The organism is Acidobacteriaceae bacterium (assembly GCA_035944135.1).
In the GTDB taxonomy this organism is placed as follows: Bacteria; Acidobacteriota; Terriglobia; order Terriglobales; family Acidobacteriaceae; genus Granulicella.
On record DASZBM010000002.1, the window covers coordinates 1,268,773 to 1,499,458 of the forward strand.

Sequence of the window (230,686 nt, forward strand, 5' to 3'; positions counted from 1 at the left end):
TCAGTCACCCCAGTCGTCCTCATCGTTGGGATCATCGGTGGACCCAAGCATCTGTTTCAGCCAAACTTTGTTGACGACAGCTTTGATGGTCTCAGAGTCGCCGAACGGGAAGCTGATACCAAACGCTGCGATTGGCCCTCTAATGGGCCCGTCGTTTGGTTCAAGACTGTGAATCATAAGCAACGGTTTATCCCGGACCATCCGGTAATGCGCGTCTGAGACGGCAACCTGCTCGGCCTCTTTCTTCTTCGTGCGCCTCGTCGCCTTTCCTTCCTCGGCATATTTTTGTGCTGTTTCCTTCTGTTCCTTGGTAAGGCCCAACGCTTCATCGCCGCGCGACGCCACTCGATATTTGCTCAGACGCCACGCAGATCCTTTGACCAGGTCTCCGTTCGGGGCTCGCTGTTGGTTCTTCAGAGGGATCGACGCAATGGCGATGTTCCCAGCTCTTGGTGAAATAAGCAGAACGTCCGACTTCGATCTGCGCTGTGCTATTTCTTCGAGATATGCCAACGTCTCAAGTTTTTGCGGTGCATAGTCAGAATGACATTCAAAACGTCGAACGAATTCGGCGATCGAATCGGTCTCGACGTTACGCAAGATGAATCCCTTTTCAGTTGGAGCTGGAGAGGTGCCATCGAAACCGCGATCCCACCTCTCTTGAATCAGCGCAAAGTTCTGTTCATTGACGCCGGAATCGGTTGAGAGAGTATGACTTTCTCTCAACAATCCGCTGAAACTCTGCTCAATCGCGATCTCTTCGCCGCTACGCATCTTGTTGGTCGCCGTGACGAGCAGAGTGTCAGGATGCGAGCGAACGTACAGACCAAAATCTTTCGGGCTCAGGCCGTCGCGTCGCATACGCTTGACCTGTTGAACGAGTTCCTCAGAGGCTTCCGCGATATGCGCGTACCAATCCATTGAATCCCGTGACAAGTGCACCCTACAGAGGTCCTCGTAACCTGGACGGTAACCGAACCAGCGGCCCATCTGCATCAGTGCATCGTACATCTTGGTGTTCCGATACATGTAACTGACAGTGAGCCCTTCGACAGTCAGACCTCTCGACAGGCTAAGCCCTCCCACCGCAATCGCGGTCAGGCCAATCCCATCCTTTTCATAGCGTCCGTAATCAAGAACTTCATCGCTCTTGCTGTTGATCACGTAGAGATGCAGGTTGTCGAATACACTGTTGAGCGCCTTCTTGACGTCTGACCATGCGAACTCGGTTTCCGAATACTGGTCATCGAAGGCTTCTCGCAAACCCTGCATATACTCATTGCTTGAAGACGTCGCTTCAGGCATCAGGTAATTGGCTCTGACCGCTTCCCGAAGCTTTCGCTCTCGCAACGAAAGAAAGTCCCGGACTGCCCGTTGAATCGGAACGAACCGCGAGACGTTCACCATCATTGAGCAGTGCTTGTTGGCCTGTCCACGGAGATTGCGTATGGCCCTGGCGACAATGAATTCGTTGAGCGCCCTATATAGACTTGGAGGCAGCTCTGTTAGTCGATCATCCCTTTTGTGAGAATGGGGAATGAAGTTTTCGCAATCATCGATGGGGATGACAATTGAGCTACTGCTGTCCTCATCGAGAAAGACCTTCTCCGAGCCAAAATATGTGGTTGGGGCATCCAGACAGTAGATAAAGTCTCGCGGGAAAAGATCCTCGCGAGCTTTGTCGCTGTATGCTTCCGGGTTGATGAAGATGTTGGCAAATGGCGTGGCTGTATAGCCGACGTAGCAAGATTTTGCGAAGAGGCTGAGGATCTCGCGGATTTTCAGGTTGGTCTTAGTAGGATCGAGGTCCTCTTTGTTCGTATTGATCGAGGCGTTATCGGCCTCATCGTCAATCAACAGCATAGGGACATCCGAAATTCGGCCATCACCCTTCGCATTGAGGTCTTTGAGCCACTTGTAGACCTCCGTCAGGGTTGAGACATTCTTCTTGATGATCAGGACGATTGGCTTACTGAAATCGTTGATTTTCCAACCGCTCTTCGCAGCGGTCGTCTTATTGAAATCGTCGTTCGTGTTCGTCAGCGTCGCTGGATGCGGATAAGCGGGTGCAAGCCCGACTCCGATGTTTCGCCGATTTTCCGGATCAGATGATCTTCCGATGAAGGCCTTATCGATACGCTCTTGCGTTTGTCGTCTCAGATTGTTGTGGATGCCCGCGATTACAACGATGAACTTGTATCCGGAGTCCGCCGCACGTGCAATGACGCCAGTGAAGTTGGCGGTCTTACCTGATTGAACGTGACCGATCACCAATCCCCGACGATTCCATGTAGTGCCTTCGCTACGGGGATCTTGCAGCAATCCGAGAATTCGTCCAGTGACGTCGCTCAGCGAACCGACCATGGCTGGTGGCCAACCTTCTTCACGGAGGAACTCCTCGTAGGCGTTCGTGTAGGTCCAGTTGATGTCATCGCGCTTCCGGACCCATTGATCATCGTGTCTGGCAGCGACGTCTACCAATGAGACACCCTCGCCCATTCTGGTATCAACCGAGATCAGAGCCGCAGTCACGATGTTGCGGAGATCTCCCTGATAACCGAAGACTGCAGCGATTTGCCTCGCCTTTTCCTCTACCTGCTCACGGGTCGGAGCCTGAGCAAGATTCGCCAATCCTGAGATGAGGGCGTTCGTTATGTTTTTCTCTTCGACATTTGAAGTCGGCATCATTTGAGCGTCTCTTGGATGAAGGTATTGACGATGTCGAGTTGTCCGTCAAAGAGATGTGTTGACTTGATGATCTGAAAAAACGCTTTGGGGTCTGCTGGCCCGTCACCGTAGAGAGCCTGCTTGAGACCTTTTAGCCTTTCCAACGCGATAGTTAGGTCGCTGCCGGCGACTTGGGAGAAGTCACGCGGGTGCGTCGAATAGTCTGAATAGATCATCTCCACTGGGAGTGAAGAAGCGATCGAACTGAGCAATAACAGTAGAGAATCCGCTTCGGACGGAGCTAAGCTCTTCTGAAGCGACACGATCAAAGGATGTTCTAGATTGATGACGAATCGGATTCCGGCGTGTTCGGCGTACCGTTCCCAGAGCGGCGCCTGGGTTTCCTGGAATAACCTCTGCCCTCTTCCACGATGTACTGTCACACTTCTGGCAGTGATCTTTGCGATGATGTGGCGGAGGCGTTCGCGAACTTCGTAGGGTGGACGGGCGCGTGATTTCTTGATATCGATCGTCCACGCTTCGTCTAAGCTGTTTGGAAAATCGATCTGGACGCGCGCAAGTTTCGTTGCTTCGCCTTTCGGCACCATGCGAAACCAATCACCCCAAGCCATGAGGCGTCCATTGCGATAGACGTAGGCTCCCTGATTCGATATGAAATCACTGCGATCTTGGTAGTATTCGTATTCATTCGCGTTGAGGCGGCTGTGGTGTGGCAGAATATAGGGCTGCATCGTAATCTGGACATCGTTTATCCAGACTGGTTCCAACGGTAGAACTTGCGTCGCATCGTTGTTTCGGCAGAACGGATCGAACGGGGCGATGGGATGACCATTTATCCGAAGCGCGATCTTTTTTCGATCCTTCACTTCGCCCGCGAGGAATCGATGGAAGACGAGCGCGAGATGCCGCTCGACCACTGAGAGTTTCTCATTCACGATCTCATCGCGTTTGCGTCCCAGCTCGTCCTCAGAAAGACGGTCAAGATCTCGCCAAAGCACCAAGGTTCCGGTTGCGGGGAGGGAGTCCAGATAAGGAAGAGATTCAATCTCATCGTTTTCGAGGATGGAGATAAACCAATCATCGAGGTCTTCGACAGCGGTGAGATCCCATTCCGCACCGACTCGAACACCGCTGATACTGCTGACAACCGTCAATCTCTTGCATTGAGAGAAAGAAGCGGTCTTCAAGCCAAGACCAAAGCGGCCGAGATCTTTTGTACTGCGCTTTTCCTTGGGATTGGTTGAGCCGTGCCGGAGTGCAGCGATTAGCTGCTCGCTGTTCATGCCTTGCCCATCATCAATAATGGCCAAAACAGGTACGCTGCGACCGGTATCGCAAAAAATCTGAATTTCTGAGGCTTCCGCCGAAATGCTGTTGTCGATCAGATCCGCGATCGCGGTTTCTAGTGAGTATCCGAGATCCCGGAGTGACGCGGACAGACTAGCGGCGCTTGGTGGGAGAGGATGAGGTCGTGCCATCAGATCGTACTGTTGAGGTCCCTGTTTTCTGATTTCTACGTGAGACGACATTGTAGTGCATAGCCCTCTCGGAAGGGTAGACCTAGCATTTCGAAGGTCTGAACAGGTTCAGCAGGCGGCTGCTGAGCTCATCCGGGCGTGACAATTCGCATTCCCATACCACGACTACCCGCCACCCGGAATTTTGAAGTTTCTTGACATTCCGCCTGTCTCTCTCAACGTTGCCAGAGAACTTCGCTTCCCAAAACTCCACGTTACTTTTCGGCGTGGAACAGTTCGAACATCCCTTATGCCGATGCCAAAAGCATCCGTGTACAAATATGGCAGTCTTGTGCCTGGGAAGGACGATATCAGGCTTACCGGGTAGATCCTTGCGATGCAGGCGGAAGCGGTAGCCAGCTCGATGAAGAATTGAACGGACTTGAACCTCGGGTGCCGTATCGCGTCCTTTGATACGGCCCATGTTCCAGCTCCGACGCTTCTGATCGATGCGATCCACGATTCCTCATCTTCTTTCAAGGAGCTCCAGCACTGAAGCAGCGATCTGCGAGGCCATCAGAGGCGGCACAGCATTGCCTACCTGCTGGTACTGCGCCGTGCGCGGACCCGTGAAGAAGTAGTTGTCAGGAAACGTCTGTAGACGAGCTGCTTCGCGGACTGTGAGGCTGCGGCACTGTGTCGGGTCGTAGTGAATGTAGTAATGCCCGTCTTTCGAAATGTGTGAGGTAATAGTCGTGGCGGGGCGTCCGGCAACCTGAACTCTGAATCGATCCTGGAAAAGGCTTCCTTCTTCTACTGACTTCGATACATTCTCATGATCCGGAAGCAGCTGGACCGGGAAGTCCCGTAGCGTAGGGCTGATTCCTTGTGCTTCGGCAAAGCAAGCAGCAAAAAAGTATCGATAGAGATCCTGTTCGATATGGCCCCTCGCGGTGTGATTACAGACTCCCTTCAATCTCCGATCAAAGAACCATTCCCGCTTCTCCTCGATGTCGATGTCCCACGGGATAAATTCCCCTCCTCGATCCTTGCGAGGCTTCCGCAGCGCAGATAACGCAGATCTCAAGGCGTCGCCGATTTCGGTTTCCTTCTTCAAAGTAGAGCGAAACCAAGACTGATGTTGACTATCTTGCACAACGCCCAACCATGCTTGGGGCGTGTCCTCGCTCCGTGACAAACCACTACGAAGCGGAGGAAGGTCTCCGATTACCTTTTTTACCGAAACCGGGGGAACCGGATGCAGCTGAGCGGGAGCCAACCCAGTAATGTCGTCGCGCACGCCGATAATGATCACTCGGTGGCGGGACTGCGGCACCCCATAGAGTTCGGATCGAAGAACGAACCGCTGCGGGCCGCGTATGTTTTCGGCCGAGAGTGAAAAGAGACGATACATGTAGCGCCTCGATCCGTTGTTCGAATGGCGGTTTCCGAGTGCCTCTGCGGGATCGGCCAAGTCCCTCTGAATCTGATCGAATATAAGCGAACCTTCTGGCCGTGAAGAAAGGAGCCCCTTCACGTTTTCCATCACGAAGACGGACGGATGGAAGGTCCCGAGAATCTTCAAATACTCTCGATAGAGGAAGTGGCGATGATCTCCGGCCGGATCGTATCCTTCAATGCCTTTATTCCTCGCTCGACCTGCAAGAGAATATGCCTGACAGGGCGGACCTCCAATCAAGACCCATCTATCCTGGCCCCTGAGTGCCTGACGGATCAGAGATTCAGTCTGCTTCCAGGTTTTTTCTCCCAATGTCAAGCACACGGCTTCGCCGCGGGCCGCTTCCGCTTTCTCAGGATGATTTTGGTACAAATCGTCGATGGCAAGTTCCCCCCGGAGAGCGCGGTAGTAGTCTTCGGGAACGCGCCCAAGATCAAACTGACGAAAAAAGGCTCTGAGCTGAAGAGTGCGATGTGCATGCTCCTCTTTTTCGAGCGAGAGCCTGATTTTGAATGCGGAGCGGCCTGTCCGATCCTTCAGCGATGAGAAGCCCTCACCCAGTCCTCCCGGACCCGCGAAAATGTCGATTACTGGTATCACTCGTTGTCTTTTTCTGTTTGGGTCTTTCCAACTACACCTAGGCCTTGGGAGGCTCAGAAACTTGCATCTTCTTCACGTAGGCTTCGGCGGTTGGCCAATCTGGGGAAACAAAAAGTTCCTCGCTCCTCCCGCCGACAGTTTTGGTCACAATGAAATACGAAAAGGTGTTGTACTCTTCGCGAGCTTCTTCGACCATGACATCCCACACGAACTCTTCGTAGCCGTCGTCTTGAGGTTTAGGGATACCCTCCGGTTCGTACAGAGACTCGAACTTCAGAGATTCCGCCAACCGGGCCAGCGCGTCTTCATCCATATTCCGGAACGCTTCCCGCGCAAACGACTCATCGTAGGTTTTGACAATTTCAAGAAGCTCGTCGTCATTTTGAACCGAAAGGAATGTCTCTTGGCGTGGCATGAATTGCTCCCGCGTTGATTCCAAGTATGTCTTACCAGGGTAAAGCGCCTTTGATGCGCAGTCCAGCCCGGCGCTAGCGCTGCAAGATCGCAACAACCTCGACCCTCTTCGTGCAATCAATTGCACCAACGTCGGCGGGCGCAGAGGTTGAAAGTTTCGTCTCGTGAGACTGAATGAGACCAATGTCAAATTCCGCATTGCCGGTAATACGCCCAGAACCCCCAAGCCCGTCACTCAACCGGTGTTTTCATTGGCTCACAGAATCCCGTGTGACGGCAATAGATCTCAAATAGGGTCCGAAAGAAGCGATCATATGCAGGCACGCGAGGATCGCGTCGCTCGCTTGCACGCAAATGCAGAATGGTGTTGCTTTCGCGACGATGCTTGCCCCGTCCGGACCAGTATGTTCGCTCGCCCCAAACTTCGCCAACGACAGTCACCCTATTGGCGCTGCGTGCGATATCGAGTTGTGAGTAACACCAGAGCTGCCCCCACAAGTTCGGCCAGAGATTTGAAGGAATCTGCATAAAGGAATGCTTCATTTCTACAATCATGACCTCATTCAATCGGGGGTGGCGGTAGATCAAATCCGGCGAGGCTCTCAATGCCTCACCGTTCACACGCAGATGGTCGATGCTGAACCAAGGCACGCCATCCTGGCCGGGCAAGTGGAGACCGTTGTGGACCAAGCGCCATTCTGAGCCGATACTGCGTAGGTATCCGTCGTGAACGCTGCTCTGAGCCATCTTCCTAAGCTCTAAGATCGCTTGTTCCGACGCCTTTCCACGCTCGCGGTCATCCTCGTCACCGTAAGCATTGCTATAGAGCGAATAGAGCCATGACGCGAAGGCCGACACGGTTGCTTGCGGCTTCTCGGGTCGCATCTTCCTGGCGTGACGAATAAACTCGGAGGGATTGAGCCTAAATGGTTGTCGATTGTTGCTCTTGCATTCGCACCATAGACTCTCGCATTTGCCCTCCCACGGCCTGTGACTGAACCCATCCCGTGCCCTCGCCGACCCGAACAGGATGTCAGCGCGCCGTCGAGTGAGGTCTTGCCTCCATCGCTTGTCCTGTTCGTATCGAATTTTCAGGTCGTCAGTGTACCGTTCGTACCAAGTTTTCGGGTCTGGGTGTCCGAATTTTCGCCGGTTTGGCCACTTCTTGTCGAAGTTTCGCAACCACTTCTCGTACGGTTCGGGTTTCCTCCACGGCTTGCACCTTTCGTGAAAATTCCTAGGGAACTCAAGTGCGCAAGGAGGCGGCAGAGCGGCTTCTTCTTTTAGCTTGTCTTCTAGTTCACTTTGCGATCGCGTCGGTAAGGTCTTGGCGAAGTTGGTGCCGAAGGTCTTTGCGAAGTCGATCATGATCTCGCGCAGCATACCATGCGCTCACCGGCTGTCGCTGTCAGCGCTCCCAGCGCTTTGATCTCGCTCGCAAATTTGCTTCCAGCAAACTCGCTCAAATCCCGGTTTGTCGGCAATACGGACGTTTCGACCCGGTCCGATTCGGATTCACAAACGTTGGCGACCACAGGCTAGGCACGCTTGCGCTCGAACTCCAGAATCTTGCCGAACTTCGCCGTGGCTTCTTTCAGACTGTCGTTGCTGAGATGGGCGTAACGTTGCGTAATCGACGGTGTAACGTGGCCTAGCAGCTTGCCGACAACGGGAAGACTCACGCCATTGGAAACAAGATGCGAGGCAAAGGTGTGCCTGAGATCGTGCGTGCGGACTACCGGCTTATAGCGCTTCAGCTTTCCACGTTTACCGTGCACTTCGAACACCTCGACCAGACCCGCCGCCTTGCAGCATTGCAGCCAAGGGCGCTTGAGCGAGACCCGCGCTTTCCGCTTCCCATTCTTCCCTGCCCTGCCGAGGAACAGCGGCCCGCTGGCGTTCTGCGACTTCATGCTTTTGAGCAGCGCAAGCGCTTCAGGTGACAAAGGCACGTGCTCCGTCTTCTTTTGCTTAGTGTGTGAGGAGGGTTTTGTCCAGATGCCGCGAGTCAGATTGAACTGGCTCCAGTCTGCTTTCAGCACCTCACCAGAACGCGAGCCAGTGAGCAAGAGTAGACGCAGCGCGTTCGCCGCATTCTGATCGTGGTACGCATCGAGCGCCGCAGTAAAGCGCGCAATCTCGCCGGAGTCGTCTTCATTTAGGAACCGCGTGCGCTTCTCTTCGTGGAAGTGCTCAATATTCCGCGCAGGATGAGCTTCGGTCATCTTCTCTTCGATGGCGTAATTGAATAGCCGCGAGGCGAAGGAGACGATTCTGTTGGCTTGATAGGGTGTGTCCTTTAGCGATGTGTGCAGCACCTCCACGTCGCGCCGCTGCACCGTCTTCAATCGCATCATGCCCCACGCAGGTCGAAGGTGTTTCTCCGCCATACGGCGATAGTCCCGCCGTGTGTGGGGCCGCTTCCGCGTGAACTCTTCACTCTTGAGGTAGTCGTCCAGCAGGTCGCCGAAGGTTGCCTCACGGCGCACGGCCTGACGCTCACCCGCCGGGTCGCCACCATTGCGAATCTTCTTCTTGAGTTCAATCGCTTCGTCGCGGGCCGCGAGAGCCGTCCACTCCGGGAACCTTCCAATCGTGTAGACACGCTTGCGCGTCCCGTGCGCGCGATACGACAGCACAAATGAGACAACGCCCGAGCAGGTAATGCGCGCTCCAAAGCCAGTGACCTCATCATCCCAAAGAATCGTGTATTCATCGGCGGGAGGCTTCAGAGCCCGCATCACCTTGTCCGTAATTTTCATATTTCCTCCTTCCCATGTGGGCACCATGTGGGCAAATGTTGGCATGGAGTGTCACTCTATGGCATTCATTGTCAGTAGACCTACATAATTTGGCCAATGTTTATAAAGTAATTATTGTAGGCTAATGATTCTCGTGTGGCCACATTGTACTAGGTCTACTAACTACGAACCAGTAGGTCGGGCGTTCGACTCGCTCCGGGCGCACCATAAACTCCCCCGCCACATCTCAAAATCCTTAGCGCTCGCCCCAACTTAACTTGGCGCGCAGCACGTTGAAGATGCCATTCGGCCGAAGCCGCAGCAGCTTCACGCACCGCTCTGATCTCCGGCAGCGAATCCTGTCGTTCAGCAGCAGCTCAACCGCCTCCTGTCCATCCATCGTCAGGTAGGTTTCGTGCGGAACAACATCCACCGTCAGCGTGATCTCGGACGGACCCGGAACCACGATCGGCCGAATCGTCAGCAGGTGCGGACAAATAGCCGTCAGCACCATCGCATCCAGCGACGGAATCAGGATCGGCCCACCGGCCGCCAGCGTGTATGCGGTCGAGCCCGTCGGAGTTGCGACGATCACGCCGTCCGCGCGAAACCGCGCCACGAACTGCCCGTCAACCTCCACCATGAACTCGCCCATCCGCGCGATCGCGCCCTTCGCCAGCACCACATCGTTCAGCGCCAGAAACTCCCGCGGCGACTCGCCATCTCGCAGCAACTGCGCATGCATCATGTTGCGCGAGTCGATGAACGCCGTTCCGTTCTTCCACGCCTCGAGCGTCGTAAACAGCTCGGCCAGCGGAACCTCGGTCAGAAATCCCAGCGAGCCCAGATTGCAGCCCAGGATCGGCGTATCCGAGTGTGCAAACGCGCGCGCCGCGGAAAGCAGCGTCCCATCGCCTCCCAGCGTCACGCAAATCTCCGGCCTGTGCCGCGGCATCTCCGACCGCTCCACCGCGTCGTGCTCGCGGTTCAGATAACCCGCGCTCTCCGGATCCAACACACACTCATAGCCGCGCTCTCCAAACCACTCCAGCAACTGCGCGAGAATGTCACACAGCTCCGGTTTTTGCGGCTTCGAGATGATTGCAGCCTTGGGCATTAGACCTGTAGTGTACCTGCGGGTTTCCGAGAGAGTAGAGGATAGAGGGTAGAGCGTAGAGAACAGGATCGGCGAACCCTCCGCCCTGTGCAACCTTTAGCACCTCGGTTGTCTCTACTGCTGATTCAAAACCTCTACCCTCTACCCTCTGTTCCCTAGAACCTCGCATGCAACAGAAACTCCCGATTCCCTTCCATCCCAAGAATCGGCGAGTCCATCACTGCCAGCACCTCGCCTTTCAGCTCACGCACCGCCTCACGCACGCGCTCAATCGCCAGCGAATGCGCGGCAGGATCGCGCACAATCCCGCCCTTGCCCACATGCTCGCGCCCCGCCTCGAACTGCGGCTTCACCAGCACTACGGCCTCACCCGCCCATCTCTCGCCCGCTGGAGCCAGCGCGGCTACAACCGACGGCAGCACCAGCGTCGCCGAGATAAAACTCACATCCATCGCGAAGAACCGTATCTGCTCCTTCAGCAACGCCGCGACCTCGCCGGGCTTTAGCAAACGAGCATTAGCCCGCTCCATCAGCTTCACCCGCGGGTCCACCCGCAGCTTGTGCGCAATCTTCCCAAAGCCCGTATCGATCGCCAGCACGCTCGCCGCTCCATGCTGCAACATGCAGTCCGTAAAGCCGCCCGTTGACGCCCCGATATCCGCGCACGCCAGTCCCGTCACACCAATCGACCACGTCTTCAGCGCATGCTCCAGCTTTAAACCGCCGCGGCTCACATAGCGCAGGTCCTCGCCCAGCAGGCGCACCGTCGCGTCCTCGCCAATCTGCGCACCCGGCTTGTCCACCTTCTGTTCGTTCACCAGCACGCGTCCGGCAAGAATCAGCGCCTGCGCGCGCTCACGCGACGCCGCATGCCCCCGGTCCACCAGCAGTTTGTCGATTCGTACTTTCAAGTGCGCTCGCCGCCCGCTTCCTTCGCTCTCAATCCAGTTTCCCCGAGCCCGCTTGCTTCGGCAACGGCATGACGTACACTGGGCACTCGGAAACAGGCTGGGGTGGGCCGCCGCGTTGTGCATCGCGCCTTCACCACCCGGCGAGAGCAATCCGTCATCGTCGCAGGAACGTAATTCATGAAGAGTAACGTTGAAGGACCGATGATCAATGGAACCACGGAACAGGATGCCCAATTATTGGGCCGGGTACGTCGCGGCGATGATCAGGCCATGGCCACCATCTACGATCGCTACTCCAGAGTGGTTTACTCCGTCGCGCTCCGCGTCCTGCGCGACCCCGCCTCTGCCGAAGACGTCGTTCAGGACGTCTTTCTCGGCCTCTGGCGCCGCCCCGAGAGCTTCATCTCCGCCCGCGGCAGCCTCGGCGGCTGGCTGGCCGTCGTCGCCCGCAACCGCTCCATCGACACCCTCCGCCGCAAACGCCCCAGCGAACAGGTTGAGGAGGTTTATCTCGCCTCACCTTTCGATCTCTCCAGCGAAGCCGAGCGAAACAACATGATGCAGCGCGCCCGGGGCGTTATCGTGCGACTTCCGTTGGAGCAACGAAAAGCCCTCGAAATGGCATACTTCGATGGGCTCACCCACTCCGAGATCGCCGAAGTCACAGGCGACCCCCTCGGCACCGTAAAAACCCGCATCCGTGCCGCGCTGTTGAACCTGCGAAAGGAGCTGGAAGCATAACCATGATCGACACCCACATTCCCGAAGACGACCTCGTACTCTTCGCCCTCCAGCTCCTGCCCGAAGAACGTATGCGCCAGGCAAAAAAGCATGCCGAGACGTGCGATCTCTGCCGCGGCGAAATCGCCAAACTGCAGGGCGACCTCGTCGCCTACTCCATGACCGCTGATTTCCATGCGCCTCCGCCAGCCGCCCGCGACCGCTTCATGCGCCAGATTGCGAAGGAGCCGAAGCTCGCCCCGCTGGAGCCGGAACCGGAGCCCGAACGCAGGCCCGCGCCCGCGCCAGCGCCCCCGCCCCTCACTCCCCTCGAAGACCGCCGCGCCACGCAGGCTCAAATTCACGCCGCCTCCGAGCCCTTCTTCCCTACCCGCCAGAGCCGTGCCCTGGGCAGGACAATTCCCGAGGATGAACTTGAGGTCCCGCCGGAACGCCGTCGGCGCGGCCTCCATAGGGGCATGCCCGAGGATGAGCCGGAGGTTCCGAAGGAGCGCCGCCGTCCCAGCCGCGCCCCCTGGGTGCTCGCCTGGACAGGCTGGGCCGTAGCCGCAGGCGCCTCCTTCGTCGCCGGCCTCCAGCTACATCAGCGCCAACAGATTCAGAGCTCTATCGCCGCGCAGCAGGCCCGCATGGACGACGCCACACGCCAGGCCGCCCATGCCCGCGATGTGCTCGCCACCATAACTTCCGCGAATGCAATGGAGATGCCCCTGCATCTCACCGCTGCGGTGAAGGCCGCCACCCCCGTCAAGCCCGGCACGGCCCCAACGCCTGCCGCCGCGCCCTCGGCCGAGGCCCTCGTCGCCTATCTCGCCGACAAGGGCGCACTCGTCTTCATCGGCACCCACATGGAGCCTGCGCCCGCCGGCAAGACCTACGAGCTCTGGCTACTCCCTGCAAACGGTGGCAACCCCATGCCCGCCGGCACCTTCAAGCCTGACGCCCAGGGCACCGCCCGCATCGTGATGCCTCAGCTTCCCAAGGGCGTCGCCGCCAAGGGCTTCGGTGTCACGGTGGAGAACGACGGCGGCTCCGAAACGCCTACGCTGCCGATCGTCATGTCCTAGCAGGTGCCCCCTTCAGGCGCAAATTCATCGCGCATGAGGGGGCCAAAAAACAAAGGCCGCCTCTACAGGCGGCCTCTCTTCTTTCTATCGATCGCTTTTACTGCGCTGTAACGACCACCCGAACCCCAAGTCCCTGCAGATTCACGTGCGTGGTCACAGTGTCGGTATCCGTCTCAATCACCGTCATGAATTTGTTGTCCGCCGACGTCACGTAGACCTTGCCCGTCGGCGTTCCGGTCGTCGCCGCAATCGTCGTCGGATGACCATACACCTCGGTCGGCGTCGTGTTCGTGTTCGATGTCGCCGAGGCGGTAGAGATCCCCGGAATCGTCGCGGTCACCGTGCCACTTACCAGGTTCACAACGCTCACCGAACCCTCGACGCCCGCCGCGGCGTTGCCCTGGTTCGCCACATAAGCCTTCGTCCCGTCCTGCAGCACCGACACCATCACCGGGTTGATGCCCACCGGAACCGTCGCCAGCACCGTACCAAAGCCCACCGCGTCCACCGGATTCGCCACATCGCAGTTCGGGTTTGACGCCGGCGAAGCAGTACTGCACAGCGGGATATTGATGATGCTCAGCGATCCCGGATGCACACCATCGCCCTGGTTCAGCACCACAAGCTGGTTGCTGATCGGCGCGAGATCCGCCCACACCGGCCCTTGCCCCAGCGTTCCCGTCGCCGGAATCACCGGCATTGCCAAGTCCGGCCCGTTATTCACCACGTTGATCACGTTCACCGTGCCCGAACCCTTGTTCAGGATGAACGCGCGCTTTCCATCCGACGTCATCACACCGTACACCGGATTGATCCCCACCGGAATCGTGCTTGAAACCGCAAGGTTTCCGCTCTCAATCGACGACACCGTGCTCGGCGTTACCGTATTGCCCTCGCTGATCACATACGCGCGTGCCGCCCCATTCGTTCCCACCACATAGATCGGGTTATTGGGCACGCCGATGTTCTGCTCCAGCGAGCCCGTGCTCGTCAGCGCCGCCACCTGCGACAGCCCCGGCTCCGGCACAAACACTGAGGCATTCGTTCCCGTCAGCGAAACCGCCGTGATGCTCACCGGCGTAGACCCCGCGCTCAGCGTGCTCTGTCCAATGTCGCTCGAAAGCAGCGACTCAGGGCTACCCGCTGGAAATTCGTTGAAGGAGCCCGCGCTGTTGATCACGTACCCCTGCGCTCCGCCCGGCGCCAGCGCCAGGTAGCTCGGGTTCGCCAGCACCTGCGGCGTCGACAACACCGTATCCCCGGCGAAGTCCACAAACGTCAGCAGACCCGGAGACGACGCGCTCGGACTCGAGATCGCAATGGCATACTTCGTCGGCTGAGACGCTGGCCCCACCGGATTAATTGCGCTTACCACCGGCCGGTACTGGTTTCCGCAGCCCGCCACAAACATGCTGAGCGCCGCCGCTGACCCCAGCAGAATCGGCCTCTTCCAGCACACACTGCCGCCGAGCGAAGCCTCAAAATACGATCGTCTTCCGAACAAAAGGTGACTCCAGAAAATGAGCGCGCTACTCGGCCGCTCATCAGCGTCTATTGTAGACGAGCCGGTATACGTTCTCGGTGACTCACAGCCTGCAGCCCCAAGGAGAAGTCCATGAACGAACCCGACGTGATTCTCAAAATGCTCGGCGGCCACAACCGCGAGCCGCGCACCATCGCCGTTATCGGTCTCTCCGACGACCCCAGCCGCCCCAGCCACTCCGTCTCCGAGTACATGCAGCGCCACGGTTACCGCATCCATCCCGTGAACCCCGCCCTCTCCCACGTTCTTGGCGAGCAAGCCTATCCCACCCTGCGCGATGTCCCCGGCACTCCCGACATCGTCAACGTCTTCCGCCTTCCCCGCTACATCCCCGCCATTGTCGACGAGATGATCGAGCTCGGCCTGCAAAACCTCTGGGTCCAGCTCGGCATACGCAACGACCCAGCCGCCATCAAGGCCGAAGCCGCCGGCATCTCCGTCGTCATGGACCGCTGCATCCTCATCGAACACGCCAACCTCTTCGGCAGCAAAGCCCGCGTCGCCTGACTTGTCACTACATTGTTGAATCTCTGCGCCTTCAGCTTCTGCACTCACGCGAGGCCTCTAAAATAGCTCCATGACTTCCGGACGCATAGCGTCGTCGCAGCGAGCCTTCCTAAACTGCCTGCTCCTTCTGCTCGCGCCTCTCTGCGCGCTATCGGCCCACGCCCAGATCCCCGAGGTCGGCGACGGCGGCCCCGGCCCCGTCAAAGCCCAGCACCTCACCGCCGAAATCACCTCGCTCTCTCCGCAGATCACCCCCGGCGGCACGCAAACCATCGGCCTCGTCCTCACCATCGAGGAGCACTGGCACGTCTACTGGATCAACGCCGGCGACTCCGGCGAGCCGCCCGCCATCAAGTGGACCCTACCCAAAGGCTTCACCGCCGGCCCCCTGCAGTTCCCGCCGCCCCAGCGCCTCCCGCTCGGCCCGCTCATGGACTTCGGCTACGAGGACCAGGTCGCCTTCCCCATCACCGTCACCGCGCCCGCCAACGCCAAACCCGGCAAAACGCACTTCGACGCCCACGTCACCTGGCTCGTCTGCGCCCAGGTCTGCCTCCCCGGCAAAGCCCACCTCGGATACGACATGAACGTCGTCAACGGGCCGCTTCCGCCCCCTCCCGTCGTCGGCGCCCTCGGCGAGTCCATCAAGTCTCTCCCCAAGCCGCTGCCGTCCGACATGTCCGTCTCGGCAATCGGCGACTCCAAACACATCCAGCTCACGCTGAAGACCGGCTCCCACGAAACCGACGCCGAGTTCTACCCCTTCGACCCCGAGATCATCGAGAACGCCGCCGACCAGCAGGTCGAAGCGCTCCCTGACGGCGCACGCATCACCCTGCAGCGCGCCCACGACTCCCTCTCTCTGCCCAAATCCGTCCACGGCCTCGTCGAGCTCTCCAGCACCGAAAGCTACGAATTCACCACCCCCGTCACACCGGGCGCCATCACCTCAAACCTCACCCCAGCCGCCAAAGCCGCCAAGCAAACCACCCCCGCTGACGTCACCGTCTTCGGCGCCATCGGCCTCGCCTTCATCGGCGGCATCATCCTCAACCTGATGCCGTGCGTCTTCCCCGTGCTCTTCCTCAAGGGCCTCGCGCTGCTCAACTCCTCCAACGAAGAAAAGCACCGCCAGCGCGCGCACGGCCTCGTCTACACGCTCGGCATTCTTGTCTCCTTCTGGATCATCGTCGCCGTTCTCCTCATCCTCCGAGCCGGGGGCCGGGAGCTCGGCTGGGGCTTCCAGCTTCAGTCGCCCGGCTTCGTCGCCGTGCTCGCCTCGCTCATGTTCTTCCTCGCGCTCTCGCTCGCGGGCCAGTTCGAGCTCGGCCTTTCCCTCACCTCCGCGGGCGGCGGCCTCGCCCAGAAGCAGGGCTTCGCCGGCAGCTTCTTCACCGGTGTCCTCGCCACCGTCGTCGCCACGCCCTGCATGGCCCCGCTCATGGGAGCCGCCGTCGGCTTCGCGCTCTCCCACTCCGCCGTGATGACCTTCATCGTCTTCACCGCGCTCGCGCTCGGTCTTGCGCTCCCCTACCTCGTCCTCACCATGCAGCCGCAGTGGACCAGCATCCTTCCCAGACCCGGCGCGTGGATGGAGACCGCCAAACAGCTCACCGCCCTCCCGCTCTTCGCCTGGGCGCTATGGCTGGTCTGGGTCTACGGACACCTCTACGCAAACGAAGGCGTCGACCGCGTGGCGAGCCTTCTCGCCTGCTTCCTCATCCTCGCCATCGCGGGCTGGTGCCTCGGTAAGTGGCCTGCAAAATGGGGATCGGCCATCGCAGCCGTCATCCTCATCCTCTGCGCCCTCGCGCTTCCGCTCCGCAAGCCCAAGGCCGAAACCATGGCCTGGCAGCCCTACACGCCCGCAACCTTCCAGGCCGCCCGCGCCTCCGGCAACCCCGTCTTTGTGGACTTCACCGCCGACTGGTGCCTCAGCTGCAAATTCAACGAAGCCACCGTTCTCCGCTCCTCCGAGGTGGAACAGAAGCTCCGCGACGACCACGTCCAGCTCCTCAAAGCCGACTGGACCCAGTACGACCCCGAGATTACCCGGCAGCTCTCCGCCGTCGACCGCTCCGGCGTGCCCACCTACGTCATCTACCCTGCCGGCGCCAACTCCAACGCCGACGTCCTCCCCGAGCTCCTCACCAAGGACATCGTCCTCAAAGCCCTCGAAAAGGACGCCCACTCCTAAGTTGTTCTTGCCCCCGCTGCTGTTCTCGCCGTCATCCTGAGCGAAGCGAAGGATCCCTGTATTTGCCTTTGCCTTTGCTGTTGCCTTTCTTTCTGTCATTCCCGAAGGGAATCTGCTTTTGCTTTTGCCCTTCCGCTCCCGCCACGCCCCAGGGCTTTAGCCCTGGCTCTGCCCGAGGTATGCTTTCCCAACAACAATGAATCCCGAAACCGACTCCGACGTCGAGCAGATCCGCGAACTCGTCGCCACTTGGGCCCGCGCCTCCGCCTCCGGTGATCTCGACGCTATCCTTCCCCTGATGGACGATGACATTTTGTTCATAACCCACGGCGCCGAGCCCTTCGGCCGCGACGTATTCGTCCAACACTTCACCAACAACGTCAAACAAATGGACCTCGACGTCACCGCACACGTTCGGGAGGTAGAGGTCCGTAACGATCTCGCATTCGCGCGCACCTGGCTCGAGGTCCGCATCACTCCTCAGAATGGCGAGCCAATGACGCGCACGGGCTACACGCTCTCGGTCTACCGGCGGCGTCCCGGTGAACCCTGGAAGCTCTGGCGCGACGCCAATCTCGTCTGAGCGTTTGAAGGGGACGGTCTTCAGCCCCCGCGCTCGTTTTCGAAGGGGCACGGCTTCAGCCCCCGCGATCGTTTTCGAAGGGGCACGGCTTCAGCCGTGCCATAAACTGGCCAGCAAAAAAGGGGCTTTAGCCCCTGAGGTCGGCCTGACACATCATTCAGAAGGAGAGCCCCCATGCCCCGCATCTCCAACGTTCTGCGCCTCGCCGCTGTCCTCGCCCTCGCCACCACCGCCTTCGCCGTCAAACCCGGCGACCAGGCTCCCGACTTCAAGGGCACCGACTCCAACGGCCACACCCAGACCCTCTCGCAATATCACGGCAAGTGGGTCGTCCTCGAGTGGGCCAACCGCGGCTGCCCCTACGACCAGAAGCACTACAACAGCGGCAACATGGAAGCCCTGCAGAAGGAATGGACCGCCAAAGGAGTCGTCTGGCTCCGCATCGTCTCCTCCGCGCCCGGCGAGCAGGGCTACGTGACGCCCGCTCAGGAGAACGAATACCTAACCGAACACCACGCCGCTCCCACTGCCGCCATCCTCGACCCCACCGGCGCCATCGGCCACCTCTACGAAGCCAAGACCACCCCGCACATGTTCGTCATCGACCCCACCGGCAAGCTCATCTACATGGGCGCCATCGACGACAAGCCCAGCCCCGATCCCGACACTCTCAAAGGCGCGCACAACTACGTCAGCGAGGCCCTCGAAGATGGCATGGCAGGCAAACCCGTCCCCACCCCGGTCACCCGTAGCTACGGCTGCTCCGTAAAGTACGCCGAATGACGAAAAGTGCCTGCCCCAAAATCAGTGCAATTTCACAGAGCCCATCGGCACTTAAAGTCCAAGCCTAAAGTCCCTGCTTCGAAGACTTTGCGCAAAAAGTACGGGGGGGACCCTCTCTAGTCCAGCGCATGATCCGCAGCCAGATCCACGCCGCTCCAGGCCTTCTTCCCGCTCCACGCCGCATCCGGTCCAGCCCAGAAATCCACATCCGGAGCCAACCCCAGCGGCAGGAACGCTGCCGTGCAAAGATACAAGCTCCCAGTCGAGATATAGGTCTCCCCAATCTCCGGCTGATGCCCGCACAGCCCAATCTGCAGCCACCCCGCGCGATCGAACGTCTCCCGCGCCAGCAGTGTCCGCTGAATCACAGCACCGAGCCCACACCGCACCTGCTCCGGCGTCACTGAAGCTGGCAGCATCTTGCGATACGCCGCATCCGCCAGCAGATGAAACGCCCCGCATCGATATGCCAGCGATCTGCCGATCGGCGCAAAGCTCCCATCCGGCCCAATCGTCCGCTCTTGGATCGCCGCATACCGCGTCGCTCGCGCGTGCTCCGGCGCAATCATCGCCTTCCACGCGTCATCCTTATCGCCCACCGCCTCCAGCGCGGCCAGCAGGAACGGATGCATCACGTACGAGTCGTAGTAATCCGCGTGATAGTGCGCCCCATCCCCGTACACCCCATCCCCCACATACCACTCGCTCATCTTTTTGAGCGCAAAATCGACGCGCTGCCGGTCCCAGTCTTCACCAAGCTCATACAGCGCGACCTCGATCATCGCCGCAAACAGCAGCCAGTTATTCATCGGCGGAGTCTGCTTGTGCGTCGCCCGCAGCGCATCCGCTAAGTTCTTGCGGACCTCCTGCGGCAGCGCGTCGCGGACGGACTTTGGCGCCCGATGCAACGCGAGCGCCAGGAACGCCGCATCCACAATCGTCTGCCGCTCCTCACCAAATCGCAGCCATCCCGGCGACTGCGGATCCACTCCATGCGCGATCGCATCCCGCGCCCAGGCCGTATACTTGCCCCGCAACTCACCCTCTGCTCCGTCGCTCGGCCCATGTTCCAGCCACGGAGCCAGTCCCGCCAGCGTCCGACCTACCGCCTCCAGGTGCGTTACCTTCCGCCGCTCCGCTTCATGCCCCGGCGCGGCTTCCACCGGCATCAACTGCTGCAGCTTCCCCGCCGCCGCTGCGCGCATCACCGGCCCTGCCACACGATCCAGCAGCCCAATCCATCCGTCGCGTGACAGAGAACCAAACGGAGAAAGTGGTGACTCCGCACTTGCGAGACGTGTGCCCACCACCGCACCCGCCCCGCCCCACAATGTGCCCTTTACAAAGTCCCGTCGCTGCAACGCAACCTCACTTTGCCCATGCCAGCCCATCCGCGCCCGGGCCTGCGTCGATCACCTTCGCCACCTTCCAGCTCTTCAAGTCGATCGCCGCCACCTTACCGCTCTTATTGCAGGACACATACGCCACGGCCCCATTCGGCGGAATCAGAATCTCCTGCGGCGTGGCCGGAACCTTGATTGCATTCGCCACCCGCATCGCAGAAAGGTCGATGAGCGCCACTTCATTCGCCGACGGCACACACACCAGCAGCCACTTCCCATCGGGCGTCGGCGCCGCACCATACCCGGTGCCCGGCAGCTCCACCCAACGCGCCACCTTGTTGGTCTTTGTGTCGATGACCGCCAGCATCGGCTCCGTCTGGTCCGACGTAAACACCCAGCGGTCGTCGTTTGAGATCGAAATCCGCTGCACCTCATGCGATACCGGAATCACGGTAATTTTCTTCCGCCCGATCATGTCCAGCACCGACACGCTCCCCGGCCCGACATTCGCCGTGTAGCCGCGCGTGCCGTCGTGCGACAGCACGAGCATGTGGGATTGCTCCGCCCCTGTCGGCACCTTGCCCACAATCTTCAGCGTCCGCGTGTCGATCACGGTTACCGCATCATCCAGCTCCGTCGTCACGTACAGCAGATGCCGCTTCGCATCCAGTACCGGCAGATGGGGCCGCAGGCCATGCCCAAAATCAACATGCCCGACCACCGTGTGCGACGGGACATCAATCACCAGCATCTCGTGCCCATCGATGCCGGGCTTGCCTACACCCGTGCTTCCGTAGATCGGCAGGAACGCTGTGCGTCCATCCGTCGACGCAACGACTTCATGCCCATGCACACCGGGCGTCTTCTCCTCGATCGCCGCAACCTGCTTTCCACTCGCCGGATCGATGACGCTCAGCGTTGCATTGCCCTGATTGGCTACGAGCAGCGACTGTGCACCTGCACCCGCACAGAGAACGGCACTAGACAGGATCAAACCGATCGCACATTTCATATTGTGCGAAAGTATACGGGGCCAAGGAGGATGCTGAGAAGATGCCGGCGGTTTACAGGCGAACCTCAGCGGCTAAAGCCGTCGTCGTTTCGCAGCAGTTGCAGCACGGCTGAAGCCGCGCTCCTAACGCAACCAGACTCTTTCCGCACGCTCTCAATCCCTCAGGGATGTGTGCGCGGGGCCACTATCGCTTCGACTCACGAATGCGCTCGATCTCGCGCATGCGGTCCGCGAGAATCTTTTCGCGGCCTTCACTGGTTGGCTGATAGTACCTGCGCCCGGCAAGCGATGGCGGAAGACACTCCATGTCTGCGACCCGGCCCTCGATGTCGTGCGCGTACTGATAGCCCTTCCCGTAATCAAGCTCCTTCATCAGCTTCGTGGGAGCGTTGCGCAGGTGCAGCGGCACAGGCTCCGCGGGCTTCGCTTCGATATCTGCCAGTACGTCGCCATACGCCGTGTACAGCGCATTCGACTTTGGTGCGAGCGCGAGATATACAACCGCTTCACCGAGCGCCAGGTCACCCTCTGGGGAGCCGAGAAAGTGCACGGCATCGCGCGCGCTCAGGCAAAGATTCAACGCCTCCGGAGCGGCAAGCCCGATGTCTTCGATGGCCATCCTCACGACGCGACGTGCCACGTACATCGGGTCTTCGCCAGCGGCCAGCATTCTTCCCAACCAATAGAGCGACGCATTCGCATCCGAGTTGCGCACGCTCTTGTGCAGCGCCGAGATGAGGTCATAGTGCTGCTCGCCCTTCTTGTCATAGAGCAGCACGCGCTGCTGCACCGCCTCCGCCGCAAGCGCTTTCGTGATGACTTTTTCGCCGCGACTGTCCGCGAGCTTGGCCGCAACTTCGAGCGCATTGAGCGCATTGCGCGCATCGCCACTGGAGTACGATGCGATCTGTTCGAGCGCACCCTCATCCGCGCTTAGCCCCATCGCGCCGAGTCCGCGCTCCGAGTCATTCAAGGCGCGCGTCAGCAACGCCAGCACGTCGTCCTGCGAGAGTGCCTGGAGCGTGTACACGCGGCAACGGCTCAGCAACGCGGCGTTAATCTCGAACGACGGATTCTCGGTCGTCGCTCCAATCAGCCTGATCGCGCCGCGCTCGACATACGGAAGGAATGCATCCTGCTGCGCCTTGTTGAAGCGATGAATCTCGTCGATGAAGAGAATTGTCCGCGAGCCGAATTGCGAGGCCTTCTCAGCGTCTGCCATCACCTGCTTGATCTCTTTGATCCCCGAGAGTACTGCGGAAAATTCAATGAAGCTGGCGCTCGTGGCGTGCGCGATGATCTTGGCGAGCGTCGTCTTTCCCACGCCCGGCGGTCCCCAGAAGATCAACGACGCTGAATCGTCGCGCTCAATCTGCAGCCGCAGCGGCTTGCCCGGGCCGAGGAGATGCTGCTGGCCGACAAACTCGTCCAGCGTGCGCGGGCGCATGCGATCCGCGAGTGGCGCGCGCTTATTCACGCGATCGCCTCCGCGCATCGGCGCTGTGTCGAATAGACTCATCGCGCAACCTTTGCAGGGACTATGCGCGCGATCCTCTGCCGCATCGCCTCATACAACAGCGTCGCGGCCGCGGCCGCGGCATTCAGCGACTCCGTAACGCATGGAATGTGCACGCGCTCGTCGGCAATTTCCAGGGCTTCCTGCGAGAGCCCAGCGCCTTCGTTGCCAATCATCACAGCACAGGAACGGCCCATATCCGCATCCACGCACGCGGTCGCACCTCGCGCCTCCGCGACAGCGGCATACACGTGCACTCGCTGCTCACGCGCCCATCGGGCAATCTCCTCCAACGACATCCTTCGCACGGGCAGACGAAAAACTGAACCCGCCGCCGCGCGCACAGCCTTCGGCCCCCATGCATTCGCGGTCTCGCCGGTAACCAGAACCTGCGGGACACCAAACGCCTCGGCGGCGCGCAGCATCGTGCCCACATTCCCGGGGTCCTGAATGGCTTCCAGCACGAGGGTGATCCCGTGACGATATTGATCGGGCCGCTTCTCCATGTGCGGAATCTCAATCAAGGCCGCCACACCCTGAGGCGACGCGGTATCGACCGCGCTGGCGAAGACGTCCCGGGTCAGCATGATGACGGGTGTGCCGCCGACTGCGAGCGAGCCCAGCACCGCCTCGCTTCCCTGCCGGACAAAGACGGCCTCCAGCCGCACGTCAGATCGCAGCGCTTCGCCGATCAGCGTCGCGCCCTCAATCGCAACGATCTCCCCCGGCCTGGACACCTTGCCGTCGAAAGCCGCGCGCAACGCCTTCACTTTAGCGTTCGTTCTGCTCGTAATTGGCGGGGCCAGCTGCATCGCCACAGTGTACCCGCCGCCATCTCTGGATGCTCTTTGGGGTAAAGTCATCTGGAGGAGATCTCGCCGCCCTTGATTGCAGAGATGCTTCGCATACATCCGGAGGAGCCGGAGCCACAGCACGTCGCGCGCGTCACAGCCGCTCTGCGCGCCGGCCAAGTCGTCGCGCTTCCCACCGACACGTTCTACGGTCTCGCCGTGGACCCGGTAAATCTGCGCGCCGTGGATCGCATCTACGACCTGAAGACCCGCGCGCGCCACAAGCCTCTTTCGCTGCTGATTGAAGATATGGCGCAGGCCTACGAGCTGGCGCGTTCGCTGGACGGCGCTTTCGACCGGCTCGCGGAGCGGTTCTGGCCCGGCCCGCTCACCCTTGTGGTCAAAGCCGGCGGCAAACTTCCGCTCCGGGTGACGGCCAACACTGGCAACGTGGCGCTGCGGGTTCCTGAAGCGGCCATTTGCAGGGCTGTCGTTCGCGAGCTCGGACTGCCGATAACGGCGACCTCGGCCAACCTCCGCGGTCTGCCCGAGTGCACCTTTGCCAACTGCGTTCGGGAGCAGTTCGGCGACAAGATTCCGCTGATCGTGGATGGGGGACCGACGGCGCGGTCGGTGGCGACCACGATCGTGGACCTATCGGGCGGCTCGAACTCGTGGATGATCCTGCGCGAAGGCGCCATCCCGACGCACGAGATCGCGCTGGCTCTCCACCGCTGAATAAAATCAGGCGTCGCGCGTAATTCTGGATGTCCACACCGGAATCGCGGATACTAATCCCTAACCTGCCGATGGCCACGCGCACGAGAACCCGCACCGCGAGAACGCGCCGCAGCTTGGGCGCGCGCCTGCTGGGCTGGACGCTGCTCATTGTCCTGCTGGTCGTAGCGGGATGGTGCCTGTGGGTCTATCGGCAGATCGAGTACACAGCGCACATCGATAATGCGGAGCGCGCCGATGCCATCGCGGTCTTCGGCGCGGCCGAGTACGCGGGGCGTCCTTCACCGGTGCTGCATGCGCGGCTCGACAAGGCGGTTGCGCTGTACGACCGCGGAATCGCGCCGTTTGTTATCACGCTTGGCGGCGGATCTGATAAAGACTCTGGCCGCACGGAAGGCGGGGTGGGCCGCGACTACCTGCTGGCGAATGGAATTCCGTTCGACCGCATCATCGCGGAGACGCACACGTTCGACACACAGGAACAAGTCCAGAAGTTAGCCCAGATTGCGGCCGCGCGCCAGTTCCATAGCATCGTTGTCGTCAGCGATGGAACGCATCTGTTCCGGATTGCGCTACTGTGCCGGCAAGCCGGGCTGAACGTCTACACTTCGCCGCGTGCGCCGCTAGGGCACATCGATGATGTGGACGCGGCCGAGCGCGTGGGGCACGAGATTCTGAGCTATACGGCGCTGCGGCTGAATCTTGAAAGCTGGCTTCACCGGCTGGACCGCAGAAACGACTAAGCTAAGCAAATGAGACTCGCCGCCGTTGTCTTCCTTGCGCTCACGCCTGCGCTCTTTGCGCAGAACGTGCCAATGGCAGCTGGCACTGACCATGCGAAGCCGCCTGTGCCTCGGTCGCATTCGGTCAATGTGGACGAGAGCTACGATGCCAGACCATAAAACTGCCATCATCACCGGAGCGGCTGGAGGTATCGGCGCGGGTCTCGTCGAAGGCTTTTTGAGCAACGGTTATCGCGTCGTCGCAACCTCACGCGACATCAGCTCGTTGACTGCCTCACCCACGCTGGTGCTGGTTGATGGCGACATCGGCAAGCCGGAGACGGCTGCCAAGGTCATCGACGCCGCGCTCGAGCACTTCCGGACCATCGATGTCCTCGTGAACACTGCGGGTATCTATCGCAAGAAGCCCTTTCCGGACTACACCACTGACGACATCACTGCCCTCATTGCCACGAATCTGTTGGGCTTCCTCTACATCACTCAGCTAGCCGTCAGGCAGATGCTCAAGCAGCAGTCCGGCAACGTCGTGACCATCACAGCGGGACTTGCAGATCATCCGGTCGCGGGTGTGAACGCCTCCATCTCCATGATGACCAAAGGCGCCCTGAACACCATCACACGCAACCTCGCCACGGAGTACGCGGCCTTGGGCATTCGCTTCAACGCCGTCGCGCCCGGCGTCGTGGCCACGCCTTTGCACACTGATGTGGCCGAGGCTGCTCAAGCAGAGCGGCAGCCAATGAAGACGATCACGCAGGTAAGCGACATCGTCGACGCGGTCCTCTATCTCACCCGCGCACATCAGGTCAGCGGCGAGATCCTGTACGTCGACGGCGGCGCCCACGCCGGCCGCTAAAACAGGACGCGCATCCCGGACTTCGCAACGCCAAAACTGCCGATCCATTGCGATAGGCCGCCCACCAGCTCTTTTTCGGGCATGGACATCCGCGCCTGGCGGATTGGACCGACGCCTTGCGCGCTCATGATCATGTCGCGTAGCCTGGTCGCGGTTGGCAGCTCGAAGCCTTCGCTGACCCAGACCTCATTGCCCTTGATGCTCAGCTGCACGTCGCCCTCGTCCGTCGAGTACACGCGCTCGTCTGGATCGGTCTCGTCGGCGTTGCGGCGCTTCAGACCGTCATACTGGCGCGGAAGCTCCTGTTCGAACACATGGAAGAAGCTGCGGGCGGAGTCCGCGTTCTTCCACCGCGAGAGATACAGAATCGCAATCGACTTCGTTGTCGATTTGTCTGCGTCGCTCGCGTTTTTGCGCTGCGCCGCGTAATACACGCCACCGTCCCACTCGGGAGTCAGTGCTTCGGCCAGCGGCTTGCCGCCAAACAGCTCGGCCGTCATGCGGACGTCGAGCTCGCCCATCACGCCCACGTCATACGGCGTGTAGCCCGCAGCATCCAGAGTTGGATGAATATCAGGCAGAACGAGGAGCGGTTCGGGTTTGCGGCGAAGGTAGTCATCCGGGTGCATGATCTCGGAGCTGGTATTCGGGGGAGTGTCCAGCACGCCCGTAAAAGCGCGCTGCGTTCCAGCCTTCAGCAGCACGGCCTGTTCGAAGCGCAGACCCTCCGTATAGGGAAACAGAAGCGACTCCTGCAGGATGAGCGGAGCCCGCGCCAGCACCGGCGAATCACTCATGTCGCCGGCGCCGTTGATCAGTTGCTCGCCGATCTGCGGAACGTCTTTCAAAGTCTTGCCGCTCGGCTTGAGCATGTAGTCGGCGAAGCTCACCATGGCCTGGCCCTCGAGCACGGCCTCGCGCGCCGTGTCCGACTCGTCGGTCTGGATGTGCTTCGCATCCTCTTCGACGTTCTTTGCGACGGAATCCGGCTCCAAATCCTCCCAGTTCTTCAGGCCGACCTTCTGGTCCTGCAAGGCGTGCGTAAGTTCGTGGGCCATCACAGGCTTCTGCTGATCGATCGGCACCCAGTCCAACAGGTTCATGGTCTTGGTCTTGTTGTCGTAGAAGCCGGCAATCTGTTCGGTGAGCAGGCTCAACAGGAACGGCCGGAGGTTGAAGTCCTTATCGAGCAGGCCGAATTTCTTCAGCACGAGTTCGCTGCGCTCCATGCGCTTGTTGCTCTTGTCCTCGTCGAACTTCTTGCGCAGTTCCGAGTTCACCTTGTCGCGGGTGATGAAGACCTTCTTCACGGAATGCTCAATCGGCAACCCTGTGTCCTTGCTGACGAACTCAAAGATCTCATTCGCATCGGCGAGCAGTTGCTTTTCCTGCGCCTTGCTCAGCGGCTGGTCGATGACGACGGTCGTCTGGCCCTCCTGCAGCTTCGGCGGCTGGACACCAGGCGTGGTCAGCGGCAGTGGCTGGTCGGGCGAAGTCTGCTGCTGTTTTGCCGGAGCCTGCGTCTGCTGCGCCCCCGCCGCCCCCGCACCCATAACGACCGCCAGAGCCACCCATCCGTACCGGTTAAATCGGTTCTTCACACCGCCTCCATCTATCCCTTCAGTGTACGCATCGGACTCAATCCGGGCTCGCGAACCCCACGGAGTCGCTACAATTAAGCCGGTAGTCGACACATGGACCAGAACCTGCAAGCTGAACTCGACGCAATTCTGCACGGCGCCGCGGTTGCCTCGTTAGACGACCGGGCGTTTCTTCGCGTTACCGGATCGGATGCGACGCGGTGGCTCAATGGTATGGTGACGAATTCGGTCCAGGCGCTCGGGCCGGGCGAGGGCTGCTACGCGTTTCTGCTCAATGCGCAGGGGCGCATCCTCGGCGACTGCACCATCTACCGCGAACCCGACGGGGCACAGCCTGCATTCGTGCTCGCAACCAGCAAACAGCAGATCGATGCGATTCAGAAGCACCTCGATCACTTCATCATCATGGACGACGTCGAGCTGACGCCGATGAAGCGCTACAATCACACCGCGCTCATCATTGGCCCTGAAGCCCCTCAGGTCCTGCGCAAAATGGAGAACGCAACCGCGGGCTGTAGGTCCTTTGCCGATACCGCGCCGCTGCGCCTGCAGTATTACCCACAGACGACGAGCCAACTCATCACGCCAGCGGAGGGCCAGGTCTCTCGCTTCGAGATATCTCCCAGCTTCCCGGTCGATGACCTCTTCAAAGAGGCCAAGGCGGCTGGAGCGATCGAAGTGTCACCAGAAGCGCTCGAAGCCCTGCGCTTGCTGGAAGGCCGGCCGCTTTACGGCCGCGACATCACCGACAAATACCTGCCGCAGGAGACGAACCAGCCACAGGCGCTGCACTTCAACAAGGGCTGCTACCTCGGGCAGGAGATTGTGGAGCGCATTCGCTCGCGGGGGCAGGTGCATCGGCTGCTGACACCGCTGACGCTCAGCGGCGAACTCCCGACTGAGTTCCCTGCTCCGATTCAAGCGGACGGAAAGTCCGTCGGCGAGATTACCTCAGCCGCGCTCGTTCCGTTGCCAGGAGGTGATCAGGTCTTCGCCCTTGGCTACGTCCGTCGCGAGGTGCTCGACACACACGCCCCGCTAACCTACTCCGGTGGCACCGTTGCCCCTCGATCTACGGCGCAAGTCCAAACCGTTGCTGGCGCATCCAAGTAACCGACCTCTGTTTTCTTTACACTGATCTCTGACTCTGAAGACCATGCCTGATAAGACACCGTTCGTCATCAATGACCGCCGCAAGTTCACCGCCGAGGGCGAGCTTCGCCCGGATGCCCCGCATACCGAGCACGAGCACGAAGAACCCAAGTCTCAGCCCGCACCGGCTGAGCCTCAGGGCGAAGCCAAGGCGCCAATCCCGTTCCCGTCGTCTGGGCCGGAGGGCTCGGTTACTGCTGAGTCGGCGACGGCCGAGGCCGCTGGGTTGCCGGACGAAGATCATCTTCCACCGCCGCCGACGGCGGAGCAGACGGAGCGCGTGAACCGCGCTTACACTGCTACGGTCGACAGGCTGGACACCGCCGTGCGCGCGACGAATCCCGGCATGGAGCGCATGCCGGAGATGGACTTCGAGCGGCTGGTGCAGTCGCTATACATGCAGGCGCTGCTGCAGTTGGGTGGTGCGACGGAGCCCGGCCAGCCCGCGCAGGTCGACCTGCTTGGCGCACGCCAGACGATCGATATGCTCACGGTCATCGCGGACAAATCCAAGGGCAACCTGACCGAGGCCGAGGACAAGCTCACGCAATCGGCGTTGTTTGAGCTGCGCATGGGCTTCCTCGACGTCACACAGGCGCTGGCGCGTCAGGCTTCGAGGCAAGGAGCACCGGGCGCGCCCGGAGCACCTGGCGGGCCTGGTGGACCGAGCATCGTTCGGTAAGGATGCAGGCGACTCTCACGTTTCTCGGCAGCGGCACGTCCATGGGCGTGCCCACCCTCGGCTGCCGGTGCGCGGTGTGCACGGATGCGCACCGGCCGGGCTCGCCGAACCGGCGCACGCGGCCGTCGGTTTTGCTCGCGTACAACAAGCACAATGTGCTGATCGATACAGGCCAGGACTTCCATGCGCAGGCGGTGCGTGAAGGCATTCAGCATCTCGACGCGGTGCTCTACACGCACGGGCACGCGGACCACGTACTCGGGATGGACGATCTGCGGCCGCTGACGTTCGGTCATCGCGGGGAGCTGCCGCTGTACGCGGACGATGCCACGGCTGATGTGATCGAACGCGTGTTCGAGTACACGTTTCGGAAGGTGGATCGCTATCCGACGAGCGCGCGGGTGACGATGCACCGCTTGCCGTCTGAGGCAGGCGTCGCTGTCGAGCTGTTCGGGGCACGGTTTGTGCGCGTTCCAGTCGCGCATGGACGCGAAACCATTGCGGGCTATCGCTTCGGGGCGGCGGCCTACCTAACCGACATGAGCGACATCCCGGAGGAGAGCCTGCCACTGCTTCAGGAGCTCGACATTCTGATTCTCGATGCGCTGCGGCGCGAGCCGCATCCCAGCCACTCGCACCTGGAAAAGTCCATCGAGTTAGTGAACAAAATCGCTCCAAAACGCGCGTATTTCACGCATATCAGCCACGATTTGGATCACGACGCGACCAACGCTACCCTGCCGGCGAACATCCGGCTTGCGCATGATGGGCTGCAACTAAACTTCGACATTGCACCTGAGCAGAACTGATGCAGACTTTTCGCGGACTTAGTGAACTCTCCGGCAACCAGCAACGCTCCGTTGTGAGTATCGGTAATTTCGACGGCGTGCATCTGGGGCACCAGATGGTGCTGCGGTCGATGGTGGAACGTGCGCGGGAGTTGGGAGCACAGTCGGTTGTCGTGACGTTTGATCCGCACCCATCGCACGTGCTGCACAGCTCGCGCCGCACGCCGTTGATCACGCCTCTCGCGCAGAAGCTGGATCTGCTGGCTGCCAGTGGGATCGATGTTGCGCTGGTTCTTCCGTTCAACGAAGAGCTGCGCCGCTGGAGCGCTCACGAGTTTGCGAAGCGTGTGCTGTGCGATGCGCTGCACACTGTCGAAGTGCACGAGGGCGAGACGTTCCGGTTCGGATACGGAGCGGCGGCGGATGTGGCGAGCCTGTCAGAGCTGGGGCGAGAGTTTGGGTTCACGGTGCGGGCGTATGAGCCGCACATTATCGATGGCGCACCGGTTTCGTCGAGCCGCATCCGTGCGCTGATTGCGGCGGGCGATATTGCCGACGCGAACGCCCTGCTGGGGCGCGACTTCGCCGTTCGCAGCTCCCCCGCGCCCGGCCGTGGGTATGGGACGCGTTACACGGTGCCAACGATCAACCTCGCGCCGTATACAGAGCTGCTGCCGGCGATCGGCGTCTATGTGACGAAGCTACAGATCGGCTCGGGGCAAGGTGCGCGGGTGTTTCAGGGTGTAACGAATGTTGGGAATCGGCCGACATTTGGCGCGGATTCGTTCGCGGTCGAGACGCATCTGCTGGATTTTGAACCGATAGCGCTCGATGAGTCGACTCCGCTGGAATTAAGCTTCCTGCATCGTCTGCGCGATGAGCGAAGGTTCGCCAGTCCGGCCGAGTTGCGGGAGCAGATAGGGCGCGATGTCGCAGAGGCGAAGAGGATTTTCGCGAGCGAAACCTAATCCTGCGGTTGGCTCTCGGGCTTCGCAGGTTGCTGAGGCGGCGACGAGTGCCGAACAAGTGGCGCAGGTGTAGACGGGCTTCGCACGATCGGAGCGGGCGCCTGTGAGGCGGATCCGGGCGGCGTGACCGCCGGAGCGGGCGCGGCTTCGTCGTTTGGCAGTGGCTGGTTCACCGGCGCGGGCGGAGGAACCTGCATCTGCGGCGGTGGTGGAGGAGGCGTGGTGTCCACGTTGTCGTCGTCGCTACTTTGGGCCGCGGGAGCAGGCGTAGGCTGCTGGTCAGTCTGAGTTACGTCAACATCCAGCTTCTTCTTCGGTGCGTTCGCGCGCGGGAACTGCTCGTTAGGTCGGTCTGCCAAGGCGACCTTCATGAACTGCATCCAGATGGGCAGCGCGGCCTTCGCTCCAGTCTCTTTCTCGCCGAGCGAGCGGCGATCGTCGAAGCCGACCCATGTGCCGCAAGTAATCGACGGAGAGAAGCCGATGAACCAGGCGTCCGTGTAGTCGTTCGTGGTTCCGGTCTTGCCGCCTAACGCGTGATTCATGGAGGAAGCAGCGGCTGCCGTTCCATGCTGTACGACGGCCTGAAGAAGAACCATCATCTCGCGCGCGATGTCGACGGAAATGACTTCGCGAACTTCGGGCGGGTGCTCGGAAAGCGGCTCACCATCCGGCGATGCGACACGACGGATATAGTGAGGAGCAATGCGAATGCCGTCGTTCGGAAAGACACTGTAGGAGCCTACCTGCTCGGCAAGCGTGAGATCCGCCGAACCGATCGCGACGGGAAGATAGGCGGGGATGTCGCTGGTGACGCCGAACCGATGCGCGGTGGCGATGACATTCTTGATGCCAACTTTGTCTGCAATGCGCAGGGCGGGAATGTTGCGCGACTGCGCGAAGGCGTCGATAAGCGTCATGGAGCCGGACCATTCGCCGCGCTCGTAGTCGTGCGGTGTGTAAGGCCCGCTGGGGGTGAAGAATGTCGTCGGCGTGTCGAGCACGGTGTCATACGGCTTCATGCCCGCTTCCATTGCGGCGGTGTAGTCGTAGATCTTGAACGAAGAGCCGACCTGGCGAGATGCCTGCGTTGCGCGGTTGAACTGCGAGAGGGCGAAGTCGCGGCCGCCAACCATAGCGAGCACCTCGCCGTTGGCATTGTCGACCGCCATAAGCGACGCCTGCACGCCGCTGTCCTGCTCGAGGATGACGTGCAGCGTGTCGGACGGAGTGGCGCTGGTGACCTTCACGTAGACGATGTCGCCGGGTTTCGCGAGTTCGTTCGCGCGTGCGCGACCGGTCCAGGCCCAGTCCGGATAGGTCATCGTGGCGTTCTGGCTGCCGATGCGAACGGTCATTTTCGTCGGCGAGACCTCGGTGACGAGCGCGTGAAAGTAAGCGCCTTCGGCAATAGGCTGCATCCAGTCTGGGTGTTTGTAGGTTGCGAGGTCCTGGCCCTGGCGCAGGACGTTTTCGAGGTTGCCCTTCCAGCCATGGCGGTGCTCGTAAGTCTCCACATTGTCGAGGACGGCCTTTTCGGCAGCGCGCTGGAGGTCGAGATCGAGCGTGGTGTAGACGCGCAGGCCGGCGCCGTGCACCTCGTCGACGCCATACTCGCGCTCGAGTTGCCGGCGCACCTCTTCGACAAAGTACGGGGCCTCGGTATTCGACGGCGGCTCGAGATGCAATCCCAACGGCGCGGCCATCGCAGCCTCAGCCTGCTGCTGCGAAATCTTGCGGTCGTTTAGCATTTCCTGGATCACGAGGTTGCGCCGCTTGAGCGCCCGGTCCGGATGCCGTACCGGCGAGAACTCTTCAGGGCCTTTGGGCAGAGCGGCGAGCAGGGCGGCCTCGGGGAGCGTCAGGTCGCGGGCGTGCTTGGAGAAGTAGTATTCGGAGCCGGCCTCAAACCCGTAGGTGCCGCGGCCAAGGTAGATCTGGTTCGCGTAGAGGGTGAAGATTTGCTGCTTGGTAAAGTGACGCTCGATCTGGAGCGCGAGGAAGATCTCCTGAAGCTTGCGCCCGTAAGTCTTCTCCGTGGAGAGAAAGAGGTTGCGCGTGAGCTGCATGGTGATGGTGGAGGCGCCCTGCGAGCGCCTGTCCGAGTGCAGGTCTGCGTAGGCCGCACCGATGACGCGAACGAAATTCACACCGCCGTTGGTCTCGAAGTTCTTGTCTTCGATCGAGAAGATTGCCTGGCGCAGAACCGGTGGAAATTCAGAGTATGGAACGACGATGCGCCGTTCGAGCGCGAAGGAGCCAAAGATCTTTCCGTGGATGTCGTAGAGCTCGGTGGTCGTGTCCGGGCGGTAGCGCTCGAGCTCGGCCATTTGCGGAATCGAGACGGTGAAGACGAGCAGGAGTGACGTCATCACGCCGAGGACCGCGACTGCGACGAGCAGCATAAGGAAGGCCGCGCGCCGGCTGATCTTCGGGTCGCCAGGCGCCGGATCCATGACGGGAAACCGGCGCATCGCTGCCCACAGAGGGCTGTGCCGCCGCTTCCGCTGATTTTTTCTGGTTTCCGGTTGACTCAGCGCGGTCTGCACGGCTTCTCCACCTTACCATGCAGCCTTCGGGCCGCTATGCTGCCTTCGCCTTCAGCATGTCAAGCGCTTTGTTGAGCTGGTCGTCAGGCTGTGAATGTTTGATTGCCGGCGGCTTGCTGGTGTTGTCAGTGGCGCTGTCAGAATCATCCTCATCGAGATCGAACCCGGAGGCGACCTGCGTCGTGGGGGTGATGGCCTCGTCCTCAAACTTCTTGCCCTTGGGCGAGGCATACTTTGCAACGGAGAGAATAATCGCGCCGCCGTCCGGCAGATCAAAGGTCTTCTGCTGGATGCCTTCGCCAAAGGTGCGCTCGCCGACGAGGTCGCCACGCTTATTGTCCGCGATGGCGGCGGCGACAATCTCAGCCGGGCCGGCGGTCCCACGGTTCACGAGCACAGCCAGAGGCGCAGTCGCGTTGACGGTCTTGGAGGACTCAGCAGTGAAGATCTGCTTGGGGAACTTCTGGCCTTCGAGGGTCACGATCGTGCCGGACTGCAGGAAGAAGTTGGCCAGACGAGTAGCCTCGGTGTCATCGCCTGCGGAGACGTCGCGGAGGTCGAGAAGAATCTTCTTCGTCCCGGTTTTGTTCATCGAGTGCAGTTTCGACTCGATCTCGTTCACGTGCTCCTTGTCGAGGATGTACGGCTTGAGATACAGGATCGAGGAGTTGTCGTAGAGGGTCTCGCTTACGGCGGGTTCGGTGACGATCATCCGATTCAGAACGACCTTCTGGGGCTTGGCCTGGTGGGGGCGGATGACGGCGAGGTCGAGCTCGCTGCCGGAATTGCCCTCGAGCAAAAGCTGAATCATGGCGAGCGAAAGATCGCGCGTGTCCTGGCTGCCGATGGCCTCAATAATGTCGCCGTCGCTGAGGTTCGCCTTCTCGGCCGGGCTGCCCGGAACGACGGAGACGACCGTGGCGTAGCCGTAACGCTTGGAGACGTTGATGCCGACCTGCGCCTTGCCGCCCTTGTCTTCCTTGTAGGCCTTGTAGTCGGTCGGGCTCAGGTAGCTGGAGTCTGCATCGAGCGACTCGAGCAGGCCGCGAAGGGCGCCGTTGGTGACGGCTGGGATGTTGGGGTCCTCGACGTAGTCGTTCTGGATGTGCTGGAGCACCTCACCGTAGACGTTGATCTGGCGGTAGGCCCCGTCCTGCGACTGGTCGCCTGCGGCCGAGACCCCGCGGGCGTTGACCCCGAGGAAGAGGCACAGCACAAAGACGACGGATAGGGCTAAGAGGGAGATCTTAAGGCTCTTGGGCATCGCGGGTTCAGGGCTCCGAGGAACGGCTAAAGCACACAGGTTAGACGTGCCTGCCTAGTCGAATGATACTCTCAATGCCGAAGATTGCGCCTGGTTCCGGAGTGACTTTGGAGACAGGCTAATTGGTGGCGGTGAGTGGAATCGAACCACTGACCTACGGGTTATGAGTCCGTCGCTCTAACCATCTGAGCTACACCGCCGGAGGGGGAAAGGTCGCATCCAGCGGACAAGCCGCGACGTCAACCTGCGGAGTCCCCGGCGAGCGAACTCGCTGGGTGCCATCCTCTAAACTCAATCCTATAAGGGCTAAACGCGCAGGTCAAACGTGCAGGAGATCTCACCAAACCGCTTCGCAGCAAAGAGATACGTTGTAGCCGCGACAGTATTCGCGCTGCTCGGCCCGGTGGTTGCTTATGCGGATTCACCTGCATGCAGCGCGACGGACACCTCGCTGAGCTGCCGGTTGGTGGGGCTGCTCCATTGGCTGGAGGCGGCGGCGTTTGTGCTGGGGCTGGTCCTGATCGCCGTGATCGGGGTCGCGATACACCTTTTCCGGAAGAACCGGCTGAGCCGGAAGGCCGGTCGATGAGTTTGAATATGCCTGTCAGTCCTGATCGCGTCGTGGCGGTTATACCGGCACGGCTGGCATCAACGCGATTGCCGCGCAAGGTGCTGCGTGAGGTGGCCGGCCAGCCGCTGCTGTCGTGGGTGGTTCGGAACGCGCTCCGATGGCAGGAGATCGGCAGAGTAGTTGTGGCGGCGGATTCCAAGGAGGTTGCTGAACTGTGCGCCGCGCGCGGCTGGGAGTGCCTGATGACCTCTCCGGAGCTGCCCAGCGGGAGTGACCGGCTCTTCGCGGTGTCACGCGAAATCGACGCCGACATCTACATCAACATCCAGGCGGATGAGCCGCTGATGAGTGATGTTCATATTCGCGAGCTGCTGCTTCCCTTCCGCAACCCAGACGTGGGTATCACGACGTTGAAGGTAGCCTGCCGGGAGGAGGATGTCGCCAATCCCAACGTGGTCAAAGTTGTGACCGCGCCGACCGGGCGCGCGCTGTATTTCTCTCGTGCAACGATTCCGTTCAACCGCGACAATCAGCCGACGATTTATTGGAAGCACCTGGGGCTTTACGCGTATCGCAAGGCCGCGCTGGAACGATTTGCGGCACTGCCGCCGGGGCAACTGGAACAGACGGAGCGGCTTGAACAGCTGCGGTTGCTGGAGAATGGCATCGACATCTACGTCGCGAATGGCTTTTTCGACACCATAGGCGTGGACACGGAAGAGGATCTGCAGCGAGTCGATGCTTTGCTGCGGGAAACGAGCCGTGGGAGAGTCTCGGGAGAATTAGACCGTGTCGATGGTGATCGCGATCCGGCCGTCATTCGTTCGTGTCCGGACGTTTCTGAGTGAGCTGACAATCCAGCTGGCGCCTGCCTCGCGCAGCTCTTCGGCGCTGTGCGTACCGAGAACTCCGAGGACACGGCAGCCGGCGGCAACACCGGCACGGACACCGCTGGGAGCGTCTTCAAAGACGAGACAATCCTGCGGTTGGACACTGAGTAGCTCGGCGCCGTGGCGATAGGGCTCAGGATGCGGCTTGCCGCGCTTGACCTCGTCGCCGCTGATGATGCGATCTGGCACCGGCAGACCAGCAGCCTTGAGGCGTCCGAGCAAAAGACGCCGTGTTGCGGAGGTCACGATCGCCCAGTGATGCGCAGGAAGACCATCGAGCAATCTGCGAACACCTTCGAGCACTTGCAGGTCGGCCGTGTCCTCAAGTTCAAGATCTTCAATCAGCTTCAGCCCCTCGACCTTATCGATGTCCGCCTTTACCTGTGTCATAACGTCGACAGCGCGCATACCATGCGGAATCTCGAGCTTGTCGGCGTTGGGCAGGCCATAGTGCTTCGCCCAAAGCCGCCAGCTCCGCTCCACGCTTCCTATGGAACTGACGAGCACGCCATCCATGTCGAACAACAGGCCGGAGACCTGGATCTGAACGTCTTGAGTTGCTTGAACGCCTTGAGCTGTTGCTTCCACTATTACCTCTGACTTTCCATTACGAAGCTTAGCGCTGCCGCAAGAATTGTTTGCACACTTTCAGGGCTGCAGCTCTCGCAATAAACACGCAGCAGCGGCTCGGTGCCGCTAGCGCGCAGCAGCAGCCAGGTTTCCGCCGCGTTCTTCTTCCCTGCGCATGCAGGGTTCTCGAGGAAGAACTTGATGCCGTCGAGTGTCTCCTTGTGCAGCACTCTCATTCCGCCGAACGCGATGGTTCCCGGAGCGATCTGCTTCGCGCGCGTGATCGCAGACTGCTTGATCTCCTCGGCGATGTGCATGTCGATACGGCCGTAGTGATGCTCGCCGAATTCTTCCTGCAACGCGGCGACGAGCTGGCCGAGAGTCTTGCCCTCATCGGCCATTACGTTAGCGATCAGGAGGCTGTTGAGCAGGCCGTCGCGCTCCGGCAAATGCTTCGAGATACCGATGCCGCCGGACTCCTCGCCACCCATGAGAATCGGCTGCGCGAGCATGAGGTCGACCACGTACTTGAACCCGATGCCGTGCTCATGCAGCTTGCGGTTGTGTTTGGCGGCGATGCGGTCGAGCATTTTCGTTGTGTTGAAGGCGCGCGTGATGTCGCCGGGCCAGCCTTTGCGCTCGAGCAACCAGTTGAGCAGAACGGCGTAGATCTTGTGCGCGTCGACAACGTTGCCATGCTCGTCGACCGCGCCGATGCGGTCCGCGTCGCCGTCCGTGATCAGCCCGGCGTCGCACTTGTACTCGACGACTGCCTTCTGTGTCGCGGCGATGTGCGGAAGGATGGGCTCGGGGTTGATGCCGGGGAATGCAGGGTTCAGCTCGTCGCGGAACTCAACGTATGGAATGCCGGCGCGCTGAAAGATGCCAGCGATGTAGCCCTTGCCCGCGCCGTACATGGTGTCGATGAGGAAGCGGAAACCGGAGCGCTTGATGGCTTCGAGATCCACGAAGCTCTCGAGCGCAGCGATGTAGGTGGGTGCGAAGTCGACCGTTTCGATCTTGCCGCGTGTTGCAGCCTTGGCAACGGGCTGCAACAGTTCGTTCTCGATGGCAGTGATGATGCCCGGGCTGCCCGCGCCGCCGTAACTGGCCTTGTATTTCACGCCGTTCCACTGTGCCGGGTTGTGGCTGGATGTGATCATCACGCCGCCGGCGGCTTTGCGCTCGCGCACAGCGAACGAGAGCTCCGGGGTGGGCGTGAATTTCGGCGAGATCTGCACCGGGATGCCGGCATCTGCGAGCACTTCAGCCACAATCTTTGCGAAGGCTTCCGAGGCGAACCGCGTGTCCCATCCGATACACACGCCTGCAGCCGCGTTCTCGTGCTTCAGCACATAAAGCGCAATCGCGCGCGCAGCCACGCGCACGTTCTCGTAGGTGAAGTCGTCGGCGATGATGCCGCGCCATCCGTCTGTGCCGAATTTAACGACTGTAGTCTGCTCCATCTGGCCTCAAATATTGTCCGGCTTTCGCCAGGTCTAGCTCATTTTTCTTTACGTCAGATCGTGGCGGCCTGAATTCTTCAGCTCCGCCACCACCTTGCCCACATCCTGCGAGCCCTCGCGTGTCGTAATCAAGATGGCATCGTCCGTCTCAACGACGACGAGGTCCTTCACGCCGACGAGAGCTACCGTCTTTTTCGGCGAGAAGACGTAGCAGCCGGTAGACGCGATCTCAACGTGATGCTCCGCTTCGACGACATTCGCGCTGTGGGACTCCGTGCGCTCGGCCACATGCTCATGCAGCGCCGCCCACGAGCCGAGGTCGCTCCAGGCGAAGTCGCCAGGCAGGCAGTAGAGCTCGGACTTGCCCTCACCCTTGGCGGAGCGCGGCTCGAGCACGGCGTAGTCAATCGAAATAGACTCGCACTGCGGATAGAGCTCAGCGAAGACCTTCTCGAAGTTAGGCGTTCCCCGGGCTGCGGCAATCTGCTCCAGCAGCGCCGCGGTCTTTGGCTGATGTTCGCGCATGGCATCGGCGAGAGTTTTCGCGGTGAAGAGAAACATGCCGCTGTTCCAGGCGTAGTTGCCGGAGCGCAGGAAGCGCTTTGCGCGGGTCTTGTCGGGCTTTTCCGTGAAGCGGTGGACGCGACGCACGGGAATGGCCTCACCACTCTCAGTAATGGGATCAAGCCCGGCGCCGAGCTCGATGTAGCCGTAGCCGGTTTCAGGACGGGACGGCGAGACGCCCAATACGATGATCGCAGCACTGCGGCGCGCAAGTTCGGCACCCGCGCAGACAACGCGACGGAACCGTTCTACATCGCCGATGGTGTGGTCGGACGGAAAGACGCCGAGGACTGTATCGGGTGATGTGCGTTCGAGAAAAAATGCGGGGATGGCGCACGCAGGCGCCGTGTTGCGCGCCGCGGGCTCGCGAAGAATATGCTTCTCGGCGAGATCAGGAAGCTGATGGGCGATAGTCTTGGCAAGCAGGTCGTTGGTGATGATCCAGACTTGACCAGAGGAGACGAGAGGTTTCACGCGCTCCACGGTATTCTGAATCATCGTGCGGTCGCCATCGAGCGAGAGCACCTGCTTGGGCCTCGCCCGGCGGCTGCGCGGCCAGAAGCGTGTGCCGCTCCCACCGGCGAGGATGACGGCCGCAAATTCCGGATGCTGATTGGCCGGATGCTTGTCCGGGCTCACGCCGGCAGCCTTATCATGCTTTCCGGTGCCGCGGCTCACGTTACTTCAGCCCGCCGAGGAAGTCACGCATCCGCTGCACACCTTTGTCGATGACGTCTGCGCTGACTGCGTAGGACAGACGAATATGCTCATCGGTTCCGAATGCCTCGCCCGGAACGGTCACGACGTGGGCCTCGGTCAGCAAGCGCGCGGCGAGATCGCTCGCAGACTTGATGCCGCCCCTGCCGAGGAACGCACCGACATTTGGGTAGACGTAGAACGCGCCCTCAGGCTTCGTGCAGGTGAGGCCGGGGATGGACTTGAAGCCTTCAAGGACGCGGTCGCGAAGCTTGATGTAGTCCGCGCGCATCTCCTTCACGCACTCCTGGCTCGAAGTCAGCGCCGAAATCGACGCCCGCTGTACCATGCTCGCCGTGTTGGAGGTGGACTGTGACTGCAGCTTGCTCATCGCAGCGATGATGGGCTTCGGTCCCAGCGCGAAGCCCGCTCGCCAGCCGGTCATGGCGTAGGTCTTCGACAGCGAGCCGAGCACGAGCACGTGCTCCTTGCACTCGGTGAGCGAAGCGCCGGACACCAGATCGCCCGAGAAATTCAGGTAGGCGTAGCACTCGTCCAGCCAGACGTAGATGCCGCGCTCATGCGCCATGCGAACGATCGCGTAAAGGTCGTCCTTCGGGATGACGGCGCCCGAAGGATTCGATGGCGTGTTGAGAATGATCGCCTTCGTGCGGTCGGTCACGGCGGACTCGATCATCTTCGCGGTCACGCGGAAGTTCTCGGCTTCGCTGGTCTCGACGAAGACCGGTTTGCCGCCGGTGAACTGCACGATGTCCTTGTAGCTGACCCAGTAAGGCGTGGGGATGATGACCTCGTCGCCGTGATCGATGAGCACTTCGGCGGCATTGAAGATGGAGAGCTTTCCGCCCGCGGAGAAGACGCACTCTTCTGCGGTATAGTTCGTACCGAAATCTGCAGCGTGGCGCTCAACGATGGCCTTGCGAACCTCGGGCACGCCGGCCACGGCGGTATAGCGCGTGAAGTTTTTCTGGATGGCCTCAATGGCTGCATCCTTGATGTGCTGCGGCGTTGCGAAATGCGGCTCGCCCGCGCCGAAGTCGGCCAGGTCAATGCCCTGCGACTTCATCTTCAGGGCCTCGGCGGTAATCGCCATAGTCGCTGAAACTTCAATGCGGTTAATGCGGTCAGTCAGAATCTTCGTGGGCGCTGCAACTGTCGCTGTGCTCATGCTTCTAGTCTTTCAGATTTGGCGGTGCAGATAAAGCCCGTTTCCGTATCACCCAGGTCGTCATACACCGGTAATCCTGCACAATCGTTGTCTTCAGCGGATCCACCATCACGCCGCCCAACTCGTTCGTCAGGCCCAGCAACAGTTCCTCATCCACAAGAAACCATTCCTGCCCGTCCCCGATCCGGTAGATGTCCGGGCGCACCTGCTCAAACTGCATCCCGATCCTCGACCCCATGCGCGTAAACAGCAACCCGCCCGGCCGCAGGACTCTCCACAACTCCTCGAGCATGGTAAGAAACTGGTGCTGGTCCCGCGCAAAGTGCAACACGGAGCTGCACATCACCACGTCCGCAAGTCCATCTGCGAACGGCAGCGCTTCAATCTGCCCGACCTGAAAGTGCTCTGCCGGCAGCGTCGGATTCAACTCCGCCGCGAGCGACCGCACATGCGCGATGCCCTCCGGATTTGCATCCAGCGCATACACTTCACAGCCCTCGCGCAGCAGATACACCAGGTTGCGCCCATACCCGCACCCGGCGTCGAGCACCTTCATCCCGGCCGCAATATTTCCGCGCAGAATTTGGTCAAACACGTAGATATCGATCTGACCAAACTGCTCCTGAATCGTCACACCATCTCCATTGCTCGCCGCAGGCCTGGCAGCATCCCAGCTGCTACTCGGCCCCCGGGACCGCGACGCCGGTCACCTTTTTCTTCTTGAGCCGCTCAACGACGACCGGCGGCACGAGAGACGAGATGTCGCCCCCCAGTTGATAAACGCCTTTGATCAGCCGCGAGCTCACGTACGTGTACTTCTCTGCCGGCATCATGAACAGCGTCTCCAGCTGCGGGTCGAGTTTGCGGTTCATCATCGCCATCTGGAACTCGTACTCATAGTCGGAGACGGCGCGGATGCCGCGGATGACAGCCTTCGCTTCCTTGGCACGCGCGAAGTCCACCAGCAGGCCGTCGAAGGTCTCCACGGTCACGTTTTTAAAGCTGGCCGTAGCCTCGCGCAGCATCTCCTCGCGCTCGTTCACCGTAAAGAGCGGCTGGCCCTTGGAGGCATTGCGCAGAATCGCGACCACGAGATGATCCACGATCTTCGCTCCGCGCGCGATCACATCCAGGTGACCATTCGTCGGCGGATCAAACGTTCCGGGATAGATCGCGGTAATCGCCTTACTCATAGCAACCCAAGAATACAGGCTCCCAGCTCACGCATCGCGATTCTCGAGGTAACTCTGGACATACTCGCGAACACCATCCTCCAGCGAGGTGAATTTGCGTGGGTATCCGGCCGCGCGCAACTTTTCCGTCTTCGCCTCAGTGAAGTACTGATACTTCCCCTGAAGTTCCTTCGGCATTTCGATGAACTCAATCTTCGGCTCGCGTTTCATCGCTGCGAATACCGCCCGCGCGAGGTCAAGCCAGGTGCGGGCCTTGCCCGTGCCGCAGTTGAACAGGCCGCCCGTAGCTCCGGCGCCCTGCAGCGCGAAATGCAGCGTGACATCGACGGCGTCCTTCACGTAGATGAAGTCGCGCATCTGCTCGCCGTCCTTGTATTCGGGCCGATAACTCTTGAACAACTTAACTTCGCCGCTGCAGCGGATCTGCTCAAAACTCTTGACGACCACCGAGCGCATGTCGCCTTTGTGGTCCTCGTGAGGGCCGTACACGTTGAAATACTTCAACCCGACGATGTTCCCGCCCTCGCCTTGATCGAAGAGCTGATGCTTCAACGCCCACAGATCAAACATGTGCTTGGAGTAGCCGTACATATTCAACGGCCGCAGCGTCGGCGTCGACGCGTCGCTGTCATCGTAACCATGAGAGCCGTCCCCATAAGTCGCGGCACTCGATGCATAGACGAAACGCGCACCCTGCTCCTGCGCCCAGTTACATAGCACGCGCGTGTACTGATAGTTGTTGCGCAGGAGATAGTCGGCGTCTTTCTCGGTCGTCGCGCTGCACGCGCCAAGGTGGATGACCGCGCGGGCGTCCGCGTACGCCCCACTTTCCAGGAGGCCGAGGAAGTCTTCGGGTGAAACGATGTCCTCGTAGCGAAGCCCGACGAGGTTCTTCCACTTCTCGTCCTTACCCAACTCGTCAACGAGGATCAGCTCATCCTCGCCCCGCGCGTTCAGCTCCGCCACAACGTTGCGGCCGATGAAGCCTGCCGCACCCGTCACAATAATCGGCTCCGCCATTAAGGTTTCTGCCCTCTCTCAAGCTTCAACTATCGTAGCGGAACCGGCAGTCAGCCCTTCAACAGTTCCCGCGCGATCACCATGCGCTGAATCTCGCTTGTGCCTTCACCGATGGTGCAAAGTTTTACGTCGCGATAGAACTTCTCCGCCGGATAGTCCTTGATGAAGCCGTAGCCACCGTGGATCTGCACACCCTCTTCTGCGATCCTGCACGCGACTTCACTGGCGAAGAGCTTGGCCATTGCAGCCTCGCGCGTCACCTTCTTGCCCTGATCCTTCATCTGCGCCGCGCGCATCGTCAGCAGCCACGCTGCATCGAGCTGCGTCGACATATCCGCCAGCTTGAACTGGATCGCTTGAAAATCGCTGATGGCCTTGCCGAACTGCTTGCGCTGCTTTGCATACTTCACCGCTGCATCCAGCGCCCCACGTGCGATGCCGAGGCTCAGCGCAGCGATCGAGATGCGGCCGCCATCCAGTGTGCGCATTGCATCCTTAAAGCCGCCGCCGAGCTCGCCCACGAGGCAGTCGTCCGGTAAGAAGCAGTTCTCAAAGATCAGCTCGGCGGTATCGCTCGCGCGCAGGCCGAGCTTGTTCTCCTTCTTCCCGCTGCGGAACCCCTGCGTGCCCCGCTCGACGAGGAACGCCGAGATGCCGCCATGGGTTGCCTTCTCCTTATCCGTAACCGCCAGAACGAGCGCACAATTCGCATAGGTTCCATTGGTGATGAAGGTCTTCGATCCGTTCAGGATCCAGCCGCCGTCGCCGCGTACTGCAGTCGTGCGCATGCCGCCGGCGTCGGAGCCTGACCCCGGCTCTGTCAGGCCCCACGCTCCCAGCCACTCGCCGCTCGCCAGCTTTGGAATCCAGCGCTTCTTCTGCGCGTCATTGCCGCCGATATTGATATGGTTCGTGCACAAGGAGTTGTGACTGGCGACGATAATGCCGACACTCCCGTCCACTCGCGAAAGTTCCTCAACCGCAAGAACGTACTCCACGTAGCCGAGTCCGGCGCCACCGAGATCCTCGGGAAAGATCACGCCCATCAGGCCCATCTCGCCCAGCTTCTTTACGGAGGCGTGAGGAAACTCACTCTTCTCATCCCATTCGCTCACATGGGGCGCAATCTCGCGCTCCGCAAAGGCCCGCACCTCTCGCCGAAGTTGCTCCTGCTCATCCGTAAGTCCGAAATGCACCGTCTCCTCCGCTTGCTTCTATAAGCTGTGCTTCTACGTGTATCAGATTTTTCTATAATCCTGCATCCCGATGCAAGCTCTCAGGTCTCGAACGATCCTTATGTGGAAGCACCAGGATTGCTTATGCCTGCCCACCTCAGTTCCGCCCTCGCCGCCTCCGATGTCTATACATCGATTGGCGAAATACAGCACCGACCGCAAAGGAAGCCAATGCGCCCCTTCCCGCTTACTGTCTTGCTAGTCGTTCTTCCCCTCGCACTCCTCGCCGAACAACCGGCCCGCAGCCCACGCGCACCCGCTCCTGCTCCGGACAGTGCCTCGACGCTGCCTGTGACCCGCGTCGCGCTGTATAAGAACGGGGTTGGCTTCTTCGAGCACACGGGACGCGTCACAGGGAACGCAGCCGTCGCGATCGACCTCACAAGCGGACAACTCAATGACGTGCTGCAATCCCTCACAGCCATCGATCTCAACGGCGGCCGCATCTCCGGCGCGGGTTACAACTCGACGACGCCATTGGATCAACAGCTCAAAACTCTCCCACTGTCTCTGGATGACAATCCCACGGCCTCGGATTTTTACTCAGCCATCCGCGGCGCGCGCGTCGAGGTGCATTCGGGCACCGTCTCCATTACCGGACGCTTGCTATCGGTGGAGGCGCGGACTGCGCCCGCAAAGTCTGACGACAGCTCTGGCACCAATAGCATCGAGCGGTATTTCATCACCGTGGTCTCCGACAGCGGCGAAACGCGCACCGTGGAACTCACGCCCGCAACGTCCGTGCGGTTGCTCGACACCTCTCTGCACAACGATGTCAGCCGCTATCTGCAGCTCATTGATTCGAACCGCTCCCAGGGGCTGCGCCACCTGACGCTCTCGGACCACGGCACCGGCACGCGCGAACTGCGCGTCAGCTATATCTCCGAAGTGCCGATCTGGAAATCGACTTACCGGATTCTGTTCACAAACTCGAACTCGGCGACGCAGCTATCCGGGGTCCTCGGCGGACGTTCTTCGTCCGCACGGGTGGAGGCCACCCTTCAGGGCTGGTCCGTTGTGGACAATACGACCGGCGCCGACTGGGACGACGTCCAGCTCTCGCTCATCGCCGGCGCGCCACAAAGCTTCATCCAGCCACTCTCCCAGCCGATTTATTCGCGCCGGCCTGAGATCCCCATCGCGCAGGAGTCGCAGCTTACACCGCAAACCTTTGACAGCGCCCTCGCGGCTAAATCCGCGAATGGCGTGAGCGGCAACGTGATTGATCCGTCAGGCGCTGTTGTCGCGGGTGCGAGAGTCATCGTTACCGGCTCTGACGGCTCGCAGCAGAGTGCAACCACAGACTCGCAAGGTGAGTTCTCTTTTGCTCTTCCCAGCGGGCGCTATAAGGTGCAGGTTTCCTTGCCCGGATTCCAGACTGTAATTCTGAACGCATTCGCCAACACAAGCCCAATGCAGATCACCCTTCCTGTTGGGTCAACGAACGAGACTGTAGAGGTCAGCGCAGGCGCCGCGGGTGAGATGGCGCTCCATGGTGTCGGCCCGCTCAGCTACAGCAAACTGCTCGCGGCCCCCGCGCCTCCGGCTCCACCTCCCTCATACGAGGAGCTCGCGCACGCCTCACTTACACCCGAAGCAAAATCATCGGCCTTCGACGACTTCTTCGAATACCGCATCAACCAGCCGATCACAATCCGCAAGAACGAGTCTGCGCTTGTGCCCATCCTGCAGGTTAAAATCCCGGCGGAGTCGGTGACGCTGGTCTCGGCCGCGGGCTCTTCCATCTCGGAGCCACTGCGGGCACTCTGGCTCACGAACAACTCCGGCCTGACCTTGGATCGCGGATCATTCTCTATCGTTGAGGACGGCAACTTCGGCGGCGAGGGCCTGCTCGATCCGATTCATCCGGACGAGAAGCGGCTCGTCTCCTACGCGGCCGACCAGGCCGTGCACGTTGGCGCGGAGAATCAGCATTCAGATCAGCACACGACGCAGATCACCGCTGCGAAAGGCGTTCTTCGGCTGCATCACACAACGAGCCAGGAGATCACCTACGTCGTCCACAACGCAGCCTCCACGCCGCGCACGGTTGTGCTCGAGTACAAGCTGAACCCGCCGTATGTGTTCGACGATGACTCCAAACCCGACGAGACCACGGCCACGGTTGCGCGTTATCGGCTAACAGTACCTGCGGGCGGCACGGTCAAGCGCTACGTCGGCGAACACCACCGCAGCGTCGTCACCTACTCGCTGCTGAATTCCAATGACTCGCAGCTCACCTACATCCTCGACCAGTCGAAAGACAATCCGGAACTCGTTACCGCACTGCAGCCTGTTCTTGATGCGAGGCGCAAAGTGGCCGACGCGCAGGCGGCCGTCGACGACACGAGCACGCGCCTAAGATCGCTTCGCGAGGAGGAGGACCGTGAGCGCGCAAATGTCACAGCCCTGAAAGATACGGACAAGTCCGCCAGTGGCCGTTTCATCCGCGACCTGAACGAGACTGAGGACAAGCTGCGCGCAGCTCAGGCAGAACTCGACACCAGGACGGCCGCACTGAACACCGCGAAGACGGATCTGGCGAACGCGATCGAAAACCTCCAGGTGGACACCGGAACAAAAGACTGATTCGCTGCGGTCGGCGCTACTGAGCAGCCCGACGCGCCTTGCGGATCAGCTTCTGGGCCTCGCTGACGCCCTTGGTGCCGAGCAACTGATACTTTTTGCCTTGCATGTCGTGGTAGTTCACAAAGAACTCCTCGACCTCGTCGGTCCATTTGTCCGGGAGATCTTTCAACTTACGCACGTTCTCGTATTGATGGCTGATCTCGGAGACGACAACCAAACGGTCATTGCGGATCTTCTTCTTTCCGTCAAGCTGCTGCCCTTCGATGACGCCGATCAACCGCCCCTTCACCGCAATGCCGGGAAACGCCGGCTCGTCCATTAGCAGCAGAACGTCGATCGGATCGCCGTCGGGCGCGAGGGTCTGCGGCAAAAAGCCGAAGTCATAGGGGAATGTCATTCCAGCGGGCAGCGTCGCTTTGTGCGCAAAGATCCCCTGCTCCGGATCAAAACTGAACTTGTTCCGGCTGCCAGCCGGCGTCTCGACAATCACCTGCACCAGATCGCCCTTTTCCATCGGCTTCAGCTTTGTAGGATTCCTCAGCGACTTCATCGTTTGGCTCCTCGTTCTCGTCTCGAGATCTTCTCTTTGATGAGATGCCTCCAAGCCCTTTGCGCTCACCGGATTGATGTTAGGCTGCGTTTAGTGCGGACTTGGCGACCGTCCTGAACAGCCCTCCGACTGGTAAAATAGGGCTATATGCCATCCATCCAGCGTCGTCGCGCCGTTACGGTCAACATAGGCGGCATCCGCGTCGGTTCCGACGCTGCTGTCGTCGTGCAGTCGATGACCAACACCGATACCGCCGACGTCGAATCCACAATCCAGCAGGTAGCCTCGCTCGCGCGTGCCGGTTCCGAACTCGTCCGCGTCACCGTTAACAATGACGACGCTGCCAAGGCTGTCCCCTACATCGTTGAAGGCATTCGCAAGAAGGGCTGGGAGACGCCCATCGTCGGCGACTTCCACTACAACGGCCATCTGCTGCTCAGGAAGTACCCCGACTGTGCGAAGGCGCTCTCGAAGTACCGCATCAATCCCGGCAACGTCTCCATTGGACGCAAGGACGATGACAACTTCCGCACCATGGTGGAGTGCGCGGTCGAGAACCAGAAGCCCGTCCGCATCGGCGTGAACTGGGGCTCGCTGGACCAGGCCCTGCTCACCCGCATGATGGACGACAACTCGAAGTCGGCAAACCCCATCGAATCGCGCGACGTCATGCTCGAAGCCATGGTTCGTTCCGCGCTCGACAACGCCGCGGCGGCCGAGCGCTACGGTCTGCGCCGCGACCAGATCATTCTCTCCGCCAAAGTCTCGAACGTGCGTGACCTGATCGACGTTTATACCGAGCTCGCGCGCCGCTGCGATTACGCGCTGCACCTCGGCCTCACCGAAGCTGGCATGGGCATGAAGGGCGTTGTTGCCTCGACTGCCGGTCTCGCTCCGCTGCTGCTGAACGGCATCGGCGACACGATTCGCGTTTCGCTCACCCCTGAGCCCGGCGCCGACCGCGCGGAAGAGGTTCGTTGCGCGCAGCAGATTCTGCAGTCCCTCTCGATTCGCAGCTTCATGCCGCAGGTCACCTCCTGCCCCGGCTGTGGCCGCACGACCAGCACCTACTTCCAGGAACTCGCACAACGCATCCAGGCCTATCTCACAGAGTCCATGCCCGAGTGGAAGAAGATCTATCCCGGCGTGGAAGAGCTGAAGCTCGCCGTCATGGGCTGCATCGTGAACGGCCCCGGCGAATCCAAGCACGCCAACATCGGCATCTCCCTGCCCGGCACATTCGAGGAACCCAAAGCACCGGTGTACGTGGACGGTAAACTCTTCACCACGCTCAAGGGCGATCACATCGTCGAGGAGTTCCAGGTCATCCTCGATGAATATGTGGAGAAGCGCTACGGACGGCAGGTCGTCGAGGTCTAGAGCGGGCTCTCGCGTCCAATGACGACCAGGTGTACGCTGGAGCGTACATCCTGTCGATTCCAGGGTGCCATGCGAGGGCTCTATGTCGCTTACCCTGAGCACACGTCACTGCGGAAGTGTCTGCATCGTCCAATGCGCCGGTCCCATTGTGCATGGTGAAGAGGAGCAGGCCCTCGATGCCACACTGGATCATGCCGAGCGAACGTTCTCGCGAATCGTCCTCAATGTGAGTGACATTTCGCGTCTGGACAGCATGGGGGTCGGTTTGCTGGTGCGTCACTCGACGCGCGTCGCGAAACGTGGCGGAGCTATCCATCTCGCCGGTTCACCACCCTTCGTCACGCACCTCCTCGACCTCACCAGGGTCTGCACAATTATCCCCACCTTTGAGAACGAGGACGATGCCATCCTGTCGTTCCTGGGCCGTGCCCCCGCTGAAAAACCCGCGGAGCCTGGGCCTCGCCTGCTCGTCTTCGACCCCTCGGCTGATCTGTGCACCTTTGCGCGGACCGTCCTCTCCCAGCGCGGATTCACCGTTCGGACGACCTGCTCCTTCAGCGATGCAAAATTGCTGCTCCGCGTCGATCGCCCGGATTACATCCTCGTAGGACCCTGCACCGCTCAACTTTCATCGGACACGGTCGCACAGGATCTTGCAGCAATCGCACCGAAGGCTTCCCTCCTGCAGCTCGATCCGGATTTCAAATCGCGCGATGCCCTCGAAGCAAGTGCAATGCTGCTTCAGATGTTCGGCATGGCCAGCCCCCCAGAGCTTCCGAACTGATCCTCAGTGTTCTTTCTTGTGGCCTTTTTTTCGCAGCGCCGGCCAGAGCGCCAGCAGTCTCGCCCCGACGCGTCCTCTTCCCTTCTCTTCCGCTCGCCGAGCCTGGGCTGCGCTGCGCTCCCACTGCAACGGACTGTTATGCATGCGCAGCTCACGCAGCGGATAGTACGTTCCGCGCCACATCACCCCGCGCCGCGCCCACACTGAAACCATCGAGCGCAGCATCGCCCATGCCATCACAAAGACCGCCGCAGGGTATAGCCATCCATAGCGTGCATCGATGCGGCTCCGCGCACTCATGATGCGATACGAGGCACCGATGCAGCAGACAGACATAAGCGCAGGCAGCGCAGTCGGCAACCACGCAAGGCCCGCTAACGGCGCGAGAAACAGGATCACAATGGCCGCGCACCCAAGCACCAGAAACGACGTCCTGAAATTCACGCTCGCAAATAAATTCTTGGTGAGCCCACGCACAATACCGCGCGCTCCTCTGGCCCAGTGAACCAGGATCAGCTCAGGCCCGAACGCCACACTCTGACGCAGGCCGGCCGCCTTCATCCTGCGGCCGAGCGTTACATCTTCAACTACGGCCAAACGCTGCGGCTCCCATCCGCCCAGCACCTCCAACGCTTCGCGACGCACCAGGTTGAACGCGCCTACGCCGATGACATCGTGCCTCGCCAGCGGATCACTGACGCGCCATGGTCTTGTGATCCACATGCCAAGCACGCCGAAGAAGCTGAGCATCAGGCCCTCGCCGCGGCCCTTCACTTCAGGAGTCGGGAAGACGACAACGTGATCGGCCTGCGTCATCACCGCATAGGCCATCGCTCTCCGCAGCGATGACGGCGAAAAGAGCACATCGCCATCCGTAAACAACAGGTACTCGCTCAACGAGTTACGCGTTCCAACCTCAAGCGCAAACGTCTTCCCGAGCCATCCTTCCGGCAGGTAGTCGATATGGATCGCTCCAATCTGCTCCGGATAACGCGCCGCAAATTCATCGACAATCTGCCGCGTCCTGTCGGTCGAACGATCGTCGATGGCAAGTACACGCAGGTTGTTGTACTGCTGCGCGATCAGCGTTTCCAGCGTCGCGCCGATATTCTCCGCCTCATTGCGCGCGGGCACGATCACGGTGAGCGACGGCGCCGATCCCTCCGGCGGAATTAGATCCCACTCCGGTTGCGAGATGTCCGGCACCTCGCCAACCCGCCGAATCGCCTCGTTCGTTCTCCAAAGCCAGAGTGCAGCCAGCAACCACTCGCCGTACTCGGCCGCCAGGCGCCACGCAGGTGAGATCATGCGGGCGCCGGAGCCTCCACATCGCGGAGACTGGGCGCAATCTTCGCGCCGATAAAGAAGACCACCGCGCCAACCGCGAAGGAGATCAGCGTGACAGCCATGCCCAGCCGCAGATTGCTGTGGTCGCTGACAATGCCAATCACCTTCGACGATGGCATGTCGCCTAACACGTGAATCATGAACAACTGTCCAGCCATCGCCGTCGCACGCAGACCATCCGGAACCGCGTTCAGCGTCGCCGCATTCACCGGCCCCGTGCCGAGAAAGATGAGAAACACCGCGGCTGAGAGTGACGGCACAATGAAAGCTCTCGGCCCAAAGAAGCACAGGATCGCAGGAGGAATCGTCAGCAACGCACTCAGTGCCGGAACCAGGTAGAGGGCCTTCGCGGTCCTCCTCGACCACACTTGCGCGATCCATCCGCCAAGCGCTGTGCCGCCTAATCCGGCGACAACGATGATCGGTCCCATCAGCCCGCCCGCCGCCTCAATCGAGTACCCCGCCTCGCGGTGCAAAAACGACGGCATCCACCACGAAATCCCTCCGAGCGAAAACGTCACGGCAGCGTAGCCAAGAATCGACGTCAGGTATGGTCCATTCTTCAGCAGCGAGATCACACTCGCCCTGTCAGTCCTCGCCCGTTCGCGTCCCCGGTCGAGCCGCTTCGGCTCACGCATGAAGAACAGAATCAGCAGCGCCATCAGCAGGCCCGGAACAGCGCTGGTGATAAAGCTCATCCGCCATCCGTGATGCGCCGCCACCCACGCGCCCGCCTCGTAGCCGGCCGCCGCTCCCAACGGCAGCGCGATGTTGAAGATCGTCATCGCGCGATTCCGCTGCGATTCTGCGAAAAAATCCGCGAGCAGCGCCGGCGCAAACACGCCGAAACATGCCTCCCCGATACCCAGTGCCGCATGCCTCAGGTTCAGCGACATGTAACTGTGCACACTGGCTGTGAAGAAGTTCACAGCAGCAATCCCGAGCGCAGCCACCACGATCATCGGCTTGCGCGGAAAGCGATCGCCCAGCCACCCCGTAATCGGCGACGCGCAAACATACGCGACCATAAACCACAGCGTTAGCGACCCGATCTGGCTGTCGGTCAGCGCAAACTCGTGCTTAATCTGTTCCTGTACGCCCGGGAGGATATAGCGGTCCAGGTAGTTCACGAAGTTCATCGCCGTCAGCAGGGCAAGCGCAGCCGTCGCGCCAGCCACCGCTCTTATCCTCGGCCTCACATCCAACGTCATCGACCCGAGCATAGCAGGTGCACGCCAGCCAAAACGTGACGTAGCATGGCTCGCATGCCGCTCGCCGTAAAACTTGCCGCCGCAGCAGCGATTGCCATCTCACTTCCCATGAGTAACGGAAAGCCTGCCGCACCCGAACCCTCTGTTCTCCGACTCGACCCCGCACTCGACGCCCTGATTCCTCCAGGCGCCAGGCCCGAGCTCGTCGCCAACGGCTTCAACTTCACCGAAGGTCCGCAGTGGAGACACGGCCGGCTTTGGTTTGTCGATGGCCCCGCAAACAAACTGCGCGCCACTACGCCGGACGGCCACATCACCGAGCTGCTCACCTCCGCCTCAGGTTTCGCCAACTTCCTCGGACCAAACGGCAACGCCCCCGACGCTCAGGGCAGTGTCGTCATGTGCGAACAGGACGGCCGCCGCGTCGTCCGCCTCGTCGGTCCTGACGATCACCTTAAAGTCGAAACGCTTTTCGAAAAGTACGAGGGCAAGCGCCTCAACAGCCCGAACGACATCATCTTCGCCGCTGACGGGAGCTTCTACTTCACAGACCCGCCGTACGGCCTCAAAGGCATGGACAAGGATCCTGCCAAGGAGCTGCCCTTCAACGGCGTATATCACTACAAGGACGGCAAGCTCACGCTCGTGATCCGCGACCTGACACTCCCCAACGGCATCACGCTCACCGAAGATGGCAAGACCATGTACGTCGCGAACTCCGGCCCGCACATGATGTACATGAAGTATCCCGTAAACCCCGACGGCACCGTCGGTCCCGGCACAATGCTCATCGACTTTCAACCCTCACCCGAGCACGGCGTCCCCGACGGTCTGAAGCTCGATACACAAGGAAATCTCTGGGCCTCAAGCCCCGGCGGCATCCGCATCATCACCCCTGCAGGCAAGGTCCTCGGCCAGATCAAGTTGCCGGAGGTCGCAGCAAACCTCGCCTGGGGCGATGACGGCAAGACGCTCTACATCTGCGCCTCCCACAGTGTGTACAAGCTGCGCACCAGCGTAATGGGGCGCATGCCGCTCTTCTCGCAGCCCTGAGAACTGCTATCAATCCACATCTGCAGCTCAATTGAGGAGCGTACATTTATTCGCATGAGCCTTATGGACCGCCGCGCCTTCGCCAAGCTCTCTGCCCTCTCGCTCGCCGCCACTCGCCTCTCTGCGCAAAAGCCCGCAACCTCCGTCACCGGCGCGCCTACATTGTCGAAGCCCGTCGGCTTCGCTCCCGTCGGAATCGGAGACATCTCCAAGATCTTCATGCAGGCCTGCGACCGCACGCCGAACGCGAACATCACCGGCATCGTCACCGGCCATCCTGCTGAGAAAGGCACGAAATACGCCGCGCAGTACAAGCTCCCGCAGAGTTCGATCTACACCTACGAGACGTACGACAAGATTCGCGATAACCCCGCTATTGAGGCCGTCTACATCGGTCTTCCCAACTCCATGCACTGCGAGTACACCATCCGCGGCGCAGAAGCCGGCAAGCACGTCCTCTGCGAAAAGCCCATGGCCATCTCTTCGGCGGAATGCCGCAGGATGATCGACGCCTGCCGCGCGCACAACGTGAAGCTGATGATCGCCTACCGCGTGCACTACGACCCCACCTTTACCCAAATCCGCAAGATGATTCACGACGGTGACATCGGCGATCTCGTCGGCTTCCAGGGTGGCTTCTACGGCCAGAAAAAAACCGGCGAGTGGCGACTCAATCGCGCGCTCGCCGGCGGCGGTTCACTCCTCGACCTCGGCATCTATCCGCTCAACGCTATCCGCTGGTTATGCGCCGAAGAACCGAATGACTTCCGGGCAATGGTCTCGACGATGGAAAAAGGCCCGCGCTTCGCGCAGGTCGAACAGACTGTCGAGTGGGTGATGAAGTTCCCCTCTGGCATCCTCGCCAACTGCGGCTCTTCCTATGGCATGGATGGCCCCGCGTTTCTCCAGATCGATGGCTCGAAAGGCCGCATCCACATCGAGCCCGCCTTTTACTACGGCGACGTCAAGTACACCTTCACCGGCCACACGCGCAACGGCGACGTCTCCGGAGGTTATCCGGTCACCGGTCAATACGATCAGTTCACGGCCGAGGCCGACCACTTCGCGGCTTGCATCCGCAATAACCGCACCCCGGATACACCCGGCGAAGAGGGCCTCGCTGACATGCTCGCCATTGAGGCCATTTACAAAGCGGCAGGCACACCTATTGCCTAAGCTGACCTTACTGACCCCGTCAGGAATGGTAGGGAGCTCCGAATGATTTAGAAAGCAAAGGACTTCACGTTCTCCGAAGCCCTTGCGCAACCTGTCTGCGCGGAGAACGCATCCTACCTGACGCCTCTGCGATTCGGTACCTGGACTCTCCGGTTTGCCGTCAAATCTGGTGGAAAGTTTGTTATCCGTTCGTACCCCCTCGGAGACCTCGGCATTAATGGAAGATCACGCAACGACACACCCCAACGGTTCTCGCGCCGCTTCGCCCTCTCCACGCCGCATCAGCACTGGTGTGGCTGGTATTGACGACATCCTTGGCGGAGGTATCCCGTCCGGCCACCTCTATCTTGTCGAGGGCGATCCCGGCACCGGAAAGACCACGTTTGCCCTGCAGTTTCTGCTTGCCGGCGCTGCCCGGGGCGAGAAGTGCATGTACGTCACCCTTTCGGAGTCAAACCACGAGCTCGCGGAGGTTGCCGCCTCCCACGGCTGGGACCTCGACTCGATCGTGCTCTTCGAGATGATTCCCACCGACGAAGACTTGAGCCCCGAGGCGCAGTACACCGTATTTCACCCCTCTGATGTCGAGCTCGCGGACACAATCACTGCCATCGTGAAGCAGATCAATATCGTCAACCCGGAACGCGTAGTCTTCGACTCCCTCTCGGAGTTCCGCATGCTGGCGCGAGATCCCTTGAAGTATCGCCGCCAGATCCTCGCGCTCAAGCGGCACTTTGCCGGTCGCGACTGCACCGTGCTTCTGCTGGACGACCGCACGTCAGATGATGCTGACAGCGATCTGCAGCTCCGCTCACTGGCCCACGGTGTGATCAAGCTCCAGACACTCGAACGGGACTTCGGTATCAGCCGCCGTCGCCTTGCCATCCACAAGTTGCGCGGTTCGTCCTTCCGCGAGGGCTTTCACGACTACGCCATTCGCACAGGCGGCATCGATGTCTATCCCCGCCTCATCGCAGCCGAGCACAACCCCGGCTTCGTTCGCAAATGCGTCCCCAGCGGTCTTACCGAGCTGGACGAGCTCTTCGGCGGCGGCATCGACAACGGCACGAGCACGCTTCTGATGGGACCTGCCGGCTGCGGCAAATCCACCATCGCGCTCCGCTATGCAATCTCCGCCGCAGAGCGCGGCGAAAAAGCTGCAGTCTTTATCTTCGACGAGACCTTAACGACACTGGTCACGCGCTCTCAGGGTCTCAACATGGACCCGACGCCCTATATCGAGAATGGCACCCTCGAGATCCAGCAGATCGACCCCGCCGAGCTCTCGCCCGGCGAGTTTATTGCACGCATCCGTCGTCTCGTCGACGCCCAGGATCTGAGCGTCGTAATCATCGACAGTATCAATGGCTTCCTGAATGCCATGCCGCACGAACAGTTCCTCGCTATGCAGCTGCACGAGCTGTTCTCCTATCTCGGCCAGCAGGGTATCGCCACCCTCGTTACGATGGCGCAGCACGGGTTCGTAGGCATCACCCAGGCCCCGATTGACGTAAGTTATCTCGCTGACTCCGTCCTTCTATTCCGCTACTTCGAGCGCGCCGGAAGCGTCTACCAGGCGCTCTCTGTCGTAAAGAAGCGCAGCGGCCGACACGAACGCACCATCCGCGAACTCGTTTTTCGAGACGGCCATGTTCGAGTCGGCCCGGTTCTCACCAAGTTTGAAGGAGTCCTCACCGGACATCCGTCCTTCACCGGATCCGCAGAGGAGACTGACTCTGAACTCGGCCAATGAACGCTCGATTCGCGAGACCCGGACCATCGTTCTTGCCCCCACAGGCAGAGACGCGCAGTTGATCTCTGCCGTCATCGAACGCTCCGGCCACCCTTGCCACATCGCTGCCACGATCACCGAGCTCGATGACGAGATCCGCAGCGGAGCCGGCGCTGCTATCGTCGCGGAGGAGGCCTGCAAAGGCGACGCCATCGACCGCCTGCAACCGGTCCTCGCCGAGCAGCCCTCCTGGTCGGACTTTCCGTTGATCCTTCTCATCGCCGGCGGCCGTGTCACCGTCGAGAGCGAGCGCCTCCGCCGGATCCGTGAACCTCTCGGCAATGTCCTCCTGCTCGAACGCCCAATTCGACCTGAGACCTTGCTCAGTACGCTTGAGACCGCACTCCGCGGACGACTGCGCCAGTACCAGATCCGGGATCAGATGCAGCAGGCCGAGATCGCGCAGGAGGCGCTCCGTCGCTCCGAGAAGCTTGCGGTCACCGGCCGCCTCGCCGCCAGCATTGCGCACGAGATCAACAATCCGCTGGAGTCCGTCACCAATCTTCTCTATCTGGCTCGCTCGGAGCCGTCACCCGACATCGTGCGTCATTACATCTCTCTCGCCGACCAGGAACTTGCTCGCGTCACGGAGATAACCAAGAACACGCTGCGCTTTTATCGAGAGCCCAGCCAGCCGTCCACCATTGACCTGGTGAAGGTGCTGGACTCCGTACTTTCCCTCTACAGCTCGCGCCTCAACGCCGCTGGTGTTCACATCTCCAAACAGATCCGCAATTCTTCCGTTCCTCTCACAACCTCGCTTGGCGAGCTCCGTCAAGTCATCGCCAACATCATCGGTAACGCACTCGATGCCATGCGCAATGGTGGAAAGCTCGCCGTTCGGATCTCCACAGAAGAGCGCTCGTGGCGCCCCGGCCGAAGCATGGCGCGCCTCACCATCGCCGACAACGGCACCGGCATCCCGCAGGATCTTCTTTCGCGCATCTTCGAGCCGTTTGTCACCACCAAAGGCGAGACCGGCACAGGTCTCGGTCTCTGGGTGACTGCCGAGCTTGCCCGCAAGAACGGCTGGACCATCCGTGTTCGCAGCTGCGCGCACGCCCCGCGCAGCGGCACCACCTTCTCCATCCTGCTTCCGCTGCTACCCACTCCCGTCTCAGCCACACCGTCCGATCAACTCCTGGCCGGCTACGCTGTCTAGCGACGCAAGGCACAAAAAAAGCCCCGGAGCGCGACCGGGGCTGATACATTCCTGCAACTTCGTCACTGGCTAAAGAGGTTGTTTCGACTCCGGCGTGGATATCTCCTGCAGATACTTTTCCGCAAGTGTGCTCTTCAGCTTCGCAATCGGCAGCAGAGTCGGATAAAACTGCACGAACGTCGTGTCCACTGCTCCATGGTCCTGGTGGCAGCTGTAGCAGTTCGAAGTCGGCGGATCCAGCCTACCGGTCCTCCCTCCGTCAAATCCGAAGAACGCCCACTTGCCCGGAAAACGCGCGTCGTCCTTCACGTGCACCTCAAGCCCCATAATCTCGTCCTGATAGCTTCCGCGCTGATTGATCGATCCTCTTCCTCGCGCGCCGCGGACCTCCAGCACAAGCATCGTCTTGTCCGGCCAATGCCCTGTCGCGACGAAAGCTCTGTACGCCTCCGGATTGACGAACACGTTATCGAACATGTGATGGTCCGGCATCGCCGAGCTCGCGCTATAGCTCATGTCGAAACCGCTCGTCAGATATACCCAATCACGGTAATGTTCCGGAAACTTCAGCTGCGCATCGCTCGTGTACTGTGGGTCGTCTTCAGCCGGCATCAGGCAGAGAAACTTCGCCACTGGAATCAGCAGCGCTGTAAGGGCCAACGCAACCTTGGCTGTAGTAAGCATGCTCGCAGTATGCGTCCCCGCCCCCCTGGAGACCAGACCAGCCACTGCACCGTTCCTGCCACTCGCTGCATACCTGTTTCCCGCGCATGCCTCGCAGGTCTACGATTCCTGCATGGACAATCGCAGCCCGGCTCCCCGCTGCACGTCATGGCTGTGGATCGCCGCCGTATGGTTAGGCTTCGGTCTCCTCGACGCCATCGACAGCGTGATCATCATGCATGCGGAAGGCATGCATCATGCCTGGGGCAGGCTTTTTATTACGTCCGTTCTTGCGTGGATCCCATGGGCGCTCGCCACCGCGCTTGTCATGCGTCTCAATCAGCGCTTTCCCATTACGCAATGGCGCTCCTGGAAGACATGGCTCTTTCACGTCTCGGCTTATCTCGCGCTCGACTTCGCCTGGACCGCCTGGTACGCCGGCCTGGAGTTACTGCTTAATCCTTACGCAGCCCATGATCCTCCGAAGCCGTTCCACACTGTCTGGCTGCGTGCCTCGGCCGACCATCTGCTCGCTTCCTTCATCCTCTACGGCGCCGTTGTCGCCGTAGATACTGTCCTCGATTCACGCGCTCGGCTCGCCCGCCAGCAGGCAGAAACCGCCCGTCTCAACGAGCAACTCTCCAAGGCGCAACTCGACGGCGTTCGGCGACAGATTGAACCGCACTTTCTCTTCAATACACTCAACTCCGTCTCCGCCCTTGTCCGAGAGCACCGCAACGATGCTGCCGTCATGATGATCGCCGGCCTCAGCGACTTCCTCCGCCGCCTCCTTCAGGATCCATCGCGCCAGCAGGTTCCCCTCGCCGAAGAGATGGAATTCGCGCAGAAGTATCTCGAGATCCAGAAGGTTCGCTTCGTCGACCGCTTGCAGCTTGCCGTCGATGTGCCCAGCGATCTGCTCGTCGCACAGGTTCCCACGCTCATCCTGCAGCTCATGCTTGAAAACGCCATCAAGCACGGCATCTCCAAGCGCGCGCAAGGCGGTCTCGTGCGCATCTCCGCTTCACGCTCCAACGGCTCACTTACGCTCTCGGTCTACAACGACGGCCCTGGACTCGCCGCCGAGAATGCAACCGCCTCGGGCATCGGTCTCACCAACATGCGCATGCGCCTGCAGGGCCTCTATGGCGACTCATTTGCGCTGCATATGCAGAATCAACAACCCAGTGGTGTTGAAGTCTCCGTCTCCGTTCCCTTCGTCGAAAACTAGGAGCGATCTTGTCCGTCGATCCACCAACAATCCGCGCCGTCATCGTCGACGATGAGCCACTCGCACGCTCCAACCTGCGTCTTCTGCTCCAGCGCGATTCGAACATCAACATCGTAGCCGAGTGCGGCTCCGGCCCTGATGCTCCCGCTGTTATTCGCAAGTCGCGCCCCGATTTGCTCTTCCTCGACGTCCAGATGCCCGAGTGCGATGGCTTCGACGTCATCGAGCTCCTCGGCGCTGATCTTCCCGTCGCGATCGTCTTCGTCACGGCCTACGATCACTACGCACTTCGCGCCTTCGAGGCCGGCGCGCTCGATTACCTCCTCAAGCCGTTCGACAATGCACGCTTCGATCTCGCACTCTCACGCGCAAAGCAGAAGATCGAGCACGGCAAAGACCACCCGCGCAAATTCGACCGCCTAACTATCAAGTCCGCCGGCCAAATTGCCTTTGTCTCCCTCTCCGAGATCGATTGGATCGAGGCCGCCGACTACTACGCTGCTCTGCACATCGGCGCTCGCACGCACCTGCTCCGCCGCAGCCTCTCCGATCTCGAGCAGGATCTCGACCCCGCACTCTTCTGCCGCATCCATCGCTCCGCGATCGTCAATCTCGATCGCGTCCGTGGTCTCCGCTCCAACGAAGACGGCGATTACACCGTTCTTCTCCACAACAACGCCACGCTTCGACTCAGTCGCAAATATCGGAAGCAACTTCAATCTCGTCTGGGCGTGCTCACAGAATCCGTCTGAACTGTGTCACCAGGCATTCCAGAAGCCATCGCGCTCGGTCAGCGTAATCTTCCTGCCAAACAGTTCGCTCAATCGGCGCTCCGTCAGAAGTTCGTGCTTCGCGCCGTCGCTCACAATTCTTCCTTCGCGCATCATCACCACGCGCTGCATCTCCGGCAGAATGTCCGCGATGTGATGCGTAATCATTACGATCGTCACACCGCGCTGCGCCAATCCGCGGAGCATCTCGCGAAGATCATGCTGCGCCGCCAGATCCAGCGCATTCGAAGGCTCATCCAGCAGCAGCATCTGCACCTCACCATCTACGGAGGCACCGGCCAGTGCACGCCCGATCATGACGCGCCGCTGCTGCCCGGCACTCATCTGCCCTACAGGTTTCTCGCGCAACGCCTCCGCTCCGACGAGCGTCAGGATCTCTTCGGCTCTCTCGCGCATCGCATCCGTCACATTCAGATTCGGCCACAAGGTAGAGCTCGAAAAGAATCCAGTCACAATCGCGTCCAACCCTGTCGTATGCAGCGTCGGTTTTCCCGGCAACTCCGGACTGACCACACCCATCCTTCGCTTCAACTCCGTCAGGTCCCACCGCTCCCGGCCCAGCAGACGCACCCGTGTGTCCGGTTTGACAATTGGATACAACTCGCACGTCATCGTCTTCAGCAGCGTGGACTTCCCACATCCGTTCGGCCCCAGGATCGCGACGTGTTCGCCACGTGCAATCCGCAGGCTCACATCATGAAGCACAACAGCACTGCCGCGCGCCACATGTACATGCTCAAGTTCGATCAACGATTCACAATCCGCCATCTCTCTAGTTTGTCATTGCAGCGCGAATTTCACCGTACTCTGGCGAGCACACCCAGGATTCTCACCCCGGCTTTCACGCTCGCCCACGCATTGCCTGATACCTTCGACTCCCCGCCAATCCGGCAGCGATAATCCACCGGAATTTCTACCACGCGCAGCCTCGCTCGCACAGCCTTGATCTGCATCTCCAGATTCCACCCATACGTCATCTCGCGCATGTGCATCGCTTCCAAACACTCCCGCCGAATCGCGCGGAACGGCCCCATATCCGTATAGCGAAACCCATACAGCATCCCCACCAGCGAGCCGATCATCTTCGCCGCAAACATCTGCGCCCCATTCAGCGATCCCGGCTCGGCCTTTCCGCGCATCCGCGATCCGATGACGAAGTCCGCCTCACCGCGTTCAATCGGCCCGACCATCCGGGACATCGCGTTCACGTCATCCGATCCGTCGCCATCCAGAAACACCAACACGTCGCTCGACGCAACCGCCTCCCGCGCACCCGCGGCGCACGCCGCACCGTATCCACGCGGCGAACTCACCACACGCGCGCCCGCAGCCCGCGCAATCTCCGCCGTTCCGTCGCTACTTCCGTTGTCGACGACAATGCACTCCGCAATCTCATTCCACGGTATCGCGGCCACAACACGCCCAATCGACTCCGCCTCATTCAGCGCCGGAATGACAACCGAAACCCTACGCTGCATGACGCTCTCCGCTCGAATCGAACCACCGCGCCAGCCCCCACCCTCTCCACACCATCTCAACCGCAAATGCGCACGCAACCGCGAAGTAGATCCAACTGTTCAGCACGAACATCTTCGGCCCCGGCATCGCCCACTGAGTCGTGAACCCATAGAAGAACGCGCACACATACGTCAGCGTCACCCAGTTCGGATCCAAGACGAGCAGCGGAATCAACCACGCGATATACCACGGATAATGTGGCGAGAACAGCAACATCAACGCCATCCCAAACATCATCGACGCCCGCACAAACGCCGGCCGCTGCATTTTCACTCCATCGCCGATCCGCTCCTTCGTCGCGTGCCTCCACGTCCACCACGCGATCGCAGCGAAGATAACGACGCAGAACGCCTCATAGCCCATCTTCGTCAGCGAGTGCAACCCCAGCATCCGATCCGCATACTCCAGCAGAAAATACCGCGTTCCGCTGTCCAGCCCCTCCTCATACGCATAGCCGCCGAGGAACCCAAACACCAGCTTCCCCGCCGATGCATAAACCGCATACCCCGCCGCACACACAGCCACCAGCGTCGCCGGCATCTTCCAATCGCCCCTGCGCCACAGCGCCGGCAGCAACACCAGCGGATAAAACTTCGTCATCACCGCCAGCCCAAGAAACAGTCCGGTCAACACAGGCTGCTCACGATACCGGAATAACAGCGCCAGCGACACAAACGCCAGAATCACCGCATCGACATGCCCGGCGCCGCCAATCTCCCACACCAGCAGCGGGCACCACGCAAACAGCAGCACGTCAGTCGGCCGCCGTCCCATTCGTTTCAATAACGCAGTCAGCGCACCCACTGCCACGCACTCGAACCCGAACATCGCAATCTTCATCGCCGCAACCGTCGGCGAGAATAGTGTCGCCACCCAATAAACCATCTGCGCGACCGGCGGATAGATTGTGTGTGCGTACTCTTTGCGATTGATATTGTTGTAGATCTCCGGATACCGCTGCTGCAGAAATGCGAGCGCTCGATCACCAGGCGCGTACCTGTAGGGGCTGATGTGCGCATGCTGCACAATCCCATCCCACACGTAACGAAAAATATCCGACGACAGGAACGGCGCAGCCCGCAACGTAACAACCTGAAACGCGACACCGAACGCCAGCACAATCCACAGCGTCGCCCGGTTCACCGGCTGCGTCAGCACCATCGCCACCGCCGCAACAAACAGCACATCGGACCATCCCGACACGCCCGAGAACCCGATCTTGAACTGCACGTGCTCCGCGCAGAACTGTCGCGCCATCGCGAGCAGCCCCACACCTAGCGCGCACAACACAACGTTCGTGAACCACGCGCGTCCGCGATGCCAGCCACTCAGTTGGACATGCGTCATCGCCCCGCACGCTCCTGGAGAAACTTTCGCGTCCACTGCGCGTCGAATCCATTCACCACGGCAAACTCCGGCCGCTCGTCGCGCAGCAACTCCCGCTGCAATATCGCCAAAGTCTCTGCATCATCCACGTCATACCACCGCACGAGTTCCACCAATTCCATACCCGCTTCGCGCACGCGCTCCACCGTCTCCGCATACACTCGCTCGGTGCTCCATGCAATTCCTTCAAACAGCCGCGGCTCCGCTCGCTTCATCCCAATCAGGTAATAGCCACCGTCCGCCGACGGCCCCAGCACCACGTGCTCGCCCGGCTTCTCCAATGCGTTCGCCGCCTCACGCAGAGCACTCGCCGGCAACGTCGGCGAATCCGAATCAATCAGACAAACCGCGCGGAACCCGCAGCTCAGAATGTCCTCGGCCGCGCACAGCAACCTCTCGCCGAACCCATCCCCTCTCTGCGCAATCAATTCAAACTGCTCCGGCAGCAGCCCATCGAATGCCGCCTCATCTCCGACCGGCGTATAGCAGATCAACCCACGCGCACGGCCGTCAGCCGCAACCACCGCAATATTCTCCGCTGTATCGCGAAGGAAACACACATTCAGCGCCGCGGCCTCCTCCGGGCTAAGCGGCGGCTGCAGTCGCGTCTTCACCTTCCCCGCGCGCGGAGCCTTCGCCATCACCGCCAGCGCGCAGATCCCTTCGAGCCCCGTCCTCCGCACACCCCGCTCAAGAATCCGGTAGCTCGGATATCTTCGATTCTCCAAACCTGAACTCCCCGCCAGTCAAGGATTCGTTGCTCAGTCTATCGTGCAAACGCGCACAGGCCGCGTTTGCCGCAATGCTTCGCAGATGTCATCCTCAATCTATGCGCTTTCGCCCGCTGCTCCTCGCAGCTCTCTGTGTCCTTCTCGCCTTCACGACTTCCGCCCGTGCGCAGGAGGCCGGCCCCTGGCGCGCAGCCAGCAGCAACGCGCGCTCCATCACCGGCGACATCTTCTTTTCACCTCTGAAGATCACTATCAACTTCACCAATTTCACGATCGCGCAGATTCGTTCGCTTCAGACCCAAGAGGTCCGCGCCCTCTTCAATCCCGACAATCCTACGGGCGGCAGCAACCTCTTCCGCGTTGACATCCCATCCGACAAGCGCTTCCTCCACAAGAACACGCTCTGCGGCTCCGATTCCACACAGTGGATCGTCACCTATGCCCAGGGCCGCGACCTCCAGGTTGCCTTCTTCTCCGGCGGCACACCGCCAGTCCTTACAGTTGACGCCCTCAACGACGCACCCAACCTCTGCGGCGTCTTCTCCTACATCCGCTGATCCGCCTTACTCCTCAAAGCTGCGGTTCCACCGCGAAATCACCCTTTGCTCGCGCTCGAATCCCAGCACGCTCAAACTGCCCGTCCCCAGCGCGAGCATCTTTCCATCCACCGCCGGCAACCCAATCCACCGCGCCGCAAGAATGCGCAGAATATGCGCGTGCGCAAACAGCGCCACTTGATGCGAATCTTTCGCGTTCGGCACGACCGCTACCGCAGCCAGCGCCCTCGCAATCATCTTGTCGGCGCGTTCACCGACCTGCTCTACGCTCTCGCCGCCGACGATCTCGTTGCTCCAAACGCTCCACTCCGGCCCATACTTCTCGCGCATCTCCGCAGTCGTCTTGCCTTCGCTCTCGCCGTAGTTCCACTCCATCAGATTTTGGTCGACGACCGCCACATCAGCATATCCCGCAATTTCGCACGTCTCTTTCGCACGCTGCATCGGGCTCACAAACACCGCTGCAAACTTTCTGCCTGCTAGATAGTCCCGCAGCTCAGCCGCTCTCTCGCGGCCGCGGTCCGTCAAGGGAATATCCGTCACGCTGGTGTGTCGCCCATCCGCTGACCACTCCGTCTCTCCATGCCGTACTAGCCACAGCTCCACGTTCTCTGCATCACTCATTCGTTTCCATTCCCTCTCGTGGCCATTCTATCGACCAGTTGCCCTCGCTCTGTCGCACAGCGAACTTCTTCTCCACTCTAATGCGCGCCGCGTGCTATCCTCCCGCCGTGCCCACCACAGTTCAGACTCCCGAGCACGTCGAGCCAGCCACCGTACTTCGCCGTTCGCTCGTGGTCCGCGTCACGCACTGGCTTACGTTCATCGCCTTCATCGCGCTCCTCGTCACGGGCATCGAAATCCTCATCTCACATCCGCGCTTCTACTGGGGCGAGGTCGGCAACGTCAACACGCACCCCCTCTTCACATTCCACATCCCCTCCTCGCGAGACACCGTCCCCACCGGCTACGGCTACACCCTTCCTGACCAGAACGGCTGGAGCCGTTATCTCCACTTCGAGGCCGCCTGGCTCCTCGTCCTCACAGGCGTCGTTTATCTTGTGTATCTCTTCTTCACCGGCCATCTTCGCCGGAATCTCTTTCCCACGCGCGAGCAACGCTCCCTTCGCGCTTACACCACGCGCATCGGCCACTATCTTCGCCGCACAAAATCCGCATTCGACGACCACACCTATAACGTCCTGCAGCGCACCTCCTATCTCATCGTTATCTTTGTTCTGTTCCCGCTGATCATTTGGACGGGCCTCGCCATGTCGCCTGCCGTCACCACTGCATTCCCACTTACCTCTTCACTTCTCGGAGGTCGTCAGTCCGCGCGCACCATCCATCTCTTCCTCACCATCGCGCTCGTTCTCTTCCTCATCATTCACGTCACCATGGTCGCAATCTCCGGCTTCCGCACCCGCATGCGTGCGATGATTACCGGCAAAGCGACTCTGCACACCGAGCTCACGACGAAGGAGCTCCCATGAATCCCATCACTCGCCGCAAGCTCCTCACCACCGGAACCGTTGCGGTTGCTGGAGCCGCCGGCCTCGCCGCCGCAGCGCGCATCGCAGAACGCTACGGTCTCATCCCGCCGGATCACGGCGTCCTCTACGGCACCGGTGAAACTCTCACCTACGCCTGCCAGCGCGCTCTCACTCTCAGCCGGCCGTTCCATGAGTTCCCTCGCAGCATGATCTCCAAACAGCCCTTCGCCAACGAAATCGGCGGCAAACTCCCCGACCCTTTCCAGTCCTCACAGGCAAACAATTTCACCGACTGGCGCCTCACCGTCGACGGCCTCGTCACCCATCCGCTCTCACTCTCCATAGCCGATCTCCGCACCCTCGCCACGCGCAGCCAGATCACCGAAGTCGCCTGCGAAGAAGGCTGGTCCTACGTAGCCGAGTGGATTGGCACTCCACTCTCTCTCGTCCTCCGCGAAGCCGGCTTGAAACCCGAAGCCCGCTTCGTCGCCTATTTCTCCATCCAGAAGCCCTGGTGGGAAAGCATCGACATCGCCGAAGCCCAGCACCCAGGCACACTCCTCACCTGGGGCATGAACGACGGCGACCTCCCCATCGGCTTCGGTGGCCCTCTTCGGCTCCGTGTTCCGCGACAGCTCGGCTACAAGAGCATCAAGTTCCTCAATCACATCACCGTCACTGACTCCATGAAGCACTACGGCAAAGGTCTCGGCTCTTCCTCACCGGAGGGCGGTTACGCCTGGTACGCAGGCATCTGACTCGGACGACAACTCTGGGTGCCCATTCATTCGCGCAGCGGATGAGTGGGTTAGGATACCCTCTTCCTGACACTCCTATGATCCTCAAACAGTACTACCTCGGCTGTCTCGCGCACGCCTCGTATCTCCTCGGCGATGAAGCCAGCCACACCGCTGTCATCATCGACCCACAGCGCGACATCCAGCAGTACCTCGACGACGCCAACGCTCTCGGCCTGCACATTCGCCACGTCTTCCTCACGCACTTCCACGCCGACTTCATCGCCGGCCATCTCGAACTCCGCGACCGCTGCCACGCCACCATCCATCTCGGCTCGCGCGCCGCCGCCGAGTACACCTTCACGCCCATGCACGATGGCGACACGCTTGAATTCCCCGCCATGCGCCTCCAGGTCCTCGAAACTCCCGGCCACACCATCGAATCCATCTCCATCCTCGTCTTCGATCTCGCCAACGACGCCACCAAACCATACGCCGTCCTCACGGGCGACACACTCTTCATCGGCGACGTTGGCCGTCCCGATCTCCGCGCCTCACTCGGTTGGACTGCCGCCGAACTCGGTGGCTACCTCTACGACTCGCTCCACAACAACCTCCTAACGCTCCCGGACGAGACACTCGTCTACCCCGCGCACGGCGCCGGCTCCCTCTGCGGCAAGCAGCTCTCCTCCGACACCGTCTCCACCCTCGGCGTGCAGCGCCGCGTCAACTACGCGCTCCAGCCGATGTCCAAAGAGCAATTCGTCTGGATCGTCACCGCCGACCAGCCAGACGCGCCTCAATACTTCACCTACGACGCCATCCTCAACACCCGCGAGCGCGAAACACTCGACCACACTCTCGAGAAAAATCTGCGACCCCTCACGCTCGATGAAGTCCTTGAACTCCAGCGCACCGGCGCGCAACTCCTCGACGTCCGCGATTCCGCCGAGTTCGCTCTCGGTCACCTCACCGGCAGCATCAACATCGGCCTCGGCGGCCAGTACGCCACATGGGCCGGCACATTGCTGGACCGCACACGCCCCATCGTCATCCTCGCCGAGCCCGGCCGCGAGCACGAAGCCGCACTCCGCCTCGGCCGCATCGGCTTCGATCACGTCCGCGGCTATCTTGCCAACGGTCTCGCCGCGCTCGCCTCACGCGCCGACCTCATCTCCACCACCAACCGCGTCAGCCCCGCCGAGTTCAACACGGAGATCGACGCCGACTCACCCATCATCCTCGACGTCCGCAACCCGCGCGAGTACGCCTCCAAACACATCCCGCACAGCCTTAACATCCCGCTCAACCATCTCGAAGAGCGCCTCGCCGAACTCCCGAGCGGTCGCCGCATCGCCGTACACTGCGCCGGCGGCTACCGCTCCTCCGCAGCCGCCAGCATCCTCCAGGAGCACGGCCTCACCAACCTGATCGAAATGACCGGCGGCCTCGCCGCCTGGGAATCCGCCAACCTCCCGCTCGTCACCGCAAGCTGACATTCCCACTGCCGCCGAACCATGGCCGAGTACGAAATCTACCGCGCCTAAATCGCAAATGAGCAGTTAAAAGCACTCGACCTGACCCGGGATCATCGGGTCAGGTCGAGGCTTCTATCAATCCGGAACTAATTCGCCGCTGTTCTCGCGAGGTCGAAACGGCCAAGGTTCATCACCTTGTTCCACACGCCCACGAAATCATCGACAAATTTCCCATGCGCGTCCGAGCTTCCATACACCTCCGCCAGTGCGCGGAGCTGAGCATTCGAGCCGAAGATAAGATCGGCACGTGTTGCCGTCCACTTCACCTCTCCCGTCTTGCGGTCCCGCCCTTCGAACGTGTCCTTCGCATCCGACGTCGCCTTCCACACCGTCCTCATGTCGAGCAGGTTGACGAAGAAGTCGTTGGTCAATGCCTCCGGCCGTTTCGTGAAGACTCCATACTTCGTCCCGCCGACGTTCGTATTCAGCACACGCATGCCCGCAAGCAACACTGTCATCTCAGGCGCCGTCAGCGTCATCAACTGCGCCTTATCCAGCAGCAGCACCTCAGCCGGATGCTGGTCGTTGCTCTTGTCCTTGTAGGAGCGGAAGCCGTCAGCACCCGGCTCAAGCACCGCGAACGATAGCACATCCGTCTGCTCCTGCGACGCATCCATGCGCCCCGGCGTGAAGGGTACAGTCACGTTGATGCCCGCGTTCTTCGCAGCCTGTTCAACTCCTGCACATCCCGCCAGCACGATTAGATCGGCGAGCGAAATCTTCTTCCCGCCCTTCTGCGAGCCATTGAAGTCACTCTGAATCTTCTCAAGCGCCTTCAGCACCTTCTCCAGTTGCTTCGGCTGATTGGCTTCCCAATCCTTCTGCGGCGCCAGCCGGATGCGCCCACCATCTGTGCCGCCGCGTTTATCCGAGTTCCGATAGGTCGCCGCCGAACACCACGCCGTCGTCACCAGCTCCGAGACACTCAGCCCTGCAGCAAGAATCTTTTTCTTCAGCGACTCGACATCCTGCTCGTTCACCAATTCATGATCCACAGCAGGAATCGGATCCTGCCAGATGAGCTCCTCCTTCGGAACCTCCGGTCCCAGATAGCGCGCCCGCGGTCCCATATCGCGATGCGTCAGCTTGAACCACGCACGCGCAAATGCATCCGCAAACTCGTCCGGATTCTCATAAAACCGCCGCGAAATCTTCTCGTAAATCGGATCCAATCGCAGAGACAGGTCGGTGGTCAGCATCCCCGGTGCATGGCTTGTTGATCCATTCCCATTATGCGCAGCCGGCACCGTACCCTCCCCCGCGTTGCCCTTTGGCTTCCACTGGTGCGCGCCGCCCGGACTCTTCGTCAACTCCCAGTCGTACTTGAACAGGTTCTCGAAGAAATAATTGCTCCACTGCGTCGGCGTGTTGGACCACGTAACTTCCAGCCCGCTGCCGATCGCATCGCCTGCAATACCGGTCGCGTATGCAGACGACCAGCCGAGGCCCTGCTCCTCAATCTCCGCACCCTCCGGCTCCGGCCCCACATGCTGTGCAGGACCGGCTCCATGCGTCTTGCCGAATGTGTGCCCGCCCGCGATCAGCGCAACAGTCTCTTCATCGTTCATCGCCATGCGTGCAAACGTCTCACGAATATCCTTCGCCGCCGCAACCGGATCCGGCACGAAATCCGGCCCTTCGGGATTCACATAAATCAGGCCCATGTGTGTCGCGCCGAATGGCTTGGCCAGTTCGCGATCGCCGGAAAATCGCTTGTCCGTCCCCAGCCATTTGTCTTCGAGCCCCCAGTTCACATCCATGTCCGGCTCCCACACGTCCGCGCGTCCACCCGCAAAACCAAACGTCTTGAAGCCCATCTCTTCCAGCGCAACGTTCCCGGCCAGAATCATCAGGTCAGCCCACGAGATCTTCTTGCCGTACTTCTGCTTGATCGGCCACAGCAATCGCCGAGCTCTGTCGAGCAGCACGTTGTCCGGCCAGCTATTCAGCGGAGCAAAACGCTGCTGCCCTCGCCCGGCGCCTCCCCGCCCATCACCGATCCGGTAGGTTCCCGCACTGTGCCACGCAAGGCGAATCATCAGCGGACCGTAGTTGCCGAAGTCCGCAGGCCACCAGTCCTGCGAATCCGTCATCAGCGCCGCAAGGTCCTTCTTCAGCCCCTCATAATCCAGGCTCTTAAACTCTTCTGCGTAGTTGAAATCCTCGCCCATCGGATCCGACTTCGAGGAGTGCTGGCTCAGAATGTCCAGCCGCAGGTGGTTCGGCCACCAGTCGGTGTTCGTTCTGTGTGCGGTGGTGCTGTGTGGGAATGGGCATTTCGCTTCGGTAGCCATGCGTCCTCTCCTTCTGGTTGGTTTCGCTCAATGGGTGGGTTCGCATGAAACCCAATTTCCGGGTGGGCAATTACCAATCTCGACGAATTGACTGTAGCACCCTGGAGGTACATAGTTCCAATATGTAGGTCCCATTCGACGTATAGGCATCTCCTATGGAAATCAACCAGCTCCGTTACGTCTGCGCCATCGCTGAAACGGGCAGCTTCAGCCGCGCCGCCGAGCGCTGCCAGGTTGCCCAGCCCTCACTCTCACAACAGGTCCTCAAGCTGGAGGAAGACCTCGGAGCAAAGCTCTTCGATCGCCTCGGCCGCAGCATCCGCATCACCGAGGCCGGTCGCGCCTTTCTGCCTCATGCCCGCTCCATCCTCGAGCAGATGGAAGCCGCGCGATCCAGCGTCGCCGCGAAAAATGCGGACATTCGCGGCAGCGTAGCCGTGGGCGTCATCCCAACCATCGCGCCCTTCCTCATGCCGCGCTACACAACAGTGTTCGCAAAGAAATACCCCGACGCCAAACTCCGCATCGTCGAAGAAACCACTCCGCTCCTCATCGACGCCCTGCGAGACCTCTCCATCGATCTCGCGATCCTCGCCCTTCCGCTGCGCCACAAAGACCTGGAGTTCTTTCCCATCCGTACCGAACCGCTCTTCGCCGCTCTGCCCAAAAATCATCCGCGAGCCACCGCAGATTCGCTCGCCCTCAAAAGTCTCCGCGGCGAACCCTTCGTCATGCTCCGCGACGGCCACTGCTTCCGCGACCTCTCGCTCGCCACCTGCACGCACGCGCGCATCACCCCGAACATCGCCTTTGAAAGCGACCAGTTCAGCAGCGTTCTCGGAATGGTCGCCGCCGGCGTCGGCATCTCCATCGTTCCCCAGATGGCCATCGACCGAAACGCTGCCTGCGGTTACGTACGCCTCACTGATCCTCGCGCCACTCGCACCATCGTCGCGGCGGTCCTGCGTGGCCGCAGCTTCAACCGCGTCCAGCAGGACTTCCTCTCCTCCATCCAGAACGGCGCACAGCGCCGCGACAAATCCCGATAGCCCGCCTGCAACCGAACACTAATCCTCCTGACAAATCCTGTCAGGAGCGCCTCGTATCCTCTAGCCATGGACCTTCAGCCCCACATGGTCTACAAGCCCCAGGGCGGCACCCCGGCACTGTTCTAGCCCCGGAATGAACTCTGACGCCCCGCCCGCGGTCACAGATACCAGGGAATATTGATCACGACGATCCGCTGATTGCCCCGCAACAACAATTGCAGCTTCAGTAGCTGCGCGCGCTGGTTGTGAAGCGGTGCCTGCCACCAGTGCTTCACGACGAGCTCCGGCACAACCACCGCAACCTGCCGCTCTGGGTGAAGCTTCTCCTGCTGCAGAATGTGCTCGATAAGAGGCGTCAGCACAAATCGGTATGGAGACGATAGAAACACAAGTTCTGGCACCGGCCTGCCTGAGCCCTCCACCGGCCGCACAACGTTTCTCTCCCAGTTGGCTTCAACATCAGCCCGGCGTTCTTCCGCGTCCACATGCACCGCCTGCACGTCTACGGAAAGCTTCATCGCGAACCGCAGCCCCTTCTCCGCAATTCGCGTCCATCGGTCCATGGGAACAATCACCAGTGGTTCGAGAAGGTTCTCAACCCGCATCGGGCAGTCATCCACCACCTCGGCATTCACGCCGTCATAGTGCCGCTTCACGGCAAGCATCAGCGCAATCAGCGCCGGCACCAGAATTGCCGTAATCCACGCACCCTCGAGAAACTTGGCCAGCAGCACAACCAGCAGCGTGATGCCCGTCGCCACTGCGCCCACGCCATTCACAATCATCCTTGGCACGCGCCGCGGCCCGCGTGTGCGAGACCAATGCACCACCATCCCCGCCTGCGAGAGCGTAAACGCCAGAAACGCTCCGATAGCAAACAGCGGAATCAGCCGGTCCGTCACTCCCCCAAACACGATCAGCAAAGTCGCGCTGAATCCCACCAGCGCCACCACGCCATGCGAATACAACAGCCGACGTCCCCTCACCTTGAATACGTGCGGAAGATAGTCCTGCATCGCGATCGCGCGCGTGAGCCGAGGAAAGTCCGCAAACGATGTGTTCGCCGACAGCGCGAGCACCGCCAGAATTCCCGCGATGGTCACGTAGTAGAACCAACCCCGGCCAAACACCGCCGCAATCATCTGCGACAGAATGCTCTGGTATCCAGCGCCCGTCGGGTCTGTCGCGCCGATGTTGTATGCCCTGCACAGCAGCGCAATTCCGCTCAGGAAGATCATCAGCAAAACGATGATGATCGTCAGTGTCGCCTTTGCATTCTTCCGCGTCGGCTCGCGAAATGCCGCCACGCCGTTTGAAACGGCCTCTACTCCGGTCATCGCCGTGCACCCGCTCGCAAACACCTTCAGAATCAGCCACAGCGAAATCGCCGCTGTCGCCGCCGGCATCACAGGTGGCGCCTCCACGGGAACCGGATGGCCGTGCGCTATCACTGCGCGCGCCGCGCCCACACCGATCGTAATTAACAATGTGCCGATGAACAGATACGTCGGCACCATGAACACCGTACCCGTGTCCTTTGTTCCCCGAAGGTTCACCAGCGTCAGGACCGCAAGGATCAGCAGGCATAGCGCCAGCACGTGAGGCTGCAGCTTCGGGAATGCCGAAACCAGTGCACCCACACCAGCAGAAATCCCCACCGCAACATTCAGGATGTAGTCGACCATCAGCGCCGCGGCCGCCAGCAGCCCCGGCAGCTCACCCAGGTTCTCGCTCGCCACCGTGTAGCTTCCACCACCGTGGGGATACGCCTCAATCGTCTGTCGATACGAAAAGTATACGATCGCCAGCAGCAGGATAATCGCCGCACTGATCGGCAGAATCTCCGCGATTCCCGCCACACCCAGCGGAATCAGCAGCGTGAGCGCTGCCTCTGGTCCGTACGCTGCCGAGCTCAGCGCATCCAGCCCAAACACCGGAATGCCCGCAATCGGCCCGATGTGCTCCGCGCGCTCTTCGCTCGTCGCTATAGGCCTGCCCATCAGCATGTCGATGACGTTCATCACCGCTGCTCCTGAGAATCCGCTTCAACTCAGGCCCGTAAGATTCTTTGCTCCTGTCGCTCCAGACCGGCCCCGCACGCCTTTCCGTATCCTATAATCATGGACTTTCAGCTCCACACAGACTACAAGCCTCAGGGCGACCAACCCACCGCCATTCGCGAGCTCGTCTCGGGCGTCAACGCCGGCGAAAAAGATCAGACGCTCCTCGGCGTCACCGGCTCCGGCAAGACCTTCACCATGGCCAAGGTCATCGCCGAGCTCAACCGCCCCGCGCTCATCCTCGCCCACAACAAGACCCTCGCCGCCCAGCTCTTCCATGAGTTCAAGCAGTTCTTCCCGACCAATGCCGTCGAGTACTTCGTCTCCTACTACGACTACTACCAGCCCGAAGCCTACATTCCCTCCGGCGACCTCTACATCGAAAAAGAAGCCACCATCAACGACGAGCTCGACAAGCTCCGCCTATCCGCCACCCGCTCCCTCTTCGAACGCCGCGACGTCATCATCGTCTCCTCCGTCTCCTGCATCTACGGCCTCGGCTCGCCCGAAGCCTACTACGGCATGCTTCTCCTCCTCGAAAAAGGCCAGAAGCTCAAGCGCGAAGACATCACCCGGCGTCTCGTCGAAATCCTCTACGAGCGCAACGACGTCGACTTCCGCCGCGGCACCTTCCGCGTCCGCGGCGACATCATCGAGGTCTACCCCACCTACGACGAAAACGCCTTCCGCATCGAGCTCTTCGGCGACGAGATCGACTCCCTCTCGCAAATCGATCCACTCTTCGGCACCGTCAAGCAGCGCTTCTCACGCCTGCCCATCTACCCAAAGTCCCACTACGTCGTTCAACCCGAGCGCAAATCCACCGCCATCAACTCCATCCTCGCCGAGCTCACCGACTGGGAAGCGCAGCTCGAAAAAGAAGGCCGCCTTGTCGAATCTCAGCGCATCCACCAGCGCACCCGCTTCGACCTCGAAATGATCAAGTCCGTCGGCTACTGCCACGGCATCGAAAACTACTCGCGCCACTTCTCCGGCCGCCTCCCCGGCGAGCCACCCCCAACCCTCCTCGACTACTTCCCCCGCGACTTCCTCACCTTCATCGACGAGTCCCACGTCACCGTCCCGCAGCTCCACGGCATGTGGCACGGCGACCGCTCGCGCAAACAAAACCTCGTCGACTACGGCTTCCGTCTTCCCTCCGCCATGGACAACCGCCCCCTCCGCTTCGAAGAGTGGGAGACACGCGTCGGCCAGACCATCTACGTCTCCGCCACGCCCGGCCCCTACGAGCTCACCAAGTCCGCCGGCGTCGTCATCGAACAGATCATCCGCCCCACCGGCCTCGTCGACCCGCAAGTAGAAATCCGCCCCATCAAAGGCCAGATCGACGACCTCCTCGCCGAGATCCGCGAACGCGCCGCCATCAACCAGCGCGTCCTCGTCACCACCCTCACCAAGCGCATGGCCGAAGACCTCGCCAACTACTACTCCGAGGTCGGCGTCCGCTGCCGCTACATGCACTCCGAAATCGAAACCCTCGAGCGCATACGCCTCCTCCGCGACCTCCGCCGCGGCGAGTACGACGTCCTCATCGGCATCAACCTCCTCCGCGAAGGCCTCGACCTACCCGAGGTCTCACTCGTCGCCATCCTCGACGCCGACAAGGAAGGCTTCCTCCGCTCCCAGGGCTCCCTCATCCAGACCATCGGCCGCGCCGCCCGCCACCTCGAAGGCCGCGCCATCCTCTACGCCGACAAGATGACCGACTCCATGCAGCGCGCCATCGACGAAACCAATCGCCGCCGCGAAAAGCAGGAAGCCTACAACGAGGAGTACGGCATCGAACCCCGCACCGTCATCCGCGCCATCAACGACTCCCTCGCCACCATCCTCAAGGCCGAATACGCCGACCTCACCGACGAGCTCTCCCCCACCGCCGAAGAGCTCACCTTCAACACCCAGGCCGAACTCGACACCTACATCGCCAAACTAGAAACCGAAATGCGCGAATCCGCCAAAAAATTCGAGTTTGAAAAGGCGGCAACTCTCAGAGACACGATAAAGGAACTCAGAACCAAAGAATTCTTATTCAGCTAACCGTCATCCTGAGCGGAGCGCAGCGAAGTCGAAGGACGAACGCGCCGCCACCCTCCGCAACCAAATCAAAGACCTCCGCACCAAAGAGTTTCTGTTCTCATGAGAAGTTCTCGGCCAACTCCGTGTCTCGCCACGCAAGGTAAAGATTCTGTAGCCCTTGGAGCCGTGATTTGTGCGCCTCTATCGCGCTACGAAAGTCTGATAGATCGGCTCCAACGAACTTAATCGCCGTATGCAATCGCATGATGCAATAAATGTAGCAATCGGAAGCTACGCGCGCTGAATGCGCCAAATTAACCGCGAGCTTTTGACGAGGCTCACGACTCTCCCTCTCCGTCGGCATCATGATGCCTTCAAAACTCACATGTGCTACTTGGCTCGATGTCCAGTAGCCGTAGAGGAGAGATTTAAATAGATCCGAAGCGACCAACGAACTCTTTGAAATAGCATTAATCATTTCGCTGAAGCTCCAGCGCTGCTCAATCTGTTGCCGGAGAAGGCGTGGGTACCGATCTCTTAGCTCCTTTTCCCTCTCTGCGGAAATGATCAACTTCTGATGAAATTCCAGGTCCGCTGCCGCTCCTTTTGAAAGCGAGGCCAATAACTCCTTGGCCCTCTCATGGCTGCGCAACTCTGCGATATCCGGTAACGTTTCCGTGAACTCCGAATACTTATCCGCGAACAAGTCGGGGGAGGAAAGAAGAAACAACATCTTGACAGTCCCCTCCGTGACCGTCCGTAGAGTGATCTCTGACTCCCAAATCCGCTCCTGCTCCAGCAATATGAGGGTTGCGTCCGTGGCCCTGAGACACGCACCGGAAATCTGTCCCAGAATGAAGCTCTGCTCGGAAGTGAATCTGTCAGATTGCGCGAACGGCCTGAACAAGGGGAGCAGTTCGCCAATAGCAATTGCGACCTCGTTTGAATAATGCATAATGTCTACTGTCCTTTACCCATTATGGCAAAGCATGTTTTTTCTCCAGATGAGCGGTTTGTCGTGTACTTGGCCGACGGTGGTAAGTGTTTTTGGTGTGGCCAGCCTCTGATCTTCAGAGATGTGCAAATCGATCACGTTTTTCCCGAAAATCTACTTGAAAAAGTGGAGACATTAGAGGATATAAAGACGGGCTACGCCCTCGGTGAAGAATTCAGCATCAATGGGTTCGAAAACTGGGTTACGTGCCACCAAGGATGCAACATCCGCAAGAGCGACTCCATTCTGCCGAACGCGCCACAAACCCTTTTCACCGTGAATCAGCTCAGGGCACGAGCACCGAAGCTCAAAGCCGAACAACAGAAATTCCTCTCAAGGAAAAGAGGAGGGGAAATTCTTGGCCAGCTCGCGTGCGCACTTACCGCAGGAAGCCTAACGCAAGCGGACGTGATGGAAATCATGTTGGATATACCTATGGCAAGCGCATCTGCCGAGGTGAAGATCCGCATTGCGGAGCACACCGAACTGATCGTGCCAAACTCACCCGCTGCTCTCAGCACGTCACAAGGCTGGAAAGTTCATTCCGTGACTGGCAACATCGCGCACGTCCATGATGGCAAAGTCAGCGGCATGATTCCCAATGTAGTAAATCCGCACGAGAGTTGGCGATGCTCGCGGTGCGGCGAGTTCGGCCCATGGGATGGAATCATGTGCCGCACTTGCGGAAATCGCGAGGAACCGGATTGCTAACCGGTAGACACGCCTCCCGCAACCTTTGAAGCACTCACAAACTGAGATGAACAGCGCGACACGAGAGGAGAGAATGCACGAGTCGAATGACCAGAATGAAACCAAATCAATTCTTGACCGCTTCGGCGAGTGGTACGAGGCCTGCGTACCGATAAGAGTCGGGGCTGTGGCACTTGCTGTGCCAACACATGGTATTACGGCGTTGGCAGACGCAGGCATCATCAGCGCATTGGCTTTCCTCAAGCGAGAACGCCTCCAATGTCTCACCACCGGTTTAACCCAGCTAAATCTGCACCCATCTCCAGAAGAGATTCGAACCCAACGCTTCCTGGAGGCATTCGCGGCTGCCGCAGCAAAAGCGATGGAGACAAGACGGCAGGAGAAAATTGAGTTGCTCGCGCGAGTCTTCGCGGCCCATTGGAGAGAGAATCGATTCTCAACAGTAGAAGCCCAGGATCTATACGAAGAGGACTTAGAAATCATCGACGAGCTTGGGTACCGAGAGTTCGTGATTTTATCGCTTCTCTATAAGCACGAGTGTGAGACGCAGCGCGACCCGAGGGACAATGACCTAATCTTCGCTCGCAAGTTTTGGGACCAGTTTGAAGACGATGTTGAGGTGCAAACGGGAATCAGCCGAAAAGAGCTTCAAGGTCATCTTCAGAGGCTTGCGAGGACAGGTCTCTATCAACCCATAGTCGGCGCGTACCTTGGTTACACCGGTGGCTTGGGATCGCTCACAGAACGCTTTAGGCAACTCAAAGAGCTTCTATCCAAGCATCAAGCGGGAACAGAGCAAGTCGCGTAGAGGGCGAGTAGACGGGTGGCCAACCCGTAACTTTTCAGATCAAACACAAACGCAGTGGCGGGCGGGTGGCCCACCCGTAACTTCTTCGAACCACCACAAAAGCCCGGGTGCCCCATCCGTACGCGGCTGCATCGCGGACGGGTGGGGACGAGGATGCCTCCCTTCCACTCTCGAGCCACCGACACACCCAAAGCAAAACCGTAGAATCCCCTCAGGCCATGCCTTCCCATCTGAAGCGATACCAAACCTTCGGCCACGAGTCACTTCATCACCTTCACCTGTTACCACCGACTTCCCTTCCTCGACAGCGACCTCGCCCGCACGATAACGCCGAGCGCTGAAGGCGCGACCCATACCAGCCCAGGGCGCAGGGCACGCTTCTCCGTGCCCGTAGCCCTGGGTCAACCGCCCCGCGCAATCGGGGTCCCCGGCGAACTTGTTCGCTGGGGTGAAAAGCGCATCCACTCTGCCGAAGGCCGGAGTGAAGGCGAAGCCGTAACGACTGAATTGCCTTCCTTCATACCCGCCAACGAACCCCCCCGAAACGAAGAATCCCGCATCCGCGGGGCTCTCACATCTTTTTCTCTTTAGCAAAGCCGCTGCTTCACCACCCCCGCAAACCCCAGCAGGGCGGGCGGCCCACATCTGACCCAATCCCCACAATCGGGTGCCCACATCTCGATTTTGAGATGTGGGGTTCGCAGGCGTTTTAGTACAGAATCTACCCTTCATCCGCAGAAAGAGTGTCATTAGCGATCGAGGGCCCCTACCATCTATCGCGCTTAATCGATGCTGCCTTTGCACGCCGGATGCCCGCACATGCACTCGATATCCGGAGTATCCCCCGCGCCTTCGCACGACGCGCTGCAGTAAGAGGTTCCCGACGGAACCTTACACGTGCAGGGCGGATGCTTGCATTTGTCACGTTCTTTAGAGGTTGCCATCGGGTTTCATCCTCCTTCAGGAGTTGTCCCATCGTCGTACGTCGATGCTTGGCATCTGATTCGCCAAAACCGAAACCGCTGGCCCATTTTCGGATTACCGGAATCATACCCCCCGTTCGTCAGCACTGAAGCTGGCCCCGTAGTTCTCTCTCGAAACTTGCTCCACAAAGACTCACGCACGAACTCGAGCACCCCAATTTTCGCCGCCATCCCCCGTGCGGCACCCCGCCCTTTAGAATCAAGATTTTGCAAATAGAGGTCCACCGCTAAGTCTTTTCAATGGAAGATTTTGCGCAAAAACACCGGGGAGGGGGGGCCCCGCGCACCATCGTGATCCTCGCAAGCGCACGCAATCACATACTTTCTTCCTGCGTTATGACATACTTCTCCCGGCCGAAATCCAGCCTCCCCGCCGTAGCGGCCACTGGACTCCAGCACGCACGGAGGCACCAATGCTCAAACCGGCACTCACGCTCTTACTGCTTCTCCCGGCAACCACGCTCCACCAGCAAACCGCCGACGCGCCCAAACCCGCCGACGCACCCATCCCCGCCGCCGACGCCGCCAAGGTCAATCCCGTCAAAGCCACTCCCGTCTCTCTCGCCAAGGCCCGCAAAATGTACGGCTACGACTGCGCGATGTGCCACGGCGCTAACGGCAACGGCAAAGGCGATGTCGGAGCCGGCATGAACCTCAAGGACTACACCGACCCCGCCGCCCTCCGCGACCTCACCGATGGCCAACTCTTCTACATCATCCAGAACGGACGCGGCCAGATGTCCGGCGAAGCTGGTCGCCAAAACGAGCAGGAAATCTGGAACATGGTCATCCTCGTCCGTTCGTTCGCGCACAAGTGAGCAGTCCCGTGACCGGCGCGCCCCACCCTATACGAAGCCAGGAACGAGCCCCATTCCCTGCAGCAGAAATCTCTTCCCCTCCAAGCAACCCAGACCTCTCAACGTAATACTTGTGTCCCCGGAACAACAGTGCGGCCTCCGAGCCCATCCGACCACCTGAGGTCAAACAACTTGTTCAAGAAAACTCTCTCCACATTTATCCTCCTCGGCGCCTGCTGCGCGCCGCTCGCCGTCATCGCCCAGCAGTACGACCATCACGACGATCATGCTCAGCAGCAGCAGTATGACCGTCAGGGCGATCATGGCCAGCAGCAGTACGTCGAGCACAAGGAATGGAAGCGCGGCTACCACATGAATCACGACGACTGGGACCGCGGCCAGCAAGTCGACTACCGCTCCAGCCACCTTCAGCGGCCGCGCTCAGGCTACGAGTGGCGCCAGGTTGACGGCAACTATGTCATGGCCAACTCCCACACCGGTGTCGTTTCGGTCGTCGTCACACGGCACTAAGCTGAAATCGTCAACGGTTTACGAAGACCCACGCTGTATTTCACGCGTGGGTCTTCGTGTCTTCGCAGGTGCGCAGCTTCATCGCACATCAGTGTGCTCCGCATCGCCAATGTCGCTCAGCGTACCAACATCCGCAGTAACCCTCGTTCTCATCTCGCACAACATCACTCGTCTCCCCGGCATCTCATCACGTGATACAGAAACGCCTTTATTCAGCGCTTGCGCTGTACAAGGTTTCGTATAACGGCTGGATCCACCTCGCACTAAGCGTTCCTAGGCGAGAGCCCGCATCCAGCCATTTTCATGAGGTGATTCAATGTCCAAGATGTCCACGCCGTCCAGAACGGCTGCGGTTGCCTGCGCGCTTTTTCTGTTCTGCGCAACCCCCATCGTCGTCAGAGCACAGGATCAAAGCCCCCAGTCCCAGACTGCTCCCGATAATTCCGCAAGAAACAAAGATCACAACGCCAGACCCACCGCCGATCAGCAGCCGGAAAACAAGTCCGACCGCGAGATCACTCGCGACATTCGTCGCTCCATCGAGTCCGACAAGTCTCTCTCCACCTACGCGCACAACGTCAAGATCATCACGCAGAACGGCAACGTGACGCTCAGGGGACCCGTGCACTCCGACGAAGAGAAGCACACAGTCGCTTCCAAAGCTGCTGAGGTCGCAGGTGGTTCTGACAAAGTCACCGATGAGCTCACCGTCAAGCAGTAATCACGACCCCATTCACGCAAAATCAAATCTGTTTCAGTCCCAGGAGATCTCTCATGGCAGGTAAAAACACAGCAGCATTCGCAATCTTCCCCACTCGTTCAGCAGCCGAATCCGCAGTCGACCGTCTCGTCGCAGCAGGCTTCTCTAACCAGGATGTCTCCGTGCTCATGGCCGACAAGGACAACTCGCGTGAGTTCGCGACCGAGAAGAACACCAAGGCACCTGAGGGCACCGCAACCGGCGTCGGCGTCGGCGGCGTAATCGGCGGCACGCTTGGTCTTCTTGCCGGCATCGGCGCACTCGCCATCCCGGGCGTCGGTCCGCTCATCGCTGCGGGTCCCATCATGGGCGCACTCGCCGGTCTCGGCGTTGGCGGCGCAGTGGGTGGCCTCGTCGGAGCACTCGTCGGCATGGGCATCCCAGAGTACGAGGCCAAGCGTTACGAAGGCCGTGTGAAGGATGGCGGCATCCTCGTCTCCGTCCACTGCGACTCGTCTGAAGAGATCTCCCGCGCCAAGGATGTCTTGAAGCAGGCCGGCGGCGAAGACATCGCCTCCTCCGGCGAGAAGGCGGTCAGCACTCACACCGCGAACACCGACAAGAAGTACAGCGATGCGGAGCGTGTCGACGAAGAGATCGCTCGTCCCTACCCTCGCGAACCCATCGCCGGCACCACCGTTGTCGATGACGAACTCGTCTCCGACCGCACGCGGCGCTAACAACGGTTCACACGCACGAAAGGCGGAGCGCTCTCGCTCCGCCTTTCGTCTTTATCTCAGCTTAAACGGCTACCTGTTCGGTCGCGGGAAATACACCGGAACCAACCGCGGGCCAATCATCTTCGGCCCAATCAAACTCAGCACTCGGTCAATCGATTCCTCCGTGCGCTGCCCGGCCGCATGTGTCGACCGAATACCCTTCGCCACCATGTTGCATATCTCAAAACGATTGTTGCCATGGGATAGCGCAAGATGAATTTTTTCCGAACGCATAGGATCTCCAGTCATGCCGGTTGGATGAAGCGTGTGCGTCGGACTCACTTGAGCTTTAAATGAGAGGAAAGGCGGGCTACTCCTAAGACTACGCCCCCTTCCTCCATCGTGCCGAACAATCTCAACCCAACGTCACGTGCCGGGTGCCCCATTCATCGCAGTCTCATCGCGATGAGTGGGCTATGCCGCTCCCCGTCTCCTGCGCGCCAACGCCGCTCCGCAATTGGGCCTGAATCTCATCTTCAACTCGTGACCACACGCGGGCGTCGCAGCCTATCGCGTTATGCGTCATGAAAACGTGACGATTGAACCAGGAATACGATCGACACCCAACCGGCTGCTCGGTGTACTCGTACTCATAATTCCCCGTGATCCGCGTCCGCTTTGAATCTTCCGCGCGGATCGCCCGGCATCCGTGCAGAACCCCGCGCGTCTGATAGAAATCCGTCGCCTCGACAACATTGGCCGGGATGATACAGCCGTGCCCCCATCCTTTGTTCACGCTGTCGACCTGAATCGTCAGCCGGACGGGAATGCCTCGCCTCTCCAGATCCTCCGCCAGCCTGATCACCGCCGACCCGCCCCAGCTGTGACCGAACAGAATAATTCGCGCATCCTGCTTCTCCTGGGCGGAGAGCTGCCCATCCCCATTGGTATCCAGCCATCGGATGATCTGCCTTCGAGCCGCCGTCGTCTCCTTGTTCTCAAACACCGCCGCATGGAACGCTGGGAGCTTTTCGTCAGACAGGCGCCGGACGATCTGCACCTCCGGATGCCGGTCGTCATCCCTCTTGACAAATCCACCAACAAAACCGAGCACAACAGTGGAGGGATGGGCGGAGCTATGTAAAGGCATCTGAGGAGTTTGACCGAACGCAGAAGGCACAGTCAGCGCCAGAAGCACAGCCCCCAAAACCGAGACCTCGCCCCAGACCTGCCCTGAGACCTCAGTCCATCGCGAAAAATCCCCCGAACTCCGAGCACACCGCACGCGTTCTCCATTGTTCGCCATCAGCGCGAAAACCGCCATCCCTTCGCGCTCACAACGTCGTGCAAATGGGGGCTTCATGCGCTCCAGATCACTCCTCGCCGGCACCCCAATTTCGCCAGCATCCCCTGTGTGGGACCCAGCCCTTTAGAATCAATACTTTGCAAAAGAAGTCCACCCCTAAGTCCTTTGAATGGACGACTTTGCACAAAACAGGGGGGAGGGGGTGTCGGTTAGTTGGCAGACGGCTTTTCAACGTGATCGATGGCAAGCACATCCACCTGGGTCTTCTCTGGACTGAGCTTCAGACCCAATTGCTCCTGGATGGCCTCGAATAGGCTCGGAGCAGGTTCAACGCCGTCGGCAGGTTTAGTAATTGGCGGATGGCCGTTGAATTCGGACTCATCCGGTGTGAAGGTGACGGTGAAATCGTATCTCCCGGTCAGGCCCGTTTCATCCACCACGGGGCGGTCAAGCACCAGCGACTGAAGAAAACTCGTGAAGGCCGGAATCGGTGCGTTGTTCACAAACAGCAGCGAGCCATTCGCGGCCTCCTGCATGCCGATTCCGTGCAGCGAACCGTTCCGTTGGCCCGGCCTTAGCCTCGCACCACCCTTTCCAACCGTGAGAACGAACGCCGACATTTCTCGTTTGTCATGATGGAACTTCAACTGAAAGCGGTCCGCGAGGAGTTTGCGAATCATCACTCGCACCTGATCGGCGCTGGGCCTTCCTTCCTCGGCGGGCGTCGCGACAATATCGTATCGGTCCTTCTCTATCCAATCCGGAGCGCCAATGATCTGCTTCATCTGCACGCTATAAGCAAACATCATCAGGTCGGCCAGGGAAGAGTTGACCGTTATGAAATTCCGTCCCTTAAACGTGAGCGCTTGCATACTCGCGCCGTCTGTGTGATTCGGCTTGATCGTGGCGACTTCAAACGATGGGTCAGCGTCAGCGGGCATCAACTTGCGAGGCGCTGGAGGAGCCGGAATCTCCCATGCGGTCTCCTTCGAGGCGCGTGAAAACTCCAGAGGCAGCGACTTTGTAACGCCTTGCGTCCATGTGCCGGCGATCGCGTCTTTGGCCGCATTCATCTTGCCTTCATACGCGGTACCGTTGAGGTCGATCGCAAACTTCACCGTCGAGCCATCCTGCGAGATGGAAGAAACCGTGTATGGCAGTGGAGTCTCGTCAATGCTGTAGAGTTTGCCCTGCAGCTTGCCACCCTCTTCGGAGACAACCAGGATTAATCGCAGATCCTTGCTGTCCTTAAGCGTGCCCTGCCATCTGCCGGCAAAGTCCTGGGCACGCAGAGCACCGCCCATGAGCACTCCCAGCGCCACAATCAATAGCATCAACTTTTTCAAAGAATGTTCCCTCAAAGCCTGTCCGTATTTTAGGGAACAGAACTACCCCACCGCCCGGCAAAGGCGTGAAAGTGTTGGGCTGCCACTGAAAACAAGTGCCCCTTCTACTCACCCGTGCTTGAAGTGCTGGATCGCTCGCTCGTGTTTCTCGGCCGCCTCACGCGACGCGAACGTCCCCAGATTCTTGCGCTTTCCCGTCTTCTTATCCGCATGACGGCTGTAGATGCGAAATTCACCGGATTTGAGCTTACGAATCATAGCCACCTTGGATGCTGGGTGCGCCGCTCGCCGCACTACTCCGTCATCTTCAACTGCTAACGGTTTCCCTTCCGCACGCCCAGCGGATCCGCTACCGCCCGGAGTGGAATCTGATAGGCAAAGGAGTGGCGACATCAGTGCCAGACTCACCCTGCTACACTGGCCGCTCATGACAGACGCCTATTTGTCTCGTATGCTCGGCGTCGCCTGCGAAATGGCCGGCGCTCAGGGCGCCACCCTCTTCGTCGTTGACGGTTCCGTCCTGCGGCCCTTTCTCATTTACAACCTTCCGTCCGAGTACATTGAGGGCTGCGGAGATGTGAAGATTGGGACGCAGTGCTGCGGCCGCGCCGTCGAGCACCACCGTCCCTGGATCGTCACCGACATGCTCACCGACCCGCTCTTCTCCGACGGCCGCGCTGGCGCGCTCGCCTCTCCCATTCGCGCCGCTTTCTCCGTCCCGGTCATGGACGGCGACACCGTCATGGCCTCGCTCGCGGTCCACTTCACTCGCCCGCACGAGCCCTCAAAACTAGACATCGAGCGCAACGAAGTCTTCGCCAAACTCTTCGCCATCTCGCTCCGCACCCGCCTGCCCCTGACCGTGCCGGAGCCCCACTTCGCCTACGCCTCCGACCCCAGCTTCGACCTCGTGAAAAGCCTCGCCATGGATTCTGCGAACCCTTCCAGCACCTAAGCTCCCTGGATCGAATACTTTGGCCACAAGCCACGGAAGTGGTACCCAGACGCTTGCCCGTATAGGCAGCAAATATATGTCAGGGGCCGTCTCACAAAGAGTACGCACTATCGATTTCGGAGCACCATTGTTTAGTTCGGAACCGCAAGCACGTCAGGCCCTACCCGCACCCGCCCTCGCTCTCCCCCAGGACGTCCACGCAGGCTCGCACACTGTTGATTTCTACACAGACGATGACGCGTTCCTCGACAACCTGAGTGACATGATCGGCAGCGCCCTGAAAGTCGGAGGCGTCTGTCTGGTCATTGCCGCCGCGCCTCACCGTCAGGGCATCGCGCGCCGCCTACGCGCCGCGGGCATCGATCTCCCACTCGCCGTGCGCAACAGACAATACCTGCTGCTCGACGCGGAAGCTACCCTCGCCAAGTTCATGGTCGACGGCGTCCCAGATCGCGACCGCTTCTTCGCCGCCATCGAACCGCTGCTTGCCGACGCCCGCGAGAGCCTCGGCCCGAATGTGTCCTTTCCCGTCGCCTTCGGCGAGATGGTCGCCATCCTCTGGGCCGAGGGCAAACGCGATGCAGCCATTCGCCTCGAGCAACTCTGGAACGAACTCGGCAGCCGCCACTCCTTCGCCCTGCGTTGCGCCTATCCAAAGGACAACTTCGCGGACGCCGATCAGGCCGCCTTCTTCCAGCAGATCTGCGCCGAACACAACCACATCCTCTCTTCCGAACACCGGAACTAGAAATCACCGTCGCTCCCGGGCGCTTGGAAAACCCGTTAAGCCGGGCTGTGAGATCCCCCAACCGCGGAAAATGGGGGACCCGACTCACTCGACTTCCCAACCTCTCCCTGGCGCGGGCAACATTGAGTCCCCGCCCGTCAGTCCAACTTGCTGGAGGGAAAACCTTTGATCAAGAAGACCGTAGCTTCAGTGATTCTGTTCGGCGTCTGCTGCACCCCGCTCATGGCAGTCGCCCAGCACGACAACGATCACCAGGACGCCCATCACCAGCAGTACGTCCGCCACGACGACTGGAAGAAGGGCTACCACATGCGGCAAGAGGATTGGAGCCGCGGCGAACGCGTCGACGACTGGCGCGCCTACCACCTCAGGCAGCCGCCGCGCGGCTATGAGTGGCGCGAGGTCGACGGCAACTACGTTCTCGCTGCTGTTGCGACGGGCGTCATCGCTTCCGTCATCGCCGCTTCCGCGGCCCACTAATCATGCTGCCAGTTGCAGGGTGATGCCTGAGAGTCACCCTGCAGCCCGCAGTACGAACGATCCGTGAGACCATGAATCTCATGAGCAACTTCATTCCGAAACCTGGAACGCCCAAACTGAATGGCCTCGGGCCTAAGGCGCAGCGGCTCGCAGCAATGCGTGAAAAAGCTGCCCAGGCGAACAGCGAAGCGCCAGCAAACAGCGCCAACACAACCGCTGCGGCGAAGCCCCGGAATTCCTTTGCGGGCAAAAAGACAGCCTTCCAGCGGAAGGCGACCTAACCAGCCATAAAAACGGGCCTGGAATTCACCAAACCTCGGAAAGTGGCAACCGTCTAACCGGAAAACCACTGAATCCGAAGTGAGGTCGCATGAACTCTGGAGCGCTCGTAGCCGTAGCCCTGTTCGCCCTTGCCGCGCCCGCGCAGGAGGGTCCGCCTCCGCTCAATCCTGTTCCGCCGCCGCGCGAGACTTTCGTCTCTGCCGCCGAGGTCGTCCTGGACAACGCTGCCGCCGTTGACGTGAAAGCAGATAACGATCACTTCAGCGGCGCAATGCAGCAGCTTAGAGAATCTAATGACAACCTGAATTCCATGGCCGCCGACGATGGCGAAAAGAGCATTGCCGCGAGCATGAAGGACATCATCTTCCAGATCTCGTCCTGCCACATCCAGGCTATCGACGGCACGCCCACCGACAAGTGCGAGGCGCAGATCAAGTCCGCCGAAAGGCAGGCGATGACTGCCCTGAAGCGCCACAAGGAAGGCAGCTCCTGGGTCGGAGGACCGCCGGCATAAGCCCTACGCCGGCACTAACGGCTGCGGAACCGCCGACGGTTGCAGTGCGAGATATTGGTGGACGAAGGCAATGGCCATGCTTCCCTCACCCACGCCGCTGGAGACGCGTTTGATCGACGCGTGCCGCACATCCCCGACGCAGAACAGCCCCGGCAGGTTCGTCTCCAGTGGATAGGGATTGCGGTCCTCGTCTGCCCATCCTGGCAGATCGCGGCCAGTGCACACGTAACCGAGTTCATCTCGCTCCAGATCAGCGGGAAGCCAATTTGTCTGAGCATTGGCTCCGATCATCACGAAGAGCGCATCGGCACGTCGCGTCCGCGGAGCGTCGTTGCCCGTGACGGTGCAGATGGTCTCCAGCGAATGCTCGCCGCCGACGGAGACGACGCGCGTGAAGGGCTCTACCCTGATGTTAGACCGCGCATTGATCTGCTCGATCAAGTAACTCGACATCGTCAGTTTCAGCCCCGACCCCCTCACCAGCACGGTCACGCTGTTCGCGTATCCGGAGAAGAACATCGCTGCCTGGCCGGCGGAGTTGCCGCCGCCAACGATGAAGATGTCTTTGCCGATGACCGTCGGCGCCTCCATGCGCGATGCGCCATAAAGGACGCCGCGACCGAGGAAGCGATCGATGTTGTCGGCCTCGAGTCTGCGCCACTCGACGCCGGTCGCGAGAATTACGGCTCGCGTGCTTATGCGCTTGCCGCAGTCGAACTCAACGCACCATCCACCCTCAATCGGCTCGACGTTCGCCACCTCGCGTGTCAGGACAAGCTCTGCTCCGAAGTATTCGGCCTGACGCAGGGCACGCTCGCTGAGCTCATCGCCGGAGATGCCACTGGGGAAACCAAGGTAGTTCTCGATGCGCGATGAGGTTCCAGCCTGTCCGCCGACGGCGGTGCGCTCGATCAGCAGGACCTTCAGACCTTCGGACGCACCATACACTGCCGCGGCCAGGCCTGCAGGTCCCGCTCCGACCACAACCACGTCATAGCCATCGGTGCGCGGCTCGGTTCGATAGCCGAGCGCTGCGGCCACCTTGCGCACCGTGGGGGGCTGCCCAACGCAGAACGCGCGGTCCACAACGACGGCCGGCCCTGAAAGGTCCTTCGGCATGCACGGCGGCACGCGGTCCGGGTCGCGCTCGCGATCGACCCACTCGTAAGGGATGTGATTCAACGAAAGAAAGCTGCGAATGTCGCGACAGTCGGTGTCATACTGCGAGCCCACCACGAGCACGCGCGACATTGGAACTTCGACCATGCGGTCCTGAATCATGTTCAGGCGGCTGCTCATCGTTTCCATCACGAGTGCGCGGCATTCCTTGGAGCTGTCGAGCAGCTCCTTGAACTGCACGCGGTCCAGCTTCATCACGCGCGAAGGCTCCCGCGCGCGCAGCGAGGCAATCGCCGCCGATCCGAGCAACAGCGGGGTCTCGCCACCGAACTCGCCCTTGTTGTAGCGGTTCACCACCAGCTCCTGCCCGTTGATGTACTTCAGCACATCGAAGGATCCTTCAATGCACAGGTAAAACCACGGCTGCTCACCTTCACGAATCAGCCAATCGCCCTGGTTCAGATGGATATCTGCCGCTGTGCGTGCGAAGCGCTGCAGCTGTGCTTCCGGAAGACACGACAACAGTGGAAATTCTCTAAGCTCTTCGAGGTTGAACAAAGGACCCTCCGTCCTGCAGGGTGCCGGTCACTCGGCACAGTTTGTCGGAGTTTTTCTGGTGGCCATGCGGGCGCGCCGCTCTGGCTTCGAAGTTGCAGCTATCCCAAGAATACGCCGCCAGTTCAACCAATGTTCCGCGGCAGCTTTCTTGCGAAGGGGTTTTGAAACGAGCCCGGCGGAGAAACGGTGTTGCTTAGAAGAGATGCAGGAAAAGCTGATTCGTTAGCAGCGCGCCGAGATACGCCGCGCAGCTCATATACGCAAATTGCAGGGCGGGCCACTTCCAGCTATTCGTCTCGCGACGTACTACCGCAATTGTTGAAGTGCACTGCATCGCGAAGGCAAAGAAGACGACGAGTGCAATCGCGCCGCCGATGCCGAGATCGTGGTGCAGCGCCTGCTGCAGACTCGCCGCATGCGTAGAGGGATCGACGCCATACAGCGTGCCAAGTGTGCCGACGATGACTTCGCGCGCGACGATCGAGCTCAGCAGGCCGATGCCGATCTTCCAGTCGAAGCCGAGAGGGTGAATGACCGGAGCGATGAATTGGCCGATGTGGCCGATGACGCTCGAGGAAAGATCAGAGAAATGACCGCCGTGGACTGGAAGAACGCTGAGCAACCAGACAACGAATGTGCAGGCCAGGATGATGGTTCCGGCCTTTTTCACGAAGAGCTTGCCGCGATCATAGAGCCGCAGCGCGAGCGAGCGCGGCGTAGGCCAGCGGTACTGCGGGAGCTCCAGCACGAACGGCGCGGACGACGCCTTCATTACGCGCGAGTTGAGCAGCTTCGCCGTGAAAAGAGCCATGAGGAAGCCGAGCGCGTACAGACTAAGCATGACGGTTGCGCGCAAGCCAACGAGATGCCCAATGATGTGGCGGTCCGGAACGAACGCCGCGATGATGAGCGTGTAGACCGGCAGCCGCGCAGAGCAGGTCATGAACGGTGCGATGAGAATCGTTGCGAGGCGCTCGCGCTTGTTCTCGATGGTGCGTGTGGCCATGATGGCAGGCACAGCGCAGGCATACGCGGAGAGCAGAGGGATGAACGCTTTGCCATTGAGGCCGATCGCACGCATCACGCGGTCCGCAATGAGAGCGGCGCGCGCGAGATAGCCAGAGTCCTCAAGGATGCCAATGAAGAGGAAGAGGAGGAGAATCTGCGGAAGGAAGACGAGCACCGATTGCACGCCGTTCCAGATTCCCTCGCGCAATAGCGCGCGAATCCAGTTGTCCGGCAGAGATTGCGCGACGAAGTTGCCGGCGCGCGTGAGCAGATCGCCGAGGCCGTCACTGAGTGGCTGGCCGATCGAGAAGACAACCTGGAAGACCGCGATGACAACCACAAGAAAGATGAGCGGACCCCAGACGCGATGCAGCAGGATGGAGTCGAGGCGGCGCGTCCACAGCGGCGATTCGGGCTGCTCGAAGTGACTGCGTGTGGAGACCTGGCCGGCCCACTTGCGGCAGGAGGCCGGGCTCTGAATGATGGGCAGGCGCGCGGAGCCGGGTCGCGTGAGCGGGAACTCGTTGAACTGGTCGAGGAAGTCGCGGATGCGATCCATCCCGGTGCCCTTCGCAGCGCTGATCAGGGCGACCGGATGGCCGAGCTCATGCGCAAGCGAGAGCGGTTCGATCTTGCCGCCGCGGGCTTCGAGCAGGTCCGACATATTCAGCAGCACGAGCGTCGGCAGACCGAGCGAAAGAATCGGCGCGGCGAGCATGAGCTGCCGGTTGAGGTGCATGCAGTCGAGCACGAGCAGGACGGCATCTGGCGCGGGCACGCCGGGCATGTTGCCCTTCAGCACATCGACCGCGACGCGGGCGTCCTCAGAGTAAGTTGCGAGCGAGTAGATGCCCGGCAGGTCGATCAGCGTGAGGTCCGGACGGCCGAAGCTCTTCATCGTGCCGGAGTGGTGCTCGACGGTGACGCCAGGGTAGTTGGCGACCTTCTGTCGCATCCCGGTCAGCCGGTTGAAAAGCGTGGACTTGCCGCAGTTGGGCGGACCGATAAGCGCGATGGTCCGAATGCGGCCGGTGCGCTGCTTGACGTTCTTCGAACCATTCGTAGAGATTTCCGGAGTGGTTACCGGTGGCTCGGCAACAGCTGCGGTAGATGTCGGAGTGCAGCAGTCCATTGGGCTAATTCTTCCCGGTGAGGGCTGCCCGGGCTCCGGGAGCATCGAGTTCCACGGTAATGTGACGGGCGGTTTCCTTGCGGAGAGCAACCTCAACGCCATCTATCCGGTAGACCGTAGGATCGCCGGCGGGAGCGCGGCGGAGGACTTCGACATTGGCTCCGGGAAGGAAACCAAGGTGGGCGAGGTGGTCGCTGACCTTGTCCGGGAGCTCCAGCGCTTCGAGGATTGCGGATTGTCCAACTCGGAGATCGCTGAGGGCCATGGATCTACCTCTCCCGACAGAAATACGACCATTGCTGTCGTAGTTTGAGTATATACCTGGTCGCAGATTGTGTGGGAGTCGGGAGTGGCCTGTCGTGGTACGAGCAAGTCGGTAAGCGGAGTTTTCCTCCCGGGTGTGGAAAGGGTTCTGTATGCTTTCAGCTTTGGAGGATATAGGGCGGTGTTCGAATTAACTCCGAAGCTCACGCGGCGACAGGTGCTCGCGGCAGGGGCGAAGATTGCTGGAGGTGCGACTGCTATGCAGGTTTCACCAGCGTTGGCGCGGGCGATCAGCACACCGGTGGGCGCGGATAAACCGATGGCGCCGGTGCGACTGACTGATGGATGGGAGTTCTTCAAAGGACCGCTCGGCGGCCCATGGGAGGTTTGGCACAACCAGGAGCTCGCAGTGTTTGAGAAGGTGGCGATGCCGCACTGCTTCAACGCGATCGACGGTTGCGATCCGGAGGTTCCCTACTACCGTGGCCAGGGTTGGTATCGCACATGGATTCAACCGAAGAACCCCTATGCGAATGGCCGGACGCTGCTGCACTTCTGGGGCGCGGGCCAGATGACGACAGTCTGGGTCGGCGAAGAGAACCTGATCGAGCACAAGGGCGGATATGACGAGTTCGTAGTGGATCTGACGGATGCGCTGGCGAAGGTGCGAGCGGATAAGCGCGGCGTCCCGGTCGCCGTACTGTGCGACAACTCGCGGCGGATGGATACGATTCCGAGCGACTTCTCGGACTTTTCGCTATATGGCGGACTGTATCGGCATGTGGAAATGTTGTATGTGCCGCAGCTGTCGATTGAATCGCTGCATGTGACGGTAGAGGGCGCAGACACGAAGGAGCCCAAGGCCAAGATATCGACGAGAGTGTACACGCCCGGGAGCCGTTCATGGGCCGGGAGCGCAGCAGTCACGATAACAGACCCGTCTGGAAAAATCGTGCATGAATCCACACGCGGGCTCGAAGCGGGTGATCTGGCGAACGGAGAAAGCCGTCTCGATGTGGTTGTCGTCGATCTTACCGACGTGATGCTGTGGTCACCATCGAACCCTCATCTATATACGTGCACACTGACGCTGACCGGCAACGGCGCAAGCAGCGCGGTGACCGAGCGGTTTGGCGTGCGGCACTTTGAATTTGTAGAGCATGGACCCTTCAAGCTGAACGGTGAGCGGTTGCTGCTGCGCGGAACGCACCGTCATGAGGACCATGCCGGATATGCCGCTGCGATTCCCGATGACGTAACGCGCAAAGAGTTCCAGATGATTAAGGAGATGGGCGCGAACTTCATCCGGCTCGCGCACTATCAGCAGTCGCGCCTGGTGCTGGACCTGTGCGATGAGCTTGGGCTGCTGGTGTGGGAGGAGTTGCCGTGGTGTCGCGGCGGGATCGGCGATGCGGCATGGCAGCAGATGGCGAAGGACAAGCTGACGACAATGATCGATCAGCATCGGAATCATCCGAGCATCATTCTCTGGAGTCTGGGCAATGAGGATGATTGGCCGACCGAGTATCCATCCGTGGACAAGGATGCGATTCGCGGGTTCATGACCGAGCTGCGCGATATGGCACACAATCAGGATCCGACGCGGCTGACGAGCTTCCGCCGCTGCGATTTCGCGAAGGACATTCCCGATGTGTACTCGCCGTCGATCTGGGCTGGATGGTATCGCGGGCTGTACACGGAGTACGAGTCGGAGCTGAAAAAGCAGGCGGCACTGGTGCCGCGGTTCATCCACATGGAGTGGGGCGCGGACAGCCACGCCCGCCGGCACAGCGAGACGCCGGACAAGGTGAACGCGGAGATCAAGACCGGCACGGGAGCAGATGAGCGCGGGCTGGATTACCTGCCGACCGGAGGGATTCCGCGTGTCTCGGCCGACGGCGATTGGAGCGAGACCTACGCGTGCAATCTCTTCGATTGGCACTTGAAGGTGCAGGAGTCGCAGGATTGGCTGACGGGCGCAGCGCAGTGGATCTTCAAAGACTTCACCACGCCGCTACGCGCAGAAAATCCCGTGCCGAGGATCAATCAGAAGGGCGTTGTGCAGCGCGACCTGACGAAGAAGGAATCGTACTTCGTCTTTCAGTCCTATTGGGCTGAGGAACCGATGGTCCACATCTACGGGCATACGTGGCCGGTGCGATGGGGCAAAGACGGCGAGCTGAAGATGGTGAAGGTGTACTCGAATTGCGAGGAGGTAGAGCTCGTTCTTAGCAGCCAGTCGGGCGAGAAGTCGCTGGGAGTGAAGCCGCGCAACCCACAGGACTTCCCTTCCGCCGGGTTGCGTTGGACGACGGCTTTCCCAGCAGGCAAGGCTTCGTTGCGAGCGGTGGCCAGGCGTGCCGGCAAGACAGTTACGGATGAAATTTCATTCGAGTACGAGACGCGGCAGTGGGGAGCTCCGGCGCAGTTTGAGTTGAAGGAGCTTGCGCGAAACGGCAACCATGTCACGGTCGAGGCGCTGCTGGTGGACGCGAGCGGCGTGCCGTGCCTGGATTCGCGAAAGGTAGTGCGGTTCAGTGCGGCAGGCGATGCGCAGATGCTGGACAACAGGGGCACCGTAGGCGGCTCACGCGTGGTACAGCTCGCGAACGGGCGTGCCTGGATGACTTACAACATCAAGGGGGATTGTATCGCTGGAATCAGCGCCGACGGACTCCCGCCGGCGTTCCTGAAAGTAAAGGCTTAGCGGCGGGCGAGCGCCTTGGCAAGCCGCGGGCGGCGGAACGCGAGGGCAGCGAGCGCAAGCAGCGAGGTCGCGAGCAGCATCCAGCTCGAAGGCTCCGGCGTGAGTCCCGGCGGTACGACCACGTGCGTGGGCGGCGTCGGGAAGGCGCCGAAGGGGCTTGGATACTCCGGCGAGTAGATCGGCGGACTCACGACGTCGGGCATCGGCTGTAAGGGGAGCAGCTCTGACGGCGGCGTGTTCATTGCAACCGTGACCGGTGGAATCTCAGGCGGCGGCAGCATATCCATCGCGAAGCCGAAGTTCGTCAGGGTGAGCGGCGGAAGCTGCCCGTCCACGGGCTGTTCAATCAGGGGAACTGCGCACGCGAAGTCAAGCTGAGCCAAAGTTTCCTTGGGCGTCTTCGGATGCCAGTTCGGATGAGCCTTATCCCATGCTACCCAGCGCGCTGCGGTGGCGGCGCTCACCCGATGGTGGCGCACCTTCTTCTGAATAAACCGCACGCACTCGGTGGATGCATGGACGCCTACCACTCCGAGGCTAATAGCCGCCGCTGTAACGATCAGAACCAGCGGTAGACGGACGATAGGTTTCATTGAAGCCCTTTCAACTGCACCACCTTGGATGCACTCTATTGCATGTAAGGTGACACAATTCTTTCCCAGCAGCGGGTTTCTTAAGTCACTGGAGGTTTAATCCAGAGTACCGTGAAACCCTGTTACAAACGCCGCCCCGGGCCGAGATTGCTGCCTGATTCGGGCCGTGGCGGTACTTCGTCGTGGATCGGAGAATGAGATGGGTTTGGCAGATTGCCCGCATCCACTTCATTCAGTTTGTAAAGCAGCGAACGATAGCTCATCTGGAGCCATTTGGCGGTCTTCTGCCGGTTCCAGTTGTTCGTCCGAAGAACCTTGAGAATGATCTGGCGCTCGAGATCCAGCGTCGCCTTTTTGGTGATGCGTTTGAGCGAGAGCGGCTGGCTGAGATCGATGTCCGCGACAATGCTGTCGCTGGAAAACGCCTGCGGGAGCAGTTCGGCCGCGAGGAGTTCCTCGTCACCGATAAGTACATGGCTGCGGACCAGGTTCGCAAGCTGGCGAATGTTACCTGGCCAGTTGTAACGCTCCATAAGTTGAATCGTGGAGCGCGAGATGGCTTTGGGCGTGAGCCGGAAGGTCTTGGCGTTTTGTTCTGTGAAGTATTCGACGAGCGGCTCGATGTCTTCGCGGCGGTGGCGCAGCGGAGGAAGATTGATGGTGACCGCATTAATGCGATAGAGGAGATCGAGGCGAAAGGTGCCTTCTTCGACTTGCCCGCGCAGATCGCGATTGGCGCAGGAAACAAGGCGGGTCTCGATGGTGCGGGTGGTGTGGCCGCCGACCCTTACGAAACTGCCGTCCTGGAGGACCTGCAGCAGCTTGGACTGAGCGGACAGATCCAGACTGCCGACCTCATCCAGGAAGAGGGTGCCGTTGTGGGCCTCCTCAACGCGCCCGCGTTTGGTCGAATGTGCTCCGGTAAAAGCGCCCTTTTCGTAGCCGAAGAGCTCGGTCTCCATCAGGCTTTCGGGGATCGCCGGACAGCTGACCTTTACGAGCGATCCCTTGGACCGGCCGGAGAAGATGTGCAGGAAGCGCGCGCACACCTCTTTTCCCGTGCCGCTCTCACCCTGCAGAAGAACCGGTACGCCCGTATCTGCGACGCTTTCCAGCTTCTGCCGAATAGCCCGCATGGCTGCGGTTCGCCCAAAGGCGAGCTCCAGCGGCGGCAAATCGTAGAACTCTGCGAAATCCATGGTCGGTCCAGTCTCTAAATCACTACAGTTGCTGTAGCACGTTCCGTGCCAATTCCTGAATCACCGGTGGAGATTTAAGGAGTTGCCTTGAAATCGACTCTTCCGCTAATTTTTCGGGTTAATTTTTTGTACACCGTGAGGGACAGGATATGTCGGGGGTGTGACTTTTTTTGCCTACAAAAGTGCAAAGTTCTTCCCTTTCGGATGAACTCCGGCTACACTTGAGCCGTCCCGGGGCCTCCGTAAGTCTTCTAAATTACTGTGGCCTCGCGGTTTGGATTTATCTGTCCGCATTCGGGGCAGGCTATCGTGAATTGCGGCTTAGCCCGCCGGAGTTGCTTGGAATGCCTTCATCTCTCGCTATCCCGGAATCACCTTCCCGGACGGCCGTGCCGGCCCTCCCCCGGCTGTACGCGCTGGACGCGAACGTTGCGGTGCTGCACTATCTGCGGCGCACGCTGGAGGATCGTTACAACCTGAAGGTCTTTTCCGAGGAGCAGGCGTTTCTCGACTGCCTGAACAGAAATGAGGCCCCGGATCTGATCCTGCTCGAGTGGGAGAGCATGGACAAATCGCTGACCGTGCTGTCTCACATTCGCGCGAGCCTCCCGGACGTGCCGATCGTGATGCTGTCGTGCACGGCGGAGGTCAAGGATTTTGAGGTGGTGACGCGGATTGGGGCTCGGGGCATCGTCCTGAAGCCGTTCCTGGATGGCAACCTGGAGAGCGCTATCGAGGAGCACCTGGCGCAGGCGCAAAAAGCGATTACTGCAGAGCCGCAGGAGATTCCGCTGGATGAGACACACTCGTTTGTGCGTTCGAGCAAACGGATGTGCGAGTTGCAGGCGCAGGCGACCCTGGTGGCCAAGAGTGATATCCCGGTGCTGATTCTTGGCGAGAGTGGAACAGGCAAAGAGATACTGGCGCTGTACACACACAAGATGTCGAACCGTGCCCACCGGATGTTCCTGAAGGTGAACTGTGCGGCGATGCCGGCAGATCTGCTCGAGAGCGAGCTCTTCGGCTACGAGCAGGGCGCGTTTACGGGCGCCGTTAAGACGAAGCCCGGCAAGTTTGAGGTATGCACCGGAGGCACGATCTTCCTGGATGAGATCGGCGAGATGCCCGCAATTCTGCAGGCGAAGCTGCTGCAGGTATTGCAGGACGGGACCTTTTCGCGGCTGGGCAGCCGGTCGCCCATGCGCGTAGACGTTCGCGTCATTGCCGCGACCAATATCAATATGAAGGAAGCGATCGCACGAAAGGCGTTTCGCGAGGATCTCTACTACCGCCTGAACGGATTCTCTCTTTCGATTCCGCCGCTGTGCGAGCGACGCGATGAGATTCCGCTGCTGGCGAATTACTTCATGCGCAAGGTGGCTAAGAAGTACGGACGCACGCCGCTGCCGTTGTCCAATCAGCTGCTCGACGCATTCCAGAGGTATTCGTGGCCCGGCAACCTGCGCGAGATGGAAAACGTGGTGAATCGCTACTTCATCCTGGGCGATGAGCGACCGATTCTTGTGGAGATGAATCCGTACACTCCGTTCCGAAGCGAGAGCAATGGATTGAGCGACTCATCGGATGGCGGGGGCCTGAAGCAGATTGTGCGCAGTCTGAAGGGCGAAGCCGAGGCAACTGCGATCGCGCAGATGCTGGAAAACAAGGGATGGAACCGGAAGGCTGCGGCGAGCGAGTTGCAGATCAGTTACAAGGCTTTGCTATACAAAATTAAGCAGTATGAACTTGCACCGAAACGGGCCTGAAAGACTTCGAAAGCATGCACGATCCAGATTCGTATTACCGGGTCGTCGTTCAGGGGAACGACGGTGCAATCAAGGGTTATGCCGAAAAGGCGCAGTGGACGACCGCGAATGGCGCGCTCACTGGTGAAGACCTGCGTCGGGGCAGCATCCAGCTCACGCGGCTGGATTCGGGCACGATCGAAGATGTTCCGTTGGAAAAGGTGAAAGCTGTTTTCTTCGTCCACGACTTCACGGGCGAGGATCAGCGGCGCGATCTCCGCTTCCATGATCATCTGCCCGCGACTCAGTGCCTTTGGGTGCGCGTGCGCTTCGATGACGGCGAGACGATCGAAGGACTCATCAACAACACGCATGACTTCGTTGTCGGCTCAGGCTTCCTGATGGCTCCGGCGGACACGCTCGGCAATAACTGGCTGATCTATGTGCCCAAGAAAAAGCTAATGGGATTCGAGGTGCTTGGGCTGCGACCGAAGACGAAGAGTCTCTCGATGCTGGATGACCATGCTTAGGAGCGAAGAGTAATTCGTGGTTAGTCGTTAGCCAACGCACGCGCCTTGTTCACTCACTGACCACTTCAAACCTCACGCGCTGACGGCCTGGCCCTTCCGCTGCTCTGAGAGATACCACGCCACGGTCTTCTCCAGACCCTGCTGAAAGTCAGCCTTGGGTTCGTAGCCGAGCTCGGTCCGGGCGCGTTCGATGCTCGCAAGCGAGTGCTTCACATCGCCGACGCGCTCCGGGCCGTACTCGGGCGGCTGTTGGAACCCCAGCGCCGAAGCGATTCCATCGTAGACCTCATTCAGCGTGCGGCTCTTCCCCGTTCCCACGTTGAACACGCGGCCGGTGGCGACCTGGCTAGGCGCCTTGCAGGCAAGCAGGTTGGCGTTGACCGCATTGTCGACAAACGTGAAGTCGCGGCTGGTCAGGCCGTCGCCGAAGATCGTTGGCGTGACGCCGTCCATCATCTTGTAGATGAACTGTGCTATGACGCCCGAGTAGGGTGAGTCTGCCGCCTGTCGCGGGCCGAAGATGTTGAAGTAGCGCAGGCAAACACCCTCGAGCCCGTAGGACTGGAAGAAGGACTGGATGTAGTACTCACAGGTGAGCTTCTGCACAGCGTAGGGCGAGAGCGGACTGGGCAGCATCTCCTCGTGCTTTGGCTGTGTGGGTTGATCGCCATAGGCGGAGGAGGAGGCCGCGTAGACAATGCGGCGGACACCGGCGTCGCGTGCGGCCAGCAGCAGATTCAGCGTGCCATTGATGTTGGACTCGTGGGAGCCCAGAGGGTCCTTTACAGAGCGCGGAACGGAGGCGACGGCGCCCTGGTGCAGCACATACTCGACACCCTTGCACGCAGTACGCAGGCCGTCGGCGTCGCGAAGATCTATCTCATCGAACTTGATGGCCGACCGGATGTCTTCCAGGTTCTCCAGATTGCCTGTTGAGAGATTGTCGATCCCGGAGACCTCGTGGCCTTCCTCAACCAGCTTGTGCGCCAGCGTGGACCCGATAAACCCGGCGATGCCGGTGATGAGAAAACGTGCCATTGCTACCTCTACTCTGCGAGCTCTTCCAAAGTCGCTTTTGCTGATGAGAACGGCTGGTCAGCGCCGGCGACTAGATGCCGTCTCTCGATGCTCTTTTAGACACGCCATACTGCCAATGATGCTTTCGGGTGAATCTCACCTCTCACACAGGTATGGCGGTATTCCACGAGTAGTTTAGACGCTAGTCCTGTGCGAGATGAAATAATTGGAGAACTATGTCGCTTACCAAAGAAGCATCTTTTGCTGAGGCGGTTGAACAACGCCTCGAGGGCCTGAAGAAACGCACCGCGAATGTCGGGGTGATCGGATTGGGGTATGTCGGTCTGCCGCTGTCGCTTCTGTTCGCCGAAGCCGGCTTCGCCGTAACGGGATTCGACATCGATGAGAGAAAGGTCAAGGATCTGGACGCCGGCCGCTCGTACATCTTCCGCATTCCCGCGGAGGAGATCCAGAGCGCGAAGGAGCAGGGCTTCCGCGCCACCAATGATTTTTCCAAGCTGGCGACGCAGGACGCGATCATCATGTGCGTGCCAACGCCCCTGACCGGACACCGTGAGCCAGACCTTAGCTTTATCGAGAACACCGCGCGAGCGGTAGCGCCGTGGCTGCGCGAAGGCCAGCTCGTCGTGCTCGAGAGCACCACCTATCCCGGCACGACGGAAGAGCTGTTGATACCGATCCTCGAGAAGGAAAACACGCAGGGCCTGAAGGTGAAGACCGCGGAGAGCAAAGATAGCGATCGCGTGTTCTATGTGGCGTTCTCGCCGGAGCGCGAGGATCCGGGCAACACGCAGGTAGCGCGCCGCGATATTCCGAAGGTTGTCGGCGGACACGAGCCGACCGCGACGGAGCTCGCTGCAACGCTGTACGAGGGAATCTTCACGCGTGCGGTCCGCGTCTCGTCCACTCGTGTTGCCGAGATGAGCAAGCTGCTCGAAAACATCTACCGCTGCGTGAACATCGCGCTCGTGAACGAGCTGAAGGTGCTCGCGATGCGCATGGGCGTGGACATCTGGGAGGTTATCGACGCGGCCTCGACGAAGCCGTTCGGATTTCATCCTTTCTATCCTGGGCCGGGGCTCGGCGGTCACTGCATTCCTATTGATCCGTTCTACCTGAGCTGGAAAGCCAAGGAGTACGACTTCAACACGCGCTTCATTGAGCTCGCGGGCGAAGTGAACGAGAGGATGCCGGAGTTCGTCGTTGAGAACGTGGCCAAGGCGCTGAACCACCACCGCAAGCCGCTGAACGGATCAACGATCCTGATGCTCGGCATGGCGTACAAGAAGGATATCGACGACCTGCGTGAGTCACCCTCGCTGACCGTTATTGAATTGCTGCGCGAGCAGGGTGCCGAGGTGCTCTACAACGATCCTTACTTCCCCAAAGTGGGTCGTGGACGGCATTACAACCTCAACATGGAATGCACGCCGCTGGAAAAGCTCGGCGATTATGACTGCGTGCTCATCATGACCGACCACTCCGATTACGACTACAAGGACATCGTCCGCCAGTCGCAGCTGGTGGTCGATTCGCGCAACGCAACGAAGGGTATCCAGTCGGAGAAGATCTTCCGCTGCTAGCATCAGGCCCAGGCGGCGCACGCGCGTAATCGCGCTGCGCCGCAGTTTATTCCGTGATTGTTGCAAAATCGCTTGCTTCGGCACGCCGCATTCGCAATTACATCCAGCCTCGGAGCCGGTAGTACACGATCTTGGCAGTCTCAATCGTCATCGTCTGGAAGCCCGAGATGCGGCCATTCCAATGTTCGCTTAGTTTCATCACATCCGGCGCTGGATAAGGAATAACGTCCACTCCTTCGCGTCGAAATAGCCGCTCCGCCCGATACATGTGAAAGTCACTCGTGAGCAGCACCCGAGTTCCCGGAACCCCTTGTAGAAGATGGGCAGTGTCGATCGCATTCTCCCGTGTGGTGGTCGACTGCGGGTCGAGAAGAATCGCACCGGTCGGGATCCCCTCCGCCACAAGGAAATCGCGAATGGATGGGCTGGCCTCTCCGCTGATGACTATGGTCCTGTAGCCGCCGTTTTCCCACGCGAGCAGAGCGTATCGCGCGCGCCAATACGATGAGTACGAAATGAAACCGTGGTCCTCGTTCGCTGCGCTCAGAAGAATAAGGACATCACCCTTCGGCTGGTCCATTGAGCCGGCATAGGCATGGGCCCACCACCTGTCGATGGGTGTCGCCAGCACCAGCACCGTCAGAAGGCCGATTGCAGCCAGCACTCGGCACACCCATCTGCCGATACGATGGTTCGGTCGACGAGTTGCGGCGGCGCCCGAAGCTGAATTCACGCGCGCGCTCCCCGCGAAGCACCTGAGACACTTTCGAAGACATCCATGAGTTCACCCGCGACGGTGCTCCAACTCCGGCTCCAGTGGGCGGAGATGGAGTTTGCATCCCATGAGGTCGCCACCACAGCGTCGAGCGCCTCTGCCAGCGCACTGGTGTCGCGTGGCGGAATAAGGCGTCCGCAAGCATCACTCATGATCTCCGGGATGCCCCCAACGCGCGTCGCCACCACCGGTCGGCCGCACGCCAAGGCCTCGAGCACAACGTTCGGGCAGCCCTCCATATAGCTTGGCAACGTTACGAGGTCGGCAGCAGCCATCCACAGCGCCACATCGTCGGGGCGGCACGGCGGCAGCGCGTGGATGTAGTTGGCAGCACCGGCGCCCTCGATCGCCTGCGTGATCTGCGGCCTGTCGGGACCTTCGCCAACCATGTACACCTGCAGATCCGGTCGATCCATGCGCAGCTTCGCCGAGGCTTCAACGAGCTCGCGAAGCCCCTTCCGCACATCCATGCGGCCGATGTACAGCACGATGCGCGATTCCGCATCGAGTTCGAGCTGCCGGCGAGCCTCAGCTCGATCACGCACGTGGAAGACAGACAGATCGCAGCCGTTCACGATGGCGCGGGACCGCTCTGGCGATGCGCCCATCGCGAGCGCCTTCTCCCGCAGGTCCTCGCTGACGGTCACAAGAAAGTCCGCTTCGCGCAGAACCGTACGCGTGTATTTGGCGGAGATGCGATCCGCGATGCTGTGAATGTCCGAACCGATACCCATCGCGACAAGCGGGACGTGTAGCTTCTTCGCGATCTGCAACGCCGCATAGGAGTCGGGATAAAGAAAGATGCTGAAGATCAGGTCCGGCTGAAAGGCGCGCACGTGCGGCAGCAACGCACTGGCAGCCATCGCCCCATTGAAGGGCCGCGAAAGCAGTGGGATCGCTGGGTAATCGTGATAACTCACGCTAACGCCGGCGGGAGAGTAGTTCTTGTCGAGGCCGTTGTAGAGTCGAGTGCGCGGGCGGAGGAATGACGGATAGGCGGAGTTCGGGTAAAAGACATGGACCTCCGCCTGCAAACTGAGCGCGCGAATCGTCTGATAGGCCGACCGCCCTTGCCACGGCTCGCCGGAGCTTGGAAAGTAGCGGCTGACGACCGCGATCCTCAGCATTCCTGTAAATCCCGAACGAGCGCGGAGCTCGTCTCCGCCGGCTCAGTTCCCTTCCGCCGCCCTGTGATCGCATGCAACAGGTGCGCGTACCGACGCGCAAGTACCGCGCGCTCATACTGAGCGATCCGTTCGGTGTCAGGATGGAATTCCTCGAGCAGCTTGTCCCCGCGATTCACCGCATCGAGCAGCAGATCGCGGATGCCCTCGACGTCGTCGATGCCGGCCCACCATCCGGCGCGCATCTGCTCCAGCAGGTGTCGCGTCTCGCCCTGCGGATGAACCGCGCCGAGAATCGGTTTGCCGCCGCCAACGTAATCGTAGAACTTGTTCCCTACATTTAATGGATCATGGTTCAGCAGCAGAACATAATCCGTCTCATTCATCGCGGCCAGCGCCTCCCGCTGCGGAAGATACCCATAGAGCTCGACCATGTCGCCCAGCCCAAGCAGCGCCTCCTTGAACCTGGGCTCCTCGATGTGGCCGATGAAGCGAAGCTTGAGGCGCGCCTTCACATCAGCCGGAAGCTGCTGAATAGCATCCACGAGCGAACTGGGCGCGGTCGACGGATAGATGGAGCCGACGTGCGTCAGCAGGATTTTACCGTCGTTGCGAGGGGCAACAGTTCCTGCGCGCGTCATCTTGGTTGCGTCGAAGCCGTTGGGAACGAGGTGAAACTTTGAATCGGGCTCCTGCGGATATCGTGAATGAATCTTCTGCCGGGCTGCGTCCGTCACCGTGACGATCGCGGTGGCGTTCGCTACAGTCTCGGCCTCGATTCTGCGCGCGACCTGCTGTGCCCGCGGACTGTCGCTGAACGAAAAACTGACCAGCTCGAACGAAGTAGTGATCCACTCATCGCGGAAGTCGGCGACGATAGCTAACTTCGGAAATTGCTTGCGCAGCTTCTTTATCAATAGAAGATTCGAAAAGGTGGGCACCGTGATGACCACGACGTCAATCTTGCGCTCGCGAATGATGCGCGGAGCCGCGCGCGAGAGCACCGGAAACCACGTGACCTGCGGGTCCGGCAGAAGCACGTTGTCGAACACGCGTTTCAGCAGGCCCGGCTTCTTGTTCTCCTTGGGCGCAACCTGCTGGCCGGTTGCAGGCTTTTTCGACGACTTTGCACCCATCAGGAAACGCTTGATCGCCTTCTTCATTCCGAAGGGCAAATCGAGCGTGAGCGTGCGATGAACTGTGACGGACGACGGAATGTCTTTGAGCAGCGATGCATCGGTCCCGACCGCAGCCGGGTTGCGGGTAGTCAGCACGTCCAGCCGAATACCCTCAGCCGGCAGATAACGCGCCAGGCTGGCGGCCCGCATGACACCTGTGCCACCAACTGGAGGAAAGACATAGCTGACCAGAAGAACGTTAAGTGGTTCCATCAATGGGCCTCGGAAAAACCGGGAGTGAGACTTGAAACAGGCTCGCGCCCGTTGACGATCGCGTCAATCGCAGAGTACATCTGCCACGCGGTCGCCCAGTAAAACTGCATTCCACGGCGCTGCGCCTCTTCCGCAATCCATCTATAAAGATCGGAGAGCCCGTGATTCAGAAGAGGATCCAGATTCCGTTCAACCGCTCCGTGCGAATAAAGCTTGATGAACAGATCATCGCCAATTACGGGTGCCACCTCGAACCACTGTCGCACCCGCTCCCGAGTCGGCATATCGTACCCGGCGATTTCTCCGCCTTCAACGCGCGGCACGAGCCTTTCCCCGAATCGAAGCGCGACCGGACCCGTGATCATCAGCAGATCGCCCTGCCTGCCTTCGCCTTGCACAGCTTCAATGCCATGATCGAAGGATCGGGGACGATTGTCGGGATTGTTGCTGCACCAGTAAATCTGATTGACGATCTGTGATTGAGTGGGTGACGGGATGGATGGCATCGTGAAATCGGCATAACAACCGAGTTCGCTCAGCAGTCCAATCTCACCGTTCAGGCCGCACCATTTCCCATCCGGCCGCGAGTTATCGAGCGCCCAGTTTCCGTGGATGAACCCGAACATCGTGCGGCCGTCCTGCTGCCGCAAAAGTCCATGGTCCTGAGTAAGTCGCCCGCAATATTCGCGGATCTTTTCGGTGAACGCCTCGGGAGTCTCGTGGTCGTGATGGAGATGCACTTCGACATCGCCCACGCCGAGCCTGACAATCTCTGCAATACCGTCGAGCAGATCGCGCCGGTACTCCTCCTGCGGATAGAAGAAGCTGTACTGTGCGGGCCGGCCGCTCGCATCGGCGGGCGCATCGTTCGCAATTCGAGGCCAGCGGTCACGCCAGCGCCCGACGCGTGCAAGCGCCGTCTCGACAGATGCTCCCATACCCCAGGGCTCATAGTGGTCGGTAATGGCCAGCCAGACTCGCTTCGGGTTCAGTTTGAGCGAACGTCGCCGGATTCGGTCCCTGAGATAGGGTAAAAACCAGATTTCAGCATGCCGGGGGAGCTTCATAGGTGATGTAATTTCATCCCTTTACACATGCGGGTGGCCTTGGCTGAAGCTTCAGTATCCGGGAGCCGATGGGCGTTGTCAAAATCAATCGGGCCGTAGAAATCTTCCACGTAAACATGCATCCAGGCGTGCGGTTCTACTACAAAATCGTCACTGCGAATCGAACTGGCATACCTCAATCAGTCCGATCCGCGCCGTTCGCTTCGCCTACGCCCGCGGATTACCGTGCCGGGAAAGAATCTCGGCAATTCGGTCCGAAGCGTGACCATCCCATAGCGGAATTTGCCCAGCCTGTTTGCGATGACCGTTCAGCGCCTTCGCAAACTCCTCACGCAGCAACTTCCAGTCCCGCCCGATCAGCACATTGGTCCCTGAGGTGATCGTGATTGGCCGTTCCGTGTTCTCGCGCAAAGTCAGGCACGGGGTCCCGAGATACGTAGTCTCCTCCTGAATCCCACCCGAGTCCGTAACCACCACCGAAGCGTGCTTCTGCAGCGCCAGAAACTCGAGATACCCAAGCGGCTCCACGGTGCGCAGGTTCGGATTGCACTGTTTCAGCTGCTCCGACCAGCGATCGCGGGTCCTCGGATGCACCGGGAAGATCAAAGGAAGATCGCGGCTGAGTTCGTCCAGCGCCTTCACCATCGGCAGGAAAACGGCCTCATCGTCTACGTTCGACGGCCGATGCAATGTGATCAATCCGAACCGGTCGAGTGACAGTTTCTGCTTCAATTCACCGAAAAGAGCTTCCGCCTTTGGCAGAAATTGCACCAGCGTATCGATCATCACATTGCCAACGAGAAAGACCTTGTCGTCGGGAACGCCCTCGCGCTTCAGGTTCTCGTTGCCGTCGGGCGATGGCGTAAAGAGCAGGTCCGAGAGCTGGTCTGTCACGAGGCGGTTGATCTCCTCAGGCATCTCGCGGTCAAACGAGCGCAGTCCCGCTTCCACATGAGCGACGCGGATTCCGAGCTTTGCACACACCAGTGCCGCTGCGACCGTCGAGTTCACATCGCCGTATACCAGAACGACGTCCGGCTTCCGTGCGAGCACGACCGGCTCAAACTTGGACATGATCGCCGCCGTCTGCTGTGCATGCGATCCGGAACCAACGTTGAGGCTCTCGTCGGGCGCGGGGATCTCCAGCGTTTGAAAGAAGACATCGGACATCTGCGCGTCATAGTGCTGTCCTGTATGAACCAGAACCTGTTCGAATCCGGCCCTCGCCCCCGCCCGATAGACCGGCGCTGCCTTCATGAAGTTCGGTCGTGCCCCGACAACGTGCAGTACTCTCATTTCTTTCTCCTGTTCAATCTATCCAAGCAGAGGTTTTAGCTGGTGGCATGCCGCGAGTCATGCGGCTTTCGCAGTTGATTTCGAGCACTTACGGCTGCTCCGATAAACCGGTGTGGCTCCCAGAGCGGAGAGGGCCATGCCGCCAGCGAGCGCAGCATGTACGACATCTCGCCATCGCGGCCGTTCTCCCGCGCGATGACAGCAGCGCTGTAAAGTTGGACAGCCCGAATTCGTCGGGTCCACGCCCACCGTTCAAATCCACTGAGGTCCGAAACCAGCGTCGAAGGCAGAATCTGTTCCATCGCAGTGAGCATTCGCTGCGGGTCGGTGCTCATGCTCGACGGATAAACGTAATAGCCCGTCAGCGGCTCCGTGACCGCCGAAAAGCTGCCGAGACGGCTCAAACGAACCCACATATCCCAGTCTTCGCATGCGCGAACATCTTCGCGAAATCCGCCGGTCTGAAGCAGCGCGTCGCGCCTCGCCAATACTGAAGAGGGCGTGATCGGGTTGGCGTAGCGCAGCATCTTGACTGCCTTGACCGGATCCACTGCGGGGCATGACTGCCGAACGCCGTCATCACTGAATATCTGGATACCCGTGTAAACCAGCACCGTTCCGGCTTGGACACAATCCGCCTGCGCACGCAGCTTGTCCGGTGACCAGCGGTCGTCCGCATCGAGAAGGCCAATCCACTCTCCTGTCGCGTGTTGAACGCCGGTATTTCGCGCTGCAGAGAGTCCGCCATTAGGCCGGCTAACAACAGTAGCTCCAAGCTTCGTCGCTGTGGCGGCCGTATCGTCCTTCGATCCGTCATCGACGACGATCACCTCAGCCGGAGAAAGCGTCTGAGCGAAGACCGACTCGAGACAGCGCGGAAGAAAATGAGCGGCGTTATAGGCCGGAATGACGACACTGATCTTCACGCCGACCCGCCTCGCCCCGCCGCTACAAGGATCGCCACCCACCGAAACGTGGATGTCGCAACGGCTTTACGATCTCGAATGCGCTTAAACATTGCTCGGAGTTGGGTTTGCCAGTTCCGCTCGCATCAGAACGGCGATGATCTTGTGCACCGGCGCCGCAAGACGCGCGGGTAGCATGCCTGCAAGAACGACAAGCCGCGCGTGGTCCTCGGGCTCAAGAACTCGAAGCAGATAGAAGAGCACGAGCAGCGTTGCGAGCGCAGCCGTGCCTCCGATGATGACTCCCCACAGCGGCGCAAACGGCACGCTCGCGAAGTGGGCTACAGCCGAGGCGATCACGCTGATCAACGTAATCTTAGCGGTCTGCCACCATGGCATCTTGATGTGGTACATACGAATGGCGATCACCCACATGGTCCCCACCGCCGTCACCTGGGCAGCACCGCTTCCCAGGCAGGCGCCGACCGCACCGTGTCCTCGCCTGATCAACAGCCATGCGACGCTGAGGTCGACGATGCCCGCGAGCACGGTCGCCCAGATCACGTACTTCTGGCGCTCACAGCTTTGCAAAAGATTCTGCACTGGTCCAATGAACGCCTTGGGCATACACAGCAACGGAGCCAGCGTAACAACCATCGCTGCGCCCGCGTACTGCTTACCATAGAAAACGAGTAACACCGGAAACGCCAGTGACACGGCGATGAAATGCACCGGGATCGAAGAAAGAGCAAGGTAGCGGAAACTCGCCGCCGTAATCGCCGGCAGTCGAGACTTGTCTCGGCCGTACTGCGCGAAGATGGTTGCCCCTGCCGCAGATCCGAACACAGCCGAGGTAATCAGCAGCCGCTCCGCCATACTGAACGCCACCGAGTAGAAAGCGATCTGGCGTATGTCAGAGCAGAGGTGCTTGAGCAGGATAAACTCGGAGCGGTCCCAGACCACCATCGCCAAGATCATCGTCGCGATACTCTGCCACGCAAACGTCATCATTCGCTGAGGAAGGCCATACGGCTCAACGTGCGCCTTTGGCCACCGGGCGATGCGTGCCGTCGTCGGGATGAACCGAACCAGGCAGTCAACGAGCCGCGTTAGAAGCACCGACGCGCCGTAACCGATGACACCCCAGTTAAAGATCGCCGTAGCGAGAATCGCCACGAAGAACACCAGGATGGAGATGACCGAAGCCGGCAGGTTGTACTGCAACTCTTCCGTTGCGACGTTGGCCTGCGCAGGAATCGAATTGATCATTGAGGGCAGGATGCTGAGTACTATCAGCACCGATGCAAGCTTGTATCCGTTGCTCGCATCTCCCAGCACCCAGATCGTTATGCCGGTCGTTGCCAGCACCGAGAGGCCCACCTGGAGCCAAAGTGTCTTGAAGTAGATGTAGCGCGCTGTCCCCTGGTCGGACATCCCCAGGAACTCCGCCATGTATTTCTGTGTCGTCGCCGGGATTCCGAGGCTGCCCAGGCTGGCCACAAACGACGCGATAACTGCCACATAGATCAGGTAGCCCATCTTCGACGGCCCGAGGGTCCGGGCAATCGCAACAGACGTGAACAGTGTGACCAGCGCACTGATGATGTTCTCGAGCCCGTACCAGCCGGTGTTTTTCGCGATAATCTTTGTGTTCGACATGTCTCTGCTTGCCGGTCTGGCGTGGCGAGGAATCCTGATCTCAGGGGCGAAACCACAATTCGGGGGTCACTTCATTGCTTCGGAGCCTTCAGGCCGCCCTTGTACCCCACAAACGTCCGCAATTCCGCCTCAACGCTGAGCCCTCCAGGGAACAAACCCGGCCATCTTCTTCGCCATTGATCCACCTCATCATAGCATCGGCGAATCAAGGAAACCCCTTACTATCGTGCGTACTAACGTGCCGTAAAGCTGTGATTGACAAGGCTGTGCACCGAACCCGATCATGATCTTCAAGCGCACAGCGTTGCCCTTCGCATATGGCACGTGAGTTCGACACATTCAGGTTTTGATGCGCATATCGCTTCAATCGGCTGCGGACGCTCGGTTTCCCGCAATCAGGTCAACAACATCACTCCTCTGCCCATCGCGTCTGAGTCACATCTGTCCGCCGGGTACGCCGGACGGAGACGCATAACGTGAAGCTCGTATTCTGGCTCTCGCTCACTGGAATCCTCTATACGTACATCGGTTATCCGCTGATCCTGTGGGTGCTCGCGCGCGTTCGTGCCCGCCCCTGGACTCCGGCCCCGATTCACCCCAGCGTTAGCATCGTCCTCGCCGTCCGAAATGGTATGTCGCTGCTCGAGTACAGAGTCCAGCAGCTCCTGAGCCTGGACTACCCGAATCTGCAAGAGCTCATCGTCGTCTCCGATGGCTCTACGGACGGGACGGCAGATTTTCTCTCTGCGCAGAAGCTCCCCAGGCTTCGCGCGATCATCCTCCCCGAGCATGGAGGCAAAGCAACAGCCGTCAATGCGGGCATCGCACAGGCTACGGGAGAGCTGATCGTGTTCGTCGATCTCCGGCCGGAGATCGCTCCCGGCGCCCTGCAACAATTAGTAAGCAACTTTGCAGATCCGCAGATCGGATGCGTCGCGGGAGAGTACGTGCTCGCGCGCAATGACGAGGCCGACGGATCAGCCTCGGTCGGCCGTGCATACTGGCTCTATGAGCAGTGGCTCAGAAACCGCGAAGCCGGCATCGATTCAGTCGTTGGGGTTCCAGGATGCTTCTACTCTGTGCGCCGAGCGCTCGCGACCCGGCAACCGCCTGGAATCATCCTGGATGATATGTTTCAGCCGCTCGCCGTAGTTCGCCAGGGTTATCGGAGCGTCGTCGACCCGAAGGCGCTTGTTGTCGATAAATGGCCCCCAAAAATCGAAGGTGAATTCCGCCGCAAGGTGAGGACCCTAGCAGGCAACTTCCAGCTTGTCGCACTTGCTCCGTGGATCCTGTCAGGCCAGAATCGGATCCTTTTTCAGTTCTTCTCGCACAAGCTGATGCGCCTGCTTGTGCCGTACCTGATGGTGTTGCTGCTCATCTCCTCTGCTGTGCTTGCCAGGACTTCCACGTTTTTTGCCGTATTGACGGTGGTGCAGGTGGTCGGTTGTCTGCTTGCAATCGTCGGCGGCCGCTATAAGATTCCGCTCGTAAGCCGAATAGCCGGTCCGGCCAACGCGCTGCTTGTTCTGAATGCAGCAGCAGTGGTTGGGCTGTACAAGTTCCTCTTCACACGTGGGCCTCTGTGGAAGATCTGGACGACGGGAAGATCAACCGATGTCGCCTCTCCGGGCATGACGTAGCTGCCGATCACCCTCTACCCCCGAGGAGCAGTCCGATGCGCTGTGATTGCAGAGTGTTAACAATCAAGCTCGGAGTAGCCGAGCCGAACAAGAGCAGATCATAACGCCGATGAACAATCTGATCCTGAAGATCAAACGAGCTGAAACTCCCTTTTATGCCAGGCTCAAAGCAATCGCGAAGGCTCTTCTAACCCTTCAAATTCCTGTCCCAAGAGCTCTTGATCCCATCTTCAAATTCATCCAGTACTGGCGCCAGACGAGGTATGAAATCGGCGAGCGGCTCAGCGTCGCATTCTTTCGCTATCCGGTTCTGCGGGCCATGTGCGCCTCGGTCGGCAAGCGCCTACAGATGGAGCGCATCCCGAGCATCACTGGCGCAGTAAAGGTCTACATCGGAGATGATGTCTACCTCTCCGGCGCGCTGAACGTAGCCGGAGGGCGGATCTTCGATAGTCCCGAGCTGAAAATCGGCAACCGAACATTCATCGGTTCCAAATGCATCTTCGCCGTTGCTCGGCTGATCGAGATCGGCGACGATGTCCTGATTGCCTCCGAATGTTCCGTGTCCGACTACTCCGGCCACCCATTGGACCCCGACAAGCGGGCCGCCGGCGTGCAGGTCGCTCCCGAAGACGTTCGTCCCGTACGGATCGGCAACAAGGCGTGGCTAGGACGAGGAGCCATCGTTCTGCCAGGCGTGACCATCGGGGAGGGTGCGGTGATCGGGGCCGCTGCGGTCGTCACCAAAGACGTTCCGCCGGGCCACATCTGCGTCGGCAATCCAGGAAGGCTGCTTACGAGAACCGTCTATGATGCACCGGTCCGAGTTGCAAAAGCCGAGTAGCAGACCTTAGCCGCCAGCCTTCCGCCGTGCTCCGCGCGTTTTTCGATAAAGCTCGACATACGCGTCCACCATGCCAGGCAGCGTGAAGTGCGACTCGTATGCCGCCGCCGCGTTCGCAGAAAACTGCTTGCGCCGCTCCTGATTCGCCGCAAAATCCAGGATGGCCGCCGTCATCGCCTGGCCGTCCGTCACGGGGACGACTGCCCCGCCATCTGCAAACCGCACGACCTCCGCCATTCCGCCGACATCCGTGACAATCGCCGGCAATCCAATCGAGAACGCCTGCAATAAGGACATCGGCAGCCCTTCCGAGACAGACGACATCACAAAGGCATCCGCAGCAGAGAAAAAACGCGCGACCTCAAGCTGTTGCCCCCAGAACGTCACGTTCGATTCAAGTCCAAGCTCCTTCGAAAGCTGCTCCAGCGAAGCCCGTTGCGTTCCGTCCCCCACGACCCACAACTGAACACCTGCGTTTTGATGAACCGCATTGCGTACTGCTTCGAGAAGAAACGGCAGATTCTTCACCTGCTCCAAACGTCCCACAAACAGCAGCGTGAAGCCACTCTTTATCGGCCAACGTTCCTCAGGCGCGCGCTGCACAGGAACCGTGCCGTTATAGACCCGCACAATCTTGCTTGCAGGCGCGCTCCCAGCATCCTTAATGTTGTTTACCGTCGCATCGCAAATGCCCACAATCCAGTCGCAGAATCGTGCCGCGAAAGCGTACTTACGCTCCATAATGCGGTCGCGAGGCGGCGCTACAAGACTGTGCCGCGTGGAAATCACGCTAACCGCTCCCGCGAGCCTTGCGGCCGGAGCAGCATAGATTGTCGGCGTAGGGTTGTGCAGATGAACAACATCCGGCCTGAACGCTCTAAAGAGCCGCAGAAACCCTACCGTAGAATCGACCAGCTTCCGGCCTACCTCTGCCTCTACACGGAAACCCTCCGCCAGCATGCGTTCGCCTAACGCGCCGAGCTTTGCGATCGCATACACTTGCGGATCGTGTCCCTCCTCGCGTTGCAGACGACACATCTGTGCAACCAGCGTCTCGGCGCCGCCCACCTCCATGCTGTCAACTACGTGGACGATCTTCATGCCTTGAGACCGCCGGCCGCTGCGCTCTTCACTTGAACCTTTCAGTGCGTCAGGTTAACGATACGCAACACGACGTACATCATCACAACCAGCCCTACCGCCATCATTCCGGAGTACTTGAAGACGCGGCCGAATGGCAGCCTGTCCGGCACCATGCCCCGCTGGCGCGCCATCTCATAGATCGCTTCCGTAAAGCCCGCCAGAAGAAAGAGCGTCAGAATATACGCCCGCGAGAGGAACCACCCTGTAACAAGAAATCCCGTGAACGAAAGCACCAGCAGCCGGGCGAACTTTGTAATTTCCGCCTCGTCCGGAACATTCAGGCTAGCCGGAGCCAAAGGGAAAGAGGTATCCGACGAAACCACTGGTTCCCGTTCAATTGCATTCTTTCGGAACGCAACGCTTGTAGCATCCCTCAAGCTCGGCAACAGAAACAGCGACCAGAAGAAGAGCCCGCAGAATCCAAGCTCCGCGGCGCAGACAACAATGGTGTTGTGAGCGGTGTGGCCAAAGTACTCGGGCATCTGACCGAATCCGACACCGAACACAGGATGAGTCTTGAGCAACTGCAGGCCATCGCCCCAAAGCGCCGTGCGATCCTCTCCTGCACTGGTGGAGATATCCCGTCCTCCGGCAAAGTTCGTGGTCGAGGCGGCGACGAAGAGAAGGCCCGCCAGTAGAATCGCCGGAACAGTGCCTATCTTCCTTCGAGCTGCCACGAGAATGATGGCAAGCACTCCAAGAATGGCCCCACGTGAGTGCGTGAGATACATCCCCCAAATCAGCACGCCCACAGGCACCAGCACGAAGAAGAAGTTTCGCACTGCTCTCTTGCGTTTCCAGAAGAAGAATGTAAGCGGAAGAGTGCACACGATAATCTGTGCAAAGTCATTCGGATCGGCGATCTGCCCCTTGCCTCGCAGCCTGTAGAACCACTCGCCTTTGGAATTACTCATGCCGATAAAGTAGCTATCGGGCATGTCTACATTCTCAGCCGCTTGTCCCTGTGGCATACCCTGGCGCTGTTCGCGCATTCCTGCGCCGATCACGAAGAAGCAGACAAACAGCATGAGCAGCACAAGGACCTGCAACTTCCCCTTCGACCTGCAATGGATATACACAAGGAAGTAGGCGATTGCGTTTGGGATGAACAACAGAATGGCAGTCAGTCCGCCACCTGCCCAGTGGGCACCCACCAGAACCGACATGAAGGTTGCGAACGCCAACCCTATTAGCGCCGGGCTCTGTGCTGTCTTGAAAACATTACTGCGCAGCAGAGCGGGGAGCGATACGACGATCAAAATGATCGCGAGAATCAACTCCACGCGGAATTGAGCCACCTGGTTGCCAAACATAACCTCTGGCGTGAGGTAGTACGTCAGAAAGTAAAGGATGCTTAGAAAAAATCCCATCAGTCAGCGGTTTGGCTATCCCGTCCAAAACAGAATACAGTACGGCCCAAAAGCATCTCTAGACCGGCATTGAGCTCAATGAATTGCTGAGATTGTGATGCTTCCCTGGCCATCTGCGTGAAACGTCAGGACGCCGGCATTGTCCGCCGTTGCCCGCTCCGGAGCGCCTGCCCCCGAAATCGCGTACGACATGTTCGGTGCGAGATCCGCAACATACTGCGTCGTCGCTCCGGAAGCTGGATAGGACATCGTTGTAAAATTCGCCGACCGTTCACGCATGAACATCGCTATTGACGAGCCGACCAGAGCTCCTTCAAAGTTCTTTCCGCCGCTGGACACGACCAGCGACGGCGCCGTTGCTGAGAAGTTCGTCGGCCCCCACTGCAAAACGCTCAGGAACCTTGCCGATCCAATATTCCCCGCGTCCACCTTTATCCGACCGTAGATCTCCCAATCATTCTTGGCATCTCCATCGTCAAAGGTCTTCTCCAGTTCCGGCGCTTTGCCCGAAGGCGCCAGGGCCGTCCAATACACCTTCTGCCGCCCGGAACGTGTTAGCCACGAAGCCGTGTTCCCTTTGAAGCTGGGCTGGCCCGTTGTGATCAGATAGTTTGCCTTGTCCCATGCATTCGAGCCCGTCTCTCCGCGGTCGTAATAGATCACTTCGTTCAATCGGCGCAGATACACCAGGGACCGTGAAGCTGCCGTTACGTCTCTAAAGTGGGCGTACACTCCCCATGCTCCGTCGTATGCATTGCGGTCGTCGGCAATCGCGGCAACATAGCCGGGTAACTCCGCGTGACGAAGCGTTGTCAGGCCAGCCTCGTAGCCATGCCACAACTGCCCTCCATCCGTTAGAGCCTGATTGAAGCTGCACCACGGGTTTGCCGTACACCACGTCTGACCCGGAAACTGGATGAGCATTACGGAGTTCTTGTTCCGCGCCAGACTGAACTCGTCGTTGTAGTCGTTGAATTCCATCCGGCCTTTCGTGATGTACTCACCATGGCTGTAGAGGTCGAATCCGCCGCAGAACTGGTGCTCGTGATCAATCTGTGTGTTCGTGCAGTAATCCGAGAAAATCGTGTTTGCTCCGATGGTCCAGTCATCCCGCACAACAATGTGCTGATTCCCCGCGTCATACCAGTCCGTTGGCAATGACGCCCGCGTATCAGTCAGATTCGTCAGGTCCTCCGCTGTAAGCGTAACGAAAAGGTTAGGCGTGATGCGCGATCCATAGTCATTACCCAGTTCACTGACGATCCCGCAGTAGAACTTACAGGCTCCGACCTTTCCGTCAGCCATTCCAAACGCTGAATTCATCAACAGCCATTTCAACGCAGCCGTGCGGTCGGTTCTGCCTACATAGGAATCTGCCTCCAGCATCGCGGCTTCCGCCCCGTAGCCGGACGGATAGATAAAGTAAGACAGTGAGTCGCCATCAGTTATGAAGTTCCAGTGCCCCTTGTCGTCTGGAGTACCACTAAGACCAGTAAGCAAACTTATATCGGCCACATAGCGCAGATCCCAGTAGCTCATCGTGTGAAGGCTCATCTGCGGCCCGTATCGCAGCGGATCGTCATAGCCTGCCGTATGAATCGCATTCAGCGCCCACATCAGTTTCTCGATCGAGCTGCCATAACTTGTACCTTCGCTGGACTCACCTCCCCGCGCTTGCCCAAGACAAGGCATCGGTATGTGCCACAGCGTATTGCACATCGGCTGAGAGGCAAGGTTGTTGAACGCCGCGTTATAGGCCGGTTGCACAATGCCGGCATCTTCCATGTTCGCCCAGTCCTTGTAGAGCATGCCGCCGCTCACATAGCTCCAATACGCGTGCAATGATCCAGCCGTACCGTCGGGGCACACCTGGTACCGCGTCGCATTGCACGTATTCGACAGCGGCGGATCGTCCGTGGGGTTGTCATTAAACGTCAGCGCTGCCGCTGTAAGAAGCAGGATCTTCGCATGCGTGTAGTTATTCCCCATCCCACGCATGATCGTCGACGAATTCTCGCTGGACTCCTCAAACTGCGCAGGCGAATTGTACTTACCTATCACCGCCAGATTGCCGTTATAGATATTGTTGATCTGCTCGAACGCCAGCTTCGCCAGGTAGTGCCGAGTCACATTCATGTCCGAGGGCGTTAGATAGTCTCCCCCAAGCAGATAATCAGCCGTGAACGCGAACTCTCTTGCACTGTCTGCCCAGTGATTTCCCTTTCCAAGATCGAGCGACCCGCTTATCACGTATCCGATCATTGTCATGAACACATCGCGTCCATAACATCCCCACTGATCGCGCTCCTGCTTCGTCGGCGCGATCTCTGACATCATGGCAAAAATGAACGCATCGTTTTCTTTATAGCTCTGCGACTGATCGGAACTCGGATGGCCCGATCCACCTTTGCACGTCCAACTCCAGATACCTGCGTCCCTCTCGAGAGAGCTGCCGGCCTTTCCCTTGATGCTCTCGTACAAAGGATTCTTTCCAACCGCCTTCGCTCTCAAACGCGGCAGCATCTCGACGGTGAGGCCCAGCCGCGGATGCGTTGTTACCGGCTGCGGCGACTCCGTGAAACTGATCTCTGAAGAGCCCGACAGCGAATGGTCAGCGTTGCTCGTAGCCGTTAGCGTATATTTTCCGGCCGTATCGCTGACAAGTGCGATCGTGCACGGCTCATCTATCGCGCACGAACTGCCGCCCACAATCTTGCCCCCTGAAGCCGTCCAGGTAACCCTCCTGTCGTTGATGCCTGTAACGATCGCCGTAACGCTCTGATAGGTGCCGCGAGGAGCAACTGCAACTCGTGGATACACAAAGATCTTCTGCGCCACAGTAATTTGACAAAAGACGAGAAGAATCACGCTCGTGAGCTTGGACATAACAACAGCATCTCTTTTCTTCCGGGATCGAATTCGACTGGCGCGAAGTCTTGCGAATCTCCACTTCACTGCTCGCTACTCTCAAAGAACAGCCGCACAGCTATATTGCGGGCCACCTCCGATTTGCTCGCATGCTATCACGCCTCCATACGGCTTATGTTTCGGGCACCTCCGCACTTCGCGCTTCTGTTAATTGATAGACCTGACTGGACTGGCAGAATGAAAAAAGGCGCCCGGGTCTTTACAAACTCAGGGCGCCTTCTCTCAACACACTTCCGAGGGACCTGTCGTTGGTCTGGCAGGTCCATAGATCGTCTAGCTACCGCTGGGTGAGATCGTTATATTTCCTGACCCGCTCGCGCTGAACGTGAGGACACCAGCGTTATCGGTGGTTGCAGTGGAAGGCGCACCTGCTCCGGATATGGAGTAAGTCGTGTTTGGCGTAAGGTCAGACACATACTGAGTGGTAGCGCCGGATGCAGGATAGGTCACGCTCGTGAAGCTTGCTGGCCAATCATGCATGAACATCACCACCGTAGATCCAACCAGAGCTCCCTCAAAGCTTGTGCCCGAGGTCGAGGTTACTTGTGTGGACGCCGTCACCGACGACCCCGCAGGACCCCATTGCAGAACGCTCAGGAACCGCGCCGTGGCTACGCTCCCTGCGTCGATCTTCATCCGCCCATATATCTCCCAGTCACGCGCAGCGTCTGCGTCCGTATACGTGGTATCGAGGGAAGGAGCCGTCTGCGCCGGCTCAACCGCCGTCCAGAACACCTCCTGCTTACCCGATCGTGTAGGCCATGATGCGGTGTTCCCTGTGATCGTGGGCGCCCCGGTTGCAACGAGATAGGTTGCCTTCTCCCAGGCGTTCGACCCCGTGTCGCCGCGATCATAGTAGATCACCTCATTCTGTCCGCGCAGATAGATCAGGGAACGTGAAGCCCCCGTCACACCATTGAAGTTGCTGTAGACGCCCCATGCGCCGTTGAACGCATTATGGTCGTCAACGATGGCCGCAACATATCCGGGCAGTTCAGAGTGGTAGAGAGTTGAAAGCCCCGACTCATAGCCATGCCAGAATTGGCCTCCATCAGTGGCCGCCTGATTGAATGTGCACCAGGGGTTAGACGTGCACCATGTCTGCCCCGGATACTGAATCAGGTCGAGATTGTTCTTGTTCCACGCCGCGCTGAACTCATCGTTATAGTCGTTGAACTCCATTCGGCCCTTCGTGATGTACTCGCCCTGGCTGTACAGGTCGAAGCCACCGCAGAACTGATGCTCGTGGTCGATCTGCGTATTCGTGCAATAGGACGAGAAGATCGTGTTCGCGCCCGTAGTCCAGCCGCCATCCCGCACCACGATGTGCTGATTGCCTGCGTTGAACCAATCGGTAGGCAGAGTGGTGCGAGGATCGGTCAGCTGGCCTGTGGGGTCCGGCGCCGAAGAGATAAACAGGTCAAGCGCAACCGTGGAAGCGTAATCATTGCCCAGTTCGTTCACGATGCCGCAGTAGAATTGGCAGTTCCCCACCGATCCATTTGCACCTCCGAAGGCGCTGTTGGCAACCAGCCATTCCAGGCCGGCAGAGTCATCTGTTCTTCCAACATAAGCGTCAGCCGACAGCATCGCGGCCTCGGTGCCCATGCCGGATGGGTACAGATAGTAGTTCAGCGAGTCGCCATCCGTCAGGTAGTTCCAACGCGACTGGTCCGTCGAAACACCGCTTCGGCCCGTCAGTTGGGTCAGGTCTGACACATAACGCAGATCCCAGTAGCTCATCGAATCCATGCTCATCTGCGGTCCGTACAGCAAAGGATCGTCATAACCAGCCGTATGAATTGCGTTCAAAGCCCAACGCAGCTTCACAATCGAGGCACCGTAGCTCGTTCCCTCGCTCGACTCACCGCCGCGCCCTTGTCCCAGGCACGAAGTAGGGGTGTGCCAGGCCGTGTTGCATGTTGGGGTGCTGCTGAATCCATAGGCGGCCTGAACCACGGAAGGGTCTTCCATGGTAGCCCAGTCTTTATACAGCATCCCGCCGGACACATACGTCCAGTAGGCGTGCAGCGATCCAGCCGTCCCGTCAGGGCAGACCTGGTACCGTGTCGCATTGCAGGTATTGGTGAGCGGCGGATCGTCGGTGCTGTTGTCGTTAAACGTAAGGGCGGCCGCTGTCAGAACGAGAATTCGAGCGTGCGTGTAGTTATTTCCCATCGACCGCATTCCCGTGATCGACCATTCACTCGTCTGGAGGAATTGAGCATTGGAGTTGTAGTCGCCAATCTGTGCCAGCGCACCGTTGTAGATGTCATTGATCTGATCGTAGGCCAGCATCGCCAGATACGCGCGGACTGTGGTCTGGTCGGAAGCACTCAGGTACCCGCCGCCCATAAGCCAATCAGCCGTAAGCGCCCATTGAAGTGCACCATCTGCCCATCGATTCCCCTGCAACAGGCCGATCTCACCATTGAGCACGTAACCGATGTTCGTCATGAACACATCGCGAGCTGCGCACCCGTATTGCTGCCGCGTAGCCTGACTGTTATCAAGCAAGCCCACGATCGTCATCCACCAGGCATCATTCTCCCGGTAGTTCGCGCTCTGATCAGACGTTGGTCCTGAACCGCCGGAGCACCCACTCCCGTTCCACGTCGAGAACGTCCAGATGGACGAATCGCTGGAATAGTAGCGGCTCGCCAGGGCCTGGAGGCCGGCGTACGCTGGGTTGGCGCTGGTTGCATTTGCCTGCAACGCTGGCAGCATCGAGGAGGTCACCAGGAAGCGAGGGTGATCCGTTCTCTGAACCGGCGATGCCGTCATGGTGATCGTCGAGGTCGCCACAATCGAGTGGTTCGCGTCGCTCGTCGCAGTCAGGTGATACGTACCGGTTGAAGTCGAGTAGAGCGCCACCGTGCAGGGCTCATTCGCCACGCACGGGTTCGTTCCGACAATCGTGCCTCCATCCGTCGTCCATGTCACCGTCTTGTCGTTTACACCCGTCACGATCGCAGTCACCGTCTGGTATGAACCGCGCGGCGCAACCGGCGCCTGTGGGAACACGTAGATCTGGGCGCTGCCAGGCGTCGCCGGAGCATTGATCGTGATCGACTCCTGCGCCGTCGCCGTCGCGGTTGGAGACTCGCTATCCGACACGGAAACCGTGAAGCTGGAGGTCCCCGTCGCTGTCGGCGTACCCGAGATCAAACCTGCGCTCGACATCGACAGTCCTGCCGGCAAACTGCCCGAAGCCACCGACCATGAGTACGTCGGAGTTCCTCCGCTCGCACTAACCGTGGCCGAATAATTGGTGCCTGTCGTGCCATAGCTCAACGAAGTTGTCACCACCGCAAGCTGCGACGACGTAACCGCAATCGACTCCTGCACCGAAGCAGTCTGTGTTGGCGATGAGCTGTCCGTAACGGCAACGGTAAAGGTCGACGTTCCCGTTCCTGTCGGCTTACCCGAGATCACGCCGCCGCTCGACATGTTCAAACCCGCCGGCAGGCTACCCGACGAAATCGACCACGTATAGCTCGGTGTACCGCCCGTCGCGTTCAGCGTCGTGCTGTACGAACTTCCCGTCTGCGCAGCACCCAGGCTCGTCGACGTAATCGTCAACTTGCTCGCCGCCGCACCTACCGCAATCGATTCCTGCTGCGATGCCGTCGCCGATGCGCTGTCCTTCACCGCAACCGTGAACGTCGCCGTTCCGGTCGCCGTCGGCGTTCCCGAGATCACACCGCTGCTCGACAGAGTCAGCCCCGCCGGCAGACTGCCCGACGAAATCGACCACGTGTAGCCCGGGGTTCCACCCGTCGCGCTTAGCGTCGCACTATATGAGCTTCCATCCGTTGCCGCGGCCAGGCTCGTCGTCGTAATCGTTGGGCTGCCGCCGATCACTTGGATCGATTCCGGCTGCGATGCCGTCTGTGCAGGCGATCCGCTGTCCTTCACCGCAACCGTAAACGTCGACGTGCCCGATCCCGTCGGCGTTCCAGAGATCACGCCTCCGCTCGACAGGTTCAGTCCAGCCGGAAGGCTGCCCGACCCGAGCGACCATGTGTAGCTCCCCGAGCCTCCCGTCGCGCCCAGCGTCGCAATGTACGAGCTGCCGTTCTTCACAGACGCCAGGCTCACCGTCGTAATCGTCAGCGTACCTGCGGAGACGGTGATCGATTCCTGCGCCGTCGCCGTCAGCGATGCGCTGTCCTTCACCGCAACCGTGAACGTCGAAGTTCCCGTCGATGTCGGCGTGCCCGAAATCACACCCGCGCTCGACAGAGTCAGACCCGCCGGCAGGCTGCCCGACGAAATTGACCACGTGAAGCTCGGTGTTCCGCCGCTGGCGCTGAGAGTCGCCTTGTACGAGCTTCCACTCGTTGCCGCGGCCAGGCTCGTCGTCGTTATCGACAATGCCGCACCAGAAACCGTAATCGACTCCTGCAACGATGTCGTCTGTGCAGGCGATCCACTATCCTTCACCGCAACCGTGAATGTCGAAGTTCCCGTCGATGTCGGCGTGCCCGAAATCACACCTGCGCTCGACAGAGTCAGACCCGCCGGAAGGCTGCCCGAAGAAATCGACCATGTGTAGCTCGGCGTTCCACCCGTCGCGCTCAGCGTCGCGCTGTACGAGCTTCCCTTCGTTGCCGCCGCCAAACTCGTCGTCGTAATCGACAATCCGGCCGCAGAGACCGTAATCGACTCCTGCGCCGTCGCCGTATGCGTGGCGCTGTCCTTCACCGCCACGGTAAACGTTGACGTTCCCGTCGTTGTCGGCGTCCCCGAAATCGCACCCGCGCTCGACAAAGTCAAACCAGCCGGAAGGCTGCCTGACGAAATCGACCACGTGTAGCTCGGCGTTCCGCCCGTCGCGCTCAGCGTCGCGCTGTACGAGCTTCCCTTCGTTGCCGCCGCCAGGCTCGTCGTCGTAATCGACAACGCCGCCGGAGAGACTGTGATCGACTCCTGTGCCGAAGCCGTACGCGCGGCGCTGTCCTTCACCGCGACTGTAAACGTCGACGTGCCTGCCGTTGTCGGCGTGCCTGAAATCGCACCGCTGCTCGACAGGACCAGTCCCGCCGGAAGGCTGCCCGACGAAATCGACCATGTATAGCTTGGAGTTCCAGCCGTCGCGCTCAGCGTCGTGCTATATGTCGCACCCACCTGTGCGGCGGGCATCGTTGTCGTGGTGACGCGCAAAGCCGACGAACTTGTCGCTGCACTCACCAGGAGCGAAAACGTAATCGTCTTCGTCAACATGTGCGAGTCCGTAACCGTGATGGAAAACGTGTAGGACCCGCTGGCTGTCGGTGTGCCCGATAGTACCCCGGTGGTGGAAAGGGTCAGCCCAGCTGGAAGCGTACCTGAGGAAACCGTCCATGTATAGGGAGAATTGCCGCCGCTCGCGGTAAAGGTGTCCGTATAAGCAACTCCAACCTGTCCGCTCGGCAGGCTCGTCGTCGTGATCCCGAGCGAATTTCCGTTGTCCGGCGCACTCGTCACGGTCAGCGGAACCTGATTCGAAGATGCCCCATCGCTGTTCCGCACCTGCAGCTGCGCCACCGCGGGCTGCGCCAGTGTCGTGCCGCTGATATTTGCCGCCAGCGTCGTTGAATTTACAACTGTCGTCGGCACCGCCGTGCCGTTCACTGTTAGGGCGGCCTGCGACTCAAAATTCGCGCCCTGCACTGTCACCGTCACGTTCGGCGTGCCGGCCGTTACCACCTGCGGCGAAACCTGGTTGATCGACGGGCTGACCATCGCCATCACCGTTACTCCGGACCCACAACCGGAGCACAACAGGCTTACAACAACCCCGAACGCCACAACCGTGGCCAAAAACTTCATCCGCATACCGAACCCTCTGGATGCGCCGCGACCGCTCCCTACAAGGCAGAGCAATGCTGGTCGTTGGGCATTAGGGCCAGTACACCAATCGGTGTCGATACCTTCATCACGTAGGGGTAGCAAGTTGCTCCCGGTCTGGGGAGCAGCCGCTACAACTTCGCGGTTGTTACATGGGTCTGTCGACTTTGGTGTGGTGTTTCGATCTGCTACACGACGGGCCGGACGCTTCAAAAAATCAAACACAACAGAATTCACTAATCGGTTCCTCTCAATGCAAACCGCTAGCGAATCCGTTTTCGGACAACAGCTTTCCCGCTTCGTGCCGAAGGCACAAAGTTGGGTCGCACCTGGGTTAAGCCGATTCCCTCTTGAATCCAGCCAGGGTCAGGATGCTATTGCTGCTACTCGAGCCTGGAACTCCACCGCGAGGCTCATGTCGTTCGCTGCGTTTCGGGTTCGACCCCCACCCAGCGCCTTTCGTTAGCATGTGGAATATTGCGATAGGCATCTAACTGTTGATTTCTCGCATCCGCTACAACTTCCGTTGCACAGAGCAGAATCTGAGGCGCCCAAACGCGCTCTACCCCGCAGCCACCTGTGTCGTCCTGCAGACATTGGAGAAAACAAATAAAATAGAAATACGCGCTTGTTTTACGGGCTCGGGCGACGAGGGAAAATGTGTGGCATCGTCGGTGTCTTCGGACACCAACCGGTAGGTCAAACAATCTACGACGCTTTATCCATGCTGCAGCACCGCGGTCAGGACGCTGCCGGAATCGCCACATCCTTTGAAGATCGTTTCTACCTTCACAAGGGCAACGGACTCATCACCGACGTCTTCGACGCCGGCAATATGGCCAAGCTGCTCGGCAACGCCGGCATCGGCCACGTTCGCTATCCGACAGCCGGTTGCGGCTCCGTCGCCGAAGCGCAGCCCTTCTACGTAAACTCCCCCTACGGCATCGTCTTCGCCCACAACGGCAATCTCACCAACGTCGCCGAAATCGTCGAGAGCATCTTCGAGCGCGACCTCCGTCACCTCAACACCACGTCGGACTCCGAGGTGATGCTCAACGTCTTCGCGCATGCCCTCACACAACGTCGCGCCGCGAAGCCCACACCCGAAGACATCTTCGCTGCCGTTGAAGAAGTTCACCGCCGCTGCAAAGGCGGCTACAGCGTCGTCGCCATGATCTCCGGCGTCGGCCTGCTCGGCTTCCGCGATCTCTACGGCATCCGTCCGCTCGTCTTCGGCTCCCGCGGTAAGGAAGGCCTCTTCTCCGGCCAGTCGAAGGAGTACATGATCGCCTCCGAGAGCGTCGCCCTCCAGGTCGCCGGCTTCAAACTCGAGCGCGACGTCCAGCCCGGCGAAGCCGTCTTCATCGACATGAACGGCCAGCTCCACACCTTCCAGTCGAAGCTCGCGCACGAAAAATCGCCCTGTCTCTTCGAGTACGTCTACCTCGCGCGTCCCGACTCCGTCCTCGACGGCGCCTCCGTCTATCAGTGCCGCATCAATATGGGCATCAAGCTCGCCGAAAAGATCCGCCGCGAATGGGCGGACAAAAAAATCGACGTCGTCGTGCCCATCCCCTCAACCAGCCGCACCGCCGCACTCGAAATCGCCACGCGCCTCAACCTTCCCTACCGCGAAGGCTTCGTGCGCAACCGTTACGTCGGCCGCACCTTCATCATGCCCGGCCAGGCGCAGCGTCAGTCCTCCATCCGCCGCAAGCTGAACCCCATCCCGCAGGAGTTCTCCGGCAAAAACGTCCTGCTCGTCGACGACTCCATCGTTCGCGGCACCACGATTAAAGAGATCGTCGCAATGTGCCGCGAGCTCGGCGCCAAAAACGTCTACGTCTGCTCCGCCGCGCCGCCCGTCATCTATCCCAACGTCTACGGCATCGACATGCCCGCGCGCTCCGAGCTCATCGCCAGCGGAAAGACCATCGAACAGCTCGCGCAAAACATCGGCGCCGACGGCATCATCTTCCAGGACCTCTGCGACCTCAAGAGCTCCATCACCGAAGTCTGCCCCGGCCTCACCCACTTCGACACCTCCGTCTTCGACGGCACCTACGTCACCGGCGACGTCACCGCCGCCTACCTCGAAACCCTCGAAAAGCAGCGCAACGACACCACCCGCCGCAATCAGGACGTCGACACCCACATCACCCGCAACCTCTCTGCCCACCTCTGATCACGCGCTCCCCCGCATATCAGCCGAGAATGACTTGGCAGTTCTGAATTAGAGGGAGCCTGCACAACCAGCAATTCAGAACAACGAACGCATCGTCATCCTGAGCGAAGTAGCTCACGCGCCCGCGTGAGCTACGAAGTCGAAGGACCCCGATAGCGGTCGTTTCACCACAACTGCTTCCCGCTTTCTCCCTGGGAACTTCCGGGTGGCCCGGGTCCCACTTCCGGGACCCGGTTCTCACACACCACTACCTCAACCAAGACTCCCGCACCGGCCCGTCCCCTCCGCTCGCAGAACTCCCCGCCAACTCTGCCTCCCCATACCAATCCACGTTCCGCGTCATGTACATCGCCGCCGCGATCGCCGCGAAGCTCGTAACCGCGCCGACCAGCAGCGCATAAGCCTCCACACGCAACAGCACATAAATAAACCCATAGACCGCCGTGAACACCGCCAGCGCCCGCAGCGCCAGCTTCCTGCTCCGGAACACCCACTCCGTATTAATCGCAAACAGCCCCACTGTCGACGCGCCCGCAATCAAAAAGCTCAAATCGAACCCGATATGCTCGGCCAGCGACAGCAGCAGCAAATAGAAGATCGTCTGCGCGATCCCCACCAGCGCATACTGCGCCGGATGCACGCTCTTCTTCGTCTTCACCTCGAACAGAAAATACGTCAGAAACACCAGCCCCAGGAACAACGTGATGTAGTGGACCGACCGCATCGTCGATCGATACGAATCCACCAGCCGTATGCCCAGCACCGTCTTCGGCTGTTGCGAGCTGTAATCCACTGCCGCCGCTACGCCGTGGTTATAGGCTCGGCCCTCCGTTAGTCCCTCCACAAAAAAGCCCGAGATGCTCATCGCGAACGCCAGCAGCAACACGACAAAAAACTTCACACCCAGCGAGCGTGAGCGAACGCGAGGCCAGTAGGGTTGAGGCGCCGAAGCAAACGTATTCATATCGATCTTCTCCTTTAATGATCTAGCTTCCACTTACTTTGCAATACAAAGTTAGAGCGCGCAGCGCGGCCTCTCAATGGCCCACGCCCTCACATTCTTTACGCGCTTGCCGGCGTCAACTTCCGCCGAAAAGACTCCTCGTCCCCTTGAGCCTCAGCACCCGCAGCGTCGCGCACCACCTGTTCCAAAATCGTCAGGTACTCCAGATATCGCTTCCGCCCCGACGCAGTCACCCGCACCGTCGTCTGCACCCGGCCCTCATCCGCCTCTTCCTTCGTCAGCCGAACCATCTTCTCTTCCTCCAGCACCTGCAGATGCCGCGCCAGATTGCCATCGGTCAATCCGCAAAGCTGCTTCAGCTCCACAAAGCTCAAACCATCCGCGTGCGTCATCAGCGAGGTCAGCACACTCAGCCGCGCGCGTTCGTGGATCACCCGATCCAGGCCCTCATACGCAAACGGTGCCGCGGAACTAGAACTCTTTTTCTTCATCGGTCGAAGCCTTCCAGGAAAAATAATGAATCGCAGCCACCGCCGCCATGCCCACCCCGTACGCGCCGGACATCATCATCGCGCTCAGCGCACGGTTGTCCCCCAGCGCCAGACATACAAAGCCCGTCAGCAGAAACCACGCGCCCACCAGCAGCATCCACCGCGGCAGGCAGCGGCACGACGCAAACACACCCAGGCTGAAGATGATCTGCCACAGCCCCGGCAGCATCCAGAAAACCTCCCGCGGTGCATGCAGCAACACCAGCGGCAGCACCGCCCCGGCCACTCCTGCCGGAAGAAACTGCGTCACCGCCATCCGGATCATCTCGTCCGCAATACCGGAATGAAACCGGTTGGCCCGTGTCAGCATCTGCGTCGCAATCAGCGCCGCACACACGATCGCCGTCGAAAGCCACAGCGCGACATAGCTCACCGGATGCGCCGCCGGTTCCGGAATCCACCTTTGCTGGACCACACCCGCAACCACAGCCAGCAACGCCGTCGCCGAAAGCGTCAGCGGCCCGTACCCCCGGAACTCCGTGGTCCGGGCCACCTGCCGCCGAATACTCCGTATATCAACCAGCGCACGATTAAGATCGGTCATCGGTCCCATCACTTTGCAACACAAAGCCTACACTTTGCACCGCAGAGTGTAAAGCAAAATCGCTACCCGGCCTTCTGCGCCCTGGCCGTCCCAGCGCGCGGCATCAGCATATGCCCTCGCGTCTCTCGCCGAGCATAATGATTGCAGCCGCCGCTTCCGGCTCAAAAATCATCATGGAACACGTCTCGCCCGACACCGCTGGAGCCCCTTCCGTTCTCCTGTTGCAAACGCTCACCATCGCCTGGATGACCATTGAACTCGCGCTCTCGCTTTACGCTGGCATCCGCGCTCACAGCGTCGCCTTGACCGCCTTTGGCGCAGACAGCGGCATCGAGCTTATCTCAGCGTTCGTCGTGCTGCGCCGCTTTGCTTTAGGGCCATCCGCGGAAAGGCGTGCCGCGCGCCTGTCGGGATATCTCCTCTACATTCTGGCGGCCTACATCCTCATCACCGCAGCCCTCAGCCTCTTCAAACATCAGTTTCAGCCTGAACCTACCCTGCTCGGGATAGCAGTTCTCGTGGCAGCCGCCATCATCATGCCTCTCCTCGGCCGAGCGAAGAAGCGCCGCGCCGCGCAGACTGGCAGCCGCGCCCTCAACGCCGACGCCGCACAGAGCAACATCTGTGCATACATGTCATGGATCGCTCTCGCCGGGCTACTCTTGAACTTCGTCTTCCATCTTCCCTGGGCGGATTCCGTCGCCGCTCTGTTCCTGCTCCCAATTGTTCTCAAGGAAGCAAAAGAAGCTGTCAAAGAAATCGCATGCCACTGCCGCTAACCGAAGCGCCCAACCTAACAGCACCTGGTCCACTCCGAATTGTCGTGTGAGGAACCTTTCACCTCGGCGCGGTGTCTAAGCATTGGAGACACATCACCGAGGCCGAAGTGACGAAGGCGCATCTCCTGCTAATGCTGCCGCTCTTACTCAGTCCTCTTTCGCATGCGCAATCCCCATTAACAGAACGCCAGGTCATCGCGTATTCGAAGTCCATTGACGTCCAGACACTCGACCCATCCCTGCCCTCTCAGCGCCTCGAGGATTGGCTCAGGTCTGGACCGCCGCATGTCACACTTCTAGACTGGCTATCCGACGACACCTGCGATTTGAAACCCTTCGGGCCTGACGATTTCCCGCGCTGTATCCGTATCTCGTTTGGGCGAGGCGGCCAGAGCGGATACTTTCTCGTCCAGATCGGCACGCTCCACAAAGGCATCATCGGCCCGCCGCATCTTTACTCCGATATCGGCGTCCAGGAGCCATTCTTTATCCAAACCGGATGGACCGATCGTCTCTCCGGCCTGCCTCATCTTCTCGATCAACCTGTTGTTGCCGGCGGCGTAAACGATCTCTACCAGCAGATCGTGCAACGGCACCCGATCGGCATTCCAGCCGGCCCCGATAAGACCGCCCTTTGGCCCTTCCTCAGCCGGCGTTTGATTCAGAAACTGGAAACCGCGCGAGCCTGTCAGGAGGACTACCTTCATCAACACCCCGATGCAGATGCCGGTCCCAGGCCGGCATGGCTGGATACCGGCATTTTCGTCGGAAGTAGCAAACGTGCCATCCCGTTGTCAGCATTCGCAGTTCACAAAGAACCTCAGAGGGACGGCTCATTCGACGTAACGGTGAACCTCACCTACGTGAAGCTTCCGGGTTTCGTTCCCGACGAAGCGAATTGGGAAATCGTCGCGACAGTCATCCCAGAGAACAATCGCTTCGTCGTGGATGACGTTCGTCTCTTCGACGGACTTGGCACCGAAGGCCCATCGCATCTGCTCACGCAAACCCTCACTGGTTGCAACGGCACTCACTGGACCGGCGAGCACGCCGCCAACCAAGCTCCTCCGCCGCTGCCGGGTCCGCACTACACCGACTGGGACGCCGTAAATGCTTTGCGCGACGCCACCAATAACGAGGAGCTGGCTTTCGCGAAAGCGATCGATGTCCACCTGCTCGATCCGTCCGTGCCTTCTCAGCGCCTCGCAGACTGGCTCACTTCATTGCATGTCAATCACATCGAGTGGCGAAGCCTCGGATGCAACATTAAGGAAGGATTGCAGGGCCCGAACGGGGAGTACGCCGTAGCGCGCAACCCTGATGGCGGCCTTTGTGCTTGGGTCTGGTTCCAACGGGGCAACGCCCGAGCGTCTATCAAAGTTCATTCTCCCGGCAAAGGCACAACCGCCTCGGCGACCACCGCGTCCATCTTTGTCCGCGATAAAGACGATGGTCTGCTGACAACATTCAACGACAACCGCGACGAGGTTCCTGATTCCAACACGCTCTCAGATCTCCCTCGCCTTCTGGACGAAGAAGCAGTAATCGACGTCACGCGAAATCTCTACGATGCGATCGTGGCACGTCATCCGCTCGGCATCCCGCGTGGACAAGACATGATGAAGATCAGTCCCCTGCTCAGCAAAAGTCTCCGTGCGCAGCTTCAAACCGCGCAGGCCTGCCATGATGACTACTTGCGCCAACATCCGCGGCGCGAAAACTTGCCCGAACCTCGTTGGTTCAACGCCGGACTGTTCACCGGCGACAGCAAATTAGCTGCGCCGAAAGCCGCGCTCGCAGACCACAAAGAGCGACAGCAGAACGGGTCCTTTCAGGTCCGTGTGTGGCTTTCCCGCGACGATATCGCTCCGAAATCCTCTTCAGCCGCGCTTCAGTGGAGAACTTCGCACGTCTCCGCGCTCGTGAAGTCCGAGCAAGCCAGATTCGTTCTGGATGACATTCGGTTATTCGCCGGCGACTCCGCGGATAGTCCTTCGCATCTGCTATCTGAGTCATTTGCTGGCTGCGACGGCCGGCATTGGGTTGGCGTCAATAACATGACTGAGTAGCGACTGCGAAACATCCTTATAACGACGCCGTCATCTGCCGATCAACCCACCATTCCTCAACGGCAACCACCCCTCCCGGCACACGTACACTATCTATGTCAGCCGCGTCCCGTTCGCCACCAACCGCAACTCAGGAACGAAATTCAAACTGGGGCCTCTGCCCCGAGGAACAGCCCGCACGATGCCCGGTGCCGTCTCAACCCCGCCCGAGATCTCACAGCCGCAGCTCCTCGCCCTCGCCGGCCCGCCCGCTCTTACCAGCTTCGAAGCCGATCGCCTGACCGCGCGTCTCCGCGCCATCGATCCCGCCGTCACCAGCGTCGACGCCTTCTTCCTCTACCTCATCACCGCCGACGGAGCCCTCGACCACTCCCGTCTCGCCGACCTCCTCGAGCTCACCGACACCCCGCTTCCGGACCCCGCCATCTTCGTCGCTCCGCGCATCGGCACGCAGTCTCCCTGGTCCAGCAAAGCCACCGACATCCTCCTCAACACCGGCTTCACCGCTGCCCAACGCATCGAGCGCATCCGCGTCGTGCAAATCCATGGCTCCCGCAACCCGCAGCCGCTCTTCCCCGCTCTGCACGACCGCATGACCGAGACCGTCCTCTTCGGTGGCCTCAACGAGCTCCACAAGCTCCTCGCCGAGCACACACCCAAGCCCCTCGCCACCATCGACATCCTGCGCCGCGGCGCCGACGCCATCCGCGAAGCCGACCGCACTCTCGGCCTCTCCCTCGCGCCAGATGAAATCGACTACCTCGTCCGCGAATTCACCGCCCTCGGCCGCAACCCCACCGACGTCGAGCTCTACATGTTCGCCCAGGCCAACAGCGAACACTGCCGCCACAAAATCTTCAACGCCAGCTGGCAGATCGATGGCGTCCCGCAGGACAAATCTCTCTTCGCGATGATCCGCAACACCTACGCGGTCTCGCACGAGAACGTCCTCTCCGCCTACCGCGACAACGCCGCCGTGATCCGCGGCGGCGCCGGCTTGCGCTTCCTGCCTGATCCCGAGACCAACATCTTCACCTCGCACGAAGAAGAGATCGACATCCTCTGCAAGGTCGAAACCCACAATCACCCGACCGCTATATCCCCCTGGCCCGGTGCAGCCACAGGCGCCGGTGGAGAGATCCGCGACGAAGGCGCCACCGGCCGCGGCGGCAAACCAAAAGCCGGCCTCTGCGGCTTCACCGTCTCCAACCTCAATCTTCCGCAATCACCGCAGCCTTGGGAGCGCGCACCATCCCGCCCCGCGCACATCGCCTCGCCGCTCGACATCATGATTGAGGGCCCGCTCGGCGCCGCCGCCTACAACAACGAGTTCGGCCGCCCCAACCTCTGCGGCTACTTCCGGACGTACGAACAGCAAGTTGGCGACACGGTCTTCGGCTATCACAAGCCCATCATGCTCGCCGGCGGCCTCGGCAACATCCGCGCCCAGCACATCGAGAAGCGCCCCATCCGCCCCGGCGATCTCCTCATCGTCCTCGGCGGTCCGGCCATGCTCATCGGCCTCGGCGGCGGCGCAGCATCAAGTCAATCCGGCAATCAGAACACCGACCTCGACTTCGCTTCCGTCCAGCGCGACAACGCCGAGATGGAACGCCGCTGCCAGGAGGTCATCGACCGCTGCTGGCAACTCGGTGACCAGAATCCCATCCTTTCCATCCACGACGTCGGCGCCGGCGGCCTCTCCAACGCCTTCCCCGAGCTCGTCAAAGACGGCGGTGTCGGCGGTGTCTTCGACCTCGCCGCAATCCCGCAGGCCGAAGCCGGCCTCTCGCCTCTCGAGGTCTGGTGCAACGAGGCACAGGAGCGCTACGTCCTCGCCCTCCCGTCGGATCGCCTTCCACTATTCGCATCCATCTGCCATCGAGAGCGTTGCCCCTTCTCAGTCGTCGGCCGCGCCACCGCCGAACTCGAAATCATCCTGATCGACTCCGCGGACCCAAATGGGAAAACTCGCCCCATCGATCTGCCTCAACAGATCCTTTTTGGGAAACCTCCCAAAATGGAACGCAAAATCGAAAAAATTAAGCCCTCCAAAACCGCTCAAAACCCGCTTAAAAGCACTCAAAACGACTCAATTTCGCACTTCGATTCTGTGGAAATCCCTGTTGGAAAGGCTGTGGAGCGGGTCCTGCGCATGCCCGCAGTCGCCTCCAAATCCTTCCTCATCACCATCGGCGACCGTTCCGTCGGCGGCCTTACCGTGCAGGATCAGATGGTTGGCCCATGGCAGGTTCCAGTCGCGGACTGTGCCGTAACTCTCCGCTCTTTCAACGGAATAGCGGGAGAAGCTATGGCGATAGGTGAACGTACTCCCCTCGCCGTTACCGACGCCGCAGCCTCCGCCCGCATGGCTCTGGGCGAAGTCCTCACCAACCTCGCAAGTGCCTCAATCGAAAAGCTTTCCGACATCAAGCTCTCCGCCAACTGGATGGCCGCCGCCGGCGCGCCGGGCGAAGACGAGAAACTGTTCGACGCCGTACGCACGCTCGGCATGGAACTCTGTCCAGCGCTTGGACTTACGATACCTGTGGGCAAAGATTCGATGTCCATGAAGATGAGCTGGCGGGAGAACGGCGAGGCTCACTCCGTCATCTCTCCACTCTCGGTCATCCTGTCCGGCTTCGCCCCCGTAAATGATGTAAGGAAGACACTTACACCCCAGCTCCAGCCCGAAGGCAGCCTTATTCTGATCGACCTGGGCGAGGGCCGCAACCGCCTCGGCGGCTCCGCGCTGGCGCAGGCTTACAACATCACCGGCGGCGAAACGCCCGACCCACCCGAACCCGCTAAGCTCCTTGCTTTCTTCGACATAATCCAGCGACTCAACCGCGACGGCAAGCTGCTCGCCTACCACGACCGCTCCGACGGCGGCCTCTTCGTCACCGTCGCCGAGATGGCCTTCGCCGGCCGTTGCGGCCTCAAAATCGATCTGCCTGGCAGCGGTTCCCCACTCCAAGTCCTGTTCTCTGAAGAGCTTGGCGCCGTTGTCCAAGTCCGCACAGAAGACGCCCAAGAGATTCTGAAGCAAATCGAAGCTGCCCGCCTGACCGCATATTTGATCGGCCACTCGACCCCCAAAAACGAGCTCGCGTTCTTTCAAAACCAAGAGCTTCTCTACTCCAATGTCCGCTCGACGCTCCACAAGATGTGGGCTGAAACCAGCTTCCATATCGCTTCTTTGCGGGATAATCCGGAGTCCGCGCAGCAGGAATTTGCGCTGCTCGATGATCCGGATCGCCCCGGTCTGTTCGTCGATGTTCCGTTCGACCTCAGCGAACGCGTATGCGCACCCTATCTGAATCTCGCAAAACCGCGCGTCGCGATACTGCGCGAGCAGGGCGTCAACAGCCAGTACGAGATGGCGTCGGCGTTTGATCGAGCGGGTTTCGAATGCGTTGATGTCACCATGAGCGACCTGCTCGCTGGGCGCGCGAATCTCTCCAGCTTTATTGGCCTGGCAGCCTGCGGTGGGTTCTCCTATGGCGACGTCCTCGGCGCCGGAAGCGGCTGGGCCAAGACAATTCTCTTCAACAATCAACTCCGCGACGCCTTCGCGGCGTTCTTCGCGCGGCCTGACACCTTCTCGCTCGGCGTCTGCAACGGCTGCCAGATGATGGCGCAGCTCCGCGAGCTGGTTCCTGGCGCTGAACACTGGCCGCGCTTTGTCCGAAACGTTTCATCCCGCTATGAGGCGCGGATCTGCATGGTCGAGATTCAACCGACCAGCTCCATCTTCCTCGCGGGCATGGAAGGCGCACGCGCCCCCATCATCGTGGCGCACGGCGAAGGCCACGCAACTGAACTAGCCCCCGCCCACACAATTGCGGTCCGGTACATCGACACCTATGGCCGCCCGACACAGCACTACCCGCTCAATCCATCCGGCTCGCCCGGCGGCACTGCTGCACTCACCTCCGCCGACGGCCGCGCGCTCATCATCATGCCGCACCCCGAGCGCATCTCGCTTGGCGTGCAGCACACCTGGACCCGCACCCTCCAGCACAGCCCCTGGCAGCGTCTCTTCGACAACGCCCGCGCGTGGGTGAAGTAAAGCCATACCTCAGGGGCTAAAGCCCTTTGTTGGCCTCGACAGCGTTGCGGCACGGCTAAAGCCATGCCCTTAACGAAACTTTCCTCCAATTCGAAGACAATAGAAACGATGCCTGATTCGCAACAATCCATTGATTACAAATCTGCCGGTGTGGACATAGAAGCTGGCAACGAAGCCGTCCGCCGCATGAAGGCGCACGTCGCTCGCACGCACTCGCCCGCGGTGCTCACCGGCCTCGGCTCCTTCGGCACGCTTTTCTCGCTGACCGACGCCATAAAAGGCATGGCCGATCCCGTCATGGTGCAGAGCACCGACGGCGTCGGCACCAAGACGCTCGTCGCAGTGATGGCGCAGCGTTACGAAAACCTCGGCCGCGATCTCGTAGCAGCAGTCGCCGGCGACATCGCCGTCATGGGCGCGCGCCCGCTCACCTTCCTCGACTACCTCGGCCTGCACAAGGTAGAACCCGCGATCGTCGAAGAGCTCGTTCGCGGCATGTCCGCTGCGTGCGAGGAATCGAACATCGCGCTGGTGGGCGGAGAGACCGCCGAGATGCCCTCCGTGTACGCTCCCGGCGATCTCGACGTCGTCGGCTTCGTCACGGGCGTCGTCGATCGCTCGAAACTCCTGACCGGCGCGAACATCGTTGCAGGTGATGTGCTCTATGGCATCTCGTCGACCGGTCTGCACACCAATGGCTGGTCGCTCGCGCGCAAGCTGCTCTTCGAGATCAACAAGTTCGACATCCTCGAGTCGCGCCCTGAACTCAACGGCGCGAACCTCGCCGACACATTGCTCGAGCCGCACGCCAACTACGTCACGCCCATCCGCCACGCCCTCGATGCGGGCATTCCGATCAAAGGCATGGCACACATCACTGGCGGCGGCCTGATCGAAAATACACCGCGCATTCTGCCGGAAGGTCTGGGCGCCGTCATCGACCGCACCACCTGGAAGCCGCAACGCATCTTCACATGGCTTCAACAGCTCGGCCATATACCAGATGAAGAGATGCATCGCGTCTTCAATATGGGTATCGGCCTCGTCGTCATCGCGCCCGCAGGCCAGCACGCCGCGCTCGCCAAAGCCTTCGCCGGCTTCGCTGTCGCAGAGATTGGCCGTGTGGAGGCCAACACGACAGGCGTGCGCTTCACAGGAGGAGCCTAGTTACGATGCTCTCCCGCCAGGAACTCCTCGACGCGATTCCGCACTGCCTGACGCAAACGAATCTGCCGCTACCCAACAAGTACCCGGGCAAGGTGCGCGACACCTACGACCTCGGCGACCGCCTGCTCCTGGTAACGACGGACAGGCAGTCCGGCTTCGACCGCATGCTGGGCGCGATTCCCTACAAAGGTCAGGTGCTCAACCGCACTTCGCTGCACTGGTTTGAGGCCACGCGCCACATCGTCGCGAATCACGTGATCCGCTCGCCGCACGCGAACGCGCTGCTCGCGCGCAAGTGCCGCGTACTGCCGATTGAGTTCGTCGTGCGCGGCTATCTCACCGGTTCCACCGACACCGCCATCTGGACGAAATACTCTGCGGGCGAGCGCGACTTCGCGGGCATCACGCTCCCCGAAGGCATGCGCAAGAACGAAAAACTTTCGCGCAACCTCATCACGCCCACCACGAAAGAGAAAGATCACGACCGCCCAATTTCGCCCAGCGAAATCATCCGCGAAGGCTGGCTCACCGCAGCCGAGTGGGAGTTCAGCTCTTCGAAAGCTCTCGAGCTGTTCGCCTTCGGGCAGCAGCGTGCCGCGCAGCAAGGCCTCATCCTCGTCGACACGAAGTATGAGTTCGGCGTCATGCCGGAAGGCGACATCATCCTCATCGATGAGATCCACACGCCGGACTCCAGCCGCTACTGGCTCGCACCGAGCTACGAACAACGACTCGCCCAAGGTCGTGAACCGGACATGATCGACAAGGAGTTTTTCCGGCTGTGGTTTCGCGAGCGCTGCGATCCGTACAAGGACAAGACGCTGCCGACACCGCCGCCGGAGCTCATCGCCGAGCTCGCCTCGCGTTACATTCAACTCTACGAGGCGATCACCGGCAACCTGTTTGAGCCCGACCTGCGCCCGCTGGAAGCAGCCATCATGGAGGCAATCGCAAAATGAATCCGTCACGCGAGCGCATCCTCATCGTCGGCTCCGGCGCGCGCGAGCACGCCATTAGCGTCGCGCTTGCGCGGAGTACTCGGCAGCCTGCACTGCTCTGCTTCGGGTCGACGCGCAATCCCGGTATTGCCGCGCTCACGCAAGGCTACGCCGCGGGGAACATCACGAATCCCGCGGACGCCATCGCCTTCGCGCTAGAGCACCAACCCACGCTGGCCATCATCGGCCCCGAGGCGCCGCTGGCTGCCGGCGTGGCCGACGCACTTTGGGCCGCCGGCATCGCGACGGTCGGCCCCACCGCATCGCTCGCGCGCATCGAGTCTTCCAAGTCCTTCACGCGCTCGCTGCTGGAACGCCACCACATCCCAGGCAATCCGATCTTTCAGCGCTTCACTTCTCTCGATGGAGTTGAAGCGTTCCTCGAGCGGCTCGGCGACAATCACGTGATCAAGGACGATGGCCTGGCGGGTGGCAAAGGCGTAAAGGTTTTTGGCGACCACCTGCAGTCGCGCGAGGAATCGCTGGCGTTCTGCCGCGAGTTGCTTGACGCCGGGCATCCGTTCGTCATCGAAGAGAAGCTCGAAGGCGAAGAGTTTTCGCTGCTTTCTTTCAGCGATGGAACGACGCTCCGCCACATGCCTGCTGTGCAGGACCACAAGCGCGCGTTCAACGGCGACAGCGGCCCCAACACCGGCGGCATGGGTTCCTACACGGACGCGAACGGTGGACTTCCCTTCCTCACATCACACGACATCGCCGCGGCGCGCCACACCAACGAGCAGGTCATCGCCGCGCTGCATCACGAGCTCAACGAACCCTACCGCGGCATTGTGTACGGCGGCTTCATCGCCACACGCAACGGCATTCGCCTCATCGAATACAACGCGCGCTTCGGCGATCCGGAGTGCCTCAACCTGCTCACGCTGCTCGAAACGGACCTCGTCGCGATCTGCCGCGCGATCGTCACCAGCACACTCTACGATCTCGACGTCAGGTTCACTCCCGCGGCTACGGTGTGCAAATATCTCGTACCCGAGGGATATCCTGATCATCCGCGCAAGGGCGATGCGGTGCCTGTGCCTGAGGTCCTGCCTGCGAACACTACCGTCTATTTGGGCTCTGTCGATATGCAGAACGAAGCGCTCGTCTCTGCCGGCTCGCGCACGCTCGCCGTCGTCTCCCGCGGAAGAAATCTCACCGAAGCCGAATCCACTTGCGAGTCGGTCCTCGCAAACATCCACGGGCCATTTTTCCATCGCTCGGACATCGGCACAACGGCGCTCATCGGCCGACGGGTTGAGCACATGAACGCACTGCGCGCCACCCCGCCAGCGAGGCACGCATGAGTCTCCGCGTCGGTGTACTCGGATCTACGCGCGGGACGGCGCTGAAGGGAGTGCTGGATGCAATCGCTGCTGGCACGCTCGCCGTCGACCTCCGCATCGTCATCTCCGACAAGCCGACTGCGCCCATTCTCGACCGCGCGAAGCTGTACAAGGTGCCGTCGCTGTTTCTCGACCCGACGGGCCTGACGCGCGAGCAGTACGACGAGCGCGTCAGCGCAGAGCTGCGCAAAGCGCGCGTCGAGCTGGTGCTGCTGATCGGGTACATGCGCATCCTGTCGCCGCACTTCGTCAGCGACTGGCACGGGCGGCTGCTCAATGTGCATCCGTCGCTGCTGCCGGCGTTCGGCGGCCTGATGAATCGCAAGGTTCATGAGGCGGTGCTCGCCTCAGGCGTCAAGGAGACGGGATGCACGATTCACCAGGTCACCGAAGACGTTGATGCGGGCCCGATCGTGCTGCAGAAGAGCTGCCCCGTGCTGCCGGGTGATACCGTGGACTCGCTGAAGGACCGCGTGCAGGCGCTGGAGCAGGGCGCGTTCATCGACGTTTTGCGAAACTGGAGCACTCAGTGACGAACATCGCATCTCCAATTGTCGGCATCATTATGGGCTCGCGCTCGGACTGGCCCACGCTCGAGCACGCGGCGAAGATTCTTGATGAGCTCGGCGTCGCGTATGAGGCCGAGATCGTCTCGGCGCATCGCACGCCGGACCGCATGTTCGACTACGCCGCTACCGCCGAGTCGCGGGGTATCCGCGTCATCATCGCCGGAGCCGGCGGCGCTGCGCACCTTCCGGGTATGGTGGCGGCGAAGACTCGGCTGCCTGTACTTGGAGTGCCGGTGCAGTCGCACGCGCTGCATGGCGTCGACTCGCTGCTCTCCATAGTGCAGATGCCCGGCGGCGTTCCGGTCGCGACGTTCGCCATCGGCAACGCCGGCGCAAAGAACGCAGCGCTCTTCGCGGCGTCGATCCTCGCGCTGAACGACGCGAAAATCGCTCGCGGGCTCGAGGATTTTCGGCGCTCACAAACCGACTCCGTACTCTCTAACCCCGACCCACGCGCATGAGCGACTCACGCCGTCCACGTGTCGGGATCCTTGGCGCCGGGCAGCTCGCGCTGATGCTCGCCGAGGCCGCGCCGGCTGTCGGCGCCGACGTTCTCTGCGCTGGGCGGCCGGGCGATTGCGCCGGGCAGGTTGCGCCGGTGCTGCCGGTCGATCTCAACAACCCGCACTCCGTCGCGGAGTTCGCGCGCAACGTCGATCTGCTCACGATTGAGAGCGAGAACATCGACGCGCACGTGCTGCACGGTCTTCCGCTTTATCCGAACGCGCGCGCGATCGGCACCGCGCAGGACCGCCTCCTCGAAAAACACTTCTTCGTCGACTGCGGGCTGGAGGTCGCGCCCTTCGCGCCGGTCAACGATCTCGTCTCGCTTCATGGAGCCATCCACGAAATCGGTTTGCCCGCCATTCTAAAAACACGCCGTCTCGGTTATGACGGCAAAGGGCAAGTCCGCCTCACGCACGCAGATCAGGCCGCTGAAGCGTGGGCCGCAGTGAAAGGCGTGCCGTGCATCCTCGAAGGCATGGTCGACTTCGAGACCGAAGTTTCGCTCATTGCTGCGCGCAACCGCTCAGGGCAACTTGCGTTTTATCCGCTCACCGAAAACTTTCACCGCGAAGGCATTCTGCGCATCTCGCGCGCGCCATCGCATCCTGAGTTGCAGCAGCTCGCCGAGCGGCACCTCACCCATCTGCTGGATCGGATGGACTACATCGGTGTGCTCGCCGTCGAATTTTTTGTGCGCGGCCAACACCTGCTCGCCAACGAGATGGCGCCGCGCGTCCACAACTCTGGCCACTGGACGATTGAGGGCTCCGACACCTCGCAGTTCGAAAACCACCTCCGGGCCATCCTCGGCCTCCCCCTCGGGTCGACCGAATCGCGCCCGACGGTGATGTTCAACTGCATCGGGGCTATGCTGCCGCGCACAGAGACCGCTCGGTTCCCCTCGGTCGCGCGTCACGACTATGGCAAGTCGGCGCGCCCCGGCCGGAAGGTCGGGCATCTCACCCTCCCTGCCTCCGACACCGCCGCCATCGCCCACCTCGAATCCCTTCGAAATAACGGGAGCCTGTAGCCTCAGTAGTCAGCGCAAACTGACTTGGAGTTTTTGGCCCGCAGCAAGATACAAGACGGTGTCCGCGGAATCCCCATCTGCAAGGAATCCGCTGCCCATAGTCATTACATACAGAACCGCTGCCGCAACTCCGGTCGCCACAGCGCAGACAGGACAGATTGGAGCAAGGATCACAGTGCCCCAAGTGGCTGCCCCGGCTGCTGCCAAAAAGCCCGTAAAGAAAAGAAGCACGGGCGTATGCTCACCGGGTCGAATGAGAGCTGCTACATCCCCGGCATGGAAAGTAGCGGTGCGGCCAAGATGCGTGCAGACGATCTCGCTATCGTCGATCGAATGCACGAGGCACGCGTGGCGACGCCTGGGATGGGCGACCGTTATAACGTAAACCTTTTGCTCCGCCTGAATAACCCCTTGAGCACTCGCCCATGAGGTAGTTTGAGCGGCCTGACCCTGCGCGGCGACAACAGAGATGAAACTGAACGTGAGAGCTGTGAGAATTCGACGCAGCGATCGAGTAATCATTGACGCCACCTCCATGTGGTGAACACATGAAATCGCGGCAGCCCGCTTCTGTGGTGCGCCCCTGTGACGGTTTCACAACTGCCACAATCAACAGAGCGCCCGATTTACGCTGACGGTCTTATCGTTGTCATAAATCGGCCTGTGAATCCCACCAGTACGTATACTTCCCGACGATGCTTCGATCCGTCCTCGCCCTCACGTTCGTCGCCACCACCATCGCCTCCGCCCAGTTCACCCTCCAGGACGCCCACACCACCGCGGACCTCCGCGGCATCGACAACGTGGGCGGGGGCGTAGCCTGGGCCTCCGGCACCGATGGCACCATCCTCCGCACCGAGGACGCCGGCTTCGTCTGGCAGCTCTGCGCCAAACCTCCCGGCGGCGAACACCTCGACTTCCGCGCCATCCAGGCCTTCGACAACAACACCGCCATCGTCATGTCCTCTGGCAAAGGAGACCTCTCCCGCCTCTACAAAACCACCGACGGCTGCCAATCCTGGAAACTCCTCTTCACCAACCCCGACAAAGACGGCTTCTGGGACGCAATGAAGTTTCCCAACCGGAATCTCGGATTCATCCTTGGTGATCCGGTCACTTATCCGAAAAGCAAAGAAGCGGGACAAACCACCCCGTTCACAGGGTTCGCGGTCTTCGCTACCGAAGACGGAGGCGTACATTTCACCAGGCGAGCTCACGAGGGCAATAAGGCAGACCCAACCGCGAACGGTGCCTTTGCCGCGAGCAACTCATCGCTGTTTGTCGGATGGCCTTTCATCTACTTTGGCACAGGTGGCACCGCTGGAGCGCATGTGTTTCTGAACGCGTTTCAGCAGCACATCGGCTTCAAAGACGAGCACATAGACATCGATAGTGGCGAATGGAGATCCCGCAGTTGGCCCGTTCCACTCGCGAGCGGGCAGAGTGCAGGAGTCTTCTCGATCGCGTTCCTGCGTGAAGAACAAGCACGCAACGCTGACTACGATACAAGCGCCCTTCCTACACTGTTCGGCATCGCCGTCGGCGGCGACTACACGAAGCCCAACGAGGCCCCCGGCACCGCGGCCTTCACAGCCGACGGCGGCCAACACTGGACCGCCGCCACCACCCCACCCCACGGCTACCGCTCCGCCGTCGCCTACGACCCCACCACCAAAACCTGGATCACCGTCGGCCCCAACGGCACCGACATCTCCACCGACGACGGCCGCAACTGGCGCCCACTCCACCCCGACCCAAGATTCAACGACGCCCCCGACGCCGACCAGCACTGGAACGCGCTCTCGCTGCCCTACGTCGTCGGCCCCCACGGACGCATCGGCACCCTCCGCTCGTCCGCCCTTCAGCCGGCGAAATAGGCCCGCGAGAGAGTGTTCCGACAGAATTTTGTTTTGCCCTAAAACCAGGGCATGATACCGTTATCTCGCTCGGGTGACCGGTTCCTGACCGGCGCCCGAAGCGATTTCAGCGCGTCCGTTGCGCTCCCCCGCATCGGGAGGCACTTTGAGCCATCATCAAATTCCTCCACACGACGAGCGTCCCCTCGTTCATCTCGGCATCGACCTCGGCGGCACCAGTCTGCGCGTCGGCGCGTTTGACGACGACATGCAGCTCCTCGCCAGCCGCGTCATGCCCACGCGCGTAAGCTCCGGCCCGCAGGCCGTTGTCACTGACATGGCCGACGCCATCGCCTCCCTGCTGGACGAAACCATCGCGCGGGCCGAAGCCATCGGCCTCGGCAGCCCCGGCCCGCTGAATCTGATCGACGGCACACTCGGCCAGCTTCCCAATTTTCCCGCCTGGGACTTCTTCCCGCTGCGCACGTCGCTCGAAGAACTCACCGGGCTTCCTGTGATTCTGGACGGAGACGCCAACGCCGCCGCGCTCGCGGAGTGGAAGCTTGGCGCGGGCCGCAACGAGGGCGTCGACTCGATGGCGATGATCACGCTCGGCACCGGTGTCGGCTCCGGAATCATCCTGGACGGCCGCATCTGGCAGGGCATGGTCGGCATGGGTGGCGAGGTCGGCCACGTCTCGGTGAACTACGAGGGCCCGGTCTGCTCGTGCGGCGGCCGCGGCTGCCTCGAGTACTATGCCTCCGCCACCGGCATTGAGCGTGCTGCCCGCGCCCTTGCCTCGCACTCAGGCGGCCCACTCGCTGAACTCTTCGCCAGCAACAAATCCGCCACAGCTCGCATGATCGCCCAGATTGCGCAGTCAGGCGATCGCGAAGCCCGTGCCATCTACACGCAGGTCGGCCGTTATCTCGGACGGGGCCTCGCCTGTCTCGTGAATACGCTTGATCTTCCTCTTTATGTAATCGGCGGAGGTGTTGCAGCCGCGTGGGACCTGTTCGCGCCGGAGATGTTCCGGACGCTACGCGAACTCAGCTACGTCTACCGCCTGCAGCAGCCGTCACAGCTCACGCATCGCGAGCCCAATCGCCCCTTCGTGACCCGTGCCACGCTCGGTGCAGACGCCGGTCTGCTCGGCGCCGCGATGCTGCCGTCGCTCTCCCAAAGCCTTCCACGACATGAACAGACACCGCACGAATCCCTTCGCTAGCTTCACGCTTCTCGCGTGCGTGCTTCTCCTCTGCAGCGTGTTCGCGCACGCGCAAGCTTCGGCGCCAGTGGCAACAACCCGTCTGCCGCACATGCTGTCGGACCACGCCGTCCTGCAGCGCGATCGCCCCATCCACATCTGGGGCTGGGACGCGCCGGGCGCCGCTGTCACCGTCGACTTCCGCCGACAGCACGCCTCCACGCATGCCGACGATCTCGGCGCCTGGTCTGTGTATCTGAATCCGGAAAAGGCCGGCGGCCCGGACACGCTCACGATCCACGGCAGCACGCAAATCACTCTCTCCGACATCCTCGTCGGCGATGTCTGGTTCGCCTCCGGTCAGTCCAACATGCAGATCCCTCTGCGCGGCTTCCCCGGCTCGGCCGTCATCAAGGACGCCGACAAGGAGATCGCCTCCGCGAACGACCCCTCAGTCTGCGGGCAGATTCACCTCCTCGTCGTCCCCATAAAGTCCAACGACTTTCCGCTCGACGACCAACCCTCCTCCTGGACTCCGTGCAATTCGACGACTGCGACGGAATTCTCCGCTGTCGCCTTCTTCTTCGGCCGCGAGATTCACGCCCGCGAGCACATCCCCATCGGCCTCATCGACTCCACCTGGGGCGGCACACCCATCTCCTCTTGGATCTCGCTCTCCGCACTCGCCTCGGACAGCAACCGGATGCCCGTCTTCGCCGCGCGAGCCCGCTTTGCCGATCTGCAGCCACACCTCGCCGCCCAGCAAGCCTACGAGCAACGCACCATCGCCGCCGCCGAAGCCGCCAACCAGCCCGTCCCCCGATACCCGTGGATCAACCCCGACGAATCCTCCTGGGAGCCCGCCTTCCTCTTCAACGGCATGATCGCCCCCGCCACGCCCTACACCATCCGCGGCTTCCTCTGGTACCAGGGCGAAACCGATTCCAACCCTGAGCTCTTCACCCCGCAGCTCTACAATCGTCTGCTCCCCACGCTCATCCACGACTGGCGCGCCCGCTGGAACGAAGGCGACCTTCCGTTCCTGTACGCGCAGATCTCAAACTTCAACTCACCGCTTGAAGATTGGGGCACCATCCGTGACGCCGAGCGCCAGACGCTCGCTGTGACCAACACTGCCATGGCCGTCACGCTCGACGTCGGCGCGCAAGACAACGTTCATCCACCCGACAAGCAGACTGTCGCGACCCGACTCGCGCTCGGCGCGCGCGATCTCGTCTACGGCGAGCACGTTGAAGACTCCGGGCCGCTGCCCATCTCCGTCACGACCGAGGGCGATGCCCTGCGCGTGTGGTTCTCCCATGCCGACGGCCTCCACGCGACGAGCAGCACGCTGCATGGCTTCGAAGTCGCCGATGCGGACGGCCGCTTCCACACTGCCGACGCCACCATCGAGGGCACGACCGTGGTCGTTCGCTCTGCGAACATTTCGCACCCGACACGCATACGCTACGCCTGGTCCAGCTTCACCGACGCCAACCTTGCGAACGGCGCCGGCCTTCCCGCCTCGACCTTCGCGTTACCGTAATCCGATGAAAACCAAATAGTAACTGACACTGATCTTTGAATCCGCCACGTCGTCACATTGGGTTAAACCTTTAACTGGGGGCCCACACGATGACACCGGGGCGACCCTCCAATCCGCGTCAGGCTCCAGCGAAAAAGCGTGCGGTTCGCATGCGCGATGTCGCTGAGCGAGCCGGCGTCGGAATGATGACCGTCTCGCGCGTTCTGAACGGCACGGCGCACGTCGCGGACGACACGAGCGCTCGCGTCTATCGAGCTCTCAAAGAGCTCCAGTACCAACCCAACCTGATGGCGCGCGCGCTTCGCGGCCGCCGCACCCGGTCGATCGGCGTCATCGTTCCCTATTTGTACGACCCTTTCTTCGCTTCGTGCGCGCACGCCATCAGCTCCGTCGCCAAGCAGCACGCCTACACTGTTCTACTTGCCACGTCCGACGAAAACTGCGCGACGGAAACCGAGGCCGCCCACGATCTTCTCCGCCGCCACGTCGAAGGCATCATCGTTATCCCCGCATGCGACGGCCATTCGCATCTCAACGATTCTGAATTCCGCTCGATCCCAAAGGTCGCGCTCGATCGTCCGATCCCGCGTTCGCGCATCGATCAGGTCGTCGTCGAAAACCAGAACGGCGCCGCGCTCGCGACCGAACACCTCATCCAGCACGGACACAAACGCATCTGCTTCCTCGGTCTCGACGAGAAGATCTTCACCATGCACGCCCGCGCAGCCGGCTACATCAAGGCCATGCACGCCGCCGGCCTCGAACCAGAGCGCTTCTTCAACGCCGGTGACGAAGTTGCGACGCTCGACTTCCTCCGCGCCGTCTGTACACGCTCCGATCCCGTCACCGCTGTCTTCGCGGCGAACGGCCTCTCATCCCGCCACGCTCTCCGTGCACTGGCGGCGCTCAACATTCAAATCCCGGAACAACTCGCGTTCATCGGCTTCGACGATTTCGACCTCGCCGACATACTCCGTCCGTCGCTCACCGTCATTCGCCAGCCTGTGCAGCGCGCCGGCGAAGAGGCCGCCCAACTCCTCTTCACCCGCCTCGAAAGCAATCCCGCCGCGCCTACGCAAAAATTGAGCCTTCCCGTCGAACTCATCCTGCGCCGCTCCTGCGGTTGCCACCCCGGATAGATCGGCCCGCTTCATTCGTCCGTCCATCGTATGGCCGACGATACATTTGCAACGGAGTGCGCAACCAGGCGTAGACTAGCCGGAATTGGGGTTGATTCAACCCGCTATTAACGCCCTTCTCCTTGCAATGGCGCACCCAGCAGTGGCGCGTTTAGTTCGAGGCGGGCGTCGCCACAACAGGCCCGTACCCACATTGCTGGAAAGGGGACTGAACATGGCACTCGTCGTTGTCGCCGCCAGTACCAAAAGCCCGGATTTCGCCGTCATCGATTTCACAAAATCGCCACCAAAAACAGTGATGGTCGGCGCATCGGCGGCCGGCAATATGGTGGATTGCTATGGAAAATTAGCCGCGGTTGGAGATTGGGGCAGCGGCAACGTGACGCTGTTCGATATCTCGAACCCGGAATCGCCGCTCATAAACGGATCGGTGAATACCGGGCTTAGTAGCATCACAGCAATCTCGATCGACAGCGCGCATGTGCTGGCGGCGGGTCCGAAGTCGAAGAGCGGGCCGGAGCTCGTGCTCATCAGCATCGCCAATCCGAAGAGTCCGCAGGTTGTGTCAACGTACGGAAAAACTGGCTTGTCGGGCACCGAGAGTATTTCGGGCGTCGTGATCCGCGGTGGGAATGCGCTGAGTTGCCAGACCTACGGCTGCCTCGTGATGAACTACGCCAGCCCGTCGCACCCGACTGGGGATGGATACCCGAGCACAGGCAGTTCGGTCAACCTGAACGGTCAGGTGCTGGGAGATTTCGATGGGAAGAACGCTGTCATCACCGCGCCGCCACCGGATTGGAACGGAACGCAGCCCATTGATGTTTATTTGTTCAGCATTGCGAATGGCATAGGGACGCAACCACCGACGCCGCTATACACAGGAGGGACTCCGCTGTCCTCCGTCGCCATCGCGGAGATACCGCAGGGTGGCCGCTACCTGGCGACCGCCGGTTTGACGGAAGTCGGCATCCAGGCCTTCCCGGAGGGCCTCCCGAATACGTCGACAGGTTTTTTTGTGCCTCAGCTCGGCGACGCCAACGCTGCGGTGGCCCTCAAATTCCTGAACAATCCTGCGGTCGCCCCGCTGCTCGCAGTTGCCAACGTGACCAACCAGCATGGTTTTCTGATCACCTCCAATTTCTTCGTGCTCGAGTCCGACGGGCACACTTCGACGCTCCAAAGAGCGACCCCTAACCCGGTAGCGACGGCTGCGCTCGCACCAACCCTGAATCCCACGCTCGGCATCACGGGCTGGACATAGTAGCCAGTCAGTTTCGCTAAACGTTCTCAGTAGTCTTTGCGAGATAGATGCCAGTTCCCCATCGCCATCAGAATTATCTGAAGAGCCTGCGCCCGTTGGGTTCGTGACCATATAGACTGTGTCCGCGCAACGAACCCTCGCAACCTCGGAACGCTTCATGCAACGCAGGCACTTCCTCTTCCTCGCGCCTCTGCTCCCATCCGCCCTCTTCGCGCCCCTCCTGCTTCATGCACGCGCCAGTCAGACGCCACCACAGCACAACCTCGCTGACGAAACACTCAAGCTGAACGAACTCGCGTCGAACATCCACACCATCGCCGACGCCCGGCGCTTCATCGACGCAATCGTCGACTTATTCGCAGACGAACTCCCGCCCACCTGGGCCACCGAATCCCTTCGTGCTCGCCTCGCGCAAGGCGAGTACCTCGCGGTCACCGACCCCCAGAAGCGCATCTCCGAAGAACATCTCGCACAAACCTGGAACGCGTACATCAGCACGATCCATGCACCTGACGACTCCCATGTCTCCGTCGCCGAAATGCACAACCTCCGCGATGGCCTTTTCTTCACCGCCCGCGTGAACTGGAATCGCGGCTTTCTAAACTTCTGGAGCCTGCCATCAATCTTCGCGACGCAGCCCGATGGCACCCTCGCGCCCGCCTGCCGCGTCGTCGAATCCCTTCGCATCCTCTGGGATCTTGCCGACATTCCCGACAACCTGCAGGCCGCCCGTGAGCGCGTTGCAAAGGGCGTACTCACCTCTGACATCTTCAAGCAGGCGCACCAGGGACCACCATCGTCTTCGGTCGGCGGCGGCGGGTACCTGATAGCTCGCGTTAAGAACAATCCGGTTGAGACCGCCGAAAACCAATACATCCGCGACCACGGCATGGTGGCATTCAGCACTACCGTCGAGACGATGCTCAACTCGCTCTTGACCGTGTAGCAGCCGCCTTCAGTGCTTCACCTATCACCCTGCTTGCTCACTTCGAGCACGGTCACCGACATCTCCTGGCCGCCCGAAACGAGTTCTAACCCCAGGCTCGATCGCAGCACGGCATTCAAGCTTTCAACGTCTCCTCCGGCAACTTTGAATCGCGCGTCATACGTGCCCTTGATGCCTGTTTCGTTAATCACAGGAGTTTCCAGTCCGGTGGCCAGTATGTACGCGAGATCACCCATCGTCCCGTTCATCAGAAGAAACATGCCGTGCCAGTAGCCTCGCTTCACCGCGTGCGTTGAAGCCGACGGACTCAGCAGCTTGTTACTGGCATCCGTGGCGCGCAAAATGTACGCCGGTTTGGTCACGGTCTTTGACTGAATCTGCAAATGCAAAGCCGCAAGAACTGCCTGTTGCACAACCGAATCCGCAACGCCTTCTGGCACATCAGCAGAATTTACGCGCACGTCAAAGCGCCCGTCGGGCAGCGGGTCTTTCAGAACATAGCGATTCCCGAACGCGTTGAAGACGTCTGTCAGCAGACTGTCGGCATCTTGTCCCAGCAAGTCCCACCCTGTAGGCGGATGTTTCACCAGTGCCTGCTTTGCGTCAGGCGCAGCCTTGGTGACCGACACCGCAAACAGAGGGCGCTCACCACTCGGACTCGATGGTGCGACCACCTCGACGGTCTCCGACATCGGTTTGAACGAGACTCTCTTCCCTTCCGCAACGGCGCGCAAATCTGCTGCACTCACCGAATCAATCTCTGTGACCGCAACAACCTTTCCGCTTCCATCGACGATCACCGTCGTTGGCCTTGAGTTGACTCCATACGTCGCGAACACCTTTCCTGACGCATCGACACCAACCCAGCCGGACATTTTCTTTCTGGTCAGGAATGTCTTCACCGCTGGCAGGTCCTCATCATCAATGGAGATGAACTGGAACTTCGCCGGATCGAGCGACTCTACAAGCTCATTTAGATGTGGAAGGCTCGCCACACAGGGCGAGCACCACGTCGCCCAGAACTCGAGGACCACAACCTTTCCCTTGAGACTCGTCCAATCTGCTTTCGCCCCCGAAGGCGCCTGCAACAGTTCCAAAGAATCCAAAGACGGTGCAGCTGTTCCCTTCGCTGGATGCGCCCAAAGCGAACCTGTCCCTGACATCGCCGCAACGAGAGTGAGAAGGCTGCTTCGCAAAGCTCGAGAAATGAACATGCACGTCCCTTCTACCACCCTATGTAGCAAACTACATTAGGCAATGTCAACGCTGAGACTTACGGTGCTGACAGAAACCGCACAATCTCCGTCATCACGCGAGCGCCCTGGTCGGTCTGAAAAAGAAACTGAGCATGCGCAGATCCGTCCAGCACGATCAATTCCTTCGGCTGAGGAGCCTTCTCATACTGCGCTCGGATCCCAGGCAGTCTCAGGCTGCCGCTTCCTTCGCTGTCCTCGCACGCGACGATAAACAATGATCGCGACTTCAGCCCATCAGCGGGAAGGTTCGGCGCTGCTCCGAGAAATACGATGCGGTCGATTTCACCCCGCGCCGACTTGATCGATGCGTCGCCGGCTGCCGCGCCTCCAAAACTTCCTCCAACCACCGACACGGTTTTCGCTCCATGCGCTTTCAGGTAGCGAACCGCAGCCACTACATCCTTATCAAACGGAGCATTATCGAAATCCCCCTGGCCCGCACCCTTCGAGCAACCGACACCTCTGAAGTCGATGGCCAGTACGCGAAACCCTGCCGATGCGAGTGCCGATGCCTGGTCGCGCCAGCTCTCTTTGTTAAATCTGCCGCCATGAGCCAGCACGACCCCCTTACTGCCTTCTTTCTGACTATCCTGTCCATACATATCGGCGCAGACCGTACCACCATCATCCGTCGCAAACGATATGGTCTGCTGCGCGGGCGCCGCGATGACAAGAGCCAGGGCGACGAAGAGAATTGCTGGCGTCCACCTCCAGATTGCACGATTGCTCTTCATCTTTCGCCTTTGGCCTCGACATCGCTGCTCTGTGATGAGTTGAAGAAATAATACGAGGTGAGAAAGCCTCCGCCAGCTAAACTTCTTCGTACAAATGCGATCCACTCTGCGCGCTCTCTCTATCTCCGCCCTCGGTCTCCTCGCTGTCTCCGCGTCCGCGCAGACAAACTCTGCCGCCCGCGCCACTGCATTCCGCCGCGCCGCCACGCTCACCCGCGGCATCAACGCGTCCGGGTGGTTTGGCGGCTGGGGCGACTACACGCCGGAGCGGACCTCCAAATGGATCACGCCCGACGACCTCGCCACCATGCACAAGCTCGGCTTCACCTACGTGCGTATCGGCGTTGATCCTGTCTACTTCGGCACTTACGGCCGCCCCGACGACCCCTCCAAAGCCGCCCTCTGGAAACGCCTCGACGACGCCATCGACCTCACGCTGAAGTCCGGCCTCATCGTCGACCTCTGTGTCTTTCCCCGTGACGACTACAAGCAGCAGCTCGCCACGTACCGCGGTGCCACGCAGTTCCTCTTCCTCTGGGAGGCACTCGCCCATCACTTCGCCAACCGCGACCCAGACCATCTCCTCTTCGAGCTCATAAACGAGTCCGAGGTCCAGGACCCCTACCGCTGGATTGGCATCGAGTCGGCCGCGGTCACAGCGATCCGCCACATCGACACAACCCACACCATCATCGCCTCCGGCGCGCACTATGATTCACTCGACGATCTTCTCGTCACGCAACCGCTCGCCGACGAAAACGTCATCTACACCTTCCACTTCTACGAGCCCTACCAGTTCACGCATCAGGGCGCGACCTGGGGCTCACCCGAGTGGCTCTACTACAAAAACATCCCATTCCCCGCAACCGTCGACCAACTCGACGCGACCATGAAATCGATTCCCAGCGACATCTCCCGCTATCAGCTCTTCCTCTACGCCGCCGGAAACTGGAACGCCGATACCGTACGCCAGCGCATCACCTTCGCTGCCGATTGGGGCCGCGAACACAACGTCCCGATTCTCTGCAACGAGTTTGGCGCCTACCGTGACACCGCGCCGCCCGACTCCCGCGCCCGCTACATCGAGGCCGTTCGCTCTGCACTTGAAGCCAACCACATCGGCTGGGCCATGTGGGACTGGAGCGGCAACTTCGGCCTGGTCCGCTACCCCGACGCCGGCGACCACGCTCACATCGCGGTCGACCCCGCCATCGCCAAAGCCCTCAACCTCACGCCATAACTCAGATGCCGCAGGCAAGAAAAGACGAGAGCAAATCCGCTCTCGTCTTTTGCTTCAGGATTGAAATGAACTACTGGACTGTCACCTGCATTGTGAAGGGCAACGACATCTGATTGCCGTTCCCATAGGTGATGTATGGATTCTGCGTAATCACCTGGCTTCCAACTTCCTTCGCCGTCACCTGCACGGTGTACGTTCCGGAAGGCGTCACCTGCGCGGTGCTTCCGCCAAGCTGCGTCGTACTGCATCCGCTCGCGCCCGCCAGGATGCCGCAGCAGAGCGCCAGCAACGCCAGCATCCCGATCCGGCTCCGCAGCGACCGCTTCCGTCGGAAGGCGAATCCGAGCGCACCGAGTCCGAGCATCGCGAAGAATACCGTCCCTGTCGGCCGCGTGCGCAGCATCGCAACGCCGGTCGGCACGGTTGTCGTGATGGTCATGATCACGGTCCCGGGGCCGCTGCAGCCCTGCGCCACCGTGCACGGCCCATTGACTCCGCCAACAGTCAGCACCGTTCCCGTCGCCGGCCCGACGTGCACCGAGTTCGGGTCCGAGGGATCGGGCTTCGGATAGACGAACGTGCAGGTCGCGTACGCCGGCAGGCCATCGCACGCCAGTTGCACTGGCAGCGAGTAGTTGTTCAGCAGCCCGTTATACCCAGCGATTCCGTAGCCGAGGATCGACGTCAATGTCAGCGTTGCCGACGCGCTCGATCCCTTCGTCACCGATAGAGAGCCGGGGTTTGAGCTGATCGACACCATCGGATTCCGGAGCGCCGTGTAGTTGATGGCGGTTCCGGTAAACGCGGTGTAGTTCGGGTTCGTGTAAGAACTCGCGCTCCCCGCTCCGGTCGGGCTGTACACCGGTGTGACCGTATAGTTTGTCAGGATGTCCGGAATGGCGTTGTTGCTCGTGTCGATCGTGAGGCAGCTTGGATCAAATTGCGCCGTTCCGTTGGACTGAACCGGGATGGCGGCGCAAGTTGATGTGGATGCCCCCTGGAAGGTTACCGAGCCGTAATTGGTACCGATGACTTTGCCGTTCTGATCAAGCACCGACTGCCCGATCAGCGGCTGCCCGTCGGTCGGAAGCACTGTAACCGTGTAGTAGGCCGTCGTCAGGTACTGCGAGACCGATCCATCGTATGGCTCCGCGGCGCCCGCGGCGTTGCCCAGCACCAACGGATAATACGGATTTTGTTTCTGCACCTGGGCCATTGTCGGCTGCGTTATCGACACCGCTCCCGCTCCGACCTTCACAGACGAAGTCGCACTGGAGCCTGCATAAGCTCTGTCGCCCTGGTACGTGACCGCAAACTGATAGGTCGCTGCCGCCAGATTCGTCGGCGTGAGCGTGACAGTGCCGTTCGAGAGCGTTCCGGTCAGCGTGATCGGCGTGATGCCATTGCCCGTGACCGTCAGCGTCACCTGCCCCGTCGGCGTCGGCGTTGTGCCCGACGACGGAGTGACCGTGATCACTGTGGGCGCACCGTTGACCGTCGGATTATTCACCGTGATCTTGGTCGTCGACGCGGCGAGCGCTGCGCCAACACCCGTCGCACTCACCGCAACAGGCGAGTTCGCTGCATTGCTCTGCACCAGCACCTGTCCGGTGAGTGTTCCCTGGTCGCCCGGTCCAGGGCTGAAGGTCACCGTGACGGAACACGTCCCACCTACAGCGATCGCAGAGCTGCAGTTCGAAGATGCTCCACTGTAGTCGGCGGTTCCGGAGAAGCCGGTGATGCTCAGCGGAGCGTTGCCGTCGTTCAGAATCGTGAAGGTCGATGAAGCCGTGGCGGACGTGCTGCTCAGCGTACCGAAGTTCACGGACGCATTCGCGCCGATGAAGACGACGTCTTTTGCAACGGAGTCCGCGATGTAAATGTTCTGCGCCTCATCAAGCGCAACCGAAGCGGGCGCAGTGACGCTGGACGCGACCACCGTTTCATCCGCCGGGTTCAGTGTTCCGCTCTCATTCGGAATCCTCACTGTTCCGCCGGTCTGCGCAACATACACGGAGCCCGAAGGATCGACCGCAAGTCCGCTGACCGTGCCGAGCGATGTCAGCAAGGTCGTCTGCGTTCCGGTGGGCGTCACCTCAATCAGATTGCTTCCATCAGCGACGTACAGATTGCTGCTCGAATCCACAGCGAGCGCAGACGGCGCGGTGAATCCGGCAATATCGCTCTCGGTCTGCCCAAAGGGGCTGAGCGTTACACCGATATTGCTAAGCTTCACGACGCGTCCATTCGACGGATCTGAAATGTAGAGATCATCGTTCGCGTCCGTCGCCAGCTTGAGATTCGCCCCCAGGCCGCTCTTGAGCGTCACCTGCGCGGCCGTCATCAGCCCGCTTGGCCCGTTCGGCACCTCGACGACAGTACCGCTGCCGCCATCCGCGATGAAGACATCACCCGCGCCGTCGACGGCAACTCCAGTCGGCGACGTCAACCCTGTTCCAACGCTCGTCGCGGTGCTCGAGCCCTTCGCGAACATCTGCACCGCGCTGAAGCCGGTGTCCGCAACATAGGTGTTGCCCGCCGCATCCACTGCAATCTGGCTAGGCGTCTTCAATCCACTGTCGATAGTCGACTGCGCACCCGGAGAGAGCTGTATAGCCGGTCCCGAGCCTGTGCCGGACAAGGGCATCGATGCCAGCACGTTCCCTGAGCCGTCGAGCATCAGCAGCTTCGCGCTGACACTTCCGGCTGCATGCGGATTGAACGTCACGTTCACGCTGCAGCTGCTGTTCGCCGCGTAAGCGGTGCCAGCCTTGCAGCTTCCGCCCGAGGCGATGCTGAAGTCGGGAGTTTTTGCTCCGGCCTCTTCAATCACGAACGAGCCAGGCGTCGCGCTGCCGTTGAATCCAAACAGAATCGACGCCGGCGTTGAAGAGGACGAGCCGGCAGCCACTGTGCCGAGCGCCGCATTGTTGAACGTGACTGCATAAATCTGCTGCCCGCTCTGGTTGCTGGGCACGTACATAATCCCGCGCGCCCAGTCGATGCTCACCTGCCCGTTTGCAGGAACCGGCGTCAGCAGCACTGCGGAAGAGGTCTGCGGCGTACCGGAAGGATTGGGGATGAAGTACACGCCCTGCTTCGAATCGCTGACGTAGAGATTGCCGTTTGCATCAACCGTCACGCCAGTCACCGCAGGCAGATTCGGATCGACGCGCGTAAGACCCGCATCCGTCGTCAGTCCGGTTGAGCCGGCAGGGATCATCAGCACGCCTGGCAAAGGCTTCTTCTGATCCATCTCTTCAACCACGTAGACGTTGCCGAACTTGTCCTCCGCGACGGACTGCGCGCGCGCCGACATCGCCGAGATAATCAGACTGTTCGCCTGTGTGTTCGTCGACGTGATGCCGGTCCCAACCACGGGCAGCGTAAAGATGAAGTTCCCGCTGTTCTGCGAGGTGACAAGCAGGTTGTTGTGCGGATCGATCGCAATCGCCCACGGCTGGAAATAATAAGGAGAGGTATTTGGCGTATCGCCGCAGGCAAATCCGTACGGTGCGGCAGGCGTGCCAGATCCCTTGGGGCACAGTGCAGTCGAAGAGTTTCCATTCGCCGCGCTGATCGTCGACAAACCATCCCACGACTTCGTCGCAGCGTCGTAGGGGAACCTTCCCAGCACGTTGTTGTAGTTGCCCTCAAGATAAAGATCGTTGTTTGCGCCAATCGCGATGCCGGGATTCGCATAACCACCGAGGCTTCCCGCAGGCAGCAGCGTAATCACCGGTCCTCCGCCGGCTGGATACTCGTACAGTGCGCCGTTGGGATAATCGACAAACAGCAGGTCGCCAAAGGAGTCGATGGCAGTCTGGAAGACCGTCCCCAGGCCGCTGGGAGGCGTGAGCGCCTGTGCGTAGCTCGGCGCCACCACCGGCGTGACCTGGGCCTCTGCTGCCTTGCTCATCGAAGCACAGAACAGCATCATCGTCAGCGCGTGTCCGGAGAACCGGCGAAGCGATGTGAAGGACTTGGTGACCATTCCATTTCTCCCTGAAAGACTGATACCTTCCCTGCGTGCCATTCCTGCGTGGACCCTTCTACTGAATCGTCACTGTGAGCGTGAACGGAAGCGATGAGCGTTGATTTGTCGTCAGATCGATCGTGTAAATGCTCACCTGGTAGGTTCCCGACGGCGTTGTGACCTGCGGCGAGGCCGGCGTATGCGTATAGCCCGAGTTCGTGCATCCGCTAAGGCCCGCAATCGATCCGCCCAGCAGCAGCACGCAGATCGCCGAAAGCAGCTTCGCATTCAGCCTCGTCTTCTTGCGAAGCGCAAGCCCAAGCATCCCCAGTCCGAAAAGGCCCGCATACTCGATCGGCGACGGTCCCTTCCGCAGCGGATCGTGATGCAACGTGCCAACATTTACCGGCAGATTGCTGCTGATCGTCACGTGGCTGGACAACGGCGCGCCCGTCAGGTCGTCTCCGAAATCGAGCGTGGGCACATCAAACGTGCACTCGGCGTACTGCGGCAGCGTTGAGTTATCGCAGTAGAGCGTTGCGCCAAGCTTCGGCCCGTAGCCCTCGAGCGGCGTGATCGTCAACGTGCTCTGCACCGGTACGCCGGCCTTCGTCGTCACGGACGCGGGGTTGGCCGTGATCAACGCGCTCGGCGGAATGATCTCGATCGCCGAGACCGCTGAGGTTGCTTTGGCGAAGTTGAGATCGCCGCTATACACCGCGGTGATGTTGTAGACCTGCCCCAGCTGCGATGTGCTCGGCCCCTGCGCTAGGTTCGACGTGTTGAAGGTCGCGGTGCCGCTAGCATTCAGCGCAGCCGTGCCCAGTACGGTTGACCCATTCATGAACGTCACCGTCCCGGTCGGCGAGCCAAGCTTCGACGTCACCGTCGCCGTCAGCACTGTGCTCGAGCCCTGCTTCACGTAGTACACGCCGTTGGTTGCCGTTATCCCGGCCGGCGTGGAGAGCGTCGCCGTGGAAGCAGCCTGCGCCACCGTGAACGTGTACGTCTTCGAGCTCGAGCTGCCGCCGAAGATCGGGTCGCCATGGTAGCTCGCGTACACGTTGTAGGCCCCACCATTCAGGGCCGTCGCGTTGAAACTCGCTGTCCCGTTCGTGACCGTCGAGTTCAGCACGATCGGCGCCTCGCCCTTGGTCTGCGGTGCCAGCGTCAGCGAAATCTTCCCGCCCGTGGGCGTGTTCCCAGGCGAGCAGGTCGGGTCAAGCGCGGCGACCGTCGCCGTCACCGCTGTGCTTCCCGGATAGCTGACACCCGTTGCCGGATTCAGCGTGATCGTCGTCGATGTCCGGCAGAGGTTGTTCTCCGAGTACGCCTCCAGCGTCGCGCTCGATGTCGGAGCATTCACTGCGTTCGTCGAGAAGCTGAGGCTCCCCTGGCTCAGTCCCGTGTTGGCCGCGGTCACGGTCACACCCAGCGTGCAGGCCGATCCGCTCACCACGGAGGTTGCGCCCGTCGTGTCGCACGGATTCTGTCCATCCGACTGAATCGCGTAGTCGGACGCGTTCGTGCCTGAGAACACCGGCGCCGTTGTCGCGGAGAACAACAGCGGAGCGTTGCCGATGTTGAACACGCTGATGTCCACCGGGTCGCTGGTCGTCGCCGTGTCCACGATGCCGAAGTTGACGGCCGCGTTCGCCAGCATCAGAACGTTGGGTGTCGTGACGTTCGTCGTCACCGGGCCCAGCGGCGTGCCGGTTGTGTTGATCGTCGTCACGTTGTAGGCATCCGCCGTCACATAGAGGTTGCCAAGCGCATCCAGGCCCAGGCCCGTCGGCGCGGTCACGCCTGTGTTGTCAATCGGCGAAGCATCGTTCGCGTTCAGCCCCGAGCTCTCCACCGGAATCCGGATAATCCCGCCGGTCTGTGCGACGTACACCGAGCCCGAAGGATCAACTACAAGTCCGGTCACCGGCGCCGACAAACTGCTCGTGATCGAGGTCTGTCCGCCCCATACATTCACTTCGACCAGGTTCGAGCCGTCCGCCACGAACACGTTCCCCGCGTTGTCCACCGCTACAGCCGTCGGCTTCGTAAAGCCGCTGCCAACAGTGCCCAGCCCCTCCATCACGGAGGTCTGCGGATTATAGATACGCACCACGCGGGCATTCGCCGGGTCGGCGGCGTAGACGTTATCCGCGCCATCGACGGCGAGCTGCACATTGGCGCCCAGCCCCGTCGCCACGGTGGTCTGCCCGGCAGGATTCGGCGTCCCTCCGACTGACGGGATTTCGATGACCTTGCCAGAGTCAGCAATATAGATGTCGCCGTTGCCATCGACCGCAACGCCTGTCGGCGCCGTAAGTCCGGTTCCCACCGGAGAGCCGGCAAACGCGGTCGTCGTTCCGGCCGGGAACAACAGCACCGCGTGCTGTCCTGGGTCAGCCACGTAGGCGTTGCCCAGCGAGTCGCCCGCAACCTGCGCCGGTTGCTTGAGGCTCGTCGCAAGCGGCGTCTGCGCCACCGGCGACAACAGCGCCACCGCCGGTCCGACTCCAACGCCCTGCAGGTATGCCGTGCTTCCCGAGATCACATTGCTCGACTTGTCGAGCATCGAGACCTGCCCCTGGTCGTTGCCAACGGAGTTTGTGCCCGAGGGATCCAGCGACACCCAGTACTGGCAGCTCGAATAGGTGCTATAAGCGGTGCCGGCAGTGCATGGCACGGCTGGTGTCGTTCCAGTCGGCGGTGGATTCGGGTTCGTGCTGGAGGCGATAAAGTCTCCGCCGCCATTCGGCTGCGTCAGCACGATGCTGCCCGGCGTCACGGGCCCGCTGAACGAGAAGAACACAACGCCCGGCGTCCCCGCGGTGCCCACCGGGGTCGAGCCGAGATTCGCCGCTCCCGGTTGCCACACAATGATGTTCCCGGTGCCGGCGATCGGTCCCGAACCCGCCGGCGACCAGTTGCTCGTCGTTCCCGTCGGCAGCCAGAAGAAGCCGCGATAGTCGATGAGAGGATTGGCGTTGATCGCCACCGGCGCGAGGTACTCGGCGTGTTCGAAGTTGAAGCTTGTCGCCGTGACACCGACCGGGCTTCCGCTCTCATTCGGAATCATCAGCAATCCACTCCGCGTGCCTCCATAACTGTCGGTCGCGTCACCGACGTAAATATTCCCCGCCGCGTCATGCGTAAGGCCGTTGAACTTCTCCGTATTGCCTGGATCGATGCGCTGCAGTGAGGACTCAGTGCCCGAGATGCACGCGGTATCCGGCGTGGACGTGCCCGCCTTCATCGCCGAAACGCAGCTCGCAATCGTCGCTGCCGGAATAAAGTAAACGCCCGTGCTGCGGTTCGCAGAGCCGACGTACGGATTCTCAATGAAATAAAGATTGCCGTTGACGTCCACGTCCATCGGCATGATCTTCGCCGCCAGTCCCGTCAGCAGATATTGATATTCGGGCAGGCCGGACTTCGCACCGGACGGAAAATTTGTAACCGTCCCGTCGCTATTCACCGGTATGACCAGCAGCGCGCTCGATGTCTCTTCAGAAACAAACAATAGCCCGCTGCCATCCTTCGCGGGGCTGTCATAGAACGCAACGCCCACCGTTCCCGAGCCGCCGAATCCGGCTGCAATCTGCGGCTCCCAGTTGTCCGTGGTCGCCGAAAAATCCCACGTCCCGTCCGCCGGGTTATAGGGCACGCGGTAGATGTGCTGGCTGCCGCTGTAGCGGTCTGTAATATAGAGCGTCCCTTTGGCATCCATCGCCATGCCCTCGTTCCAGTACGTGCCCGAGGAGTCGATGTTGTTAGCGACAACCTGCAACGTCGTCGCGCCCTTCTTCAACTGATACAGCGAGCCATAACCGCCGCCGCCGCACACATCGAGAAACACCGTGTCTCCGTTGGGCGCGTTGATCGCCTTGTAGATCTGGCAGGGAGCAGGCAGATTCAGCGGGAACGGAATCACCGATCCGGTCGAGACCAGGTTCTTCTGCGCGTTGCCCGCGCCGCTGAAAGACAACATTCCGAGCGCAATCACTAACCCGGAGCGCACCAGCCCCCGGAGATTCGCTGCTGTCTCGATGGCCATAAGACCCCTCCAAAATCTGAATCAATCCCATGCGTTCGGCTGCTGGCCTCTCGCATTCTTTCGGCCGCTTGCAGCCGGCCGGAGCCACAACTTAGAACGTGAACTTGGCTCCCAGTTCCATCAGCCTTGATCCGTACTTGATATTCGCGATGCCGAAATCCGGAGCTCTGAGTTGCGTCGGCGTAAGTGGCTGCCCCGCGACGGCAAAGTTCAGGTTGCCCATATTCAAATTCGTGTTGTCGTTGTTGTTGAACGAGGTCAGCGGATGATTAAGGAAGTTGAACGCAGACGCATGCAACTGCAGGGTCCTTCCCTCAATACCGAAATTCTTATAAAGCGAAAGATTGTGGTTCTGATATGCCGGCCCGTGTATATACGGCAGCCGGTAGGCTCCCTGCCCTGTCGGGTTCGTCGTCACTCCCGCAAAGGGTCCGGTCGTCGGCCCTCCCGGCATCGGCACGCCAAAGCAGAGCGGGTTAATGTACTGTTTGCTCTTTCCTCCGGTTGCCGGATTACAGTTCAGCGTCGGCATCAACTGGTAGTCCGGTGTTCCCAGCCATGTGGTCGGATCCATGTTGGTCACGCAGAACTGGTTGCCGTTCTTGTCTCGCGGGATGTTGTACTCGTTCTCACACACCTGCTGGTAGGAGGTGGAGACCGCCTGCTGCTTCGTAGCCACCTGCACGACCTGCAGCGATCCATATCCAAAGCCAAAGTTCTGGCCCTGCGCCGATGGCAGATCGACACCGCTCTGCCAGCTTGAAATACCGGAAATCAACCAGCCGTTCGCCACTTCCTTCATCAGGGTGCTGTCGCCCTTGTAACGCTTGCCAAGATCCACCTGGTAATGCGCGTTGACGACATGCGTGCGATCGTAGGGTGCCGGGTTGTAGTCGTTGCGCAGGTTCACTGGATCGACAATCTGGTTGTTGTAAGAGGCCGCCGTCGCCAGCGTCTTCGAGAACGTGTAGTTCACCCCGAACGTCACCAGCCCGGTGGATTTGTTCCAGCTCGTCTGCAGGCCGTTGTAGTTGCCGTAGAAGTTATGGTTCAGCATGTAGATGTGCTGATAGAACGGGTACGGACGGAACCAGTCCTGTCCCGCCGTCGTCAGCGAACCGATACTGACCGCACTCAGCTTTCCAGGAAGGTTGCAGAGGCAGAAGCCGTTCGTCGTCTGGTCGCCGAACATGTACCCGCCCGGAATCAGGTTCAGATCGGAGGCCTCGTTATACGAACTGCCCTGGTTGAACGAGCTGAGATGCTGCATCTTCGTGCCGACATACGCAACCTCAACCAGCGAGTTCGCGAAAGCTCCCCTTAGGTGGGTCGTATTGATCCGTTGGGAGATCGTGCCGTTGTACTGATAAATGATCGGCCGCTCTGTGTCGGTCGTGGAGACGACATCGATGTTGAAGTCCGAAGGATTGACCGGCGACTGCTCATCCACACCGTCAAAGTTCCACTGCTGCTGCAGGTAGGTTGTTTTGAAGCCCTGCGCGGTGGCTGCGGCGGCAGCATACGGTGCGAACTCCTCCTGATGCCGGTACTCGCCCCATCCACCATGCAGCACGGTGTTCCCGTGGCCGAATATGTCCCATGCCATGCCGACACGCGGCGAGAAGTAGATGGACTGCGGGCTGTTGACCGAGTTCGAGATGGAGCTCTGCGTTCCGTGCCACACGATGCCCGGATAGTCTGTCGTCGCCTGGCACGAAACCGGCGATCCAATCGCTTCGGTGCACTGCTGCTTGTAAAGCGAGGGCGAGAAGGTCGCGAGCCCGTTGTTATGCTTGTCCGTCCATGGGCCGAGATGCTCAATGCGTGCGCCGAGCATCACTGTGAACTCGTGCAACGCCTTGGCGTGAATCTTCCACTGGTCGTTCACAAAACCGGCCACGGTGTTGTACTGCATGTCCGCGATCGGCGTGAAGTTTGTCTGCGTGAAGCTGTCCGGTGTGCCCAGGTACATCATCGCCACCGGGTTAATACAGGAACCGAGATACGCTGCGCCCGAGAGCCGGCTCGTTCCCGTCGTCTGCGGGTTCTGGCAGGCGATGAACTGCGCGTTCGTGAAGGGCGCCTGCGGATTGCTGTTGTATTCGTAGAAGGAGTTCCCGGGGTTGAAGGTGTACATGCCCTGCGGATAGCCGCCGACCGCGGTTCCGTTGATGATTCCCTTCTCCGCGTACACGCCGAACTGGAAGAAGTGCGCGCCCTTGGTCCAGCTCAGAACCTCCTGCACATCCGGCACGACCTTCTTCAGATGAATCTGGTTGTTGTAGAAGCCGCCGGGCATCAGCAGGTTCGGATACCCCAGATTGCTGTAATCCTGCAGCGCAGGCACGGAGTAGTCGCCCGCATTCTTGTACTCACCCAGGTAGTTGAAGTTGCCATTGCCGCCGTTGTACGAATTCATGCTGAACCGCGACACCGCAGCCGGATTCCCCATGTTGCCGGGCTGGCTGTAAAACGAGATCGCAGCTTCCACCTCGTTGGTCACCGAGCTGCTGAACGTGTGCGTATACGTGAGCGACGCAATATTCGAGATGTCTCCGGTAGTGATGCCGCCCGGATAGAGCACCGAATTGCTGGGAATGTAATTCAGGTTGACCGGCTGGTCCGTGATCTGCGATTGCCGTCCGTAGGCCGCATACACGCTGTTACGATCGTTGATCGCGTAATCCACGCGCGCGTGAAGAATATCGCCGTTCTGATTCACCACGACCGGTTGAATGTAGTTGTAGCCGGACACATTATGGAAGGGGTCCGCGTTCGGGAGAGGCAGCCAGTTCACCAGAGCCACGCCACCCGCGTTCGCAAACGGCTTCACATTGCCGTCCGCCACCATGTTCCCGTTCGCAAGATAATTCTCCGCGTAGCACATCGGCTGAATCGCATTCGGATTCAGCAGCCCATCGGGCCGCGCTCCGCAGAGCTGCGCATTCAGGTTCGCCACGCTGAAGTCACCCGTGCGCTCGGCCAGCGTCGGCACCCATGAATCCAGCGTCGTCGGCGAGAACTTCTGGTTCAGATACTCCAGCCCGAAGAAGAAGAACAGCTTATTGTTGCTTCGTCCGAATCTCGTGCCCGGAATCCACAGCGGCCCGCCGATCGTTCCACCCGGATAGTAGTAGCTTCCATCCGGCCGCGTCTGCTGCAGGTAATTGTTGTCCCAGTCGTTGGAGTTCATCGCCGTGTTGCGGGCATAGAAGTACAGCTCACCGTGGTACGTCGATGTGCCATGCTTCGTCGTCGCGTTGAAGATCGAAGGCCCCTGCGCGTTCACCGCGCTGAACGTCGAGGTCGAAACCTTGGCGCTCTCGATCATGTCCGCGTTCACCGTCTGCACGGTGTTGGTGCGCGATCCGATGTCGGTCAGCGAAACTCCGTCCAGCACCGTCGCCAGGCCCGTCGGTCCCGCGCCGTTGGAGGAGTACCCACCCGTGATGTTGTTATTAATTCCCACCGCCGCCGTGTTCGCCGACGTCTGGTTATTCACGCCCGGGCTGATCACCGAAAACCCTGGCAGCGTCTCAATCAGCTCCGTCGCATCGCGGCCCACGATCGCCAGCGTTTCCAAATCCTTCGACGTAATTACATCGCTGCGCTCCGGCGTGTCCAGCGGCTTCACCGCCTGGCTCTCCGTCGCTTCCACCGTCACCTCAGCCGTGGCCTCGCCAATCTGCAGCTTGATATCGCTGAACGCGATGCGGTCACCCGGGCGCACGGGAAACGGCTTCGACTCCCACGCCTTGAACCCCTGCATCGATACCTTCACCTGGTACCGCACATCCGACGGCACCGACGGAATCGTGAACTCGCCCGTGCCATTGCTCACCGTCCTGCGCTCGGTCTTATTCGAGAGATTCATCAAAACGACACTCGCGTGAGGAATCGCCGCGCCCGTCGAGTCCTGCACAATGCCCGACACGCTTCCGGTCGTCTCCTGCGCCATCACGGGCGATTGCCACAACAGCAGCCCCGCGACCAACAGCATCACCAGTGCGGCTGCCGGCCTGATCCTGGGAAATGACCTCATCGCTACAACCTCCCGTTGGTTTCCTTCCGTTTGACCCGGCTGCACTCCGCCCCACACGAGCGCCTCTCGCAGCCTCTTCTGCCGGTTCATTAATCTGTCCGTTTGCTGTGCCCTTCGCTCGACGGCGCCCACGACATCCATCGATTCCACCCCGTCCAAACCGTCAATTTCGCACCAACGCGCCGCGGGGCCGCAACGCTGCCTATCTCTCGTCCAGAGCTCCACCGGTGTCGTTATCATGAAGGCACCAGCCTTGATATAGAAGCGCCCTGTGACTGTCAAGAAAAATTCCGCTGTGTGCGCTAAAAAATCGATTCAGGCCCACATGCTCGCAATTCTTCCCATTGTTTGAATCGACAACACTTCCCGCCCGCGTCGCCGACGCAGCATCACTCTCTTACGCCCTGAGATATTTTTCCTGCCCACAAAACACGTGAGCGTTCCGCCCTCCGGTTACACTCTCATCCCATCGCGTCCGCGTGGTAGGGTTATCACCGTCCACAACCTCAGCCAAAGGCCACCAACCGAACGAGAGGCTCGATGAAGCTGGAACGCTCTGCTCCCCATTGCTCTGCTCTGCTACCCTGCTTTCTTTTCGTCTCGCTCGCCTGCTCCGCCATCGCCCAGTCCGCTCCCGCGACTCCCGCCTATGGCCCGTACAACGTGCGCTCCATCGCTGGCGGAATTGGGGTTACGAAGCAATTGGCCGCGCACGATCCTCTCGCGCTCTCCGGGTCAGGCTGGTCCCTCGCGCTCTGGGTAAAGCCCGACACCGCTAACGAAACCGCGCTGCTCGCCGGCGTCGGCCAGCCTCTCGAAACTTTCCCTCGCTTCCTTGCTCTGCGCTCCGGAAAACCCACATTCTGGGCCGGTTCGGCCGGGATCCCCGGCCAGCTTGCTGGCGAGAGTGGGCAGAACACACTCGAATCCTCCACCACGCTCGCTCCCAACTCCTGGCACTCCATCGCCGTCTACACCGACGGCGCGGACACGCATCTCCTCGTCGACGGCCACGACGTCGCGCACGCCCCGATGCCCATCGGTCCCGCCACTCCCGAACTGCAGATCGCTCCCGTCGTTACACCCTCCTCCGAGTTCCATCACTTCAGCGGTCTGCTCGCATTCGTAAACCTCGCGCGCGATCTCACACCCGCGGACCGCGAGCAACTCGCTCACCCGCCCACTGATCTCGACAACCTCGCCTTCGACGACGCCTCGAAACCCTGGCCCGTGCAAACTCGCCAATGGATCGGCTACCGCAGTCCGCAGGATCCTGCCACACTCCCGCGCAGCGCCGCTCCTCCGCAGAAGCCTGTCGCGCAACCCGTTCCCCATCTCACCGACACGTTCTCCGACGACAACCGCACCCTCACACTTCGCGCAAATTGGCGAATGGCCGAGGATTCAAACGATTTACCTAATCCCCCGCGTATCTCCGCACCTGGCTTCGACGACTCGCACTGGTACGCCGCCGTCGTTCCCGGCACCGTCCTCACCACGCTCGTCGCGCGTGGCGTCTACCCCGACCCCGATTTCGGCCTCAACAACATGGCCATCCCGGAATCGCTCGCGCACAAACGCTTCTGGTTCCGCACGCATTTCACCGCGCCGCCCTCAACGCTGCACGGCCATCCCACGATTAACTTCAACGGCATCAACTATCGCGCGCAAATCTTCCTCAACGGCCACGCGCTCGGCCGCATCGACGGCGCTTTCACTCGCGGCCGCTTCGATGTCGCCGGCCTGCTCACACCCGGCGACAACGTGCTCGCCGTGCTCATCTCGCCGCCTGACCATCCCGGCATCCCGCACGAGCAGTCGCTCGCCGACGGCCCCGGCCAAAACGGCGGCCTCATGACCATCGACGGTCCCACCTTCGCCGACACCGAGGGCTGGGATTGGATCCCCGCCATCCGCGACCGCGACATGGGCATCTGGCAGGACGTCACGCTCTCCGCGCAAGGCCCCGTCTCGCTCGACACGCCCCAGATCGTCACCACACTCCCACTCCCCGACACCTCGCGCGCCGCCATCACGCTCCGCGTCCCACTGCACAACGCCACTGCCGAAACACTCCACTCCACGCTCGATGTCTCCTTTGAAAACGTGCACATCACCCGCCCCATCACCGTCGCACCAGGCGACAGCAGCGTCACCCTCACACCCGCAGACACACCCGAGCTCAACATCGCGCACCCGCGCCTCTGGTGGCCCAACGGCTACGGCGAGCCCAACCTCTATCACCTCGCCGCTTCCATACACATCGGAAACGAACTCTCCGACGAGCTCCGCTCCAACTTCGGTATCCGCGAGCTCACCTACGAGCTGTCGCTGCTCGACACCACCGGCCATCTCCGCCGCGTCGAGATCGACCCCGCCAAAGCCGCACTGACTGACGACCCGCTCGTCGACGAAACTCACGAAGGCATTCGCGAGACGCCGCTCGGTTGGGTCGCCTCGCTCACGCCCACCGGCGAACACTCACCCGCCGTCCGCGACACCAACGACTTCGCCACGCAGCCCGCCCTCGTCATCCGCGTCAACGGCGTGCGCATCGCCATTCGTGGCGGCGCTTCCGGCATGGAGGACATGCTCAAGCGCGTCAGCCGCGATCGCCTCGAGCCCTTCTTCCGCCTGCAGCGCGACGCCCACATGAACATCATCCGCAACTGGATGGGCCAGAACACCGAAGAATCCTTCTACGATCTCGCCGACCAATACGGCCTCCTCGTCTGGAACGACTTCTGGGACTCCACCCAGGACGACAACATCGAGCCCGACGACTCCGCGCTCTTCCTCCGTAACGCACGCGACACCATCACGCGCTTCCGCAACCATCCCTCCATCGCCGTCTGGTGCGGACGCAACGAAGGCGTCCCCACTCCCGCCCTCAACCGCGGTCTCATCTCGCTCATCGCCTCACTCGACGGCACGCGCTTCTACTCCGCCAGTTCCAACCGCGTGAACCTCCACGACAGCGGCCCTTACAAATATCAGGAGCCATCCGAGTACTTCACGCACCTCGCGCTCGGCTTCGCTGTCGAAATCGGCTTACCGTCCCCGCCAACCCTCGAATCATTCCAAAGCTTCCTTCCTAAAGAAGATCAATGGCCCATCTCGGATGACTGGGCCTATCACGACTGGCACCAGGGCGGGAACGGCGACACCGCCGTCTTCATGCAGGCCATGGACGAGCAGCTCGGCCCTCCATCCTCTCTGCAGGACTTCGACCGCAAAGCCCAACTCCTCAACTATGTCGGCCACCGCGCCGTCTTTGAAGGCTTCAACGCACACCTCTGGAACCCCAACAGCGGACGCATGCTCTGGATGACGCAGCCCGCCTGGCCCTCCACCGAGTGGCAGATCTTCTCGCACGACTACGACACCCACGCCGCGTACTACGGCGCAAAGCTCGCCAGCGAGCCCATCCACATCCAGCTCAACCTTCCCGACCACACCATTGCCATCATCAACAACACGACCACCGCGCTCCCCAACCTCACCGTCCACGCGCAGGTCTTCGATCTCTCCAACCATCCGCTTTCCGAGAGCACCCTCCACCTCGAAAGCGCCTCACCCAATGCCGCAACCAACCTTCAGCGGCTCGCCCTCGAAGACGCGCTCTCCGACAACGGTGTCATCTTCGTGAAGCTCACCCTCACCGACGCGAACAAAAAGCTGCTCTCCCAGAACTTCTACTGGCTCGCCGCGCACGACTCCGACTATCGCAAGCTGAACGACCTGCCCGCAGTCACTCTCCAGGCCTCGGCGACTTCGGAGTCCAGCAACTCCGAAAACCACATCACCGTAAAGCTGACGAACCCCTCGCAGACAACCGCGCTCACCACCAAACTCACGCTGCTTGACGGCCCGAAGGGCCAACGCATCCTGCCCGCCTACTACAGCGACAACTACGTCTCACTCCTGCCCAACGAGCAGCGCACGATCGAAATCACTTATCCATCCTCACCCGCACACGCCCACCCTGTCGTCACATTGCGCGGATGGAACATCACCCCCGCGACGATCAACAGCACGCCTTAACTCGCAGCTCGAAGCTCGCAGCTGGGAGCTGGTCGCGTAACCGCGATTCCTCGGCTATCTGCAGCAAACAAAGACGCAAACCGAGGCGAAGAGCACGAAAAAGGGCAGCCCCCATAGGCCGCCCTATCTCCTTGATTTCAGATACTTTACGCGTAAGCCAAATGGAATGAATACTTTGCGCATCTACATACATCGCAAAGTCTTGATTCCAGATACTTAAGCAGAAAACAGGGGGGAGGGGGGGTACCTACCCCCGCGCCCCACTCATCTCGGCCTCAGGCTCGCGCGTCTTCGGGAACTCAAACCGGTACCCTGCTCCACGCAGCGTCTTCAGATATCGCGGCGTCTCCGGCGTCTCCTCGATCTTTTCGCGGATCCGCCCGACGTAAACATCCACGCTCCGCGGCGTCACAAACCGCGCATCACCCCACACCGCATCCAGCAACTGGTCGCGCGTAAACACCCGCGACGGATGCCGCACCAGGTACTCCAGCAGCCGAAACTCCGTGGCCGTCGTCGGCACCGGCTCGCCCTTCACGCGCAACTGCATCGCGCCACGGTCAATCTCCACATCGTCGAACTTGATCAGCGGCGAAGCCGCTTCGCTCACCGGCTGCTCGAACCGCCGCAGCACCGCCTTCACCCGCGCCAGCAGCTCACGCATCCCAAACGGCTTCGTGATGTAATCATCCGCGCCCAGTTCCAGCCCACGCACACGGTCGTTCTCGGATGCCCGCGCCGTCAGGAAGATGATCGGCACGCTGCTCAGCGTGGCATGCCGCCGCAGACGCCGGCACAGTTCCATGCCATCTCCGCCCGGCACCATCACATCCAGCAAAAACAGCGACGGCCGCGCGCGCTCCGCGTCGTCCACAATCGATCCAATCGCAAAATACGGCCGGACTGCGTATCCCGCCCGCTCCAACTGATGTCCCACCAGCCGGTTGATATCCGGATCGTCCTCCAGAACAAAAACTGTCTGGGTCTGGCTCACGTCCTGCCTCCGCCGCGCAGAGCTCTCCTCCGCACACCACAAGTCTAGTTTCACCCCGCTTTCACATTGCGAACGCCGCGTAAATTCGCGCATCCGCAGGAACCCACATGAGTTACTCCAGCAGTCCTCGCACCGCCGCCTCAAGCGCCGCTGTCCACTCCGCTGCCGTCGCCTCCGCCCTCAGCTGCACCGGGCCGCCGACCCGTACCTCCAACTTCCCGGACCGCACCCATCTGCCACTCGTCTTCAACTCACCCAACCCTCTCAACGCAACCGGCAGCACCGGCACCTGCGACTCCTTAGCCAGCAACCCCGTACCCTCGCGAAACCTCTGCAGCTTGCCCGTCTCGCTGCGATGCCCCTCCGGAAACACCATCACCGAATACCCGCGGTCCATCGCCTCACCCGCATGCGCGAAGCTCCTGCGGAATCCGCGCAGCCGCGGCAGCGGAAAGACGTTATACAACGCAGTGATCAACCAATATCCGATCGGCGCCAGCGCATTCACTACCGCATTGCCCTGTCCCCGTCCGCGCCGCAGATCCTGCAGCAGTTCGCCGGACATCGCAATTGCCACGCGCCTGCGCACGCGCCCTGGCAATCCATACAAAATCAGCGGCCCATCATACGCCGTCACATGATTGCCGATGATCAACATCGGCCCTTCCGGAATGACTTGCGTCGTCAGCACAACTCGCGGCTTTGCCAGTAAACGGATCAACGGCCGCGCAATCAACTCCAGAAACGCCACGCGCACAACCTGCATCGGCCACGCCCACGGCCAGCGCCAGTAGGACAATACTTCCCGCGATGCCCCGCGATTTGCCTCGCGCACAAGTGCCGCATCGGCACCGGATCTCAGAGGCGCTTCCGCCGGCAGAACAGCCTCAGCCCTCGCGGCTTCAACTTGCGATGCTGCACTCGCGACGCCCACACCGGCGAGCCTCCTCAGCTCACCCAGCGTCTTCGCCTGCGCGATCGCCTCATCATTGATCTCCACACCCAACCTGCTCTCCATCAGCGACTGCAACTGCACCCGCGCCAGGCTGTCGAGATGCAGATCCTCACTCAACCGCGCATCGTCGCCTGTCTCGCGCGGCGTCTCGCCCGTCACATCAGCAATCATTGCGAGCAGCATCTCCTGCGGCTTCGCTACAGCGCCACCACTCCGCACCGCCGCACAGGCCCAGGCCGCGACCTGCCTGCGAATCAGCTTGCCCGTCGACGTATACGGCAACACCGGATCCGGCCAGCGCACAAATCGCCGAATCTGCTGATACTCGGCGAGCGACGCATTCGCGCGACGCACAGCCTCACTCAGCTCCACATCGCTGCCGTCGAAGATCACCGCCGCTACCGGCTCCTGCCCGTTCGCTCCGTCGCACGCCACAACTGCCGCAGCCTTCACGCCCTCCTGCTCCATCAACTCGGCTTCCAGGTCCGCCGGATGCACATTCAACCCGGCCCCCGTCACAATCACATCGCCCTTGCGTCCCAGAAAACGCAGTTCGCCGCTTTCATCCTGCGCTGCAAGGTCGCCCGTCGCGAGCCACTCGTCTTCGCGCGGCCTCATAACTCCGCCCTGCCAGGTGGCTCCCGACACCATCGCGCCGCGCACCAGCACCTCGCCGCCCTCGCCAATCTTCACTTCGCGCCCAGGCAGCGGCTTTCCCAGCGTTCCCCGCCCAATCTTGAAGGGGTGATTCAGCGTTACCAGCGCCGCAGTCTCCGTCATCCCGTAGCCTTGAATGACCGGCAGCCCCACCGTGCGCCAGAACGATTCCAAATCATTCGGTAGCGTCGCCCCGCCGCAGATCAGCGCCCAGAACCGCCAGCCCAGCTTGCGATGCACCCGCCGCAGCTTCCACCAGCGCTTCCACGCCGGCAACGCAGCCGCGCGCTCCACATCCCTCGCCAGCGAAGCATCTTCGTTCAACAGGTGCGCACGCAGCAGCGCGATCACGCGCGGCACTGCAATCAGCACGTTGATCCGCTCACGTTTCAGCGACTCAACCATCCGCGACGGCTCAAGCTGCGACTCAAAGTGCAGCTCCGCTCCCAATACCGCCGGAATCCACAACCCCATGAACTGCCCGAACACATGGCTCAAAGGAAGCGTGTGCATGAACCGAAGAGGATGTACCCATCGCTCATACTTCCGGTATTTCTCAATCTCGCTCTCAATCGGCTCCAGGCTCACGAGAACATTGCGATGCGTGTGAACAATCCCCTTCGGTTCCGACGTCGTCCCTGAGGTGAACACAATCTGAAACGGCGCATCCAGCGTCACCGCCGAATCAACCGCAAACTCCGCCTCGCCGGGCAGCTTCGCCTGCAATTCCTCCAGCGCAAGCTTCGGCCCTTCGAAACTCAATCCGCGCAGCAGCTCCGCATCGCCAACGACCAGCGTCGCCTGCGTATCCGCAATGACCCGCTCGACAAACCCACGCGCGCCCGCCGCATCCAGAGGAACCACAATCACGCCGCGCAGCACACATCCGAAAAACGCCGCGATCCACTCCGCCGAACTCGCGCCCCAGATCACAACCCGCTCGCCCGCACCAATCTCCCGCCTGCGTAGCTCGGTCGCGAATCTTCCCGCCAGCTCCGCAACCTCGCCATAACTCGTGCGCAGGTGCCGAACGCCGCGATGCTCGACCACGGCCGTCTCTCGTCCGCGCCTGCGCATATCTTCAATCAAGCTCGCCAGATGTTCGCGCTGCATTTCGTCCCGCCCGCTCCTCACTTCAATAGATAACAATTCATCGCGTCGCATGCGCTTTACACACAACGCACATCGACCCTGTAGCATGTTCGCATCCTGCAGCCACGGAGATACCAGCATGGCCACTGAAGTAATCGCGCCCCCCGCCGCTGCCCTCACGTCCGACGAACTCCGCCGCATGAACGCCTACTGGCACGCCGCGAACTATCTCTCCGGCGGCATGATCTTTCTTCGCGCCAACCCGCTTCTTCGCGAGCCGCTCAAGCCCGAGCACATCAAGAATCGCCTGCTTGGGCACTGGGGTTCCGACCCAGGCCAGTCTCTCATCTGGGTGCACCTCAACCGCCTCATCAAGAAGTATTCGCTCGACGTCATCTACATCTCCGGCCCGGGCCACGGCGCGCCCGCCACGCTCGCCAACGGTTACCTCGAGGGCCACTACTCCGAGGTTTACCCAGATTGCAGCCAGGATGCCGAAGGCTTGCTCACGCTCTTCCGGCGCTTCTCCTTTCCCGGAGGACTCGGCAGCCACTGCACCCCCGAAACTCCAGGTTCCATCCACGAGGGCGGCGAGCTCGGCTACTCGCTCTCGCATGCATTCGGCGCGGCCTTCGATAACCCCGACCTGATCGTCGCGTGCTGCATCGGCGATGGTGAAGCCGAAACGGGCCCGCTCGCCACCTCCTGGCACTCCAACAAATTCCTGAATCCCATTCGCGATGGCGCTGTTCTTCCCATCCTTCACCTTAACGGCTACAAGATCGCGAACCCCACAATTCTCGCGCGGATCTCGCATGACGAGCTCGACGCCCTCATGCGCGGCTACGGCTACACACCATACTTCGTGGAAGGCGACGACCCCAACGCCATGCATCAGCTCATGGCGTCTACCCTCGAGCACTGCATCAACGAGATTCGCTCGATCCAGCAGAACGCCCGCACCAACTGCGACTCAACGCGCCCCCGCTGGCCCATGATCGTCCTGCGCTCGCCCAAGGGCTGGACGGGACCGAAGATGGTGCATGGCCATCACGTCGAAAACTTCTGGCGCGCGCACCAGGTACCCGTCCCCGATGCAAAGACGAACAAGGAAGACCTGGCATTGGTCGAATCATGGCTGCGCAGTTACAAGCCGGACGAACTCTTCGACGGAAACGGCCGCTTGATTCCCGAACTCCAGGAGCTTGCGCCCGAAGGCGACCGCCGTATCTCCGCCAACCCGCACGCAAACGGCGGTCTGTTGCGCAAGCCGCTCGCGATTCCCGATTTCCGCGACTATGCGGTGGATCCCAAAGGCAACGCGCAGATTTACGTCTCACCGACGGCAACGCTGGCCAATTTCCTGCGCGACATCATGAAGCGCAACATGACCAACTTTCGCGTCTTCGGCCCGGACGAAACCGCCTCCAACAAACTCGACGGCATCTACGCGGCGTCCGATAAAACATGGCTCGCCGACATCCTGCCCATCGACGCGGACGGCACTGACATCTCGCACGACGGCCGCGTGATGGAGATGCTCTCCGAGCACACGCTCGAAGGCTGGTTCGAAGGCTACGTGCTCACCGGCCGGCACGGCTTCTTTTCTACGTACGAATCCTTCGTCCACATCATCGACTCGATGTTTAATCAACACGCGAAGTGGCTCGAGAAATCGAAGAATGAGCTTCGCTGGCGCGCGCCCATTTCTTCCATCAATCTCCTCATCACCTCGCTCGTCTGGCGGCAGGATCACAACGGCTTCACGCATCAGGACCCCGGCTTCCTCGACGTGGTCACCAACAAGAGTCCCGACATCGTTCGCATCTATCTGCCGCCCGATGCGAACTGCCTGCTCTCTGTTGCCGACCACTGCCTGCGCTCGGTCGACTATTACAACGTCATCGTCTCCGACAAGCAGCCGCACCTCGTTTTTCTTTCAATGGAAGACGCCGTGCTGCACTGCACGAAAGGCATCGGCATCTGGGACTGGGCCTCGACCGATAACGGGGAGGAGCCCGACGCAGTCCTCGCGTGCGCAGGCGACATTGCCACGATGGAAGCGCTCGCCGCCGTCGCCATCCTGAAAGAGAAGATCCCCAACCTCAAGATTCGCTTCGTGAATGTCGTTGACATCTTCCGGCTGATGCCCGACACCGAGCATCCGCACGGCCTTAGCGACCGCGACTTCGACAGCCTCTTCACCACGTCAAAGCCGGTGATCTTCAACTTTCACAGTTACGCATCACTCATCCACAAGCTCACGTACCGCCGCAAAAACCACGACAACATCCACGTCCGTGGCTACAAGGAGAAGGGCAACATCAACACGCCGCTCGAGCTCGCCATCCTCAACCAGATCGACCGCTTCGACCTCGCCATCGACGTCATCGACCGCGTGCCGAGCCTGCAAAACACCGCCGCACACATCAAGGGCTGGCTCAAAGATCAGATCATCGAATCGATCAACTACGCGCATACCGAAGGCATCGATCGGCCGGAGATCACCAACTGGACGTGGTCCGGCCCGACCAAAGACGCCGCAAATCCTCCACAGCAGGAGTTCCAGAAGGGATCGCATCCGCAGCAAGGCTAGACACCGGCGCCGTTACACTCGGAAGCGGAGACCATGGCCGAAACTCCCATCCTCGTCCTCAACAGCGGCTCGTCGTCGCTCAAGTTCGGGCTTTATTCTCCCGGCTCTGAAAGCGCAGACGAACAACTTCTCCTCGAAGGCAGTGCGGAAGGCATCGGCCGCGGCTCCGGCACACTTCACATCCGCAACGCCGCCGGAGACAATCTTCTCCATCGTGATCACATCCTTGAGTCGCAGCCGGAGGCGCTCGACGCGATCCTCTCTGCTCTTGGCGACTACACGCACGCGACGCCCATCGCCGTCGGACACCGCGTCGTGCACGGCGGCCCGCATCTGCGCGAGCACACCCGCATCACGCCGGCCGTTCTCTCCACGCTGGAAGCCTCCGTACATTTCGCGCCGCTGCACATCCCACAAAGCCTCGCGCTCATTCATCAGGCGCAAGCCGCACTCCCTCAAATCCCACAGTTCGCGTGCTTCGACACCGCTTTCCATCGCACACTGCCCGAAGTCGCCGCCCATCTGCCCATCCCCACTCGCTTCTACGAAGCAGGCGTGATCCGCTACGGCTTCCACGGCCTCTCCTGCGAATCCGTCGTCGCTCGCCTCTCGCCCATTCCCAGGCGCCTTATCATCGCGCACCTCGGCAACGGCTCCAGCATCACAGCGGTGCTCAACGGCAAATCCGTCGACACCTCCATGGGCCTCACGCCAACCGGCGGCATCCCCATGGGCACGCGTTCGGGCGACCTAGATCCCGGCGTGCTGCTCTATCTTCTGCGCAACGAAAAGCTCTCGGCTGACCAACTCGAAGATCTGCTCAACCACCAATGCGGGCTCTTCGCCTTCTCAAACGGCGAGTCCGACATGCAGGCGCTCCTCGCCCGCGAAGCCTCCAACGATCCCGCCGCAACGCTCGCCATCGACGCCTTCTGCACCGCCATCCGCAAGTACATCGGATCCTACGCTGCGCTCCTCGGCGGCCTCGATCTCCTCGTCTTCACCGGTGGTATCGGGCAGCACAGCAGCGCGATCCGCTCCCGCATCTCCGCAGGCCTCGACTTCCTAGGCCTCAACCCCAGCAAAGTCCTCGCCTTACCGGCGCAGGAAGAGCTTCAAATTGCCCGCCACACCCGTGTACTCCTTGGCAGCTGAAAGCACGTCTGCTACCAGACAGAGGGCCGCGCACCGCAACATTCCGTTATGCCCGTGTTTATCTCACTAGCACCGCGGAGTTCCTCCCCAGCCGCGGCAAGGAGCAGTCACAGATGAAACGCATACTTCTCACCACCGCGCTCACGCTCGCCCTCACCGGCACAGCGGCGTTCGCACAACAGGCGCAGCCTACGCTTCCGGAGAACTCCCCGAATGCCAATGCGCCTTACCACCACCGCGGCCACCATGCGCCCAACCCGCAGAAGCAGGCCGAGTTCATCTCCAAAAAGCTGAACCTATCCGCGGACCAGACCGCGAAGCTCACCCCGATCTTCGCCGACCGTGACCAGAAGTTCCAGGCGCTCATGCAGGACCAGTCCCTCACCCCGCAGCAGCGCCACGAGCAGATGAAGGCCATCCATCAGAGCACGGAGCAGCAGCTCGCCACGGTCTTGTCTCCGGACCAGCTCCAGCAGCTCAAGGCGATGCGCCACAACCACCGCGGCAACTGGCAGCGCGGCCCGAACGGCGACAACAACCAGGCACCGCAGGCTCAGGCTCCCAGCGGGCTGTAGCAAATCGCAATTCCAATGAGCCTCCGCCGCAACCGGAGGCTCATCTCATTTGGCGGCCGCCTCCAACTCGGTCCGAAACGGCTCCGCCCATCCCGGAATCGGCCTGTGGTCGCTCAATCTCCACTCATCCAACAGCTTTCCCGAGCCACTTTCGCGCAACTGACACCAAGCCGCGGATTGACCGTGAAGCGTATCCATGTACATCGCCACGCGGTCCCCTCCCGCCTCGAACGAGAACTTCCAGATCGGCATCCCTGCAAAGCGCTGCACAATAGACCCATCGCGGAAGATCACCAGCGTGAGCGGGATGGGATAGCTGGTACAACAGTTCGGAAAGTTCACGATCCAGCCCACGGTCCTGCCGTCCGGGGCCACTGCCGGTGCTTCCACCGAAACCTGCCGATCTTCAGCATCAGCGATTCGCTGATCCTTTAGGCGCATCTCTTTCGGGGCCACGAACTCCGGCTTGCCGTGCAATACGATGTGCACCTGCTGGTCGCTTCCCACGTACGCTCGCTCCACTCTTTGCGCCACAGCCGGGATGAGACTCCCGATCGTAACCAGAAACAGCGGCCACGCTCTCATTGCCACCTCTTGCGCACACATTACCACCGTCCTGGTCTGAGAACCATTCCAGCCACTCGCATCCACATGCCGCGTCCGTACACTAACGGGATGGACAAGTTCGTCATCCGGGGCGGCAACCCGCTGCTCGGCACCCTCAAAGTCTCCGGCGCAAAGAACTCCGCGCTCCCCTGCATGGCCGCCGCCATCCTCACTGAAGGCGAGGTCATCCTCGAAAACATTCCGCAGGTCCGCGACATCGAGACCGAGCGCAAGCTCCTCGCCTCCATGGGCGCCGAGGTCGAGCTCGGCTACGGCCGCGCCCAGCACCGCACCCGCATCAAGTGCGGCGTCCTCTCCGACCCCGTCGCCAAGTACGAGATTGTCAAGACCATGCGAGCGTCATCGTTGGTCCTCGGCCCGCTCATCGCGCGCACCGGCATGGCCCGCGTCGCCATGCCCGGCGGATGCGCCATCGGTGGCCGTCCCATCGACCTCCACATCAAGGGCCTTGAAGCCATGGGCGCCACCATCACCCAGGAGCACGGCTATCTCGAAGCTCGGACCAATCGCCTCAAGGGCGCACACATCGTCTTCGACAAGATCACCGTCACCGGCACCGAAGACCTCCTGATGGCAGCAACGCTCGCCGAAGGCGAGACCATCTTCGAAAATTGCGCGCGCGAGCCTGAGGTCACCGACCTCGCTGCCCTGCTCAACGCCATGGGTGCGAAGATCGAAGGCGCCGGTACCGGCACCATCAAGGTCAAGGGTGTCTCTAAGCTGCACGGCGCGAAGCACCGCATCAACCCCGACCGCATCGAGGCCGGCACCTTCCTCATCGCCGCAGCCATCACCGGCGGCGACCTCAACGTCGATTGTTGTGAGCCAAAACACTTGGGGTCGGTTATAGCCAAGCTCGAAGAGTGCGGCGTCAAGCTCGAGGTCGGCAAGGACAACGTCCGTGTTCACTCCGGCGGCTCACTCTCCGCCGCCGATATGTCTACCGAGGAATACCCCGGCTTCCCCACCGACATGCAGGCCCAGTTCATGGCCCTCATGACTCAGGCTGAAGGCACGTCCGTCGTCACCGAAAACATCTTCGAAAACCGCTTCATGCACGTCGGCGAGCTCAACCGCATGGGCGCCAACATCACCATCAGCGGACGCTCCGCCACGATCCGCGGCAAGTCTCCGCTCCAGTCAGCGGCCGTCATGTGTTCAGATCTGCGGGCCTCCGCGGCGCTCGTTCTCGCCGCGCTCGTCGCCGAAGGCGAAACGATTCTCGACCGCGTCTACCACATGGACCGTGGCTACGAGCACATCGAAGAGAAGCTCCGCGGCGTCGGCGCCCAAATCCGCCGCATGGGCGACGTCTTCGGCAAGAAATAACCCGCAGCATGGACAAAGAAATGCCCCTAATCTCTGTTCTCTAATCTCTGATCTCTAATCATGACGTTCACCAAGCGTCTTCGCGAAGGCGTCCGCAGCGGCCGAATCACCTGCAGCGTCCGCTTCTGGACCGGCCCTCGTGTCACCATCGGCAAGCGCTACCGCATGGAAGAGGGCGAGATCGAAGTCGATGCCATCGATCCGATCGGCCTGCCGGATATCACTCCGGAGCTCGCGCGCGCGTCTGGATTTCTCGGCATTCTGGACCTGCTTAAAATCGCCAAACACGGCAAGGGAGAAAAGATCTACCTCGTCCGCTTCCACTACATCCCGCCCAAACGATCGCGCCGCTAGCTGAAAACATCAATCGCCGATCGCTACCTCAACGCCGCCAGACTCGCATCCACGTTCGCGTCCATTGGCAGAAGGCCATCCGTCCGCGTTAGCTTGATCAGCGAGCCGACCCGCTCCGAGACTCCGCAAAGTCGCAGCACCCCACCCTTCTCATTGGCCAGCCCCGACGCCTGCACCAGCACTCCCAGCCCCGCGCTGTCCATATACGGCACGTCCGTCATATCCAGCACCACCTTCGCAGCGCCATCAGCGATCGTCTTCTGCAGTTGCGCATCTGCGGCATGCAGACTCGTCCCCAGCGTGACCGCGCCCGTAAAGCGCGCGACAGCGACGCCGGGCTCCGGGCTCTGGATATCCATCTGAAAAATCATGGCTGCCAATCTACCACGCTCGCGGCGACCTGGCAGAGTACATGGGTGGGACCGAAGAAAGATCCTCCTCAGCGTGCCTGCTTCTTTTGAAACTCCACACTAAGCCACAAACCAATCACTGCAATCCCCGCAAAGAACACCGCCAGCGCGGGCATCCCGCTGCCCACATGCCCAGGGCGCAGCAGCACATACCCAATCACGATATTCACCAGCGCCCAGACCATGTTCACCGGTGCCGACGACAAGCCCTTCCCCGGCGGCTTCGCAAACGGGCTCGGAAACGGATCGCCCGAGATCCCATGCACAAAGTGCGGGACCGCATTCGCAAGAAACATCCCCGCAAAGAAACACGCCACGTAGTTGTACCAATGCATCAGCTTCTCCTCATACTGTGCTGCTTTCTTCAACGCACAAATCCGCATCGCCGCTCGCCGGCATTAGTCCATTCTCCTCATACACCGGCAGCATCTCCCGATTGACCGCCGGCAGCCAGAACGTAAACCACGCGGCTCCGAGCACACAAAATGCACCCGTAATCATCACCGTGTGCGGCGCTCCAATCTTGTGCGCCAGGAAACCCGCGAGCAGGCTCCCAAATGGCGCCGTACCCACAAACGCCATCGTGTAATAGCTCATCACTCGGGCGCGCTTGTCCTCGGTCACCAGTGACTGAATCACTGTATTCACAGCCGCCGCGCACTGCATCATGCCGAAACCCACAAACAGCATCAGCACCAGCGACAGCCACAGCACATGCGAAAGCCCAAACAGAATCAACCCCGCGCCAAACATCGCCGCTGAGATCTGAATCATCCGAGTCAGCCCGATCACCGACTTCCGCACTGCCAATGACATCGCCGAGACCAGAGCGCCCACGCCCGACGCTCCCGTCAACCACCCGAGCGTATGCGCGCCTCCATGCAGCACCTGCCCTGCGAACACCGGCAGCAGTACCGCATACGGCCATCCCATCAAACTCACGACAGCGAACAGCATCAGCGCCACGCGAATCGGCCGAAACCCGCGCACATAAGCCCATCCCTCGCGCATCTGCTCCAGCATGCTTTTCGTATGCCGCCGCACATCCATTGGCTTGACGCGCATCATCAGCAACGACGCAATCACCGCGAGGTAACTCACGCCGTCAATAAGAAAACACCATCCCTCACCTGCTGCGGCCACCACCACACCCGCAACCGCCGGTCCCACCAGCCGCGCCGCATTCACCATCGACGAATTAATCGCAATCGCATTCGGCAGATCTTCCTTGTCCTCCACCATCTGCACCAGGAACGACTGTCTTCCCGGCATGTCGAGCGCATTGATCACGCCCTGCAGCGCCGCGAGCCCGATAATCTCCCAAAGATTGATGACACCCATCAGCGTCAGCGCCGCCATCGCGAGCGACTGAACTGCCGCCGCTGCCTGCGTCCACACCAGCAGCTTGCGCCGGTCCAGCCGCTCCACCCACACACCTGCAAACGGCCCCAGCAGAAACGTCAGAATCTGTCCGGCAAAGCTCACCACACCCAGCAGCAGCGCCGAGTGCGTCAGCCTGTACACCAGCCAGCTTGTCGCCAGCCGCGTCATCCACGTCCCCATCAGCGACGTGCCCTGGCCCATGAAGTACAGCCTGAAATTTCTGTGCTGCAGCGCCCGCCACGCATGCGACACGGAACCTAATCTGCCGCCGGTCTTTTCGCCGCTCAACTCGGGCCTCTTCACTGCTCCGCCAGTCGCCGCAGGATCTCACCCGCTCGAAACAGCGTCTCCCGCTCACGCTTGTCGAGGCCGTCCACCCGCTTCGCGAGCCATGTGTGCCTGGCATCTTTCATACTCTTGCGCACCGCTGTTCCCTTCGCCGTCAGCGCAATCAGCCTCTGCCGCCCGTCTGTAGGATGCGGTCGCCTCGCCACCATTCCACTCTTCGCCAGCACCGCCACCGTCGCGCCCATAGACTGCGGCTTCACGCCTTCTGCCCGCGCCAAATCCGCCGTCGTCGCCGGCCCCTCGCGGTCCAGCCTCGCCAGCACTGTCGATTCACTCAGCGAAAGCTCATGCGCCCGTCCCTCCGCGCGCATCCTTCGCACCAGCAGCCCAATCGCGCGGGTAAGCTCCTGCAGCTCGGGCTCGGGCTTGATCGCCATACACAGCTATTTTGTCATATCGGAAGTCGAACTTCCAAGTTCGCCTTCCAAGGCGACCTTCTGACCATTCACTCAACCGCGCCCATAAGCATCAGCGCCCTCTGCGCAAACGGCGAGTACACCAGCAGCGGCATGCAGGCAACCGCCAGTCCCACGCTCATGTGATGCAGCAGCAGCGCGGGGCTCAGCGCCCACAACAGGTCCATCACCAGCAGCCCCGGCCATAACTGCAAAAACTTCTGCCGCGCCCTCGGCGCCCGAAACAACACCGCACAAACCACAAACACGCGCACCGGAATTAGCACGGCTGCAGTCACCACAATCACCCGGAACGCCGCGTGCGCGTAACTCAGCGGACTCAACAGCTCGCCAATCTCTCCCAGGTTCGCAAGCGCGCCGACATAAAACCCCACATACATCACCTGCAACAGCACAAACAACGTCCTCACCACTGCGTGTGAGCTCCGCGGCAAATCTTCCGGTCCCGCGAGGACCCTCTCCAGGAAGCCGCGATCATGGACAACCTCGACCTGGGTGCCCCATTCATCGCGCAGCGATGGGTGGGATTGAACTTGCGCGGGTGAGGCCACCGGCATCTCAATCCTCTCGACCGGCGCCACGAACCTGTACCCTCGCCGCGCCAGCGTCTCCACAAATCGAGGGCTCCCCGCCTTATCGCCCAGCGCCTCGCGCACGCGGTTCACCGCCGAGTTCACGCCGTGCTCATAGTCCACAAACGTCCCCTCCGGCCATAGCTCCCGGCTGATCTCCTCCCGCGTCACCACCTCGCCCTGACGCTCCACCAGCATCATCAGCACCTGGAACGGCTGCGCATGAATCCGCACTCTCACACCCTGCCGGCGCAGCTCGCCCGTCGCGGCATCCGCCTCAAACGCACCAAACCGATACCGCCTCGCCGCCACTCGTTCCACCGTCACGGCCTCCAGTCTACCCAACACTCGTGCTCCTAACGCCTCCTCACGCATTTGAGATCGCCCCGCAACCCACTCACCGCAAACCACTTCCGCCGTGAGATTCAATTCTTCTCCGCGTTACCTCTCTTGCATTGCGCCGGCCGCCCACAGCCCTCAACCTGAAACCCATGAAACGCCATCTGTCTCTCTTCATCGGCGCTTTTCTTCTTCTCCGAGCACCACGCATTCTCGCCGAAGCCTCCCCCACCGCCCTCGCCGCCTTCAACACCTACGCCGGCCACGTCGAGTCCGGACTCGCACAACGGCACCACACACCCGAAACCTTCCTCGAGCTCAACCCCACCCAACGCGCACGCCTCCGCTCCGGCGAACTCCTGATCGAAAACCTCACCCCCGCCTCCCAACCCTCCGACGCCCTCATCCACCACTGGCGCGCCACCGCGTTCGTCCCCAACGCGACACCCGCCGACTTCGAGCGCCTCCTCCGCGATTTCTCCGCGTACCCGCACAACTTCGCGCCCGAGATCCTCTCCTCCACCGTCCTCACCAGCACCCCCACCCACACGCTTTTGCGCCTCCGTACGCGCCAGCACCACGTCATCACCGTCGTCCTCGACACCACCTGCGACGTCGCCTTCGCCGCACTCGATCCCGCTCACGGCTACTCCATCTCCCGCAGCACCCGCATCGACGAAATCACCCCCTCAGGCGATCAGGGCTTCCTCTACCGCCTCAACACCTACTGGAGCTACGAGCAGCGTGCCGGCGGCCTCTACCTCCAGCTCGAATCCCTCTCACTCACCCGCGCCATCCCCCGCGGCCTCGCCTGGGCCGTCCGTCCGTACCTCGAATCCATCCCGCGCGAATCACTCCTTTTCACCCTCAACTCCGCGCGCAACGCCCTCCGCAAACCGCCTCAACTGAAAACTGCTAACTGAGAACTCAAAACTGAATCACAAGACTTCTCTCTCGATCAGAAAGGACCTCGCATGAGCACGAACTCACTCACACCAACAGCACCCATGTACACGCCCGCCGTCCGCATCAACCGCTCACTCACCGCCAACGCTGAACGCCGTCTCCTCGAACACCTCGCCGCGCGCACACCGCGCGGCATCACCTCCGACCACCTCACCCTCCTCGGCTGGGCCGCGCAGATCTTCGCCGGTCTCTTCTACGCACTCTCCCGCACGCACCCGCTCGCACTCCTCGCCGTCAACGCCTGCATCATCCTCAACTGGCTCGGCGACTCACTCGACGGCACACTCGCCCGCGTTCGCGATCAACAGCGCCCGCGCTTCGGCTTCTACGTCGACCACATCACCGATCTCTTCGGCGTCACCGCACTCCTCACCGGCCTCGCCTTCTCCGGCCTCGCGCACCCGCTCGTCGCCGCCGCCATGCTCGTCGGCTTCCTTCTTCTTTCCGCCGAAAGCTTCCTCGCTACCCACACCCTCGCGCGCTTCGAGCTCTCACAATTTCTCTTCGGCCCCACCGAACTCCGCCTTCTGCTCATCATCGGCAACCTCTTCCTCCTGCGCAGCCCCTACGCGCACATCCCCTTCACTCACTCACCGGCTCACAGCATCCTGCTCTTCGACCTCGGCGGCATCATCGGCTCCGTCTGCATGATCGCCCTCGCTATCACCCTCACCCTCCGCCACACCGCTCAACTCTTCCACGCCGAACCCCTGCCGCGCGCAGAGCCTTAACGGACAGCTCGTAGCTGGCAGCTCGTAGCTCGTAGCTGATTGCAAACCCCTTCGCCGGATCTCTCCCAACCTTCACCACTCAGAGAAACCACCATGAACCCGCTCAAACGCTTCCTCCGCTTCAACCTCGTCGGCATCCTCGGCATCCTCGTCCAACTCACCACCCTGGCAATCCTCGACCGCGCGCTTCCGCACCACTACCTCCTCACGTCCACCATCGCGGTCGAGCTCACGCTCCTCCACAACTTCCTCTGGCACCTCCGCTACACCTGGCCTGAAACACGTTCGCCGCTCGGTGCTCTCGTCCGTTTCCATCTCTCCAACGGCCTCATCTCGCTTTTCGGAAACATCGCGCTCATGCATCTTTTCGTTCACTCTCTGCACGCGCCGATCCTCATAGCGAACGCCCTCACTATCGCCTGTTGTGGCATCGTCAACTTTCTCCTCGCCCACCACTGGGCCTTCGCCGAAGGCCTCGGCAAGCCCGACCAGCTTCCGCCTGTCTGCAACAGCGCACAGCCAATCACATGAGCGCATAGGTCCGCTCAAAACTTAACGTGCGTCCGCACGCCAACGCGCTAAACTTACGCCGTGCAAAACGACCTCCTCGAAATTGCGCGCCGTCAAGCCGAAAACTCCGATCCACCCATCCGCGCCGCCGCCCTGCTCCGCATCGCCCGCGCCGAATCCTCAAACGCCATTTTGCACGAAGCACTCTCCTCGAAGCCCTCGACGCCATCCGAAACCTCCCCAACCACGCTCGCCAGCCCCTCTTCGATGAAGCACGCAACGTCGCCGCGGCCCTCTCTCCTAACCTGCTTGCCGAAATCCAGATCACCCCGCGTAGCGCACTCAACGAATTCGCCTCACTCAACGTCGTTCAGATCATGTTGACCTACGGCCACATTGACGCCGCTTTCGACTATCTGTTGCACCACGACGACCCCGCATCTTTTCCTTTCCTCTCTGTCTCCGCCGTCGTTCACCGGAGCGACGCACACACTCCCGAAGCGACCGATCGCCGCCTCAATCTGCTCCGCCACGCCGTCGAGATCTGGCGCCGGTCCCCCTCCAGCTTTTCTCCGCATCGCCACGGCAATTTCACCAGGCTCTTCAGCCATCTCTGGGACCAGTTCCCTTCCGCCGAAGCTCTCGCAATCGCTCACACGATCGTGGATCGCGCCGCCGACGAGCCGGACGACGGAGGCTCCTGTGGGTACACCGACGAAGTTCACTTCACCTCGCTCCGTCAGGACACTCTGTTCCAGATCCTGCATGTTCTCCGGCATCTCGACCCCGCACTTGCGCAGTCGCTCATCGACTCTCACCCTCAGCTCGCCCTCGCCGCTCGCCGCTACCCCAACGGCCTCGAAACATTTCACCAGGAGATGGAAGCGGAAACAGAACGCCGCAAAGCCGCAGGCGCAACCTGCGGTGGCGGCTTCATCTTCGCCGGCGACCCTGCAGACTTCGACCGCCAGCGCAGACTCTTCGAAGCCACGCACAGCGGAGACTTCGAGCCATCCATCCAGGACGCTCTCGAGAAATACCAGCAAGACACCGCGCCCGAAACCCGCAACCACGCGCCAAAAGCCTACTGGCCCTCCACCGGCGCCTTTCGCACACTCTTCTATCAGGCCGGCAAACGGCTCGGCCCTGACGCAGCCGCGCTCTTAGTTCGCATCCCAGACGACGACATTCGTCTCTTCGCCACCATCGAACTCGCCGCAGCCCTGGCCGGCGTTCCGGCATCGTCGATCACGACGATGAAACAACCGCACCCACTGGACGCTCGCGGCATGCCAACGCGCGCACGGATCACCAGCGCGCATTCATCGCTCCCCACAGGCCCCCCAATGCGCAGCCCGGACGGCCGCCTCATTCGCTGCCCCGAATGCCAGTTTCAGCCGCCTGATGGCATGCACTGGCAATGCAAATGCGGCCATGCCTGGAACACCTTCTGGACCGCAGGCAACTGTCCCGCATGCCACTTTCAATGGGAGGTCACGCAATGTCCCTCCTGCCGCGAAATGTCGGAACACCAGGCCTGGTATGTGCCTGAACCCTAGCTTCGCCGGCGCCCAATATTCTCCATTCGCAACAATTTGTATATTGAAAGCAAGCAAGGAGATGCCGTCCCAAAGCATCTCCCGCATCCAGGAGAGCCGTGCCCATTCATCCTTACCCTCGCCGCAGATTCATCTCACTGATGCTTGCAGCTCCATTCTTCGGATCTGCATTGATGGCCGGTGCAGAGTCTTCTTCCGATGCCCTCATTACCGACTTCGGCGCGAAACCTGACGCCAACACCATCAACACCAAAGCCATTCAGGCCGCGATCGACCATCTCGCCGCACGCCGCGGAGGAACCGTCGTCGTCCCGCAGGGCATCTTCGTCAGCGGCGCGCTCTTCGTCAAGCCGAAGGTAAACCTGCGCCTCACGGCCGGTGCCGTGCTCCGCTGCTCAACAGACATGAGCAACTTCCCCGTGCAACGCACACGCATCGAAGGCCACTTCGAAGAAAAGTTCAACCCCGCGCTCATCAACGCATCCCACTGCGACGGCTTCCAACTCACCGGCGAAGGCACCCTCGATGGCGCCGGCCGCCCCATCTGGGACGAATTCTGGAAGGAGCGAAACGCCGCTCCCGACCCGCACAACTTCCCCAACCTCGGCATCCCTCGCGCCCGCCTCGCGCTTATCGAACACTCACGCGACGTCAAGATCGACGGCATCACCTTCAAGGATTCGCAGTTCTGGAACCTCCACCTCTACAACAACGACGGCGTTCTCGTGCACAACGTCCGCTTCCAGGTTCCCGACGACTACAAGCAGGCCCCCAGCACCGACGGCATCGACGTCGACAGCTCCCGCAACGTCACCATCGACGGCTGCTTCTTCTCCGTCACCGACGACTGCATCGCCCTGAAAGGCTCCAAAGGCCCGCACGCCATGGACGACACCACCAGCCCGCCTGTCGAACACATCCGCGTTCGCAACTGCACCTACAAGCGCGGCGGCGGTGTCCTCACCCTCGGCAGCGAAGCCACCATCGTTCGCGACGTCGTCGTCGAGAACTGCAAAATCATCGGCAACGTCCGCATCGCCACCCTCAAGCTACGCGCCGACACGCCACAGCACTACGAAGACATCACCTTCCGCAACATCACCTCAGACACCACCGCCGGCCCGATCATCGCCGTCCAGCCCTGGTCGCAGTACTTCAATCTCCAGGGCCAGGCGCCGCCGCAATCTGTCGTGCGCAACCTCACACTCACCGGCATCAAGGGTCACTACGCCGCCTTCGGCACCATCAAGCCCAACCCCGGCCAGACCAAAATCAGCAACGTTCTCCTCAAAGACTTCGACGTCATCCTCCCGCAGGACAAGGACAAGCTCGCCGTCTCCGGCGTCACCAATCTCAAATTCGAAAACGTCATCGTCAACGGCCAGCCGCAGTCCTAGCGCATTACGTAGCCACCATCGACTGAGATCGACTGGCCGGTAACGTAGCTCGCCGCGTCACTGCAAAGCCACAGCACGGCAGACGCAATCTCCTCAGGCCGCCCCAATCGCTTCATCGGGACGAAGGTCTTGAGCATCATGTCCAGCTCGGCTCCCTGGCCCTCGGCGATCATCTTGTCGGACATGGGCGTTTGGATCATGCCGGGACAAACGTCGTTCACCCGAATGCCGCGCGTCGCATATTCGAGGGCCGCGCTCTTCGTGAATCCAATGACCCCATGTTTAGCCGCATGATAGGTTCCCCGCTTATTGCCGCCGATCAGACCACCGAGCGAAGAACAATTCACAATGGCGCCGCTGCCCTGCTCGCGCATTTGCTGAAGTTCAAACTTCATGCAACTCCAGACGCCGCGTAGATTGATGCTCATGACGCGGTCATAGTCGTCCCGCGGAGAGTCTGCCGTTTCGGCAAGAACGTTCTGGATGCCTGCATTGTTGTAGGCCGCATCGAGACGTCCAAACGTCGCAACGGTCTGCTTCACCATGGCTTCCACCTGGGCGTCATCCGACACATCACAAGTGACAGCCGAAGTTTTGTGACCTTTATTCGCGAGCTCTTTCGCCGCGGCCTGTACTTCTTTCTCATTCCAGTCGGCCAATACCACGGAGGCACCCGCTTCGGCGAAGGCTTTTGCGGTCGCGAGACCAAGTCCGGACGCTGCGCCTGTCACCAACGCAACCTTGTTTTCAAATGTGATCTTCATTCTTATCTCCGCTGTTGGGCTATGTGCAATAAGTGATGGTTAGCGATCGATCAGCTTCTGATGCGTTGCGGGATAACGATCGCCTTCAATCTTGATTGCGGATGAGGCTTCTTCCAGCGCTCGCATATCGTCTGTAGTGAGTTCGATCGTGGCCCCGCCAAGATTTTCTTCGAGTCGTGAAACCTTCGTTGTCCCTGGAATCGGCACAATCCACGGTTTCTTCGCGAGCAGCCATGCAAGAGCGATTTGCGCAGGCGTGGCTTTCTTCTGCTCCGCAAATCGTGTGACCACATCAACCAGCGCCTGATTGGCCTTGCGATTGTCTTCGCTGAAGCGCGGCACGATCGCACGGAAGTCAGTGCTATCGAACTTGGTCGACGCATCAATCTTCCCGGTAAGGAAGCCTTTGCCGAGCGGACTGAACGGAACGAAACCGATGCCGAGCTCTTCGAGCGTGGGCATGACGGATTCTTCAGGTTCCCGCCAGAACAGTGAGTACTCGCTCTGCAGCGCCGTAACAGGCTGCACCGCGTGAGCGCGGCGAATTGTCTTCGCGCCGGCTTCGGACAGGCCGAAGTGCTTCACCTTGCCTTCCTCAATCAGGCTCTTGACCGCCCCGGCCGTCTCTTCGATGGGAGTGTTGGGGTCGACGCGATGTTGGTAAAGCAGGTCAATGGTGTCGGTCTTGAGCCGCTTCAGCGAAGCCTCGACGACCTGCTTGATGTGATCGGGGCGGCTGTTGAGCGCCGTCCATTTGCCACCATTGTTGGGATCAGCTTCAAAGCCGAATTTGGTGGCGATGACGACATCTTTGCGGAACGGTGCGAGTGCTTCGCCGACGACCTCTTCGTTCACGTAAGGGCCGTAAACTTCAGCGGTGTCGAAGAAGGTGACGCCGCGCTCCACGGCGTCGCGGATAAGCTTGATGGCTTCTGACTTTTCCGTGGCGGGGCCGAGACCGAAGCTCAAGCCCATGCAACCGAGACCAAGTGCTGAAACTTCGAGACCACTTTTTCCTAATGTGCGCTTTTGCATGATTTCTCCTGTGTCGGTCCTGCCTTGTTCGGACATGTTCAAGTCTATGGAGTTATCGCCTATGAGACTAGACCGTATCCGGTTGATAGAGTTATGAGTAAAATTCATAAATCATGAAGAACGATCTGGGCGAGCTTTCATCCTTCGCGATCGTTGCGGAAGAGCGCAGCTTCACTCGAGCCGCATCGCGCCTGGGCATTTCGCAATCCGCGCTTAGCCATTCGATCCGAGGGCTTGAGAAGAGATTGGGACTGCAGTTGCTCGCGCGTACAACGCGAAGTGTCTCTCCGACCGCCGCGGGCACGACACTTCTGAAGGAACTCGCGCCCGCCCTGGAGCGAATCGAGCGAGCAGTTGCGGAGACTCGGCAGCAAAGGGAGAGCCCATCGGGCAGGATACGGCTCATCATCCCGCGGACGGCGGCTAAGATGGTGATTCTGCCAAAGCTGGCCCGGTTTGTTCGCAGCTATCCGGAGATCGTGTTGGAGGTCACCTCTTCCAATGACCCTGTCGATCTTGTCGCCGGAGGCTACTACGACGCAGGCGTGCAACTTGGCGAGTTCATCCAACGGGACATGATTGCCGTCCGAGTGACCAGAGAGCTGCGTCTCGCAGTGGTTGGATCCCCGGAATACTTCGAATTGAACAACATCCCGAAACGCCCGCAGGATCTGAAAGACCATGCCTGCATCGGCTTTCGCTTCAGCAACGGTCTGTATAGGTGGGAGTTTGAGAAAGGCCGTAAGGCGCTGACGGTGAGTCCTCAGGGGCCCGTATCCTTCGACGATCCAGATCTCGTCATCCAGGCGGTGCTGAATGGAGTGGGAATCGGAACGGCGATGGAGGATAGTCTTAAGCGCTTAATTGCAGAGGGACGGCTGGTGCAAGTCCTGAAGGATTGGTGTCCATCCTTTCCAGGATATTTTCTTTACTATCCCAGTCGTCGGAATCAACCTGCCGCTCTGGCCGCGCTGATTAACGCCCTTCGGTTGGATTAGTAACGAAAAACGGGCTTGTATTAACATCCCGCCGGGCACGCGGGGTCTCACCGCCGCTTGCCTTCGTCATCCCCTCAGATGTCCCGCCGCCGCGCACTCCTCGAGCTCGCCGTCTCCTACACCCTCATCCTGCTCGTCATCTGGACTGCCAATCCCCTCCAGCGAATTCTCTACATCACTGCCGTCATTGTCCTCGCGGCCATCCTCATCCTCTCGTTCCAGGGCTGCGACAAACTCGGCCTCCGCCGCACCAATCTTCTCCGCTCTCTCTGGGTTGCCATCGCCGCACTCGTGCTCGCCGCAGTTCTTATCCTCGTCGCCGCGCACCTCCACACGCTGCATGCGCCGCACACCGTCTCAGGCTTGATCGCACGCTACTGGGGATACGCACTCTGGGCGTTCGTTCAGCAGATTCTCCTGCAGGACGTCTTCCTCCGCCGGCTGCTCATCCTCACTCCATCGCCGCGCCTCGCCGCGTTTCTTGCCGCGCTCATCTTCGCAATCGCCCACCTGCCCAACCCTATCCTCGTACCCATCACGTTCCTCTGGGGCTTCATCTCCTGCCTGCTCTTCCTTCACTACCGCAACATCATCCCCCTCGCCATCGCACACGCCGCCTTCGGCATCACGCTCGCGATCACCATCCCCTCCCCACTGATCCGCAACATGCGTGTCGGCCTCGGCTTCCTCCGCTACGGCGCGCACCACCACCGCAGGCTCGCGCAATCGTCAAACAGTCTTAGCTGGCAGCTCGCAGCTCGCAGCTCAAAGCTCAAAGCACAACCCCGCTCCGGGATTCCGCCAGACCCGGCCCCATTCGTCCGCGGTTTCATCGCGGACGAGCGGGTTTCGCAAGATTCCGATAGACCTCACCGCAGCCACATCGACCACACCGTATCCACAAACGTATGGGTCACCGCCGAAGCACCCATGCGTCTCTCCTGACGCCACGCCCTTCCATAAAACACCCCAGCCAGCGCCGCCATCAGCACATATCTCCAGTTGAAGTGCACCGCTCTCTTGTTGAAGTGCGCCAACCCGAACACCGCCGCCGTCAATGCCAGCGCCCAGTAACGTCCCACTCTTCGCTCCAGCAGGTTTTGCATCCATCCGCGAAAAAACAACTCCTCCGGCACTGCAATAAAGAAGAACGTAAAAACGAACGCACTCACCAGCCGCCATCCCTCCGGCCACCGCGCGTGCACATGCAGAAACCCGAGCCCCAGCAGAATCGCCACCGGCGCATAGAACAGGAACTCCCTCAACCCCACCCGCACATCTCTCCAGCGAAGCCGCAGATCGAAGCCCACTCCCTTCAATCGCCGCACCGCACCAAATCCCCAAATTCCCGCATCCAGCAGCACGATCTTGTTGAACACCGACATCCCGCGCGGCCAAGCCGGCTCAAACCACCGCAGGTCCACCGCCAGCACCAGCACCAGCAGCACTACAAACTCCCGCCGGTCTCCACTCTGCTCCGGATCGGCAACCGCAGCCCACGCGAGCACCCCAGCCACCGCAATCGGCAGCAGCAGATAAACCGCCAGCCATCTCCACTCAAAGAGTCCGCGCCCCACCGTCACCAGGGCATACACCCCACACAACAATCCCGGCGCCACCACCCGCACCCCGACCGGCAACTTCGCCGTCCAGCGCGCAAACCCCTCCTTCCAGAACGCCGCCCACACCATCGGCGCCAATGCCAACAGGGCCGCAATCACCAGCAGCAGATCGACTCGCATCTCGTATCTCGCACCTCGAATCTCAAAGCTGATCGCTTGACATCACCGGTCACCATAAAGGTAGGGATATTTTCGTTTTCCCACTCTGGGCCATACCGCAAACGGAGCCAAGTTCTTTGCATTGAAGACTTTGCAGCATTACCCTAAGTATTTTCAATACTTTGCGAAGATTGCGTCATCGAAGTCCAAACCTAAACTCAATTTTTTGAAGACTTTGCGCAAAAAGGTACGGGGGAGGGGGTACCCCGCAAAACCCGCTCCGCTAAACTACTCCCGATGGCTTTCCACCCCGCCGGCACCCGCCTCGCAAAAATATTTTTCCTCATCCTGTCCTCGTTCTCGCCCGCGACCCTCTCGGCGCAATCGGTCACCGGAGGAAAGGTCGTTCTCGTCCTTCCCTTCGAGAACCGCTCCGGCAACCCGACCCTGAACTGGATCGGCAACTCCTTCCCAGACACGCTCGATCGCCGCCTCAACTCCGCCGGCTTCCTCACCATCTCCCACGACGACCGCGTCTTCGCCCTCACCCACCTCGGCCTTCCCGCCGATTTCCGCCCCTCCCGCGCCACGACCATCCGCATTGCCCAGCAGCTCGACGCCAACTACGTCATCATCGGCGACTTCACCGTGGCCGAGCACGCGATCTCTATCGAGTCCCAGGTGCTCTCCGTGGACCAGCTTCGCCTTTCGCCTCTCGTCAACGGCGTTGGCCCCCTCGATCACCTCTACGACGCCGAGAATGCCATCGCCTGGAAGGTCGCCCGCGTCATCGACCCCAACCTCAATGTGGCCGAGCAGACCTTCGTATCCGCCGGTGAGGGCGCCGTTCCACTCCCAGCCTTCGAGGACTACATCCGCGGCATCAACGCCTCCAGTTCGGCCGAGTCACTTCAGCGCCTGAAGACCGCGGTTGCTGAGGCGCCGAACTACGCCGCCGCCCTCCTCGCGCTCGGCAAACAGGAATACATCGCGCGCGACTACGACTCCGCGGCCGCGACGCTCGCCAAGGTTCCACTTTCTGATCCGCAGGCGCTCGAGGCGAACTTCTACCTCGGTCTGGCCCGCTTCAACTCCGCCAATTACGCCGGTGCCGCCACCGCCTTCGAGTTCGTCGCCGGCCGCCTACCCCTGCCCGAGGTCGTGAACAACCAGGGCGTCGCGCTCAGTCGCCAGGGGAAGGACGGTGTGGCGCTCTTCCAGCGCGCGTCCGCCGCAGACCCCTCGGACGAGGACTATCACTACAATCTCGCGATTGCTCTCTACCGCCGCGGAGACCTGCAGACGGCGCTCAAAGAGGCCGATGAGGCCCTGAAGCTGAAACCACAAGACCCGGAGGCGGGCTCCTTACGCGCGCATCTCGCCCTCGCGCCCGCGGGCTCAAAGCTCGATCCGAACGGAGGCTTTGCTCCTGTTGAGCGCATCCGGCGCAACTACTCAGAGGCTGCGTTCCGCCAGGCAGCGTTTCAGCTTGATCAGTTGCGGGCTGCTCGCATGGCCACGCTGGCGCCTGCGCAGCGCGCGGCGGAATATACATCGCTCGGGCGCGATTACCTTGGCCAGGGTCTGCTTCCGCAGGCTGAGCAGCAGTTCCAATCGGCAATTGCAGCCGACTCGAGCAACGCGGCGGCGCACGCCGGCCTCGCTGAAGTGCGCGAACGCAGCGGCAACGCCACGGAGGCGCGTGCAGAAGCTCAACGCTCTTTGAACATTCAGCCCAACGCACCGGCATTGCTTGTACTCGCCCGGCTGGACATCGCGCAGAATCATCTTCCCGCTGCGGCTGACGATGTCTCCCGCGCGTTGCATGTCGAACCAGCCAACGCTGCCGCCATAGCGATGCGCCAGAGCCTGCAGCAGCGCGGTCAATCGGTACGCTGAGCCCGATGCTCCCGTTGCTTGCGAGGCTGTCACCGAACGTCGCGCTGCTTATCGCGACGTTGGCTGTCGCGCTTATTGCCCTCGAGCTAAACCGTCCCGGGTCGATACTTCCCGGGGCTGCAGGCCTTCTGCTCCTGCTGCTGGCAGCGGCCAGTCTCTGGGAGCGGCAACCGAGCGAGCTTGCAACCGCAGGGGCCATCGCCTCGATCGCCCTACTCCTGCTACAGGCCAGGCGTCCGCTTCACCTGTCAGTGATAGCTGCTCTCACGGCGCTGCTCATCGCTTGCTTCATCCGCCTCATTCCACGTGCTTCGACCGGAAGAATCAATGCGGTGACGGCCGTCGTGTGCGGAACCATTCTGGGAGCTGGAACCACCGTGCTCACCCGCATCGCACGGCGCGCCCGGCAGAACAAAGGGTTAGACTAGAACAGAGCGCACAAAGCGCCCGGAGCCTTCTCGTCTGATGCACAGCCTTTCGCGAGCCCTGCTCGCCACCGCGACACTCTTCCTGTCCCTCCCCGGCATCGCCGCCGCACAAACCACCCCATTCGCCCGCCAGATGGCGAAGGTCGACTTTGGGATCAGCGGCGCGGGTGCGCTGAACAAGACGGTTAGCGGACCGATCATCCCGACCGGCGCTACAAACTTTGGTGTGGTGATGTCTCAGTATGGGTCCAATACCGTTGGCGCGCTCGGTAACATCCGCTATACGGCGAAGCCATACGTGGGGATCGAGTTCAACTACGGATGGGCGCGCTATACCGAAAATTACTCGCCGGCGCCGAATGGCCTGAGCCTGTTTCAGATTCAAACCACGGCGAATGAATACAGCTTCGGATACCTTGTAACGCCGCCGCACCCGATCTTTGGATTTCAACCGTTCGCGTCTGTGGGCGCGGGAACAACGCAGTTCAAACCGACCGGCGGCGGTGGCGAAGGCGCGCCGCATCAGTTTCGCGCGACCTACTATTACAACGCCGGCCTGCAGAAAGACGTGTTCAGCAACTTCGGCGTGCGCGCTTCGTTCCGGGAGAACTTCTTCCTCGCGCCGGACTTCGGTCAGAACTACCTGACGATCAAGCAGCACACGACAACATTGGAGCCGACCATTGGCTTCTACCTCCGCTTCTAGATCCAGCAAGACCTCATGAGCCGCTTACTCGACGACGATCAAGACGAGCTTCAGCAACGCGACCGGGAGCTGACTCTCAGCACCGGCGCGATTCTTGCGATCTTCCTCGGCCTGGTGCTCCTGTGCGGCGTGTTCTTCGGGTTCGGATATAACCTCGGCCGTAAATCGACGTCAACGCTGAATCCAGCACTGCCTGTAGCAACGAGTGACGCCGAGCCTGCTGGTACGGCAAACTCCACGTTCGACAACTTCAAGCCGTCGCCGAACTCTCCTTCGGCGGCGCAGGTGAGTTCATCGCCGACGCCAGTTCCTTCGCATACGCCCGCGGTTTCAGAGAAAGCTCCCGCAGAGGTGCCTCAGCCACAACCAGCACCTGCCGCGCCGCCAACACATGCCTCCACGCCGCCGGCGGCGACCGTCACCCGACCGACGAACACCACGCCGAATACACCCGTGCCTCCGAAACCCACGCAAGCTGCCGCGCCGGCGATCACTCCCGGGGGCGCGTTCGTTGTACAGATTGCTGCGATCTCGGCGGCGCACAAGGACGATGCGGACCTGCTGGTGAATGCTCTGCACACCAAGGGATACCAGGTCTCGGAGCGCACGGCGACACAGGACAATCTGATTCGAATCCAGGTGGGACCGTTTGCGACCAAGGCCGATGCAGAGGCCATGCGCGAGCGGCTGATCGTCGACGGCTACAACGCCATCGTCAAGTAACTGGCGTTCCGGATTGCTGAACAGCGCGGCGACGCTCGAGCTCCGCCTCCATTGCAGCTCGGACACGCTCCATCAGGTCTTCACGGGACGACGCGTCCTGCGGATGGATCGGCGGAAGAAATCTGAGATATGCCTCGCCGGGTGTGATGCGGTGAGTCCCCTTCGGCATCATCCGCTCTGTGCCGGTAATGACAACGGGAATGATGGGCGCGCCGGTCTGTTCCGCGAGAAAAAAGGCGCCCTTCTTGAAGGGCAGGAGGCGACCGTCGGGCGAGCGCGTTCCTTCTGGAAAAACCATGATATGCAGGCCACTGTTGAGCGCGTCGGCCGCGGCTTCACCGCTGCGTTGCGCGTCCTCGCGTGAGTTGGCGCGTGAGACAGGAACGTATTTGCCCATGCGCATTGCGGTGCCCAGCAGCGGAATATTCATCAATTCCTTTTTGATGAAAACGCTCGTCATGCCGGGAATGGCGGGCAACAAGACCGTCGGGTCAAGGTTCGAGAGATGATTGCTGAGGAAGATGTAGTGAACGCCTGGCTGCACATTCTCGCGCCCTTCGATGTGCACACGAATGCCAGCGGCCTTCGCTCCAAGCGCAACGATCTTCATGCCCCAGCCATACATTGTGTTGAAGTCTTTGCGCAGCAGGGACCATGGGATTCCGATGAGAGCAGCGGGCACACCTAGGACTATGTATACGGCAAGCATGCGAAGCGATGCGAACATACCGTGTCAGGATATCCTGCGCGTTCGCGCGACGCATGAAGAGCGGCTAAGCGGCTAAGTATCTCTGCGGCGCTCGAGATGCGATCCTGTTTCGATGGCCCTGGGCAGCTTTTCGTAGATTCTTCCGAAGCCACCGTTGGAGAGGATTGCGATCACGTCACCGTAGCGCACGCGCGGAACAATCTCGCTGACGATCGCATCTGCGTCTGCGCAAAGCACTGCGGGAACGCCGCGCACGTCGAGCGCTTCGACGACGTGGCTCGGCTCGAGGCGTTCGAGAACCGGGATTGCATCGCTCTTGAAGACCGCGGCGAGGACGACTTCATCGGCGAGCGAGAGGCTGTCGACGAGTTCGCGCTCGAAGACGTTGCGACGAAGTGTGTTGGAGCGTGGCTCGAGCACGGCCCAGAGGCGGCGACCGGAGTATGCACCGCGAAGTGCGCGGAGGGTCTCGCGGATGGCAGTGGGATGATGTGCGAAGTCGTCGATGACGGTGACGCCGGCGACCTCCGCGCGGACTTCAAGGCGCCGCTTGACGCTCTTGAAGCTCGCGATGGCAGCTTCGATCGCTTCAACCGGGACGCCCTGCCCTGCGGCCATCGCAGCGGCCGCGGTGGCGTTGAGCGCGTTGTGTTCTCCGGCCATTGGGAGACGAAGGCGCGCGAATTCGAGGCCGCCACGAAGAAGCTTCCATGAGGTTGAAGCGCCATCCTGACGGAGATCGACGGCGCGCCAGTAGGAATCCTCCTGGAAGCCGTAGCGCTCAACCTTGCAGAACGCGCGCGCGGCGCACTCGGTGACGTTCTCGCTTTCGTCGAACGCGACGAGGCGGCCGCGGCGTGGGATGAGGTTGACCATCCGCTTGAACGCGGTCTTCACTGCTTCCAGATCGGCGTAGATGTCGGCGTGATCGAACTCGACGTGCGTGAGGATCGCGGCGTCAGGAAAATAATGCAGGAATTTCGGGCCCTTGTCGAAGAAGGCAGTGTCGTACTCGTCGCCTTCGAGGATGAAGGGGCGCGTGCCCTCCTGCACGTGAAAGCTGGTGCCAAAGTTTTCGGCGACACCGCCGATGAGGAACGACGGCTTCCAGTCCGCAGCGTCATCCGTCTTCATGCGCGATGCGGTCTCGAAGATCCAGGCGAGCATGCTGGTTGTAGTGGTCTTGCCGTGCGTGCCGCAGACGACGAAGCGCTCGCGGCCAAGCAGAAATTCGTCGTGGACGAGTGCGGCCATGGAGGTCATCGGGATGCGTTCGTCGAGGACGACTTCCAGCTCCGGATTACCGCGCGAAATGGCGTTGCCGACAACGACGAGGTCGGGACGCGGCTCGAGATTTTTGGCGGCATAAGGCTCCATGATGGGAATGCCCATCGCGCGGAGCTGATCGCTCATCGGCGGATAGGCCGCGGTGTCGGAGCCGGTGACGCGATGCCCCTGGGCGCGGAGCATGCCGGCGAGCGAGGCCATCGCGGTTCCGCAAATTCCAATCAGATGCACATGTTTCGCACTGCTCACGAGCTCTCCTCCACGGTGTCGTTGCTCATTTTTACCCACGCGCCGAGCGGCAGAGAACGGTTCTGTCCTGTGACGTGGCCGCTGCGCAAGCCGATGGCGATGGGGCCGACGAAATCTTCGAGAGCGTGCAGGCATGCGGCTTCGAGCAGATCCATTTCATCGGGCTTTACGTTCGCGGTCATGTCTCCGAGTATGATGCCGTGCACGTGTTTCAGCAGGCCGGCGGCGTGCAGATGATGCAGCATGCGGTCCCACTGATACGGTTTGGTGCCGATGTCTTCGAGAAAGAGAATAGTCGGCTCGTCGATGCGCAGCGCCCACGGTGTGCCGAGGCCTTCGGCGAGCATCGAGAGACAACCGCCGAGCAGGCGGCCATGGACTTCGCCGGGACGGAGACAGCGGAGGCCGTCGTCAGCGCCGGCGTGCCATTCCGATTTGGCTTCAACGGCGGAGTACCAGGATGCGCGGTGCACGCCGTCGAGGCTGGACCAGTCGGCCGCGACCATTGGAGCGTAGAAGCTCATCAGGCGGAGCTCGTTCCAGAGCCACACGTGTAGCGAGGTGTGGTCGCTATAACCGACGAAGACCTTCGGGTTCGCGCGGACGACAGATGCGTCGAGGCGCGGTAGCAGTTCGGCCGAGCCCCATCCGCCGCGAGTGCAGAGCAGGCCTTCAATTTGTGGGTCGGCGAAGGCGGAGTGCAGGTCGTGCGCGCGCTGCTCGATAGTGCCGGCGTAGTACAACGGGCCTCGTGCTAGTGCGTGTGGCATGAGCACGGGGCGATAGCCGAAGTGCAGCAGGCGGTCGACGCCGGCTTCGACGAGCTCGGGCTTTGCGGCCGATGCGGGAGAGACGACCGCGACGCGGCTTCCGTCCCGCAGCCGCGGGCGCAATGGCTCACGCAAGCTCCACCTCGCCGCGGCAGATGATTTCGGCTGGGCCGGTGAGGAACATCTCCTTGTCGTCGGTCTGCCAGACAACGCGCTGGCGGCCGCCGATGGAGGTTGCGCCGAGGTCGCGCTCAACGCCGTGGACCACGATGGCAGCGGCGGACGATGCGCATGTGCCGGTCCCTGAGGAGTGCGTGGGGCCCACGCCGCGCTCGTAGATGCGGAACTCGATCTCGTTGGCGCTGAGGATGCGCACGAACTCGACGTTGGTGCCGAAGCGAAACATGGGATCGACGCTGATGATGGCGCCCAGCCGCTGCCACGTCATGCCGTGGCTGCTGAAGTCCTCTGTCTCTACGAAGGTGACGAAGTGCGGATTGCCGACGTTGACCATCGCACCGTCAATAACGCCTTTCACGTCGTCGATACCGATGGCGCGGCGCATCACGCGCGGCACGCCCATGCCGCTCTCGATCCACCAGGTTGCGCCGTCGCGGCTGAGCACACGGCAGGTACGCGTGCCGCCGTGTGTGCCGAAGGTCATTTGCGTAAGGTTTTCATCTTGCGCGAGCCATGCGGCGACGCAGCGCGTGCCGTTGCCGCTCAATTCCGCTTCGCTGCCGTCGGCATTGAAGAGGCGAAGAAAGAAGGTCCCATCTTGTTTGCGCTCAAGGAACTCGATGCCATCGGCTCCGATGCCTGTGTGGCGCTCGCAAAGTCTCTTCGCCAGGGCCGCATGGCGTCCTGCGGCGGCGGCCTCCTCGATGACCAGGAAGTCGTTGCCACACGCATGTGCCTTCACAAATTTGAGCGTGCTCACTCGACCTCCGAATCCTCAAAAACGACCACGTGGTCGGTGGCGTCATTTGCTTTCAACTCGGCAAGCACCGCCGCGTGCGTTCTCCTTGTCGCGATCACCGTGAAAGAGACGCGTTCCCAGCCCGCCACATTGTCGCGATCGATCACCTGGAGCCGCTGCCCTATTGCGTCCAGCACCTTAATGATCGCGGACATCATCCGAAAGCGGGCGGCAGTGACCTGCCTTGCAAGCTCCTCCGCGCGTTCGGCACCAACCACGTCTTTGCCCATGATTGAACCGACCTCGGCGCGCACCTCGTAGACCATCGGGTAGCGCTTCCATCCGATGCTGCCCTCCATCATGCCGATCAGTTGCAGCGCGAGCAGCACAAGCACCGTGCCGATGAGCGCGTCCAAGTACATCCCGGCACCGCAGGCCATGCCGATGGCAGCGACCACAAACACCGTCGCCGCACTCGTGAGTCCAAGGACGCGGCTCTTCGTGTGGAGAATCAACCCAGCGCCGAGAAAGCCGACGCCCTGCACGATGTTCGAAGCAACCTGTCCTTTGTTGGGCGTCGAAGCGCCGGCGAGTATCTCGCTCATGATCGTGAATAGCGCTGCGCCCATGCAGATGAGCATGTTGGTCCGCAAGCCCGAATCTTTGTGTCGCCATTCGCGTTCCAGGCCAATGGCTCCGCCGAACGCGCAAGCCACCAGCAGGCGGCGTGCCGCCGGACCGCCAAGCGCGAACTGCTGCGGCAAAGGGATGTGAATGGCGTGTAACACCGAGTCAGGATACTACCGCACCCAGAACGGCGAGCAGCCATGCACCCGCGGCGTCACCCCACCTTCGCGGCAAAAAAAGACCCGTGCCGCATGGTGACGGCACGGGTACGCTCTCACCGTGAAATATCAGGCAACCGGAGCCGCGACATTGATCTGCTCGGAAAGCTCTGTCAACACCTTGTCTGCGTGCTTCTCTTCATCCAGGGTCTTGTCGAGCAGAGCTGCATGCTCTGCCTCGCCGAGGATGATGGCCATATTGCGAAGTGTCCCGTAAATTGCAATCTCGTGATGTTCCACCTGGTTGCCGGCCGCGATCAGAACCACATCGCGCAGAGTCTGGTCCTTGGCATCCTTGGCAGACGCGCTGCCTTCACTGATGAGGGCCGCAGTCACCTTGCACTTGGATCTGTTCGCCTCGCCGTCGTTGTCGCGCATGATCCGCTCCAGACGCGAGACATGCTCCTTGGACTCTTCCAGGTGAGTGCGGAACGCATTCTTCAACTGGCTATTTGTTGCGTTTTCAATCATTGCCGGCAGACCGTCATCGACGATCTGGCGCTCGCTGTCCAGCGACCTCTGCAGCATCGTCCTGTACAGCTCGCGAAGGTTATTCATGTCCGGTGTAAAAAGTCCCATGTTTCTCTGCTCCTCTCAGCGCACGTGGGGGGGCCGTCAGGCCTGAGAGCGCTGTTGCTCTTCTTCGGATTGTTCTTTGTGCCGGTAAACTTTCCGACCGGCTTCTATTTCTATGACGCGGTCTTCATGCGCCACACACACCGTAGGATGCGTCTTCACCCTAGTGCGTGGTTTGTGGCGTCCACACTTCGGACTGATAAATCTTCGCGCAAGGCTGCCCGGTTGTGCAGATCACCTCAAGCTCTTTCAATCCTTCAGGATGCGCGGCTACAGCCTTCGCGACCGGGTCTCCGGCCATTGCAATAACAATTGCCGCATGTTTCGCAGGATCAGAAAGAGCCTGCTGCCAGGCAACTTCGTCGTCCTCACTAAGGATGGTTTTCAACGGTCGACCCGCAGTCTGGGCGATGCCAACGTGCGCAGTCGTGGACATGAGCACCGGGATCTGCAACGGCAGTCCCTCAATCGTGGTGGCGACGGCGCGCTCAAACGGAACGCGCGTGGAGGCATTGACGATGCCTTCCTTCAGCACCAGCGGAATGCGGTACATCATGCCGATGCAATTGGCCACACAGAGCAACATCGCGGCGGGCTGCCACAAGCGCGCGGCGACGCGAGCCCAGCCGGCGGTTTGCACGCGAAGCCAGAGGTCAAGGCGCTCCGCTGCGAACGCTCCGTAGATTGCGAGCGCGGGCAGCATCTCCATCCCATAGCGCGCGTTGTAATACGAGTGAGGCCAGAGCTGCGGAATGAAGATGGGCACCGAGCCATATGCGACGGAGTAAATGTAAAACGGCAGCGGAAGCCACAGCAGCCACAGGCCCGACTCGGCGCGTGCGCGAGCCGCGGCGACTGCGCGGCGCTTCCACTGCGACCATGCTGCATAGAGCGCGGCGAACATGAGAGCGAAGCCGGTCTCCCATGCAGCGGCATCGATCTGCGCGGTACGCGTATAGAAGACGAGCGCCCAGATGGGATTGTGCCATCCGCGATAATGCTGGCCCGGCGGCGCAGTTTTGTGCTCGATTGCGGCGGCGGAGTACGGTCCGCGCAGGAAGTCCAGCCAGTCGCCCTTGAAGTGCGCGTTATACCAGAACCAGAAGATGGGCCCGGAGAGACACAGCAGCGTGAAAATGATGAAGGGCGTGAGAAGCCGCTGCCGGACCTGCGCGCCGCTGCGCCACAGCTCCCACGCGATCCAGCACCAGACGACGGCACCGATGACCCAGCCGTCATAGCGCGTCATCACCTGCCCGAGCACCAGGATGCCCGCCGCGATCATGCCTCCGGCAGCGCCGTGTGCGCGGCCTGCACGCAGTGCGGCCACGGTTTCAGTCGCGGCCACGACAGTCCAGACCAGCAGACAGAGGAAAAGCGCCTCCGTCATCGCGGTCGTGGCGAGATACAGAAGATTCGGATTCAGTGCGTAGAAGGTGGTCGCGACGAGCGCCCAGCGAGGCCGCATGAGTCTTCGCGCGAGTCGCCAGATTCCCGCAACGCTGAGCGCGAAGCTCAGAATTGACATCGGAACCGCGGCGAAGCCCGTCTGCCACATCTGCATGTTGCCGATGAACGGAAGCATCAACACATGCGGCAGCGGGAGCCACACGCCTCCGAGTTGCGCGAGGCCAGGATAGTGTGAGTCGAGAATGCGGCGCGCGATACCGAGGTGCGCAACGGCATCACCGTACAGCAAAAGGTAGTGCTTGGAGTAGCAGACCAGCAGTGCAAAAAACCCGAGAACGACACCGGCGGCCGTGAACGGATAAACCTCTCCGCGCGTGGCGAAGCTCACCGCCTCGGGATCCCATGGCGGAGGCGTCCGCGCTCCGCGCCGCGGACGCGTGATCGTCTTTGTGGTCGGTCGCTTCTGCGGGGTCTTCACCCGTGGCGCTCCTCTTCGCGTCGGTGGCCTTTCGCCATCCGGTTAGAGATGCGACAGCTCGCGCAGATGCTCGATGCGTTCCTCGACCTCGGCGCGCGTGGTCTGCTGCAGACGTTCCGTACCGAACCGCTCAACGGCGAAGGAGCCCATGGCGCTGCCGTAGAACATGGCACGCCGGAAGATCTCCGGCGTGAGTTGCCGCTGCGAAGCCACATACCCGTAGAAACCGCCAGCGAAAGAGTCGCCCGCGCCGGTAGGGTCGACCACTTCGTGCAGCGGCAGGCCCGGCGCGCGGAATGGACGCCGCTTGATGCCGTCGCCAAAGCTTCGCTCGCTGAAGTAAGCCGTCGCTCCGTACTCGCCGTGCTTCACGATGAGCGACTTCGGGCCAAGCGCCATCACGGCCTCAGCCGCGCGCAGACCGTTCGTTTCCCCGCTGATCATTTGCGCCTCTTTGTCGTTGATCAGCAGCACGTCGAGCTCACGCAGCACCTTCAGAAGATTCTCGCGATGCGCATTGATCCAGTAGTTCATCGTGTCGCCCGCGACCATTGCGACCTTCTTCATCTGCGAGCGCACGCGCGCCTGCAGAACGGGATCGATGTTCGCGAGAAACAGGAACTCGGAGTCCTCATACTCAGCGGGAATCTTTGGAGAGAACTCCGCGAAGACATTCAGGTCGGTCGCAAGCGTGTCCGCCTCGTTCAGGTCGCGCAGGTACTCGCCGCGCCAGTGAAAGGACTTCCCCGGCGCACGCTCGATTCCCCTTGTGTCCACGCCTTTGTTCGTAAGCACGTTCTCGTGCTCGGGCAGAAAGTCTTCGCCCACAACGCCAACGACGCGAACCTTCGTGAAGTAGCTCGCCGCCAGCGCAAAGTGCGTGGCCGCTCCGCCAAGCACTCGCTCGCGCTTCCCGCTTGGCGTTTCGAGCGAATCAAACGCCACCGAACCAACTACAAGAATCGACATTCAATCTCCGCTATGGGGTTAGAAATATTTACCGAACAACACGTCGAGCTTCTGCTTCGTCGCTTCCGGAATAACCTTGCGGTCCGTCATGATCGCGAACTTCGCGGCAGTTTGCGCCGGGCTTGCACTCAGGTCTTTCGGCATCAGCCGCACCGCAGCCTTTACAACCTTCTGCGCGTTGCCGCTGTTCTGGTGCATAACCGCAATCACCTGCTCGACCGTGACATCGTCGTGACCCTCGTACCAGCAGTCGTAGTCAGTCACCATCGCGAGCGTCGCGTAGCTGATCTCTGCCTCGCGCGCCAGCTTCGCCTCCTGGAGGTTGGTCATGCCGATGACGTCCGCGCCCCATGAGCGATACAGATTGCTCTCCGCACGAGTGGAGAACTGCGGCCCCTCCATGCAGACGTATGTGCCGCCGCGCTTGCCCACAACACCGACCTCTTCGCACGCCTTCACGAATGTGTCCACCACGATCGGGCAGACAGGATCGCCGAACGCCACGTGCCCCACGACGCCGTCGCCAAAGAACGTCGCGTTACGCGAGAAGGTGCGGTCGATGAACTGGTCTGGAACGATGAAGTCGGTCGGCTTATGTTCTTCCTTCAGGCTACCGACCGCGCTTACGCTCAGGATGCTGGTCACGCCAAGCTTCTTCATCGCATAGATGTTGGCGCGAAAATTCAACTCGGTGGGCAGAATGCGATGACCCTTGCCATGACGCGCGAGGAACGCCACATCGCGGCCCTCAAGCCTTCCGAGAACAAATACCTCGCTCGGATCTCCGAACGGTGTCTCGATTTTCTCTTCACGAACGTCGGTCAATCCGGGCATGCCGTACAGCCCGCTGCCGCCGATGATTCCAATCTCCGCCTTCGCCAAACGCCTCTCCAGAGAACAAAATGCGCGCTTTATGCCGCAAGTCTCAGTATAGCTGGCTGTATCATTTTGTTTTGAGAGACCGCTCTCCGAACGGCGTGCCACGCATGAGATCACTACGAATGTTCGCCTCTGTGGCGCTCGCCTGCGCCCTCTGCATTGCACCCGCCGCCTGCGGCAGCGGAACCCTCGTCGCTGCAAGTGTGCCGGTGAATACCTCGACCTATCTCGAGAAGGCAGGGCTCGCGATCCAGGCCCTGCAGACCTGGTACAACTCCGCGAGTGGGCAGTATGCAGACCCGGCCGGCTGGTGGCATTCAGCCAACGCGATTACTACTCTCGTCGATTACGAGCGTACGGCGAACGACACGAGCTATCTGCCCGTCATCGCGAACACCTTCGCCAAGGCCCAGGCCGGATCCTCCGGCCACTCGAACTTCACCAACATGTTTTACGACGACACCGGCTGGTGGGGGCTCGCATGGATCGATGCCTACGACCTCACCGGCAACCAGGAGTATCTCTCGATGGCAGAGACGATCTTCACCTACATGACCGGCGGATGGGACACCGCAACCTGCGGCGGCGGCATATGGTGGAACACAACCCACACCTATAAGAACGCCATCACCAACGAACTCTTCCTCACCATGGCGGCGAAGCTCGCGAACCGCACCAGCGGCAGTGCGTCCGCCGGCTATCTCACGTGGGCACAGAAGGAGTGGACTTGGTTCCTCGCCTCCGGAATGATCAACGCGAGCGGACTCATCAATGACGGCCTTAACGACAGCAATCCGGCTGCGTGCAAAAACAACAACGGCATTGTGTGGAGTTATAACCAGGGCGTCGTCCTCGGCGGATTGGTTGAACTCTCGCACGCGGTCTCAGATCCAACGCTGCTTGCCCGCGCGCAGAGCATCGCAAACGCAGTGCTGTCACCCGCCTCCGGCATGCTGACGTCCAACGGGATTCTTGTGGATCACGGCGTGTCCGGCGGCGACGCGCCACAGTTCAAAGGAATCTTCATGCGCAATCTGATGGCGCTTTACGCCGCATCGCCGAACGCGCAGTACAAATCCTTCGCCGATGCGAACGCCGATAGCATCTGGGCAAACGACAACAACGCGACACGCTTCGGCGCGCTCTGGCAGGGACCTGTCGATTCCACGGACGCGACACGCCAGAGCTCCGCGCTGGACGCGCTGATCGCCGCTGCGGCGATGAATTAGCCGCTAATCTAACCCCAACTGCTTGCAGACTGCGGCCACGCGCCGCTTCACGTCGTCGGGCATCTCGAGCATCGCGGGCCATGGCCGCGTGAAGCCTTCTGCAGCCCACTTGCGCGTTGCATCGATGCCCATCTTGCTGCCGAAGTTTGGCAGACGGCTCGCATGATCTAGCGAGTCAATGGGCCCGAGTGTGAACTGAATGTCGCGCTCCGGATCAATGTTGTTCGCGACGCGCAGCGTCACCTCGCGCAAATCATGGACATCGCAATCCTCGTCAACCACGATGATGCATTTCGTGAACATCGCCTGTCCCATGGCCCAGATTCCGTTCATCACCTTGCGCGCGTGCCCCGCGTAGGACTTCCTGATGCTCACGATCATCAGGTTGTGAAAGACCGCTTCGGGCGGCAGGTTTACATCGACGATCTCCGGCAGCGTCAGTTTCATCAGCGGAAGGAAGATGCGCTCGACGGCCTTGCCCATCCACGCGTCTTCCATCGGAGGTTTGCCGACGATAGTCGCCGCATAAATTGGATTCTTGCGGTGCGTGATGCAGGTGATGTGAAAGACCGGATACTCCTCCGTCATCGTGTAAAAGCCAGTATGGTCGCCAAACGGCCCTTCGCCGCGCAGCTCGCCGAGTTCTACGTAACCCTCCAGCACGATCTCCGACGTTGCGGGTACCTCCAGATCCACCGTCTCGCACTTCACCAGCTCGACTGCTTTACCGCGCAGAAATCCTGCGATCAGATACTCCTCGACATCCGGCGGCGCTGGCACGATCGCGCTGAACGTGACCGCAGGATCCGTGCCGATCGCGACTGCAACCTCCATGCGCTCGCCGCGAATCTTCGTCACCACGTGCTGAGGAACTCCGCTCACATCCACCGCTGCCGTCGTGCCTCCAGCGGTGCGCGCCATGACATCCACAGCACCGGCCGTGCTCTCTGCAGCTGCTCGCAGCCGGTCGCGGAAGTGCTCCGCCGCGACCTTCTGCCGCTGCCAGTGCATGCCAGTCGTCTTGCCGTCGTACACCTGCATCCGATACATCCCTACGTTGCGCTTTCCGCTGCGAGGGTCCTTCGTCACAACGCACGGCAGCGTGATGAAGGGGCCGCCATCGCCAGGCCACGTCGTGAGCACTGGAAACTTCAGCACGTCGACATCCTCGCCACGCAACACAACTTCCTTACACGGCGCGCGCTTTCGATCAATGACCTTAGGAAAATAGGAGCCGACCTCCGCCAGCATCGGCAGCATCTTCAGCTTGTCTACAAGACTCGTCGGCGGCACCGGATGCAGCAGTGTCTCGATCCGCTTTGCCACATCGTCAAGCGAATCCACGCCGAGCGCCATGCGCATCCTGCGTTCGCTGCCAAACTGGTTCATCAGCACGCGCGCGCCCTTGTAACCCGCTACATTCTCAAAGAGCAGCGCAGGCCCGTTGCCCTTCACCGCGCGGTCTGCGACCTCGGCCATTTCCAGTACGGGCGACAGCTCCGCCTTCACGCGCTTCAGTTCGCCCGCGCGCTCCAGCGCCTCCACCCAATCCCGCAATCCATCGAACGCCACATTGATCTCCTTGGAACATTGTCGCCCAGGTATCGCCTGCGATCACTCAACGCAGATTGATTCGCACCGCCTGCATCAATCCCGCGCGATAAAACGCGCTCGCCTCCATCCACGGCAGCGTGCACGCGACACATGCGAGCAGGATCGTAGCCACCGGCAACAACCATTCTGCGCCAAGCTCCTCTCGTCTCCGCCGGCTTGTCACGAGCAGCATCATCGCGGGCAAGACCGGCAACCAATATCTCGGTTGGACACCATACACCGTGCGCAGGCCCGGTGGCGTCCAGATCAGATACTCCGCTATTGAGATTCCGATCAGCGGAACGATCACCGCAATAAGGATCAGAATCCGCGCGCGCCAGCTTCGCACACCGACACTCGGAGCGCGCCACGCAATCACCAGCAGACACACACTGAGGACCAGCGCAGCGCCATGATGCGGCAGCAGATCGTTCCACCCAACCACATAAAGGCCGCGGTGCACAAAATCCCAAGCCGCCTCCGCCGTCCCTCTGCCTATCGCAAGAGAGGCAGCGATTGGATGCGACGCGAGGAACGCGACCTGACGAGCAGGGTCGGCTTCATCAGCGGTGTCCATGCCGAAGCGCGCGACCAGATGCCACCAGGCTGCACACGCAACCACGAGGGCCGTGAAGCTCGCGGCGTGCTTCAGCCATAGCTTCCATCCCCATTCCTTCAACTCCACCGCTGGCACAAAGATGATTACCCCGAGAGCTGCAAAGGGCGGCTTGGCCATCGCACAAAGTGCGAACAGCACCGCCGCAAGCGCCAGCTCACCATCGCCTAACCCGCGGCGCTCGTTCAGTGCTCTGCAAATCAGCGCCACACCCAACGCCGCAACGGGCAACAGCAGCGCGTCCTGCGAACATGTTGCCTGCAGAAACAGTTCGCTCGGCAGCAGCAGCGCCGGCAGCAGCATCCACGCGCCGCGTCCACTCCATCGCAACGCCAACCAGCCCAGCAGAGCCGCCGTGAATGCAGTGAGCCACCGCGCCAATCGCAGGCTCGCAAAGATCGTAAGATTCGCTGCCTCTGCGACCTTCCATCCAGCCATTGCCGGCAGATACAAGCCCGGCGGATACGTCGCTGTATTTCCAAATCCAGCGATCCTCTTCTCTCCAGACCATCGCACGTCCGCCCAGCGAGCCTGCGCTTCTACCGACACCGGACCGTACCTTCTGTCGTGAAAATCCGGGCTCTGCGGCTCCCAACGCATGCGGATCGAATCCATTGCATCCATCGCATGCACGGCGCCCGTGTCGACCTCTCCCCCGGCTTGATCTGCACCCATCCGCGGCAGAATTTCGCCGTGCAATAAAGCAAGTGCGCGAAGAGACTGGCTCGGCTCATCCGGGCCAAAGAAGGGAGGGGTCGTCCAGCAGAGCACACTCGTCAGCAACAGCGCGAAGACAAAATAGAACGCAGGCAAACGTCGCTCGATCGACTCCGCAGTGCCCACCTTCCAATGCCCCACGCGTTCCGCCCTCGTCACAGCCGCAAAAAAATCTTCCGCCGCCAGAGGAACCAGATGGGCAGAAAGCAAACCACCACAAAGCTCACCGCGAACGCGAGCGAGGTCCAGGCATTCGATCCCGCGCGTCCGAAGACGTCAAAGTACATCAAATACCACCATGTGCGCCGCACGCCGTCGGCTCCGGTGGTGTGCAGAAAGAGCATCGTTTTTACGATCACAACCGACACCGTGAACGCTGCAATCGCATTCGAGCCGAATACCAGCCACGGCCACGTCACAACGCGCAGCGCCCGCGGCCACGGCTGCACTCTGTCATCCACCAGCCACGAGCACGCCGCGAGCACGACCGCCGCAATCCCCCCGGCCAGCAGCACATAGCTCGAAGTCCAGAGATTCTTGTTGATCGGAAACCACCGCGACCAGACCTCACCGGCAGCAATGCCCGCCACTCCCCACGCGAACAGGCGCACGCGCACATTCTTCCAGCTCGCGCGCCCCATGCTCGCAGCCTGCATTGCAAGCCCAGCCAGTGCGCCCAGCAGCGTCGTCGCAACAGCCGGCAGCGTGCTCAGCAGACCCTCGGGATCGCGCGTGTGGTTGTACAGCGTGCCTGTGTGCAGCCACCGCTGCGTCCACGCCATCGCCGCGCGATCCAGCCACGCGGCAAGGTTCAGGTTCTTGTCCATGAACGGCACATCGCGGCCCGGCATGCCAATACCCGGCACCGGCACCCAGCGCAGCAGAATCCAGTAGCCCACCAGCAGCGACGCAGCAATCAGCACCAGCCAGCGCACCCGGCGAGTGGCGATCATAATCAGCGCGGCGAAAAGGTAACAGAGCGCGATGCGTGTCAGCACGCCATAAAGCCGCAAACCACCCCAGTGCATGCGCGGGAAGTACGCGAGGATGAGGTCGAGCAGGAAGATCTTGCCCGCGCGCACGAACGCTCTTCCCGTCAGAGTCCCCTTGCAGTTTCCGCGCGCCGCACGCGCCGTCATAGAGAAGACGATGGATGCGCCAACAAGAAACAGGAACGTCGGGAAGACCAGATCCGTGAGCGTCCAGCCGTTCCACGTTGCGTGATCGAGCTGCCCGAAGACATGCGTCCAGTCCCCGGGATCGTTCACCAGGATCATGAGCGCAATCGTCAGCCCACGCAGCACGTCCACCGACAGCACGCGCTGCGGCTTAACCACCACGCACTCTGCGGTCGCACGCTCTGCTATCGCGCTCGTTGCCATAACAGTCATCATCCATGATTGTGTGCAGGCCGCGCCACTCCTTTCACGGAACCGAACTGCACTCTGCGGTGTCTATTGCGACAGAAGCGTTCCTCGCCGGACGCACATCGAGACCGACCTGACTCGAGGTGCCCCATGTTCGAGGACTCACTCGTCGAATCCGCTGCCCTGCTCCGCACGCATAACCGCTGGCCCGCCGTGCTCTCCATCACAACGCAGCTCTGCGTTGCCGCGCTCATTCTTGCCCTGCCGCTGCTTCACCCGGAGCTTCTGCCGATGCAGCATCTCCTCCCGGCAACGCTGGCGCCTCCGCGCGCCCCAGCCCCGCCGCCTCCGCCCATGCACCTGGAAGCACGTTCGACAGCCGCCGCAACCTCCGCGCCCGCAACTCCCACCACAACTCGCGCCACGCAAATCTTCCGCGACCTCATCCATCCCACCGGTCCCCCTGCCGAGGCACCCACGCTCACCAGCATCGACCTCGGCAAAAGCAGCACGTCGCTGCCGCCCGGAATCAACTCCGCCGCGCCGGCAGCACCACACGTCAGCGCCAGGCCCGCGGCATCGCCATCTTCTAAGCTGTTGAATCTGTCCTCAGGCATCACCGCCGGACACCTCATCGCGCCCATTCGGCCCGAGTATCCAGCAATCGCCCGAACCGCCGGCATCGAAGGCACAGTTGTCGTCCAGGCGATCATCTCGCGCACTGGCGTGATCGAAAGCGCGCACGTCGTCAGCGGGCCCATAATGCTGCAGCCGGCTGCACTCGACGCCGTTCGCCAGGCGCGCTACCACCCGTTCCTGCTCAACGGGCAGCCCACAGACGTCCAAACCACCATCACGATCACATTTCGGATGAGGAGTTAAGCGCTAATAACCGTCGCACGCGGGTTCACGAGCACCGCTTCCAACGGGTACCCCGCGTCCTTCCATCCCTGCAGCCCGCCGCGCAGCGGGCGCACGCGAAGTACGCCCAGCTTTCGCAACTCCATCGCGACCTTGGCGCTGGTCTCCTCGCTTGGGCACGTGCAGTACAGCACAATCTCGCGGTCGTCCGGAATCTCATCACGATGCCTCTGCAGCTCGTCCGGCCCGATCCGCAGCGCGCCCGGCAATACCTCAGGGTCCGTAAGAACGTCCAGCGGATGCCGGAGGTCGATGATGAAAGGCGGCTCAATTCCACCCTTGCTGGCCAGTTCCATCATTCCCAGCAGTTGTTCCGGCTCCAGCCGCAGACCGCGAAGCTCCGCCATGAACCGCCGCCGTTGCACATACCGGTAGACGACGATGCTCATGATCATCAGCAGCACCAGCCCGACCGCGAAGTGCGTCAGCGTCGCGAACAGCCGCGTCGACCGTTCCGCCACATCACCGAAGAACCGCCCCGTAAACAACCACGCCGCCGCCCACAGCAGCGATCCGATCATGTCGTAGATCACGAATTCGAAGAAAGGCATTCCTGCCTGTCCGGCGATCGGCGCCGCGATCGTGCTCACTCCCGGCACAAACTTCGCGAACAGCAGCGTCAGTCCACCCCGGCGCGCGATCGACCCCTGCGCACGATGCACGCACGTTGAGGCATCCAGCGACAGCCTGCACAACAGGTCCAGAACACGGCTCCCAAACCGCCGTCCCAGCCACCACCACATTGAGTCCGACAGGAAGCACGCCAACAGCACGACAGGAACGATCAGCTCGAGGTGCAGCTTGTGCGCCGCGCTCATCGTGCCCGCCGCCAGCATCAGCGGAACGCTGGGAACTGGCAACCCTGCCTGCTCCACCAGCACCCAGCCAAACATGACGGTGTAGGCGTGCCGCAAAAACAGCATCTTGATCAGACCCATGACCGCCTCGCAACTCTTTCCAGTGTCCCTCTAGATGTCTCCGTGGGCTCGTCCGTTGCAGAAAAGATACGCACAAAGAGCGGACAGCGCACGAAATTAAAGAACTACGGCCCGGCAACATCGCCGGGCCGCTCATCGCTTGCAAAAAAGCCGGGTACGAAAACCCGGCTTTCTCAATCGATTGCCTTATTTCACGTGAACCTTTGGCTCTATCGACATACCAATGCGCAGTTCGTGATTTGGATCCTCCTGCGCCAGATTGTCGAAGTTAATTCTCACCGGAATTCTTTGCACCACCTTCACATAGTTGCCGGTCGCGTTCTCCGGTGGGAACAGGCTCAGCACCGAGCCCGTCGCTCCGCCGATCTGCGCCACATGACCACCGAACTTCTTTCCGCCCAGCGCATCCACCGAGAGGTCGACAGCCTGTCCGACGCGCATCTTGGCAAGCTGCGTCTCCTTGAAGTTCGCCGTCACCCACAGGTCCTGGAGCGGCACAATCGTCAGCAGTGACTGCCCAACGCTCAAATTCGCCCCGACAGCGACCGTCTTGCGGCTCACGATGCCGTCAATCGGCGCCACAATCTTCGTGTACCCAAGGTTCAGCTTCGCCTGGTCCAGTCGCGCCTGCGCCTGCTGCACCTCGGCCAACGCCGCCTGTTCGCGCGCCAGCTGCACGGCCACCTGCTTCGGTGCTGTCTGCTGGCTCTGTCGCTGCTCACTTAGCGCCTGCGCCAGCCGTGCGCGCGCCTGCCGAATCTGGTCCTGCGACGCGGTCGCGCTCCGCTCCGCCTCGTTCAGTGCTGCCTCATCGGCCGTCGAGGTCGCCACAGCCTGATCAAACTGCTGCTTCGAGATAACGTCGTTCTTCACCAGCGGCGTGTAACGGTCCACGTCGATCTGCGCCTTCAGCGCATTGGCCTTCGCCTGCTGAATGCGCTGTTCCGCCGCCTGTGCCTGCGCCTCGGCCTGCGACACAGCCGCCTCGTTCGATGCCACATCGGACGTCGAGGTCAGCACCTGCGTATGCGTGTTCACGCTCGTGATCGGCACATTCACCTGCGCCTGCTCATAATCCGCCTTCGCGTTGGCCAGGTTGGCCTGCGCCTGTTCGACCGCGACCTCAAAGTCTCTCGGATCTACCTCGGCAATCGGATCGCCCTTGTGCACCGTCTGCTGCTCTTCGACATCCACCTGGACCACCTGTCCAGCCACACGCGCGCTCACCTGGTACAAGTTCCCATCCACCTGCGCGTCGTCCGTGTCCTCGGTGAACGTCGAGCGCCAATAGAAGAAGATTGCGATAACCGCAAGGATCGCGACGACAACAATAATGATGATCCGCCGGCGGCCCTTCTTCTCCGGAGCCTCCTCTTCCTTCTTCGGCTCGGGCTTTTCCTGCTGTCCGCCCTGCTGCTTTATCTGGACAGTGCCCTGTATTTCCGCAGTTTGGCCCTGCTGTCCGTGCTCATTCTGATCGGCCACGTCTACTTCCCTCCGAGATAATCCTTGTAATTCGTCGATGCCACACCCAGCGCGCGCGCCAGCGAGAGCTTCGCCACATTGTGCTGATACAGTGCGCCGATGTACTGATCGTTTGCCTGCTCCAGCTGCGACAGCGCCTGCGACACCGGCAGGTCGTCACTCACGCCTGCCTTGAACCGCTGCTGCGCCTCGTTCAGCGCCTCGCTGGCCAGTTGCACGTTGCTGTGCGCCGCGTCCACCAGCTTCTCCGCGCTCTGAATGTCCAGAATCGCGTCCCGCACATCCTGATTCACCTGCTGCACCTGGTCCGAAAGCTTCGCCTTGGCCTGGTCATATTGCGCGTCGGCCACCTGCTCGTCGCCGTGCGTCTTCGCAATCTGCAGGATCGGCGCGCTCACCTGCCCGGTCGCTGAATACGTCCCATGCGAATGCGCCGGCGTCGTTCCCAGGTCTCCAAAATCACCTGAAAAGCTTGCCACCGGCAGTTGTTCATCAAACGCCGCCTTCTTGCCCGCCTCGGCAGCCTTCAACTTCTCGTCCGCCGCCGCGAGGTCCTTTCGCTGCTTCAGCGCCTGCTGAAACGCCTGCTCTGGATCCGGTGCGTCCAGCGCCGCAAACGGCTCTTTGTCGCTCAAGTCAAACTTCTGGTCCAGCGGCAATCCAATCGCCCGCGCCAGCGACAGCTTGTCCTTCGCAAACTGATTCTGCGTCGCAATCAACTGCTGCTGCTCATTCTGGTAGTCCACCTGCGACCGCAGCACATCCAGCCGCGGACTCGTTCCTGCCTCATGCGCCTGCGTCGCCTGATCCAGCTGCACCTTCGACGTCGCCATCTCCGCCTGCACCGCCGCGATCCGTGACTCATCAGCAAGGGCCACCAGATACGCATTGCCCACCGTCAGCACCACCAGGTCCCGCGCGTCCTGCGCCGTCAACTTCGCCGACTCGAAGTTGTGCTTCGAGGCCATATAGTTCTCGAACGCCTGCAGGTTCACCAGGTTCTGCGTCAGATACGCGCGGAAATCCACCACCTGGAACGGCCCAACGATCGGATTGATCCCCGGAAACTTCAACCCATACGCCGCCAGGTTCACCTGCTCGACCTCGATCGACGCCGCTCCCGTCGCCGTCGGCAGGAGATGCTGCAATTGCTCCAGCCGCTCGCCGCTCGCATTCTTCTCGCTCGAGCTCTGCAGAATCAGCCCTAGATTGTTCTTCAGCCCACGCTGAATCGCATCATCGAGCCCCAGCGGAAGCACATCTGCCGTCGCCTTCCCGCTCACCAGGCTGCCATGAAAGCTCTGATCCGCCCCGTTCTGCGGTGCCACCGGAGGCCCAGGCTGCTGCAACTGCTGCTGAACCTGTTGCACCTGCTGCAGGTCCGTCTGCTGCGGGTTCGTCTGGTTCAGCGGTATCCCGGTCGGGCTCGGCTGCGACTGCGCGTTCGCCATGCCGGCAGCCGCAAACGCAAGCATTACCAGCCACGCGGTCGCGCTCAGCGACGCGCGTCTCCTCTTTTCAAACATATCTCTCATGCTAACCCGTTAGCAGTACACCACCCGCGCGGTTCACAACCTGCCCAGAAGCGTTCTTATTCATACAGATGCAGAACCCGCTCGAGGATATTCAAAACTTTGCCTTGGAAAAATTCGGAAAACCGCGCCGCCGCTTATACACGGCAACCGCGCGTCCGCTGCAGATTCACATTTAGATGTTCGCGACATAAAAATTCGCAGCCTCTACACTTCTTCTTTCGAACACTTCTCACCTTCAGGAGCCTCCAGCATGTTTCTCGGCATCGACGTCGGCACCGGCGGCACCCGCGCCGTCCTCATTGACCGCGCAGGCAAGGTCCTCGCCTCCCATTCCGCCGACCACGCCCCCATCGCCTCCGCCCACATCGGCTGGGCCGAGCAGGACCCTGAAGACTGGTGGCGCGCCGCACAGCAAGCCATCCTCGGCGCCCTCAAAGCCGCCGCCGCTGCCGGCCACGGCACCAAAGTCGAGGCTGTCGGCCTCACCGGCCAGATGCACGGCTGCGTCATGCTCGACGCCGACGGCCGCGTCCTCCGCCCCGCCCTCATCTGGTGCGATCAGCGCACCCAGCCCGAGGCCGACTGGCTCAACCAAACCATCGGCTACGAACGCATCATCCAGCTCGTCGCCAACCCAGCGCTTCCGAACTTCACCCTCACCAAGCTGCTCTGGGTCCGCAAGCACCAGCCCGAGATCTTCGCCAAAATCCGCCACGTCCTCTGCCCGAAGGACTACGTCCGCTTCCGCATGACCGGCGTCTTCGCCATGGACATGCAGGAGGCATCCGGCACCCTGCTCCTCGACGTCGCCCACCGCCGCTGGTCCCAGGAGGTCGCCGAAGCCGCCGGCATTCCAATGTCCTGGCTCCCGCAGCTCTTTGAAGGCCCCGAGATCTGCGCGCACATCTCAGCCACGGGCGCCACTGCCACAGGCCTTGAGCCCAACACGCCCGTCGCCGCCGGCGCAGGCGACCAGGGCGCGGGCGCAGTCGGCATGGGCATCCTCGCACCCGGCTCCGTCTCCGCAACCATCGGCACCTCGGGCGTCGTCTTCGCCGCAACCGCCCAGCCCACGCTCGACCCCAAAGGCCGCCTCCACACCTTCTGCCACGCCGCGCCCGGCATCTGGCACGTCATGGGCGTCACCAACGGCGCCGGCCTGTCGTTCCGCTACCTCCGCGACACCTTCGCCCCCCGCAACCCCGACGGCTCCATCGCCTCCTACGACGAGCTCACCCGCCTCGCCGCCGAGGTCCCGCCCGGCTCCGACGGCCTCCTCTGGGCGCCCTACCTGTTCGGCGAGCGCACCCCGCACCTCGACCCTAACGCCCGCGCCGCCTTCGCCGGCATCACCGCCTCCACCACCTTCGGCCACTACGTTCGCGCCGTCCTCGAGGGCGTCGCCTTCTCCCTGCAGGACACCTTCACGCTCTTCCATGAGCTCAACATCCCCGTCGAAAAGATCCGCCTCGGCGGTGGCGGCGCACGCGGCCCGCTCTGGCGTCAGATCCAGGCCGACGTCTACAACCACCCCGTCGAAATCCTCGAAGCCGAAGAAGGCGGTGCCTTTGGCGCCGCACTCCTCGCCGGAACCGGCGTCAACGCCTGGCCCTCCGTCGCCGCCGCCTGCGACGCCACCATCCGCCCCGCCGCCACCATCGCCCCCAAAAGTGCCGAAGCCATGGCCCACGCCTACGCCCGCTTCCGCAAACTCTACCCTGCCCTCAAATCCATTGAGGGCTGAGGGAACGCCGCGTCACGCCACCTTACGTCTCGCTCGCTTCACCGGTGCCGGGCGTTCCTTCACAAACTGCGTTCGCAGGGCCTCGTCGATGCGGCTCTGCCATCCGTGTCCTGTCGCACGCACAGCTGCAAGCACATCGGGCGAGAGCCGTACCGAGACAAGCTTCTTCGTCGGAGCCTTCTGCGGCCCGCGACCCCGGCTCTTTAGTGCGCTCTGAACCCCAGCTGGAAGCTCGTCAAACCGCTTCGCTCGCGCAAACTTCTCTGCGCTCCACTCCGGGTTTTCCGAATCCGCCGTAGGCTTAGAAATTTTCGGCATATTGTTTTTGCTCCTGCCTAGTCGCCCTGCGAAGGCTGATCGCGCGAACCTGCTGTTGCCGGATCGTGAATGTGAGCACATGCAACGTGCCCTCAATCCATCCGATTGCGTTGTAACGTTGTTCTCCGTAATCCTGCGAATCATCCAGGACGAAGAGCGCAGTATCCAGGTCAAACCGCTCTGCTGCCTGGAGGCTGACACCGTGTTTGCGTCTGTTGATCGCATCCTTGGCCCGATCGAACCCGACATCCATCAAATTTATTTGTAGCTACAATCAACCTTTGTGTCGAGTGAGAAGTATCAAGAGGATGCTCTCCCGTCACCCCTGCAACTTACTCCGCTGCCAGCCGTCAACGAAACAGCTAAGCTGTTACCGATCTCATGCCCACACGCTCGCCTGCTGCGATCCTCGGCCTCGCTCTCCTCTATCCACTGGCCCTGCGCTCCAGTGGCCACTCGACGCAGCAGGCCGCCGACAACACCCCTGCCCTCACCCTCCACGCCGAATCCCGCATCGTCCTCGCCGACGTCACCGTCACCGACCGCCACGGCAACCCCGTCCACGGCCTCTCCGCCGCCGACTTCCAGGTCTTCGACAACAACCAGCCTCAGCGCATCGCCTCCTTCGACGAACACAACGCCGAACACATCCTCACCACCTCCGAAACCTACACAACACCACCGCCACAGCCCAACACCGCGACCAACATCTACCAACATCTCCCGCCCGTCCTCAACGTCGTCCTGCTCGACACCACCAACCTCGAGCTGCCCGACCAGATGTACCTCCACATCCAGCTCACAAAATTCATCAAGTCCCTTCCCGCTGGCCAGCCCATCGCCATCTTCGCCCGCCACGGCGATTACATGACGCTCCTCCAGCCCTTCACCTCTAACCACTCGCTCCTGCAATCCGCCATTGACCGCGCCATCCCGCGCATCGTCGCCGTCGGCCGCGAGTATCGCTCCGACACCGACACCCTCCGCCAGATCGGCCTCCATCTCCGCCAAGTGCCCGGCCGCAAAAATGTCCTCTGGTTCACCGGCGGATCCACGGCATATCTACTCGAAGGCCTCTCGGCACTAACCGCCGCCACACCCATGGGTCCTCCGGCAAACTCCGCCGCAGGCGCTGCCATGCAGGCCGCCACGGCACCCTCCATGCCCGTCGCCAGCCCGTCCATCGGCGAAGGCACTGACAATCTCCGCGAGGTCTACGACGAGCTCGAAGCCGCCCGCGTCGCCATCTATCCCATCGACGCCCGCGGCCTCACCACCGAAGGCGACGTCGCCCTCGGCCCGCAGCAATCCGAGATGATGCAGACCGCCGAAGCCACCGGCGGCGAAGCCATCATCAACCGCAACAGCCTCGCCCTCGCCGCCTCCCACATCCTCTCCGCCGACTCCAGCTCCTACACACTCACCTGGTCACCGCAGAACTTCCACTACGACAACAAGTGGCACAACATCCGCATCGCCGTCCGCAATCGCGACTACCACCTCAGTTACCGTCGCGGCTACTTCGCCGACAAACCCCAGACCATCCTCGCCAACCACAAACTCGCCACGCTCATCGCCGGCGACTCCAGACAGCCCGTCACCGCTCCCGACGTTCGCAGCACTCCGCTCCTCTTCCAGGCCACCGTCCACCCCGCCTCTGACACAAAAGCCCCCACCGCGACCGACGCCACCTACATCCCGCTCCGCCCCGCCGCGCCCCCCGCCAAAGGCACATCCGCCTTCCGCATCGACTACTCACTCTCTACCGCCGGCCTCTCGACCGCCACCACAGACGGCCATGCCACCGTCTTCTTCGCCGCCATCGCCCTCGACAGCGACGGCAACCGCATCGGCCAGACGCTCGACCGCGTCCGCTTCCCACTCGCCCCCGGCACCCCCACCCGCAAGCTCCAGGTCGAGCAGCAAATCAATCTCCCCAAAGGCGGCGACTTCCTCGCCCTCACCGTCTGGGACCCCATCAGCGGCCATCTCGGCACACTCCAGATCCCCGTCACCGCAAAATCGAAGTAGCCCTCGACCCGACAGAAATCCGGGTGCCCCATTCATGCGCAGTCTGATCGCGCATGGGTGGGGTTGCACAATGTCCGGCTTACTTCCTCACCAGATTGAATCCAAACGCCCCCTTGATCCTCCCCTTCACCGCCAGATCAATCCACAATCCCGCCACATTCTCCAGGTAGCGCGCATTGCTCAGCGGCCCCACATCCACCGGCTTCATGCCCGTGTCGGCAATTAACACCTCCACGATCTTCTTCGCTTCCGCATCATCGCCGCAGTACATCATGTCGAACGTCGCATCGCCCATCAGCGCCGCGCCAATCGTATTGAACGCCTTCACCACGCGCGCTCCCTTCGCCCACTGCGCCAGCGCGAGCGCCGCACTCCCGGCATCCGGTACGAGCACACTCAAATCCGGCCCCACCGGATTCACCGCATCAATCACAACCTTCCCCTCCAGCGCCAATCCCCTAATCGCCGACTCCACCGCCTGCCACGGCAGCGCAATCACCACCACCTCCGCGCCCTTCACCGCCTCCGCCGGCGTCGCCACCGCGACACCCGCATCGCTCGCCTTCTGCCGGTCCTTGCTTCCTTCGCGCAGACCCGCCGTCACGTCATGCCCCTTCTTCGCCCACAGTTTGCCTAACTGCGCGCCCACGTTTCCAAATCCCAACACAGCAATCTTCATCTCACGCTCTCCTTGCTGGAACTGCACTCATCGCCCCGCGATGCTCAGCCGCAGAAAATTTGTCCGTTGGATGCACTCAATCTCAACCCGTTGCGATAAAGTTCTCTCCTGTCACTCCGGGCCCACTTCATCCTCATCCCAAGCGAGCCCATCATGAGCACAGCTCCCGCTCCCAGCATCGAGCAGATCAAAGCCAATATGCGTTCCGCCTGGATGGCCGGCGACTTCGGCGTCGTCGCCAAAACCATCACTGCCGGCGCGGAAAAGTTCATCCAAAGCCTCGACATACCTCCCGGGGCGCGCGTCCTCGACGTCGCCTGCGGCACCGGCAACACCGCCATCCCACTCGCCCGCCGCGGCTGCATCGTCACCGGCGTCGACATCGCCACCAATCTTCTCGAGCAGGCCCGCGCCCGCGCCGCCGCCGAACATCTCGCCATCACCTTCGACGAAGGCGACGCCGAAGCCCTCCCCTACGGCGACGCCACCTTCGACGCCGTTACCTCCATGTTCGGCGCGATGTTCGCCCCGCGCCCCGAGCTCGTCGCTTCTGAGTGCGCCCGCGTCCTCAAACCCGAAGGCCTCCTCGCCATGGGCAACTGGGGTCCCGGCGCCTTCGTCGCCCGCATGTTCAAGATCGGCAGCACGCACGTCCCGCCCCCGCCCGGCGTCAAACCGCCCATCCTCTGGGGCGACGACGCCACCGTCCGCGAACGCCTCTCACCGTACTTCACCAACATCGAAACCAAGGCCATGCCCGTCGACTTCGATATGCCCACCAATGCCGCCGGCTGCGTGGACTTCTTCCGCACCTACTTCGGCCCCACCAAGGTAGCCTTCAGCAAACTCGACGAGTCAGGTCAGAAAGCCCTCTTCGCCGATCTCAAAAAACTCTGGTCCTCAGAGAACGTCGCACCCGATCCCGACGATCACACCCTCATCAGGCACGAATACATCCGCGTCACCGCACGCCGAAAATAAACTGCCGGGTGCCCCATTCATGCGCAGTCTTATCGCGCATGGGTGGGGGCGGAAAGTTATGTGCCGGAAACTCAACGTGGTCATCCGCTTAGTTCGCCGACGGCTTCTGCACGCTCTCGATCACCATCACCTTCGCCGGCGCCTTCATCGCATCCAGCTTCAGCCCGATCTGCTCCTGAATCGCCGTAAACAACGGTGGCGGCGCGTCCGCGGCGTTATCTCCGCTGTTCGGCGGCGGAATCCTTCCGCCATACTGCGACTCGTCCGGCGTCCACCTGAATTGAAAGTCGTACCGGTCCTTCAGTCCCGTCTGGTCCACTACCGGCCGGTCCAGCGTCCCTTGCATCACCTGCGCAAACTCTGCCATGGACGCATTGCGCACCATCATCCTTCCCGGAGGTCCGCCCAGCCCTGGAGGACTGGTCGGATCGCTTGCGCTCTTCGTAAACTTCGGCCCGCCCTTCGCCACCGACAGCACGTACACCGAAAGCTCTTTCGTGTCCTCATGAAACTTCAGCGCAAACCGGTCCGCCAGCAGCTTCCGCACGATTCCCCTTGCCTGCCCGAGGCTCGGCAAGCCCTCATGATCCGGCAGCACATCCAGGTCGAAGCGGTCCGTGTTCAGCCACTCCGGTCCACCAGTCACCTGTTTCGAGTTCAGGTTATACGCCAGCGTAATCAGACCTTCGACAGTGAAGTTTCTCGCCACCAGATGCCGCCCCTGCAGCGTGAACCCCCGGCCCTGTTCGTCCGGCGGGCTCGGCTTGATCGTTGCCACCTCATAACCCGGCTCTAGCTTCGGGTCCATCAAACTCAGTGCCGCAGTCCGCTTCGGAAGCTCCCACGCGTCACCGGCGCTCACATGTTCCAGCGTCAGCGGAGCGGTCTGCCCGGCCTGCTTCCACGTCCCCACCGCACTCTTTCCCTCAGGGCCCATCTTGCCCTCAAAGTCCACATCCATGCCGGTGATCGTGAACTTCAGCACGCCGCCATCCAGCGACAACGTCGTCGTGGCCAGTCCCCCCGGTCCGGGCTGGTCGACGGGATAGAGCTTCCCCTTCAGCGCTCCGTTCTCCTTTGTGATCTGCAGCTGGAGCCGAATGTCCTGCTGCCCCGCGTGCAGCGTCCCCTGCCAGGTCTCCGGCGCGTTCTGTGCCTTCGCTCCCACACCCCACAGCGCAGCCAACACCCCAACCCACACCAGCAGCCTTCTCACAGCGATCCTCCCGGAAAGTACCGCCCCATCCTAACCCCTCAACATCGCTGCGCGATCGGTCTCGCCCCTCGGTAGCGCCTCACAATCGAGGAGCCGGTGGCGATCATACCGGAGCCTGTTGCCAAGAAGCGGGGCCCTTACAAGCCACGCCAGAACTAGAATGGCTGGCATGACGTTGCTCACTAAGCTAAAACTCGCTCTCTCTGCATGGCTGCGGCAACCGAAGGATGAGATGGACCGACGTCAAGACACAAGCAAGATTCAGTCCCTCTTCCCGCCGAAGAAATAACGAATTTCGAACTGAGGCACTCCCCACCCCCTCATCTTTTCTTCGCAGTATGATCGCCGTTCTGATGCAGCACCAGTGAAGTGATCGTCCCATTCGCATCCGGCACAAACTCCAGTTCGGCATCGGGCTGGCGCGCATAGAACCGCGCGTGCCCATCCACTACTCCCTGGTACATCAACGGAAGATCCTGCTGTCCGGCACCCGACGCCAGTAATCCATTCGGCCCCATCGCAATCGTGATCGCGAAGCTCGGCGCGACGTCGTACACGCCTTCAAACTTCTTCAACGCCTCCATCGCGATTGGCACCGGCTTGTGCTCATCCGGCAACACCACCGGTTTGCCCAGCGCCACCGACATCAACTCATCACTCACTCGATCGATCGCGCCGCCGTTCTCATTGCTCAGCACAATCACCGCCAGCCGACGCTCCGGCACATACGCCAGTTCAGTGTTGAATCCCTCGATTCCCCCGCCGTGCACCACCGTGCGCACACCGTTCTTCGTCTGCACAAACACGCCAAGCCCGTAATCACCTTTACCCGGCGTCGTCATTCTCTTCAGCGAATCCGCACTCAGCACCTTGCCGCCAAAGAGCCCACGCTCCCACTTCAACAGATCGCCCGTCGTCGAATACATCGACCCCGCAGCCCACGGAATCGACATCGACTCCGACCGCGCCACCACGAGCTTGCCGCCGCCCGCGCGCCTGTATCCTTCCGCCCGCTTCGGCAGCACCAGATCATCCGTATCCAGCCCGGTATCGCTCATCCCCAGCGGATCCAGCAGCCGCTCGCGCAACAGCTTGTCGTACGGCTCTCCGCTCACCTTCTCAATCACCATCCCCAGCACCTCAAAGTTCGAGTTGCTGTACTCAAACTTGCTGCCCGGCTCAAACTCCAGCGGCTTCGCCTCGATTCTCGCCAGCTCCTCCGCATGCGTATGCCGGTTCGCCGCCCACTCGCCAAAATCTTTCTCATTCGTGAAATTCGGAATCCCCGACGTATGCCCTAACAAATTCGCCAGCGTGATCTTCTCCCACGCAGCCGGCACATCCGGCAGGTACTTGTTCACCGGATCTTCAATCCGCAGCTTGCCATCCTGTTCGAGCAGCAGCACCAGCGACGCCGTGAACTGCTTCGTCAGCGACCCCAGCCGAAACTTCACATCCGGCGCATTCGCAATATTCCACTCCTCCACCGCATCGCCATAGCCCTTGTTCAGCAACACCGTATCCCCATCCACCACCAGCACCGAACCAATGAAGCCGTTGTCCTTCGTATACGCGCTTACCACCTGCTCCATCCGCGCCGCTCGATCGACACTCGGCGCACTCTTCTCCTGCGCGCGCATCGTTCCCGCACACAATACCGCTACCCAGACTGCCGCAAAGGCACTCCTCATCGCACGCTCCATCACTCTGAACTCACATCACGCACGCCATCTGACCGCGCGCGGATCGAAAGGTTTCACCACACGTCCGCAAATTGATTGCATCTGCCAAGCTTCGTCGTACCATAATCCGCATGAGCGCCACGCCCGACACTCCCATCCGCTGCGCAGTCCTCGGTTTCGGCCTCGCCGGCAAGGTCTTCCACTGCCCCTTCATCTCCGCGGTCCCCGGCCTCGAACTCACCGCAATCGTTCAGCGCAAAGGCGACGAAGGCGCGCGCGCCTATCCCTCCGCGCGCATTCTCCGCTCCGTCGACGAAGCCTTCGCCGACCCCACCATCGACCTCATCGTCGTCGCCACGCCAAACGAAACCCACTTCGACCTCGCCGCCCAGGCGCTCCAGGCCGGCAAGCACGCCGTCGTCGACAAGCCCATCACCTCTTCCGCCAAATCCGCGCAAGCGCTCGCCTCGATGGCCAAAGCGCACAGCCGCATCCTCGCGCCCTTCCACAACCGTCGCTGGGACGGCGACTTCCTCACCGTCCGCAAGCTTCTCCACGACAACACCCTCGGCCGCGTCGTCGAGATCACCTCACGCTTCGACCGCTACCGCCCCCTCCAGCGCCCCAACACCTGGAAGGAATCCGCCACCGCCTCTACCGGCCTCCTCTACGACCTCGGCCCGCACCTCGTCGACCAGGCGCTCGCTCTCTTCGGCCCGCCCGCGCGCCTCACCGCCATGATCCACCACGACCGCGACACCACCGACATCGACGACGCCTTCGACATCATCCTCGAGTACGAGCGCGGCTTCGGCCACACTCTCCGCTACATCTGCGCCGCCACCATGCTCGCCCCCGATCCCTCGCCGCGCTTCCTCGTCCACGGCACTCACGGCAGCTACCGCAAGTTCGGCGTCGACCCCCAGGAGCCCACACTCCTCAACACCACCCTCCGTCCGCCTCGCCTAGACTCCCCCGAGTCCGCCACCACCCCCTGGCTCCCCGAACCCGAATCCGCCTGGGGCACCCTCACCGTCGCGCACGAGCTCACCCAGAACACTCAGCTCACCCGGTCGCAGCTCCCCACCATCCCCGGCGACTACCGCCTCTTCTACGCCAACGTCCGCGACGCCATCCGCGGCAGCGCCCCACTCTCCGTCACCGCCGTCGACGGCTTCCGCACCCTCCGCCTCCTCGACCTCGCCCGCCAATCCAGCGAACTCCGCCGCACCCTCCCCGTCACCTTCGACTAACGAATCACCACCGCACAGGGTGGGCTATCGCGCGTTAAGACGCGCGATAATTCGCAGGACGCCGCCGCCACACGGCAGCACATCGTGTACTCTTGCACGCAATGTCGCGCCCCACCATCCTCTGCATCACCACCTACGAAAAAGGCCAGGCCTTCCTCCGCGAAGTCGCCAGCCTCGGCTGCGACATCCACCTCCTCACCGTCCACAAGCTCCGCGACGCCGACTGGCCCCGCGACATCCTCGCCGGCTTCCACACCATCCCCGAAGACCTCACGCCCGAACAAACCCTCCCGTACATCGCCAACCTCATGCGCCACATCCCCATCGCGCGCATCGTTCCGCTCGACGAATTCGATCTCGAGACCGCCGCCCTCGCCCGCGAGCACCTCCGCCTCCCCGGCATGGGCCAGACCGCCACCCGCTTCTTCCGCGACAAGCTTGCCATGCGCGAAGCCGCCGCCCGTGCCGGCGTCTCCGTCCCCGCCTTCTCCTCCGTTGCCAACCACGACGCCCTCTATCAATTCCTCCAATCCACCGAAGGTCCCTGGCTCCTCAAGCCGCGCTGGTCCGCCTCTGCCATCGGCATCCACAAATTCCAAACCGTCGAAGAAGTCTGGCCGATCCTCGATCGCCTCGGCGACGCCGCCACCAACCACCTGGTTGAGCGCTTCCTCCCCGGCGACATCTTCCACGTCGAAGGCATCACCTGGAACGGCCGCGTCCTGTTCGCCGCGCCGCACAAATACGGCCAGCCGCCCTTCGAAACCATGCACTCCGGCGGCATCTTTTCCACCCGCGCGCTCGACCGCTCCTCCGAAGAAGCCCGCGCCCTCCTCAAAATCCACGCCGCCACACTCGCCGCCCTCGGCATGCAGGCCGGCGTCACCCACTCCGAGTTCATCCGCGCTCACGCCGACGGCCGCTTCTACTTCCTCGAAACCGCCGCCCGCGTCGGCGGCGCCTACATCGCAGAAGTCGTCGAGCACGCAGCTGGAATTAATCCCTGGATCGAGTGGGCCAGCATCGAAGTCGCCCTCGCCCGCGGCGAAGAGTACCAACTCCCGCCCATCCGCCCCGACTACGCCGGCAGTCTCATCTCGCTCGCTCGCCAGGAGTGGCCCGACACCTCCGCCTACACCGACCCCGAGATCGTCCACCGCCTCTCGAAGCTCCACCACGCCGGCCTCATCCTCCGCTCGCCCGACCCCACCCGCATCGAATCCCTCCTCCGCGACTACACCACCCGCTTCCTCACCGACTTCTACGCCCGCCTCGACGCCCCTGCCAAACCCACCGCCTGAACCACCAGCGCTCGTCCCACCGACCGTCCATCCTCCCTACCGCTGCTCTGTTCGCGCCGTCATCCTGAGCCGTAGGCGAAGGATCTCCGTATTTCGGACCGCCACGGACCCTGAAAACTAACACCACCAAACCCCTCAAGAGAACGGTATCTTAGATCCGTGATGCCATTGAACCGCCGATCCTTCATCCAAAGCGCCCTGCTCGCCGGCAGCGCCATCAAACTCCGCGCTCTCACCACCCACCTTTCCGCCGCAACAACCGACATCACCACCCTCCGCTCTCAATTCCGCGAGCCGCCCAAAAAATTCCGCCCCATCGTCCGCTGGTGGTGGCCTGGCGACGACGTCGACGAACCCGAACTCCTGCGCGAACTTTCCGCGCTCGACGACGCCTGGTTCGGCGGCGCCGAAATCCAGGCCTTCAACAAAGCCTTCCCCGACGACTTTCTCGCCGCCGAAAAAGACCGCATCAACGGCTTCGCCACCGACTCCTTCTTCCGCCATGTCGCCACCGTCGCCCGCGGCGCGCGCGATCGCGGTCTCTTCATCGACTACACCTTCGGTTCCGGCTGGCCCTTCGGCGGCGGCGAAGCCATCACCCCGGAACTCGCCGCCATCGAGCTCCGCTCCTCGCATCTCTCCGTCCAGGGTCCCGGCACCTTCCACTCGCGCCTCCAGATTCCATCCATCGCCGACAGCGACGGACTTCCCGCCGGCTGGGCGGAGCGCATTAAGAAGCGCGCAACCATCGTCGCCGTCATCGCCGTCCGCGGCTCCGAGCCGCAGTTCGCCTTCCATCAAACCGATGGCCACGGACGCGCCGTCTTCGCCTCCGGCGACTTGATCCACGACACCGCCGTAGATCTCACCGCCAACCTCCAGCCCGATGGCCTGCTGCACTGGGAGATCCCCTCGGGCACATGGCAGCTCTTCCTCTTCCTCTCCACGCCCACCGGCCAGCGCCTCAACGCCGGCGCCGGTGCCGGTCCGCAGCTCGTCATGGATCACCTCAGCGCCGACGCCTTTCGCGCTCACGCCGCCCGTGTCGGCGACGCCGCCATTCCGTTCCTCAAAGACGTTCTCGGCAACGGCATGCGCGCCATCTTCTGCGACAGCCTCGAGGTTCGCGGCAACATCTTCTGGAGTGACGACTTCCTCGCAGAGTTCAAGCGTCGCCGCGGCTACGATCTGCAGCCCTATCTCCCCATCCTGCAGGTTCAAACAGCCAACCTGCCCTACGCGCGCTTCTATGAAATGCCGTACTTCGACATCAAAGGCATCGGCGATCAGGTCCGCCACGACTATCGCCTCACTGTCGCCGAGCTCATGACCGAGCGCTTCTACAGCCAGTTCAATCGCTGGGCGCACGACCACAATCTCCTCTCCCGCACCCAGGCGCACGGCGCTCCCGTCGACGTCCTCCGCGTCTACGAAGAAGCCGACATCCCCGAAACCGAGCAGCTCTACGACGAGGGCTGCTACGACTTCCTCAAGCTCGCCTCCTCTGCCGCGCACATCAACGGCCGCGCGCTGGTTGGCAGCGAATCCTTCGTCTGGCCCAGTGCCGCCTATCAGACCACCCCGGAAAAGATGAAGCTCGCCGCCGACGAGCTCTTCACCGCCGGCATCAACGCCATCGTCTTCCACGGCTTTCCCTATCAGGTGCCCGGCATCCCCGCTCCCGGCTGGCATCCATTCAGCGGCAGCAACCACTCCGGCAACTACTCTTCGCAATTCAACGAGCTCAATCCGCTCTGGCCCTACTTCGCTCAAGTCAACCGCTATCTCAGCCGCCTCCAGTTCATCCTTCAGTCTGCAAAGACCGTTCCCGCCGTCGCCGTCTTCCGCGACACCCTCACCCACGGCGCCGAAGAAGCTCCGCCCACGCCCCCGCTCAATCAGGCCATCATGGACGCCGGCTACTTCTACGACTACATCAACGGCGACTCGCTCCTCCAAAGCAAAATCGACAACAAATCGTTGATCACGGTCGCCGGCACGAAATACCGCGCACTCATCCTTCCCTCCATCGACTCACTGCCCGCAGACGTCGCCGAAAAGATCGAGTCCTTTGCCTCCGCCGGTCTTCCTGTGCTGTTCTTCGGCGATGCTCCCACCCGCGCCAGCAGCTTCGCCTCTCGGGTTGAAGACACTCAGCGCGTCGAACACGCCATGGCCGCTATCCGCAGCCATCCCGGGTTCCACACCGCCGCGCAGATCCCCTCCCTGATCTCCGCGCTGTCCACCGCCTCTGCTCCCAACATCCGCTTCCACGGCGATCCGTTCTTCTTCATCCAGAAGCAGCTCGACGACACTTCCCTCTTCTTCCTGCGCAACGAGTCCGATCAGTTGCGCAAACTAGACGCCGAATTCGAAGCCGAGGGCGAACCGCAACTCTGGGATCCATGGACGGGCGACATCGCTGGGCTTTCCTTCACCCGGACCGGCCCCAACAAAGTGGCGATCAAGCTCGACCTGCAACCCCTCTCATCCGCATTGATCGCCTTCAGCCCGAATTCCGCCCAGCATCTCCCGCTCGCAAAACAACTCTCCGCCTATGAAATGCCGATAACGCAGGACATTGGGACGAGCGGCTGGACCCTTGTCGCAACCGAGACAGTTCCCGCAAGCGGCGCCCGCATCATCCGCCGCACGCTTCCCCTCCTCGTCGACTGGTCTCTCGACCCGGAGCTCCGCAGCTTCTGCGGCCGCGGCGTCTACACCACCAGCTTCACACTCACCTCGAAAGTTCACGAGAGCCGCATCGTCCTCGACCTCGGCAGCGTCCGCGAGGTGGCCGACGTCAAGATCAACGGCACACCAGTCGGCACCCTCCTCCTGCGGCCCTACCAGATCGACATCACAGAACACGTCCACGCCGGAGACAACACCCTCGAGGTCGCCGTCACCAACACCCTCTTCAACGCCATGGCCCTCCGCACTCCCCGGAACTTCACCCCCGGCCCCACCGAAAACGCCTCCGGCCTGATGTCCGGCGGCCTCATAGGTCCCGTCCGCCTCCAATACATGCGCACAAAGTCTTGATTTCACATCACTTGCCCGCGCGGCCCATACCCCCTGCAGAGACTTACCCTTTTAGAATCAAGACTTTGCAAAAGAAGTCCAGACCTAAGTCCCCTGTTTCGAAGACTTTGCACAAAAACAGGGGGGAAGGGGGTACCCCTCTGCAACAACAAACTAATCTGGTGCGAGGAGCGGAGTGATGAAAGCGCTGATGCTGTGCAGGTACGAACATCTGGAGGTTACGGATATCCCGGAGCCCGACTGCGCGCCCGACGAGGTGCTGATTCGTGTGGCGGCCTGCGGTATCTGCGGTAGCGATGTTCACGGGTACGACGGTAGCTCCGGGCGCCGCATTCCCCCCATCGTGATGGGGCATGAGGGGGCCGGCATCATCGAGCGTGTCGGCACGCACGTAAAAAACTACAAGCCTGGTGACCGCGTGACCTTTGACTCCACTGTTTACTGCGGCGATTGCGAATTCTGCCAGCGCGGCGAGGTCAATCTCTGCGATAACCGCCAGGTGCTCGGCGTCTCCTGCGGGGACTACCGGCGCAACGGCGCCTTCGCGGAACTCGTCGCGGTCCCGGCACGCATTCTTTATCCCCTGCCCGACGGTTTCCCTTTCGAAGAGGCCGCGATGCTTGAGGCGGTGTCGGTTGCGTTGCATGCCGTACGCATCACGCAAATGAAGGGTGGCGAATCAGCGTTGGTCATCGGTGCAGGGATGATTGGTCTGCTCACCGCACAGGCAGCACGCGCTGCAGGATGCAAGTCCGTAATGATCGCCGATGTGGACGCAGCGCGCCTGAAGCTGGCTGAGGAGGTCGGCATCCCGGAAACACTGCACCTCAGCGGACAGCAGCTGATCGACGAAGTGCTGCGCCGTACCGGCGGACACGGCGTGGATGTGGTGCTCGAGGCCGTGGGCCGCGCCGAAACGGTCGTCGCCTCCATTGAGTGTGTGCGCCGCGGCGGCACGGTGACCCTTATCGGCAACATTCAACCGGAGGTGCCACTGCCACTGCAACGCGTTGTCACCCGCGAGATCCGGCTGCAGGGCTCGTGCGCGTCAGCGGGCGAATATACGGAGGCCATCCGTCTGATGAGCGATGGCGCGATCACCGTAAGGCCGCTCATCTCCGCGATGTCATCGCTGGAGGAGGCCTCTGACTGGTTCCGCCGTCTGCATTGTCGCGAGGCCGGCCTGCTCAAGGTGGTTGTAACGCCGAACGGCACATCAGAGGTAGACGCGTGAGCCACAATTTCTTCGATCTCACCGGCCAGGTGGCTGTGGTCACCGGCGCATCGCGCGGCCTTGGCCAGTACTTCTCACGCGCGCTGGGCCGCGCCGGTGCGAAGCTCGTCATCACCAGCCGCAAAGCAGGTGACTGCGATCAGTTTCTGAATGAGTTGGCAGGCGGTGGGATTGAGGCGAAGGCTCTCGTGCTGAATGTGCGCGAGCACGACAGCATTGCAGCGTTTGGCCCCGCAGCAGAAGCGGCGTACGGCAAGGTCGACATCCTGGTGAACAACGCCGGCTGCAATATTCGCAAGCCCGCGCTCGAGGTCACATGGGAGGACTGGAACACCGTCCTCGACACCAATCTGCGCGGTGCCTTCTTTGTGGCGCAGGCGGTTGCGCGCGGCATGATCCAACGCGGCTACGGCCGCATCATCAACATCAGTTCCGTCACAAGCGTCTTTGGCTACGCGGGTCTTGCGCCGTATGGGGCAAGCCGCGGAGGCATCCGCCAGCTCACCATGAGCCTCGCCGATGACTGGGGCAAGAACGGCATCACCGTGAATGCGCTCGCTCCCGGCTGGTTCGAGACTGAGCAGAACAAGGTGATGTACCAGAACGAAGGCTGGGTGGAGTACCTGAAGGAACGCATCCCGCTGAACCGCCCCGGACGGCCCGACGATCTGGACGGAGCGATCGTCTTCCTTGCCAGTGAAGCCTCGCGATACATCACGGGACAGACGTTGCTGGTGGATGGCGGCATCACGGTGGGCCGCACCCGCGCAGTCGTAAACAAACCTTAGTAAGGTGTCGCTGCGCTGGCGAACACCGCCCGTCTATGAGAGCGATGTTCCGGCAAGCGCCTTCTGCACATCGATCACCTCGACGCGTCTGAGCATCGTCAGATAGGCCACGATACCCACCAGGATGTACACGGTCGGAATCACGAAGGCCCACATGTAGCTACCCGTGCGCTGCACTACCCATCCGGTCAGGATCGGCGCGGCGATCGCAGAAATCTGATTAGAGAAGTTCATAATCCCACCCACTCTGCCGCTGCTCGAGTTCGGAACCAGGAGCGTCGGCAGGCTCCACAGCACTGGCGACGCGGCGGAGAGACCTCCGATGGCGATGGTTATCGAAATCAGTGCCGACGTGATGCTGTGCGCAAACGCAGCTCCCGCGATGCCCAGGCCACAGCAGGTCCCAGCGATCAGCACCGTCCGTCTTACTGCATTGGCGTCGAAGCCGCGCTTGATCAAAAGGTCCACCAGAACGCCGCCAATCAGCAGGCCGCAACATGCGGCCACCAGCCAGGGAGCACCGGTAAAAAGGAACGACTGCCGTAATGTGATGTGCTGCGTTTGGGCGAGGTACGTAGGCAGCCATGTCAGCAGCAGATAAAAAACATAGTTGTAAGCACCGGAGCCAATCGCCGCTCCCAATATCTTGCGCTCGCGAAGCAAACGACTCATAGGAATGGGAGGCGCAAGCATAAGGTCGAAGTCGCCCGGTCCGCTGTCCCGACGGACGATATTGCGAATGGAAAACCGGTGCGGCTCGCGATACAGCAGCGCAAACGCGGCAAGGTAGGCAAACGACAGCAGTGCCGTAAATCCGAAGGACCAGCGCCATCCGAACTGTAACAACAGCAATCCCAGCAAGGGCACGCCGACGGCATTGGCCAGCTTCGCGGTGCTGTCGAACATCGCGGTTGCAAACGAGCGCTCATGCGCCGGG

General features: G+C 60.9%; 191 protein-coding genes and 1 tRNA gene (2 of these 192 running past the window's edge). 92 read left to right on the plus strand and 100 right to left on the minus strand.

All coding sequences use genetic code 11. From position 1 onward, the window contains the following. A protein-coding gene (locus VGU25_07930) for a PD-(D/E)XK motif protein (GenBank protein HEV2577124.1) crosses the window boundary here: on the minus strand, nucleotides 1–8 show its start. 955 nt of this gene lie to the left of the window's left edge; only the first 8 of its 963 coding nucleotides appear in the window; the start codon lies at nucleotides 6–8; the stop codon falls past the left edge of the window. Further along, nucleotides 1–2,688, minus strand: a complete 2,688-nt coding sequence (locus VGU25_07935) for a Z1 domain-containing protein (GenBank protein HEV2577125.1) — start codon at nucleotides 2,686–2,688, stop codon at nucleotides 1–3. The genes VGU25_07930 and VGU25_07935 overlap by 8 nt, the downstream gene beginning before the upstream one ends. Next, nucleotides 2,685–4,166 carry an ATP-binding protein gene (locus VGU25_07940; protein HEV2577126.1) on the minus strand — a complete coding sequence of 494 codons (1,482 nt, stop codon included), beginning with the start codon at nucleotides 4,164–4,166 and terminating at the stop codon, nucleotides 2,685–2,687. The genes VGU25_07935 and VGU25_07940 overlap by 4 nt, the downstream gene beginning before the upstream one ends. A gap of 82 nt (nucleotides 4,167–4,248) precedes the next feature. Then, nucleotides 4,249–4,665: a DNA mismatch endonuclease Vsr gene (gene vsr / locus VGU25_07945; GenBank protein HEV2577127.1), complete on the minus strand. Its 417-nt coding sequence runs from the start codon at nucleotides 4,663–4,665 to the stop codon at nucleotides 4,249–4,251. Nucleotides 4,666–4,671: 6 nt separating this feature from the next. After that, nucleotides 4,672–6,204 carry a DNA cytosine methyltransferase gene (locus VGU25_07950; GenBank protein HEV2577128.1) on the minus strand — a complete coding sequence of 511 codons (1,533 nt, stop codon included), beginning with the start codon at nucleotides 6,202–6,204 and terminating at the stop codon, nucleotides 4,672–4,674. Nucleotides 6,205–6,241: 37 nt separating this feature from the next. Beyond that, on the minus strand, nucleotides 6,242–6,619 hold the full coding sequence (locus VGU25_07955) for a hypothetical protein (protein HEV2577129.1): 378 nt from the start codon (nucleotides 6,617–6,619) through the stop codon (nucleotides 6,242–6,244). Between the two features lie 230 nt (nucleotides 6,620–6,849). Continuing rightward, nucleotides 6,850–8,001 (minus strand): hypothetical protein, encoded by a 1,152-nt coding sequence (locus VGU25_07960; GenBank protein ID HEV2577130.1) that lies wholly within the window; start codon nucleotides 7,999–8,001, stop codon nucleotides 6,850–6,852. 155 nt (nucleotides 8,002–8,156) lie between these two features. Continuing rightward, complete coding sequence (locus tag VGU25_07965; protein ID HEV2577131.1) at nucleotides 8,157–9,380, minus strand: tyrosine-type recombinase/integrase; 1,224 nt, start codon at nucleotides 9,378–9,380, stop codon at nucleotides 8,157–8,159. A 235-nt stretch (nucleotides 9,381–9,615) separates the two neighbouring features. Further along, the gene (locus tag VGU25_07970) at nucleotides 9,616–10,476 is read right to left on the minus strand and encodes an NAD(+)/NADH kinase (GenBank protein HEV2577132.1); all 861 of its coding nucleotides are present in this window, start codon (nucleotides 10,474–10,476) and stop codon (nucleotides 9,616–9,618) included. Between the two features lie 155 nt (nucleotides 10,477–10,631). Continuing rightward, entirely contained in the window at nucleotides 10,632–11,387 is a 756-nt protein-coding gene (locus VGU25_07975; protein ID HEV2577133.1) for a TlyA family RNA methyltransferase, read from the minus strand. Between the two features lie 177 nt (nucleotides 11,388–11,564). Between VGU25_07975 and VGU25_07980 the strand changes: the two genes are divergently transcribed. Together VGU25_07980 and VGU25_07985 are read left to right on the plus strand one after the other, a co-directional pair. Next, nucleotides 11,565–12,128 carry a sigma-70 family RNA polymerase sigma factor gene (locus tag VGU25_07980; protein HEV2577134.1) on the plus strand — a complete coding sequence of 188 codons (564 nt, stop codon included), beginning with the start codon at nucleotides 11,565–11,567 and terminating at the stop codon, nucleotides 12,126–12,128. A gap of 2 nt (nucleotides 12,129–12,130) precedes the next feature. Continuing rightward, nucleotides 12,131–13,195 carry an anti-sigma factor gene (locus tag VGU25_07985; protein ID HEV2577135.1) on the plus strand — a complete coding sequence of 355 codons (1,065 nt, stop codon included), beginning with the start codon at nucleotides 12,131–12,133 and terminating at the stop codon, nucleotides 13,193–13,195. Nucleotides 13,196–13,292: 97 nt separating this feature from the next. On the opposite strand, the gene VGU25_07990 is transcribed toward VGU25_07985, so the two are convergent. After that, nucleotides 13,293–14,699, minus strand: coding sequence for a YncE family protein (locus tag VGU25_07990; protein HEV2577136.1), 1,407 nt, complete (start codon nucleotides 14,697–14,699; stop codon nucleotides 13,293–13,295). A gap of 111 nt (nucleotides 14,700–14,810) precedes the next feature. Here VGU25_07990 and VGU25_07995 point away from each other — a divergent pair, with 111 nt between their 5' ends. The 4 genes from VGU25_07995 to VGU25_08010 all read left to right on the plus strand — a co-directional run bounded on the left by VGU25_07995 (nucleotide 14,811) and on the right by VGU25_08010 (nucleotide 18,808). Then, nucleotides 14,811–15,245, plus strand: a complete 435-nt coding sequence (locus tag VGU25_07995) for a CoA-binding protein (protein HEV2577137.1) — start codon at nucleotides 14,811–14,813, stop codon at nucleotides 15,243–15,245. A 70-nt stretch (nucleotides 15,246–15,315) separates the two neighbouring features. Continuing rightward, on the plus strand, nucleotides 15,316–17,442 hold the full coding sequence (locus VGU25_08000; protein HEV2577138.1) for a protein-disulfide reductase DsbD domain-containing protein: 2,127 nt from the start codon (nucleotides 15,316–15,318) through the stop codon (nucleotides 17,440–17,442). Nucleotides 17,443–17,638: 196 nt separating this feature from the next. After that, nucleotides 17,639–18,025, plus strand: a complete 387-nt coding sequence (locus VGU25_08005) for an SgcJ/EcaC family oxidoreductase (protein ID HEV2577139.1) — start codon at nucleotides 17,639–17,641, stop codon at nucleotides 18,023–18,025. Between the two features lie 174 nt (nucleotides 18,026–18,199). Continuing rightward, entirely contained in the window at nucleotides 18,200–18,808 is a 609-nt protein-coding gene (locus VGU25_08010) for a thioredoxin family protein (GenBank protein ID HEV2577140.1), read from the plus strand. 116 nt (nucleotides 18,809–18,924) lie between these two features. On the opposite strand, the gene VGU25_08015 is transcribed toward VGU25_08010, so the two are convergent. The 4 genes from VGU25_08015 to VGU25_08030 form a co-directional block, all read right to left on the minus strand. Beyond that, a complete protein-coding gene (locus tag VGU25_08015) occupies nucleotides 18,925–20,169 on the minus strand; it encodes a DUF2264 domain-containing protein (GenBank protein HEV2577141.1) in 1,245 nt (414 codons plus the stop codon). A 7-nt stretch (nucleotides 20,170–20,176) separates the two neighbouring features. Further along, nucleotides 20,177–21,145 (minus strand): cytochrome D1 domain-containing protein, encoded by a 969-nt coding sequence (locus tag VGU25_08020; GenBank protein HEV2577142.1) that lies wholly within the window; start codon nucleotides 21,143–21,145, stop codon nucleotides 20,177–20,179. A 202-nt stretch (nucleotides 21,146–21,347) separates the two neighbouring features. Further along, entirely contained in the window at nucleotides 21,348–22,682 is a 1,335-nt protein-coding gene (locus VGU25_08025; GenBank protein ID HEV2577143.1) for a replication-associated recombination protein A, read from the minus strand. Continuing rightward, nucleotides 22,679–23,449 (minus strand): RNA methyltransferase, encoded by a 771-nt coding sequence (locus VGU25_08030; protein HEV2577144.1) that lies wholly within the window; start codon nucleotides 23,447–23,449, stop codon nucleotides 22,679–22,681. The genes VGU25_08025 and VGU25_08030 overlap by 4 nt, the downstream gene beginning before the upstream one ends. A 114-nt stretch (nucleotides 23,450–23,563) precedes the next feature. Between VGU25_08030 and VGU25_08035 the strand changes: the two genes are divergently transcribed. The 3 genes from VGU25_08035 (at nucleotide 23,564) to VGU25_08045 (ending at nucleotide 25,807) form a co-directional block, all read left to right on the plus strand. Then, nucleotides 23,564–24,208, plus strand: coding sequence for an L-threonylcarbamoyladenylate synthase (locus tag VGU25_08035; protein ID HEV2577145.1), 645 nt, complete (start codon nucleotides 23,564–23,566; stop codon nucleotides 24,206–24,208). A 116-nt stretch (nucleotides 24,209–24,324) separates the two neighbouring features. Further along, on the plus strand, nucleotides 24,325–24,951 hold the full coding sequence (locus VGU25_08040; protein HEV2577146.1) for a YdcF family protein: 627 nt from the start codon (nucleotides 24,325–24,327) through the stop codon (nucleotides 24,949–24,951). 145 nt (nucleotides 24,952–25,096) lie between these two features. Continuing rightward, on the plus strand, nucleotides 25,097–25,807 hold the full coding sequence (locus tag VGU25_08045) for an SDR family oxidoreductase (protein ID HEV2577147.1): 711 nt from the start codon (nucleotides 25,097–25,099) through the stop codon (nucleotides 25,805–25,807). Here VGU25_08045 and VGU25_08050 read toward each other — a convergent pair. Beyond that, on the minus strand, nucleotides 25,804–27,408 hold the full coding sequence (locus VGU25_08050) for a hypothetical protein (GenBank protein ID HEV2577148.1): 1,605 nt from the start codon (nucleotides 27,406–27,408) through the stop codon (nucleotides 25,804–25,806). The two genes, VGU25_08045 and VGU25_08050, sit on opposite strands and share 4 nt — an antisense overlap. A gap of 93 nt (nucleotides 27,409–27,501) precedes the next feature. Here VGU25_08050 and VGU25_08055 point away from each other — a divergent pair, with 93 nt between their 5' ends. From VGU25_08055 to VGU25_08070, 4 genes are read left to right on the plus strand one after another with little or no spacing between them, the layout of a single operon-like run. Further along, entirely contained in the window at nucleotides 27,502–28,521 is a 1,020-nt protein-coding gene (locus VGU25_08055; GenBank protein HEV2577149.1) for a folate-binding protein, read from the plus strand. A 43-nt stretch (nucleotides 28,522–28,564) separates the two neighbouring features. After that, nucleotides 28,565–29,242, plus strand: coding sequence for a DUF1844 domain-containing protein (locus VGU25_08060; GenBank protein ID HEV2577150.1), 678 nt, complete (start codon nucleotides 28,565–28,567; stop codon nucleotides 29,240–29,242). Nucleotides 29,243–29,244: 2 nt separating this feature from the next. Continuing rightward, nucleotides 29,245–30,051: an MBL fold metallo-hydrolase gene (locus VGU25_08065; GenBank protein ID HEV2577151.1), complete on the plus strand. Its 807-nt coding sequence runs from the start codon at nucleotides 29,245–29,247 to the stop codon at nucleotides 30,049–30,051. Further along, a complete protein-coding gene (locus tag VGU25_08070; protein ID HEV2577152.1) occupies nucleotides 30,051–30,998 on the plus strand; it encodes a bifunctional riboflavin kinase/FAD synthetase in 948 nt (315 codons plus the stop codon). The genes VGU25_08065 and VGU25_08070 overlap by 1 nt, the downstream gene beginning before the upstream one ends. Here VGU25_08070 and VGU25_08075 read toward each other — a convergent pair. The 3 genes from VGU25_08075 to VGU25_08085 all read right to left on the minus strand — a co-directional run bounded on the left by VGU25_08075 (nucleotide 30,995) and on the right by VGU25_08085 (nucleotide 35,011). After that, nucleotides 30,995–33,472 (minus strand): PBP1A family penicillin-binding protein, encoded by a 2,478-nt coding sequence (locus tag VGU25_08075; protein ID HEV2577153.1) that lies wholly within the window; start codon nucleotides 33,470–33,472, stop codon nucleotides 30,995–30,997. The two genes, VGU25_08070 and VGU25_08075, sit on opposite strands and share 4 nt — an antisense overlap. Nucleotides 33,473–33,581: 109 nt before the next feature. Beyond that, entirely contained in the window at nucleotides 33,582–34,811 is a 1,230-nt protein-coding gene (locus VGU25_08080; GenBank protein ID HEV2577154.1) for a S41 family peptidase, read from the minus strand. A gap of 123 nt (nucleotides 34,812–34,934) precedes the next feature. Continuing rightward, a tRNA-Met gene (locus VGU25_08085) sits at nucleotides 34,935–35,011 on the minus strand. Nucleotides 35,012–35,136: 125 nt separating this feature from the next. On the opposite strand from VGU25_08085, the gene VGU25_08090 reads away from it, so the two are divergent. Further along, nucleotides 35,137–35,400: a hypothetical protein gene (locus tag VGU25_08090; GenBank protein HEV2577155.1), complete on the plus strand. Its 264-nt coding sequence runs from the start codon at nucleotides 35,137–35,139 to the stop codon at nucleotides 35,398–35,400. An 8-nt stretch (nucleotides 35,401–35,408) separates the two neighbouring features. After that, nucleotides 35,409–36,230: a 3-deoxy-manno-octulosonate cytidylyltransferase gene (gene kdsB, locus VGU25_08095; GenBank protein ID HEV2577156.1), complete on the plus strand. Its 822-nt coding sequence runs from the start codon at nucleotides 35,409–35,411 to the stop codon at nucleotides 36,228–36,230. Here the strand turns inward: kdsB and VGU25_08100 are convergent. The 8 genes from VGU25_08100 to VGU25_08135 are packed head-to-tail and all read right to left on the minus strand — an operon-like array spanning nucleotide 36,165 to nucleotide 44,166. Further along, entirely contained in the window at nucleotides 36,165–36,860 is a 696-nt protein-coding gene (locus VGU25_08100; GenBank protein HEV2577157.1) for an HAD-IA family hydrolase, read from the minus strand. The genes kdsB and VGU25_08100 overlap by 66 nt on opposite strands. A gap of 2 nt (nucleotides 36,861–36,862) precedes the next feature. Continuing rightward, nucleotides 36,863–38,308, minus strand: coding sequence for a phosphoglucomutase/phosphomannomutase family protein (locus VGU25_08105; GenBank protein ID HEV2577158.1), 1,446 nt, complete (start codon nucleotides 38,306–38,308; stop codon nucleotides 36,863–36,865). Nucleotides 38,309–38,356: 48 nt separating this feature from the next. Continuing rightward, a complete protein-coding gene (locus VGU25_08110) occupies nucleotides 38,357–39,550 on the minus strand; it encodes a mannose-1-phosphate guanylyltransferase (protein HEV2577159.1) in 1,194 nt (397 codons plus the stop codon). Between the two features lies 1 nt (nucleotide 39,551). Beyond that, a complete protein-coding gene (locus VGU25_08115; protein ID HEV2577160.1) occupies nucleotides 39,552–40,757 on the minus strand; it encodes a pyridoxal phosphate-dependent aminotransferase in 1,206 nt (401 codons plus the stop codon). Between the two features lie 4 nt (nucleotides 40,758–40,761). Further along, nucleotides 40,762–41,391, minus strand: a complete 630-nt coding sequence (locus VGU25_08120; GenBank protein ID HEV2577161.1) for a class I SAM-dependent methyltransferase — start codon at nucleotides 41,389–41,391, stop codon at nucleotides 40,762–40,764. A gap of 43 nt (nucleotides 41,392–41,434) precedes the next feature. Then, on the minus strand, nucleotides 41,435–41,950 hold the full coding sequence (gene coaD / locus VGU25_08125; protein HEV2577162.1) for a pantetheine-phosphate adenylyltransferase: 516 nt from the start codon (nucleotides 41,948–41,950) through the stop codon (nucleotides 41,435–41,437). A gap of 27 nt (nucleotides 41,951–41,977) precedes the next feature. Further along, the gene (gene rfaD / locus VGU25_08130) at nucleotides 41,978–42,970 is read right to left on the minus strand and encodes an ADP-glyceromanno-heptose 6-epimerase (protein ID HEV2577163.1); all 993 of its coding nucleotides are present in this window, start codon (nucleotides 42,968–42,970) and stop codon (nucleotides 41,978–41,980) included. 50 nt (nucleotides 42,971–43,020) lie between these two features. Next, nucleotides 43,021–44,166 carry an acyl-CoA dehydrogenase gene (locus VGU25_08135; GenBank protein ID HEV2577164.1) on the minus strand — a complete coding sequence of 382 codons (1,146 nt, stop codon included), beginning with the start codon at nucleotides 44,164–44,166 and terminating at the stop codon, nucleotides 43,021–43,023. A gap of 123 nt (nucleotides 44,167–44,289) precedes the next feature. Between VGU25_08135 and VGU25_08140 the strand changes: the two genes are divergently transcribed. Then, nucleotides 44,290–46,794 carry a carboxypeptidase regulatory-like domain-containing protein gene (locus tag VGU25_08140; protein ID HEV2577165.1) on the plus strand — a complete coding sequence of 835 codons (2,505 nt, stop codon included), beginning with the start codon at nucleotides 44,290–44,292 and terminating at the stop codon, nucleotides 46,792–46,794. A gap of 16 nt (nucleotides 46,795–46,810) precedes the next feature. On the opposite strand, the gene VGU25_08145 is transcribed toward VGU25_08140, so the two are convergent. Further along, complete coding sequence (locus VGU25_08145; GenBank protein ID HEV2577166.1) at nucleotides 46,811–47,344, minus strand: inorganic diphosphatase; 534 nt, start codon at nucleotides 47,342–47,344, stop codon at nucleotides 46,811–46,813. A 147-nt stretch (nucleotides 47,345–47,491) separates the two neighbouring features. On the opposite strand from VGU25_08145, the gene ispG reads away from it, so the two are divergent. Both ispG and VGU25_08155 read left to right on the plus strand, forming a co-directional pair. Then, nucleotides 47,492–48,724, plus strand: coding sequence for a flavodoxin-dependent (E)-4-hydroxy-3-methylbut-2-enyl-diphosphate synthase (gene ispG, locus VGU25_08150; GenBank protein ID HEV2577167.1), 1,233 nt, complete (start codon nucleotides 47,492–47,494; stop codon nucleotides 48,722–48,724). An 82-nt stretch (nucleotides 48,725–48,806) separates the two neighbouring features. Next, a complete protein-coding gene (locus tag VGU25_08155) occupies nucleotides 48,807–49,508 on the plus strand; it encodes an STAS domain-containing protein (protein ID HEV2577168.1) in 702 nt (233 codons plus the stop codon). Between the two features lie 3 nt (nucleotides 49,509–49,511). On the opposite strand, the gene VGU25_08160 is transcribed toward VGU25_08155, so the two are convergent. Beyond that, nucleotides 49,512–50,816, minus strand: a complete 1,305-nt coding sequence (locus tag VGU25_08160) for a glycosyltransferase family 2 protein (protein HEV2577169.1) — start codon at nucleotides 50,814–50,816, stop codon at nucleotides 49,512–49,514. After that, nucleotides 50,813–52,033, minus strand: a complete 1,221-nt coding sequence (locus VGU25_08165) for an MFS transporter (GenBank protein HEV2577170.1) — start codon at nucleotides 52,031–52,033, stop codon at nucleotides 50,813–50,815. Before VGU25_08165 ends, VGU25_08160 begins: the two co-directional genes overlap by 4 nt. A gap of 87 nt (nucleotides 52,034–52,120) precedes the next feature. Here VGU25_08165 and VGU25_08170 point away from each other — a divergent pair, with 87 nt between their 5' ends. The 4 genes from VGU25_08170 (at nucleotide 52,121) to VGU25_08185 (ending at nucleotide 57,249) form a co-directional block, all read left to right on the plus strand. Continuing rightward, the gene (locus VGU25_08170) at nucleotides 52,121–53,119 is read left to right on the plus strand and encodes an SMP-30/gluconolactonase/LRE family protein (GenBank protein ID HEV2577171.1); all 999 of its coding nucleotides are present in this window, start codon (nucleotides 52,121–52,123) and stop codon (nucleotides 53,117–53,119) included. Nucleotides 53,120–53,173: 54 nt separating this feature from the next. Continuing rightward, nucleotides 53,174–54,295 (plus strand): Gfo/Idh/MocA family oxidoreductase, encoded by a 1,122-nt coding sequence (locus VGU25_08175; GenBank protein HEV2577172.1) that lies wholly within the window; start codon nucleotides 53,174–53,176, stop codon nucleotides 54,293–54,295. A 217-nt stretch (nucleotides 54,296–54,512) separates the two neighbouring features. Next, nucleotides 54,513–56,048: an ATPase domain-containing protein gene (locus tag VGU25_08180; protein ID HEV2577173.1), complete on the plus strand. Its 1,536-nt coding sequence runs from the start codon at nucleotides 54,513–54,515 to the stop codon at nucleotides 56,046–56,048. A gap of 58 nt (nucleotides 56,049–56,106) precedes the next feature. Next, nucleotides 56,107–57,249 carry an ATP-binding protein gene (locus tag VGU25_08185; GenBank protein ID HEV2577174.1) on the plus strand — a complete coding sequence of 381 codons (1,143 nt, stop codon included), beginning with the start codon at nucleotides 56,107–56,109 and terminating at the stop codon, nucleotides 57,247–57,249. A 69-nt stretch (nucleotides 57,250–57,318) separates the two neighbouring features. On the opposite strand, the gene VGU25_08190 is transcribed toward VGU25_08185, so the two are convergent. Then, nucleotides 57,319–57,933 carry a cytochrome P460 family protein gene (locus tag VGU25_08190; GenBank protein ID HEV2577175.1) on the minus strand — a complete coding sequence of 205 codons (615 nt, stop codon included), beginning with the start codon at nucleotides 57,931–57,933 and terminating at the stop codon, nucleotides 57,319–57,321. On the opposite strand from VGU25_08190, the gene VGU25_08195 reads away from it, so the two are divergent. Together VGU25_08195 and VGU25_08200 are read left to right on the plus strand one after the other, a co-directional pair. Next, complete coding sequence (locus VGU25_08195; protein ID HEV2577176.1) at nucleotides 57,932–59,143, plus strand: histidine kinase; 1,212 nt, start codon at nucleotides 57,932–57,934, stop codon at nucleotides 59,141–59,143. The two genes, VGU25_08190 and VGU25_08195, sit on opposite strands and share 2 nt — an antisense overlap. Before the next feature lie 8 nt (nucleotides 59,144–59,151). Further along, nucleotides 59,152–59,895 (plus strand): LytTR family DNA-binding domain-containing protein, encoded by a 744-nt coding sequence (locus tag VGU25_08200; protein HEV2577177.1) that lies wholly within the window; start codon nucleotides 59,152–59,154, stop codon nucleotides 59,893–59,895. Nucleotides 59,896–59,901: 6 nt separating this feature from the next. Here VGU25_08200 and VGU25_08205 read toward each other — a convergent pair whose 3' ends face one another. From VGU25_08205 to VGU25_08220, 4 genes are read right to left on the minus strand one after another with little or no spacing between them, the layout of a single operon-like run. Continuing rightward, complete coding sequence (locus tag VGU25_08205; GenBank protein HEV2577178.1) at nucleotides 59,902–60,702, minus strand: ATP-binding cassette domain-containing protein; 801 nt, start codon at nucleotides 60,700–60,702, stop codon at nucleotides 59,902–59,904. Between the two features lie 29 nt (nucleotides 60,703–60,731). After that, nucleotides 60,732–61,412, minus strand: a complete 681-nt coding sequence (locus tag VGU25_08210; protein HEV2577179.1) for a glycosyltransferase family 2 protein — start codon at nucleotides 61,410–61,412, stop codon at nucleotides 60,732–60,734. Next, entirely contained in the window at nucleotides 61,402–62,799 is a 1,398-nt protein-coding gene (locus VGU25_08215) for a glycosyltransferase family 87 protein (protein ID HEV2577180.1), read from the minus strand. The genes VGU25_08210 and VGU25_08215 overlap by 11 nt, the downstream gene beginning before the upstream one ends. Continuing rightward, nucleotides 62,796–63,566 (minus strand): TIGR04282 family arsenosugar biosynthesis glycosyltransferase, encoded by a 771-nt coding sequence (locus tag VGU25_08220; protein HEV2577181.1) that lies wholly within the window; start codon nucleotides 63,564–63,566, stop codon nucleotides 62,796–62,798. Before VGU25_08220 ends, VGU25_08215 begins: the two co-directional genes overlap by 4 nt. 101 nt (nucleotides 63,567–63,667) lie before the next feature. On the opposite strand from VGU25_08220, the gene VGU25_08225 reads away from it, so the two are divergent. Further along, on the plus strand, nucleotides 63,668–64,126 hold the full coding sequence (locus VGU25_08225) for a hypothetical protein (protein ID HEV2577182.1): 459 nt from the start codon (nucleotides 63,668–63,670) through the stop codon (nucleotides 64,124–64,126). Between the two features lie 6 nt (nucleotides 64,127–64,132). Here VGU25_08225 and VGU25_08230 read toward each other — a convergent pair whose 3' ends face one another. Then, nucleotides 64,133–64,750 carry a histidine phosphatase family protein gene (locus VGU25_08230; protein ID HEV2577183.1) on the minus strand — a complete coding sequence of 206 codons (618 nt, stop codon included), beginning with the start codon at nucleotides 64,748–64,750 and terminating at the stop codon, nucleotides 64,133–64,135. A gap of 107 nt (nucleotides 64,751–64,857) precedes the next feature. Between VGU25_08230 and VGU25_08235 the strand changes: the two genes are divergently transcribed. The 3 genes from VGU25_08235 (at nucleotide 64,858) to VGU25_08245 (ending at nucleotide 67,852) form a co-directional block, all read left to right on the plus strand. After that, nucleotides 64,858–65,619 carry a cytochrome b/b6 domain-containing protein gene (locus VGU25_08235; protein HEV2577184.1) on the plus strand — a complete coding sequence of 254 codons (762 nt, stop codon included), beginning with the start codon at nucleotides 64,858–64,860 and terminating at the stop codon, nucleotides 65,617–65,619. Next, nucleotides 65,616–66,377, plus strand: coding sequence for a molybdopterin-dependent oxidoreductase (locus VGU25_08240; GenBank protein ID HEV2577185.1), 762 nt, complete (start codon nucleotides 65,616–65,618; stop codon nucleotides 66,375–66,377). Before VGU25_08235 ends, VGU25_08240 begins: the two co-directional genes overlap by 4 nt. A 77-nt stretch (nucleotides 66,378–66,454) precedes the next feature. Beyond that, nucleotides 66,455–67,852 carry a rhodanese-like domain-containing protein gene (locus VGU25_08245; GenBank protein HEV2577186.1) on the plus strand — a complete coding sequence of 466 codons (1,398 nt, stop codon included), beginning with the start codon at nucleotides 66,455–66,457 and terminating at the stop codon, nucleotides 67,850–67,852. 128 nt (nucleotides 67,853–67,980) lie between these two features. Here the strand turns inward: VGU25_08245 and katG are convergent, their stop codons facing one another. Next, a complete protein-coding gene (gene katG / locus VGU25_08250; GenBank protein HEV2577187.1) occupies nucleotides 67,981–70,188 on the minus strand; it encodes a catalase/peroxidase HPI in 2,208 nt (735 codons plus the stop codon). Between the two features lie 155 nt (nucleotides 70,189–70,343). Here katG and VGU25_08255 point away from each other — a divergent pair, with 155 nt between their 5' ends. Next, nucleotides 70,344–71,237 carry a LysR family transcriptional regulator gene (locus VGU25_08255; GenBank protein ID HEV2577188.1) on the plus strand — a complete coding sequence of 298 codons (894 nt, stop codon included), beginning with the start codon at nucleotides 70,344–70,346 and terminating at the stop codon, nucleotides 71,235–71,237. 158 nt (nucleotides 71,238–71,395) lie between these two features. Here VGU25_08255 and VGU25_08260 read toward each other — a convergent pair whose 3' ends face one another. Beyond that, nucleotides 71,396–73,258 (minus strand): APC family permease, encoded by a 1,863-nt coding sequence (locus VGU25_08260; protein HEV2577189.1) that lies wholly within the window; start codon nucleotides 73,256–73,258, stop codon nucleotides 71,396–71,398. A gap of 99 nt (nucleotides 73,259–73,357) precedes the next feature. Here VGU25_08260 and uvrB point away from each other — a divergent pair, with 99 nt between their 5' ends. Further along, complete coding sequence (gene uvrB, locus VGU25_08265) at nucleotides 73,358–75,355, plus strand: excinuclease ABC subunit UvrB (GenBank protein ID HEV2577190.1); 1,998 nt, start codon at nucleotides 73,358–73,360, stop codon at nucleotides 75,353–75,355. Nucleotides 75,356–75,452: 97 nt separating this feature from the next. On the opposite strand, the gene VGU25_08270 is transcribed toward uvrB, so the two are convergent. Further along, nucleotides 75,453–76,289, minus strand: a complete 837-nt coding sequence (locus VGU25_08270; GenBank protein ID HEV2577191.1) for a DUF5677 domain-containing protein — start codon at nucleotides 76,287–76,289, stop codon at nucleotides 75,453–75,455. Between the two features lie 24 nt (nucleotides 76,290–76,313). Here VGU25_08270 and VGU25_08275 point away from each other — a divergent pair, with 24 nt between their 5' ends. From VGU25_08275 to VGU25_08300, 6 genes are all read left to right on the plus strand, one after another. Then, entirely contained in the window at nucleotides 76,314–77,039 is a 726-nt protein-coding gene (locus tag VGU25_08275) for a hypothetical protein (protein ID HEV2577192.1), read from the plus strand. Nucleotides 77,040–77,112: 73 nt separating this feature from the next. Continuing rightward, nucleotides 77,113–77,847, plus strand: a complete 735-nt coding sequence (locus tag VGU25_08280; protein HEV2577193.1) for a hypothetical protein — start codon at nucleotides 77,113–77,115, stop codon at nucleotides 77,845–77,847. Nucleotides 77,848–79,243: 1,396 nt separating this feature from the next. Further along, a complete protein-coding gene (locus tag VGU25_08285; GenBank protein HEV2577194.1) occupies nucleotides 79,244–79,648 on the plus strand; it encodes a c-type cytochrome in 405 nt (134 codons plus the stop codon). Nucleotides 79,649–79,819: 171 nt separating this feature from the next. After that, nucleotides 79,820–80,158, plus strand: a complete 339-nt coding sequence (locus tag VGU25_08290) for an RcnB family protein (GenBank protein HEV2577195.1) — start codon at nucleotides 79,820–79,822, stop codon at nucleotides 80,156–80,158. Nucleotides 80,159–80,474: 316 nt separating this feature from the next. Further along, the gene (locus tag VGU25_08295) at nucleotides 80,475–80,879 is read left to right on the plus strand and encodes a BON domain-containing protein (GenBank protein HEV2577196.1); all 405 of its coding nucleotides are present in this window, start codon (nucleotides 80,475–80,477) and stop codon (nucleotides 80,877–80,879) included. Nucleotides 80,880–80,932: 53 nt separating this feature from the next. Beyond that, complete coding sequence (locus VGU25_08300; GenBank protein HEV2577197.1) at nucleotides 80,933–81,598, plus strand: general stress protein; 666 nt, start codon at nucleotides 80,933–80,935, stop codon at nucleotides 81,596–81,598. Nucleotides 81,599–81,667: 69 nt separating this feature from the next. Here the strand turns inward: VGU25_08300 and VGU25_08305 are convergent, their stop codons facing one another. The 4 genes from VGU25_08305 to VGU25_08320 form a co-directional block, all read right to left on the minus strand. After that, entirely contained in the window at nucleotides 81,668–81,871 is a 204-nt protein-coding gene (locus VGU25_08305; protein ID HEV2577198.1) for a hypothetical protein, read from the minus strand. 163 nt (nucleotides 81,872–82,034) lie between these two features. Then, nucleotides 82,035–82,940, minus strand: a complete 906-nt coding sequence (locus VGU25_08310) for a hypothetical protein (protein HEV2577199.1) — start codon at nucleotides 82,938–82,940, stop codon at nucleotides 82,035–82,037. Nucleotides 82,941–83,092: 152 nt separating this feature from the next. Next, nucleotides 83,093–84,229 carry a TIGR03435 family protein gene (locus VGU25_08315; GenBank protein ID HEV2577200.1) on the minus strand — a complete coding sequence of 379 codons (1,137 nt, stop codon included), beginning with the start codon at nucleotides 84,227–84,229 and terminating at the stop codon, nucleotides 83,093–83,095. Nucleotides 84,230–84,337: 108 nt separating this feature from the next. Beyond that, nucleotides 84,338–84,487 carry a hypothetical protein gene (locus VGU25_08320; GenBank protein ID HEV2577201.1) on the minus strand — a complete coding sequence of 50 codons (150 nt, stop codon included), beginning with the start codon at nucleotides 84,485–84,487 and terminating at the stop codon, nucleotides 84,338–84,340. Nucleotides 84,488–84,680: 193 nt separating this feature from the next. Here VGU25_08320 and VGU25_08325 point away from each other — a divergent pair, with 193 nt between their 5' ends. The 5 genes from VGU25_08325 (at nucleotide 84,681) to VGU25_08345 (ending at nucleotide 87,208) form a co-directional block, all read left to right on the plus strand. Further along, nucleotides 84,681–85,184: a GAF domain-containing protein gene (locus VGU25_08325; GenBank protein HEV2577202.1), complete on the plus strand. Its 504-nt coding sequence runs from the start codon at nucleotides 84,681–84,683 to the stop codon at nucleotides 85,182–85,184. A 127-nt stretch (nucleotides 85,185–85,311) separates the two neighbouring features. After that, nucleotides 85,312–85,932, plus strand: a complete 621-nt coding sequence (locus tag VGU25_08330; GenBank protein HEV2577203.1) for an MEDS domain-containing protein — start codon at nucleotides 85,312–85,314, stop codon at nucleotides 85,930–85,932. Nucleotides 85,933–86,097: 165 nt separating this feature from the next. Further along, entirely contained in the window at nucleotides 86,098–86,412 is a 315-nt protein-coding gene (locus VGU25_08335; protein ID HEV2577204.1) for an RcnB family protein, read from the plus strand. A gap of 71 nt (nucleotides 86,413–86,483) precedes the next feature. Further along, the gene (locus VGU25_08340) at nucleotides 86,484–86,693 is read left to right on the plus strand and encodes a hypothetical protein (protein ID HEV2577205.1); all 210 of its coding nucleotides are present in this window, start codon (nucleotides 86,484–86,486) and stop codon (nucleotides 86,691–86,693) included. Between the two features lie 89 nt (nucleotides 86,694–86,782). Beyond that, nucleotides 86,783–87,208, plus strand: a complete 426-nt coding sequence (locus VGU25_08345) for a hypothetical protein (protein HEV2577206.1) — start codon at nucleotides 86,783–86,785, stop codon at nucleotides 87,206–87,208. 3 nt (nucleotides 87,209–87,211) lie between these two features. Here the strand turns inward: VGU25_08345 and VGU25_08350 are convergent, their stop codons facing one another. The 3 genes from VGU25_08350 to VGU25_08360 all read right to left on the minus strand — a co-directional run bounded on the left by VGU25_08350 (nucleotide 87,212) and on the right by VGU25_08360 (nucleotide 91,290). Beyond that, nucleotides 87,212–88,849, minus strand: coding sequence for an FAD-dependent oxidoreductase (locus tag VGU25_08350; GenBank protein ID HEV2577207.1), 1,638 nt, complete (start codon nucleotides 88,847–88,849; stop codon nucleotides 87,212–87,214). A 229-nt stretch (nucleotides 88,850–89,078) separates the two neighbouring features. Then, nucleotides 89,079–91,025 carry a ferrous iron transport protein B gene (feoB, locus tag VGU25_08355; protein ID HEV2577208.1) on the minus strand — a complete coding sequence of 649 codons (1,947 nt, stop codon included), beginning with the start codon at nucleotides 91,023–91,025 and terminating at the stop codon, nucleotides 89,079–89,081. Nucleotides 91,026–91,029: 4 nt separating this feature from the next. Further along, the gene (locus VGU25_08360) at nucleotides 91,030–91,290 is read right to left on the minus strand and encodes a FeoA family protein (protein HEV2577209.1); all 261 of its coding nucleotides are present in this window, start codon (nucleotides 91,288–91,290) and stop codon (nucleotides 91,030–91,032) included. Between the two features lie 180 nt (nucleotides 91,291–91,470). Between VGU25_08360 and VGU25_08365 the strand changes: the two genes are divergently transcribed. Then, nucleotides 91,471–93,996 carry a glycoside hydrolase family 2 TIM barrel-domain containing protein gene (locus VGU25_08365; GenBank protein ID HEV2577210.1) on the plus strand — a complete coding sequence of 842 codons (2,526 nt, stop codon included), beginning with the start codon at nucleotides 91,471–91,473 and terminating at the stop codon, nucleotides 93,994–93,996. On the opposite strand, the gene VGU25_08370 is transcribed toward VGU25_08365, so the two are convergent. Continuing rightward, complete coding sequence (locus VGU25_08370) at nucleotides 93,993–94,589, minus strand: hypothetical protein (protein HEV2577211.1); 597 nt, start codon at nucleotides 94,587–94,589, stop codon at nucleotides 93,993–93,995. The genes VGU25_08365 and VGU25_08370 overlap by 4 nt on opposite strands. Nucleotides 94,590–94,711: 122 nt before the next feature. Then, entirely contained in the window at nucleotides 94,712–95,788 is a 1,077-nt protein-coding gene (locus VGU25_08375) for a sigma-54 dependent transcriptional regulator (GenBank protein ID HEV2577212.1), read from the minus strand. Nucleotides 95,789–96,132: 344 nt separating this feature from the next. Here VGU25_08375 and VGU25_08380 point away from each other — a divergent pair, with 344 nt between their 5' ends. Both VGU25_08380 and VGU25_08385 read left to right on the plus strand, forming a co-directional pair. Then, nucleotides 96,133–97,554: a sigma-54 dependent transcriptional regulator gene (locus tag VGU25_08380; protein HEV2577213.1), complete on the plus strand. Its 1,422-nt coding sequence runs from the start codon at nucleotides 96,133–96,135 to the stop codon at nucleotides 97,552–97,554. A 14-nt stretch (nucleotides 97,555–97,568) separates the two neighbouring features. Beyond that, nucleotides 97,569–98,063, plus strand: coding sequence for a hypothetical protein (locus VGU25_08385; GenBank protein HEV2577214.1), 495 nt, complete (start codon nucleotides 97,569–97,571; stop codon nucleotides 98,061–98,063). A 72-nt stretch (nucleotides 98,064–98,135) separates the two neighbouring features. Here the strand turns inward: VGU25_08385 and VGU25_08390 are convergent, their stop codons facing one another. Further along, nucleotides 98,136–99,101 carry an SDR family oxidoreductase gene (locus VGU25_08390; protein HEV2577215.1) on the minus strand — a complete coding sequence of 322 codons (966 nt, stop codon included), beginning with the start codon at nucleotides 99,099–99,101 and terminating at the stop codon, nucleotides 98,136–98,138. A gap of 215 nt (nucleotides 99,102–99,316) precedes the next feature. Here VGU25_08390 and VGU25_08395 point away from each other — a divergent pair, with 215 nt between their 5' ends. Continuing rightward, nucleotides 99,317–100,684: a nucleotide sugar dehydrogenase gene (locus tag VGU25_08395; protein ID HEV2577216.1), complete on the plus strand. Its 1,368-nt coding sequence runs from the start codon at nucleotides 99,317–99,319 to the stop codon at nucleotides 100,682–100,684. A gap of 97 nt (nucleotides 100,685–100,781) precedes the next feature. Here the strand turns inward: VGU25_08395 and VGU25_08400 are convergent, their stop codons facing one another. The 7 genes from VGU25_08400 to VGU25_08430 all read right to left on the minus strand — a co-directional run bounded on the left by VGU25_08400 (nucleotide 100,782) and on the right by VGU25_08430 (nucleotide 108,901). After that, entirely contained in the window at nucleotides 100,782–101,348 is a 567-nt protein-coding gene (locus VGU25_08400; GenBank protein ID HEV2577217.1) for a YdcF family protein, read from the minus strand. A 65-nt stretch (nucleotides 101,349–101,413) separates the two neighbouring features. Beyond that, complete coding sequence (locus VGU25_08405; protein HEV2577218.1) at nucleotides 101,414–102,586, minus strand: glycosyltransferase; 1,173 nt, start codon at nucleotides 102,584–102,586, stop codon at nucleotides 101,414–101,416. Beyond that, nucleotides 102,580–103,974: a glycosyltransferase gene (locus VGU25_08410; protein HEV2577219.1), complete on the minus strand. Its 1,395-nt coding sequence runs from the start codon at nucleotides 103,972–103,974 to the stop codon at nucleotides 102,580–102,582. The genes VGU25_08405 and VGU25_08410 overlap by 7 nt, the downstream gene beginning before the upstream one ends. Continuing rightward, on the minus strand, nucleotides 103,974–104,912 hold the full coding sequence (locus VGU25_08415; protein ID HEV2577220.1) for a hypothetical protein: 939 nt from the start codon (nucleotides 104,910–104,912) through the stop codon (nucleotides 103,974–103,976). Before VGU25_08415 ends, VGU25_08410 begins: the two co-directional genes overlap by 1 nt. A 336-nt stretch (nucleotides 104,913–105,248) precedes the next feature. Continuing rightward, nucleotides 105,249–106,337, minus strand: coding sequence for a UDP-N-acetylglucosamine 2-epimerase (non-hydrolyzing) (wecB, locus tag VGU25_08420; protein ID HEV2577221.1), 1,089 nt, complete (start codon nucleotides 106,335–106,337; stop codon nucleotides 105,249–105,251). Nucleotides 106,338–106,372: 35 nt separating this feature from the next. After that, nucleotides 106,373–107,263: a glycosyltransferase gene (locus VGU25_08425; protein HEV2577222.1), complete on the minus strand. Its 891-nt coding sequence runs from the start codon at nucleotides 107,261–107,263 to the stop codon at nucleotides 106,373–106,375. A gap of 84 nt (nucleotides 107,264–107,347) precedes the next feature. Further along, nucleotides 107,348–108,901, minus strand: coding sequence for an oligosaccharide flippase family protein (locus tag VGU25_08430; protein HEV2577223.1), 1,554 nt, complete (start codon nucleotides 108,899–108,901; stop codon nucleotides 107,348–107,350). 476 nt (nucleotides 108,902–109,377) lie between these two features. Between VGU25_08430 and VGU25_08435 the strand changes: the two genes are divergently transcribed. Then, on the plus strand, nucleotides 109,378–110,544 hold the full coding sequence (locus VGU25_08435) for a glycosyltransferase family 2 protein (protein HEV2577224.1): 1,167 nt from the start codon (nucleotides 109,378–109,380) through the stop codon (nucleotides 110,542–110,544). A gap of 109 nt (nucleotides 110,545–110,653) precedes the next feature. Further along, nucleotides 110,654–111,388 (plus strand): acyltransferase, encoded by a 735-nt coding sequence (locus VGU25_08440; protein ID HEV2577225.1) that lies wholly within the window; start codon nucleotides 110,654–110,656, stop codon nucleotides 111,386–111,388. Nucleotides 111,389–111,394: 6 nt separating this feature from the next. Here the strand turns inward: VGU25_08440 and VGU25_08445 are convergent, their stop codons facing one another. From VGU25_08445 to VGU25_08460, 4 genes are all read right to left on the minus strand, one after another. Then, nucleotides 111,395–112,489 carry a glycosyltransferase gene (locus VGU25_08445; GenBank protein ID HEV2577226.1) on the minus strand — a complete coding sequence of 365 codons (1,095 nt, stop codon included), beginning with the start codon at nucleotides 112,487–112,489 and terminating at the stop codon, nucleotides 111,395–111,397. 41 nt (nucleotides 112,490–112,530) lie between these two features. Next, entirely contained in the window at nucleotides 112,531–113,901 is a 1,371-nt protein-coding gene (locus tag VGU25_08450; protein ID HEV2577227.1) for an O-antigen ligase family protein, read from the minus strand. Nucleotides 113,902–113,976: 75 nt separating this feature from the next. Then, nucleotides 113,977–116,787, minus strand: coding sequence for a hypothetical protein (locus tag VGU25_08455; GenBank protein ID HEV2577228.1), 2,811 nt, complete (start codon nucleotides 116,785–116,787; stop codon nucleotides 113,977–113,979). Between the two features lie 315 nt (nucleotides 116,788–117,102). Next, nucleotides 117,103–122,643 carry a putative Ig domain-containing protein gene (locus VGU25_08460; GenBank protein HEV2577229.1) on the minus strand — a complete coding sequence of 1,847 codons (5,541 nt, stop codon included), beginning with the start codon at nucleotides 122,641–122,643 and terminating at the stop codon, nucleotides 117,103–117,105. A 676-nt stretch (nucleotides 122,644–123,319) separates the two neighbouring features. Between VGU25_08460 and purF the strand changes: the two genes are divergently transcribed. After that, a complete protein-coding gene (gene purF, locus VGU25_08465) occupies nucleotides 123,320–124,846 on the plus strand; it encodes an amidophosphoribosyltransferase (GenBank protein HEV2577230.1) in 1,527 nt (508 codons plus the stop codon). Between the two features lie 247 nt (nucleotides 124,847–125,093). On the opposite strand, the gene VGU25_08470 is transcribed toward purF, so the two are convergent. The 3 genes from VGU25_08470 to VGU25_08480 all read right to left on the minus strand — a co-directional run bounded on the left by VGU25_08470 (nucleotide 125,094) and on the right by VGU25_08480 (nucleotide 126,905). Continuing rightward, complete coding sequence (locus VGU25_08470; protein HEV2577231.1) at nucleotides 125,094–125,810, minus strand: inner membrane CreD family protein; 717 nt, start codon at nucleotides 125,808–125,810, stop codon at nucleotides 125,094–125,096. A gap of 98 nt (nucleotides 125,811–125,908) precedes the next feature. Further along, on the minus strand, nucleotides 125,909–126,301 hold the full coding sequence (locus VGU25_08475; protein ID HEV2577232.1) for a transcriptional regulator: 393 nt from the start codon (nucleotides 126,299–126,301) through the stop codon (nucleotides 125,909–125,911). Then, nucleotides 126,282–126,905: a hypothetical protein gene (locus VGU25_08480; protein ID HEV2577233.1), complete on the minus strand. Its 624-nt coding sequence runs from the start codon at nucleotides 126,903–126,905 to the stop codon at nucleotides 126,282–126,284. Before VGU25_08480 ends, VGU25_08475 begins: the two co-directional genes overlap by 20 nt. A gap of 110 nt (nucleotides 126,906–127,015) precedes the next feature. On the opposite strand from VGU25_08480, the gene VGU25_08485 reads away from it, so the two are divergent. The 16 genes from VGU25_08485 to VGU25_08560 all read left to right on the plus strand — a co-directional run bounded on the left by VGU25_08485 (nucleotide 127,016) and on the right by VGU25_08560 (nucleotide 147,400). Next, nucleotides 127,016–127,684 (plus strand): cation transporter, encoded by a 669-nt coding sequence (locus VGU25_08485; GenBank protein ID HEV2577234.1) that lies wholly within the window; start codon nucleotides 127,016–127,018, stop codon nucleotides 127,682–127,684. A 107-nt stretch (nucleotides 127,685–127,791) separates the two neighbouring features. Further along, on the plus strand, nucleotides 127,792–129,753 hold the full coding sequence (locus VGU25_08490) for a hypothetical protein (GenBank protein HEV2577235.1): 1,962 nt from the start codon (nucleotides 127,792–127,794) through the stop codon (nucleotides 129,751–129,753). Between the two features lie 181 nt (nucleotides 129,754–129,934). Further along, complete coding sequence (gene purL / locus VGU25_08495) at nucleotides 129,935–133,825, plus strand: phosphoribosylformylglycinamidine synthase (protein HEV2577236.1); 3,891 nt, start codon at nucleotides 129,935–129,937, stop codon at nucleotides 133,823–133,825. A gap of 108 nt (nucleotides 133,826–133,933) precedes the next feature. Further along, complete coding sequence (gene purM, locus VGU25_08500; protein ID HEV2577237.1) at nucleotides 133,934–134,992, plus strand: phosphoribosylformylglycinamidine cyclo-ligase; 1,059 nt, start codon at nucleotides 133,934–133,936, stop codon at nucleotides 134,990–134,992. Nucleotides 134,993–134,997: 5 nt separating this feature from the next. Continuing rightward, a complete protein-coding gene (locus tag VGU25_08505) occupies nucleotides 134,998–135,951 on the plus strand; it encodes a phosphoribosylaminoimidazolesuccinocarboxamide synthase (protein HEV2577238.1) in 954 nt (317 codons plus the stop codon). Next, the gene (purD, locus tag VGU25_08510) at nucleotides 135,948–137,297 is read left to right on the plus strand and encodes a phosphoribosylamine--glycine ligase (GenBank protein HEV2577239.1); all 1,350 of its coding nucleotides are present in this window, start codon (nucleotides 135,948–135,950) and stop codon (nucleotides 137,295–137,297) included. Before VGU25_08505 ends, purD begins: the two co-directional genes overlap by 4 nt. Further along, nucleotides 137,294–137,869: a phosphoribosylglycinamide formyltransferase gene (gene purN / locus VGU25_08515; protein ID HEV2577240.1), complete on the plus strand. Its 576-nt coding sequence runs from the start codon at nucleotides 137,294–137,296 to the stop codon at nucleotides 137,867–137,869. The genes purD and purN overlap by 4 nt, the downstream gene beginning before the upstream one ends. Then, complete coding sequence (purE, locus tag VGU25_08520; GenBank protein HEV2577241.1) at nucleotides 137,866–138,366, plus strand: 5-(carboxyamino)imidazole ribonucleotide mutase; 501 nt, start codon at nucleotides 137,866–137,868, stop codon at nucleotides 138,364–138,366. The genes purN and purE overlap by 4 nt, the downstream gene beginning before the upstream one ends. Then, on the plus strand, nucleotides 138,363–139,442 hold the full coding sequence (locus VGU25_08525) for a 5-(carboxyamino)imidazole ribonucleotide synthase (GenBank protein ID HEV2577242.1): 1,080 nt from the start codon (nucleotides 138,363–138,365) through the stop codon (nucleotides 139,440–139,442). Before purE ends, VGU25_08525 begins: the two co-directional genes overlap by 4 nt. Nucleotides 139,443–139,679: 237 nt before the next feature. Further along, nucleotides 139,680–139,871 (plus strand): hypothetical protein, encoded by a 192-nt coding sequence (locus tag VGU25_08530; protein ID HEV2577243.1) that lies wholly within the window; start codon nucleotides 139,680–139,682, stop codon nucleotides 139,869–139,871. A 266-nt stretch (nucleotides 139,872–140,137) separates the two neighbouring features. Continuing rightward, nucleotides 140,138–141,319, plus strand: coding sequence for a hypothetical protein (locus VGU25_08535; GenBank protein HEV2577244.1), 1,182 nt, complete (start codon nucleotides 140,138–140,140; stop codon nucleotides 141,317–141,319). Between the two features lie 145 nt (nucleotides 141,320–141,464). Continuing rightward, a complete protein-coding gene (locus tag VGU25_08540; GenBank protein HEV2577245.1) occupies nucleotides 141,465–142,526 on the plus strand; it encodes an ROK family protein in 1,062 nt (353 codons plus the stop codon). Continuing rightward, on the plus strand, nucleotides 142,495–144,051 hold the full coding sequence (locus tag VGU25_08545) for a sialate O-acetylesterase (GenBank protein ID HEV2577246.1): 1,557 nt from the start codon (nucleotides 142,495–142,497) through the stop codon (nucleotides 144,049–144,051). Before VGU25_08540 ends, VGU25_08545 begins: the two co-directional genes overlap by 32 nt. Before the next feature lie 149 nt (nucleotides 144,052–144,200). Then, on the plus strand, nucleotides 144,201–145,190 hold the full coding sequence (locus tag VGU25_08550; GenBank protein HEV2577247.1) for a LacI family DNA-binding transcriptional regulator: 990 nt from the start codon (nucleotides 144,201–144,203) through the stop codon (nucleotides 145,188–145,190). Nucleotides 145,191–145,404: 214 nt separating this feature from the next. Continuing rightward, entirely contained in the window at nucleotides 145,405–146,454 is a 1,050-nt protein-coding gene (locus VGU25_08555) for a hypothetical protein (GenBank protein HEV2577248.1), read from the plus strand. Nucleotides 146,455–146,611: 157 nt separating this feature from the next. Next, a complete protein-coding gene (locus VGU25_08560; protein HEV2577249.1) occupies nucleotides 146,612–147,400 on the plus strand; it encodes a hypothetical protein in 789 nt (262 codons plus the stop codon). 17 nt (nucleotides 147,401–147,417) lie between these two features. Here VGU25_08560 and VGU25_08565 read toward each other — a convergent pair whose 3' ends face one another. Together VGU25_08565 and VGU25_08570 are read right to left on the minus strand one after the other, a co-directional pair. Beyond that, nucleotides 147,418–148,614, minus strand: coding sequence for a redoxin domain-containing protein (locus tag VGU25_08565; GenBank protein HEV2577250.1), 1,197 nt, complete (start codon nucleotides 148,612–148,614; stop codon nucleotides 147,418–147,420). 59 nt (nucleotides 148,615–148,673) lie between these two features. Next, the gene (locus tag VGU25_08570) at nucleotides 148,674–149,390 is read right to left on the minus strand and encodes an alpha/beta fold hydrolase (GenBank protein HEV2577251.1); all 717 of its coding nucleotides are present in this window, start codon (nucleotides 149,388–149,390) and stop codon (nucleotides 148,674–148,676) included. A gap of 94 nt (nucleotides 149,391–149,484) precedes the next feature. Between VGU25_08570 and VGU25_08575 the strand changes: the two genes are divergently transcribed. After that, nucleotides 149,485–150,630, plus strand: coding sequence for a cellulase family glycosylhydrolase (locus VGU25_08575; protein ID HEV2577252.1), 1,146 nt, complete (start codon nucleotides 149,485–149,487; stop codon nucleotides 150,628–150,630). A 70-nt stretch (nucleotides 150,631–150,700) separates the two neighbouring features. On the opposite strand, the gene VGU25_08580 is transcribed toward VGU25_08575, so the two are convergent. The 3 genes from VGU25_08580 to VGU25_08590 all read right to left on the minus strand — a co-directional run bounded on the left by VGU25_08580 (nucleotide 150,701) and on the right by VGU25_08590 (nucleotide 162,702). Continuing rightward, the gene (locus VGU25_08580; GenBank protein HEV2577253.1) at nucleotides 150,701–154,624 is read right to left on the minus strand and encodes a choice-of-anchor D domain-containing protein; all 3,924 of its coding nucleotides are present in this window, start codon (nucleotides 154,622–154,624) and stop codon (nucleotides 150,701–150,703) included. A gap of 58 nt (nucleotides 154,625–154,682) precedes the next feature. Further along, complete coding sequence (locus tag VGU25_08585; GenBank protein HEV2577254.1) at nucleotides 154,683–158,660, minus strand: Ig-like domain repeat protein; 3,978 nt, start codon at nucleotides 158,658–158,660, stop codon at nucleotides 154,683–154,685. A 91-nt stretch (nucleotides 158,661–158,751) separates the two neighbouring features. Continuing rightward, a complete protein-coding gene (locus tag VGU25_08590) occupies nucleotides 158,752–162,702 on the minus strand; it encodes a carboxypeptidase regulatory-like domain-containing protein (GenBank protein ID HEV2577255.1) in 3,951 nt (1,316 codons plus the stop codon). Nucleotides 162,703–163,242: 540 nt separating this feature from the next. Here VGU25_08590 and VGU25_08595 point away from each other — a divergent pair. After that, the gene (locus VGU25_08595) at nucleotides 163,243–166,746 is read left to right on the plus strand and encodes a LamG-like jellyroll fold domain-containing protein (protein HEV2577256.1); all 3,504 of its coding nucleotides are present in this window, start codon (nucleotides 163,243–163,245) and stop codon (nucleotides 166,744–166,746) included. 247 nt (nucleotides 166,747–166,993) lie between these two features. Here the strand turns inward: VGU25_08595 and VGU25_08600 are convergent, their stop codons facing one another. Beyond that, on the minus strand, nucleotides 166,994–167,740 hold the full coding sequence (locus VGU25_08600) for a response regulator transcription factor (protein HEV2577257.1): 747 nt from the start codon (nucleotides 167,738–167,740) through the stop codon (nucleotides 166,994–166,996). Nucleotides 167,741–167,852: 112 nt separating this feature from the next. Next, nucleotides 167,853–170,465 (minus strand): AMP-binding protein, encoded by a 2,613-nt coding sequence (locus VGU25_08605; protein ID HEV2577258.1) that lies wholly within the window; start codon nucleotides 170,463–170,465, stop codon nucleotides 167,853–167,855. Nucleotides 170,466–170,583: 118 nt separating this feature from the next. Between VGU25_08605 and VGU25_08610 the strand changes: the two genes are divergently transcribed. The 3 genes from VGU25_08610 to VGU25_08620 all read left to right on the plus strand — a co-directional run bounded on the left by VGU25_08610 (nucleotide 170,584) and on the right by VGU25_08620 (nucleotide 174,770). Further along, a complete protein-coding gene (locus VGU25_08610) occupies nucleotides 170,584–173,040 on the plus strand; it encodes a phosphoketolase family protein (GenBank protein ID HEV2577259.1) in 2,457 nt (818 codons plus the stop codon). 33 nt (nucleotides 173,041–173,073) lie between these two features. After that, a complete protein-coding gene (locus VGU25_08615; GenBank protein ID HEV2577260.1) occupies nucleotides 173,074–174,195 on the plus strand; it encodes an acetate/propionate family kinase in 1,122 nt (373 codons plus the stop codon). A gap of 113 nt (nucleotides 174,196–174,308) precedes the next feature. After that, nucleotides 174,309–174,770, plus strand: a complete 462-nt coding sequence (locus tag VGU25_08620) for a hypothetical protein (GenBank protein ID HEV2577261.1) — start codon at nucleotides 174,309–174,311, stop codon at nucleotides 174,768–174,770. A 45-nt stretch (nucleotides 174,771–174,815) separates the two neighbouring features. Here the strand turns inward: VGU25_08620 and VGU25_08625 are convergent, their stop codons facing one another. Continuing rightward, nucleotides 174,816–175,355: a hypothetical protein gene (locus VGU25_08625; GenBank protein HEV2577262.1), complete on the minus strand. Its 540-nt coding sequence runs from the start codon at nucleotides 175,353–175,355 to the stop codon at nucleotides 174,816–174,818. 90 nt (nucleotides 175,356–175,445) lie between these two features. Here VGU25_08625 and murA point away from each other — a divergent pair, with 90 nt between their 5' ends. Both murA and VGU25_08635 read left to right on the plus strand, forming a co-directional pair. Beyond that, nucleotides 175,446–176,726, plus strand: a complete 1,281-nt coding sequence (gene murA / locus VGU25_08630) for a UDP-N-acetylglucosamine 1-carboxyvinyltransferase (GenBank protein HEV2577263.1) — start codon at nucleotides 175,446–175,448, stop codon at nucleotides 176,724–176,726. A 60-nt stretch (nucleotides 176,727–176,786) separates the two neighbouring features. After that, entirely contained in the window at nucleotides 176,787–177,080 is a 294-nt protein-coding gene (locus VGU25_08635) for an ASCH domain-containing protein (GenBank protein ID HEV2577264.1), read from the plus strand. A gap of 23 nt (nucleotides 177,081–177,103) precedes the next feature. On the opposite strand, the gene VGU25_08640 is transcribed toward VGU25_08635, so the two are convergent. From VGU25_08640 to VGU25_08660, 5 genes are all read right to left on the minus strand, one after another. After that, complete coding sequence (locus tag VGU25_08640; GenBank protein HEV2577265.1) at nucleotides 177,104–177,439, minus strand: STAS domain-containing protein; 336 nt, start codon at nucleotides 177,437–177,439, stop codon at nucleotides 177,104–177,106. Between the two features lie 80 nt (nucleotides 177,440–177,519). Next, nucleotides 177,520–177,858: a hypothetical protein gene (locus tag VGU25_08645; protein ID HEV2577266.1), complete on the minus strand. Its 339-nt coding sequence runs from the start codon at nucleotides 177,856–177,858 to the stop codon at nucleotides 177,520–177,522. Then, nucleotides 177,836–179,161: an MFS transporter gene (locus VGU25_08650; protein ID HEV2577267.1), complete on the minus strand. Its 1,326-nt coding sequence runs from the start codon at nucleotides 179,159–179,161 to the stop codon at nucleotides 177,836–177,838. Before VGU25_08650 ends, VGU25_08645 begins: the two co-directional genes overlap by 23 nt. A gap of 11 nt (nucleotides 179,162–179,172) precedes the next feature. After that, nucleotides 179,173–179,598: a MarR family transcriptional regulator gene (locus tag VGU25_08655; protein ID HEV2577268.1), complete on the minus strand. Its 426-nt coding sequence runs from the start codon at nucleotides 179,596–179,598 to the stop codon at nucleotides 179,173–179,175. A 68-nt stretch (nucleotides 179,599–179,666) separates the two neighbouring features. Next, nucleotides 179,667–180,557, minus strand: coding sequence for a winged helix-turn-helix domain-containing protein (locus VGU25_08660; protein ID HEV2577269.1), 891 nt, complete (start codon nucleotides 180,555–180,557; stop codon nucleotides 179,667–179,669). 143 nt (nucleotides 180,558–180,700) lie between these two features. Between VGU25_08660 and VGU25_08665 the strand changes: the two genes are divergently transcribed. The 5 genes from VGU25_08665 to VGU25_08685 all read left to right on the plus strand — a co-directional run bounded on the left by VGU25_08665 (nucleotide 180,701) and on the right by VGU25_08685 (nucleotide 185,711). Then, nucleotides 180,701–181,471 carry a hypothetical protein gene (locus VGU25_08665; protein HEV2577270.1) on the plus strand — a complete coding sequence of 257 codons (771 nt, stop codon included), beginning with the start codon at nucleotides 180,701–180,703 and terminating at the stop codon, nucleotides 181,469–181,471. A 51-nt stretch (nucleotides 181,472–181,522) separates the two neighbouring features. Further along, nucleotides 181,523–182,245 (plus strand): CDP-alcohol phosphatidyltransferase family protein, encoded by a 723-nt coding sequence (locus VGU25_08670; protein HEV2577271.1) that lies wholly within the window; start codon nucleotides 181,523–181,525, stop codon nucleotides 182,243–182,245. A gap of 93 nt (nucleotides 182,246–182,338) precedes the next feature. Beyond that, on the plus strand, nucleotides 182,339–182,776 hold the full coding sequence (locus tag VGU25_08675; GenBank protein ID HEV2577272.1) for a GtrA family protein: 438 nt from the start codon (nucleotides 182,339–182,341) through the stop codon (nucleotides 182,774–182,776). A 356-nt stretch (nucleotides 182,777–183,132) separates the two neighbouring features. Further along, nucleotides 183,133–184,314 carry a hypothetical protein gene (locus VGU25_08680; GenBank protein HEV2577273.1) on the plus strand — a complete coding sequence of 394 codons (1,182 nt, stop codon included), beginning with the start codon at nucleotides 183,133–183,135 and terminating at the stop codon, nucleotides 184,312–184,314. A gap of 98 nt (nucleotides 184,315–184,412) precedes the next feature. Next, entirely contained in the window at nucleotides 184,413–185,711 is a 1,299-nt protein-coding gene (locus VGU25_08685) for a glycosyl hydrolase family 28 protein (GenBank protein HEV2577274.1), read from the plus strand. On the opposite strand, the gene VGU25_08690 is transcribed toward VGU25_08685, so the two are convergent. Continuing rightward, nucleotides 185,708–186,475 carry a glucose 1-dehydrogenase gene (locus VGU25_08690; protein HEV2577275.1) on the minus strand — a complete coding sequence of 256 codons (768 nt, stop codon included), beginning with the start codon at nucleotides 186,473–186,475 and terminating at the stop codon, nucleotides 185,708–185,710. The two genes, VGU25_08685 and VGU25_08690, sit on opposite strands and share 4 nt — an antisense overlap. A gap of 39 nt (nucleotides 186,476–186,514) precedes the next feature. Then, entirely contained in the window at nucleotides 186,515–187,510 is a 996-nt protein-coding gene (locus VGU25_08695) for an aldo/keto reductase (GenBank protein ID HEV2577276.1), read from the minus strand. Between the two features lie 113 nt (nucleotides 187,511–187,623). On the opposite strand from VGU25_08695, the gene VGU25_08700 reads away from it, so the two are divergent. Both VGU25_08700 and VGU25_08705 read left to right on the plus strand, forming a co-directional pair. Continuing rightward, nucleotides 187,624–188,508, plus strand: coding sequence for a LysR family transcriptional regulator (locus tag VGU25_08700; GenBank protein ID HEV2577277.1), 885 nt, complete (start codon nucleotides 187,624–187,626; stop codon nucleotides 188,506–188,508). A gap of 78 nt (nucleotides 188,509–188,586) precedes the next feature. After that, entirely contained in the window at nucleotides 188,587–189,453 is an 867-nt protein-coding gene (locus tag VGU25_08705; GenBank protein HEV2577278.1) for a CPBP family glutamic-type intramembrane protease, read from the plus strand. Here VGU25_08705 and VGU25_08710 read toward each other — a convergent pair. Further along, nucleotides 189,378–190,250 (minus strand): CPBP family intramembrane glutamic endopeptidase, encoded by an 873-nt coding sequence (locus VGU25_08710; GenBank protein ID HEV2577279.1) that lies wholly within the window; start codon nucleotides 190,248–190,250, stop codon nucleotides 189,378–189,380. The genes VGU25_08705 and VGU25_08710 overlap by 76 nt on opposite strands. Nucleotides 190,251–190,526: 276 nt before the next feature. On the opposite strand from VGU25_08710, the gene VGU25_08715 reads away from it, so the two are divergent. Genes VGU25_08715 through VGU25_08730 form a run of 4 tightly spaced genes read left to right on the plus strand, consistent with a single transcriptional unit; the run spans nucleotide 190,527 to nucleotide 193,985 of the window. Next, nucleotides 190,527–192,128 carry a tetratricopeptide repeat protein gene (locus tag VGU25_08715; protein ID HEV2577280.1) on the plus strand — a complete coding sequence of 534 codons (1,602 nt, stop codon included), beginning with the start codon at nucleotides 190,527–190,529 and terminating at the stop codon, nucleotides 192,126–192,128. A gap of 5 nt (nucleotides 192,129–192,133) precedes the next feature. Beyond that, on the plus strand, nucleotides 192,134–192,556 hold the full coding sequence (locus VGU25_08720; protein ID HEV2577281.1) for a hypothetical protein: 423 nt from the start codon (nucleotides 192,134–192,136) through the stop codon (nucleotides 192,554–192,556). 37 nt (nucleotides 192,557–192,593) lie between these two features. Continuing rightward, entirely contained in the window at nucleotides 192,594–193,262 is a 669-nt protein-coding gene (locus tag VGU25_08725; GenBank protein HEV2577282.1) for an outer membrane beta-barrel protein, read from the plus strand. 15 nt (nucleotides 193,263–193,277) lie between these two features. Continuing rightward, complete coding sequence (locus VGU25_08730) at nucleotides 193,278–193,985, plus strand: SPOR domain-containing protein (protein ID HEV2577283.1); 708 nt, start codon at nucleotides 193,278–193,280, stop codon at nucleotides 193,983–193,985. Here the strand turns inward: VGU25_08730 and VGU25_08735 are convergent. The 9 genes from VGU25_08735 to mtnP form a co-directional block, all read right to left on the minus strand. Next, entirely contained in the window at nucleotides 193,978–194,712 is a 735-nt protein-coding gene (locus VGU25_08735) for a lysophospholipid acyltransferase family protein (GenBank protein ID HEV2577284.1), read from the minus strand. The two genes, VGU25_08730 and VGU25_08735, sit on opposite strands and share 8 nt — an antisense overlap. Before the next feature lie 54 nt (nucleotides 194,713–194,766). Continuing rightward, nucleotides 194,767–196,230: a UDP-N-acetylmuramate:L-alanyl-gamma-D-glutamyl-meso-diaminopimelate ligase gene (gene mpl, locus VGU25_08740; protein ID HEV2577285.1), complete on the minus strand. Its 1,464-nt coding sequence runs from the start codon at nucleotides 196,228–196,230 to the stop codon at nucleotides 194,767–194,769. Continuing rightward, on the minus strand, nucleotides 196,227–197,135 hold the full coding sequence (locus VGU25_08745; GenBank protein ID HEV2577286.1) for an LD-carboxypeptidase: 909 nt from the start codon (nucleotides 197,133–197,135) through the stop codon (nucleotides 196,227–196,229). The genes mpl and VGU25_08745 overlap by 4 nt, the downstream gene beginning before the upstream one ends. Next, nucleotides 197,128–197,940, minus strand: a complete 813-nt coding sequence (gene dapF, locus VGU25_08750) for a diaminopimelate epimerase (protein ID HEV2577287.1) — start codon at nucleotides 197,938–197,940, stop codon at nucleotides 197,128–197,130. Before dapF ends, VGU25_08745 begins: the two co-directional genes overlap by 8 nt. Beyond that, nucleotides 197,937–198,707: an MgtC/SapB family protein gene (locus VGU25_08755; GenBank protein ID HEV2577288.1), complete on the minus strand. Its 771-nt coding sequence runs from the start codon at nucleotides 198,705–198,707 to the stop codon at nucleotides 197,937–197,939. The genes dapF and VGU25_08755 overlap by 4 nt, the downstream gene beginning before the upstream one ends. A gap of 126 nt (nucleotides 198,708–198,833) precedes the next feature. Then, a complete protein-coding gene (locus VGU25_08760) occupies nucleotides 198,834–199,343 on the minus strand; it encodes a DUF892 family protein (GenBank protein ID HEV2577289.1) in 510 nt (169 codons plus the stop codon). Nucleotides 199,344–199,503: 160 nt separating this feature from the next. Beyond that, complete coding sequence (locus VGU25_08765; protein HEV2577290.1) at nucleotides 199,504–201,228, minus strand: hypothetical protein; 1,725 nt, start codon at nucleotides 201,226–201,228, stop codon at nucleotides 199,504–199,506. Between the two features lie 42 nt (nucleotides 201,229–201,270). After that, on the minus strand, nucleotides 201,271–202,197 hold the full coding sequence (locus VGU25_08770; protein ID HEV2577291.1) for a PfkB family carbohydrate kinase: 927 nt from the start codon (nucleotides 202,195–202,197) through the stop codon (nucleotides 201,271–201,273). Between the two features lie 18 nt (nucleotides 202,198–202,215). Beyond that, nucleotides 202,216–203,079, minus strand: coding sequence for an S-methyl-5'-thioadenosine phosphorylase (mtnP, locus tag VGU25_08775; protein HEV2577292.1), 864 nt, complete (start codon nucleotides 203,077–203,079; stop codon nucleotides 202,216–202,218). A gap of 119 nt (nucleotides 203,080–203,198) precedes the next feature. Here mtnP and VGU25_08780 point away from each other — a divergent pair, with 119 nt between their 5' ends. Beyond that, nucleotides 203,199–204,305, plus strand: a complete 1,107-nt coding sequence (locus tag VGU25_08780) for a glycoside hydrolase family 76 protein (protein ID HEV2577293.1) — start codon at nucleotides 203,199–203,201, stop codon at nucleotides 204,303–204,305. Between the two features lie 3 nt (nucleotides 204,306–204,308). Here the strand turns inward: VGU25_08780 and VGU25_08785 are convergent, their stop codons facing one another. The 3 genes from VGU25_08785 to VGU25_08795 are packed head-to-tail and all read right to left on the minus strand — an operon-like array spanning nucleotide 204,309 to nucleotide 208,613. Beyond that, nucleotides 204,309–205,877, minus strand: a complete 1,569-nt coding sequence (locus VGU25_08785) for a UbiD family decarboxylase (protein HEV2577294.1) — start codon at nucleotides 205,875–205,877, stop codon at nucleotides 204,309–204,311. A 46-nt stretch (nucleotides 205,878–205,923) separates the two neighbouring features. Then, entirely contained in the window at nucleotides 205,924–207,390 is a 1,467-nt protein-coding gene (locus VGU25_08790; protein ID HEV2577295.1) for a DUF2142 domain-containing protein, read from the minus strand. Continuing rightward, a complete protein-coding gene (locus VGU25_08795; GenBank protein HEV2577296.1) occupies nucleotides 207,387–208,613 on the minus strand; it encodes a hypothetical protein in 1,227 nt (408 codons plus the stop codon). Before VGU25_08795 ends, VGU25_08790 begins: the two co-directional genes overlap by 4 nt. A gap of 135 nt (nucleotides 208,614–208,748) precedes the next feature. On the opposite strand from VGU25_08795, the gene VGU25_08800 reads away from it, so the two are divergent. Continuing rightward, nucleotides 208,749–209,480 (plus strand): energy transducer TonB, encoded by a 732-nt coding sequence (locus VGU25_08800; protein HEV2577297.1) that lies wholly within the window; start codon nucleotides 208,749–208,751, stop codon nucleotides 209,478–209,480. Here the strand turns inward: VGU25_08800 and VGU25_08805 are convergent. From VGU25_08805 to VGU25_08815, 3 genes are all read right to left on the minus strand, one after another. Next, a complete protein-coding gene (locus VGU25_08805) occupies nucleotides 209,477–210,457 on the minus strand; it encodes a VTT domain-containing protein (GenBank protein HEV2577298.1) in 981 nt (326 codons plus the stop codon). The two genes, VGU25_08800 and VGU25_08805, sit on opposite strands and share 4 nt — an antisense overlap. A 186-nt stretch (nucleotides 210,458–210,643) precedes the next feature. Then, nucleotides 210,644–211,942, minus strand: a complete 1,299-nt coding sequence (locus tag VGU25_08810) for an HlyD family secretion protein (protein ID HEV2577299.1) — start codon at nucleotides 211,940–211,942, stop codon at nucleotides 210,644–210,646. A 2-nt stretch (nucleotides 211,943–211,944) separates the two neighbouring features. Then, a complete protein-coding gene (locus tag VGU25_08815; GenBank protein HEV2577300.1) occupies nucleotides 211,945–213,468 on the minus strand; it encodes a TolC family protein in 1,524 nt (507 codons plus the stop codon). 259 nt (nucleotides 213,469–213,727) lie between these two features. Between VGU25_08815 and xylB the strand changes: the two genes are divergently transcribed. After that, nucleotides 213,728–215,221: a xylulokinase gene (gene xylB / locus VGU25_08820; GenBank protein HEV2577301.1), complete on the plus strand. Its 1,494-nt coding sequence runs from the start codon at nucleotides 213,728–213,730 to the stop codon at nucleotides 215,219–215,221. A gap of 12 nt (nucleotides 215,222–215,233) precedes the next feature. Here the strand turns inward: xylB and VGU25_08825 are convergent, their stop codons facing one another. Together VGU25_08825 and VGU25_08830 are read right to left on the minus strand one after the other, a co-directional pair. Beyond that, the gene (locus VGU25_08825; GenBank protein HEV2577302.1) at nucleotides 215,234–215,539 is read right to left on the minus strand and encodes a BrnA antitoxin family protein; all 306 of its coding nucleotides are present in this window, start codon (nucleotides 215,537–215,539) and stop codon (nucleotides 215,234–215,236) included. Continuing rightward, nucleotides 215,523–215,792 carry a BrnT family toxin gene (locus VGU25_08830; GenBank protein HEV2577303.1) on the minus strand — a complete coding sequence of 90 codons (270 nt, stop codon included), beginning with the start codon at nucleotides 215,790–215,792 and terminating at the stop codon, nucleotides 215,523–215,525. Before VGU25_08830 ends, VGU25_08825 begins: the two co-directional genes overlap by 17 nt. Nucleotides 215,793–215,920: 128 nt before the next feature. On the opposite strand from VGU25_08830, the gene VGU25_08835 reads away from it, so the two are divergent. After that, on the plus strand, nucleotides 215,921–217,570 hold the full coding sequence (locus VGU25_08835) for a VWA domain-containing protein (GenBank protein ID HEV2577304.1): 1,650 nt from the start codon (nucleotides 215,921–215,923) through the stop codon (nucleotides 217,568–217,570). 79 nt (nucleotides 217,571–217,649) lie between these two features. On the opposite strand, the gene VGU25_08840 is transcribed toward VGU25_08835, so the two are convergent. After that, nucleotides 217,650–218,249 (minus strand): NADPH-dependent F420 reductase, encoded by a 600-nt coding sequence (locus VGU25_08840; GenBank protein HEV2577305.1) that lies wholly within the window; start codon nucleotides 218,247–218,249, stop codon nucleotides 217,650–217,652. Nucleotides 218,250–218,402: 153 nt separating this feature from the next. Between VGU25_08840 and VGU25_08845 the strand changes: the two genes are divergently transcribed. Continuing rightward, nucleotides 218,403–219,230: a class I SAM-dependent methyltransferase gene (locus VGU25_08845; GenBank protein HEV2577306.1), complete on the plus strand. Its 828-nt coding sequence runs from the start codon at nucleotides 218,403–218,405 to the stop codon at nucleotides 219,228–219,230. An 88-nt stretch (nucleotides 219,231–219,318) separates the two neighbouring features. On the opposite strand, the gene VGU25_08850 is transcribed toward VGU25_08845, so the two are convergent. Then, the gene (locus tag VGU25_08850; protein HEV2577307.1) at nucleotides 219,319–220,446 is read right to left on the minus strand and encodes a TIGR03435 family protein; all 1,128 of its coding nucleotides are present in this window, start codon (nucleotides 220,444–220,446) and stop codon (nucleotides 219,319–219,321) included. Nucleotides 220,447–220,766: 320 nt separating this feature from the next. Beyond that, nucleotides 220,767–222,137 (minus strand): serine hydrolase domain-containing protein, encoded by a 1,371-nt coding sequence (locus tag VGU25_08855; protein ID HEV2577308.1) that lies wholly within the window; start codon nucleotides 222,135–222,137, stop codon nucleotides 220,767–220,769. A 122-nt stretch (nucleotides 222,138–222,259) separates the two neighbouring features. Between VGU25_08855 and VGU25_08860 the strand changes: the two genes are divergently transcribed. From VGU25_08860 to VGU25_08880, 5 genes are all read left to right on the plus strand, one after another. Further along, nucleotides 222,260–223,381, plus strand: coding sequence for a Gfo/Idh/MocA family oxidoreductase (locus tag VGU25_08860; GenBank protein ID HEV2577309.1), 1,122 nt, complete (start codon nucleotides 222,260–222,262; stop codon nucleotides 223,379–223,381). A gap of 101 nt (nucleotides 223,382–223,482) precedes the next feature. Next, on the plus strand, nucleotides 223,483–224,682 hold the full coding sequence (locus VGU25_08865) for an ATPase (GenBank protein ID HEV2577310.1): 1,200 nt from the start codon (nucleotides 223,483–223,485) through the stop codon (nucleotides 224,680–224,682). 162 nt (nucleotides 224,683–224,844) lie between these two features. Beyond that, complete coding sequence (locus VGU25_08870; protein ID HEV2577311.1) at nucleotides 224,845–227,727, plus strand: glycosyl hydrolase; 2,883 nt, start codon at nucleotides 224,845–224,847, stop codon at nucleotides 227,725–227,727. Between the two features lie 178 nt (nucleotides 227,728–227,905). Continuing rightward, nucleotides 227,906–228,961: a galactitol-1-phosphate 5-dehydrogenase gene (locus VGU25_08875; GenBank protein HEV2577312.1), complete on the plus strand. Its 1,056-nt coding sequence runs from the start codon at nucleotides 227,906–227,908 to the stop codon at nucleotides 228,959–228,961. Beyond that, entirely contained in the window at nucleotides 228,958–229,749 is a 792-nt protein-coding gene (locus VGU25_08880; GenBank protein HEV2577313.1) for an SDR family oxidoreductase, read from the plus strand. The genes VGU25_08875 and VGU25_08880 overlap by 4 nt, the downstream gene beginning before the upstream one ends. A 33-nt stretch (nucleotides 229,750–229,782) precedes the next feature. Here VGU25_08880 and VGU25_08885 read toward each other — a convergent pair whose 3' ends face one another. After that, nucleotides 229,783–230,686, minus strand: partial view of an MFS transporter gene (locus tag VGU25_08885; protein HEV2577314.1) — the 3' portion only. The gene runs 407 nt beyond the window's last position; only the last 904 of its 1,311 coding nucleotides appear in the window; its start codon lies off the right edge, out of view — the gene reads right to left on this strand; the stop codon is at nucleotides 229,783–229,785.

Bases quoted from the DNA above. Each gene is read 5' to 3' on its own strand.
- VGU25_08225 (HEV2577182.1), top strand. From the start codon at position 63,668: ATGCGCTTTCGCCCGCTGCTCCTCGCAGCTCTCTGTGTCCTTCTCGCC.
- VGU25_08695 (HEV2577276.1), bottom strand. From the start codon at position 187,510: ATGCAAAAGCGCACATTAGGAAAAAGTGGTCTCGAAGTTTCAGCACTT.
- feoB (HEV2577208.1), bottom strand. From the start codon at position 91,025: ATGGACTGCTGCACTCCGACATCTACCGCAGCTGTTGCCGAGCCACCG.
- VGU25_08305 (HEV2577198.1), bottom strand. From the start codon at position 81,871: ATGCGTTCGGAAAAAATTCATCTTGCGCTATCCCATGGCAACAATCGT.
- VGU25_08140 (HEV2577165.1), top strand. From the start codon at position 44,290: ATGCCTGCCCACCTCAGTTCCGCCCTCGCCGCCTCCGATGTCTATACA.
- VGU25_08445 (HEV2577226.1), bottom strand. From the start codon at position 112,489: ATGAAGATCGTCCACGTAGTTGACAGCATGGAGGTGGGCGGCGCCGAG.
- VGU25_08055 (HEV2577149.1), top strand. From the start codon at position 27,502: ATGGACCAGAACCTGCAAGCTGAACTCGACGCAATTCTGCACGGCGCC.
- VGU25_07980 (HEV2577134.1), top strand. From the start codon at position 11,565: ATGAAGAGTAACGTTGAAGGACCGATGATCAATGGAACCACGGAACAG.
- VGU25_08245 (HEV2577186.1), top strand. From the start codon at position 66,455: ATGATCCTCAAACAGTACTACCTCGGCTGTCTCGCGCACGCCTCGTAT.
- VGU25_08405 (HEV2577218.1), bottom strand. From the start codon at position 102,586: ATGCTGAGGATCGCGGTCGTCAGCCGCTACTTTCCAAGCTCCGGCGAG.
- VGU25_08060 (HEV2577150.1), top strand. From the start codon at position 28,565: ATGCCTGATAAGACACCGTTCGTCATCAATGACCGCCGCAAGTTCACC.
- VGU25_08635 (HEV2577264.1), top strand. From the start codon at position 176,787: ATGACGTTCACCAAGCGTCTTCGCGAAGGCGTCCGCAGCGGCCGAATC.
- VGU25_08700 (HEV2577277.1), top strand. From the start codon at position 187,624: ATGAAGAACGATCTGGGCGAGCTTTCATCCTTCGCGATCGTTGCGGAA.
- VGU25_08300 (HEV2577197.1), top strand. From the start codon at position 80,933: ATGGCAGGTAAAAACACAGCAGCATTCGCAATCTTCCCCACTCGTTCA.
- VGU25_08525 (HEV2577242.1), top strand. From the start codon at position 138,363: ATGAGCGACTCACGCCGTCCACGTGTCGGGATCCTTGGCGCCGGGCAG.
- VGU25_07935 (HEV2577125.1), bottom strand. From the start codon at position 2,688: ATGATGCCGACTTCAAATGTCGAAGAGAAAAACATAACGAACGCCCTC.
- VGU25_08825 (HEV2577302.1), bottom strand. From the start codon at position 215,539: ATGCCGAAAATTTCTAAGCCTACGGCGGATTCGGAAAACCCGGAGTGG.
- VGU25_08570 (HEV2577251.1), bottom strand. From the start codon at position 149,390: ATGAAGAGCAATCGTGCAATCTGGAGGTGGACGCCAGCAATTCTCTTC.
- VGU25_08295 (HEV2577196.1), top strand. From the start codon at position 80,475: ATGTCCAAGATGTCCACGCCGTCCAGAACGGCTGCGGTTGCCTGCGCG.
- VGU25_08450 (HEV2577227.1), bottom strand. From the start codon at position 113,901: ATGGGATTTTTTCTAAGCATCCTTTACTTTCTGACGTACTACCTCACG.
- VGU25_08345 (HEV2577206.1), top strand. From the start codon at position 86,783: ATGAACTCTGGAGCGCTCGTAGCCGTAGCCCTGTTCGCCCTTGCCGCG.
- VGU25_07965 (HEV2577131.1), bottom strand. From the start codon at position 9,380: ATGAAAATTACGGACAAGGTGATGCGGGCTCTGAAGCCTCCCGCCGAT.
- VGU25_08440 (HEV2577225.1), top strand. From the start codon at position 110,654: ATGAACAATCTGATCCTGAAGATCAAACGAGCTGAAACTCCCTTTTAT.
- VGU25_08690 (HEV2577275.1), bottom strand. From the start codon at position 186,475: ATGAAGATCACATTTGAAAACAAGGTTGCGTTGGTGACAGGCGCAGCG.
- VGU25_08455 (HEV2577228.1), bottom strand. From the start codon at position 116,787: ATGTCCAAGCTCACGAGCGTGATTCTTCTCGTCTTTTGTCAAATTACT.
- kdsB (HEV2577156.1), top strand. From the start codon at position 35,409: ATGCCTGTCAGTCCTGATCGCGTCGTGGCGGTTATACCGGCACGGCTG.
- VGU25_08795 (HEV2577296.1), bottom strand. From the start codon at position 208,613: ATGGCAACGAGCGCGATAGCAGAGCGTGCGACCGCAGAGTGCGTGGTG.
- purD (HEV2577239.1), top strand. From the start codon at position 135,948: ATGAATCCGTCACGCGAGCGCATCCTCATCGTCGGCTCCGGCGCGCGC.
- VGU25_08005 (HEV2577139.1), top strand. From the start codon at position 17,639: ATGAATCCCGAAACCGACTCCGACGTCGAGCAGATCCGCGAACTCGTC.
- VGU25_08575 (HEV2577252.1), top strand. From the start codon at position 149,485: ATGCGATCCACTCTGCGCGCTCTCTCTATCTCCGCCCTCGGTCTCCTC.
- VGU25_08325 (HEV2577202.1), top strand. From the start codon at position 84,681: ATGCTCGGCGTCGCCTGCGAAATGGCCGGCGCTCAGGGCGCCACCCTC.
- VGU25_08770 (HEV2577291.1), bottom strand. From the start codon at position 202,197: ATGTCGATTCTTGTAGTTGGTTCGGTGGCGTTTGATTCGCTCGAAACG.
- VGU25_08160 (HEV2577169.1), bottom strand. From the start codon at position 50,816: ATGATCTCACCTGCGTGGCGCCTGGCGGCCGAGTACGGCGAGTGGTTG.
- VGU25_08625 (HEV2577262.1), bottom strand. From the start codon at position 175,355: ATGAGAGCGTGGCCGCTGTTTCTGGTTACGATCGGGAGTCTCATCCCG.
- VGU25_07960 (HEV2577130.1), bottom strand. From the start codon at position 8,001: ATGCTGCGCGAGATCATGATCGACTTCGCAAAGACCTTCGGCACCAAC.
- VGU25_08595 (HEV2577256.1), top strand. From the start codon at position 163,243: ATGAAGCTGGAACGCTCTGCTCCCCATTGCTCTGCTCTGCTACCCTGC.
- VGU25_07955 (HEV2577129.1), bottom strand. From the start codon at position 6,619: ATGCCACGCCAAGAGACATTCCTTTCGGTTCAAAATGACGACGAGCTT.
- VGU25_08485 (HEV2577234.1), top strand. From the start codon at position 127,016: ATGCCCTCGCGTCTCTCGCCGAGCATAATGATTGCAGCCGCCGCTTCC.
- VGU25_08415 (HEV2577220.1), bottom strand. From the start codon at position 104,912: ATGGGAGCATCTGTCGAGACGGCGCTTGCACGCGTCGGGCGCTGGCGT.
- purF (HEV2577230.1), top strand. From the start codon at position 123,320: ATGTGTGGCATCGTCGGTGTCTTCGGACACCAACCGGTAGGTCAAACA.
- VGU25_08255 (HEV2577188.1), top strand. From the start codon at position 70,344: ATGGAAATCAACCAGCTCCGTTACGTCTGCGCCATCGCTGAAACGGGC.
- VGU25_08615 (HEV2577260.1), top strand. From the start codon at position 173,074: ATGGCCGAAACTCCCATCCTCGTCCTCAACAGCGGCTCGTCGTCGCTC.
- VGU25_08830 (HEV2577303.1), bottom strand. From the start codon at position 215,792: ATGGATGTCGGGTTCGATCGGGCCAAGGATGCGATCAACAGACGCAAA.
- VGU25_08815 (HEV2577300.1), bottom strand. From the start codon at position 213,468: ATGTTTGAAAAGAGGAGACGCGCGTCGCTGAGCGCGACCGCGTGGCTG.
- rfaD (HEV2577163.1), bottom strand. From the start codon at position 42,970: ATGGCGGAGCCGATTATTGTGACGGGTGCGGCAGGCTTCATCGGCCGC.
- VGU25_08735 (HEV2577284.1), bottom strand. From the start codon at position 194,712: ATGTTCGCATCGCTTCGCATGCTTGCCGTATACATAGTCCTAGGTGTG.
- VGU25_08580 (HEV2577253.1), bottom strand. From the start codon at position 154,624: ATGGTCACCAAGTCCTTCACATCGCTTCGCCGGTTCTCCGGACACGCG.
- VGU25_08260 (HEV2577189.1), bottom strand. From the start codon at position 73,258: ATGAACGTCATCGACATGCTGATGGGCAGGCCTATAGCGACGAGCGAA.
- coaD (HEV2577162.1), bottom strand. From the start codon at position 41,950: ATGAGTAAGGCGATTACCGCGATCTATCCCGGAACGTTTGATCCGCCG.
- VGU25_08320 (HEV2577201.1), bottom strand. From the start codon at position 84,487: ATGATTCGTAAGCTCAAATCCGGTGAATTTCGCATCTACAGCCGTCAT.
- VGU25_08565 (HEV2577250.1), bottom strand. From the start codon at position 148,614: ATGTTCATTTCTCGAGCTTTGCGAAGCAGCCTTCTCACTCTCGTTGCG.
- VGU25_08605 (HEV2577258.1), bottom strand. From the start codon at position 170,465: ATGCAGCGCGAACATCTGGCGAGCTTGATTGAAGATATGCGCAGGCGC.
- VGU25_08805 (HEV2577298.1), bottom strand. From the start codon at position 210,457: ATGGGTCTGATCAAGATGCTGTTTTTGCGGCACGCCTACACCGTCATG.
- xylB (HEV2577301.1), top strand. From the start codon at position 213,728: ATGTTTCTCGGCATCGACGTCGGCACCGGCGGCACCCGCGCCGTCCTC.
- VGU25_08075 (HEV2577153.1), bottom strand. From the start codon at position 33,472: ATGCGCCGGTTTCCCGTCATGGATCCGGCGCCTGGCGACCCGAAGATC.
- VGU25_08875 (HEV2577312.1), top strand. From the start codon at position 227,906: ATGAAAGCGCTGATGCTGTGCAGGTACGAACATCTGGAGGTTACGGAT.
- VGU25_08380 (HEV2577213.1), top strand. From the start codon at position 96,133: ATGCCTTCATCTCTCGCTATCCCGGAATCACCTTCCCGGACGGCCGTG.
- VGU25_08505 (HEV2577238.1), top strand. From the start codon at position 134,998: ATGCTCTCCCGCCAGGAACTCCTCGACGCGATTCCGCACTGCCTGACG.
- VGU25_07985 (HEV2577135.1), top strand. From the start codon at position 12,131: ATGATCGACACCCACATTCCCGAAGACGACCTCGTACTCTTCGCCCTC.
- VGU25_08025 (HEV2577143.1), bottom strand. From the start codon at position 22,682: ATGAGTCTATTCGACACAGCGCCGATGCGCGGAGGCGATCGCGTGAAT.
- VGU25_08545 (HEV2577246.1), top strand. From the start codon at position 142,495: ATGAACAGACACCGCACGAATCCCTTCGCTAGCTTCACGCTTCTCGCG.
- VGU25_08610 (HEV2577259.1), top strand. From the start codon at position 170,584: ATGGCCACTGAAGTAATCGCGCCCCCCGCCGCTGCCCTCACGTCCGAC.
- purN (HEV2577240.1), top strand. From the start codon at position 137,294: ATGAGTCTCCGCGTCGGTGTACTCGGATCTACGCGCGGGACGGCGCTG.
- VGU25_08180 (HEV2577173.1), top strand. From the start codon at position 54,513: ATGGAAGATCACGCAACGACACACCCCAACGGTTCTCGCGCCGCTTCG.
- VGU25_08670 (HEV2577271.1), top strand. From the start codon at position 181,523: ATGAGCACGAACTCACTCACACCAACAGCACCCATGTACACGCCCGCC.
- VGU25_08375 (HEV2577212.1), bottom strand. From the start codon at position 95,788: ATGGATTTCGCAGAGTTCTACGATTTGCCGCCGCTGGAGCTCGCCTTT.
- VGU25_08280 (HEV2577193.1), top strand. From the start codon at position 77,113: ATGCACGAGTCGAATGACCAGAATGAAACCAAATCAATTCTTGACCGC.
- VGU25_08835 (HEV2577304.1), top strand. From the start codon at position 215,921: ATGCCCACACGCTCGCCTGCTGCGATCCTCGGCCTCGCTCTCCTCTAT.
- VGU25_08175 (HEV2577172.1), top strand. From the start codon at position 53,174: ATGAGCCTTATGGACCGCCGCGCCTTCGCCAAGCTCTCTGCCCTCTCG.
- VGU25_08725 (HEV2577282.1), top strand. From the start codon at position 192,594: ATGCACAGCCTTTCGCGAGCCCTGCTCGCCACCGCGACACTCTTCCTG.
- VGU25_08470 (HEV2577231.1), bottom strand. From the start codon at position 125,810: ATGAATACGTTTGCTTCGGCGCCTCAACCCTACTGGCCTCGCGTTCGC.
- uvrB (HEV2577190.1), top strand. From the start codon at position 73,358: ATGGACTTTCAGCTCCACACAGACTACAAGCCTCAGGGCGACCAACCC.
- VGU25_08555 (HEV2577248.1), top strand. From the start codon at position 145,405: ATGGCACTCGTCGTTGTCGCCGCCAGTACCAAAAGCCCGGATTTCGCC.
- murA (HEV2577263.1), top strand. From the start codon at position 175,446: ATGGACAAGTTCGTCATCCGGGGCGGCAACCCGCTGCTCGGCACCCTC.
- VGU25_08460 (HEV2577229.1), bottom strand. From the start codon at position 122,643: ATGAAGTTTTTGGCCACGGTTGTGGCGTTCGGGGTTGTTGTAAGCCTG.
- VGU25_08865 (HEV2577310.1), top strand. From the start codon at position 223,483: ATGTCGCGCCCCACCATCCTCTGCATCACCACCTACGAAAAAGGCCAG.
- VGU25_08530 (HEV2577243.1), top strand. From the start codon at position 139,680: ATGCTCACCGGGTCGAATGAGAGCTGCTACATCCCCGGCATGGAAAGT.
- VGU25_08720 (HEV2577281.1), top strand. From the start codon at position 192,134: ATGCTCCCGTTGCTTGCGAGGCTGTCACCGAACGTCGCGCTGCTTATC.
- VGU25_08710 (HEV2577279.1), bottom strand. From the start codon at position 190,250: ATGCGAGTCGATCTGCTGCTGGTGATTGCGGCCCTGTTGGCATTGGCG.
- VGU25_08215 (HEV2577180.1), bottom strand. From the start codon at position 62,799: ATGACGCATGTCCAACTGAGTGGCTGGCATCGCGGACGCGCGTGGTTC.
- VGU25_08065 (HEV2577151.1), top strand. From the start codon at position 29,245: ATGCAGGCGACTCTCACGTTTCTCGGCAGCGGCACGTCCATGGGCGTG.
- VGU25_07970 (HEV2577132.1), bottom strand. From the start codon at position 10,476: ATGCCCAAGGCTGCAATCATCTCGAAGCCGCAAAAACCGGAGCTGTGT.
- wecB (HEV2577221.1), bottom strand. From the start codon at position 106,337: ATGAGAGTACTGCACGTTGTCGGGGCACGACCGAACTTCATGAAGGCA.
- VGU25_08535 (HEV2577244.1), top strand. From the start codon at position 140,138: ATGCTTCGATCCGTCCTCGCCCTCACGTTCGTCGCCACCACCATCGCC.
- VGU25_08080 (HEV2577154.1), bottom strand. From the start codon at position 34,811: ATGCCCAAGAGCCTTAAGATCTCCCTCTTAGCCCTATCCGTCGTCTTT.
- ispG (HEV2577167.1), top strand. From the start codon at position 47,492: ATGCCATCCATCCAGCGTCGTCGCGCCGTTACGGTCAACATAGGCGGC.
- purL (HEV2577236.1), top strand. From the start codon at position 129,935: ATGCCCGGTGCCGTCTCAACCCCGCCCGAGATCTCACAGCCGCAGCTC.
- VGU25_08105 (HEV2577158.1), bottom strand. From the start codon at position 38,308: ATGGAGCAGACTACAGTCGTTAAATTCGGCACAGACGGATGGCGCGGC.
- VGU25_08210 (HEV2577179.1), bottom strand. From the start codon at position 61,412: ATGCAGCGTAGGGTTTCGGTTGTCATTCCGGCGCTGAATGAGGCGGAG.
- VGU25_08585 (HEV2577254.1), bottom strand. From the start codon at position 158,660: ATGGCCATCGAGACAGCAGCGAATCTCCGGGGGCTGGTGCGCTCCGGG.
- VGU25_08395 (HEV2577216.1), top strand. From the start codon at position 99,317: ATGTCGCTTACCAAAGAAGCATCTTTTGCTGAGGCGGTTGAACAACGC.
- VGU25_08000 (HEV2577138.1), top strand. From the start codon at position 15,316: ATGACTTCCGGACGCATAGCGTCGTCGCAGCGAGCCTTCCTAAACTGC.
- purM (HEV2577237.1), top strand. From the start codon at position 133,934: ATGCCTGATTCGCAACAATCCATTGATTACAAATCTGCCGGTGTGGAC.
- VGU25_08840 (HEV2577305.1), bottom strand. From the start codon at position 218,249: ATGAAGATTGCTGTGTTGGGATTTGGAAACGTGGGCGCGCAGTTAGGC.
- VGU25_08430 (HEV2577223.1), bottom strand. From the start codon at position 108,901: ATGTCGAACACAAAGATTATCGCGAAAAACACCGGCTGGTACGGGCTC.
- VGU25_08370 (HEV2577211.1), bottom strand. From the start codon at position 94,589: ATGAAACCTATCGTCCGTCTACCGCTGGTTCTGATCGTTACAGCGGCG.
- VGU25_08145 (HEV2577166.1), bottom strand. From the start codon at position 47,344: ATGAAGTCGCTGAGGAATCCTACAAAGCTGAAGCCGATGGAAAAGGGC.
- VGU25_08070 (HEV2577152.1), top strand. From the start codon at position 30,051: ATGCAGACTTTTCGCGGACTTAGTGAACTCTCCGGCAACCAGCAACGC.
- VGU25_08655 (HEV2577268.1), bottom strand. From the start codon at position 179,598: ATGGCGATCAAGCCCGAGCCCGAGCTGCAGGAGCTTACCCGCGCGATT.
- VGU25_08170 (HEV2577171.1), top strand. From the start codon at position 52,121: ATGCCGCTCGCCGTAAAACTTGCCGCCGCAGCAGCGATTGCCATCTCA.
- VGU25_08275 (HEV2577192.1), top strand. From the start codon at position 76,314: ATGGCAAAGCATGTTTTTTCTCCAGATGAGCGGTTTGTCGTGTACTTG.
- VGU25_08800 (HEV2577297.1), top strand. From the start codon at position 208,749: ATGTTCGAGGACTCACTCGTCGAATCCGCTGCCCTGCTCCGCACGCAT.
- VGU25_08620 (HEV2577261.1), top strand. From the start codon at position 174,309: ATGAAACGCATACTTCTCACCACCGCGCTCACGCTCGCCCTCACCGGC.
- VGU25_08730 (HEV2577283.1), top strand. From the start codon at position 193,278: ATGAGCCGCTTACTCGACGACGATCAAGACGAGCTTCAGCAACGCGAC.
- VGU25_08115 (HEV2577160.1), bottom strand. From the start codon at position 40,757: ATGAGCACAGCGACAGTTGCAGCGCCCACGAAGATTCTGACTGACCGC.
- VGU25_08230 (HEV2577183.1), bottom strand. From the start codon at position 64,750: ATGAGTGATGCAGAGAACGTGGAGCTGTGGCTAGTACGGCATGGAGAG.
- VGU25_08045 (HEV2577147.1), top strand. From the start codon at position 25,097: ATGCCAGACCATAAAACTGCCATCATCACCGGAGCGGCTGGAGGTATC.
- VGU25_08195 (HEV2577176.1), top strand. From the start codon at position 57,932: ATGCTCGCAGTATGCGTCCCCGCCCCCCTGGAGACCAGACCAGCCACT.
- VGU25_08480 (HEV2577233.1), bottom strand. From the start codon at position 126,905: ATGACCGATCTTAATCGTGCGCTGGTTGATATACGGAGTATTCGGCGG.
- VGU25_08760 (HEV2577289.1), bottom strand. From the start codon at position 199,343: ATGGGACTTTTTACACCGGACATGAATAACCTTCGCGAGCTGTACAGG.
- VGU25_08475 (HEV2577232.1), bottom strand. From the start codon at position 126,301: ATGAAGAAAAAGAGTTCTAGTTCCGCGGCACCGTTTGCGTATGAGGGC.
- VGU25_08860 (HEV2577309.1), top strand. From the start codon at position 222,260: ATGAGCGCCACGCCCGACACTCCCATCCGCTGCGCAGTCCTCGGTTTC.
- VGU25_08155 (HEV2577168.1), top strand. From the start codon at position 48,807: ATGTCGCTTACCCTGAGCACACGTCACTGCGGAAGTGTCTGCATCGTC.
- VGU25_08270 (HEV2577191.1), bottom strand. From the start codon at position 76,289: ATGCATTATTCAAACGAGGTCGCAATTGCTATTGGCGAACTGCTCCCC.
- VGU25_08870 (HEV2577311.1), top strand. From the start codon at position 224,845: ATGCCATTGAACCGCCGATCCTTCATCCAAAGCGCCCTGCTCGCCGGC.
- VGU25_08705 (HEV2577278.1), top strand. From the start codon at position 188,587: ATGTCCCGCCGCCGCGCACTCCTCGAGCTCGCCGTCTCCTACACCCTC.
- VGU25_08010 (HEV2577140.1), top strand. From the start codon at position 18,200: ATGCCCCGCATCTCCAACGTTCTGCGCCTCGCCGCTGTCCTCGCCCTC.
- VGU25_08285 (HEV2577194.1), top strand. From the start codon at position 79,244: ATGCTCAAACCGGCACTCACGCTCTTACTGCTTCTCCCGGCAACCACG.
- VGU25_08410 (HEV2577219.1), bottom strand. From the start codon at position 103,974: ATGGAACCACTTAACGTTCTTCTGGTCAGCTATGTCTTTCCTCCAGTT.
- VGU25_08360 (HEV2577209.1), bottom strand. From the start codon at position 91,290: ATGGCCCTCAGCGATCTCCGAGTTGGACAATCCGCAATCCTCGAAGCG.
- VGU25_08240 (HEV2577185.1), top strand. From the start codon at position 65,616: ATGAATCCCATCACTCGCCGCAAGCTCCTCACCACCGGAACCGTTGCG.
- VGU25_08190 (HEV2577175.1), bottom strand. From the start codon at position 57,933: ATGCTTACTACAGCCAAGGTTGCGTTGGCCCTTACAGCGCTGCTGATT.
- VGU25_08385 (HEV2577214.1), top strand. From the start codon at position 97,569: ATGCACGATCCAGATTCGTATTACCGGGTCGTCGTTCAGGGGAACGAC.
- VGU25_08310 (HEV2577199.1), bottom strand. From the start codon at position 82,940: ATGAAGCCCCCATTTGCACGACGTTGTGAGCGCGAAGGGATGGCGGTT.
- VGU25_08845 (HEV2577306.1), top strand. From the start codon at position 218,403: ATGAGCACAGCTCCCGCTCCCAGCATCGAGCAGATCAAAGCCAATATG.
- VGU25_07995 (HEV2577137.1), top strand. From the start codon at position 14,811: ATGAACGAACCCGACGTGATTCTCAAAATGCTCGGCGGCCACAACCGC.
- VGU25_08855 (HEV2577308.1), bottom strand. From the start codon at position 222,137: ATGAGGAGTGCCTTTGCGGCAGTCTGGGTAGCGGTATTGTGTGCGGGA.
- VGU25_08390 (HEV2577215.1), bottom strand. From the start codon at position 99,101: ATGGCACGTTTTCTCATCACCGGCATCGCCGGGTTTATCGGGTCCACG.
- VGU25_08715 (HEV2577280.1), top strand. From the start codon at position 190,527: ATGGCTTTCCACCCCGCCGGCACCCGCCTCGCAAAAATATTTTTCCTC.
- katG (HEV2577187.1), bottom strand. From the start codon at position 70,188: ATGGCTACCGAAGCGAAATGCCCATTCCCACACAGCACCACCGCACAC.
- VGU25_08590 (HEV2577255.1), bottom strand. From the start codon at position 162,702: ATGAGGTCATTTCCCAGGATCAGGCCGGCAGCCGCACTGGTGATGCTG.
- VGU25_08340 (HEV2577205.1), top strand. From the start codon at position 86,484: ATGAATCTCATGAGCAACTTCATTCCGAAACCTGGAACGCCCAAACTG.
- VGU25_08780 (HEV2577293.1), top strand. From the start codon at position 203,199: ATGTTCGCCTCTGTGGCGCTCGCCTGCGCCCTCTGCATTGCACCCGCC.
- VGU25_08550 (HEV2577247.1), top strand. From the start codon at position 144,201: ATGCGCGATGTCGCTGAGCGAGCCGGCGTCGGAATGATGACCGTCTCG.
- VGU25_08680 (HEV2577273.1), top strand. From the start codon at position 183,133: ATGTTGACCTACGGCCACATTGACGCCGCTTTCGACTATCTGTTGCAC.
- VGU25_08675 (HEV2577272.1), top strand. From the start codon at position 182,339: ATGAACCCGCTCAAACGCTTCCTCCGCTTCAACCTCGTCGGCATCCTC.
- VGU25_08665 (HEV2577270.1), top strand. From the start codon at position 180,701: ATGAAACGCCATCTGTCTCTCTTCATCGGCGCTTTTCTTCTTCTCCGA.
- VGU25_07940 (HEV2577126.1), bottom strand. From the start codon at position 4,166: ATGGCACGACCTCATCCTCTCCCACCAAGCGCCGCTAGTCTGTCCGCG.
- VGU25_08640 (HEV2577265.1), bottom strand. From the start codon at position 177,439: ATGGATATCCAGAGCCCGGAGCCCGGCGTCGCTGTCGCGCGCTTTACG.
- VGU25_08560 (HEV2577249.1), top strand. From the start codon at position 146,612: ATGCAACGCAGGCACTTCCTCTTCCTCGCGCCTCTGCTCCCATCCGCC.
- VGU25_08205 (HEV2577178.1), bottom strand. From the start codon at position 60,702: ATGGCGGATTGTGAATCGTTGATCGAACTTGAGCATGTACATGTGGCG.